This window comes from Nonomuraea sp. ATR24 (genome assembly GCF_041950485.1).
Taxonomy (GTDB): domain Bacteria; phylum Actinomycetota; class Actinomycetes; order Streptosporangiales; family Streptosporangiaceae; genus Nonomuraea; species Nonomuraea ceibae.
The window spans coordinates 56842-280238 of the sequence record NZ_JBGNUU010000006.1; the positions used below are offsets into that span (position 1 = coordinate 56842).

At 73.1% G+C, this 223397-nt stretch carries 205 protein-coding genes and 3 pseudogenes (2 of these 208 only partly in view); 104 read left to right on the plus strand and 104 right to left on the minus strand.

The features are described 5' to 3' along the window. Nucleotides 1-867 carry the 3' portion of a hypothetical protein gene (locus tag ACBI99_RS17450; RefSeq protein ID WP_375072709.1) on the plus strand. Its footprint begins 129 nt before the window's first position, so the window shows 867 of its 996 coding nt (coding positions 130-996); the start codon falls outside the window, past its left edge; it ends in the stop codon at nt 865-867. Here the strand turns inward: ACBI99_RS17450 and ACBI99_RS17455 are convergent. Beyond that, nucleotides 822-1499: a YitT family protein gene (locus tag ACBI99_RS17455; protein ID WP_219509055.1), complete on the minus strand. Its 678-nt coding sequence runs from the start codon at nt 1497-1499 to the stop codon at nt 822-824. The genes ACBI99_RS17450 and ACBI99_RS17455 overlap by 46 nt on opposite strands. A 70-nt stretch (nt 1500-1569) precedes the next feature. After that, nucleotides 1570-3309: an adenine deaminase C-terminal domain-containing protein gene (locus ACBI99_RS17460; RefSeq protein ID WP_375072710.1), complete on the minus strand. Its 1740-nt coding sequence runs from the start codon at nt 3307-3309 to the stop codon at nt 1570-1572. A gap of 128 nt (nt 3310-3437) precedes the next feature. Between ACBI99_RS17460 and ACBI99_RS17465 the strand changes: the two genes are divergently transcribed. The 3 genes from ACBI99_RS17465 (at nt 3438) to ACBI99_RS17475 (ending at nt 6547) form a co-directional block, all read left to right on the plus strand. Continuing rightward, on the plus strand, nt 3438-4349 hold the full coding sequence (locus ACBI99_RS17465; RefSeq protein WP_219509059.1) for a LysR family transcriptional regulator: 912 nt from the start codon (nt 3438-3440) through the stop codon (nt 4347-4349). Nucleotides 4350-4563: 214 nt separating this feature from the next. Then, a complete protein-coding gene (locus ACBI99_RS17470) occupies nt 4564-5862 on the plus strand; it encodes an MFS transporter (protein WP_375072711.1) in 1299 nt (432 codons plus the stop codon). A gap of 55 nt (nt 5863-5917) precedes the next feature. Beyond that, complete coding sequence (locus tag ACBI99_RS17475) at nt 5918-6547, plus strand: LysE family translocator (RefSeq protein WP_219509063.1); 630 nt, start codon at nt 5918-5920, stop codon at nt 6545-6547. Here ACBI99_RS17475 and ACBI99_RS17480 read toward each other — a convergent pair. After that, complete coding sequence (locus ACBI99_RS17480) at nt 6544-10503, minus strand: helix-turn-helix domain-containing protein (RefSeq protein WP_375072712.1); 3960 nt, start codon at nt 10501-10503, stop codon at nt 6544-6546. The genes ACBI99_RS17475 and ACBI99_RS17480 overlap by 4 nt on opposite strands. Before the next feature lie 187 nt (nt 10504-10690). Between ACBI99_RS17480 and ACBI99_RS17485 the strand changes: the two genes are divergently transcribed. Beyond that, a complete protein-coding gene (locus ACBI99_RS17485) occupies nt 10691-13621 on the plus strand; it encodes a hypothetical protein (protein WP_375072713.1) in 2931 nt (976 codons plus the stop codon). Between the two features lie 48 nt (nt 13622-13669). Beyond that, nucleotides 13670-14395: a hypothetical protein gene (locus ACBI99_RS17490; RefSeq protein WP_375072714.1), complete on the plus strand. Its 726-nt coding sequence runs from the start codon at nt 13670-13672 to the stop codon at nt 14393-14395. A gap of 5 nt (nt 14396-14400) precedes the next feature. Here the strand turns inward: ACBI99_RS17490 and ACBI99_RS17495 are convergent, their stop codons facing one another. The 5 genes from ACBI99_RS17495 to ACBI99_RS17515 are packed head-to-tail and all read right to left on the minus strand — an operon-like array spanning nt 14401 to nt 20975. Then, nucleotides 14401-17016, minus strand: a complete 2616-nt coding sequence (locus ACBI99_RS17495; RefSeq protein ID WP_375072715.1) for a family 78 glycoside hydrolase catalytic domain — start codon at nt 17014-17016, stop codon at nt 14401-14403. Beyond that, nucleotides 17013-18002 carry a serine hydrolase gene (locus tag ACBI99_RS17500; protein ID WP_219509069.1) on the minus strand — a complete coding sequence of 330 codons (990 nt, stop codon included), beginning with the start codon at nt 18000-18002 and terminating at the stop codon, nt 17013-17015. The genes ACBI99_RS17495 and ACBI99_RS17500 overlap by 4 nt, the downstream gene beginning before the upstream one ends. Beyond that, nucleotides 17999-18829, minus strand: coding sequence for a carbohydrate ABC transporter permease (locus ACBI99_RS17505; RefSeq protein ID WP_357589352.1), 831 nt, complete (start codon nt 18827-18829; stop codon nt 17999-18001). Before ACBI99_RS17505 ends, ACBI99_RS17500 begins: the two co-directional genes overlap by 4 nt. Then, nucleotides 18826-19677, minus strand: coding sequence for a carbohydrate ABC transporter permease (locus ACBI99_RS17510; RefSeq protein ID WP_246645848.1), 852 nt, complete (start codon nt 19675-19677; stop codon nt 18826-18828). Before ACBI99_RS17510 ends, ACBI99_RS17505 begins: the two co-directional genes overlap by 4 nt. An 8-nt stretch (nt 19678-19685) precedes the next feature. Next, entirely contained in the window at nt 19686-20975 is a 1290-nt protein-coding gene (locus ACBI99_RS17515) for an ABC transporter substrate-binding protein (protein WP_219509072.1), read from the minus strand. A gap of 163 nt (nt 20976-21138) precedes the next feature. On the opposite strand from ACBI99_RS17515, the gene ACBI99_RS17520 reads away from it, so the two are divergent. The 4 genes from ACBI99_RS17520 (at nt 21139) to ACBI99_RS17535 (ending at nt 26411) form a co-directional block, all read left to right on the plus strand. Further along, a complete protein-coding gene (locus ACBI99_RS17520; protein ID WP_357589348.1) occupies nt 21139-22149 on the plus strand; it encodes a LacI family DNA-binding transcriptional regulator in 1011 nt (336 codons plus the stop codon). A 69-nt stretch (nt 22150-22218) separates the two neighbouring features. Next, nucleotides 22219-23790: a hypothetical protein gene (locus tag ACBI99_RS17525; RefSeq protein WP_375072716.1), complete on the plus strand. Its 1572-nt coding sequence runs from the start codon at nt 22219-22221 to the stop codon at nt 23788-23790. 120 nt (nt 23791-23910) lie between these two features. Further along, the gene (locus ACBI99_RS17530) at nt 23911-24774 is read left to right on the plus strand and encodes an alpha/beta hydrolase (RefSeq protein ID WP_375072717.1); all 864 of its coding nucleotides are present in this window, start codon (nt 23911-23913) and stop codon (nt 24772-24774) included. A gap of 56 nt (nt 24775-24830) precedes the next feature. Beyond that, the gene (locus tag ACBI99_RS17535) at nt 24831-26411 is read left to right on the plus strand and encodes an AMP-binding protein (protein WP_375072718.1); all 1581 of its coding nucleotides are present in this window, start codon (nt 24831-24833) and stop codon (nt 26409-26411) included. 1 nt (nt 26412) lies between these two features. Here the strand turns inward: ACBI99_RS17535 and chrA are convergent, their stop codons facing one another. The 7 genes from chrA to ACBI99_RS17570 form a co-directional block, all read right to left on the minus strand. After that, a complete protein-coding gene (gene chrA / locus ACBI99_RS17540) occupies nt 26413-27783 on the minus strand; it encodes a chromate efflux transporter (protein ID WP_375072719.1) in 1371 nt (456 codons plus the stop codon). After that, nucleotides 27780-28211 carry a chromate resistance protein ChrB domain-containing protein gene (locus ACBI99_RS17545; RefSeq protein WP_375072720.1) on the minus strand — a complete coding sequence of 144 codons (432 nt, stop codon included), beginning with the start codon at nt 28209-28211 and terminating at the stop codon, nt 27780-27782. The genes chrA and ACBI99_RS17545 overlap by 4 nt, the downstream gene beginning before the upstream one ends. Next, nucleotides 28208-28705: a Chromate resistance protein ChrB gene (locus ACBI99_RS17550; RefSeq protein ID WP_375072721.1), complete on the minus strand. Its 498-nt coding sequence runs from the start codon at nt 28703-28705 to the stop codon at nt 28208-28210. Before ACBI99_RS17550 ends, ACBI99_RS17545 begins: the two co-directional genes overlap by 4 nt. A gap of 74 nt (nt 28706-28779) precedes the next feature. Beyond that, nucleotides 28780-29343: a TetR/AcrR family transcriptional regulator gene (locus tag ACBI99_RS17555; protein ID WP_375072722.1), complete on the minus strand. Its 564-nt coding sequence runs from the start codon at nt 29341-29343 to the stop codon at nt 28780-28782. After that, a complete protein-coding gene (locus ACBI99_RS17560) occupies nt 29330-30760 on the minus strand; it encodes an FAD-dependent monooxygenase (protein WP_375072723.1) in 1431 nt (476 codons plus the stop codon). The genes ACBI99_RS17555 and ACBI99_RS17560 overlap by 14 nt, the downstream gene beginning before the upstream one ends. Before the next feature lie 62 nt (nt 30761-30822). Beyond that, nucleotides 30823-31590: a MerR family transcriptional regulator gene (locus ACBI99_RS17565; RefSeq protein WP_375072724.1), complete on the minus strand. Its 768-nt coding sequence runs from the start codon at nt 31588-31590 to the stop codon at nt 30823-30825. Nucleotides 31591-31613: 23 nt separating this feature from the next. After that, complete coding sequence (locus ACBI99_RS17570; protein ID WP_375072725.1) at nt 31614-32438, minus strand: alpha/beta fold hydrolase; 825 nt, start codon at nt 32436-32438, stop codon at nt 31614-31616. 110 nt (nt 32439-32548) lie between these two features. Between ACBI99_RS17570 and ACBI99_RS17575 the strand changes: the two genes are divergently transcribed. Both ACBI99_RS17575 and ACBI99_RS17580 read left to right on the plus strand, forming a co-directional pair. Next, nucleotides 32549-33445 (plus strand): NAD(P)H-binding protein, encoded by an 897-nt coding sequence (locus tag ACBI99_RS17575; protein WP_219509082.1) that lies wholly within the window; start codon nt 32549-32551, stop codon nt 33443-33445. 69 nt (nt 33446-33514) lie between these two features. Then, the gene (locus ACBI99_RS17580) at nt 33515-33955 is read left to right on the plus strand and encodes a DUF3592 domain-containing protein (protein ID WP_308125945.1); all 441 of its coding nucleotides are present in this window, start codon (nt 33515-33517) and stop codon (nt 33953-33955) included. A gap of 55 nt (nt 33956-34010) precedes the next feature. On the opposite strand, the gene ACBI99_RS17585 is transcribed toward ACBI99_RS17580, so the two are convergent. Beyond that, nucleotides 34011-36647: an AAA family ATPase gene (locus ACBI99_RS17585; protein WP_375072726.1), complete on the minus strand. Its 2637-nt coding sequence runs from the start codon at nt 36645-36647 to the stop codon at nt 34011-34013. Between the two features lie 113 nt (nt 36648-36760). On the opposite strand from ACBI99_RS17585, the gene ACBI99_RS17590 reads away from it, so the two are divergent. Next, nucleotides 36761-38113, plus strand: a complete 1353-nt coding sequence (locus ACBI99_RS17590) for an MFS transporter (RefSeq protein ID WP_219509088.1) — start codon at nt 36761-36763, stop codon at nt 38111-38113. Nucleotides 38114-38171: 58 nt separating this feature from the next. Here the strand turns inward: ACBI99_RS17590 and ACBI99_RS17595 are convergent, their stop codons facing one another. The 5 genes from ACBI99_RS17595 to ACBI99_RS17615 all read right to left on the minus strand — a co-directional run bounded on the left by ACBI99_RS17595 (nt 38172) and on the right by ACBI99_RS17615 (nt 44387). Continuing rightward, on the minus strand, nt 38172-39383 hold the full coding sequence (locus ACBI99_RS17595; protein ID WP_375072727.1) for an MFS transporter: 1212 nt from the start codon (nt 39381-39383) through the stop codon (nt 38172-38174). 72 nt (nt 39384-39455) lie between these two features. Next, nucleotides 39456-40058 (minus strand): TetR/AcrR family transcriptional regulator, encoded by a 603-nt coding sequence (locus ACBI99_RS17600; protein WP_219509092.1) that lies wholly within the window; start codon nt 40056-40058, stop codon nt 39456-39458. Between the two features lie 44 nt (nt 40059-40102). Next, entirely contained in the window at nt 40103-41338 is a 1236-nt protein-coding gene (locus tag ACBI99_RS17605) for a cytochrome P450 (protein ID WP_375072728.1), read from the minus strand. Nucleotides 41339-41358: 20 nt separating this feature from the next. After that, nucleotides 41359-42954 carry an FAD-dependent oxidoreductase gene (locus ACBI99_RS17610; protein ID WP_375072729.1) on the minus strand — a complete coding sequence of 532 codons (1596 nt, stop codon included), beginning with the start codon at nt 42952-42954 and terminating at the stop codon, nt 41359-41361. A gap of 296 nt (nt 42955-43250) precedes the next feature. Next, nucleotides 43251-44387, minus strand: coding sequence for a mandelate racemase/muconate lactonizing enzyme family protein (locus ACBI99_RS17615; RefSeq protein ID WP_375072730.1), 1137 nt, complete (start codon nt 44385-44387; stop codon nt 43251-43253). A 168-nt stretch (nt 44388-44555) separates the two neighbouring features. Here ACBI99_RS17615 and ACBI99_RS17620 point away from each other — a divergent pair, with 168 nt between their 5' ends. The 7 genes from ACBI99_RS17620 to ACBI99_RS17650 all read left to right on the plus strand — a co-directional run bounded on the left by ACBI99_RS17620 (nt 44556) and on the right by ACBI99_RS17650 (nt 54034). Continuing rightward, entirely contained in the window at nt 44556-45527 is a 972-nt protein-coding gene (locus ACBI99_RS17620; RefSeq protein ID WP_375072731.1) for a LacI family DNA-binding transcriptional regulator, read from the plus strand. Nucleotides 45528-45624: 97 nt separating this feature from the next. Next, nucleotides 45625-46992 carry an ABC transporter substrate-binding protein gene (locus tag ACBI99_RS17625; RefSeq protein WP_375072732.1) on the plus strand — a complete coding sequence of 456 codons (1368 nt, stop codon included), beginning with the start codon at nt 45625-45627 and terminating at the stop codon, nt 46990-46992. A gap of 38 nt (nt 46993-47030) precedes the next feature. After that, complete coding sequence (locus ACBI99_RS17630) at nt 47031-47876, plus strand: carbohydrate ABC transporter permease (RefSeq protein ID WP_219509105.1); 846 nt, start codon at nt 47031-47033, stop codon at nt 47874-47876. Continuing rightward, entirely contained in the window at nt 47873-48724 is an 852-nt protein-coding gene (locus ACBI99_RS17635) for a carbohydrate ABC transporter permease (RefSeq protein ID WP_219509107.1), read from the plus strand. Before ACBI99_RS17630 ends, ACBI99_RS17635 begins: the two co-directional genes overlap by 4 nt. Before the next feature lie 33 nt (nt 48725-48757). After that, nucleotides 48758-51010 (plus strand): hypothetical protein, encoded by a 2253-nt coding sequence (locus ACBI99_RS17640; RefSeq protein WP_375072733.1) that lies wholly within the window; start codon nt 48758-48760, stop codon nt 51008-51010. Next, nucleotides 51007-53199 (plus strand): FAD-dependent oxidoreductase, encoded by a 2193-nt coding sequence (locus ACBI99_RS17645; RefSeq protein ID WP_375072734.1) that lies wholly within the window; start codon nt 51007-51009, stop codon nt 53197-53199. Before ACBI99_RS17640 ends, ACBI99_RS17645 begins: the two co-directional genes overlap by 4 nt. A 4-nt stretch (nt 53200-53203) precedes the next feature. After that, complete coding sequence (locus ACBI99_RS17650) at nt 53204-54034, plus strand: NAD(P)-dependent oxidoreductase (protein ID WP_219509113.1); 831 nt, start codon at nt 53204-53206, stop codon at nt 54032-54034. Nucleotides 54035-54122: 88 nt separating this feature from the next. Here ACBI99_RS17650 and ACBI99_RS17655 read toward each other — a convergent pair whose 3' ends face one another. The 4 genes from ACBI99_RS17655 to ACBI99_RS17670 all read right to left on the minus strand — a co-directional run bounded on the left by ACBI99_RS17655 (nt 54123) and on the right by ACBI99_RS17670 (nt 58081). After that, nucleotides 54123-55268, minus strand: coding sequence for a DUF418 domain-containing protein (locus ACBI99_RS17655; RefSeq protein ID WP_375072735.1), 1146 nt, complete (start codon nt 55266-55268; stop codon nt 54123-54125). Between the two features lie 61 nt (nt 55269-55329). Continuing rightward, nucleotides 55330-56532 (minus strand): cytochrome P450, encoded by a 1203-nt coding sequence (locus ACBI99_RS17660; RefSeq protein WP_375072736.1) that lies wholly within the window; start codon nt 56530-56532, stop codon nt 55330-55332. An 11-nt stretch (nt 56533-56543) separates the two neighbouring features. Beyond that, nucleotides 56544-57305: an ABC transporter permease gene (locus ACBI99_RS17665; RefSeq protein ID WP_219509318.1), complete on the minus strand. Its 762-nt coding sequence runs from the start codon at nt 57303-57305 to the stop codon at nt 56544-56546. An 11-nt stretch (nt 57306-57316) separates the two neighbouring features. Next, nucleotides 57317-58081 (minus strand): ABC transporter ATP-binding protein, encoded by a 765-nt coding sequence (locus tag ACBI99_RS17670; protein ID WP_375072737.1) that lies wholly within the window; start codon nt 58079-58081, stop codon nt 57317-57319. A gap of 328 nt (nt 58082-58409) precedes the next feature. Between ACBI99_RS17670 and ACBI99_RS17675 the strand changes: the two genes are divergently transcribed. The 4 genes from ACBI99_RS17675 (at nt 58410) to ACBI99_RS17690 (ending at nt 63163) form a co-directional block, all read left to right on the plus strand. Next, on the plus strand, nt 58410-59786 hold the full coding sequence (locus ACBI99_RS17675; protein ID WP_375072738.1) for a serine hydrolase domain-containing protein: 1377 nt from the start codon (nt 58410-58412) through the stop codon (nt 59784-59786). A gap of 103 nt (nt 59787-59889) precedes the next feature. Continuing rightward, nucleotides 59890-60534: a TetR/AcrR family transcriptional regulator gene (locus ACBI99_RS17680; protein ID WP_219509321.1), complete on the plus strand. Its 645-nt coding sequence runs from the start codon at nt 59890-59892 to the stop codon at nt 60532-60534. A 92-nt stretch (nt 60535-60626) separates the two neighbouring features. Next, complete coding sequence (locus ACBI99_RS17685) at nt 60627-61574, plus strand: ATP-binding cassette domain-containing protein (RefSeq protein ID WP_375072739.1); 948 nt, start codon at nt 60627-60629, stop codon at nt 61572-61574. Then, nucleotides 61571-63163: an ABC transporter permease gene (locus ACBI99_RS17690; RefSeq protein ID WP_375072740.1), complete on the plus strand. Its 1593-nt coding sequence runs from the start codon at nt 61571-61573 to the stop codon at nt 63161-63163. The genes ACBI99_RS17685 and ACBI99_RS17690 overlap by 4 nt, the downstream gene beginning before the upstream one ends. A 21-nt stretch (nt 63164-63184) precedes the next feature. Here ACBI99_RS17690 and ACBI99_RS17695 read toward each other — a convergent pair whose 3' ends face one another. The 4 genes from ACBI99_RS17695 to ACBI99_RS17710 form a co-directional block, all read right to left on the minus strand. After that, nucleotides 63185-64420 (minus strand): FAD-dependent monooxygenase, encoded by a 1236-nt coding sequence (locus ACBI99_RS17695; RefSeq protein WP_375072741.1) that lies wholly within the window; start codon nt 64418-64420, stop codon nt 63185-63187. 33 nt (nt 64421-64453) lie between these two features. Further along, nucleotides 64454-65173, minus strand: coding sequence for a maleylpyruvate isomerase family mycothiol-dependent enzyme (locus ACBI99_RS17700; protein ID WP_375072742.1), 720 nt, complete (start codon nt 65171-65173; stop codon nt 64454-64456). 34 nt (nt 65174-65207) lie between these two features. Beyond that, the gene (locus ACBI99_RS17705) at nt 65208-66356 is read right to left on the minus strand and encodes a cupin domain-containing protein (protein WP_375072743.1); all 1149 of its coding nucleotides are present in this window, start codon (nt 66354-66356) and stop codon (nt 65208-65210) included. Nucleotides 66357-66470: 114 nt separating this feature from the next. Next, nucleotides 66471-67301 carry an SDR family oxidoreductase gene (locus ACBI99_RS17710; protein WP_375072744.1) on the minus strand — a complete coding sequence of 277 codons (831 nt, stop codon included), beginning with the start codon at nt 67299-67301 and terminating at the stop codon, nt 66471-66473. 98 nt (nt 67302-67399) lie between these two features. On the opposite strand from ACBI99_RS17710, the gene ACBI99_RS17715 reads away from it, so the two are divergent. From ACBI99_RS17715 to ACBI99_RS17730, 4 genes are read left to right on the plus strand one after another with little or no spacing between them, the layout of a single operon-like run. Then, nucleotides 67400-68050, plus strand: a complete 651-nt coding sequence (locus ACBI99_RS17715) for a TetR/AcrR family transcriptional regulator (protein ID WP_357589301.1) — start codon at nt 67400-67402, stop codon at nt 68048-68050. Next, complete coding sequence (locus tag ACBI99_RS17720; RefSeq protein WP_219509328.1) at nt 68047-68916, plus strand: amidohydrolase family protein; 870 nt, start codon at nt 68047-68049, stop codon at nt 68914-68916. Before ACBI99_RS17715 ends, ACBI99_RS17720 begins: the two co-directional genes overlap by 4 nt. After that, nucleotides 68913-70490, plus strand: a complete 1578-nt coding sequence (locus ACBI99_RS17725; protein ID WP_375072745.1) for an AMP-binding protein — start codon at nt 68913-68915, stop codon at nt 70488-70490. Before ACBI99_RS17720 ends, ACBI99_RS17725 begins: the two co-directional genes overlap by 4 nt. Nucleotides 70491-70493: 3 nt before the next feature. Continuing rightward, nucleotides 70494-72389, plus strand: a complete 1896-nt coding sequence (locus tag ACBI99_RS17730; protein WP_219509330.1) for a CocE/NonD family hydrolase — start codon at nt 70494-70496, stop codon at nt 72387-72389. A gap of 7 nt (nt 72390-72396) precedes the next feature. Here the strand turns inward: ACBI99_RS17730 and ACBI99_RS17735 are convergent, their stop codons facing one another. Continuing rightward, on the minus strand, nt 72397-73263 hold the full coding sequence (locus ACBI99_RS17735; protein ID WP_375072746.1) for a sigma-70 family RNA polymerase sigma factor: 867 nt from the start codon (nt 73261-73263) through the stop codon (nt 72397-72399). Between the two features lie 90 nt (nt 73264-73353). Between ACBI99_RS17735 and ACBI99_RS17740 the strand changes: the two genes are divergently transcribed. After that, nucleotides 73354-73782 carry a DoxX family protein gene (locus ACBI99_RS17740; RefSeq protein WP_375072747.1) on the plus strand — a complete coding sequence of 143 codons (429 nt, stop codon included), beginning with the start codon at nt 73354-73356 and terminating at the stop codon, nt 73780-73782. On the opposite strand, the gene ACBI99_RS17745 is transcribed toward ACBI99_RS17740, so the two are convergent. Then, the gene (locus tag ACBI99_RS17745) at nt 73700-74527 is read right to left on the minus strand and encodes a hypothetical protein (protein ID WP_375072748.1); all 828 of its coding nucleotides are present in this window, start codon (nt 74525-74527) and stop codon (nt 73700-73702) included. The two genes, ACBI99_RS17740 and ACBI99_RS17745, sit on opposite strands and share 83 nt — an antisense overlap. Nucleotides 74528-74635: 108 nt before the next feature. Between ACBI99_RS17745 and ACBI99_RS17750 the strand changes: the two genes are divergently transcribed. Then, the gene (locus ACBI99_RS17750; RefSeq protein ID WP_375072749.1) at nt 74636-76576 is read left to right on the plus strand and encodes a protein kinase; all 1941 of its coding nucleotides are present in this window, start codon (nt 74636-74638) and stop codon (nt 76574-76576) included. 68 nt (nt 76577-76644) lie between these two features. Continuing rightward, on the plus strand, nt 76645-77022 hold the full coding sequence (locus ACBI99_RS17755) for a hypothetical protein (protein ID WP_219509335.1): 378 nt from the start codon (nt 76645-76647) through the stop codon (nt 77020-77022). Here the strand turns inward: ACBI99_RS17755 and ACBI99_RS17760 are convergent. Both ACBI99_RS17760 and ACBI99_RS17765 read right to left on the minus strand, forming a co-directional pair. Further along, entirely contained in the window at nt 77012-77818 is an 807-nt protein-coding gene (locus ACBI99_RS17760; RefSeq protein ID WP_357589287.1) for a cytochrome c biogenesis CcdA family protein, read from the minus strand. The genes ACBI99_RS17755 and ACBI99_RS17760 overlap by 11 nt on opposite strands. Before the next feature lie 6 nt (nt 77819-77824). After that, the gene (locus ACBI99_RS17765; protein ID WP_375072750.1) at nt 77825-78607 is read right to left on the minus strand and encodes a DsbA family protein; all 783 of its coding nucleotides are present in this window, start codon (nt 78605-78607) and stop codon (nt 77825-77827) included. 143 nt (nt 78608-78750) lie between these two features. Here ACBI99_RS17765 and ACBI99_RS17770 point away from each other — a divergent pair, with 143 nt between their 5' ends. Beyond that, entirely contained in the window at nt 78751-79134 is a 384-nt protein-coding gene (locus ACBI99_RS17770) for a BlaI/MecI/CopY family transcriptional regulator (protein WP_375072751.1), read from the plus strand. After that, on the plus strand, nt 79131-80105 hold the full coding sequence (locus ACBI99_RS17775) for a M56 family metallopeptidase (protein ID WP_219509339.1): 975 nt from the start codon (nt 79131-79133) through the stop codon (nt 80103-80105). Before ACBI99_RS17770 ends, ACBI99_RS17775 begins: the two co-directional genes overlap by 4 nt. A gap of 21 nt (nt 80106-80126) precedes the next feature. On the opposite strand, the gene ACBI99_RS17780 is transcribed toward ACBI99_RS17775, so the two are convergent. From ACBI99_RS17780 to ACBI99_RS17805, 6 genes are all read right to left on the minus strand, one after another. Continuing rightward, nucleotides 80127-80633 carry a pyridoxamine 5'-phosphate oxidase family protein gene (locus tag ACBI99_RS17780; protein WP_375072752.1) on the minus strand — a complete coding sequence of 169 codons (507 nt, stop codon included), beginning with the start codon at nt 80631-80633 and terminating at the stop codon, nt 80127-80129. Beyond that, nucleotides 80630-81394, minus strand: coding sequence for a metalloregulator ArsR/SmtB family transcription factor (locus ACBI99_RS17785; protein WP_375072753.1), 765 nt, complete (start codon nt 81392-81394; stop codon nt 80630-80632). Before ACBI99_RS17785 ends, ACBI99_RS17780 begins: the two co-directional genes overlap by 4 nt. A gap of 32 nt (nt 81395-81426) precedes the next feature. Beyond that, nucleotides 81427-81810: a VOC family protein gene (locus ACBI99_RS17790; protein WP_357589279.1), complete on the minus strand. Its 384-nt coding sequence runs from the start codon at nt 81808-81810 to the stop codon at nt 81427-81429. Then, complete coding sequence (locus tag ACBI99_RS17795) at nt 81807-82190, minus strand: metalloregulator ArsR/SmtB family transcription factor (RefSeq protein WP_357589277.1); 384 nt, start codon at nt 82188-82190, stop codon at nt 81807-81809. Before ACBI99_RS17795 ends, ACBI99_RS17790 begins: the two co-directional genes overlap by 4 nt. Further along, entirely contained in the window at nt 82177-82611 is a 435-nt protein-coding gene (locus ACBI99_RS17800; RefSeq protein WP_375072754.1) for an SRPBCC domain-containing protein, read from the minus strand. Before ACBI99_RS17800 ends, ACBI99_RS17795 begins: the two co-directional genes overlap by 14 nt. Before the next feature lie 76 nt (nt 82612-82687). Then, on the minus strand, nt 82688-83095 hold the full coding sequence (locus ACBI99_RS17805) for a nuclear transport factor 2 family protein (protein WP_375072755.1): 408 nt from the start codon (nt 83093-83095) through the stop codon (nt 82688-82690). 59 nt (nt 83096-83154) lie between these two features. On the opposite strand from ACBI99_RS17805, the gene ACBI99_RS17810 reads away from it, so the two are divergent. The 4 genes from ACBI99_RS17810 (at nt 83155) to ACBI99_RS17825 (ending at nt 84892) form a co-directional block, all read left to right on the plus strand. After that, nucleotides 83155-83736, plus strand: a complete 582-nt coding sequence (locus ACBI99_RS17810) for a TetR/AcrR family transcriptional regulator (protein WP_357589271.1) — start codon at nt 83155-83157, stop codon at nt 83734-83736. 87 nt (nt 83737-83823) lie between these two features. Beyond that, nucleotides 83824-84189 (plus strand): RNA polymerase sigma factor, encoded by a 366-nt coding sequence (locus tag ACBI99_RS17815; RefSeq protein WP_375072756.1) that lies wholly within the window; start codon nt 83824-83826, stop codon nt 84187-84189. Continuing rightward, nucleotides 84186-84737, plus strand: coding sequence for a hypothetical protein (locus ACBI99_RS17820; RefSeq protein ID WP_375072757.1), 552 nt, complete (start codon nt 84186-84188; stop codon nt 84735-84737). Before ACBI99_RS17815 ends, ACBI99_RS17820 begins: the two co-directional genes overlap by 4 nt. Then, entirely contained in the window at nt 84671-84892 is a 222-nt protein-coding gene (locus ACBI99_RS17825; RefSeq protein WP_375072758.1) for a hypothetical protein, read from the plus strand. Before ACBI99_RS17820 ends, ACBI99_RS17825 begins: the two co-directional genes overlap by 67 nt. Before the next feature lie 21 nt (nt 84893-84913). On the opposite strand, the gene ACBI99_RS17830 is transcribed toward ACBI99_RS17825, so the two are convergent. Next, complete coding sequence (locus ACBI99_RS17830) at nt 84914-85669, minus strand: TetR/AcrR family transcriptional regulator (protein WP_375072759.1); 756 nt, start codon at nt 85667-85669, stop codon at nt 84914-84916. Nucleotides 85670-85774: 105 nt separating this feature from the next. On the opposite strand from ACBI99_RS17830, the gene ACBI99_RS17835 reads away from it, so the two are divergent. Then, on the plus strand, nt 85775-87169 hold the full coding sequence (locus ACBI99_RS17835) for an MFS transporter (RefSeq protein WP_375072760.1): 1395 nt from the start codon (nt 85775-85777) through the stop codon (nt 87167-87169). A gap of 8 nt (nt 87170-87177) precedes the next feature. Here ACBI99_RS17835 and ACBI99_RS17840 read toward each other — a convergent pair whose 3' ends face one another. After that, nucleotides 87178-88011 (minus strand): alpha/beta fold hydrolase, encoded by an 834-nt coding sequence (locus ACBI99_RS17840; protein WP_219509350.1) that lies wholly within the window; start codon nt 88009-88011, stop codon nt 87178-87180. Next, nucleotides 88008-88445, minus strand: a complete 438-nt coding sequence (locus ACBI99_RS17845; protein ID WP_219509351.1) for a MarR family winged helix-turn-helix transcriptional regulator — start codon at nt 88443-88445, stop codon at nt 88008-88010. The genes ACBI99_RS17840 and ACBI99_RS17845 overlap by 4 nt, the downstream gene beginning before the upstream one ends. Before the next feature lie 125 nt (nt 88446-88570). On the opposite strand from ACBI99_RS17845, the gene ACBI99_RS17850 reads away from it, so the two are divergent. After that, complete coding sequence (locus ACBI99_RS17850; RefSeq protein ID WP_219509352.1) at nt 88571-89095, plus strand: hypothetical protein; 525 nt, start codon at nt 88571-88573, stop codon at nt 89093-89095. A gap of 196 nt (nt 89096-89291) precedes the next feature. Here the strand turns inward: ACBI99_RS17850 and ACBI99_RS17855 are convergent, their stop codons facing one another. Further along, nucleotides 89292-89672: a helix-turn-helix domain-containing protein gene (locus ACBI99_RS17855; RefSeq protein ID WP_219509353.1), complete on the minus strand. Its 381-nt coding sequence runs from the start codon at nt 89670-89672 to the stop codon at nt 89292-89294. A gap of 85 nt (nt 89673-89757) precedes the next feature. Between ACBI99_RS17855 and ACBI99_RS17860 the strand changes: the two genes are divergently transcribed. Continuing rightward, nucleotides 89758-90174, plus strand: coding sequence for a RidA family protein (locus ACBI99_RS17860; RefSeq protein WP_219509354.1), 417 nt, complete (start codon nt 89758-89760; stop codon nt 90172-90174). A gap of 31 nt (nt 90175-90205) precedes the next feature. On the opposite strand, the gene ACBI99_RS17865 is transcribed toward ACBI99_RS17860, so the two are convergent. Further along, on the minus strand, nt 90206-91408 hold the full coding sequence (locus ACBI99_RS17865) for a cytochrome P450 (RefSeq protein ID WP_375072761.1): 1203 nt from the start codon (nt 91406-91408) through the stop codon (nt 90206-90208). A gap of 73 nt (nt 91409-91481) precedes the next feature. Beyond that, nucleotides 91482-92426: a LysR family transcriptional regulator gene (locus ACBI99_RS17870; protein WP_375072762.1), complete on the minus strand. Its 945-nt coding sequence runs from the start codon at nt 92424-92426 to the stop codon at nt 91482-91484. Nucleotides 92427-92529: 103 nt separating this feature from the next. Between ACBI99_RS17870 and dnaE the strand changes: the two genes are divergently transcribed. Continuing rightward, the gene (dnaE, locus tag ACBI99_RS17875) at nt 92530-96075 is read left to right on the plus strand and encodes a DNA polymerase III subunit alpha (RefSeq protein WP_375072763.1); all 3546 of its coding nucleotides are present in this window, start codon (nt 92530-92532) and stop codon (nt 96073-96075) included. Nucleotides 96076-96107: 32 nt separating this feature from the next. On the opposite strand, the gene ACBI99_RS17880 is transcribed toward dnaE, so the two are convergent. The 4 genes from ACBI99_RS17880 to ACBI99_RS17895 form a co-directional block, all read right to left on the minus strand. Then, nucleotides 96108-96557, minus strand: coding sequence for a hypothetical protein (locus tag ACBI99_RS17880; RefSeq protein ID WP_357589245.1), 450 nt, complete (start codon nt 96555-96557; stop codon nt 96108-96110). A gap of 123 nt (nt 96558-96680) precedes the next feature. Further along, nucleotides 96681-96998, minus strand: a complete 318-nt coding sequence (locus ACBI99_RS17885; protein ID WP_219509359.1) for a hypothetical protein — start codon at nt 96996-96998, stop codon at nt 96681-96683. A gap of 39 nt (nt 96999-97037) precedes the next feature. Beyond that, entirely contained in the window at nt 97038-97628 is a 591-nt protein-coding gene (locus tag ACBI99_RS17890) for a hypothetical protein (RefSeq protein WP_375072764.1), read from the minus strand. Nucleotides 97629-97698: 70 nt separating this feature from the next. Beyond that, nucleotides 97699-98775, minus strand: a complete 1077-nt coding sequence (locus ACBI99_RS17895; protein WP_375072765.1) for a hypothetical protein — start codon at nt 98773-98775, stop codon at nt 97699-97701. A 229-nt stretch (nt 98776-99004) separates the two neighbouring features. On the opposite strand from ACBI99_RS17895, the gene ACBI99_RS17900 reads away from it, so the two are divergent. Genes ACBI99_RS17900 through ACBI99_RS17910 form a run of 3 tightly spaced genes read left to right on the plus strand, consistent with a single transcriptional unit; the run spans nt 99005 to nt 100906 of the window. Continuing rightward, nucleotides 99005-99568, plus strand: a complete 564-nt coding sequence (locus tag ACBI99_RS17900) for an RNA polymerase sigma factor (RefSeq protein ID WP_246645896.1) — start codon at nt 99005-99007, stop codon at nt 99566-99568. After that, nucleotides 99568-100503: a CU044_5270 family protein gene (locus ACBI99_RS17905; protein ID WP_219509363.1), complete on the plus strand. Its 936-nt coding sequence runs from the start codon at nt 99568-99570 to the stop codon at nt 100501-100503. The genes ACBI99_RS17900 and ACBI99_RS17905 overlap by 1 nt, the downstream gene beginning before the upstream one ends. Nucleotides 100504-100558: 55 nt before the next feature. Further along, nucleotides 100559-100906, plus strand: a complete 348-nt coding sequence (locus ACBI99_RS17910) for a hypothetical protein (RefSeq protein ID WP_246645897.1) — start codon at nt 100559-100561, stop codon at nt 100904-100906. Nucleotides 100907-100922: 16 nt separating this feature from the next. Here ACBI99_RS17910 and ACBI99_RS17915 read toward each other — a convergent pair whose 3' ends face one another. Further along, entirely contained in the window at nt 100923-102308 is a 1386-nt protein-coding gene (locus ACBI99_RS17915) for a hypothetical protein (RefSeq protein WP_375072766.1), read from the minus strand. Between the two features lie 285 nt (nt 102309-102593). Here ACBI99_RS17915 and ACBI99_RS17920 point away from each other — a divergent pair, with 285 nt between their 5' ends. Continuing rightward, the gene (locus tag ACBI99_RS17920) at nt 102594-102953 is read left to right on the plus strand and encodes a helix-turn-helix transcriptional regulator (protein ID WP_219509365.1); all 360 of its coding nucleotides are present in this window, start codon (nt 102594-102596) and stop codon (nt 102951-102953) included. A gap of 176 nt (nt 102954-103129) precedes the next feature. On the opposite strand, the gene ACBI99_RS17925 is transcribed toward ACBI99_RS17920, so the two are convergent. Both ACBI99_RS17925 and ACBI99_RS17930 read right to left on the minus strand, forming a co-directional pair. Next, the gene (locus tag ACBI99_RS17925) at nt 103130-103927 is read right to left on the minus strand and encodes an alpha/beta fold hydrolase (RefSeq protein ID WP_219509366.1); all 798 of its coding nucleotides are present in this window, start codon (nt 103925-103927) and stop codon (nt 103130-103132) included. A 173-nt stretch (nt 103928-104100) separates the two neighbouring features. After that, a complete protein-coding gene (locus tag ACBI99_RS17930) occupies nt 104101-104508 on the minus strand; it encodes a hypothetical protein (RefSeq protein WP_219509367.1) in 408 nt (135 codons plus the stop codon). A 107-nt stretch (nt 104509-104615) separates the two neighbouring features. Between ACBI99_RS17930 and ACBI99_RS17935 the strand changes: the two genes are divergently transcribed. Together ACBI99_RS17935 and ACBI99_RS17940 are read left to right on the plus strand one after the other, a co-directional pair. Beyond that, nucleotides 104616-105290, plus strand: coding sequence for a winged helix-turn-helix transcriptional regulator (locus ACBI99_RS17935; RefSeq protein ID WP_375072767.1), 675 nt, complete (start codon nt 104616-104618; stop codon nt 105288-105290). A 49-nt stretch (nt 105291-105339) separates the two neighbouring features. Continuing rightward, nucleotides 105340-106185, plus strand: coding sequence for an MBL fold metallo-hydrolase (locus tag ACBI99_RS17940; protein WP_375072768.1), 846 nt, complete (start codon nt 105340-105342; stop codon nt 106183-106185). A 40-nt stretch (nt 106186-106225) separates the two neighbouring features. On the opposite strand, the gene ACBI99_RS17945 is transcribed toward ACBI99_RS17940, so the two are convergent. Further along, entirely contained in the window at nt 106226-107002 is a 777-nt protein-coding gene (locus ACBI99_RS17945; RefSeq protein WP_375072769.1) for a MerR family transcriptional regulator, read from the minus strand. A gap of 159 nt (nt 107003-107161) precedes the next feature. Between ACBI99_RS17945 and ACBI99_RS17950 the strand changes: the two genes are divergently transcribed. Beyond that, a complete protein-coding gene (locus ACBI99_RS17950; protein WP_375072770.1) occupies nt 107162-108388 on the plus strand; it encodes a serine hydrolase domain-containing protein in 1227 nt (408 codons plus the stop codon). Between the two features lie 15 nt (nt 108389-108403). On the opposite strand, the gene ACBI99_RS17955 is transcribed toward ACBI99_RS17950, so the two are convergent. Continuing rightward, the gene (locus ACBI99_RS17955) at nt 108404-109915 is read right to left on the minus strand and encodes a phosphodiester glycosidase family protein (RefSeq protein ID WP_375072771.1); all 1512 of its coding nucleotides are present in this window, start codon (nt 109913-109915) and stop codon (nt 108404-108406) included. A 144-nt stretch (nt 109916-110059) separates the two neighbouring features. Here ACBI99_RS17955 and ACBI99_RS17960 point away from each other — a divergent pair, with 144 nt between their 5' ends. From ACBI99_RS17960 to ACBI99_RS17995, 8 genes are all read left to right on the plus strand, one after another. Next, nucleotides 110060-111328 carry an extracellular solute-binding protein gene (locus tag ACBI99_RS17960; RefSeq protein ID WP_375072772.1) on the plus strand — a complete coding sequence of 423 codons (1269 nt, stop codon included), beginning with the start codon at nt 110060-110062 and terminating at the stop codon, nt 111326-111328. Beyond that, complete coding sequence (locus ACBI99_RS17965; protein ID WP_375072773.1) at nt 111325-112167, plus strand: carbohydrate ABC transporter permease; 843 nt, start codon at nt 111325-111327, stop codon at nt 112165-112167. The genes ACBI99_RS17960 and ACBI99_RS17965 overlap by 4 nt, the downstream gene beginning before the upstream one ends. After that, complete coding sequence (locus ACBI99_RS17970; protein ID WP_219509374.1) at nt 112164-112982, plus strand: carbohydrate ABC transporter permease; 819 nt, start codon at nt 112164-112166, stop codon at nt 112980-112982. The genes ACBI99_RS17965 and ACBI99_RS17970 overlap by 4 nt, the downstream gene beginning before the upstream one ends. A 48-nt stretch (nt 112983-113030) precedes the next feature. Next, nucleotides 113031-114218 carry an ROK family transcriptional regulator gene (locus ACBI99_RS17975; protein ID WP_219509375.1) on the plus strand — a complete coding sequence of 396 codons (1188 nt, stop codon included), beginning with the start codon at nt 113031-113033 and terminating at the stop codon, nt 114216-114218. 10 nt (nt 114219-114228) lie between these two features. Next, nucleotides 114229-115470 carry a Gfo/Idh/MocA family protein gene (locus ACBI99_RS17980; RefSeq protein WP_375072774.1) on the plus strand — a complete coding sequence of 414 codons (1242 nt, stop codon included), beginning with the start codon at nt 114229-114231 and terminating at the stop codon, nt 115468-115470. A 32-nt stretch (nt 115471-115502) separates the two neighbouring features. Beyond that, nucleotides 115503-116456: an endonuclease/exonuclease/phosphatase family protein gene (locus ACBI99_RS17985; RefSeq protein ID WP_375072775.1), complete on the plus strand. Its 954-nt coding sequence runs from the start codon at nt 115503-115505 to the stop codon at nt 116454-116456. 78 nt (nt 116457-116534) lie between these two features. Then, nucleotides 116535-117107, plus strand: a complete 573-nt coding sequence (locus ACBI99_RS17990) for a TetR/AcrR family transcriptional regulator (RefSeq protein WP_375072776.1) — start codon at nt 116535-116537, stop codon at nt 117105-117107. A gap of 1 nt (nt 117108) precedes the next feature. Beyond that, entirely contained in the window at nt 117109-118290 is a 1182-nt protein-coding gene (locus tag ACBI99_RS17995; RefSeq protein ID WP_375072777.1) for an FAD-dependent monooxygenase, read from the plus strand. 23 nt (nt 118291-118313) lie between these two features. Here ACBI99_RS17995 and ACBI99_RS18000 read toward each other — a convergent pair whose 3' ends face one another. The 3 genes from ACBI99_RS18000 to ACBI99_RS18010 are packed head-to-tail and all read right to left on the minus strand — an operon-like array spanning nt 118314 to nt 122458. After that, a complete protein-coding gene (locus ACBI99_RS18000) occupies nt 118314-119378 on the minus strand; it encodes a saccharopine dehydrogenase NADP-binding domain-containing protein (RefSeq protein WP_375072778.1) in 1065 nt (354 codons plus the stop codon). Continuing rightward, on the minus strand, nt 119375-121318 hold the full coding sequence (locus ACBI99_RS18005; protein WP_375072779.1) for a phosphopantetheine-binding protein: 1944 nt from the start codon (nt 121316-121318) through the stop codon (nt 119375-119377). Before ACBI99_RS18005 ends, ACBI99_RS18000 begins: the two co-directional genes overlap by 4 nt. A 21-nt stretch (nt 121319-121339) precedes the next feature. After that, nucleotides 121340-122458 (minus strand): class I SAM-dependent methyltransferase, encoded by a 1119-nt coding sequence (locus ACBI99_RS18010; RefSeq protein ID WP_375072780.1) that lies wholly within the window; start codon nt 122456-122458, stop codon nt 121340-121342. Nucleotides 122459-122573: 115 nt separating this feature from the next. Here ACBI99_RS18010 and ACBI99_RS18015 point away from each other — a divergent pair, with 115 nt between their 5' ends. From ACBI99_RS18015 to ACBI99_RS18045, 7 genes are read left to right on the plus strand one after another with little or no spacing between them, the layout of a single operon-like run. Beyond that, nucleotides 122574-126326, plus strand: coding sequence for an amino acid adenylation domain-containing protein (locus ACBI99_RS18015; RefSeq protein ID WP_375072781.1), 3753 nt, complete (start codon nt 122574-122576; stop codon nt 126324-126326). Further along, nucleotides 126323-132751, plus strand: coding sequence for an SDR family NAD(P)-dependent oxidoreductase (locus ACBI99_RS18020; protein ID WP_375072782.1), 6429 nt, complete (start codon nt 126323-126325; stop codon nt 132749-132751). The genes ACBI99_RS18015 and ACBI99_RS18020 overlap by 4 nt, the downstream gene beginning before the upstream one ends. Nucleotides 132752-132753: 2 nt before the next feature. Beyond that, nucleotides 132754-134295, plus strand: a complete 1542-nt coding sequence (locus ACBI99_RS18025; RefSeq protein ID WP_375072783.1) for an ABC transporter substrate-binding protein — start codon at nt 132754-132756, stop codon at nt 134293-134295. A gap of 1 nt (nt 134296) precedes the next feature. Continuing rightward, nucleotides 134297-135232, plus strand: coding sequence for an ABC transporter permease (locus ACBI99_RS18030; RefSeq protein ID WP_375072784.1), 936 nt, complete (start codon nt 134297-134299; stop codon nt 135230-135232). Further along, nucleotides 135229-136020, plus strand: a complete 792-nt coding sequence (locus tag ACBI99_RS18035) for an ABC transporter permease subunit (protein WP_375072785.1) — start codon at nt 135229-135231, stop codon at nt 136018-136020. The genes ACBI99_RS18030 and ACBI99_RS18035 overlap by 4 nt, the downstream gene beginning before the upstream one ends. Then, entirely contained in the window at nt 136017-137486 is a 1470-nt protein-coding gene (locus ACBI99_RS18040; RefSeq protein ID WP_375072786.1) for an ABC transporter ATP-binding protein, read from the plus strand. The genes ACBI99_RS18035 and ACBI99_RS18040 overlap by 4 nt, the downstream gene beginning before the upstream one ends. Next, entirely contained in the window at nt 137473-139965 is a 2493-nt protein-coding gene (locus ACBI99_RS18045; protein WP_375072787.1) for a methyltransferase, read from the plus strand. The genes ACBI99_RS18040 and ACBI99_RS18045 overlap by 14 nt, the downstream gene beginning before the upstream one ends. A 33-nt stretch (nt 139966-139998) precedes the next feature. On the opposite strand, the gene ACBI99_RS18050 is transcribed toward ACBI99_RS18045, so the two are convergent. From ACBI99_RS18050 to ACBI99_RS18080, 7 genes are all read right to left on the minus strand, one after another. Beyond that, entirely contained in the window at nt 139999-140946 is a 948-nt protein-coding gene (locus ACBI99_RS18050) for an NAD(P)/FAD-dependent oxidoreductase (protein WP_375072788.1), read from the minus strand. Continuing rightward, complete coding sequence (locus ACBI99_RS18055) at nt 140946-141674, minus strand: class I SAM-dependent methyltransferase (protein WP_375072789.1); 729 nt, start codon at nt 141672-141674, stop codon at nt 140946-140948. The genes ACBI99_RS18050 and ACBI99_RS18055 overlap by 1 nt, the downstream gene beginning before the upstream one ends. A gap of 77 nt (nt 141675-141751) precedes the next feature. Further along, nucleotides 141752-142540 carry an SDR family oxidoreductase gene (locus ACBI99_RS18060; RefSeq protein WP_357589189.1) on the minus strand — a complete coding sequence of 263 codons (789 nt, stop codon included), beginning with the start codon at nt 142538-142540 and terminating at the stop codon, nt 141752-141754. A 25-nt stretch (nt 142541-142565) separates the two neighbouring features. Continuing rightward, complete coding sequence (locus tag ACBI99_RS18065; RefSeq protein WP_219509201.1) at nt 142566-143141, minus strand: TetR/AcrR family transcriptional regulator; 576 nt, start codon at nt 143139-143141, stop codon at nt 142566-142568. 86 nt (nt 143142-143227) lie between these two features. Beyond that, complete coding sequence (locus ACBI99_RS18070; RefSeq protein WP_375072790.1) at nt 143228-144412, minus strand: MFS transporter; 1185 nt, start codon at nt 144410-144412, stop codon at nt 143228-143230. Then, on the minus strand, nt 144409-144729 hold the full coding sequence (locus ACBI99_RS18075) for an ArsR/SmtB family transcription factor (RefSeq protein ID WP_375072791.1): 321 nt from the start codon (nt 144727-144729) through the stop codon (nt 144409-144411). Before ACBI99_RS18075 ends, ACBI99_RS18070 begins: the two co-directional genes overlap by 4 nt. Before the next feature lie 608 nt (nt 144730-145337). Beyond that, a complete protein-coding gene (locus ACBI99_RS18080) occupies nt 145338-146174 on the minus strand; it encodes an NmrA/HSCARG family protein (protein WP_375072792.1) in 837 nt (278 codons plus the stop codon). An 87-nt stretch (nt 146175-146261) separates the two neighbouring features. On the opposite strand from ACBI99_RS18080, the gene ACBI99_RS18085 reads away from it, so the two are divergent. After that, nucleotides 146262-146915 (plus strand): TetR/AcrR family transcriptional regulator, encoded by a 654-nt coding sequence (locus ACBI99_RS18085; protein ID WP_375072793.1) that lies wholly within the window; start codon nt 146262-146264, stop codon nt 146913-146915. Between the two features lie 240 nt (nt 146916-147155). On the opposite strand, the pseudogene ACBI99_RS18090 reads toward ACBI99_RS18085, so the two are convergent. Both ACBI99_RS18090 and ACBI99_RS18095 read right to left on the minus strand, forming a co-directional pair. Then, nucleotides 147156-147962 (minus strand): annotated as a pseudogene (locus ACBI99_RS18090) (hypothetical protein); the annotation flags it as partial. 147 nt (nt 147963-148109) lie between these two features. After that, entirely contained in the window at nt 148110-148622 is a 513-nt protein-coding gene (locus ACBI99_RS18095; protein ID WP_375072794.1) for a winged helix-turn-helix transcriptional regulator, read from the minus strand. 97 nt (nt 148623-148719) lie between these two features. On the opposite strand from ACBI99_RS18095, the gene ACBI99_RS18100 reads away from it, so the two are divergent. The 4 genes and pseudogenes from ACBI99_RS18100 to ACBI99_RS18115 all read left to right on the plus strand — a co-directional run bounded on the left by ACBI99_RS18100 (nt 148720) and on the right by ACBI99_RS18115 (nt 151409). Further along, nucleotides 148720-149502, plus strand: coding sequence for a DUF899 domain-containing protein (locus ACBI99_RS18100; RefSeq protein ID WP_219509188.1), 783 nt, complete (start codon nt 148720-148722; stop codon nt 149500-149502). A 67-nt stretch (nt 149503-149569) separates the two neighbouring features. Further along, nucleotides 149570-150124 (plus strand): annotated as a pseudogene (locus ACBI99_RS18105) (MFS transporter); the annotation flags it as partial. 40 nt (nt 150125-150164) lie between these two features. Next, nucleotides 150165-150782 (plus strand): annotated as a pseudogene (locus ACBI99_RS18110) (MFS transporter); the annotation flags it as partial. 117 nt (nt 150783-150899) lie between these two features. Then, nucleotides 150900-151409, plus strand: a complete 510-nt coding sequence (locus ACBI99_RS18115) for a GNAT family N-acetyltransferase (protein WP_375072795.1) — start codon at nt 150900-150902, stop codon at nt 151407-151409. A gap of 46 nt (nt 151410-151455) precedes the next feature. On the opposite strand, the gene ACBI99_RS18120 is transcribed toward ACBI99_RS18115, so the two are convergent. Next, nucleotides 151456-152364, minus strand: a complete 909-nt coding sequence (locus ACBI99_RS18120; protein WP_375072796.1) for a LysR substrate-binding domain-containing protein — start codon at nt 152362-152364, stop codon at nt 151456-151458. 121 nt (nt 152365-152485) lie between these two features. Here ACBI99_RS18120 and ACBI99_RS18125 point away from each other — a divergent pair, with 121 nt between their 5' ends. Further along, a complete protein-coding gene (locus tag ACBI99_RS18125; protein ID WP_219509179.1) occupies nt 152486-153238 on the plus strand; it encodes an SDR family oxidoreductase in 753 nt (250 codons plus the stop codon). A 34-nt stretch (nt 153239-153272) separates the two neighbouring features. On the opposite strand, the gene ACBI99_RS18130 is transcribed toward ACBI99_RS18125, so the two are convergent. Genes ACBI99_RS18130 through ACBI99_RS18140 form a run of 3 tightly spaced genes read right to left on the minus strand, consistent with a single transcriptional unit; the run spans nt 153273 to nt 155479 of the window. After that, nucleotides 153273-153671, minus strand: coding sequence for a VOC family protein (locus ACBI99_RS18130; protein ID WP_357589171.1), 399 nt, complete (start codon nt 153669-153671; stop codon nt 153273-153275). 15 nt (nt 153672-153686) lie between these two features. Next, entirely contained in the window at nt 153687-155201 is a 1515-nt protein-coding gene (locus ACBI99_RS18135; protein WP_308125946.1) for an FAD-dependent monooxygenase, read from the minus strand. 56 nt (nt 155202-155257) lie between these two features. Beyond that, complete coding sequence (locus ACBI99_RS18140; RefSeq protein WP_357589169.1) at nt 155258-155479, minus strand: hypothetical protein; 222 nt, start codon at nt 155477-155479, stop codon at nt 155258-155260. Between the two features lie 116 nt (nt 155480-155595). Here ACBI99_RS18140 and ACBI99_RS18145 point away from each other — a divergent pair, with 116 nt between their 5' ends. Both ACBI99_RS18145 and ACBI99_RS18150 read left to right on the plus strand, forming a co-directional pair. Next, a complete protein-coding gene (locus ACBI99_RS18145; RefSeq protein ID WP_375072797.1) occupies nt 155596-156492 on the plus strand; it encodes a LysR family transcriptional regulator in 897 nt (298 codons plus the stop codon). Then, entirely contained in the window at nt 156489-157265 is a 777-nt protein-coding gene (locus ACBI99_RS18150; protein ID WP_357589165.1) for an endonuclease/exonuclease/phosphatase family protein, read from the plus strand. The genes ACBI99_RS18145 and ACBI99_RS18150 overlap by 4 nt, the downstream gene beginning before the upstream one ends. A 9-nt stretch (nt 157266-157274) precedes the next feature. Here the strand turns inward: ACBI99_RS18150 and ACBI99_RS18155 are convergent, their stop codons facing one another. Beyond that, a complete protein-coding gene (locus ACBI99_RS18155; RefSeq protein WP_219509169.1) occupies nt 157275-157472 on the minus strand; it encodes a hypothetical protein in 198 nt (65 codons plus the stop codon). 69 nt (nt 157473-157541) lie between these two features. Next, on the minus strand, nt 157542-157859 hold the full coding sequence (locus ACBI99_RS18160; protein WP_375072798.1) for a TetR/AcrR family transcriptional regulator C-terminal domain-containing protein: 318 nt from the start codon (nt 157857-157859) through the stop codon (nt 157542-157544). 26 nt (nt 157860-157885) lie between these two features. Here ACBI99_RS18160 and ACBI99_RS18165 point away from each other — a divergent pair, with 26 nt between their 5' ends. Both ACBI99_RS18165 and ACBI99_RS18170 read left to right on the plus strand, forming a co-directional pair. Then, nucleotides 157886-158233 (plus strand): hypothetical protein, encoded by a 348-nt coding sequence (locus ACBI99_RS18165; RefSeq protein WP_375072799.1) that lies wholly within the window; start codon nt 157886-157888, stop codon nt 158231-158233. A 159-nt stretch (nt 158234-158392) separates the two neighbouring features. After that, nucleotides 158393-158959, plus strand: coding sequence for a dihydrofolate reductase family protein (locus ACBI99_RS18170; RefSeq protein ID WP_219509161.1), 567 nt, complete (start codon nt 158393-158395; stop codon nt 158957-158959). A gap of 49 nt (nt 158960-159008) precedes the next feature. Here ACBI99_RS18170 and ACBI99_RS18175 read toward each other — a convergent pair whose 3' ends face one another. Together ACBI99_RS18175 and ACBI99_RS18180 are read right to left on the minus strand one after the other, a co-directional pair. After that, nucleotides 159009-160019 (minus strand): RNA polymerase subunit sigma-70, encoded by a 1011-nt coding sequence (locus ACBI99_RS18175; RefSeq protein ID WP_375072800.1) that lies wholly within the window; start codon nt 160017-160019, stop codon nt 159009-159011. A gap of 100 nt (nt 160020-160119) precedes the next feature. Next, nucleotides 160120-160995, minus strand: coding sequence for a helix-turn-helix transcriptional regulator (locus tag ACBI99_RS18180; protein WP_375072801.1), 876 nt, complete (start codon nt 160993-160995; stop codon nt 160120-160122). A gap of 160 nt (nt 160996-161155) precedes the next feature. On the opposite strand from ACBI99_RS18180, the gene ACBI99_RS18185 reads away from it, so the two are divergent. Then, entirely contained in the window at nt 161156-162061 is a 906-nt protein-coding gene (locus ACBI99_RS18185) for an oxidoreductase (protein WP_357593894.1), read from the plus strand. An 81-nt stretch (nt 162062-162142) separates the two neighbouring features. Here the strand turns inward: ACBI99_RS18185 and ACBI99_RS18190 are convergent, their stop codons facing one another. Beyond that, the gene (locus ACBI99_RS18190) at nt 162143-162700 is read right to left on the minus strand and encodes a helix-turn-helix domain-containing protein (protein ID WP_357593892.1); all 558 of its coding nucleotides are present in this window, start codon (nt 162698-162700) and stop codon (nt 162143-162145) included. 96 nt (nt 162701-162796) lie between these two features. Between ACBI99_RS18190 and ACBI99_RS18195 the strand changes: the two genes are divergently transcribed. Genes ACBI99_RS18195 through ACBI99_RS18205 form a run of 3 tightly spaced genes read left to right on the plus strand, consistent with a single transcriptional unit; the run spans nt 162797 to nt 164937 of the window. Next, nucleotides 162797-163711: an NmrA/HSCARG family protein gene (locus ACBI99_RS18195; RefSeq protein WP_357593890.1), complete on the plus strand. Its 915-nt coding sequence runs from the start codon at nt 162797-162799 to the stop codon at nt 163709-163711. 25 nt (nt 163712-163736) lie between these two features. After that, on the plus strand, nt 163737-164285 hold the full coding sequence (locus ACBI99_RS18200) for a VOC family protein (protein ID WP_375072802.1): 549 nt from the start codon (nt 163737-163739) through the stop codon (nt 164283-164285). A 49-nt stretch (nt 164286-164334) separates the two neighbouring features. Next, nucleotides 164335-164937 carry a cadmium resistance transporter gene (locus tag ACBI99_RS18205; RefSeq protein ID WP_375072803.1) on the plus strand — a complete coding sequence of 201 codons (603 nt, stop codon included), beginning with the start codon at nt 164335-164337 and terminating at the stop codon, nt 164935-164937. On the opposite strand, the gene ACBI99_RS18210 is transcribed toward ACBI99_RS18205, so the two are convergent. Together ACBI99_RS18210 and ACBI99_RS18215 are read right to left on the minus strand one after the other, a co-directional pair. Further along, on the minus strand, nt 164887-165726 hold the full coding sequence (locus ACBI99_RS18210; protein WP_375072804.1) for an NAD(P)-binding domain-containing protein: 840 nt from the start codon (nt 165724-165726) through the stop codon (nt 164887-164889). The genes ACBI99_RS18205 and ACBI99_RS18210 overlap by 51 nt on opposite strands. A gap of 423 nt (nt 165727-166149) precedes the next feature. Continuing rightward, on the minus strand, nt 166150-167547 hold the full coding sequence (locus ACBI99_RS18215; protein WP_357593884.1) for an FAD-dependent monooxygenase: 1398 nt from the start codon (nt 167545-167547) through the stop codon (nt 166150-166152). 117 nt (nt 167548-167664) lie between these two features. On the opposite strand from ACBI99_RS18215, the gene ACBI99_RS18220 reads away from it, so the two are divergent. Beyond that, nucleotides 167665-168084 carry a helix-turn-helix domain-containing protein gene (locus tag ACBI99_RS18220; RefSeq protein ID WP_219509140.1) on the plus strand — a complete coding sequence of 140 codons (420 nt, stop codon included), beginning with the start codon at nt 167665-167667 and terminating at the stop codon, nt 168082-168084. A gap of 151 nt (nt 168085-168235) precedes the next feature. Here the strand turns inward: ACBI99_RS18220 and ACBI99_RS18225 are convergent, their stop codons facing one another. Together ACBI99_RS18225 and ACBI99_RS18230 are read right to left on the minus strand one after the other, a co-directional pair. Further along, complete coding sequence (locus ACBI99_RS18225; RefSeq protein WP_375072805.1) at nt 168236-168817, minus strand: dihydrofolate reductase family protein; 582 nt, start codon at nt 168815-168817, stop codon at nt 168236-168238. 66 nt (nt 168818-168883) lie between these two features. Further along, the gene (locus ACBI99_RS18230) at nt 168884-169723 is read right to left on the minus strand and encodes a helix-turn-helix domain-containing protein (protein ID WP_375072806.1); all 840 of its coding nucleotides are present in this window, start codon (nt 169721-169723) and stop codon (nt 168884-168886) included. A 127-nt stretch (nt 169724-169850) separates the two neighbouring features. Between ACBI99_RS18230 and ACBI99_RS18235 the strand changes: the two genes are divergently transcribed. Continuing rightward, a complete protein-coding gene (locus tag ACBI99_RS18235) occupies nt 169851-170438 on the plus strand; it encodes a dihydrofolate reductase family protein (protein ID WP_375072807.1) in 588 nt (195 codons plus the stop codon). 26 nt (nt 170439-170464) lie between these two features. Here the strand turns inward: ACBI99_RS18235 and ACBI99_RS18240 are convergent, their stop codons facing one another. The 3 genes from ACBI99_RS18240 to ACBI99_RS18250 all read right to left on the minus strand — a co-directional run bounded on the left by ACBI99_RS18240 (nt 170465) and on the right by ACBI99_RS18250 (nt 172299). Next, the gene (locus tag ACBI99_RS18240) at nt 170465-170974 is read right to left on the minus strand and encodes a carboxymuconolactone decarboxylase family protein (protein ID WP_375072808.1); all 510 of its coding nucleotides are present in this window, start codon (nt 170972-170974) and stop codon (nt 170465-170467) included. Nucleotides 170975-171011: 37 nt separating this feature from the next. Beyond that, nucleotides 171012-171485 carry a carboxymuconolactone decarboxylase family protein gene (locus ACBI99_RS18245; protein WP_375072809.1) on the minus strand — a complete coding sequence of 158 codons (474 nt, stop codon included), beginning with the start codon at nt 171483-171485 and terminating at the stop codon, nt 171012-171014. A 130-nt stretch (nt 171486-171615) separates the two neighbouring features. After that, nucleotides 171616-172299: a hydrolase gene (locus ACBI99_RS18250; protein ID WP_357593871.1), complete on the minus strand. Its 684-nt coding sequence runs from the start codon at nt 172297-172299 to the stop codon at nt 171616-171618. Nucleotides 172300-172527: 228 nt separating this feature from the next. On the opposite strand from ACBI99_RS18250, the gene ACBI99_RS18255 reads away from it, so the two are divergent. Continuing rightward, on the plus strand, nt 172528-172899 hold the full coding sequence (locus tag ACBI99_RS18255; protein WP_219509134.1) for a hypothetical protein: 372 nt from the start codon (nt 172528-172530) through the stop codon (nt 172897-172899). Between the two features lie 85 nt (nt 172900-172984). Here ACBI99_RS18255 and ACBI99_RS18260 read toward each other — a convergent pair whose 3' ends face one another. Beyond that, nucleotides 172985-173632 (minus strand): helix-turn-helix domain-containing protein, encoded by a 648-nt coding sequence (locus ACBI99_RS18260; protein ID WP_246645860.1) that lies wholly within the window; start codon nt 173630-173632, stop codon nt 172985-172987. 105 nt (nt 173633-173737) lie between these two features. On the opposite strand from ACBI99_RS18260, the gene ACBI99_RS18265 reads away from it, so the two are divergent. Together ACBI99_RS18265 and ACBI99_RS18270 are read left to right on the plus strand one after the other, a co-directional pair. Next, the gene (locus ACBI99_RS18265) at nt 173738-174025 is read left to right on the plus strand and encodes a DUF4287 domain-containing protein (RefSeq protein WP_219509132.1); all 288 of its coding nucleotides are present in this window, start codon (nt 173738-173740) and stop codon (nt 174023-174025) included. Between the two features lie 169 nt (nt 174026-174194). Beyond that, entirely contained in the window at nt 174195-174380 is a 186-nt protein-coding gene (locus ACBI99_RS18270) for a hypothetical protein (protein ID WP_375072810.1), read from the plus strand. Here ACBI99_RS18270 and ACBI99_RS18275 read toward each other — a convergent pair. Genes ACBI99_RS18275 through ACBI99_RS18285 form a run of 3 tightly spaced genes read right to left on the minus strand, consistent with a single transcriptional unit; the run spans nt 174377 to nt 177184 of the window. Then, nucleotides 174377-175702 carry a cytochrome P450 gene (locus tag ACBI99_RS18275; RefSeq protein WP_375072811.1) on the minus strand — a complete coding sequence of 442 codons (1326 nt, stop codon included), beginning with the start codon at nt 175700-175702 and terminating at the stop codon, nt 174377-174379. The genes ACBI99_RS18270 and ACBI99_RS18275 overlap by 4 nt on opposite strands. Before the next feature lie 4 nt (nt 175703-175706). Next, nucleotides 175707-176936: a beta-ketoacyl-[acyl-carrier-protein] synthase family protein gene (locus ACBI99_RS18280; RefSeq protein WP_375072812.1), complete on the minus strand. Its 1230-nt coding sequence runs from the start codon at nt 176934-176936 to the stop codon at nt 175707-175709. After that, the gene (locus ACBI99_RS18285; protein ID WP_375072813.1) at nt 176936-177184 is read right to left on the minus strand and encodes an acyl carrier protein; all 249 of its coding nucleotides are present in this window, start codon (nt 177182-177184) and stop codon (nt 176936-176938) included. The genes ACBI99_RS18280 and ACBI99_RS18285 overlap by 1 nt, the downstream gene beginning before the upstream one ends. 198 nt (nt 177185-177382) lie before the next feature. Here ACBI99_RS18285 and ACBI99_RS18290 point away from each other — a divergent pair, with 198 nt between their 5' ends. After that, a complete protein-coding gene (locus ACBI99_RS18290; RefSeq protein ID WP_375072814.1) occupies nt 177383-178393 on the plus strand; it encodes a 3-oxoacyl-ACP synthase III family protein in 1011 nt (336 codons plus the stop codon). A 23-nt stretch (nt 178394-178416) separates the two neighbouring features. On the opposite strand, the gene ACBI99_RS18295 is transcribed toward ACBI99_RS18290, so the two are convergent. Next, nucleotides 178417-178632: a hypothetical protein gene (locus ACBI99_RS18295; protein WP_219509123.1), complete on the minus strand. Its 216-nt coding sequence runs from the start codon at nt 178630-178632 to the stop codon at nt 178417-178419. Between the two features lie 223 nt (nt 178633-178855). On the opposite strand from ACBI99_RS18295, the gene ACBI99_RS18300 reads away from it, so the two are divergent. From ACBI99_RS18300 to ACBI99_RS18310, 3 genes are all read left to right on the plus strand, one after another. Beyond that, a complete protein-coding gene (locus tag ACBI99_RS18300) occupies nt 178856-179242 on the plus strand; it encodes a hypothetical protein (RefSeq protein WP_375072815.1) in 387 nt (128 codons plus the stop codon). A gap of 30 nt (nt 179243-179272) precedes the next feature. Next, nucleotides 179273-181453, plus strand: a complete 2181-nt coding sequence (locus tag ACBI99_RS18305) for an MMPL family transporter (RefSeq protein WP_375072816.1) — start codon at nt 179273-179275, stop codon at nt 181451-181453. An 81-nt stretch (nt 181454-181534) separates the two neighbouring features. Further along, on the plus strand, nt 181535-182125 hold the full coding sequence (locus ACBI99_RS18310; protein WP_364177909.1) for a hypothetical protein: 591 nt from the start codon (nt 181535-181537) through the stop codon (nt 182123-182125). Here the strand turns inward: ACBI99_RS18310 and ACBI99_RS18315 are convergent. From ACBI99_RS18315 to ACBI99_RS18325, 3 genes are all read right to left on the minus strand, one after another. After that, nucleotides 182115-183455, minus strand: a complete 1341-nt coding sequence (locus ACBI99_RS18315) for a wax ester/triacylglycerol synthase domain-containing protein (protein WP_375072817.1) — start codon at nt 183453-183455, stop codon at nt 182115-182117. The genes ACBI99_RS18310 and ACBI99_RS18315 overlap by 11 nt on opposite strands. Beyond that, the gene (locus ACBI99_RS18320; protein WP_219517033.1) at nt 183430-183678 is read right to left on the minus strand and encodes an acyl carrier protein; all 249 of its coding nucleotides are present in this window, start codon (nt 183676-183678) and stop codon (nt 183430-183432) included. Before ACBI99_RS18320 ends, ACBI99_RS18315 begins: the two co-directional genes overlap by 26 nt. Nucleotides 183679-183762: 84 nt before the next feature. Next, a complete protein-coding gene (locus tag ACBI99_RS18325; RefSeq protein WP_375072818.1) occupies nt 183763-187242 on the minus strand; it encodes an SDR family NAD(P)-dependent oxidoreductase in 3480 nt (1159 codons plus the stop codon). A 169-nt stretch (nt 187243-187411) separates the two neighbouring features. Here ACBI99_RS18325 and ACBI99_RS18330 point away from each other — a divergent pair, with 169 nt between their 5' ends. Genes ACBI99_RS18330 through ACBI99_RS18340 form a run of 3 tightly spaced genes read left to right on the plus strand, consistent with a single transcriptional unit; the run spans nt 187412 to nt 190856 of the window. Continuing rightward, a complete protein-coding gene (locus ACBI99_RS18330) occupies nt 187412-188653 on the plus strand; it encodes a beta-ketoacyl-[acyl-carrier-protein] synthase family protein (RefSeq protein WP_375072819.1) in 1242 nt (413 codons plus the stop codon). A 21-nt stretch (nt 188654-188674) separates the two neighbouring features. Continuing rightward, on the plus strand, nt 188675-190000 hold the full coding sequence (locus tag ACBI99_RS18335; protein WP_375072820.1) for a wax ester/triacylglycerol synthase domain-containing protein: 1326 nt from the start codon (nt 188675-188677) through the stop codon (nt 189998-190000). A gap of 40 nt (nt 190001-190040) precedes the next feature. Continuing rightward, complete coding sequence (locus ACBI99_RS18340; RefSeq protein WP_219517047.1) at nt 190041-190856, plus strand: SDR family oxidoreductase; 816 nt, start codon at nt 190041-190043, stop codon at nt 190854-190856. A gap of 46 nt (nt 190857-190902) precedes the next feature. Here ACBI99_RS18340 and ACBI99_RS18345 read toward each other — a convergent pair whose 3' ends face one another. After that, nucleotides 190903-191088 carry a ricin-type beta-trefoil lectin domain protein gene (locus tag ACBI99_RS18345; RefSeq protein WP_219517049.1) on the minus strand — a complete coding sequence of 62 codons (186 nt, stop codon included), beginning with the start codon at nt 191086-191088 and terminating at the stop codon, nt 190903-190905. A gap of 373 nt (nt 191089-191461) precedes the next feature. Between ACBI99_RS18345 and ACBI99_RS18350 the strand changes: the two genes are divergently transcribed. Beyond that, on the plus strand, nt 191462-192292 hold the full coding sequence (locus ACBI99_RS18350) for a hypothetical protein (protein WP_375072821.1): 831 nt from the start codon (nt 191462-191464) through the stop codon (nt 192290-192292). After that, complete coding sequence (locus tag ACBI99_RS18355) at nt 192274-193941, plus strand: PQQ-binding-like beta-propeller repeat protein (protein WP_375072822.1); 1668 nt, start codon at nt 192274-192276, stop codon at nt 193939-193941. Before ACBI99_RS18350 ends, ACBI99_RS18355 begins: the two co-directional genes overlap by 19 nt. A 24-nt stretch (nt 193942-193965) precedes the next feature. Here ACBI99_RS18355 and ACBI99_RS18360 read toward each other — a convergent pair whose 3' ends face one another. Continuing rightward, on the minus strand, nt 193966-194352 hold the full coding sequence (locus ACBI99_RS18360; protein WP_375072823.1) for a hypothetical protein: 387 nt from the start codon (nt 194350-194352) through the stop codon (nt 193966-193968). Nucleotides 194353-194534: 182 nt separating this feature from the next. On the opposite strand from ACBI99_RS18360, the gene ACBI99_RS18365 reads away from it, so the two are divergent. Then, nucleotides 194535-196040: a pyridoxal phosphate-dependent decarboxylase family protein gene (locus ACBI99_RS18365; RefSeq protein ID WP_375072824.1), complete on the plus strand. Its 1506-nt coding sequence runs from the start codon at nt 194535-194537 to the stop codon at nt 196038-196040. A 204-nt stretch (nt 196041-196244) separates the two neighbouring features. Continuing rightward, a complete protein-coding gene (locus ACBI99_RS18370; protein ID WP_375072825.1) occupies nt 196245-197147 on the plus strand; it encodes a serine protein kinase RIO in 903 nt (300 codons plus the stop codon). Nucleotides 197148-197266: 119 nt separating this feature from the next. On the opposite strand, the gene ACBI99_RS18375 is transcribed toward ACBI99_RS18370, so the two are convergent. Beyond that, the gene (locus tag ACBI99_RS18375; RefSeq protein WP_375072826.1) at nt 197267-197917 is read right to left on the minus strand and encodes a TetR family transcriptional regulator; all 651 of its coding nucleotides are present in this window, start codon (nt 197915-197917) and stop codon (nt 197267-197269) included. Between the two features lie 88 nt (nt 197918-198005). On the opposite strand from ACBI99_RS18375, the gene ACBI99_RS18380 reads away from it, so the two are divergent. Further along, complete coding sequence (locus ACBI99_RS18380) at nt 198006-198935, plus strand: zinc-binding dehydrogenase (RefSeq protein ID WP_375072827.1); 930 nt, start codon at nt 198006-198008, stop codon at nt 198933-198935. 63 nt (nt 198936-198998) lie between these two features. Here the strand turns inward: ACBI99_RS18380 and ACBI99_RS18385 are convergent, their stop codons facing one another. Beyond that, entirely contained in the window at nt 198999-199592 is a 594-nt protein-coding gene (locus tag ACBI99_RS18385; RefSeq protein WP_375072828.1) for a TetR/AcrR family transcriptional regulator, read from the minus strand. A gap of 96 nt (nt 199593-199688) precedes the next feature. On the opposite strand from ACBI99_RS18385, the gene ACBI99_RS18390 reads away from it, so the two are divergent. Next, nucleotides 199689-200282 (plus strand): hypothetical protein, encoded by a 594-nt coding sequence (locus ACBI99_RS18390; protein ID WP_375072829.1) that lies wholly within the window; start codon nt 199689-199691, stop codon nt 200280-200282. A 191-nt stretch (nt 200283-200473) separates the two neighbouring features. Here ACBI99_RS18390 and ACBI99_RS18395 read toward each other — a convergent pair whose 3' ends face one another. Continuing rightward, nucleotides 200474-201208 carry an alpha/beta hydrolase gene (locus tag ACBI99_RS18395; RefSeq protein WP_375072830.1) on the minus strand — a complete coding sequence of 245 codons (735 nt, stop codon included), beginning with the start codon at nt 201206-201208 and terminating at the stop codon, nt 200474-200476. 291 nt (nt 201209-201499) lie between these two features. Then, the gene (locus ACBI99_RS18400; RefSeq protein WP_375072831.1) at nt 201500-202084 is read right to left on the minus strand and encodes a TetR/AcrR family transcriptional regulator; all 585 of its coding nucleotides are present in this window, start codon (nt 202082-202084) and stop codon (nt 201500-201502) included. Nucleotides 202085-202207: 123 nt separating this feature from the next. Between ACBI99_RS18400 and ACBI99_RS18405 the strand changes: the two genes are divergently transcribed. Both ACBI99_RS18405 and ACBI99_RS18410 read left to right on the plus strand, forming a co-directional pair. Beyond that, a complete protein-coding gene (locus tag ACBI99_RS18405; protein ID WP_375072832.1) occupies nt 202208-203737 on the plus strand; it encodes an MFS transporter in 1530 nt (509 codons plus the stop codon). Next, a complete protein-coding gene (locus tag ACBI99_RS18410) occupies nt 203734-204582 on the plus strand; it encodes an alpha/beta fold hydrolase (RefSeq protein WP_375072833.1) in 849 nt (282 codons plus the stop codon). The genes ACBI99_RS18405 and ACBI99_RS18410 overlap by 4 nt, the downstream gene beginning before the upstream one ends. Nucleotides 204583-204585: 3 nt before the next feature. On the opposite strand, the gene ACBI99_RS18415 is transcribed toward ACBI99_RS18410, so the two are convergent. Then, complete coding sequence (locus ACBI99_RS18415; RefSeq protein WP_357592298.1) at nt 204586-204963, minus strand: helix-turn-helix domain-containing protein; 378 nt, start codon at nt 204961-204963, stop codon at nt 204586-204588. Nucleotides 204964-205019: 56 nt separating this feature from the next. Here ACBI99_RS18415 and ACBI99_RS18420 point away from each other — a divergent pair, with 56 nt between their 5' ends. Further along, nucleotides 205020-206246, plus strand: coding sequence for an MFS transporter (locus tag ACBI99_RS18420; RefSeq protein WP_375072834.1), 1227 nt, complete (start codon nt 205020-205022; stop codon nt 206244-206246). Here ACBI99_RS18420 and ACBI99_RS18425 read toward each other — a convergent pair. After that, on the minus strand, nt 206243-207775 hold the full coding sequence (locus ACBI99_RS18425) for an MFS transporter (protein ID WP_375072835.1): 1533 nt from the start codon (nt 207773-207775) through the stop codon (nt 206243-206245). The two genes, ACBI99_RS18420 and ACBI99_RS18425, sit on opposite strands and share 4 nt — an antisense overlap. A 73-nt stretch (nt 207776-207848) precedes the next feature. Here ACBI99_RS18425 and ACBI99_RS18430 point away from each other — a divergent pair, with 73 nt between their 5' ends. Next, a complete protein-coding gene (locus tag ACBI99_RS18430) occupies nt 207849-210941 on the plus strand; it encodes a BTAD domain-containing putative transcriptional regulator (protein ID WP_375072836.1) in 3093 nt (1030 codons plus the stop codon). Between the two features lie 23 nt (nt 210942-210964). On the opposite strand, the gene ACBI99_RS18435 is transcribed toward ACBI99_RS18430, so the two are convergent. Both ACBI99_RS18435 and ACBI99_RS18440 read right to left on the minus strand, forming a co-directional pair. Beyond that, nucleotides 210965-212068, minus strand: a complete 1104-nt coding sequence (locus ACBI99_RS18435; protein ID WP_375072837.1) for a hypothetical protein — start codon at nt 212066-212068, stop codon at nt 210965-210967. A 149-nt stretch (nt 212069-212217) separates the two neighbouring features. Beyond that, nucleotides 212218-213708 (minus strand): alpha/beta fold hydrolase, encoded by a 1491-nt coding sequence (locus tag ACBI99_RS18440; RefSeq protein ID WP_375072838.1) that lies wholly within the window; start codon nt 213706-213708, stop codon nt 212218-212220. 348 nt (nt 213709-214056) lie between these two features. On the opposite strand from ACBI99_RS18440, the gene ACBI99_RS18445 reads away from it, so the two are divergent. Further along, the gene (locus ACBI99_RS18445; RefSeq protein WP_375072839.1) at nt 214057-215856 is read left to right on the plus strand and encodes a thiamine pyrophosphate-dependent enzyme; all 1800 of its coding nucleotides are present in this window, start codon (nt 214057-214059) and stop codon (nt 215854-215856) included. A gap of 24 nt (nt 215857-215880) precedes the next feature. Here the strand turns inward: ACBI99_RS18445 and ACBI99_RS18450 are convergent, their stop codons facing one another. Then, complete coding sequence (locus ACBI99_RS18450) at nt 215881-216108, minus strand: hypothetical protein (RefSeq protein ID WP_375072840.1); 228 nt, start codon at nt 216106-216108, stop codon at nt 215881-215883. Then, a complete protein-coding gene (locus tag ACBI99_RS18455) occupies nt 216105-217310 on the minus strand; it encodes a glycosyltransferase (RefSeq protein WP_375072841.1) in 1206 nt (401 codons plus the stop codon). Before ACBI99_RS18455 ends, ACBI99_RS18450 begins: the two co-directional genes overlap by 4 nt. A gap of 74 nt (nt 217311-217384) precedes the next feature. On the opposite strand from ACBI99_RS18455, the gene ACBI99_RS18460 reads away from it, so the two are divergent. Then, complete coding sequence (locus tag ACBI99_RS18460; protein ID WP_219516945.1) at nt 217385-218011, plus strand: TetR/AcrR family transcriptional regulator; 627 nt, start codon at nt 217385-217387, stop codon at nt 218009-218011. 24 nt (nt 218012-218035) lie between these two features. Here the strand turns inward: ACBI99_RS18460 and ACBI99_RS18465 are convergent, their stop codons facing one another. Continuing rightward, nucleotides 218036-218701, minus strand: coding sequence for a response regulator transcription factor (locus ACBI99_RS18465; RefSeq protein WP_219516947.1), 666 nt, complete (start codon nt 218699-218701; stop codon nt 218036-218038). Next, nucleotides 218698-219837, minus strand: coding sequence for a sensor histidine kinase (locus tag ACBI99_RS18470; protein ID WP_375072842.1), 1140 nt, complete (start codon nt 219835-219837; stop codon nt 218698-218700). Before ACBI99_RS18470 ends, ACBI99_RS18465 begins: the two co-directional genes overlap by 4 nt. Before the next feature lie 157 nt (nt 219838-219994). On the opposite strand from ACBI99_RS18470, the gene uidA reads away from it, so the two are divergent. The 3 genes in view from uidA to ACBI99_RS18485 are tightly spaced (each overlapping or abutting the next) and all read left to right on the plus strand, a layout consistent with a single transcriptional unit that may run on beyond the window. Then, complete coding sequence (gene uidA / locus ACBI99_RS18475; protein WP_357592274.1) at nt 219995-221740, plus strand: beta-glucuronidase; 1746 nt, start codon at nt 219995-219997, stop codon at nt 221738-221740. Then, nucleotides 221737-223089, plus strand: a complete 1353-nt coding sequence (locus ACBI99_RS18480) for a glycoside-pentoside-hexuronide (GPH):cation symporter (RefSeq protein ID WP_375072843.1) — start codon at nt 221737-221739, stop codon at nt 223087-223089. The genes uidA and ACBI99_RS18480 overlap by 4 nt, the downstream gene beginning before the upstream one ends. Next, nucleotides 223065-223397, plus strand: partial view of a hypothetical protein gene (locus tag ACBI99_RS18485; protein WP_375072844.1) — the 5' portion only. The gene runs 60 nt beyond the window's last position; the window shows 333 of its 393 coding nt (coding positions 1-333); it begins with the start codon at nt 223065-223067; its stop codon lies off the right edge, out of view. The genes ACBI99_RS18480 and ACBI99_RS18485 overlap by 25 nt, the downstream gene beginning before the upstream one ends.

Genomic DNA, 223397 nt, shown 5'->3' on the forward strand with positions numbered 1-223397 from the left:
CGCCTGATCCGCGCCGCCGAGCAGGCCCTGGACGCCGGTCTGGAGATCTGGGTCCGGCCGCATCTGCGTGACCGTCCCCGGCCCGAGGTGCTGGCGCACCTGGAACGGGTGGCCACGGCGGCCGAACGCCTGCGCGCCGCGCATCCCGATCGGGTGACCCTGCTGGTGGGCAGCGAGTTCTCCCACACCGCCCCGGGGATCGTGCCGCTGCCCTGGTCCTACCTGCGGCTGCTGGCGATCCTGCGGGCCCGCCGCCTGCTGCGCCGCCGCATCACCCGGAAGCTGGACGCCTTCCTGGACCGGGCGGCGCGGTGCGCGCGGCAGGTCTTCCACGGCCGGCTGAGCTACGCGGCCGCCGGCTGGGAGCAGGTCGACTGGTCCCGCTTCGACGTGGCCGGGGTCAGCCTCTACCGCTCGGGCGACGACCACGCGGGCTACGAACGGCGCCTGCGGTCACTGGTGCGCGACCAGGCCCGGCCGGTGGTCGTCACCGAGTTCGGCTGCGGCGCGTTCACCGGGGCCGACCTGCGCGGGGCGGCCTCGTTCCGCATCGTCCGCTGGTTCGCCGAGCAGCCCGAGATCCGGGGCGACCACCCACGCGACGAGCGCACGCAGGCGGCCTACCTCGGCGAGCTGATCGGCCTCTACGACGACGCCGGCGTGCACGGGTGCTTCGTGTTCACCTTCGCCATGCGGGGTTTCCCGCACCGCGACGACCCGAGGCTCGACCTGGACAAGGCCGGGTTCGGCATCGTGAAGGTGGCGGACGGCGACGACCCGGCCTGGACGCCCAAGGCGGCCTTCCACGAGGTGGCGCACCGCTACCGTTCCCTGTTACGGGAGAACCGGGCGAACAGGAAGAAGTAGAGCCGGATGTACTGCCCGACGAGGATGCCGTTGATGATGGTGCCCTCGCGGATGAAGTGCGGTGCCCCGAGGAAGATCAGCCCGATCGCCGCCGAGGTGACCAGCAGCGTGCAGTCGAAGGCCGTCTTGATGTTGCCCCACTTCCAGCCCGTCCGCTTGAAGATCGTGTTGACGAACATGTCGATCGGCATGAGCACCAGGTTGGCGCGGATCATCAGGAACAGGCCGAACGCGAGCGTCGCGTCCGCGAACACCAGGAGCGCGAACCGGCCGGCGTACGGCTCGACCACGATCCAGTCCGTCAGCATCAGGTTCAGGTCCAGGAACGAGGCCAGGGCCAGGGCCGGGATCAGCGACAGGAAGCTCCTGGCCTTGAAGTCCTTCGGCATGACCAGGTACGTCAGCCCGAGCATGACGAGTTCGAGCAGGAAGTTGAACGTGCCCTGGCTGATCGGCGGCAGCACCAGGGTCATCGTGCGGGTGAGGCTGCTCTGCGGCGAGATGCCGATGCCCGCCCTGATGGCCAGGCTGACGCCGAGCGTCAGCACGTAGATCCCGGCGGCGTAGGTGATCCAGCGCCGCACCAGGCTTCCGGTGTCAGCGACCCCGGCATCGTGTTCGTTCTGTAGCACAGTCTCTCCTCGGCTACGTGTCAGGTGACCGGCACCCGCTGACACTCGGTCGGATACGGAAACGCTGTCGTCAGACCATGAAGCCGAAGCGGTCCAGCGAGATGAACAGGGTCAGGAGCTTGTTGACGACCGGCTCGCCCTCGTTGCGGTGGCCCAGCTTCTCCAGGGCGGCGTCGATCGAGCGGGTGGCGTCCACCAGCTCGGGCAGGTCCATGTCGGCCATGACGCCGTAGATGTCCAGCGGCAGCGAGGCCCGCACCTGCCCGTCCTCGGTGACGACGCAGCCGCCGACGTAGGCGTCGAGCCGTTCGAGGTTGGCGCACATCTCGCCGCTGTCGGCGCCGACGACCACGAAGTACGGGAAGGGGGCCGGCCAGAACGTGGAGACGGCGCCGCGGTCGATCGAGACGCCCTTGAACAGGCCGTTGACGATGTGGCGCGTCCCGTCGGCGTAGCGCTGCACGACGGAGATCCGGTTCAGCCGGACGCCGTCCACCTCGGGGACGACCGCGCCGTCCCGGAACGGGACCCACACCTCCTGGGCGAACTTGAGGTGGCCGCGCCCGTAGACGTCGAAGAGCAGGACCTTGGCCCGCTCCCCGTCGGCGGAGACCTCGATCGGCGTGAGGTCGAGCTGGTCAGGGGTCAGGCCGGTGAGGCCGGGCCTGGGCTGCTTCACCATGCCGGAGTAGTCGAGGCCGGCCCGCCTGAGGAGCTTGCGGTCCTGGGCCACCAGCTCGCCGCCCTTGAACACGTACCTCGGGTTGATCTTCGACAGGCTGTCGGTCAGCACGATGTCGGCGAAGCGGCCGGGGGCGAGCGAGCCGAACTCGTGGTCCATCCCGAAGGAGCGGGCGGCGTACAGGGTGCCCATCTTGATCGCCTGGATCGGCGGGACGCCCATCTCGACGGCCAGGGAGATCACCCAGTCGATGTGGCCCTTGGTCAGGACGCGGTCCACGGAGATGTTGTCCGCGCAGAGCTGGAAGTTCTCGGCGGGCCAGCGGCGCCTGACGATGGCGCGCAGCATCGTCCTGATCACCTCGGGGCTGCCCACGCCGAACTTGATCTGCGTGTGGAACCCGTACCGGACGCTCTTGTCGATGTCCTCCTCGTTCCAGACGTCGTGGTTGTTGTGGGCGCCGATCGCGGGCAGGTAGTTGAGCAGCATGTCCGGCAGCGCCGTCACCCCCCAGTGGGCGTTGACGAAGCCGCCGTTGGCGCGGCCCAGCGCGGCCTTGCGGAAGTCGTCGTCGTTGCCCGTCATGTACGACAGGTGGGCCAGCTCGCCGAGGCCGATCACCGGGTCCATCCGCAGCATGGCGGCGGTGACGTCGACCGACGTCTTCTTGCCCGGCGCGAAGGCGTAGATCCGGTACGGCAGCTTCTCGTGGTCCTTGAACAGGGACTGGGCGGCCTCGATCGCCTCGTCGCCGGCGGCGCTGGCGAAGTCCAGCGTCTCGGCGAAGATCGTCGTGGTGCCGCTGGGCACGATCGCCTCGCCGAACGCCGCCGGGTGGGCGAGCTGGGCGTCGAAGTGGAGGTGCGCGTCGATCAGGCCGGGGATCGCGTACAGGCCCTGGCCGTCGAAGACCTCCCGCACCCGCACGACCGACTCGTCCGGGTCCAGCGCGATGATGCGCTGGCCGTGGACGAGGATCGAGCCCTGGTGGACGGCCTCGCCGTGCACGTCCAGGACGTTGAGGTCGCGCAGCAGCAGATCCGCCTCCCGCTCGCCCCGCAGAATGTCGAAGATCATCCGGACGTGGTCGTAGTGGGCCGGCAGGTCGGCCGTCTTGTCGTGGGGCATGCGTTTCCTCACTTCATCGCCGCTCTTGTCGCGTTGAGGACATGAAAGGGCACGCCACCGTTGCTGACAAGCAGCCGTTTTCGCACGGACTGTACGCTTTTTGCGTACAGTCGGGACGAGGAGGCCCCATGCTCCATTCACGCCTGCTGCAGTACCTCGACGAGGTCGCGCGGCACGGCTCCATCCGGGCGGCCGCGGCGAGGCTCCACATCGCCCCGTCGGCGATCAACCGGCAGATCCTGGTCCTCGAACAGGAGCTCGGCGAGCCGCTGTTCGAGCGGCTGCCGCGCGGCATGCGGCTCACCCCCGCCGGAGAGGTCCTGCTGGCGCACGTGCGGCGGACCATGCAGGAGTACCGCGAGGCCGTGACCGAGATCCGCGACCTGCACGCGCTCCCGAGCGGCGACGTGGTGATCGCCACGATGACCGGCCTGGCCAGCGGCATCGTCTCCGCCGCGACCGTCAGCTTCTACGCCCGCCATCCCGCCGTGCGCATCTCGATCCGGGCGCTGTCCACCCACGACATCCTGCGCGCCATGGTGGACAGCGAGGCCGACCTCGCGCTCGGCTTCAACATCCCCGCCTCCCCGCAGCTGGAGACCTGCTGGCAGCTCGACACCCGGCTCGGCGCGGTCGTCGCGCCGCAGCACCCGCTGGCCCGCCGCGAGTCGATCCCGCTGGCCGACTGCGCGGCCTACCCGCTCGTCTTCGCGGACCGGTCGATGCTCATCCACGGCATCATCGCCGACACCTTCGCCGAGGCCGGGCTCAGGGTCGAGCCCGCCTTCCACACCAACTCGATCGAGACGATGAAACGGCTCGCCGCCTCGGGGGCGGCCGTCGCGTTCCTCAGCCGGTTCGACATCGCCGAGGAGCAGCACAACGGCAGCCTGGCCTACCGGCCGGTCCGGGACCGCGCCTTCAGCAACAACATCCTCTCCCTCGTCCGGCGCGGGAAGCACGGCCACGGCCCGGCGGCGCTGCTGTTCGCGGAGGAGATCGTGGCGACGCTGGAGTCGGTCGTCTCCTCGGCGGGCTGACCCGGCCGGGCACGACGCGCCGACGCGGGCCTGGGGGCTGCCCGCCCGCCCGTTCGTCGGCTACGGTCGGGAAACGCATGCCGAGTGCCGCGCTGCGCAACCTCGCGCCGCCTCGCGCCGCCCGCCGTGGCCGTTCCCCAGCCCGTTGGAACGTGCCACCAGACCCCCCCCAAGCAAGGAACGGAGCCCCGACGTGACGAGCGAGCCACGCCCCATGACACGCGAGGACCGCAAGGTCCTCGCCAGCACCCTGGCCGGCACCACCATCGAGTGGTACGACTTCTTCATCTACGCCCAGGCCGCCGGCCTGGTGTTCGGCCCGCTGTTCCTGGCCCCGGTGAACGAGCAGGCCCCCGGCCTGGCCACGCTCATCTCGCTGGCCACGATCGGCATCAGCTTCCTGTTCCGGCCGCTCGGCGCGATCATCGCGGGCCGGTACGGCGACCGGCTGGGCCGCAAGCGCATGCTCGTGCTGACGCTGCTCATCATGGGCGGGGCCACCACCCTCATCGGCCTGCTGCCCACCTACGCCGACATCGGCGTGGCCGCGCCCATCGCCCTCATCCTGCTGCGCATCCTCCAGGGCTTCTCCGCGGGCGGCGAGTGGGGCGGCGCCGCCCTGCTGTCGGTGGAGCACGCGCCGCGCGAGCGCCGCGGCTGGTGGGGCGCCTTCCCGCAGGTCGGCGTGCCGATCGGGCTCATACTCGCGACCGGCGTGCTGTGGGTCATGAGCACGGTGACGACGCCGGAGCAGTTCCAGGCGTGGGGCTGGCGGGTGCCGTTCCTGCTCTCCCTCACGCTGATCGTCATCGGGTACCTGGTCCGGCGGGCCGTCGAGGAGAGCCCCGTCTTCCAGGAGCTCCAGCAGCGCACCAGGACCTCCTCCGCGCCGCTGCGCGACCTGTTCCGCCACAACAGCAAGAACGTGGTCCTCACCGCGCTGATCTTCGTGGCGAACAACGCCGCCGGATACCTCCTCATCGCCTACTTCATCAGCTACGGCACCACCACGCTGGGCCTGTCCCGGCCGTCCGTCCTGCTCGCCACCGTCGCCGGTTCGGTGGGCTGGCTCGGCTTCACGCTGTACGCGGGGGCGCTGTCCGACAGGATCGGCCGCGTGCGCACCTTCCAGATCGGGTACGCGCTCGTCTTCGCCTGGATGATCCCGCTCTTCCTGCTCATGGAGACCCGCAACATCTGGCTCTTCGCCACCGCGATCCTCGTCCTGACCCTCGGCCTCGGCCTGTCGTACGGGCCCATGTCGGCCATGTACGCCGAGATGTTCCCCGTCTCGGTCCGCTACTCCGGCGTCGCGATCGGCTACGCGCTCGGCGCGATCCTCGGCGGGGCCTTCGCGCCCACCATCGCCCAGGCCCTGGTGCAGAGCACGGGCACCACGATGTCCGTCGGCGCGTACATCATGGCGCTCTGCGTCGTCTCCCTCGCCGCCGTCACGGCGGTCAAGGAACCGAAGGGCGCCGACCTGGGCCTGACCCGGCCGTCGGCGCCCTGACGCGAGGCGGCGACCGCGCTCGATCGGGACGGCGGCGAGTGGCAAGATGATCGGAATGCCGATCGATTCGCACCTGCTCGCCGTGTTCACGGTGACCACCGTCGTCGCTCTGATCACCCCGGGTCCCGACATGCTGTTCGTGCTGGGCTGCGGCGTGCGGGGCGGCGCCCGCGCCGGGCTGCTCGCCACGCTCGGCGTGATCACGGGTGACGCCTTGTACGTCGTCGCCGCGGCGGCCGGGCTCTCCGTGCTGCTGACGGCGTTCCCCGTCGTGTTCACCGTGCTGCGGCTGGCCGGGGCCGCGTACCTGATCTACCTCGGCGTCCAGATGTTCCGCAACCTCAGGAAGGGCTACGCCGACGACGCGCCCGGCGCCGGGATGACCGGCCGGAGCGCATTCCTGAACGGCGTGGTGTCGTCGGCGGCCAACCCGCAGACGTTCACGTTCATGGTGGCCTTCCTGCCGCAGTTCATCGACCCGGGGGCGGGGCCGGTCTGGCTGCAGTTCGCGATCCTCGGCGCGATCCTGATCATCCTGGAGTTCCTGGCCGACGCGACCGTCGGCGTGCTGGCCGGGCGGATCGGCGGCTGGCTGCGCGCCCGGCAGGCGGTGCGCCGCCGCCTCGACGCGGCGACCGGCACCCTGTTCATCGGCCTGGGCGTCACCCTCGCGGCCCAGCGCTAGCCGCACGGCGGCCGGTGGGGCACGCCGGGGATGTGCCGCTCCCACTGCGCCCGGGTGATCGCCGGGTGGGCGCGCTCGCACACCCGGGCGGCCACCCGCCCGGCGTCGGTGTCCCACAGTCGCGCCGCGGCGTCGGCGCCGCCCGAGGCGAGCAGGCCGTCCGGGCCGTACGCCACCGTGTAGATCCGGTCGGTGTGGCCGCTCAGCACGGCCGGGACGCCGGGGCGGCGCGGGTCGTCGAGCCGCCACAGCCGCACCGTGCCGTCGAAGCTCGCCGTGGCGAGCGTCCGGCCGGCCGGGGCGAACGCGACGTCCGCGACGGCGTTGGAGTGCCCGGTCAGCGTGGCGAGCGGCTTCGGCCGGCGCGGGTCGGCGATGTCCCACAGCCGGGCCGTGCCGTCGAAGCCGGCGGACGCCAGCAGGTTCCGGCCGCCGAACGTCACGTCGTTGACGGCGTTGGCGTGACCGCCGAGCGTGGCCAGGGCCACAGGCCGGCGCGGGTCGGCGACGTCCCACAGGCGCACGGTGCGGTCGGCCCCGGCGGTGGCCAGCGTCGTCCCGTCCGGGCCGAACGCCACCGAGTAGACCGTGTCCGCGTGAGCGGTCAGCGTGGCGAGCGCGGCAGGCCGGCGCGGGACCGCGATGTCCCACAGGCGGACGGTGCGGTCGGCCCCGGCGGTGGCCAGCGTCGTGCCGCCCGGGGCGAACGCGACGGAGTAGACGTTGTCCGTATGGCCGCCCACCGTGGCCAGGTGGACGGGCCGGCGCGGGCCGGACACGTCCCACAGCCGCACGGTCCTGTCGAGGCTCGCCGTGGCGAGGGTCCGCCCGCCGGGCCCGAACGCCAGCCCGACGACGCCGTCCGCGTGCCCCGGCAGCGTGGCCACCCGGACGGGCCCGCCGGTGTCCCACAGCCGCACCGTCCGATGGCTCGCCGCGGCCAGCAGGCCGTCAGAGCCGAACGCCACCGCGTACACCGTCCCGCTGTTGCCCCCGAGCGCCGGGCCGGGGACGTCCCAGAGCCGGGCCGTGGCGTCCCTTCCGGCGGAGGCCAGCGTGCGGCCGTCCGGGCTGAAGGCCACCGCGAAGACCGTGTCGGCGTGCCCGCGCAGCGTGATCGGGTCACCGGCGTCGCGCGCGTCCGCGACGTCCCACAGCCGGACGGCGAAGTCGTAGCCGCCGGTGGCCAGCGTGCGGCCGTCCGGGCTGAACACCGCCGCGGCGATCCCGCCGCCCTCCTCGGTCAGCGTGGCGAGCGGCTTCGGGCGGCGCGGCTCGGCGACGTCCCACAGGCGCAGCGTGTCGTCGAAGCTGCCGGTGGCCAGCGTGCGGCCGTCCGGGCTGAACGCCGCCGTCAGGACGGGCCCGGTGTGGCCGCGGAGCGTGCCGAGCGGGACGGGACGGCGCGGGTCGCCGAGGTCCCACAGGCGTATCGGACCGTCCGACCCGGCCGTGGCCAGCGTGCGCCCGCCGGGAGCGAGCGCCACCGCGGGTGAGGCCTCCTGCCTGCCGTCCAGCGCGGTCAGGAGCTCCGGGGCGCCCGGATCGGTCACGTCCCACAGCCGCACCAGCCGGTCGTGGCCGGCGGTGACGAGCGTGCGCCCGCCGGAGCCGAACACCACCCGCCGGACGTCGCCGGTGTGCCCGGCCAGCGTGGCCACCTGCCGCGGACGCCCGGGGACGCTGACGTCCCACAGGCGGGCGAGATCGTCCTCCCCGCCGGTCGCCAGCACCCGCCCGTCCGGGCTGAACGCCGCCGACAGCACCCCCTCGGCACGGGAGCCGGCCGTGGCCAGGAGCGCGGGGCGGTGCGGGGCGGACAGGTCCCACAGCCGCAGCGTACGGTCGGTGCTCCCGGTGGCGAGCAGCCGCCCGTCCGGGCTGAACGCCGTGGCGTAGACAGCGTTCGTGTGGCCCGCCAGCCGGGTCGCGTACGGGCCGGCCAGCGCGCTGAGCAGGCTGCCGCGCGCCTCCGGGCCGGGGACGAGGCGGTAGGCGGCCAGGCTGAGCTGGGCGGCCAGCGCCGGATCGGTGGCGCGCAGCGCGCCGGTCTCGGCGCTCAGCTTCAGCGACAGCGCCTCGTCCCGCTGCTGGGTGGCCGTGCGCTGCGCCTGGAAGGCGAGGCCGGAGGCGCCGAGCGCGAGGACGAGCAGGACGGCCAGCGCCACGATCACCTGGCGCATGCGCCGGGCGCGGCGGCGCGCGTGCCGGGTGCTGGCGTCGAGGAAGGCCCGCACCTGCGGCGGCAGGCCCCGCCCCGCGGCCCACTGCTGGGCCGCCAGCAGGCGCGCCCCGCGGTAGAGGGCGTCGGGGTCGCGCCGGTCGCGCTGCCACGCGGCGGCGGTGGCGGCGAGCTCGCGCCCGGCGACCAGCCCCGCCCGGTCGGTGCCGAGCCATTCCCGCAGCGACGGCCAGGCCGTGAGCAGGGCCTCGTGGCTGATCTCGACGCTGTCGGCGCTCGCGGTGACGAGCCGCTGGGCGATGAAGCGGTCGAGCACGTCCTCCGCCTCGTCCGGCCGGTCACCGCCGTGCCTGGCCAGCAGCTCGGCGGTGGCGACCCGGCGCCGGGTGTCGGCGGTGTCGGGGGCGACGTGCACCAGATCGAGGAGCAGGCGGCGCGCCGTCTCGCGCCCCGACGGCGACAGCGCGCCGTAGACCTGGTCCGCGCTGGCCGCCACGGCGCCGTCGAGGCCGCCGACCTCGTGGTATCCGGCGACCGTGAGCTTCCTGCCCTTCCCCTGCCGCCAGGCGGCGTGCAGCACGTGGGAGAGCAGCGGGAGGACCCCGGCGTCGTGCGCCGCCCGGTCCGCGCCCCTCGGGGCGACCTCCCGGACCAGGAGCTCGACGAGCCCGTCCTCGACGTCGATCCCGGCCAGGCGGGCCGGCTCGGTGATCGCCTCACGCAGCTCCGCCTCCGTCATGGGGCCGACGGCCAGCTGACCGTCCTGCACCGCGGTGACCAGCTCGGGGAAGCGCAGCAGCGGGGCGTAGAAGTCGGCCCGCAGCCCGAGCACCACCAGCGCGCCGCCCGCGGCGGCGGCGCACAGCGCGGCGACGAACCGCCGCCGCTCCTCCTCGTCGGCGCAGAGCGTGAACACCTCCTCGAACTGGTCGACCACCAGGACGAGCGGCCCGCCGTACACGGCGCAACTCCCGGGGTCCGCCCGGATCGCCGCCGCGACCTCGCCGCCGCAGAGCCCGGAGGCCCCGGAGGTCCCGGACGCCTCGGACGCCTCGGAGGTGCCGGAAGGGCCGGACGTCCCGGACGTCCCGGAGGTCCCGGTGACCGCCGCCAGCCGCGCGGCCAGCTCGTCCACCGGGCGGGCGCCGGGCACGCAGAGCACCACCGGCCAGTCCCCGGAACCGGGCAGCTCGCCCGCGCGCAGCGCCGCGATCAGGCCCGCGCGCAGCAGCGACGACTTGCCCGACCCGGACGGCCCCACGACGACCTGCACGCCGCCGCCCCGCTCCCGCAGCCGGCCCACGCGGGCGACCAGCCGGCGGGTCAGCTCGCGGCGGCCGAAGAACCACCGGGCGTCCTCGACCCCGAAGGACGCCAGCCCCCGGTACGGTTCCGGCCCGGCGGGGCGGCGGCCCGGCGAACGCCGCGTCCTGCGCCAGGCGCTCAGCCACTCCTCCAGCGTCCGCGCGTCGGTGACCCCGCACGCCTGCAGCACCCGCGTGAGCAGGTCCCGCGACGCCGCCGACGGCAGCCCGCGGCCGGCGAACCAGTCGCCGAGGGTGCTGTGCGCGCCGTGCCCGCCCGCCTTCGCCGCGACCTGCCGGACCGTCAGGCCCGCCTGCTCGCGGAGCAGGGAGAGCTCGCGCGCGAAGTCCCGCCGGTCGCGCACCCGCCCGGGATCGGGCGTGTCGGCTCCGGATGCGTCGGCTGCGGGCGTGTCGGGTTCGGGCGTGTCGGCTTCGCGGGCGGCGTCGGGGCCTTCTCGGGTCGGCACACCAGTACGTCGCCGCGAGGTGGCGGAGGGTTACAGGCCCGGTGTCCGATACGTCGTGTACGGCCTTGTACGGACAATTCCGCACGGCTTCCCAACCGCCCAGGACTCCGTGATCGTCGACTCGGCGGCGTCCGCCGAGGCGCCCCCGTGCGCGGACGCGCCTCCACCTCACGTTAGGAGCAGCCGTATGCGACCACCTCCAGGAGCCACCCGCACCCGGCGCCCGCGGGCGTCCGCCGTGCTCGCGGCCGTCCTGCTCGCGGCCGCCGCCCTGGCCGGCCTGTCGCCCGTCACCCCCGCGGCTCCGGCGCACGCCGACGCCGGCCAGGTGTGCCGGGTGACGTTCTCCGTCACCACGGGCGGGGACGGGCTGCGCGACGACTCCACCGAGACCGTGACCCTGGGCGGCCAGGCGTTCCTCTTCGAGGACTGGAACGGCGACGGCGCCGAGGACACTCCGCCCGAGCGGTTCCACCTGGGCGGCACCGGCGACCTCGCGCACACCACGTTCACCTGGCACGCCCACCTGTCGCCGTGCGTGCCCGCCGACGCGCTGCTCGACGGCTTCACCTTCCACCACCTGTCCACGGCGCCCGACCTGAACGCGGACAACTGGGACCTGAAGGCCCTCAGGATCGTCGACCGCGACAGCGGCGCCGTCTACGCCGACCGCCCCGCCTCGGCCGAGCTGCTCCACCGCTTCTACAAGAACACCGACCAGACCTGGAACACCAGGGAGGGCCTGCCGGACGCGGACACCGACGGCGACGGCCTGACCGACCGCGTCGAGCTGCGGGGCATCCCGCGTCCCGACGGCACCCGCGACACCTGGCTGCCCGAGCACGGCGCCGACCCCTGCCGCAGGACGATCGCCGTGGAGATCGACTGGCTCGACGACGGCACGGACTCCGACCGGCCCACGCCCGGCGCCCTGGCGGAGGCGCGGCACATGTTCGACAGCGCGCCGGTCAGCCCCGCCGGGGCCTGCCCGTACGGTCCCGTGTCCAGGACGGGCATACAGCTGCTGATCGACGAGTCGACCGCCATCGCGGTGACGCCGCAGGAGCGCAGGCGCTACCTGTTCGCCGAGGAGCCGGACGGGCGCACCGTCTTCGAGCACCACCGCGACGGCAACTTCCCCGCCGCCCGCCAGGGGTTCTTCTTCTACTCCCTGTGGGGCTACCAGTACAGCGGCGGCCACTCGCACGCGGGCGGGAGACGTACCGACTTCATCGTCACGCTGGGATCGTGGGGCGACGTCACCGACCGCGAGCGGAGCGCGCTGTTCGTCCACGAGCTGGGGCACGCGCTCGGGCTCGCCCACGGCGGCGGCGACGGCGTCAACCACAAGCCGAACTACCTGTCTGTCATGAACTACGCCTACGGGCTCATCGGCGTGCCCGACTACAGCGCCTGGCAGGCGGCCGTCGGCGGCATGGGCGACGCCGACGCCGACGTCTGGAGCGACCGCGTCCGCGCGGTGAGCTCGATCGACTACTCGCGGGAGAAGCTCACGGACCTCCAGCAGTCGAAGCTGGTTGAGAGCAGGGGAGTCGGGGCCTCGACCGACCTGCTGGTCACCTGGCTCGACCCCCGCCTGGTCCAGCGGGTCGCCGACGCCTCCCGGGGGATCGACTGGGACTGGAGCTCCGGCGGCGCCGCCGACCCCGACCCGTCGCACGAGGTCGGCGTGAGCCTGCTGAGCTGGAGCCAGGTGTGCGTCTCACCGGAGGACCCCGCCGGCACGCGGCCCGGCCTGGACACCACGCCGCACGACCTCGACCGGCGCTACGGCAGCCTGATCGTCACCGGGAACGACGACGAGTGCTCGACCATGGCGGAGCCCGGCGACACGCAGGTCCGCGACCCGGGCTTCCGCTACCCGGGCAAGGACGAGACGCTGAGCGGCTTCGACGACTGGGACGCCATCACCTTCCCCATCGGGGTGTCGCCCGACGCCGGCGCTCCCTCCCCGCAGCCGCAGGAGCCCGAGCTGACCGAGAAGGAGGGCAGGCGCCTCGTCGCCCGCCTCGTCGACGCGATGGTCGCCGCCGCCGCCCCGGCGCCGTCGGCCACGCCCCGCTGGGGTTACGCGTACATGGACCAGGCGAGCGCGCCGCTGGGCGCGGACACGGCGCTGAACCCCGCCTACCAGTGGACCACCGGCAGGCTCGACCCCGCCACCGCGAGCCGGCGGGCGAGCGTGAGACGCACCGGGACCGGGGACTACGAGGTACGCCTGCCGGACGTCGCCTCGCAGACCGGCGTCGCCCATGCCACCGCCTACCGCACGCACTACCGGGGCCGCGTCTGCTCGGTGGCCGGTCAGCAGCCCGCCGGGCCCGACGAGGTGATCCGGGTGCGCTGCTTCGACCAGACCGGAGCCCCGGTGGACTGGTGGTTCACCGTGTTCTTCGCCGCGCCCGCCGCCGGTGACACCCCCTACGCCACCGTCCGCTACGACGCGCCCGGCGGCGCCGGTGACCTCGCCCCCGCGCGCAACGACGGCACGTTCAACTCGGCCGGCCTGGTCAACCACGTGCGCCACGAGGGGACCGGCCGCTACACGGCGGTGCTCAAGGGCGCGCCGTACGCCGCCGACAAGGGATACCTCCAGGTGGGCGCGTACGGGACGGGAACGCCCGCGCGCTGCCACGCGGAAGGCACCGCGCCCGCCGGGGAGGGCCTGGAGGTGAGCGTCGGCTGCTACGCGATCGGCGCGGACGCCACGCCCCGCCGGATCGACTCCCCGTGGGTCCTGTCCTACACGCAGGACGCCGGGCTGCACCGGGACGCCTCGACGCCCGCCGCCTACGTCACGACCACGGGCGACCCGGAGAACCCCGGGATCGACGCCCGCCGCTCCCACAGCACGAGCGCCGAGACCCCGGCGGTCACCCGCCTCTCGGCAGGCTGGTACCGGATCGCGTACACGGGTATCGGCAAGCCGGGCGACAGCGCCCAGGTGTCGTCCCGGAGCGCGGGCCGCTACTGCCATCTCGGGAACGTCAACGCCCACAGCGCGCCGCCCGCGCTCCTGATGGACGTCTACTGTCACTCCGGGGCGGGCACCCTGGCCGACGCCCACTTCGGCGTCGCCTACCTCAGGGCGCCCTGACCGGGAGCCCCGTCCCACAGCCGCGCGCCGCGACGGAAGGAACGCGTGTTGACCAGTTCGGAAACGGCCGGCCCGCCCGCCCGGACCCGTGAGGCCGTGCTGTTCACCGGGCTCGGCCTCGTCGCGGACACGGCCGCCGTCGCGCAACTGGCGGTCAGCGGCTCGGTGACGGGCATCCTCGTCACCGGCCTTCTGGCCGCCCTGCTCGGGTTCGTCCTGCTGCTGCGGCGGCTCGGCAGCGCCCTGCGCGTCGCCGACCTGCTGGTGGCCGTGCTGATCGCCGTCGGGGCCGGGACGGCGGGCGCCGCCTTCGACCGCCTCCTGACAGCGCCCGAAGCCTCCGCCGCCATCCCCGCCGCCACCCCAGCGTCCTCGGCCGGCGGCGAGGACGTCACCGTCCCGGCGACCCCGTCACCCTCCACGACGGCGACCGGCGAGGGCGAGGTCACGCTCGCCGACAACGACTACCTCGACCTGGAGAGCGGCGTCGTCAGCGAGGCGAACGCCACCGCCGACATCGTCTACAACGCCCCGTACACCGACCTCTGGACCAAGGGGGGCGGCGAGCTGCGGATCACCCCCTTCGACGGGACCCCCACGAAGGCCGCGTGCGCGGCGCGGCTCCAGCGCCGCCACTACGGCAGCGTCGACGCCGAGAAGGGCGCCTGGTACTGCCTGGAGACCACCGAGCGGAACGTCGCCGCGGTGCGGGTCACGGACGTCTCCCGGCCCGACGGCAGCGTCACCGTGTCCTACCTCGTCTGGAAGCCCTGACGCCGTCACGAGCCCAGGTCGTCCCACTCCTGGAGCAGGTGGGCCGTGGCCGCCGAGGGAGCCGTGAACGACCAGCGGCCCGGCGGCAGGCTCAGCGCGCACCCCCCGTCGGCCAGCCTGGTGACCGGCAGCTGCTCGTTCAGGCCCATGAGGAAGGTGCCGTTCACGGTCATCCCGTCCCACGCGCCGCGTACGGGCAGCACCGCGCGGGTGCTCACGCCCTCCGGGACGGCGAAGGTGAACTGGACCCCGCCGGGCCCGGCCCGCCAGCCCGACTCGACGGTTCCCGAGGCGCTCGCGTAGCGGGCGTGCGCCTGGCGCAGCAGCGGGACCGGGCCGGGGCGCAGCAGCAGCTCGCCGAAGCCGCCGCCCGTCCCGCGCGGGTCGTCGCCCAGGCCCGCCACGTGCCGGAACATCCAGTCGCCCACGCAGCCGTAGGCGTAGTGGTTGAAGGAGTTCATCGCCGGCGTCTGCAGGCCGTGGCGGTGGTGCCAGGCGTCCCAGCGCTCCCACATGGTCGTCGCCCCGGCGCGGAGCTGGTAGCGCCAGGACGGGTAGCCCTCCTGGTTGAAGATCCGGCACGCCAGGTCGTGGTGTCCGGTCTCCGACAGCACCGGCAGCAGCAGCGGGGTGCCGACGAAGCCCGTCATCAGCCGGTGTCCGTCGGCGCGGACCAGCTCGGCCAGCGCCCGCGCCGACGCGGCCCGGTCCTCCGGCGCGACCAGGTCCCAGGCGAGGGCGACGGCGTAGCCGGTCTGCGTCTCGGTGCGCAGCCTCGGCCCGTCGAGGAAGGCCCGCCGGAACGCGCCGGACACGCGGGCGGACGCCTCGGCGTACTCCGCCGCGTGCGGCTCGCCGAGCACGCCGGCCGCGTGCGCGATCAGGCGGAGGCTGCGGGCGAGCGCGGCGGTGGCGATGAGGTTCCTGGGCGTCTCGACCGTGCCGGGGGCCAGCCAGTCGCCCAGCGCCCGGCCCGGCCGGACGCCGTCCTCGGCCTGGGCCAGGCAGTAGGCGGCCCAGCGCCGCATCGGGTCGTACGCGCGGCGCAGCGTGCGGTCGTCGCCGTAGCGCCGCCACAGCAGCCACGGCACCTCGACCAGCGCGTCCGACCACACGGGGGAGTCGTAGCCGTACTCCGGCAGGACCGGCGCGACGTGCGGGACCGCGCCGTCGGCCCGCTGCCCGTCGATCAGCGACGTCACCCACCCGGACAGGAACGCCTGCGTGTGCCGCAGGAAGCTGAGCGTCGAGCCGAACACCGAGATGTCGGCCGTCCAGCCGGTCCGCTCGTCGCGCTGCGGGCAGTCGGTCGGCACGCTCACCAGGTTGCCGTCCGCCGACGCGCCGATGTTGGCGACGAGCTGCCGGACGGCCGGATCGCTCACGGTCAGCGAGCCGGTGACGGCCATCGCCGACGACAGCAGCACCGCCTCCAGGTCGTCCGGCGTCAGCGCGCCGGGAAAGCCGGTGATCTCGGCGTAGCGGAACCCGTGCAGCGTGAACGCGGGCTCCACCTCGTGCCGGCCGGGCCCGAGCAGGAACTCGTCGCACTGGTCCGCGGTGCGCAGGTTGTCGGTGTAGAGCCGCCCGGTCGCGGTCAGCTCCTCCCCGTGCCGCACCACGATCCGCACCGGGCCCGGCGCGTCGACGCGCAGCCGGACGCGCCCGACGACGTTGCGCCCGAAGTCGGCCACCTGGACGCCCGGCGCGGGCTCGGTCACGCACACGGCGGGCACCGTGCCGATCACCCGCACCGGGGGAGCGGGGTCGGCCTCCACGAGGACCCCCGGGACGCCCACCGGCTCAGCCGCCCCGCCCTGGGGGAACGGGGTCTGCACGGTCTCGCCCATGATCAGGTCGGCGCGCGGGCGGCCGAGGTCGTGCCGGGTCCAGGCCGCGCCCGTCGCGCACACCCGCCGGACCCCGGCGCCGTCCCGCACGAGCACCTGGGCGCTGACGGCCGGCCGGTCGCCGTAGCGGCCCGGCCCGCCGCCGGCCACGTGACCCGCGTACCAGCCGGGCGCCAGCCACAGCTCCAGCTCGTTCTCACCCGGCACGAGCAGCCGCGTGAGCTCCAGCAGCCGGTAGCGGACCCGGTGACCGTAGTCGGTCCAGCCGGGGGCCAGCTCCTCCTCGCCCAGCCGCACCCCGTTGAGCAGCGCCCGGTAGACGCCCAGCGCGGTGGCGGCCAGCCAGACGCGCCCGGGCCGCGAGGTGAACGACCCGCGCAGGCTCACCGCCGCCCGCGGATCGCCCGCCAGCCACGGGGCGTCCCACCCGCCGCCCGCCCGCAGGCCCGTCGTGAACGCGCCGGCTGCGTGCCCGTCCACACTCCACGTGTACGGCGTCAGCGGCGCCAGCAGGTCGTCCGGCACGTCCACCAGGTGCGACCCGGCCGGGACGGACGACCGCCACACCTCGCGCCCTTCGGCGCGCAGCGTCACGGCGGCCTCCTCGGCGAGCCGGGCGTTCCACGACAGCCGGGGCGACGGCTCGTCCACGCCCACGGGATCGGCCAGACCGCACGTCAGGCCCGCCTGCGGGCCGGGCGGGACCGGACGGATGAGCGGCGCCTGCGCGCCCGAGACCTGCGCGCCGAGCACCCCCGATTCCCCGTTCACGCATCGAGCCCGGTGGTGAAGGCGTTGTGCAGGCCGTCGACGTCGACGCCGGACAGGCTCGGCGCCATCACGTTGATCAGCAGCACGAAGCACGCGTCCTGCTCCGGGTACATCCACCACTGGCAGCCCGAGGCGCCGCCGTGCCCGTACAGCCGCCGTTCGAGCAGGCCGGGAGCCGAGTGGCGCAGGTTCCAGGTGAGGCCCCAGTCCTGCCCGGCGTTGACCGGGTCGGGCTGCAGCTTGACCAGGCCCGTCGTCTGCGGGGTCGTCATCGCGGCCAGGGTGGTCGGGTGGATCAGCGCGCGGTCGCCGCGCAGCAGCGCCCCGCCGAGCGCCAGCAGGTCCTCGGCGCGGGAGAACAGCGCCCCGGCCGGGTGGCGGAGCCGGACGAACGCGTCGAGGTCGAAGCCGGGCCCGAGCAGCTCGACGCCGTGGACCTCGGCCGGGTCGCAGGCCGGGTCGAACGTGATGCGCCCGCCGCCCGGCACCAGCGCGTTCAGGTCGGAGTCGACGACGCCGGCCACGTCGCGGCCGGTGACGTCGCGGATCATCTCCGCGATCCCGGCGAAGGCCAGGTTGGAGTAGTGGCTGAGCGTGCCCGCCTCGAACAGCGCCGGCGCGGTGACCAGGTGCTCCACCAGGTCGTCGGGGGTGAGCGTCTGCTCGGCGATGCCGGCGGTGTGGGTGAGCAGGTGCCACAGGGTCACGTCGGGCCGCGCGAAGCCCGGCAGCACGTCCCGCAGCGGGCGGCGCAGCGACAGCAGCCCGCGCTCGACCTGGCGCAGCGCGGCCAGCCCCACCAGCGGCTTGGTCACGGAGAAGAGCGCGAAGTGGTCGTCGGTCCTGGTCGCGCGGCCGTCGTGCGTGCCGAACGCCTCCAGCACCTGGATGCCGCCGGAGGTGGCGGCGCCGAACACCGCGCACGGCAGCCGCCCCCCGTCGATCTCGCGTCTGACCCAGTCGAGCGCGATGTCGTGCGTGGTCATCCCTTGAGAGCACCTTCCGTGAGACCGGCCAGGACGCGCTTCTGCGCGGCGACGTACACCGCCACGAGGGGCAGCGTGGTGAGCAGGACGTGGGCGAAGACGAGGTTCCAGTTCAGGCTCTGCAGGGTGCCGGAGGCGAACTGGAACAGGCTGAGCGGCAGCGTGGCGTTCGCGCTGCCCTGGAGCAGGAAGAGGGCGAAGAAGAAGTCGTTCCAGACGCTGATGACGAGGATCACGCTGCCGACGAACAGCACCGGCCGCAGCAGGGGCAGCAGGATGCGGACGAAGACCTGCGGGCGGGAGGCGCCGTCGATGGCGGCGGCATGCTCCAGGTCGGGCGGGAACGCCCGGACGAACCCGGTCGCCAGGAAGACCACGATGCCCACGCGGCAGCCGGTCATCGTCAGCACGTAGCCGAGCGAGCCGCCGTCCAGCGACAGGGCGCGCAGCAGGTAGACGGTCGGGATGATCGACGGCGGCAGCAGGATCGACAGGCCCATGACGAAGTAGGCCGCCTGCAGCCAGCGCGACCGGCTGCGCCCGAACGCCCAGGCCGCCGCCGCGCCGAGCAGCACCACGGCCGCCACGATCGGCACGCTCACCTTGAGGCTGTTGAGCAGCCCCGTCAGGTAGGCGCCCCGGTCGAGCACGATGCCGTAGTTCTCGGCGACCGCCCACGTGCGGGGCAGCCCGAGGCCCAGCTCGGCGGCCTCGCCCGCGGGCTTGAACGAGTTGACGACCACGAGCCACACGGGCACGATCACCCACGGGATCGCGAACAGCGTCAGCGCCGCGTACTTGAGCGCCTGCCTGAAGGCGGGCCTCATCCCGTCACCTCCCTGCGCCGCAGCCACCACACGAGGGGCACGGCGGTCGCGATCACCAGCAGCGTCACGGTGAAGCCCAGCGCGCTCGCGGTGCCGAAGAAGCCCTGACCCCACTGCTGGCGCATCACCACGTTCAGCGCCCGCGTGTGGTCGCCGGGCCCGCCGCCGGTGGTGGCGGCGATCACGTCGTACGCGCTCAGCGCGCCCACCAGCGTGACCGCCACGTTGAACGTCAGCGCCGGGGCGAGCATCGGGAACACCACCCGGCGGAACCGCGTCCACGCCCCGGCCCCGTCGACGGTCGCCGACTCCAGCAGCGACTTCGGGATCGAGTTGAGCCCCGCGATGTAGACGAGCGTGATCAGCCCGCTCCACTTCCACGCGTCGATGAACGCGACCACCACCAGCGCGGTGGCCGGTTCGCCCAGCCACGCCCACTCGATGCCGAGGAAGGAGTTGACCGCCCCGTCGGGGGCGAGCAGCCCGCGCCAGATGTAGCCGGCGGCCAGCGGCGAGATGAGCGTCGGCAGGAAGAACGCCGAGCGGAAGACGGTGTTGACCCGGCCGGTCCGCTGGAGGGCCAGCGCCAGCGAGAGGCTGACGGCGTTCTGGATGGCCATGCACAGGATCGCGTACAGCACGGTCACGGTGACCGCGTTGGCCAGCAGGTCCTGGTCGATCAGCGTGCGGACGTTGTCCAGCCCGTTCCAGGTGATCTCGGCGCGGAAGCTCGTCCACGAGGAGAACGCGAACCGGACGTTGAGCAGGAACGGGGCGACGAAGAAGACCGCGACCAGCACGATCGCGGGCAGCGCCCACGGCAGCCAGGCCGCCCTGGCCCGCGTCATGTCCCGCATCACCATCCGGGCAGCCCCGCCGCCTTGGCCGCCTGCTCGACCTGGCCCTGGAGCTGGGTGGCGGCCTTCTGCGGGTCCTTCTGACCGGCGATCAGCTCGGACATGAGCTGCGCCAGCCCGCCCATGCCGGGGATGTCGGAGTTGAAGGCGATGACCGCGCCGGTGTCGTACGCCTTCTTGACGTCCTGGAGCACGGATGGGACGCCCTGCGGGCCGGGTACGTCCTTGAGCACGGGGAAGGTCTTGGACGCGGCGATGTACTCGGCGTAGGCCGGGCCGGTCATGAAGCGCACGAAGTCGAGCGCCGCCTTCTCACGCGCCGGATCGCCGGTCTTGGGCAGGTAGAACGTGCCGATCGGGCCGGGCGCGTAGGTGACGAGCGGCTTGTCGCTCGACAGCCCGGCGAAGCCGACGGACTCGTCCACGATCTTCTGGTCGCCGCCCGCCGCCGCGAGCAGCGCCGGGAGCATGTCGGAGTGCTGGGCGACCATGGCCGCCTTCCCCGTGACGAGGGCCTTCATCGAGTCCTCGAACTTGGCGGTGACGATGTCCTTGTTGAAGCAGCCGTCGGCCTGCAGCTTGGCGTAGGCGCTCAGCCCGGCGACGAACGGCGAGCCCGCGTCGGCCAGCGTGCTGGTGTGGCTCGCGATGGCCTTGCCGTACGCGTTGCCCTGGTTGGCGCCGGCCAGGTAGAGGATGGGCAGGATCTGCACCGGCCAGATCGACCCGCCCGACTCGAAGACCGGCGTGACCCCGGCGGCCTTGAGCCCGGTGCAGGCGGCGGACAGCTCGGCGAAGGTGGTGGGCGGGGTCAGCCCGGCCTCGGCGAAGACCTTCTTGTTGTAGTAGAGGCCGAACACCTGGGGGAAGCCGGTGATGGCGGCGTAGACCTTGCCGTTCACGGCCCCGGCGGCCTGGTAGAGGTCCCCGGACCTGGCGATGTACGCCTCGCCGGTCAGCTCGCGCAGGTTCTCGGCCGGGTTGAGGGCCAGCAGGCCGCTCACCGTCGCGTGATACTCCAGGATGTCCGGGCGCTCGCCGGTGGCCCACTTGGTCTGGGTGGTGTCCTCGAAGCCGTCGGACGGGATCGACACGAGCTCAATCGTGTGGCCGGACTGCTTCTCGAACTTCTCATACATCTCCAGCAGCGCCGCCGGGTCCGCGCTGTTGTGCCAGAGGGTCAGCTTCACCTGACCGGTCCCCTCCGGGGCGGACGACCCGCAGCCGGAGACGGACAGGGCGAGGACGGCGCCGATCGCCGCGCCGAGCAGACGGGATGGTGCTCTCACGCCCGTGCTCCTGTTCACATAGGGGGGTTGGTTGTGTAGAACGTTCTCCATTGTTAGGGCACAAGATAATCGCCCGTCAAGAGGTAGACCTGAGCATCGATCCGAGTTAGCCTCCTCCCTCAGAAAGATCGTGTAGTTCGTTCTACGAGAGAAAGGACGGCGTGTGCCGAGCGGACGGGTGACGATCGCCGACGTGGCCAGGCGGGCCGGAGTGTCCACGGCGGCCGTGTCCAAGGTGGTGCGCGGCGCCTACGGCGTGAGCGCGGAGATGCAGGCCAAGGTGTCGCAGGCCATCGACGAGCTGGGCTACCGCCCGCACGCCGCGGCCCGCGCCCTGCGCGGACGCACCTACACGCTCGGCGTCATGCTCTCCGACACCCGTAACCCGTTCTTCCCCGACATCATCGAGGGCGTCACCGGGCACCTGAGCGACACCCAGTACCAGGTGCTGCTCGGCCCCGGCGGGATCGAGCCCAGGACGCAGGCCCGGATGACCGACGCCATGATCGACCGGAGCATGGACGGGCTCATCCTGATCTCCCCGGTCATGACGGACGCCGAGCTCACCGCCATCGCGACGGCCGTCCCCGTCGTCGTGGTGGGGCGGCACGGCGGCTCCGCCGCCTACGGCGCGGTCGTCGACGACGACGTCATGGGGGCCAGGCTCGTGGTCGACCACCTGGTCGGGCTCGGGCACACCCGGATCGCGCACATCACCCACCTGGAGCGCGCCCGCGCCCAGGGGCTCCCGCACACGGTACGCGCCGAGGGCTACCGCCAGGCGATGCGCGCCCACGGGCTGGCCGACGACGTGCTGGCGACCTCCTTCACCGAGGAGGGCGGCTACGAGGGCGCGCGGCAACTGCTCGCCCGCGCCGACCGGCCCACCGCGATCTTCGCCGGGGCCGACATCGCGGCGCTCGGCGTGCTGCGCGCCGCCGACGAGGCGGGCCTGTCGGTGCCGGAGGACCTGTCGGTCGCCGGCTACGACAACATCGGCATCGCCTCGCTCAAGCGCATCTCGCTCACCAGCGTCGACCAGGACGGGCAGGCCATCGGGGCGATCGCCGCGCAACTGCTCGTCGAACGCATCGAGGGCCGGACCCGGTCGGTGACCTCGTCGGTCTCGCCGACGCTGATCGTCCGGGGCACCACAGGCCCGCCCCGCCACTGAGGAAGCCCGGCCGCGCATCGGGGGACTGTCGCGGACCACGTATTAAAACGTTTCGTTGGAAGGACCCCCGTGAGACGACTCGCCCTGCTCGCCCTTCTCCTCCCCCTGATCACACCAGCCCTGCCGGCCGCCGCCCAGGCGGCCACCCTGACCTGCCCCGTCCGCGTCGACCCCGCCGCGTTCGCCACCGAGGCCCGCCTGGGCGAGCTGGCCGAGCAGCAGGAGACGTTCGGCCCCAGGCCGACCGGCTCCACCGCGCACGCCGGCTACATCGACTGGCTGGAGGACGAGCTGGCGGCCGTCCCCGGCCTCCAGCTCTCCTCCCTGCCCTACGCCATCGACCGCTGGGACAGCCTCGGCGCCGCCCTGACCGTCGGCGGCACGCCGGTGCAGGTGGCGGCCCCGGTGCCGTTCTCCGCCGCCGCCGGCGTCACGGCGCCGCTCGTCCACCTGCCCGCCGGCACGGGCATCACCGCGGCCAACGCCGCCGGGAAGATCGTCGTCCGGGACCTGCCGTGGACCAACGTGCCGAACCTGCTCTTCTATCCGCCCACGCTCGGCTACTCCATGTACGACCCCGGCCTCACGATCAACATGCTCGGCTCGGAGTCGATGGAGGCCCCGGCCGCGGCCGACGCCGACCTGAAGGCCGCCGCCGCCGCGGGCGCGCTGGGCGTGATCGAGATCAGCACGCTCCCGCACGCCCAGATCGAGGGCATGTACGCGCCCTACGAGGGCCTGCCGTACGGCGTGCCCGGCGTGTACGTCGGCGCCGACCAGGGCAAGCAGATCAAGGACGCGCTGGCCGCCGGGCAGCAGGTCCAGGCCGCGCTCACCGTGAACGCCGCCTGGACGCCGACGACCACCCGCACCCTGCTCGCGACGCTCCCCGGCGGCGCCGCGCAGAAGATCGTCGTCGAGAGCCACACCGACGGCATGAGCCCGGTGTGGGACAACGGCCCGCTCACCATGATCGAGATGGCCCGCTACCTGGCGTCGCTGCCGGTGGCGTGCCGCCCGCGCACGGTGCAGTTCGCCTTCGTCACCGGTCACCTCTACCAGCACCTGACCGGCCCGGACGTTCGCGAGGGCGGCGCGGGCCAGCTCGCCGCCCAGCTCGACGCCGAGTACGACCAGGGCGGGGTCTCCTCCGTCGTCGTCCTGGAGCACCTGGGCGCCCGGCGCTACGACGCGGTCGCCAGGCCGGGCGGACTGCCGGGCCGCCAGCTCGTCGCCGACCCCGCGCTCACCGAGCTGCTGCTGGTCCCCGTCAGCGAGAGCACCCCGCTGCGCGAGCTGGTCAGGGGCCACATCGAGCACTGGGACGTACGGCGCACCGCGATCCTCAAGGGCCTGTCGGCGGCCGACCTCACCAAGGTGCCGCGTCACTGCTCCTTCGGCGGCGAGGGCACCCCGTACAACCAGCACCTGCTGCCCGTGATCGCGCCCATCGCGGCGCCGAAGACGCTGTTCTCGCCGAAGTTCGGGGCCGAGGCGATCGACCTGGCGGTCATGCGCAAGGCGTCGCTCGCCTTCACCGACGTCGTGCTCGACCTCGGCCCGATGGCGCAGTCCGCCGTCGCGGGCGACGTGACCGCCATGCGCCAGCAGCGCGCCTCCGGCACCCCCGGCTGCGCCTGACCACCGCCGTCTATCCAACGGCACGCCCACCGGCACGGCCGCGCGGAGCCCGCGCACCGTGCCGGTGCTTCCCCCCACCCCAGGAGACGCCCGCGTCTCCGGACCACCCGTGAGGTGCCCATGAAGAACATCACCCGTCGCCAGGCCCTGCGCGCAGGGACGCTCGGCCTCCTGCCGGCCGCGTTCCTGGCGTCGGCCGCCGAGAGCGCCGCCGCCGCCTCCGCCACCATCGAGTCGGCCTACCAGGCGACCGGCCCGTGGCCGGTCACCACCGGAACCTCCGGCGGCCACCGCCTGTACCACCCCGCCACCCTGGGCGCGGGCGGCGTCACCCACCCGATCGTCACCTGGGGCAACGGCTCGTGGGCCACCCCCGACAACTACCCGGGACTGCTCAACCACCTCGCCTCATGGGGCTTCGCGGTGATCGCCTCCACCGACACGACCACCGGCACCGGCGCCGAGATCCTGGCCGCCGCCCAGCACCTCGCCGCCCTCGGCGACGACCCCGCCAGCGTCTTCCACGGCAAGCTGGACGCCACCCGGATCGCCGCCGTCGGCCACTCCCAGGGCGCGGGCGGCTCGATCAACGCGGCCAACGACTCCGCCGGGCTGATCACGACCGTCGTGCCGATCGCCGTGCCCGCGCAGTGGATGGCGAGCCCCGGGGACGAGTTCTCCGTCGCCGACCTGACCTGCCCGGCGCTCTTCCTCAGCGGCGCGAACGACTGGCTGATCTCCTCGGCCGCGACCGTGCGCGGCTACTACGACCAGGCCACCGCCGGGGCGGGCATGGCGCTGCTCAAGGGCGCGGGACACAACGACATCCAGAACAACGGCGGCGCCTTCCTCGGCTACGTGACCGCCTGGCTGCGCTATCGCCTCATGGGCGACACGCAGGCCCGAGGGGCGTTCGCCGGAGCCGCCCCCGAGCTGACGGCCAATGCCGCCTGGCAGAACCAGGCCCTCAAGAACCTCGTCTAGCTGGTCACCCGGCCACCCCGTGGTCTTCAATGAATGCACCGATCGGAGGTTTTGACATGTGGTCCTATTCGAGCGCGGTCGCGCCGGCCCCGCTGCTGGGCGAGACCATCGGCGACAACTTCGAACGGACCGTCCGGCGCTTCGGCGACCGCGAGGCCCTCGTCGACGTGCCCACCGGCCGCCGCTGGACGTACGCGGAGCTCGACGCCGACGTGAACCGGCTCGCCCGCGCGCTCCTGGCCGCCGGCATCGCCAAGGGCGACCGGGTCGGCATCTGGGCGCCCAACTGCGCCGAGTGGGTGATCGTCCAGTACGCCACCGCGAAGATCGGCGCGATCCTGGTCAACGTCAACCCCGCCTACCGCGCCCACGAGCTCGACTTCGTCGTCAGGCAGTCGGGGATGCGCCTGCTGTTCAGCGCGCGCACGCACAAGGGCAGCGACTACTGGGCGATGATCGAGGAGATCGGCTTCTCCGGCGTCGTCTACCTCGGCGAGCCCGGCCCGCTGGAGGCGCTCGCCCCCGAGGAGGCGCTGCGCGAGCGCATGGCCGCACTCAGTCCCGACGACCCGATCAACATCCAGTACACCTCGGGCACGACGGGCTTCCCCAAGGGCGCCACGCTCTCGCACCACAACATCCTCAACAACGGCTACTTCGTCGGCGAGGGCATCGGCTACACCGAGCACGACCGGGTCTGCCTGCCGGTGCCCTTCTACCACTGCTTCGGCATGGTGATGGGCAACCTGGGCGCCACCTCCCACGGCGCCTGCGTCGTCATCCCGGCGCCCGGCTTCGACCCGGAGGCGACGCTGCGCGCCGTCCAGCAGGAGCGGTGCACCTCCCTGTACGGGGTGCCGACCATGTTCATCGCCGAGCTCGCCCTCGCGGGACGCTTCGACCTGTCCAGCCTGCGCACCGGCATCATGGCGGGCTCGCCCTGCCCCGTCGAGGTGATGAAGCGCGTCGTCACCGAGATGAACATGGCCGAGGTCGCCATCTGCTACGGCATGACCGAGACCTCGCCCGTCTCCACCATGACCAGGTCCGACGACGACCTGCGACGCCGCACCGAGACCGTCGGGCAGGTGATGCCGCACGTCGAGGTCAAGATCACGCACCCGGAGACCGGGCTGACCGTGCCGCGCGGCGAGTCGGGCGAGCTGTGCACGCGCGGCTACTCGGTGATGCTCGGCTACTGGAACGAGCCGGAGCTCACCGCCCAGGCCATCGACGCCGCCCGCTGGATGCACACCGGCGACCTGGCCACCATGGACGCCGACGGCTATGTCAACGTGGTCGGCCGGATCAAGGACATGGTCATCAGGGGAGGGGAGAACGTCTACCCGCGCGAGATCGAGGAGTTCCTCCACCATCATCCCGGCATCGCCGACGTGCAGGTGATCGGCGTGCCCGACGAGAAGTACGGGGAGGAGCTGATGGCCTGGATCGTCATGCGGGAGGGGAGCGAGCCGCTGACCGCGGCGGCCGTGCGCGAGTTCTGCGCGGGCAGGCTCGCCCACTACAAGATCCCGCGCTACGTCCACGTCGTCGACGGCTTCCCGATGACGGTCACCGGCAAGATCCGCAAGGTCGAGATGCGGGAGGAGAGCGTCCGCCTGCTCGGCCTTACGTGATCTACAACGTAAAGGCCGTCGGCAGGAGCACCGTGCCGATCCCGAGCAGAGCGCAGACGCCGAGGATGCGCAGCATCGGCCACTTCAGCACGAACGTCATCGCCAGCGCGGCGGCCGTGACGCCCAGGGCGACGGGGTCGACGGCGCCGAGCCGGGGGAGCTGCGCGCTGAACGGCCCCCACGCCCAGGCGAACGTCTCGCCGAACAGGGTGTGCTCGGCGAAGTACACCGCCAGATTGGCGATGACCCCGACCACGGAGGCGGTGATGCCGGTGAGCGCGGCGCTGATGGCCGCGTTGTGCCGCAGCCTCTCCACGTACGGCGCCCCGAGGAAGATGAACAGGAAGCACGGCACGAACGTCACCCACGTCGTCAGCAGCGCCCCCAGCAGCGCGCCCGCCCACGGCGTGAGCGCGCCGGGGTCGCGATAGGCGCCGAGGAACGCCACGAACTGCACCACCATGATCAGCGGCCCCGGGGTGGTCTCGGCCAGCGCGAGCCCGCGGACCATCTCCGCCGGGGTCAGCCAGCCGTAGACCTCCACGGCCCGCTGGGCGACGAACGCCAGCACCGCGTAGGCGCCGCCGAAGGTGACCAGCGCGGTGCCGGAGAAGAACAGCCCTTGCGTGGTGAACACGCTGTCGGTGCCGAGGAAGACCGCCACCGCGGCCACCGGCACCCACCAGACGACCAGGCCGATCGCCAGGATCCTGACGGCCGAGCGCCGGCTCGGCCGGGCGTGGTGCAGGGCGTCGTCCGGGATCAGCGGCGCCGGCCCGCCGTCGCCGCCGTGCCCGTTGCCCGCGTCGAACACGTGCGTGGCCAGCCGGTGCGCCAGCCACCCGGCGAGCGCCGCGGCGGCCACCACGAGCGGGAACGGCACGCCGAACAGCGCGAGCGCGAGGAAGGCGGCCACGGCCAGGGCGACGAAGAAGGGGTGGGTGAGCGAGCGCCTGGCGACCCGGATGACGGCCTGGGCCACGATGGCCAGCACGGCCGGGGCGATGCCCGCGAACAGCGCGGTCACCACCGTGGTGTCCTGCCACAGGATGTAGACCGCCGACAGCGCGAGCAGCGCCAGCATGCCGGGCAGCACGAACAGCGTCCCGGCCACCAGCCCGCCCCGGGTGCCGTTCAGCAGCCAGCCGACATAGATGGCGAGCTGCTGCGCCTCCGGGCCGGGCAGCAGCATGCAGTAGTTGAGGGCGTGGTTGAAGCGGCGCTGGCCGATCCAGCGCTTCTCCTCGACGAGGGTGCTCTGCATGACGGCGATCTGTCCGGCCGGGCCGCCGAACGTCTGCAGCGAGATGAGGAACCAGGCGCGCACGGCCTGCCGGAAGGGGATCACGTCACGGGTCGCCTCGGTCGTCATGCCGGCTCCCTTCCCAGCAGCAGCGCCCGCCGGTGGAACTCGTACAGGCCGTCGAAGACCGGCCCGGTGACCTCCAGGACGCGCTCGTCGTCGCAGATCATGGACAGCCCGCGCAGGATCACGTCCACGCCGGGCGCCTCGGGGGCGTCGAAGCGGCCGTCGTCGAGGTCGGCCTCGTGCACGATCTCGGCCAGCTTCCACAGCACCGGGTCGTCGAGCTCGTAGCGGCGCAGGACGGTCTCGAAGCTGCAGTCGTCGCCGTGATGGGACAGCTCGGCCCCGCGCATGTCGAACGGCGTCGCGTCCGCCGGCGCCAGCGCCGGGTCGTCGACGAACACGAACTCCGGCTCGGGGTCGAGGTGCCGCCGGATCAGCCAGGCGCACGCCGCCCGGTCGATGTGCACGCCGGCGCGCGTGACCCACCTCATCGCGCACCCCCGCTCGTACGAGTGCCTGCTTCGGCGTCGGCGTCGGCCTCGGCCAGTGCCCGTACCGCTTGCTGGGCGGCCTCGCGCTCGGCGGGCGGGAAGTAGTCGCGCCTGCCGATCCTGCGCAGCTCGGCCTGCAGCCGTTTCAGGGCGCGGCTGCGCTCGCCCGCCCGCGCCCCGGCCGCCGTCGCGGCCTGCTCGATCACCGCCCGGTACTCGGCCGCCCGCGCGGCGCGCATCTCGGCGGCGATCGCCTTCTCCTGCGCGGCGCTGCCGGCGGCGGCCAGCCACACGGTGGAGCTGCCGCCCATCTCGCCGATCTCCTCGGCGATCCAGTCGATCTGCTCCCGGGTCCGGGCGTCGGCGGGCAGCGCGACCAGCCCGTCACCCAGCCGTGCCACCCCGAGCCGGTCCAGCTTGCGCCAGATCGTGATCCGCAGTGTCGACGGCTGGCGCGGGATCCGGTACGCCAGCAACACCCATCGCTCGGCCATGCCTCACCTCCGAGTGCAACCGTAGTTACTGTAACCACGGTTGCACAACGTTTCGGCCGGTCGCGCTTCGGCGATCAGCCGGTCCGGGCCAGGAGAGCCCGCACGGCGGTGCGGATCGGCTCGCTCGGGGACTCGGGCACGCCGGTGGTGAGGGCGGTGAACAGGATGCCGAGCACGCTCATCTCCAGGAGCATGGCCGCGTCCTCGCCGATGTCGATCCCGGCGGCGCGGCACTGGCGGACGAGGAGGTCGCTCCGGCTGTGCAGGGCGCCGGTCAGCACGCGCCGCAGCCGGGGGTTCCTGGTGCTCTCCAGGTGCAGCTCGAACAGGGCGAGCGGGTCGTGCCGGTCGCTCAGCATCGTGGTCAGGACGCCGACCAGCGCCTCCTCCAGGTCGGCCGGCGAGATCGGCCGGACGGTGTAGGAGTCCACGCGTTCGCCGAGCCGGTGGGTGATGCGCTCGATGACCCCGTCGAGCAGCGCGTCGCGGGTGCGGAAGTAGCGCGAGGCGGTGCCGGCCGGCACGGCGGCGGCGGTGTCGACGGCTCGGTGGGTCAGCCCGCGTGACCCCCGCTCGGCCAGCACGGTGATGGCCGCGTCGGCCAGGTGGTCGCGGCGCTGGGGGTTAGGCGGTGGCATGGTTTCCTTCCCTGGTGGGGTGGCCGGCCGGACCGCACCATTTCACCAGAGCCGCTTCGACGCCGGTGTGGTCCCCGGCCCAGGCCACGTACCCGTCGGGGCGGATCAGCGTCGCCTCGGGCCTGGTGCTGATCAGGGGTCTGGCGTGCCGGACGCGGGTACGCCACGGGGCTGGGGCGCCGTGGTCGGAGAGCAGGACGAAGGCGCCGGCGCGCAGCACCTCGTACAGGCGGCCCGTGTGGGTCGGGCCGTCGGCGGCGCGGCGGCCGGCCAGCGGGTGGGCGTCCGGCTCGCGGGGCGGGTAGGCGAACTCCAGGCCGGACAGCCTGCCGAGGATGCGGCGGCGGCCGGGCGCGGTGCGGAGCAGGGTCGCCATGACGCGCCGGTTGATCTCCAGGCGCGCTCGCGAGCCGCTGAGCACCAGCCCGGTGAGGTGGTCGGTCATGGCCAGGACGGCGGAGCCGACGGGGTGCCGCTCGGCGTGGTAGGTGTCGAGCAGCCAGGGTGGTGCCCAGCCGTGCACGGTGGCGGCGAGCTTCCAGCCCAGGTTGGCGGCGTCCTGGATGCCGGTGTTCATGCCCTGGCCGCCGATGGGGGAGTTGACGTGGGCGGCGTCCCCGGCCAGGAACACGCGCCCTGATCGGTAGCTGCGGGCCTGGCGGCGTTCGGCGGTGAAGCGGGAGAACCAGCGCGGCTCGCTCATGCCGTAGTCGGTGCCGGCGATGTGGTGGAAGGCTTCGCGGATCCGGGCGAAGCCGGCGTCCTTCTCCTCTTCGCGCAGCCAGGCGCCGACCCGGTACCAGCCGTCGCCGAAGGGGAGGGTCACCACCACGCCCTGCGTGCCGACCTGCGTGATGGGCGGCGGCTCGGCGGCGGGGATGCGGACGTCGGCCAGCAGCATGGGCAGGCTGTAGGCCGCGCCGGCGAAGCCCACGCCGGCCAGGTCGCGGACCGTGCTGTGGGCGCCGTCGGCGCCGATGACGTACCGGGCCTCCAACTCGTCCCCGTCCTTGAGCGTCAGCCGTACCGAGTCGGCGTCCTGGGTCAGGCCGGTCACCTGCGCGTCGCGGCGGATCCGTACGCCGAGCTCGGCGGCCCGGCCCTGAAGGAGCTTCTCGGTGCCGTTCTGGGGGACGAGCAGCAGCATTGGGTAGCGCGTGCCGAGCCGTCCGAAGTCGACCCGTGAGGCGTAGGCGGGGTGCACCGTCCTGAGCGGGTTCCCCGCCTGGACGAGGGCGTCGCCCAGGCCGCGGGCGTCGAGCAGTTCCAGGGCCCGGGCGTGCAGGCCGAAGGCGCGGGTGACGCTGGACGCGCTGCCGCGCTTGTCCACGATCGTGCAGGACACGCCCGCCAGCGCGAGCTCGCAGGCGGCCATCAGCCCGGTGGGGCCGGCTCCCACGATGACGACGTCGTGCATGACTCGACTCCATTCGCTACATCTGTATCGCTACATTTATAGCGCATGGCGAACCGGCCGCGTCAACGCAGGCGTTCGAGCCTGGTCCAGCCCGTCCAGCCGCGCTGCCTCAGGAGCTCGATCAGCCGCCGCGCCGGCGGCACCGTCGCGAACGCCAGCGTGTCCATCAGCGCGGCGAGCGGCAGCTCGATGCCGGTGTCGTCGACGTAGTCCTCGCCGCGCTCGTCGGCCAGCCGCGTCAGGTAGGCGGCCAGCCTGTCCGCCAGCCCGGCCAGCAGAGGGTCGTCGTCGGCCCGGTCCAGCGCCTGGCTCAGCGTGAGGAGGAAGTCGACGAACCGCGGGTCGCCGAGCTGCTCGCGCTTGCGCGCCATCCACTCCGGCACCCGCCCGGGGGAGTGGGCCGCCAAGGGGATCCAGCCCTCGCGCTCGGCCTGGACGATCCGCTCGTCGACCCCGAACTCCCGCAGCCGGTCCAGATACGCGACCACCTCCGGGGGCAGCACCAGCAGTTCCCCGGCGGCCAGGCGGGCGATCCGCTCGCGATGCCGCTGCCGCTCGCGGATCTCCGCCCGCAGCCTCCGGTCGATGTCCGCGATCGCCGCGGCGAACTCCTCCTCGCCGGCCCGCAGCAGCTCTCGCACCCGCGCCAGCGGGACCCCGGCCTCGGCCAGGGTCCGGATCCTGATCAGCTCGACCACGGCGCCGCCGTCGTACCTGCGGTAGCCGGAGTGGTCCCGTTCCGGCTCGGGCAGCAGCCCCTTGGCGTGGTAGTGCCGCACCGCGCGGACCGTCACTCCCGCGTACGACGCCAGTTCGCCGATGGTCAGCATCAGAGCACTCTCCAGGAATCGCTTCAGAAGCTCGCCGTCGCCCTGCCGATGATCTGGGCGATCTCGTGGGCATGGGTGAAGACGAGCTGGTGGTCGGCGTCGAGCCAGGTGGTGGTGATGTGCGGGTGCGCGCGGACGAGCCGTTCGACGCCCGCCCGCCAGTTCAGGTTGAAGCCCGCCGCGGGTCCCTCGCCGTCGCCGCCGGCCATCGAGGTCGACATGATCATGGTGATGGGCCGGTCGATCTTCTTGTACCGGTCGAGGATCCCGGCCCGGATCGCGTCGATCTCGAGGTTCAGCTCGGCGATCTCCTGGGCGGTGAGCAGCGCCTGGCGCGCGGTGCCCCGCAGGGCCTCCTGCTGGGCCGCCAGGCCCTCCCACATGGCGCGGAACCGCGGCAGGAGGGCTTCGGTGACGAACGGTTCCGGCACCGGGTTCGCCCCGTCGACGAGGACGAGCCCGGCGACGGCGCCGGGATGCTCGCAGGCGTAGTGCACGGCGAGGTCGGCGCCCAGCGAATAGCCCGCCAGCACGGGCGCCTCGGCCAGGCCGCGCCGCCCCAGCTCCGCCATCACCGCGCCGAGATCGCCGAGGAACGCCTCGAAGGAGTAGCGGCCGGCGGCCGAGGCGAGGCCGTGGCCGCGCAGGTCGAAGGTCACTACCTCGTGGTCGCGTCGCAGCAGCTCGGCCAGCTCGCGCAGGTCGGCCTGGGTGGAGTTCAGCCCGGGGCACAGGACCAGCGGCCGTCCCCGGCCCCCTTGGGACACCGGGATCGTGACGCCGTCGTTCCGGATGGTGAAGTGCCGCATGGTCGTGTCGTCTCTCTCCGCCCGCTCTTCATCGGTCATGCCACCATGCTGAAAGCTTGACCCAGCGTCAGGGTCAAGCCGTCCCTCGGGCCGGGCCGGAGGGTGAGTTGCGGCCGGGATCCGGCCGCATCTGTTCGTACGGTGGCGGTATGGAGATCGCTGTCACTGCACCGGCCGGCAACGTCGGTCGCTTTCTGGTCGGGCATCTGGTCCGTGCCGGGGTCCGCCCCCGGCTGCTGAGCCGTCATCCTGAGCGGCTGCGCGCGGCCTGGGGTGACCTCGTCGACGCGCGAGAGGTCGATCTGCGGGACGCCGGGGCCGTGTCGCAGGCTACGCGGGGCGTGGACGCGCTGTTCCTGGTCGTGCCGCCGGGTGACGGCGACGATCCGGTGGCCGCGTACGCCGAAGTGGGGGAGGTCGTGGCCGCCGCGGTGGCCCGCAACGGCGTGCCGCGTACGGTGCTGCAGAGCAGCGTGGGGGCGGAGCTGCGGGAGGGCGCCGGGGAGATCGACGGGCTGGCGCGGGTGGAGCAGACGCTGGACCGCGTCGTCGTCGGGGAGGCGGGTCTGGCCGTCACCCACCTGCGGTGCGGCTTCTTCTACAGCAACCTGCTGTACGAGCTCGACGGCATCCGGGCGGGTGAGGTGTCCGTGCTGCTGCCGACCGGGATGCCGTTCGCGTGGGTGGCTCCGGCGGACATCGCGGCGGTGGGCGCGTCGCTGGTGCTGAGCCGTGACTGGTCGGGGCGGCGGGTGCAGGCGGTGCACGGGCCGGGGGACCTGTCGTGGGAGGAGGCGGTGGCCGTGGTCGGGGAGGTCGTGGGGCGTACGGTCACGGTCCGCCGGGTGGCCGACGAGGACATGCGGGCGGCGCTGACGGGCGCGGGGCTGTCGCCGGCGCGGGTGGAGGCGGTGATGGGCATGTCGACCGGGTTGCGTGACGGCTTCGTGCCCGAGCAGCCGCGGACCGCGGTGACGACGACCGACACGACGCTCGGGGCGTGGGCGTGGGCCGAGCTGCGCCCCGCCCTCGGCGCGACCGGCTGAGCCGCGCCGTGCGAACTTCGCGGGGCCGTTGATCGTTGTCAGGGTGTGTCGAGCTCAGGGGGAACCTTGGTGGAGCAGGTCTTCGCGTATTTTCCGTTGCTGTTCGTGGCGTTCGGCGCGGTGATCGCGTGGGGGTCGGTCAGGGGGATCGTGAACGGCAGGCGGTTCGTGCGCGGGGCGCGGCGGGTGCCGGGCGTGGTCGCCGACGTGCGGACGACGTTCGCCGGGCGGGGTGAGCATCTGCGGGCGAGCCGGCGGCCGGTGCTGACGTTCACGACCGTGGAGGGGCGGGAGGTGACCACCGAGTCGTGGGCGGTGTCGGACCTGGGGGTCGGCCGGGAGGTCGAGGTCCTGTACGACCCGCAGGACCCGACGCACGCCGCGCCCGCCGGCGCCGTCGGCGGCGGCTACGGGGGCATCGTCCTCGGGCTCGTGGCGGCCGTCGCGGGTCTGGCGTTCTTCGCCGTCTTCTCCGAGTTCTTCGGCTCGTTCGGCGGCGGTGGTTTCTAGGCCGGTGGTTTCCAGACCGGTGGTTTCCAGACCGGTGGTTTCCAGGCCGGCGGGTTCAGCCGAAGATGCTGAGCCGGGCCAGCTCGCGGCGGGAGGTGACGCCGAGCTTCGGGTAGGCCCGGTAGAGGTGGTGTTCGACGGTCCGGCGGCTGAGGAACAGCCGGGCGGCGATCTCCCTGCTGGTGTGGCCCTCCGCGGCCAGCCGGGTGACCTGCAGCTCCTGCGGGGTCAGCCGGTCCAGGGGGTTGGGCGCGGCCGGCCGGGCGGGGCCGGCCGGGGCGCCGATGGCGCGCAGCTCGCCACGGCTGCGTTCGGCCCAGGGACGGGCGCGCAGCTCCTCGAAGATCCGCAGCGCCGTGGTGAGGTGCTCGCGCGCTTCGGCGGCGCGGCGGTCGCGGCGGAGCCGCTCGCCGTACAGCAGGGCGGTCCTGGCCCGCTCGAACGGCCTGCCGCCCTTGGCGTGCAGGGCCAGCGCGTCGGCGTACAGGTCGGGGGAGCCGGTGAGCAGGGCGCGGCAGCGCAGCGCGACGGCTTCGGCCCAGGGCCGGCGGCTCGCGTGGGCCCATGCCTCGAAGCGGCGCAGCGGCTCCTCGGCCCGTTCGGCGGCGCCGATCCGCACGGCGGCTTCGACGAGGTCCGGCATGGACGTGGTGAGCACGGTGACGTGGTGGCCCGGCCCGGCGTGGGCGGCTTCTAGCCGCCGCAGGGCCTCCTCGTCGCGGCCGAGCCCGAGGTCGAGGAGGCTGAGGGCGCAGGCCGCGGCCACGCGGCTGGTGTCGGTGGCGTCGGCGACGAGCTCGCGGCAGCGGGCTTCGTCGCCTTCGGCGGCGGCGATCCAGGCGAGCGCCACCTCGATCTCGTCGATGCGTCGGAGCAGGCCGGTGTCGCGGGCGATCGTGACGGCCTCGGCGGCGGCCGCGGCGGCGTCCTGGGGGCGGCCGGCCCGGAAGAGGGCGGTGCACCGGTTCTGCAGGACCTTCGGCAGGCGGCCGATGAGCCCCTGCCTGCGGTACTTCTCGATCTCGGCGGCGGTGAGCTCCAGGACGGCGTCGTCGTCGCCGAGCAGGGCGGCGGCGTAGATGGCGTGGATGCGCTCGGGGTCGCCGCCTGCCGAGAGGGTGCGCCGTACGTGGCGTTCGAGCCGGCGCACGCCGGCCGGGTAGTCCTGCTCGATGAGCAGCGCCATGCCGGTCGCCGTGTCGTCGGGCAGGCCGAGGGCGTCGAGGCGCGCGGCGGCGGTGTGGACGGTGGCGGGGTCGCCGGAGAACCAGCCGTAGCCCGCGGCGAGCCGGAGCATCTCGGCCGCGTCGTCCGGTTCGGCCCCGGTGGCGCCGTCGATGAGCAGGAGGGCCGCGTGGCCGGGGTTCTCGCGTTCGAAGGCGACCGTGGCGCGGACCCGGGCGACGCGGGCCCGGTGGGGGCCGTCGGCCGTCGTGGTGGCGGCGTCGGCCGCGAGGGTCTCGGCGTGGTCGGTGTCCCCCGCGGCGAGGGCCTGCTCGGCGGCTCGCGCCCGGCGTTCGGCGCGGCGGCGCGGGTCGGGGGTGAGCCGGGCGGCCCGCTCGTACAGGTGGGCGGCCGAGGCGTACGCGCCCCGGGCGTGCGCCCGGCTCGCGGCTGCGGCGAGGTCGGCGGCGGTCGGCTCGTGCGGCTCGGTGGTGGCGGCGGACAGGTGGCGTACGCGCAGGTCGGGGTCGTCGATCGCGGCGGCCAGGGCGGCGTGGACGGCGAGCCGGCGGCTGGGCGCGAGGGCGTGGTAGGCGGCGTTGCGGATCATCGGGTGGCGGAAGACGACCCGGTCCGTCGTGATGCAGATCAGCCCGGCGCGGTCGGCCTTGTCGAGGTCGCTCAGGGTCGCGCCGAGCGCTCGCCCGGCCGTGGCGAGGGTGGGCAGGTGGCCGCGGCCCTCGGCGGCGGCCAGGGAGAGCATGGTGCGGGTGCGCTGGGGGAGGCCGGCGATCTGCGCGTGGAACAGGCCGGTGAGCCGGTCGGGGACCGGCAGCGGGGCCGCGGGGTCCGGCTGGGGGGCGGGCGAGGCGGCGAACTCGACGAGCGCGAGGGGGTTGCCGCCCGATTCGGCGATGATCCGTTCCGCCAGGGCCGCCGGGAGCTTGCGCGCGGCGAGGACCCGCGCCGCGTCGGCGTCGCTCAGGCGTGACAGGTGGAGTTCGGCGAGGCCGGCGGCGTCGAAGGAGCCGGTGCGGGCCGAGAACACCATGACGACGCCCTCCGCGGCCAGGCGCCGGGCGGTGAACAGCAGCGCCTCCGTCGTGGCGCGGTCGACCCAGTGGGCGTCGTCGACGAGGCAGAGCACGGGCTGCCGGTCGGCGAGCTCGGTGAGGAGGGTGAGCACGGCCAGGGCGTTGAGGAAGCGGTCCACGCCGGTGGCGCCACCGGTGCCCAGCACCGCCCGCAGGGCGTCGGCCTGGGGCGGGGGGAGGGCGGCGATGTGCTCCTGGACGGGCCAGAGCAGCTGGACCAGGCCCGCGTACGCCAGGTCGGCCTCGCTCTCCACGCCGGTCACGCGCAGGATGCGGAAGCCGCGCGCGGCGGCGGTGGAGGCGGTCCAGTCGGCGAGCGCCGACTTGCCGATGCCGGCCTCGCCGCGGATCACCACGGCGCCGCTGCGCCTGCTCGCGGCGGCGGTCAGGAGCGCCTCGACGGCTTCCTGCTCGGCTGCCCGCCCGTACAGCACCGGTCCTCCGTCCGTAGGTGTGTCAGTACCCATACGTAACCCTGCCCGGCCAACCGCAATTCCGTAATTTTTACCGATTCGGAGGATGGGGTGTGGTTCCTACGGTCGGGATCATGACTGTCACGCAAAGCAGGCCGGGCCGGCTGGCCGGGCTGACCCTCGCCCTCCTGGCGTTCGCCAATCTGATCACGTCGCTGGACTTCACCATCATCTATGTCGCGCTCCCGCACATCGGGCAGGACGCGGGCTTCACCGCGCACGGCCTGCAGTGGGTGGTCAGCGCCTATGCCGTCTTCTACGGCGGGTTCCTGCTGCTGGGCGGCCGGCTGGCCGACCTGCTGGGGCGGCGCAGGACGCTGAACGCCGGATTGATCCTGTTCGGCGCGGCCTCGGTCCTCGGTGGCCTGGCCTCCTCCCCGGCGCCGCTGATCGTCGCCCGGGTGTTGCAGGGGATCGGCGCGGCGCTCGTGTTCCCCGCCACGCTGTCGCTGGTGAACACGGTGTTCGCCGAGGGCAGGCAGCGCAACCGGGCGCTGATGTGGTGGGCGCTGGCCGGGGCGGGCGGGCTCAGCCTGGGCGCGCTGCTGGGCGGGCTGCTCACCCACGCCTTCGGCTGGCAGGCCGTGTTCTGGGTGAACCTCCCGCTGGTGGGCGCGGCGCTGATCGGCGCGTTCACGCTGCTCGACGCCGACCGTCCGCAGGCGCGCGGCGCGTTCGACATCCCCGGGGCGATCACCGGGACGGCCGGGGCCACGCTGCTGGTGTTCACCATCGCCCAGGCCGGTGAGGCCGGGCTCACCACGACGGTGGCCGTGGCGGGGGTGCTCGCGGTGCTGTCGCTGGCCGGGTTCGTGGCGATCGAGGCGCGCAGCCGCTCGCCGCTGATGCCGCTGCGCCTGCTGGCCAACCGCAACCTCAGCGCGGGCATCCTGGTGATCGTCCCGTTCGGGGCGGCCATGAACACCGTCATGTTCTTCCTCACGCTGTACTTCCAGGACGTGCTCGCCTACACCGCGCTCCAGGCCGGGCTGGCGTTCCTGGTGATGTCGCTGGTCATCGCCGCCGGGGACTTCTGCTCCGAGCGGCTCATGCACCGCTTCGGCACCCGTACGACGCTGATCGTCGGACTGCTCGCCGGGGTGGCCGGGAACGTCCTGCTCGCCGCCTCGATGGGCGCCCAGGCCGGCTTCGTCGCGCTGCTTCCTGGCGTGGTCGTCTACGGGCTGGGGATGGGCATCGTCTTCCCCGCCATGTTCGCCGCCACCGGCACGGGGGTGGCCGATCACGAGCAGGGCACGGCGAGCGGGATGGCGTCGACCGCCTTCCAGGTGGGCATCGCCACCGGCCTGGCGGTCCTGGTCGCGGTCTCCGCCGCGTGGGGGATGCCGGCCGCGGTGTACGCCGCCGCCGCCGGCACCGCGCTCGGCCTCTTCGCCGCCGTCGCCCTGCCCTCCCGCACGCCGTAGCCCGTCAGCCCGGACGGCCGCCCATGACGTACCGGCCTCCTCGCCCCCGGCCCGGCCGTCACACGGGGGAGAGGGCCGGTTCGGCGGCCTCGTCGCGGTCGCCGGTGCGCAGGTAGCGGCTGGCGAGCGCGGGCAGGATCGTGAGGATCGCCAGGACGGCCAGCACGACGCCCAGCACGATCGGGGCGCGGAGCCCGTAGCCGGGGATGAGCGCCGAGCCGATCGCGGAGCCGAGGACGACCCCGAGCGTGATGAACGAGGAGTGCACGGTGTTGACCAGCGGCGCGGTGCTGCCGGCTCGCTGCACGCGCACGGCCATCGCGGGGTTCATGGTCACGCCGGTCAGGCCGATGCCGAGCATGAACGCCACCGCCGCGGCGGGGACGTCGGTGAAGAGCGCCAGCCCCGCCAGGGAGACCGCGTTGAGCGCGGTGCCGGTCAGCAGCGTGGCGACGGTGCGCCGGTCGGCCAGCCGGCCGACGATCGCGTTGCCGATCAGCGTGGCGGCGCCGTAGGCGAGCAGGAGCAGCGGGACGGTGCCCTCGCCGAAGCCGGTGACCCGGGTCAGGACGGGGGTGAAGAAGCTGAACGCGGAGAACGTCGCGCCGATGATCAGCGTGCTGGAGACGATCGCCAGCAGGAACTGCGGCCGGCGCAGCACGGCGAGCTCGTCGCGCAGCGACGCCGGCGGAGCCGCCGCGGCGTCGGGCCGCGCGGGGTCGCGGACGTAGGCGACGGTGAGGATCGCGGCGATCACGGTGAGCGCCGAGATGGTCCAGAAGGCCGCCTGCCAGCCGAGCCGCCCGCCGACGAACGTCGCCAGCGGCAGCCCGAGCAGCGTGCCGAGCATGAGCCCGCTCATCGCCACGCCGACCGCCCGGCCGCGCATCCGCTCGTCGACCACGCGGGCGCACATCGACACGGCGATGCCGAAGAACGCCTGCGAGGCCACCCCGCTGACGACCCGCGCGACCACCATGACCGGGTATGAGGCCGCGAGCGCGGCCAGGACGTTGCCGGCGAGGAAGACGGCGATGACGACCAGCAGCGCGGTCTTCGGCGGTACGCGCAGCAGCGCCATCGTCAGGACCGGACCGCCGACCGCCATCGCCACGGCGAAGATCGTCACCAGGTAGCCGATCCGCTCGATGCCGGTGCCGAGTCCCTCGGCGAGCTGGGGCATGAGGCCGGCGACGGCGAATTCGCTGGTCACCATCGCGAAGATGCCGGCGGCCAGGACGTAGACGACCAGGGGAACCGTTCGGGTCATGTCATCGGCTTTCTGTGATTGAGAATCCAAAATGAGGGCATGCGGAAGCCCTTCGAGGGCCGGGGCGGCGGGTCAGCCCAGGAGGGCGTGCAGCCCCGCCAGCGCGATCCGCCGCAGGGTCTCGGGGTCCGTGCCGGCCTGCGCGGTGATCCGCAGGCCGGAGATGACGGTGCTGACCAGCAGCGCGCCGTCGTCGGGGTCGACGCCGGGGGAGATGCTGCCGTCGAGCTGCCCGGCGCGAATCGCCTCGCCCACCAGGGCGCGCCGCTCGCGCAGGTCGCGGTCGAGGAGGCGGGCGACGCGCTCGTCCCGCTCGCGCAGGCCGGGGTCCATGAAGCCGTGCACGACCATGCACCCGGCCGCGTGGCCCCTGGCGGCGGCGTCGTGCTCCTCGGCGACCACCACGTCGACGAGCCTGCGCAGCCGCTCGGCGCCGCGCACGCCCTGGTCGGTGAGGATCGCGGCCTGCCGCGCGCCCGTCACCTCGACGTAGCGCTCCAGCGCGCGGACGTAGAGCTCGTCCTTGGAGACGAAGGTGTTGTAGAGGCTGCTGCGCCGCACGCCCGCCGCCTCGCACACCTGCTCGGTCGACGTGCCGGCGAACCCGCGCACCCGGAACTCGCCCGCCGCGGCGTCGAGCACCTTGACCTCGTCGAACATCCGTGGCCTGCCCATGACGGACACCCTAACACGTAATGGACTCTGAAATCCAAAACGGTTCAGGCAGGGGCGACGCCCTCGTAGTCGACCAGCAGGTGGCGCGGCCCGCGCAGCACGGCGCTCGGGCGGTACGGCGGCGGGTCGGCGACCAGGCGCGGCCCGCGCAGCCTGCGGACGAGCTCGGCCAGCACGATCTGCGCCTCCAGCCTGGCCAGCGGCGCGCCGAAGCAGTAGTGGACGCCGCCGCCGAAGCCCAGGTGCTCGTTGCGGGCACGGCACGGGTCGAAGCGGTCCGGGTCGGCCACGTGGCCGGGGTCGCGGCTGCCCGCCGCCAGGGCGAGCACGATCGGCGATCCGGCGGGAATCGTCGTGCCGGCGATCACGATGTCGTCCAGGGCGATCCGCGAGGACACCAGCTGCACCGGCGGCTCGTACCGCAGGAGCTCCTCCACGGCGGGGACGATGAGGCCGGGATCGGCGCGCAGGCGGTCGAGCAGGCCGGGATCGCGCAGGAAGGTGAGCATGCCGTTGGCGATGAGGTTGATCGTGGTCTCGTGGCCCGCGATGAGCAGCAGCACGGCGGTGGAGACGACCTCCTCGGGCGACATGCCGCCCTCGGGCCCCCGGTACGTGACGAACCCGGACAGCATGTCGTCGCCCGGCTGCCGGCGGCGCTCCTCGGCCAGCCCGCCGAGATAGCGCTCCAGGTCCCGCGCCACGGCCAGGCGTTCGCGCTCGCGCTCGGCGCGGTTCTCCTCGCCCGGTCCGAGCGTTTCCACGATCTGGTCGGCCCAGGCGTGGAACTGCGGCTCGTCCTCCTGCGGGACGCCCAGCAGCCGGCAGATCACCGCCACGGGCAGCGGGTAGGCGACCTCGTCCACCAGGTCGGCCCGCCGCTTGCCGGCGATGCCGTCGATCAGCTCCGTGGTGATGGCCAGCATCGCCGGCCGCAGCCCGTCCACGACGCCGGGGGAGTGCGGCGGCCCGAAGTGGCGCATGGCCAGCCGCCGCAGCCGGTCGTGCGCGGGCGGGTCCAGCCCGATGAACGAGATCGCGCCGTCCTCCTTCCCGCTCGCGCCCGGGTCCGCGTCCGGGCCGCCGAGGTTGCGGCGGTCGGAGCTGACCCTCGGGTCGTGCAGCAGCGCGACGATCTCGCGGTAGGTGCTGACGACGTACGTGCCGTCGGGCTGGCGCGCGACCGGAGTGCGGCGCAGCTCGCCGAACAGCGGGTAGGGGTCGGCGCGGCCCGAGGGGTCGAGGATCCGCTCGAAGGCGCTGGACGAGGTCGTGGTCATGTCTTCTCCTGCCGGGGCGATCAACTCTGCGGCGCGTGCAGCAGCGAGGCGCGGCGCTCGGCCGGGTCGTGGCCGGTCACCACGACGGTGGCCCCCGCCGTGGCGACCAGCCGTTCGGGCACCCGCGCGGGCACCGGCCCGCCGTCGCCGTCCTGATCGACGTGGCGGAACTCCGGCGGGAACGGCGCCGCCGACTCGATCAGCCGCTGGTAGAACTCCAGCCACAGCCCCTGGTCGAACGTCACCGCCGCGGTGATGCGGCCCCGGTAGCCGTAGACGGCGGCGAAGCGGCGCTCGGCGACAGAGCCCTGCGTGATGACGACCTCGTCGGCGAACGTCGGCACGCCGACCGACTTGATGTTGACGCCGAACTGGGTGGACCAGAACACAGGCACCGACAGGTGCGGCCACCGGTGCGCCTGGTCGCTGACCATGTTGTGGGCGGCGATCTCCGCCTGGGCGACCGCGTTGCCCCAGTGCTCCAGCGTCATGAACTGGTAGTCGTAGAGCGGGTGCGGGAAGCGGGCGATGTCCCCGGCGACGAACACGTCGTCGGTGACCAGGCCGTTGGTGTCCACGGCACGGCAGCCCGCGTCGCAGGCCACGCCCCACACCCCGGCGGCCAGCCCGGAGTCGCGCAGCCACTCGACGTTGCGGATCGAGCCGAGCGCGACGACGGCCACGTCCGCCTCGACGGTGCTGCCGTCGGACAGGCGGGCCCCGCGCAACCGGCCCTGCCCGTCGCCTTCCAGCGCCGTCACCGTCGTGCCGCACCGCAGGTCCACGCCGTGCTCGCGCTGCAACGCGGCCGCCACGTCGCCGATCACGCCGCCGAGCGCGTTGACCAGCGGGGCGGGACCGCGTTCGACGACCGTCACCGGCAGGTCCAGCTCGCGGCAGACGGAGGCGATCTCGCTGCCGGTGAACCCGGCGCCGAGCACGAGCACCCGGCCGGGCCGGGCGGCCAGCGCGGCGCGCAGCCGCTCGGCGTCGGCCGTGGTGCGCAGCGTGTGGACGCCCTCCAGCGCGGCCTCCGCCTCGTCCGGCCACGGCCGGGCCCGGGTGCCCGTGGCGAGCAGCACCCGGTCGAAGCCGATCTCGCGGCCGTCGGCCAGCCGCACCTGCTTGCCGGCCATGTCGAGCCCGGCCGCCGGGGTGCCCCACAGCCATTCGGCGTCGACCTCGCGCAGGTGGGGCAGCATCGTGTGGCCGGGCGCGACCTGGCCGGTGAGCACCTGCTTGGACAGGGGCGGCCGGTCGTACGGCTCCTGCCGCTCGTCGCCGATCACCGTGAGCGAACCGGCGAACCCCTCCCGCCTGAGCACCCCCGCGGCCCTGGCCCCCGCCAGCGACGCGCCGACGATGACGATGCGGCCGTCGGTCATCTTCCGGCCGGACGGCCGGGGCTGTCCCTGGGTGGCGTACGTCTCGGTCCAGTCGAGATGGATGGCCTGGACCGGGCAGGCCGCGGCCGCCCGCAGCACGTGCCCGCGCTGCTCGTCGCCGGGGTCGAGGTCGTACAGGAGCGCCTCTTCGCGCATGCTGAAGACGTCCGGCGCGAGGAAAGCGCACTGCCCGTATCCCTGGCAGCGCGTCAGGTCGACGACGACTCTCACAGGCACTCCCCGTTGAGCGGGCACGCGCCCCCGCTCCTCGGTGGCGGCCCGGCGGAGAGGGCCTACCCCGCCCCGCTCGGGCCGTAGCCCACCCGGCCCCGTTCCTTCCCGTCTCTTTGCCGTCCCGCCCCCGCCCCCGCCCGGGGATGATGGGGGCATGACACGCAGAAGCCCGTCACCCCGGCCGCCTGCGTGCTCGGCCGGCAGGGTCTCGCCGTTCTGGCGCTGGTCCTCCTGGCTGCCGGGCTCGGGACCTTCGTGCTCGTCCGCGCCCGCAGGGCCGGGTAGAGGCGCGATCACCAGTTGGTGAAGGCGCCGTCGGGGGTGCGCAGGTGGGGGCGTTCGGCGGCCGTGGCCTGGTAGGCGCGGGCCCGGGCGCGATCGAGGTCGACGCCCAGACCGGGCAGGTCGGGGATGGCGAAACGGCCGCCGCGCACCACGGGCCGGGCGGTGAAGACGTGGGCCAGCTCGGGCAGCGCCTGGTGCTCCTGCACGCCGACGTACGGCGAGGCCAGGTTCAGGTGCAGCGAGGAGGCGGCGGTGACCGGGCCGAGCGGGTTGTGGGTGGCCAGCTTGACGTAGTGCGTCTCGCACATCGCGGCGATCTTCCTGGCCTCGGTGAGCCCGGCCGCCACGGCGACGTCCACCCGGGCGTAGTCGACCAGGTCCTGCTCGACGAGGCGCTGGAACTCCCATTTGGACCCGAGCTGCTCGCCCGCCGCGAGCGGCACCGCCGTGCGCGATCGCAGCGACCGGTACACCTCGAGGCTCTCGCAGCGCAGCGGGTCCTCCACGAAGTACGGCTTGGCCGACTCGATCTCGCGGCACAGCGTCACGGCCTCGGGCAGGTCGAGCCGCGTGTGCACGTCGAGGATCAGCTCCACGTCGTCGCCGACGGCCTGGCGTACGGCGTGGAACAGCTCGATGCCCCAGCGCATCGAGGCGCGCTGGTCGAGCGTGCCGTCGCGGTCGTGGGGCACGGCGAAGCGCAGGTGCCGCCAGCCGTCCGCGATGAGCACCCTGGCCCGGTCCAGGAACGCGTCGAGGTCGTGGTAGTCGTCCCCCAGGTGCGCGTAGGCGGGGACGTGGTCGCGCACCCGCCCGCCGAACAGCTCGTAGACCGGCACGCCCAGCGTCTTGCCCCGGATGTCCCACAGCGCGACGTCGATCGCGGCGATGGCGGAGGACAGGATCCGGTCGGCGGGGAAGAAGCCGCGGCGGAACATCACCTGCCACAGGTGCTCGATCCTGGCGGGGTCCTCGCCGAGCAGCAGGTCGCCCAGGTGGTCGATCGCCCCGGCGACCGCCTTCTGCCGTGATCGGATGCCCACCTCGCCGATGCCGTGCACGCCCTCGTCGGTGTCGATGACGACGAGCATCATGCTGTCGCCGTGCTCGGGGAGGGTGAGCACTTCCCAACCAGTGATCTTCACAGGCGAACTCCAATGAGAACGTTACCGGGATTTTCGCAACAAATCATGCAACATCCCGACTGGATTGACCAGGGGCGGATTCGGGCCGGTCAGAAAGGTGAAGAACACTCTTGACGGTTCCCGGGAACGTTTGCGAGCATCCTCCGTACCGATGACGAGGAGGGCGGCGTGGCAGTGACGATCCGGCAGGTGGCGCAGGCGGCGGGGGTGTCGGTCTCGACCGTCTCCCGCGCGTTCACCGCCCCCGACCAGGTGCAGCCGCAGACCCTGCGGCGCATCAGGGACGCCGCCGCGCAACTGGGCTACACGCCCAACCCGGCGGCCCGCTCGCTGCGCGGCGGGAAGACCGAGTCGCTCGGGCTGATCATCCCCGACATCGCCAACCCGTTCTTCCCGCCGATCATGAAGGCGATGCAGGCCCGCGCCAGGAGGCTCGGCTACACCGTGCTCGCCGCCGACACCGACGAGCGGGAGTCCGACGAGCTGGAGACCATCGCCGCGGTCTCCAAGCGGGTGGACGGCATGATCCTGTGGGCCTCCACCCTGGCCGAGGACCGGCTCGCCGAGCTGGCCGCGACCATGCCGGTGGTGCTGGTGAACCGGCACGTGCCCGGCATCCCGGAGGTCCACATCTCGCTGACCGCCGGCATCTCCCAGGCGGCCGAGCACCTGAAGGCCTACGGCCACTCCCGCTGCGTCTTCGTCAACGGCTCGCGGCCCGAGCTCAGCCGGGGCAAGTCGATAAAGGAGGCGTTCGAGGCGCACGGCCTGTCCCTCGTCGAGTTCGGCCCGTACGAGCCGCGCTTCGAGACCGGCGTGCACGCCGCCACCCTGGTCACCTCCTCGGGGGCCACCGCGGTGCTCGCCCACAACGACCTGGTCGCGCTCGGCGTGCTGCACCAGCTCGCCAAGCTCGGCGTCAGCGTGCCGGGCGACGTCAGCGTGATCGGCATAGACGACACGCTGCTGGCCGAGACCTCCACCCCGTCGCTGACCACCATCCGCATCTCGGCCGAGGAGCTCGCCACCCAGGCCACCGACCTGCTGCTCGACACCATCGGCGAGCGGGGCGGCGGGCGCGTGGTGGAGATCGGCTCCCGGCTCATCCCCAGATCCTCGACCGGGCCCGTGCGCCACTGACCGAAGGGTCTCCCGCGGTGCGGCGTGCCGTACCGCCATCCCGTCATGCCATCTTTAACACCATTCATCCTGCTATGACCTGAATGCGGGAGTTCAGATGAAGAAGACCACCGCTGCCCTCGGCGTCGCCGCCCTGGCCACGGCCCTCGCCGCGTGCGGCTCGTCCTCCGGTTCCGGTCAGGAGTCCGGCACCATCACCCTCAGGGTCCAGGGCATGCCGCCGGCGACCGACAAGCCGGGCCTGGCCGCGTTCGAGAAGATGGCCGCCGACTTCGAGAAGCAGAACCCCGGCATCGCCGTCGAAGGCTCCTCGGCCGACTACGACCCGCTGACGTTCTCCGCCAAGCTGGCCGGCGGCAAGGTCGAGGACGTGATCAAGGTGCCGCTCACCGAGCCGCAGGGGCTCATCGCCCGCAAGCAGGTCAAGCCGCTCACCGCGGAGCTGGCCAGGTGGCCGCACTACAAGGAGTTCAACCCGCAGGTGCTGCGGCCGCTGAGCGACAGCGCCGGCCAGGTGTACGGCGTGCCCCAGTCGCCGTTCGCGATGGGACTCGTCTACAACCGCGACCTGTTCGAGAAGGCCGGCCTCGACCCCGACCGGCCGCCGGCGACCTGGGACGAGGTCCGCGACCACGCCAGGCGGATCGCCGAGAAGACCGGCAAGGCCGGGTTCGTGCACGAGTCCAAGAACAACCAGGGCGGCTGGCAGCTCACGAAGCTCACCTACGCCTTCGGCGGCGACATGGAGAAGCAGGACGGCGGCTCGTGGGTGGCGGCCTTCAACGCCGAGCCGGCACGCCAGGCCCTGACCCTGCTCAAGGAGATGCGCTGGAGCGACGACTCCATGGGCGACAACCAGCTCATCGACCAGAACGACGTGATCAAACGGTTCGCCGCCGGCGAGATCGGCATGTACCTGGGCACGCCCGGCACCTACCGGCTGGCCAAGATGACCTACGGCATGAAGGACACCGACGCGTTCGGCGTCGGCCCGATGCCCCAGGCGGGCGGGAACGCCACGATGATCGGCGGCGACGTCTACATGGTGCCCAGATCGGCCTCCGCGGAGAAGACGGCCGCTGCCGTGAAGTGGCTGTTGTTCGCCTACGCCCAGCCGCAGTACGACACCGGCGCCGCCGCCGAGCGGGCCAAGGCGCTGGCGGCCGACCCGAACGCCGCCGTGGGCGTGCCGACGCTGCCGATGTTCGACGAGGCCCAGCAGGCCAAGATCGACGAGGCCGTCAAGCCGTACGTGAACGTCAAGCTCGAGCACTTCCGGCCGTGGGTCGAGGGCACGCCCGAGCTCGAACTCCGCGCCGAGCCCCCGGTGCAGGCCCAGGCCGTCTACGCCGTGCTCGACAGCGTGGTGCAGGCCGTCCTGACCGACAAGGACGCCGACGTCAGCGCCCTCCTGGCCCAGGCGGAGACCGACGTCAACACCAAGCTCGCCGCGAGCCGGCAGTGACCGTGGCGCCACACGCCAGGAGGCGGGGGAACCCCGTCATGGCGTTCCTCTTCCTCATCCCGGCCTTCGTCGCCTTCGGGGCGTTCTCCTACTGGCCGATGATCAGGGGACTGCTGATCTCCTTCCAGGAGACGAACCTGGTCGACCCCGCCACCTGGGTGGGGCTGGACAACTTCACCGCGCTCCTGCGGGACCCGCTGCTGTCCACGGCGATCGCCAACACCCTGCTGTTCGTCGGGCTCGGCCTGCTGATCGGGTTCCCCGCGCCGCTGATCCTGGCCACCGTCATGTCGACGGTGCGCAAGGGCGCGGGGATCTACCGCTTCCTCGTCTACCTCCCGGTGGTGATCCCGCCGGTGGTGGCGATCCTGCTGTGGAAGTGGTTCTACGACCCCGGCCACGGGCTGTTCAACGAGCTGCTGGGCCTGGCCGGCCTGGGCCCCTTCCCCTGGCTGGAGTCGCCCAGGACCGCCATGCTCAGCCTGGTCATCCAGTCCACCTGGGCCTGGATGGGCAGCACGGTCCTCATCTACCTGGCCGCGCTGGTCACCATCCCCGCCGAGCTCTACGAGGCGGCGCAGATGGACGGCGCGTCGATCGCGCGCAGGCTGTGGCACATCACCCTGCCCCAGCTCCGCCCCACCATCGGCCTGCTGCTGCTCCTGCAGCTGGTCAGCACCACCCAGGTGTTCACCGAACCGTACGTGTTCACCGACGGCGGCCCGGAGAACAGCACGCTCACGGTCCTCCTGCTGATCTTCAGGTACGCCTTCCGCGACGGCGACTACGGCCAGGCCGCCGCGCTCGCCTTCCTCCTGGCGATCTTCCTCGGCCTGCTGTCCACGATCTACCTGCGGGCCACCCGCAGCTGGAGTTCCGCATGAGCCTGATCTCCCACGTCGAGGAGCGCCGCCCGGCCGTCAGGGCCGCGGTGCGCACGGTCCAGTGGCTCACCCTGGCCGTCCTGGCGGTGATCGGCATCGGCCCGCTCTACATGACCGTCAAGGGCGCGGTCTCGCCGGCCACCGACCTGATCGCCGAACCGCTCCAGCTGTGGCCCGGCGACCCCCGGCCGGAGAACTTCGGCACCGCGTGGAACGACCTGGGCATCGGCCACTACCTGCTCAACACCCTCCAGGTCGTCGGCGGCTCCTGGGCCGTGCAGCTCGTCGTCGCGGTCACCGCCGGCTACGCCCTGTCGGTGCTGAGACCCCGGCTCGGCACCGTGATCTACGGCGCGATCCTCGCCACCATGTTCGTCCCCTACACGGTCTCCATGACCAGCCTCTTCCTGACCATCATCGACCTGGGCCTGGTCGACTCCTACTGGGCGATCTGGCTGCCCGCCGGAGCCAGCGCCTTCAACGTCCTGCTGGCCAAGCGCTTCTTCGACGCGCTGCCGCCCGAGCTGTTCGCCGCGGCCAGGGTCGACGGCGCCAACTCCTGGCAGCTCCTGACCAGGATCGTGCTGCCGATGAGCCGGCCGATCCTGGCCGTCATCAGCCTGATCGCGATCATGCACAGCTGGAAGGACTTCATCTGGCCGCTGGTGGCCATCACCGACCCGGCCAAGCAGCCCATCAGCGTCGCCCTGGCCACGCTGGCCGACCAGGCGCCGCAGGACATCCTCATCGCCAGCATGGCGATGGCCCTGGCCCCGCCGGTCCTGCTCTTCCTCGTCTTCCAGAAGTACGTCGTCGCCGGACTCGGCTTCACCGGCGTCAAAGGCTGACCCGCAACGCCGATCACGAAAGGCAGTCCCCCCATGCCTGAAGTCTCCCGCCGCACCCTCATCCAGGCCGCCGCGATCACCGGCGCGGCCTCCGCGCTCACCATCACCCCCGCCCACGCCGATGCCGATGCTGGCAGCCTCTCGATCACCGCCGACGGCATCACGCTCGTCGCCGAGGCCGACGGCTCGATCCTGGTCCGCGACGGCTCCGGGACCGATCGTCTCAGGATCGGCCACTTCATGATCAAGGACAGCGTGCTCGGCCAGCAGCGCACGTTCGGCGGCACGCCCAGCCTGACCACCGTGGACGGCCGCCCCGCGCTCCAGGTCGCCTACAGGATGTCGGCCGGCGCCTCGGCGGTGACCGTGCGCGGCACGTTCACCGTCGCCGCCCGCCGGGCGAGCCTGCGCTGGGAGGTGACCGGCAGCACCACCCTGACCCCCGGCGGCTACATGTTCTCCCGCGCCCTCATCGGCAACACCGCCCCGGAGCGGTACGTGCCCGCCACGGTCTGGACGAAGGACCCGCGCGGCGGCGTCCCGTACGAGATCAACGCGGGCTCGCTCTACCAGGAGACGTGGGACGGCACCAGCGCCTGCTTCCGGCTGGCGGCCTCCCGGCCGTCGTTCACCAACGCCACCTGGATCCACGCGCCGGCCGACGCCGACGGGACGACCCGGGTGGAGCTGGTGCTCGGCGACATGCGGCCCGGCGCCGCCAACGCCGTGGCGACCGCGGCCCCGCTCGGCGTGGACGTGTGGAGCGAGCAGCCCTTCGGCCTCTACGAGCCCTTCGCGACCCTGGCGGTCAACGCCCAGGTGGTCAACGGCGGCCCGGCCGCCAAGCCGGTCACCCTCACCTGGTGGGCCCGCGACTTCGGCGGCGCCGTCCTCGGCACCGGCACGCTCAGCAGGACCGTCGAACCCGGCGGCGCGTGGCAGGAGACGTTCACCGTGCGCGGCCCCGCGCAGGGCATCGTGTTCACCGAGGTCAGAGCCACCTCCGGAAGCGAGGAGGCGTTCGCGCGGACGAACCTGGCCACGCTCAAGCCGTACGCCTACCGCGGCGACGGCAAGTTCGGCATCGCGAACTACACCTGGCTCCTGGTCCCCGGCAAGCAGCAGGTCGGCCGGCTGATGCGCAAGCTCGGCGTCACGTGGGTGCGCATCGCCTACGACGGCGCGCCCGGCATCCCGCCCGCCGAGCTCGACGCGCTCGGCATCAAGCACAACGTCCAGCTCGGCGGCGTCATCTTCAACGGCACGGCGCAGCAGATCGCCGCCTGGGCCGACGACCGGGCGGCGATCGCCAAGCAGTCGGGCGCCGCCTACTTCGAGGTGGCCAACGAGCTGAACCAGCCCTGGATGTCCGGGCAGAAGGCGGCGGAGTACGTACGCGACGGCCTGAAGCCCATCCACGACCGGCTCAAGGACTCCGGCATCAAGCTGATGAACTGCGGGCTGGGCGGCATGGACCACCGCTGGACGACCAACTTCCACGCGGCCGGCGGCTGGGACCTGATCGACGCCTTCGCCTTCCACCCGGGCCGGGGCAACTTCACCGCCGACTACGCGCCGCCGCCGGAGGAGTGGGAGCAGGGCTCCAACGGCTCCTACTGGAACTTCCTCGGCGCGCTGCGCAAGGCCAGGCAGACCCTCGACGAATACGGCGGCGGCAAGGAGCTGTGGCTGACCGAGGTGTACGCCTGCACCCGGCCCAACCACTGGTGGAACGACACCCACCGGCAGGCCGCCGAGAACACGCTGCTGCAGCTCGCGCTCTGCCTGTCGGAGGGCGTGGACGGCGTCAACTGGTACCAGCCCCACGACAGCACCATCCACCACCCGCAGGAAGCCGACCCCGGCAACCCCGAATACCACTTCGGACTGCTGAACCGCGACACCAGCACCAAGCCGGCGCTGCTCGCGTTCGCCACGGCGACCCGCCACCTGGAGGGCGCGACCTTCGAACGCTGGCTCACCTTCGCCGACCCCGACCTGAAGGGCCTGCTGTTCGACACGCCGCGGGGCAGGCTGGCGATCCTGTGGAGCCGCAAGGACGGCTACATCCTGAACCGCGACCACGGCGACGGCCAGTGGTACCCGCACCCGGAAGCCTGGGTCGACCACTGGCCGACCAAGACCCGCGTGTCGCTGAAGACCTCGGGCCGGACGGTCCGGGAGATCGACTGCATCGGGCAGGAGCGCACGATCACCGCCAGGGGCCGCCGCGCCCAGGTCACGCTGGACGGCGCCCCGCGTCTCTACTACGGGCTGGAGCTATGAGATCGGAAACCCTTTCGCACGACGTGACCGTGGTCGGCGGCGGCCTGGCCGGTGTCAGCGCCGCCGTCGCCGCGGCCCGGCTGGGCCGCACGGTCGCCCTGGTCACCAACCGGCCCGTCCTCGGCGGCAACTCCAGCAGCGAGGTGCGGGTCTGGGTGGTCGGCGCGACCGGGCACGGCAAGAACCACCACGCCCGCGAGGGCGGCATCATGGGCGAGCTGTTCCTGGAGAACCAGTACCGGAACCCGCACGGCAACCCGTACTTCTGGGACACGACCGTGCTCGACCTCGTCCGGCAGGAGCCGAACATCGCGCTGTTCCTCAACACCGACGTGCGCGAGGTGGCGTGCGAGGAGGGCCGGATCCGCTCGGTGACCGGCTGGATGATGGGCTCCGAACGGCTGATCACCTTCGCCTCGCCGATGTTCCTCGACTGCACCGGTGACGGGCTGGTCGGCCACCTGGCCGGCGCGAGCCACCGGATCGGCCGCGAGGGCCGCGCGGAGTACGGCGAGCCGTGGGCGCCCGAGGAGCCGGACGCCATCACGCTCGGCAGCACGCTGCTGTTCTACACCAAGGACGCGGGCGAGCCGGTCCGCTACGTCCCGCCGAGCTTCGCCAAGGACATCACCACGACGTCGATCCCCGAGCGGCGCATCATCAGGGCGGGCGACAACGGCTGCGCCTACTGGTGGATCGAGTTCGGCGGCGAGCTGGACACCGTGCACGACAACGACCGCATCCGCGACGAGCTGTGGTCGGTCATCTACGGCATCTGGGACCACATCAAGAACTCGGGCAGGTTCGACGCGGAGACCATGACCCTGGAGTGGGTGGGCGCGCTGCCGGGCAAGCGGGAGTACCGCCGCTTCCTCGGCGACCACGTGCTCACGCAGCACGACGTGCTGGGCCAGACGCCGTTCGACGACCGGGTCGCCTTCGGCGGGTGGTCGATCGACCTGCACCCGCCGCAGGGCATGTACGCGAAGGAGGACGGCGCCCGGCAGCGCTACGCCGACGGGATCTACCACATCCCCTATCGCTGCCTGTACTCGCGCGACGTGCCGAACCTGCTCATGGCCGGGCGCAACATCTCGGCGTCGCACGTGGCGTTCGGCTCGACCAGGGTCATGGCCACCTGCGCCACGATCGGCCAGGCGGCCGGCACCGCGGCCGCCCTGTGCGTGGCAGAGGGGGTCGCGCCGAGGGAGCTGGACGCGCGCGACCTGCGGACGGCGCTCCTGCGGGAGGACGGCTCGATCATCGGCGTGCCGTACGAGGACCCCGCCGACCTCGCCCGTACGGCCGCCGCGACCGCGTCGAGCACGTTGTCCCTGCTGGAGGTGGAGACGCCGGCCGAGGCGCGGCCGCTGGCAGCCGACGCCGGGCTGGTCCTGCCGGTGGACCCGGCGCTGGACGCCGTCGAGCTCCTGCTGGACGCGGCCGCCGCGACCGAGCTGGTCGTGGACCTCTACGACCCGGTGCTGGGCCAGAACTACGTGCCGCGGCGCCTGATCTCCACGCATCGCGTCGCGGTGGAGCCCGGGAAGAACCAGTGGGTCCGGGTGGAGCCGTCCTTCCGGCCGGATCAGGCGCAGAACGCGTTCCTGCTGGTCCGCGCGAACCCCGACGTCTGCCTGCACGTCGCCGACCGGCCGACCCCCGGCGTGCTCTGCTTCACCCGGGTCCCGCTGCGCCCCCAGGACGAGGCGCCGCAGCTCCTGCGCGAGTGGACCGACGCCGGACTGCTGCGCCGCACCTTCTGCTTCCGCGCCGGCCCGACCCGCGCGTTCACGCCGTCCCGGGCGCTCGACGGCTTCCAGCGCCCGCACGCCGGACCGCACATGTGGGTGTCGGGCGAGCTGCCCGCCACCCTCGAACTGACCTGGCCCGCGCCGGTGCCGATCGGCCGCGTCGACCTGCTGGCCGATGACGACGTGAACGAGGACCTGATCAACCTGCACCACCACCGCACGCCGTTCGAGGTCATGCCGACGCTGATCCGCGACTACCGGCTGGAGGCGCGGCAGGACGGCCGCTGGCGGACGGTGGCCGAGGTGCGCGGCAACCGCCGGCGCCGCAACGTCCACGACCTCGGCGCGGTCACCGCCGACGCGCTGCGGATCGTGGTCGACTCCGCCAACGGGACGCCGTACGCCCATGTCGTGGCGGTGCGCGTGTATGAGTAGAGGCATGCGACGTGTCCTGGTCACCGGCGCCGCGGGCCGCATCGGCCGGGCCGTGCTCGACCTGCTCGACCGGCGGGGGATCGCGGCCAGTGCCCTCGTGCTGGACGATCCGGGCGACCTGAAGGCCGACCGGGTCGTCGAGGGCAGCGCGACGGATCCGCACGCCGTGCGCCGCGCGCTCGACGGTGCCGACGCCGTCGTCCACCTCGCGGCGATCCCCACTCCCGAGCGGCATCCGGCCGAGGTGGTGTTCGCCACCAACACGCAGGCCACCTGCACCGTGCTGGAACAGGCGGGCCGGGCCGGGATCCGGCGGGTGTGCACGGCGGGCAGCACGGCGATCTCGGGACTGCCGTTCGCCGCGCGCACCCTCCACCCGCCGTACGTCCCGGTGGACGAGGAGCAGCCGTCACAGTCCGAGGACCCCTACGCGCTGTCGAAACAGGTCGACGAGCTGACCGCCCGGACGATGGCGCGGCGCTTCGGCATGTCGGTGGTCGTCCTGCGCCTGCCGTACGTCGGCGGCTTCGACGAGCGCCTGCTCGACTTCGCGCGAAGGTGCGAGCTGGACCCCGGCCTGCACGCGCCCGGCCTGTGGGCCTATCTGGAGACCCGCGACGCGGCGCGGGCGTGCCTGGCCGGCCTCGGCCCGGACGGCTTCCACGTCATCACCGTGGCCGCGCCGCAAACCCTGGTCTCCCACCCCACGGAGGAGCTGCTCCGCAGGTTCCACCCCACGGCCGAGCTCCGCCGCCGGCTGCCCGGGCGCACGGTCCCGCTGGACCTGACCAGGGCCGCCGCCGTCCTCGGCTTCGCCGCGGAGCTTCACGTGTGACGCGGGGCCGCCCTGCCGGAGGCGTGGCGGGAGAACACCTCCCGCACCTCCCGGGGAGAGCAGGCCAGGTGCGGACGGCCCGCGGGGATCAGCGGGACAGCCGGCGTAGGGCGATCTCGAACGGGCCCCGGTGGCCGATGCGGCGCATCCAGTCGGCCAGCACGATCGAGACCAGCCAGACCGCCACGCCGACGGCGATGACGGCGGCGGTGCCCAGGTCGTCGGCCAGGTCCAGCGTGAAGGGGTAGAACAGGGCGACGAACACGACGGACTGGAAGAGGTAGAAGGTCAGCGAGCGCCGGCCGAGCGCCGCCAGCGCGGTCGTGACCGGGCCGTGGGCGCCGCCGATCCTGACGGCGGCCAGGGCGACGGCGGCGGCCAGGGCGATGCCGCCGGTGTGACCGGTGAACGTGTGCGCGATCGCGGGCAGCCAGGTCGCGTCCGTCTTCCAGACGCCCGCCGAGATCAGCGCCATCGGCAGCCGGCCGGCGACGACCAGGGCGAGGAAGGTGAAGGTGACGCGGCGGAGCAGGGCCACGTGCAGCTCGGGGTCGTCGAGGATCCGGCGCCGGGCGGCCCAGATGCCGATCGTGATGCCGGGCACCACGAGCAGGACCACCCCCGGAGCCTTCCCCGCCCACACCAGCAGGTGCAGGAGCACCTGGCTGGGGAAGTCGTCCTTCATCATCGACGGCAGCGTCTCGGGGTGGCCGGCGACCTCGGCGGCGTGCGCCCGTACGGTCTGCCAGGCCAGCAGGCCAGTCATGGGCACCAGGGAGATCGCCGAGGTCCAGAGCAGGACCGAGTCACGGGCCCGCATGATCGGCGCCATGATCAGCAACGCCAGGCCGTAGGTGGAGACGATGTCGAGCGGCACCAGCAGCGTCGCGTGCAGGAAGCCGATGACCAGCAGCCAGAACCCCCGGCGGCGCAGCAGCTTGCGGACCGCGAGCCAGTCGTCGCCCTTGGCGAACCGGCCGGCGGCGAGCTGGCCGAGCCCGTAGCCGAACAGGAACACGAACATCGAGCGCGCCAGGTTGTCGGCGGCGAAGACCTTGAGGAACCGGCCGAAGGTGTTGAGCGCCGCCGGGCCGAGGTCGGCGTGGCTGATGAAGACCGGCGCGTGCGCCAGCGCGATCAGCAACAGCATGAAGCCGCGCGCCAGGTCCGGGGCGAGCGCGCGGGCTCGCGCCGGGGACGGCGCCCGCACGCTGCCCGAAGGGACGGTGGGCATGGGTCACTCCAGAGAGAGGGGAGGAAAGGGAACCGCGGCGTCGTCCGTCACCGGCCGGCGGTCAGGCGTCCCAGGTGACGGGCAGGCTCTTGACGCCGTAGATGTCGGCGATCTCCGGGCGCAGGGCGACCTGTCCGGCGGGCACGGCCAGGCGCAGCGTGGGGAAGCGCTGGACCAGGGCCGGGAGCGCGACGCGCAGCTCCACCCGGGCGAGCTGCTGGCCGAGGCACTGGTGGATGCCGTGGCCGAAGGCCAGGTGGCCGCCGTCCTGGCGGCGCAGGTCGAGCCTGTGCGGCCCGGGGAAGCGCTCGGGGTCGCGGTTGGCGGTGCCGAGGGACAGGATGACCGTCGTCCCGGCCTTGATCGGGTGGCCGCCCAGCTCGACGTCCTCCAGCGCGACCCGCACGAACTGCTTGGCCACGCTGAGGTAGCGCAGCAGCTCCTCCACGGCGGGGCCGGCGAGCGCGGGGTCGGCGCGCAGGGCGGCGAGCTGCTCCGGGTTCTCCAGCAGCGCGAACGTGCCCAGGGCGAGCATGTTGGCGGTGGTGTCGAGCCCGGCGGCCAGCAGGATCAGGGCCATCCCGCGCAGTTCCTCGTCGGTCAGGTCACTGTCGAGCAGGTCGCTGAGCACGTCGTCGGTGGGGTGGGCGCGCTTGGCGGCCACCAGGGCGGCGAGGTAGCCCTGGACGGCGGTGTAGGCCGCGATCAGGTCCTCGTCGCTGGTCTCCCCGTTCATGAACGTGTCGATGTCGTCCTGGAAGGAGCCGCGGTCCTCGTACGGGACCCCGAGCAGCTCGCAGATCATGATCGCGGGGATGGGCTTGGCGAAGGCGGTCACCAGGTCGGCGGGCGGCCCGGCCTGCTCCATCGCGTCCAGGTGCGCGGCGGTGACCTGCTCGACGCGCTCGGTCAGCAGCCGCATCCGCCGCACGGTGAACCGGCCCACCAGCGGCTTGCGGTAGCGGCTGTGCCTCGGCTCGTCCATCAGCAGGAACTCGCCGGGCGGCGCGGGCGGGACCTCGATGTCGCCGTAGTCGATCGTCGGGTGGTGCCTCATGAGCTCCTTGCGGGAGCTGAAGCGCGGGTCGGCCAGGATCGAGCGGGCCAGGTCGTAGCCGGTGACCAGCAGGCCCTGGTGCCCGTCGGCGAAGGGCAGGCGGCTGATCGGGCTCCGCTCGCGCGCCTCGACGAGCTCCTGGGGCGGGTCGAAGGGGCAGCCGGGCCGGCGCTCGGTCGGCAGCGCCGGCAGGGCGTGTTCGGTCATGACGCCTCCTTTCAGGAGATCTTGCGGCGGTAGGTGTTCATGGCGAAGCCGTAGGCGACGACGAGGATGCCGGCGCACCAGGCCAGGGCGACCCACAGGTCGGTGCCGACCGGCTGGCCGGCGAACAGGGCGCGGACGGCGTTGACGACGGAGGTGACCGGCTGGTTCTCGGCGAACCAGCGCACCGGTCCCGGCATGGTGTCGGTGGGCACGAACGCCGAGCTGAGGAACGGCAGGAAGATCAGCGGGTAGGAGAACGCGCTCGCGCCCTCCATCGTCCTGGCCGACAGGCCCGGGATGACGGCGATCCAGGTCAGCGCCAGCGTGAACAGGACCAGGATCCCGGCCACCGACAGCCACGCCAGGACTCCCGCCCCCGAGCGGAAGCCCATCAGCAGGGCCACCAGCATCACGACCGCGAGCGAGATCAGGTTGGCGACCAGCGAGGTCAGCACGTGCGCCCACAGCACCGACGAGCGCGCGGTGGGCATCGACTGGAAGCGTTCGAAGATGCCGCCCTGCATGTCCATGAACAGCCGGTAGGCGGTGTAGGCGATGCCCGAGGCGACGGTGATGAGCAGGATGCCGGGCAGCATGTAGTTCACGTACGAGCCCGAGCCTGTCCTGATCGCGCCGCCGAACACGTACACGAACATCAGCATCATCGCGATCGGCATGATCGCGGTCGTGATGATGGTGTCGGGGCTGCGCGCGATGTGGCGCAGGGAGCGTCCCAGCAGGACGGCGGTGTCGCCGAAGAAGTGCTTGCTCATGGTCGTCCCCTTCAGGCTTTCGTGCCGACGAGGCTGAGGAAGACGTCCTCCAGGGTCGGCTGCTTCTCGACGTACTCGACCTTGGCGGGCGGGAGCAGCCGCTTGAGCTCCTCCAGGGTGCCGTTGACCAGGATGCGGCCTTCGTGCAGGATCGCGATCCGGTCGGCGAGTTGTTCGGCTTCGTCCAGGTACTGGGTGGTGAGCAGCACCGTGGTGCCGCCCGCGGCGAGCTCCCTGACGGCCTGCCACACCTCGATCCGCGCCTGCGGGTCGAGGCCGGTCGTCGGCTCGTCGAGGAAGATGACCGGCGGGTGGCCGATCAGGCTCATCGCGATGTCCAGGCGGCGGCGCATGCCGCCGGAGTAGGTGGCGACCCTGCGCGCGCCGGCGTCGGTCAGCGAGAACCGGGCGAGCAGGTCGTCGGCGATCCCGCCCGGGTCCTTGAGGTGGCGCAGGCGGGCGACCAGCACGAGGTTCTCCCGCCCGGTGAGGATCTCGTCGACCGCGGCGAACTGCCCGGTGAGGCTGATCGACTCGCGGACGTCCGGCGCCTGCGTGGCGACGTCGAAGCCGTTGACGCGGGCCGTCCCGGCGTCGGCCTTGAGCAGCGTGGACAGGATCTTCACGGCGGTGGTCTTGCCCGCCCCGTTGGAGCCGAGCAGGGCGAAGATGCTGCCCCGCGCCACGGTGAAGTCCACGCCGCGCAGCACGTGCAGATCCTTGTACGACTTCTCCAGGCCCTGCACCTGGATCGCCTGAACTTCCTGGGTCGTCATCGCGGGGTCCTGTCCTCCTGCGCGGCGCGCTCGACGGCGCTGGTGAAGCGGGCACGCTCGCGGGCCCTGTACTGCCGGTAGCGCTTCTTGTCCTCCAGTGACCCGGTGACGATCTCCAGGTACCGGAGGGCGCGGCTCGTCGGCCATGTCCGCCTGCCTCCTTCGTGAAGCCGTTGCCGACGACTACTCGGTGACGCTGACTACCGGTACAAAGTAACACTGACTACCGCTATCTAGCAACACCGAGTAGCTGGCAGCAGGAGTGGCATTTGGGGTGATTGATACGCTTGACGGCCACATAACCGAACAGATGGGGGTGTCTCGCCTGATGCTCGAGTCGCTCGGTGACCACTGCGCCCACGTCCTCACGACCACCCCGTCCGCCTCGGTGTCCGTCGCCGTCGCCCGGGACGGCGCGCCGGTCCACGCCGAGGCGTTCGGCCTGGCGGACCTGGAGGAAGGCCGGCCCGCCACCACCGGCACCGCCTACCTGCTCGCCTCCATCACCAAGCCGATGATGGCCACCGCCGTGTGCCTGGCCGCAGAGGAAGGGCTGCTCGGCCTCGACGACCCGGTGGAGAAGCACCTGGACGGACTCCGGCTCGCCCGGCCCCGGGATCACGGCGAGCCGACCGTGCGCGAGGTGCTCCAGCACCGGGCCGGGCTCGGCAGCCACTACGACTTCGCCTACGCGCCCGCCCCGAGCGTGACGGCGCGGCAGGCCGTCGAGCGCTACGGCACGCTGTACCGCGAGCCGGGCTCCGGCTTCGAGTACTCCAACCTCGGCTACGGCGTCCTGGACCTCGTCCTGCGGTCGGTCACCGGCCAGGATCCCGCCGGCTTCGTCAGGGATCGCGTCTTCACCCCCCTGGGGCTGCGGAGCTGCCACATCGGCCCGGAGTACCGGGGCCCCGCCCAGGAGGCGGCGCGGCACACCGCCGACGGCGGCCGCTACCCGGTCTGCGACACCAGCCACCGGGGAGCCACGCTGGCCTGGGCGACCGCCACCGACCTGGCGATGTTCGGGCTGTCCTGCGCGGACGCGCCCGGCGTGCTGGGCCGGGACTCGCGGGCGGCCATGCTGGACGCCCTGCCGATCGGCCCCGGGCTGGGATACGGGCTGGGCTGGTTCGTCTCGCGCCAGGGCGCGCACACCGTCGTGAGCCACAGCGGAAGCATGGGCGGCGTCGCCACGATGCTCGTGGTGGTGCCCGAACTGCGGCTGGCCGCCTGCGTGCTCACCAACCGCACCGGCGCGGCCGTGCGCGAATCGGTGCTCGTCCATCTCATGGGCGAACTGGTGCCCGGATTCACCCGGGCATCGCTGCCGCCGCCCGCTGACGCCCCGGCCCGCGAGATGACGGTCCCCGCGGGCGTCTGGGAAGGGCGTATCGACACCTACGAGGGCGGCGTCCCGCTCGTCCTGCGCGTGCGGGACGGGCAGGCGGAGGTGTCGCTGGACGGCGGCGAGCCGGTGGCGGGCGAGCTGGCCACCGCCACCCCGGAGTGGGACCTGCGCGCCCTGTTCGCGGTGCAGCTCCCCACGGCGGACGCGCGGGCCGACTCGCCGCTGCTCAACCTGGACCTCAACGAGCGGGACGGCGTGCTGACCGGCGCCGCCCGGGCGCTGAAGGACGGCGAGCAGGGCGGCCTGCTCGGCAACTTCCTCAGCCACTGGTGCGAACTGCGTCTCACCGACAGCTAGAAACCGGGCCGCACCCGAACCTCGGCACCTCTATGACTACACACGTGTGTAGTATACGATCCAGCCGTGTAGCCAGATGCGCGACGGAGTAGGAGGCTTGGTCATGGCGAGGGTGGAAGCGGACCCGGAGGACCTGACCGCGCGTGCCCGCATCCGCGACGCCGCGCTGCGGCAGTTCGGCGAGCTCGGTTTCGAACGGGCGACCATCCGCGGGATCGCCGAGGCGGCGGGCGTGTCCTCAGGGCTGGTACGCCACCACTTCGGCTCCAAGGAGGCGCTGCGTGAGGAGTGCGAGCAGTTCCTCATCAAGTCGCTGCGCCGGCTCAACGACGAGACCCGCGCCGACCCGACGCCCCGGCAGGCGAACCCGGTCGCCGCCGCCCAGCGGATGTTCGGCGCGTACCAGCCCTACCTCGCCCGCGCCCTGGCCGAAGGGCGCGCCGCGGCCGTGTTCGACGAGATGGTGCGGATGGCCGAGGAATGGCTGGAGGAGGCCGACAAGGCCCGCCCCGACCCGCCCTTCGCCAGCCGGAAGGCCCGCGCCACCGTCGGCACCGCCATGAGCCTGGCCGTCCCCGTGCTGCACCAGCACATCTCCCGGGGGCTCGGAGTCGACCTCCACGGGCCCGAGGGCTCGCACCTGCTCGCCCTGGTCCTGCTCGACCTCTACTCCCACCCCCACCTCACCCCGGAGGCGGCGGCGTCGCTGCGCGACGCCCTCGAAAAGCTCCGGGACCCCTCACCCTGACGCGCGCGTACCCCGTAGGACCGCGCCGCAGGGCGTGGCGATCGCGCCCCGATCGGACCACCCCTCCTGAACGACACCACCGGAGCACACCCATGACCCCTGCCATCGAAACCTCCGGGCTCGTCAAGACCTTCGGGCCGGTACGCGCCCTCGACGGACTCGACCTCTCCGTCGGCAGCGGCGAGATCCACGGCTTCCTCGGCCCCAACGGGGCGGGCAAGTCCACCACCATCCGCATCCTGCTGGGCCTCATGCGAGCCACAGCCGGGCGCGCCACGCTCCTGGGCGGCGACCCCTGGAGCGACGCCACCGCGCTGCACCGGCGGCTGGCGTACGTGCCCGGCGACGTGGAGCTGTGGCCCAACCTCACCGGCGGCGAGGCCATCGACCTGCTCGGCCGGCTGCGCGGCGGCATCGACGCCGGGCGGCGCGACGAGCTGATCGCGGCCTTCCAGCTCGACCCCACGAAGAAGGGCCGCACCTACTCCAAGGGCAACCGGCAGAAGGTCGCCCTCGTGGCCGCCTTCGCCTCCGACGTGGAGCTGCTGATCCTGGACGAGCCGACCTCCGGGCTGGACCCGCTCATGGAGGCGGTCTTCCAGGAGATCGTCGCCGGCCTGAAGGACGCCGGGCGGACCGTGCTGCTGTCCAGCCACATCCTCGCCCAGGTCGAGAAGCTGGCCGACCGGGTCAGCATCATCAGGCAGGGCCGGATCGTCCAGGCCGGCACCCTGGCCGAGCTGCGGCACCTGACCCGCACCATCGTGGAGGCCGAGACCGCCGCCCCCGTCACCGGCCTGCCCGCCCTGCCCGGCGTGCACGACGCGACGGCCTCCGGTGCTCGGGTGCGCTTCAGCGTGGACGCCGAACACCTCGACGCCGCCGTCAAGCACCTGGGCGCGTTCGGCATCCGGGCGCTGACCAGCCACCCGCCGACGCTTGAGGAGCTCATGCTCCGCCATTACGGCAACGAGCGTCACCACGGCAACGAGCGTCACTACGGCAACGAGGGTCACTACGGCGACGGGGCGGCGGCATGAGCGCGACCATGACCCGGGGCGGCGCGCTGACCGGCACCGGCATCCTGCTGGGGCTGGCCCTGCGCCGCGACCGGATCAAGCTGCCGGCCTGGACGCTGATCATCGCCCTGTTCGTGCCCTACTTCGCCACCGTGGCGGCCAGGACCAACCCGACCCCCGAGGCGCTGCGCCGCACGATGGACATGATGGACGTGCCCATGCTGCGGCTGTTCACCGGTCCCTCGTACGGCACGGGCGACCTCACGGTCCAGCGCTACCTGATCGCGGTCTACTTCGTGGAGTTCCTGCTGGGCGCCGCGCTGATGAACATCCTGCTCATCGCCCGCCACACCCGCGCCGAGGAGCAGAGCGGCCGGGCCGAGCTGATCCGGGCCGCCGTCGTCGGACGGCACGCCCCGCTCACGGCCGCCCTGCTCCTCAGCGTCATCACCACCGCCGTGCTGGCCGGGCTCATGACCGTCACGGCGATCGGCGCGGGGCTGCCCGCCGGCAGCGCGCTGCTGTTCGCCGTGGCCACGGCGGCGACGGGGCTCGTCTTCGCCGGGGTGACCGCGGTGAGCGTGCAGCTGACCGAGCACGCGCGGGCCGCGGCCGGCATCGCGGGCGGGGTGCTGGGCGTCGTATGGGTGATCCGGGGAGCGGGAGCCGTCCAGGACACCGAGGGCGGCGGGCTGACCTGGCTCTCCCCGCTGGGGTGGTCGCAGCTCACCCGCGTGCTGGCGGACGAGCGCTGGTGGCCGCTGGGCCTGTCCGCCGCGCTGACCGCGGTCCTCGTGACGGCCGCGTACGCGCTGGCGGCCCGGCGGGACCTCGGCGCCGGAGTGGTCGCCACGCGCCCCGGCCCGGCGTCGGCGCCTGGCTGGCTGCGCTCGCCGGCGGCGCTGTCCCTGCGCCTGCAGCGCTCCTCCATCCTGTGGTGGAGCGGCTCGCTGGTCGCCGGCGGCCTGGTCTTCGGCGCCCTCGCCGGGTCGATGCGCGACGGCCTCGCCACGGACTTCCTCGACGCCGGGCCCGACGTCCTCAGCGGCTACCTCAGCCTCATGGTGGTCGGCATGTCGTTCATCGTGGGGATCTTCGCCATCCTCGCGGTGACCAGACTGCGGACGGAGGAGGTGCGCGGGCGGGCCGCCCCGCTGCTGACCACGCCGACCAGCCGGTGGGCCTGGCTCGGCTCGTCCCTGCTGGTGACCGCCGCCGCGGCGGTGACGCTGCTGGCCCTGTCGGGCCTGGCCCTGGGGGCCGGCGCCGCGCTGTCGCTGGGCGACGGCGGCTACGTGGGGGAGCTCACCGGCGCGGTCCTCGCCCGCGCCCCCGAGATCCTGCTGCTCCTGGCGATCACGCTGGCGCTGTACGGGTTCGCGCCCAGGGCCGTCGCCGTGGCCTGGGCGGTGCTCGCCTACGGCGGGTTCGTCCGGTTCTGGGCGACGGATCTGCCGGCGGCGCTGAAGGCCCTGTCCCTGTTCGACCACATCCCGCGGATGCCGATCGAGGGCTTCACCCCCACCCCGCTGGTGACGCTCACCGTCCTGGCGGCCGGGGTGACCCTGCTCGGCCTGTACGGGTTCCGCCGCCGCGACCTGGACGGATAGCCGGGACCCTCCGGTAGGGGGTCAGCGGCCGTCGTAGCCGGCGAACATCGGCGGCAGCTCTTCCGGGGTGAGCGCGGTCGGGCCGAAGAGCCAGTCCACATGCCCGTAGTCGTAGGGATCGCGAGCGCGGAGCACCTCGTTGCGCCACGTCCGCTTCTCCCCGTCGTGATGCCACAGCTCGCCCCAGGCGCGGGCGGTGGTCTGCACGCGGCGGCAGTGCCGGACGCGTACGGCGTTGTAGGCGGCCAGCGCGGCGTCCCAGCCGACCCCGGCCGCGGGGACCCTCTCCGCCCGGCCGCTCGCGTGCTCGGCCAGCACCCACGCGTCCTCGATCGCCATGACGGCGCCCTGGGCCAGGTACTGCAGCGGCGGGTGCGCCGCGTCACCGGTGAGCGCTATCCGGCCGCGGACCCAGTTCGCGAGGGGGTCGCGGTCGAACATCCGCCACCAGCGGTCGCGCCACATCAGCGGCAGACCGGCGCGCACCTGCTCGCAGGCGCCGGTGAACGCCGCGTCGAGCTCGTCCGGCGTGCCCCAGTCGGCCTCTCCCGCCAGCGCCTTCGGCGACTCGAACACCGCGACCTGGTTGAACATCTCCCCGTTGCGCAGCGCGTACTGGACGAAATGGCACCGGGGGCCGACGTGGACGACCACGTCATCGGGCTGCGTCGGCAGGTGGGCGACCTGTTCGAAGGGCACGGCGCCGCGGTAGGCGACGTACGCCGAGTTGACGGGGGCGTCGTCGCTCATGATGCGGCGCGCCACCGAGTGCAGCCCGTCGGCGGCGAGCACGACCCGCCCGAACTCCCGCCCGCCGTCGTGAACGGCGAAGGCCCCTCCTCCGGCCTGCTCGTACCCCGTCACGGTGACGTCGTTGACGAGCTCCACCCCGGCCCGCCGGCAGGCGCGCAGCAGCGCGCCGTGCAGGTCGCTGCGATGGATCACCAGGTACGGGAAGCCGTAGCGCCGCTCGACGTCCCGCAGGTCGAGCACGGTGAGGACGTCACCGTCGAGCGCGTCCCTCATGACGATGCTCCGGGGCAGCACGCCGAGGGACGTGACCTCGTCGAGCAGCCCCCAGTGGTGCAGGATGCGGGTGCAGTTGGGCGCGATCTGCAGCCCGGCGCCGACCTCGCCGAACTCGTGCGCCTGCTCCAGCAGCCGCACCCGCAGGCCCTTGCGGGTGAGCGCCAGGGCGTTGGCCAGCCCGCCGATGCCGCCGCCCACCACCACGACGTCGTGGCCCCGTACAGACATGACCGGTGATTGCCTTTCTCGACGCGTGCCGGACTAGAGCCAGCGGGGGAGCCTGGGCGCCGGGCCGCCGCCGGGAGCCGTGACGCCGTCCGACCGGCGGCCGGAGAGGTAGGCCGCCAGACCGGCCAGGGTGCCGGTGACCCGGGCGGGCTCGCCGGAGCCGGGCACGGTCCACGTGCCGTCGTGGCCGGTGGCCGTCAGGACCAGCGCGGGCCCGGCGGCGGACCGCCCGGCGGCGATGTCGTCGATCAGGGCGGCGAGGAAGCCGGCCGGCAGATCGTCGAACTCCACGCCCGCGCCCAGGTCGACGGCGTGCACCATGACCTCGCGGGCACGCATCCAGGGGATCTCCTCGGCGGTCACCGTGCGGCCCTGGGCGGTGCGCACGTGCCGCTCCCACTGCGACCGGTCCAGCTCGGCGAGTCGCGCGTCCAGGGTCAGCGCGGCTCGCGCGAGCCAGGCGCGCAGCTCGGCCGCCGGCAACGCGGCGCCGGCCTCGATGTCGGCGTCCCGCCGCTCGGGGGAGGGGTACATCGGCCGCTCCTCGCCGGTGCGGGCCCAGTGCGCCAGGTTGACCAGCGCGTCGGCGTTGGCCGCCAGGTGCGCGAGCAGGTGCCTGCCGCTCCAGCCGGGGAGCCGGGACGGCCCGTCGAGCCGATCGTCCGGCAGCGCGGCCAGCGCCCTGCCGAGGATCGCGCCGCCCTGCGCCATCCACCGCAGGGCGTCGGCGCGGCTCCGGTACGCGGCCGTCATGCGACCGGCCCCGCGATTCCGCCGGTGGTGTGCTTCACGTGCTGGGTCCTTCCACGTCGGAGCGGTCCAGGCGCAGCGCCTCGAAGATCGGGCCGTCGCTGAACCGGAAGAGGTCGAGCGCGCCCGAGTCGGAGTCGGACGCCGAGGCCTCGGACCGCGCCGAGAACGGCGTCCAGGACGGCACGACGAACAGGTCGCCCCTGGTGACCGGCCACGACACGTCGCCGACCGTGACCCGGCCGCTGCCGTCGAAGACCTGGTAGACCGAGGAGCCGGTCTCCCGGCGGGGCGCCGTCTCCGCGCCGCGCCGGATCCGGTGCATCTCGACCCGGATGGTCGGCAGCACGTCGCCGCCGGTGGTGGGGTTGACGTAGCGGACCGCCGCGTGACCGGGCTCGACCGTCGCCACATGACCCTCGGCCTCCAGCGCGAGCTGGTCGGCCAGCGCCCGGTCGGTGTCGGCCCACCGGTAGGCCAGCAGCGGCGTGGCGGGCCGGGAGCCGGGGAACGCCACCGGGCGCAGGCCCGGATGCCCCCACAGCCGCTCCGACCGGGACCGCTCCGGGGTGGTGCGCTCGGCCGCGCCGATCCGGTCACGGCCGGGCTCGAAGAACTGGGACTCGGTCACGTACTGGAACGGGATGTCCAGCCCGTCGATCCACGCCATCGGCCGGTCGGCGGCGTTGTGGTGGGCGTGCCAGTTCCAGCCGGCCTGCGGCAGGAAGTCGCCGCGGCGCATGGGCACCGGATCGCCGCCGACGACCGTCCACACGCCCTCGCCCTCGACGACGAAGCGGAACGCGTGCTGGGTGTGCCGGTGCTCCGGCGCGTCCTCGCCCGGCATCAGGTACTGGATCGCCGCCCACAGCGTCGGCGTCGCGAACGGCCGCCCGCCGAGCGCCGGGTTCGCCAGCGCGATCGCCCGCCGCTCCCCGCCCCGGCCGACCGGCACCAGGCGCCCCGAGCGCTCCGCCAGGGCCAGCAGGCTCTCCCACCGCCACAGGTGCGGGACCGCCTTCGACCGGGGGTGCGGCGGCATCAGGTCGCCGATCTCGGTCCACAGCGGGACCAGCAACTCCTTCTCGAAGCCGCGGTACAACTCCGCCAGCGCCGGCGTCGGCGACGGCTGGCCGGGGGAGTCCACCACGGACAGGCGAACCGGGGAGTCCGCTGTCTCGGTCATGTCAGCTCCTTGGTCGGTCGACGCGGACCCCAGCTTGTCCCGCGAGGCGCGAAAGAGAACAGCAGATTCTGCTGTGCAGAATCTTCCGGACCCAGCGGCGATCCGGCAGGCGGGTCAGCCGTGCGGGCGGCGCAGGAACTCGCGAGCCCCGCGCAGGCGCGTGCCCAGGAGCCCCTGCGTACGGGCGCCGTCCAACCGGACGTCCAGCGCTGCGCCCGGGCCGGTCTGTGCCCGGCGGCCATGGGGGAGGTCGCTCGGGTCGTGCCCGGCCCGGCGGGCGATCAGCCGGCCGAGCTCGTACCGGCTGACCGCGTCCGCGCCCGCCAGGTGGACGATGCCCGCGTGACCGCCCGCCGCCACCTCCAGGAGAGCGGCCGCGAGGTCCCCGACGTACACCGGACAGCGGACCACGTCGGTGAACAGCACCCCTGCGCGATGCCTCATGGCCAGCGCGTGGACGAACTCCTCGTGCTTGGAGTCGCCGTCACCGATGATCAGGGAGGTCCGGGCGACGACGGCCGCCGGGTCCAGCGCCTGGACCGCCGTCTCGGCCGCTGCCTTGGCGGCCCCGTACGGGGTGACCGGATCCGGGAGCGCGTCCTCGTCGTAGCGGACCCTCGTACCGGAGAAGACGGCGTCGCTGGAGACGTGCACCAGCCGGCACCCGTGCGCTTTCGCGGCGACCGCCACGTGTGCGGCCCCGTCAGCCGTGGTCGCCCAGTCGGCTCCTCCGGACGCGGCGTTGATCACGATCGACGGCCGTGTGGCGGCGATGACGGCGGCGATCTGATCCGGGATGCGGAGGTCGACCGGCGACCACCGGGCTTCCGGGCCGCTCTGAGGCCGGGTGGTGTAGGTCGCTGTGACACTGTGCCCGGCAGCGTGCGCTAGCCGGACCAGCCGGCTGCCCAGATGGCCGCTGCCGCCCACGATCAGGATGCTCATGCGGCGCCACACTACGAGCTCCGCCGATGCGCCGGCCCTTGACCGGGGATCCTCCTCGTGGTTCAGTACCTGTCAATCGATCGATAGGGAAGCTGTTCATGGGGATTGCGGAGATCCAGCAGGTGGCGGTGAGCCTGTTCGCGCAGAAGGGGTATGCGGCGACGGGCATCCGGGAGCTCGGGCGGGCCGCGGGCATCACGTCGGCGACCCTCTACCACTACGCCGGGTCCAAGGAGGAGATCCTCACCGGCATCATGCGGGCGTGCCTGGAGGAGCTGCTGCGGTCGGCGCGCGAGGCGGTGGGCGGCTCGGCGGATCCGGCCGTGCGGCTGGCTCGTCTGGTACGGGTGCATGTGGGGTTGTGCGCGCTCAACCCGCTGACGGCGAAGGTGACCGACCAGGAGATCCGGGCGCTGACCGCCGATGACCACAGGCTGCTCGTCGGGCTCCGCGACGACTACGAGTCGATCTTCGCCGGGGTGATCGAGGACGGCATGAGCACGGGCGTCTTCCGGCTCGCGGATCAGCGTGTCGCCCGCCTGGCCCTGCTGGAGATGTGCAACGGCGTGGCCAACTGGTACCGGCCCGACGGCCGGCTGGGCGTCGCCGAGCTGCAGGACCAGTTCGTGGAGCTGGCCTGCCGTCTCATGGGGGCGCCGGCGCGGAGGCCGGGGGAGCAGGGGGAGCTTCCGGCTCCCGTCCGGCTGGCGAGCGAGCCGGTCGCCGAGCGCGCGGAGGTGGCGGGGTGAGCGTCATCGACGCCCGGGTACGGCTCCCGCAGGAGCTCCGCCCGGCCACCGCGTACGCCGCCCCGCGCCAGCAGGTCGAGCAGTACGACAGGGTCCTGCAGCTGACGGACAAGATGAACGCCGGCCGCCTCGCCGATCTGCTGCAGGCCATGGACGACGAGGGCATCGGCCGGGCCGTCATGCACGCCGAGTCCGAGGGCGGCGAGCCGGCGGAGGCGCTCAACGAGGCGCTGTGCCGGGTCCTGGCCGACCATCCCGGCCGGTTCGCGGGCATCGGATGCGTCGACGTCGCCGAGTCGCGGCCGACGCGGATCGCCCGGCAGGCGGCCTCGATCGCCGGTCTCGGCCTGCTGGGGGTCACGGTGCAGCCGGCGTTCTTCGGGCTGGACATCGACGACCGCCGCCTGTATCCCCTGTATTCGCGGGCCGAGGAGCTGGGCCTGATCGTGGCGGTGCACACGGGCATCACCTACAGCCGGATGCACCCGCTGCGGCACGAGCGGCCGGAGCTGCTGGACCAGGTGGCCTGCGACTTCCCGGACCTGAAGCTGATCGCCTGCCACGCGGGCTGGCCGTGGGTGACCGAGTACTGCGCCGTGGCGCGCCGCCACCCGACGGTCTACCTGGAGTTCGGCGCGCTGGCGCCGCGATACGTCGCCAGGGCGGGGACCGGCTGGGATCCGCTGTTCGGCATGATGCGCAACGTCCTGCGTGACCAGGTGCTCTACGGCAGCGACTGGCCGATGATGGCTCCGGCCCGCGCCCTCGCCGAGTGGCGGGAGTCCGGGCTGCCGGACGCGGCGCTGCGGGCGCTCTTCCACGACAACGCCTCCCGCCTGTTCGGGTTCGGCGGGGCGGCCCGGTGACGGGCGGCGTCACGCTGTCCGCCATGCTCGGCCGGGCGGCGGCCGACACCCCTGACGGCGTCTTCCTCCGTACGCGTGAAGGAGATCTGACCTACCGCGAGACCGAGGAGCGGTCGGCCGGGCTCGCGGCGGCGTTCGCCCGGGCGGGAGTGGGCGCGGGCGCCCGCGTCGCGCTGCTGATGGGCAACAGTCTCGAACAGGTCGTCGTCTGGTTCGCGCTGGCGCGGCTGGGCGCGGTGCACGTGCCGCTCAACACCGCCCTGCTGGCCGAGCAGCTGACGCACGCGCTGCGGGTGGCCGGGGCGTCGGCGCTGGTCGCGGACGCCGAGTTCCTGCCGGTCGTCACGCCGGTGCTCGATCGGCTGCCCGAGCTGAGGCGGGTCGTCGTCAACGGCCCGCCGGGCGAGCCCGGGTACGAGGACCTGGCCGCGTACCGGGACTGCCCGGACCGGGCTCCGCGGGCCGAGGTGGACGAGCTGGGCGCGGCCACCCTGCTGTTCACCTCCGGCACGACCGGCGTGTCCAAGGCGTGCGTGCTGTCGCACCGATACCTCGCCAGGCAGGCGCAGCTCCATGCCGCGAACCTGGGCCTGCGCGGCGACGACGTCCTCTACTGCCCTTTCCCGCTGTTCCACATCGACGCGGCCACCCTGACCGTCGGGGCGGCCCTGGCCTGCCGTGGCACCGCCGCGCTCGGCCGCCGCTTCAGCGCCTCGCGGTTCTGGGACGACGTGCGCGACTTCGACGCGTCCGTGTTCAACTTCATGGGCGCGACGCTGACGATCCTCTGGAAGCGGCCACCCGGCGAGAGGGACCGCGACCACCGGGTCAGGCTGGCGTGGGGCGTGCCCATGCCCGCGTGGCACCGGGAGTGGGAGGAGCGGTTCGGCATCCCGCTCCGGCAGGTGTACGGGCTCACCGACGGCGGGGTGCCCGTCTACGACCCCGTCGAGGGCCCGCGCAGGCCCGGCACGTGCGGCCGGGTGATCCCGGAGTTCGACGTCCGGATCGTGGACGACGCCGGGCGCCCGCTGCCCAGCGGGCGGATCGGCCAGATCATCGTACGGGGCCGCGAGCCGGGGCTGGTGATGAACGGCTACCACGCGATGCCCGAGGCCACCGCGCGGGTCCTGAGGGACGGCTGGCTGTACACCGGCGACCTCGGCACGCTCGACGACGACGGCTACCTGACCTTCGAGGGCAGGCTCAGCGACTCCATCCGCCGCCGGGGCGAGAACATCTCCGCCTACGAGGTGGAACAGCTCCTCACCCGGCACCCGGCGGTCGTGGAGGCGGCGGCCGTCGGCGTGCCCAGCGAGCTGACGGAGGAGGACGTCAAGGCCGTCGTGGTCGTCCGGCCCGGCGCGAGCCTGACCGCCGAGGAGCTGCACCGGTTCTGCGTGGACACCGCGCCGGGCTTCATGGTGCCCCGCTACATCGAGCTCGTGCCGGCCCTGCCGAGGACCCCGACGCAGAAGGTCGAGAAGTTCCGCCTGCGCCAGGCCGGGATCACCCCGGCGACCTGGGACAGCCAGGCGCGGCCGGACCATGACCAGCGCCAGGCAGGAGACTGAACGATGTCCCGGATCCTGCGTCACGTTCCTCTGACGATGCGCGACGGCGTACGCCTCGACGCGAACGTCCACCTGCCCGGCGGCCACTCCGCCGCCGGGTCGCCGGTGATCGTGGCCGCGAACCCGTACGCCAAGGACGTGTGGTTCGGCCCGCGGACGGCCCCGCACCTGGAGAGGTTCACCCGGGCCGGGTACGCGGTCGCGGTGGTCGACTTCCGCGGGACCGGCGCCTCGGAAGGGGTCAAGCAGGACGCGTTCGAGCGGGTCGAGCAGGACGACATCCACGACGTCGTCGAGGAGCTGGCCGCACAGGAGTGGTGCGACGGGAGGGCCGCGGTCTGGGGCCTGTCCTACGGCGGCATCACGGCGCTGCGCGCGGCGGCCGGCGGGCCTCCGTCGCTGCGCGCGGTGGTGGCGATCGAGGGATCGACGGACCCCTACACCGACGAGGTGGCGCGCAGGGGCGCCGTCGGGCTGGCCATGATCATCGGCGAGTGGTCGGCGATGATGCTGGCGCTGACCGCCCTGCCGCCCGAATCGCCCTGGCTGCCCCGGTCGGCGTTCTCCGCGCGGCTCCGGGCGGCCAGGCCCTGGCACGAGGCGTGGGCGGAGCACCCGCACCGGGACCACTACTGGCGGGGCCGGGAGGTCGACCCCGCCGCCATCGAGGTGCCGACCCTCCTCTTCACCGGCTGGCGCGACACCAACGTCGCCGGCGCGTGGCGCGACTTCGCGGCGATCCGGGCGCCCCGCCGCATCGTCTGCGGGCCGTGGCTGCACGGCATGCCGGAAGGGCAGGAGCGGGCGCCGGTCGACTCCGTGGCGCTGGCCATCGCCTGGTTCGACGAGCACGTACGGGACATCCGGCCCGAAGGCCCGCCGGCGCCGGCCGTGTCGGCGTACGTCATGGGCGCCGAGCGGTGGGAGTTCGCCGAGCGGTATCCGGCCGTGCCGCCCGTCGATCACGTCCTCCACCTCGCGGCCGGCGCACTGCGCACCGGCCCGCCCGCGACGCCGGGCCGGGTCTCCGTCCGCTTCGACGCGACGGTCGGAGTCGCCGCCGGGCTGGGGATGTCGGCGGCTCCCGGCGACCAGGCGCGGGACGCGGCCCGCTCCGCCGTCTTCACCTCCGAGGCGCTCGGCGCGAGCCTGGACCTCGCGGGGGAGCCGCGCGTCAGCCTCTCGCTGCTCGTCCCGCACCTCGACGTGGACGTGGCCGCCAACCTCAACGACCTCGCGCCGGACGGCCGCGCCACGCTGATCACCCGCGCGTTCCAGCGCCTGTCCAACCCGCCGCCCTACACCGGGACGCCCCGGCCGTCGGACGCCGGGCATCGGGTCGAGCTCGCCTTCGACCCCACCCGCTACCGGTTCAGGCCCGGGCACCGCCTCCAGCTGACGCTCAGCGCGGCGGCCTTCCCCGAGCACTGGCCGCACCTGTCCGGCAGCGGCTACGACGTGCTCGTCGGCCCGCCGCACGGCAGCGCGCTCCACCTGCCCGCGATCCCCACGGCCGACGAGACGCCCCCGTTCGAGCTGCCCGCGCCCATCGCCGTGGAAGGCGGCGATCGGATGCTCGACCGGGTCGTGCCCGTGACCGTCGAGGAGAGCCCGGACGGCACGGAGGTCGTCGTGCGCGGCGGTCACCGGTCGGCAGGCCGCACCCTCGGGGGCGATCCCGTGGAGCTCCTGCACGCGTACGAGATCTCGGCACGCGCCCACGACCCCTCGGCGACGCGGCTCAGCACGCGGACCGACATCAGCGTGGGCATGGCCGGGAGCCTGCGGAGCGCCCACGCCACCTGCGAGATCAGCCCGTACGGGTCGGCCGCCACGTTGCGCGTCACCGGCGACGGCATCGACCACTCCGCCACCTGGGACACGCCGTCGCGAACGTGAGCGGAGGTCAGCGCCCCTCCCTGTCACCGGCGAGGTGGACGATGTGGAGGCCGCGCAGCCGGTCGGCGTCGGTGTCGATGGCGATGTGCGAGATCTTCCCGTCGTGGACGGTGAACGTGATGACGGCCTTCGGGCGGCCACGATGCGACCAGACGGCCGCCGGGACGCCGTCGACCAGGGCGAGCCGGGCCGCCTGCGCCCGCCCGGCGAAGAACGCCGCGACCGCTTCGGCGCCGCGGATCTCGACGGCCACGGCCTCCGGATCGAGCAGCTCGACCAGCGCGGCGAAGTCCCCGCCCCGGGCCGCGGCCAGGAACGCCTCGACGACCTCCCGTTTCGCCGACCGGGCCGCGCCGGAGGCGTCCGCCGTTCCCCGCACCTGGCGCCGGGCCCGGCTGGCGAGCTGCCGGGCGGCGGCGGGGGAGCGGTCGATGACGGCGCCGATCTCGGCGAACGAGACGGCGAAGACGTCGTGCAGCACGAACGCGAGCCGCTCGGCGGGAGTCAGCGTGTCCAGCACCACCATCAGCGCGACACCGACCGAGTCGGCCAGCAGCGTCTCGTCCTCGGGGGTGGCCCGGGCCGGGTGGCCGCTCGGCGGCGGCGCGGCCGGCTCGGGCGGCAGCGCCCCGGCCGGCTCCTCACGCCGGGCGCGGCGCGCTTCGAGCATGTTCAGGCAGACGCGGGCGACGATCGTGGTCAGCCACCCGCCCGGGTTCTCCACCTGGCCGGTGTCGGCGCGGCCGACCCGCAGCCACGCCTCCTGCACCGCGTCCTCGGCCTCGGCGGGGGAGCCGAGCATCCGGTAGGCGACCGCGTGCAAGCGGCTCTGGTGCTCGGCGAACCGTTCGCTCAGCCAGTCCTGCTCGACCATTCGTCACATTCCTCCGTCCGGTCCTGTCATACCGATTGACCGGCGGACAGCCGCCGATGTGACAGCCGAGCTCCCCTGGAAGAGGCGACCATGCCGAAACACCTGAAGACCGCCCTGTACTGGTTCATCGCCCTGCAGTTCGCGCTGGGCGCCGTGACCAAGTACTGGCCCGGAGACACGATCTTCGGTCCGGCGTACTCCGTGAAGTTCGCCGACTGGGGCTACCCGTCCTGGATGCGGTTCGTGGTCGGGGCCCTGGAGGGCGTCGCCGCCGTCCTGCTGGTGATCCCCGGCCGGCGCACGCGCTTCCTGGGGGCCACGGTGCTGATGTTCGTGCTCACCGGGGCGGTGACCACCCACATCGTCAACCACGACCCGGCGGTGGAGAGCTGGGCCGCCCCCACCCACCTCGTCATCATGGGCGTCATCGCGCTGGTCAACTGGCCCGCCCACTGGCGGGCGGCGGCTCCTCAGGTGGCGGGTCCGGCTCGTCGAGAAGCCGGAGATCGGACGGGGTGATCGTGGCGGAGGCCAGCAGCGCGATGATCAGGTTGTGGTTGAGCGTGTTGCCCAGCGGCGGCGGGATCTCCTCCTCCAGGAGTCCGGGCACGCGGGCGCTGAGCCGCTTGCGCGTCTGGGTGACGATGTGGGCCGCGCGCTTGGCGGTCCACCGCTCGCCGGGACGGACGCGGGCGAGTTCGTCGGCGACCTGAGCCCAGGTCAGCGGCTGCGGCCACGGCTCCGGCCGAAGATAGCGCTGCCCCAGGCAGACCAGGACCAGGCGTTCGGTGGCGCTCAGGGGGTGTCCCGCGGGTTCGCGGGTGTCGGCCTCCTGGCGGGCCGGCGCGGCCGGAGCCGGCGGCCCCGCGACGACCCGCACCTCCAGCAGGTGCTCGCGTTCGGGGCCGACGACGAACAGCGGTGTGTACGCCACGGGCAACGCCACCCGGTGCCGGGTGAGCACCAGCCGCCCACCCGGCAGGCGGATGGGCAGGTTGCCGAGGTTGTGCAGCACCCACCGCCCGTCCTGGCGGCTGATGGACCCCTGCCGCCGGCTGACGTACGGGTCGTCGGGGCCGACGCAGACGTGGACGTCCGGCTCGCAGCGCCCGAACACCACCTCGAACCCGGCGTCGGGCGCGACCCGGATCCCGCCCTTGGCCCCCCGGACGTACAGCGTGCCGGGAACGGCCGGGGGGAGATCCGCGGAGTCCCGCGGCAGGAGGTCCACCTTGCTCGCGGTCCCGCGCCTCGTCCCCGCCATGCCGCCGATCCTCCCCGCCCGCCCCGGGGGGAGTCAACCAGGTCCTGACACCCGAACTACTCGTCAGTAAGCTTGTGGAAGATCTGCTGTCTGGCATCACAATGACGCATGGCCGACTTCACCCCGCTGCTGCCCGGTGACCCTGAGCAGATAGGCGGCCTGGATCTCCTCGGCCGGCTGGGCCAGGGCGGACAGGGCGTCGTCTACCTCGCCAGGACCCCGATGGACGTGCGCGTGGCCGTCAAATGGCTGCATCCGTCCGAGGACGAGGAGAGCACCGAGCGCTTCCTGCGGGAGGCGGAGGTCGCCCGGCGGGTCGCGCCGTTCTGCACCGCGGCCGTCCTGAGCACGGGCGTCGAGCAGGGCCGGCCGTACATCGTCAGCGAGTACGTCGAGGGCCGCTCGCTGGACCGGGTCGTCAGGGAGGACGGCCCGCTCACGGGCGGCGACCTGGAGCGGCTGGCCATCGGCACCGTCACCGCGCTCGCCGCCATCCACGAGGCCGGCGTGGTGCACCGGGACTTCAAGCCCGGCAACGTCATCATGGGCGTCGGCGGCCCCCGCGTGATCGACTTCGGCATCGCGCGCACGCTCGGCCCGGCCACCATGACCAGCAGCACGCAGATCGGGACGCCCGCGTACATGTCCCCCGAGCAGATCCTGGGCCGCGGCGTGGGGCCCGGGGCCGACATGTTCTCCTGGGGCTGCACGATGGTCTTCGCCTCCTGCGGCCGGCCGCCGTTCGGCACCGACGGGACGCCCGCCGTGATGCACCGGGTGCTCAACACGCAGCCCGAGCCGGGGCTGCTCGACGGACGGCTGGGCGACCTGGTCCGCCAGTGCCTGGACAAGGAGCCGCAGAACCGGCCGACGGCCATCGACGTCATCACCCGCCTGGTGCGGAACCCGGAGCCGGGCGCCGACCCGCTCACGGAGGGGGCCAGGCAGGCGGCGCCGGACGCCGGGCCCACCAGGCCGTCGCGCACGCCGATGCTCGCCGCCGCCGGGGCGGTGCTCACCGTCGCGGCCGTGGCGGCCGCGCTGATCGTGCCCGGCTGGCTCCGACCGGCCACACCGACCTCGCAGACCAAGCAGAGCACGCTGTCCACGCAGGCCGACGCCCAGAGCGCCGGGCCGGCTGCCGCGCCGTCGCGGGCCGCCCCCGCCAAGGTCCCGCTCCCCGGCGGCGCGATCACGCTGTACGAGAGCCCGTCCGACCCGATCACGCTGACCGCGTACGAGGTCGACGACGCCGACTACGCCAGGCAGTCGTTACGGGGCACGTTCGAGGCGTACCCGGACAACGTGGACTCGCTGGTCTCTCCCGACGGCCGCTATCTCGCCGGCCGGCCGGAGGACTACACCTCCGACGGCTACGACTCGATCCTCATCACCGACCGGCAGGCGGGTTCGAGCTTCCGGGTCAGGACCGTACGCGAACCGCTCGACACCAGCGTCCGCGCCTGGTCGAAGGACAGCTCGAAGATCCTCCTCAACCTCAACAGGAAGACCGAGGACAAACAGGGCAAGGACGTCTGGACCACCCTGGGCTTCGCCATCCTGGACGTGCCCCGGGCGCGGGTCCAGGTGGTCGAGGTGGCCGACGACTCGATCCGGGACGGCGACTTCGGCTGGGACGCCGAGGAGGACGGCGTGATCGCCGTCTCCGGGAAGGACGAGGCGCTGCGCTTCTTCGACGCCTCCGGCAACCGCACGCGCGACCTCCCCGGCGTCGGACCGCTGGCGTCCGGCACCGTCGACGTCTTCTCGCCCTCGGGCCGGATGTTCGTGACCGACTGCCCCGGCTCGGACGACGGCGACCACTGCCTGTGGGACTCGCGCACCGGCAAACGGCTGCGCACGTTCTCCTCCGACTGCGACAAGGTGCTCGGCTGGTACGACGAGGCGCACCTGTACTGCTGGGAGTACGACAACGGCGCCGAGGACGAGGTACGCGTGGTGGCCTTCGACGGCAAGCTGGTGCACCGGCTGCTGGAGTCGGCGGACAAGCTGGAGGTCGCCCCGTATTTCACGATCGACCCGCGCTGATCAGGATTTCGGGACCCCTCCCGGCGTGGTGGCGGTACAACCGTGGCATGCCTGCCGAAGGGAAGCCCATGTCCAGGATGATCGTCACCGCCCTGGCCCTCGCGTGCGCCGTGGTCATGGCGCCCGCGGTGGCCGCCGCCCCCGCCGCCGCCACGGCCAAGCCCTCCTACCGCGGCTGCTACGACGGGAAGTGCAAGTTCACCTTCTCCGACCCGGTCAGCTTCCGCATCTCCAAGAAGCGTTACGGCTTCTCCAGGGTGTACGTGTCGAAGGAGTACGTCGGCGGCATCTTCAACACGGACATGGTCGTGGTGCGGGCGCCCGGCCTGACCGCCTCCCTGGGCGAGGGCGCCGAGGGAGATATCCGCAGCAACGGCAAGAACACCCTGTCCTTCCGCGTCCTGGCCATCACCAGCCAGGGAGCCACGATCCGCTTCACCGGGTGACCTTCCGGGCCCGGACGAGGAGCCGGCCGGCCAGCGCGACGGTCACGACGACGCCGGCGACGAGGAGGTCGGGGACCTGGCCGGCTCCTCGCAGGACGGCGCCTTCGATCGCCGCCTGGTCGGTCGCGCCAAGGATGCCGGTCAGCTCGGTCGTGCCTGCGGTGGCCAGCAGCAGGACGCCGACGGCGACGGTGAGCGCGCCCCCGACGATCCCCGTCCAGGTGTTGCGCCACCGCCCGATCGTGACCTCGCGCGGCCGGACGAGGCGCCTGACGAACGGGGCCCGCCCCCACAGCAGCGCGAGGACCAGCAGCGGCAGAGCCATCCCGGCGGCGAAGACCACCAGGACGAGCCCGCCGGCGAGCGCGTTGCCGGAGACCGCGGCGACGGTCAGCACGGCGCCCAGCAGCGGGCCCGCGCAGACCCCGGCCAACCCGTAGACGGTGCCGAGCACGTACACCGCCGTGGTGGAGGTCCCCTCGGCGGCGGCGCCGCGGGACAGGAACGGGACCGGGACGTTCAGCAGCATCACCGCCCCGAGCGCGATCACCACGATCGAGGCGACGGTGACGAAGGTGAAGCGGTGCTCGTTCACGAACGCCCCGAGCGTCCCGGCAAGCACGCCGAGCGGGACGAGGGTGGTGATCAGCCCGAGGTAGAACACCCCGGTACGGGAGAGCAGGGCGCGCGGGCCGGCGAACGCGTAGGAGAAGAACGCCGGCAGCAGCATCGCCGAGCACGGGCTGAGCAGCGTCAGCACGCCGCCGAGGAACGCTCCGAGCAGGCCGATGTCCATGCCGGGCTACTTCGCCTGGTCCAGGGCCTGGTCGAGGAACCCCTGGAAGACCTCCGCCGGCTGCGCCCCGGACAGCGAGGTGTTGCCGGCGACGAAGAACGGCACGGCGGTGACGCCGAGCTGCTGCGCGGACTGCGTGCTCGCCCGCGCGGCCGCCCGGAGCGCGGGATCGTCGAGATCGGCGGTGAACCGCTTGATGTCGGGAACGCCCGCCTTCTTCGCCAGGCCGACGAGCGTGTCGCGGGGAAGGTCGGCGTGCCCCTTGTCGGGGGCGGCGGCGTAGACGGCCGTCACGAACTCCACGAACCTGTCCTGCCTGCCCGCCGCCCGGGCCGCGACGGCGGCGTCCTCGGACTGCCCGCCGAAGAACGTCACGTCATGGAACTCGATCCGCACCTTGCCGGTGTCGACGTACTTCCCGATCAGCGCCGGCAGCGTCTCGCGGCTGAACACCGCGCAGTACGGGCAGCGCAGGTCGATCCACTCGGTCAGGACCACGGGGGCGTTCACGTCGCCGATCGCCATCGGGTCGCCGGCGTCCCGGCGGACGAACTCCAGCTCCTGCCCCTGGTCCGCCCCCTGGTCCGCCCGCTGGTCCGCCCCTTGGTCCGCAGGGGACGACGGGGACGCCGCCGGTGGCGCCGCGGCGGGGGAGCGCTGGGGGAGGAGCTGGGCGGTGACCACGATCGCGAGGAACACGACCACCGCGCTCAGCACGACGGTCCAGGTCGTGGAGCGGCGGCGCCTGGCCGCCATCGCGTCCGCTGAGCTCGATGCCGGGGAGTTCACAGATCGGTCTTCCTTCTCCTCAAGTCGACTATCTCGCATAGTCGACTATGCACCATAGTCGACACAGGGCATGATGGACGCATGGAGTGGTCCCCGCGGATGACGGATCCGGCGCCGGCAGCCTCGGCCGGGGAGGCGGTCCGATGAAGCCCGCCGCCCCCGGAGAGCCGCCCCGGCTGGGCGCGCTGGAGGCGCAGGTGATGGACGTGCTGTGGGATCATGGGCCGGCCACGATCCGGGGCATCATCGGCCGCCTCCCCGGCGAGCCCGCCTACACCACGATCGCCACCGTGCTGGCCAACCTGGACCGCAAGGACCTCGTCACCTCCCGCAAGCAGAACCACTCGACCCTGTACGCGGCCCGCGTCGCCCGCGAGGAGCACGTGGCGTCGGTGATGAACCACGCCCTCGGCACCAGCAAGGACCGCGCGGCCTCGATCCTGCACTTCGTGGAGAGCATCCCCGACAGCGACCTCGACCTGCTGCGCGAATATCTGCGGCGGCGCGACGACGGACACCGGTCATGACGGCCCGGATCCTGGCCGCGCTGCTGATCCTGGGACTGGTCCTCACCGCGGTGGCCGGCCCGTGGGCCCTGCGCCGCGCGTCGCCGGTGCTGATGCGCCTGCCGCGACCGGCGATCGGGCTGCTCACCGGCGGCATCGTGGCCTGGGTGCTGGCGCTGCTCGCGCTCGGCCCGATGCTGGCCTGGGTCGTCTCCGGCCCCGACGTCCTGCCCAGCGGGGCGGCCCAGGTCTGCCGGCGCTGCCTGGCCGCCGCCAACCCGTTCACGGACATCCCGGTCGACACCGTCGTCCCGGTCGTGGCGCTGCTCGCGCTCCCCACGGCGGGCGCGCTGCTGCACGCCGTCTCGATCATCGTCGAGGCGCGGCGACGGCACCGCGGCACCCTGCGCACCGCGCGACGGCTCCGGGCCCGCAGCGAGCCCCGCCGGCTGCACGGCCACGCGGTGCTCGTCGCCGACGACCCGCACCCGTTCGCGCTCACCCTGCCACGGCGGCACGGCGGCATCGTGATCTCCACGGGCGCACTGGACGTCCTGGACCCCGGCGAACTGGCGGCGGTCCTCGCGCACGAGCACGCCCACCTGCGCCAGCGCCACCACCTCATCACCGCGGTCGTCGCCACGCTGACCCGCAGGCTGCGGTGGGTGCCGCTGATCGCCGCCGCCGAGGCCGCGCTCGGCCACTACCTGGAGATCGCCGCCGACGACACCGCACGCCGCCAGGTCGGGACGCCCGCCCTGGCCGGCGCGCTGCTCACCCTCGGCCAGAACGGCCGGCCGCACGGCGCGGCGCTGGCCGGAGCCCTGCACGCGCTCGGCCCCAACCGCATCCACCACCTGGTCCGGCCCCACACCGGCATGACCGGCGCGATCGCCGCCGTGGCCACCGCCTGCTGCCTGACCGCGCTCACCCTGCTGGCCGCCGCCGTCCACGTGCCGTACGTGCTGGCCGTGCTCACCGGGTGCGCCTGAGCCGATGCCCCGGGGATCCGGCTATTGACCTCGCCGGGCGAACTCGTCGGGCGTCGTGCCGCCGGGGAAGCGGGTGACGAAGTCGAGCACCCCCACCCAGGCCGGCCGGACGGCGATGCGGACCATGGTGGTGCCGGGCCGGTCGACCGCGGCGACGTTCGCCGCGCCCTGCTCCTCGCCGGCGTAGCGGCGCTGGGCGGCGGCGTACTCCTCGACGATGCCCTCGACCTCGGTGACCTCGGCGTTCCCCCGGATGAGGAGCGCCGAGGGCGGGGTGGTGGCGGTGTCGATGGTGATGGCGATGCCGGGACGGGCCCGTAAGGCCCGGACTTTGAGACCGCCGAAGGTGGAGAGCACGATCTCGGCGCCGTTCCAGTGGAACAGCATGGGGAACACCCGCGGCGTGCCGTCCTTGGCCACGTAGGCGACGCGGGCGAGCTCGGTGGAGTGGAGCAGCCGCTGGGCGACGCCGGTCTCCAGCAGGCGGAGGTCGCCCTGCGGCAACGCCGCCTCGGCGAGGCGGGTCATCGGGTGACGACGCGGTCGAGGTTGTCCAGGCACAGGTCCCAGCCCTCGCGAAGCTCGGCCGCCGCCTGCCGGTCGGGCAGGCCCGAGTGGGTCAGCACGACCGAGGTGAGGCCGTCCCGCTCGGTGATCTCCAGGTCGCAGCGCGATCCGGTGCCCGCCTCGCCCTCCTCGCCGTGCCAGATCCAGGCCAGGCGGGCGGGGCGTTCGACGACGGTGTAGACGCCGGTGGCGGTGTACTCGACGCCGTCGGTGTCGCGCATGACGACGCGCAGCCGCCCGCCGACGCGCAGGTCCACCTCGGCCTCGGAGGTCTCCCAGTCGGGGCCGGCGTGCCACCACTTCCTGATCACTTCGGGGTTCGTCCAGGCGTCGAACAGGGCGTCCGCCGGCTCCCGGTAGGTGCGTTCGATGCGGACGGCGGTCGACTGCGAGGTCGTTTCGATCATGGGTGTCTGCTCCTTGTCAGCCAGGTGTTCCTCGACGGCCTCGAACATGCGCTCCCAGAGGGCGCGCTGGCGGTCGACCCAGGTGACGGCGTCGACGAGCGCGGCCGGGTTCAAGGCCAGCCGGTGCGTACGGCCGACGACCTTGCGGACGACGACCCCGGCCTCTTCGAGGATCTTCAGGTGCTTGGTGATCGCCGGTTTGGAGACGCCCAGGTCCGAGGTCACCTCGCCGACGGTCGCGGGGCCGTCGCCCAGCCGTTCGATCATCCTGCGCCGGATCGGATGAGCCACAGCCCTGAACGGATCGTTCACCATGTGGCTAACAGTACACCCTTTAGTTAACGATGTCAGTGGGTCTCCGCGATCAGGTGGACGATGCCGGCCGGGTTCTTGATCCAGTGGGTCCGGGAGTCGAGGTTCTCCAGGGGCTCGACCTCGTCGCACGGGTGGACGCCGATGCCGGCCAGCTCGCTCACGGCCGCGTCCAGGTCGTCGGTGTGGAGCTGCAGCCACAGGTCGGGCCGGCTGTAGTTGTCGACGCAGTCGAGCCACAGCGTGTTGGGGCCGAACCGCACGGAATGGGTCCGCGAGACGGTCGGGGCGTAGGAGACGTCGTCCTCCTTGACGTCGAAGCCCAGGGTGTCGCGGTAGAAGGCCACGGTGGCCTCGTACTGCGCCTTGGGGATCTTCATGGCGATGTTCAGGCCGGCGGTGAAGGTCGGAGCGGTCATGGTCGTGTGTCTCCTCGGTTCGTCTCGGTGGCGTGCGGTGCGTCCTCGGTGGCGTCCAGGGCGTCTTCCAGGGCGGCCAGGCGGTCGTCCCATCTGTGGGCGAGCCTGGCCAGCCAGGTCTGGGCGGTGCGGATGGCGGCTGGTTCCAGCCGGTAGGGATGGCGGCGGCCGGTCGGGCCGGCGGAGCTGATCAGTCCCGCTTCGGCGAGCTGGCCGAGGTGCTTGGCGACCGCCTGGCGGCTGATCGGCAGCCGCCGCGCCAGGTCGGTGACGGTCGCGGGCCCGGCGCGGGCGAGCTCGTCCAGCAGTGCCCGCCGCGTCGGGTCGGTGAGCGCCGTGAACACCGCGAGGGCCTGGCTCTCCACGTCACCCGGTGGCATCGAGGTAGATCTCCAGCTCGGCGAGCTCGGCGTCCCACCCCTGGCTGTTGGCCGCGCGGGCGGAGCGGCCCACGTCGGCGGCGGCCTGGGCGAACCCGCTCTCCACCAGGCGCAGCCGCGTGCCCTCCGGCACCGGCTCCAGGGTGAACTCCACCAGCGTCCGGGCCGCGTCGTCCTCGGGCAGGCCCTCGATCGCCCACCGGAACGCGAAACGGCGCGGCGGGTCGACCACCGCGACGGTGGCGACGGATTCCTGGCCGAGGTCGTCCCAGCGGAAGAACGCGCGCCCGCCGGGTCGCAGGTCGATCTCCGCCACCGAGCCGAACCACCGCGAGAGCCCTTCCGCGGTGGTCAGCGCGGCCCAGACCCGCTCGACGGGGTGCCGGAGCACCATCACCCGTTCGATCGCGTCCGCGTCCATGCCCACCTCCTTCGCAACCTGTAGGTTGCCATCAATAGGCAACCTACAGGTTGCGACGGGTGTCCCGCAAACTCCGTCAGCCGGCCAGCGCGGACAGGACGCGGCTCAGGTCCCAGTAGGCGCGCAGCGAGACGATCCGCCCGTCGTCGTCGACCCGGTAGACGAAGACGCCGTCGTAGCCGACGCGGGCGCCGGTGGCGAAGCGGGCGGAGACCGAGGCCACGACCGCCGCCTCGGCCCCGGCGGGGTGCACCGCGGCGACCTCGAACCGCACCTGGCTGGGGGCGACGGTGAGCTCCCAGAAGCGTTCGAGGGCGGCCCGGCCGCGCAGGCCGGCGCCGTGGGGGTCCAGCGGCGAGCCGCCGACCGGGTCGTGGAGCACGGCGTCCGGCGCGTAGCAGGCGAGCCAGGCGTCCCGGTCGCCGGCGCCGATCGCGCTCATCGCGGTGAGCGCGGCGACGGCCGCCGGGTGGGTGGTGAACATCGGGTGCCTCCTCGGGGGCCATTGCTTGACGCGTGTCAAGCTAGGTCTACGCTTGACACATGTCAAGCACGCGCTCGCGCATCCTGGAGACCGCCCAGCGGCTCGTCACCGAACAGGGCCCCCAGGTCTCGATGGCCGAGGTGGCCCGCGCGGCGGGGATCTCCCGGCAGGCGCTCTACCTCCACTTCGGCTCCCGGGCCAGCCTGCTCGTGGCCGTCGTGCGGAACATGGACGCGCGCAGCGGCATCCGCTCACGCTGCGAGGAGGCCCTGACCGGGCCGGAACCCGTCGAGGCGTTCCGCGCCTTCCTGCGCGTCTGGCTGCGCTACGCGGCGACGATCCACCCGGTGGCCTCGGTGCTGCTGGCCTCCCGCCGCGACGACCCCGACGCCGCCGCGGCCTGGAACGACCGGATGGGCGAGCTCCACGAGGGCTTCCTCACCGCCGCCCGCCGGCTGCGAGCCGCCGGGCGGCTGCGGCCCGGCCTGACCCCGGACCTCGCCGCAGACCTGGCCTGGGCGATGACCTCGATCCCCGTCTGGGAGCAACTGACGACCGACCGGGGCAGGAGCGCCGCCGACGTCGAGGAGCACCTGGTCGGCGCCGTGACCGCCGCCCTCACCGGCGGCCCGCCGGCATGATCCGAAGCCCGTGAAACTCACCTGGAAGGGTTCCCGGCGACCGGGCAATCACCAGTGTCCTGACATTCCAGGTGAGAGAGACCATGCATGACCACGTTCCTCGACGGAGAGGTCGCCGATCCCGAGCGATTCGCCGTCCTCTTCGATGCCCACGACGAGGAGATCCGCCGCTACATCGGCCGTCGGCTCGATCCCGACGTCGCCGAGGACCTGGCGGCCGAGACCTTCCTGATCGCCTTCCGCCGGCGTGACAGCTTCGACGCCGCCAAAGGCGGCATCAGGCCCTGGCTGTACGGGGTCGCCACCAAGCTCATCGGCCGGCACCGGCGTGCCTACGGCGAGCTGACCTACGACGAGGTGGCGGCGGCGCTCGGCGTCGCCTACGGCACCGCCGCCTCCCGGCTCAGCCGGGCCAGGACCAAGCTTCGTGACGCGTTGGGAGTTGAGGTGTGATGATCGCCGGGGGCTTCGTGGCCGTGCCCCTCCTGGGCGGGACGGGTGTGCGGACGGCAACCGTGCCCACCGTGCCTGCCGCGGACGCGGTGCTCGACGCGGCGGCCGGCCGGCTGGCCGCCCAGCCCCCGGGGACCGGGGCGTGGTGGCGGCGGGAGATGGTGCGGGTGTCGCGGGTGCGGACCGCGGCCTACACCGTCGAGCAGCGGGCCAGGGACGTGCTGTGGGCGAGCCGGGACCGGAAGGTCGGCTACCGGCACCAGCGTGGCCCCGTCTCCGCCGAACCGCTCACGCCCGCCGACCGGCAGGCGTGGCAGGCCGCGGGCTCGCCCGACCTGTGCGACGACTGCCTGCCGGGAAAGATCTACTTCACCCCGCTGAAGCTGACGACGACGCTCGCGACGCGGCTGCCCGCCGAACCCGAGGCGCTCAAGGCCGAGATCCTGCGGGCCACCGACGGGCGGGCCCCGGAGGCGTGGCTGTGGGGGGGGCGAGCGCATGGCTCCTTCTCGACGCCGAGACCACCCCTGCCACCAGGGCCGCGCTGACGTACGGCGAGGCGTCGGCCCGTCAGCAGATCGTCATCGACCGGGACAGCGGGCAGCTCCTCGCCATCCAGGAGAGTGACGGGTCCTCGGCGTATCTGGCCAAGCGGCTGGGCTGGACCGACGACCCGGCCCCGAAGGAGTCGACCTTCTCGTGACGCCGGCCCGCCCGGCGAGGATCACGTACGGTGCCGCGCGTCGGCCAGCAGGTCGCGCGCGGTCACGATCAGCCCGTGCATGGCGTGCTCGAACGCCTCGTCCACCGTCATGAGCGGCGCGGCTGCGACCGCCTCACGAAGGTGCGGGACGGCCAGGCCGGGGTGGGCGCGCAGCCAGGAGGGCGGGGCGGGAGTGTGGTGCATGACCGGCTCGCCCTGGTCCTGGCGGTGGTCCACGAGCAGGACGAACGCGAACACTCGCATCGTCAGATCGTGGTGCACGATCTGCGCCTGAGTGACGCTCAGCCCGATCGCCCGCAGCATGCCCAGGAAGGCGTCGGTGTGGACGAGGCGGTTCGGGTGGATCGCCACGTCGCCGAGGTCCTCGTCCAACGACACCAGCAAGGCACGCGGGTAGCGCCGGTAGACCGCGCGCAGGGCGGCGCCGTACTCCCGGATGCTGCGTTCCCACTGCTCAGGGTCCGGCCGCGGGGCCGGCCACTGCTCGATGAACAGGGCGACCGCGCGGGCCACGAGCTCGTCGCGGTCCTCGGCGTAGTTGTACAGGGCCCGGACCGTCACGCCGAGATGCTCGGCGAGCAGCCGCATGGTCACCGCGCGGAACCCGTGCACGCCCGCGAGGTCGAGCATCGTCTGGGCGATGAGGTCCTTGGTGAGCGTCGGCCGGCCCTTGCGCGTCAGCGGCCTGCGGCGGCGGCGCGGGCCGTCGGCGGGTCCGGTCCGGTCCGGTCCGGCTGTGTCGGGATCTTCGGGCACCGTCCGAGCATAACAACGTTGAACTTCACACAGTGTTGACTTTAAGCCCGGGCATGCATCACGATCACTTAGGTGAGCCTTACCAATCCTCAGCTCCCTGGTCGGGTGGCGGCCGTTCGCGGCCGCGCGATCCTCGGCCTCGTCATCGCCGGCACCGCACTGGTCGTCATCGACATGACGATCGTGACCATCGGCCTGCCCGCGATCCAGGCGGACCTCGGCACGACACTCGCCGGCGTCCAATGGGTGATCGTCGGCTACATGATCACCATGGGCGCGGTGACCCAGGTCGCCGGCAGCCTGTCCGATCGCATCGGCCGGCGCCGCATGTACCTGCTCGGCATCGCCCTGTTCACCCTCGCCTCGCTCGCCTGCGGCGCCGCGCCCACCCCGGTGGTGCTCGACCTCGCCCGCGCCCTTCAGGGAATCGGCGGCGCCGTCCTGATGGTGAACGCCCTGCCCCTGCTGTCGGACCACCTGGACGGGGAACGCCGAAACCTGGCCATCTCCACCTGGGGGAGTGCCGCGACCGCCGCCGGCCTGATCGCCCCGCTCCTGGGCGGCACCCTCGTCGACGCCTTCGGCTGGCGCGCGATCTTCCTGATCAATGTCCCCATCGGCGTGGCCGCGTTCCTGCTCTGCCTGCGCGTCCTCCCGGCCGACGCCTCCGGCCGGTCCGCCGCGCACGGCCGGATCGACTGGGCGGGCGCCGCACTGCTGATCGCCGCGCTCGCCGTGGGCGACCTCGCGCTGCTCCGCGGCGAGGAGCAGGGCTGGGCGTCGGCGGCGACGCTGACCCAGCTCGTGATCGCGGCCGTCCTGCTCGTCGCGTTCCTCCTGCTCCAGTCCAGGTCCGGCGCGGCCACCCTGGACCTCGCGCTCTTCCGCAAACCCGCCTTCACCGGGGCCGCCGCGGCGGTCTTCATCTCACGCGTGCTGTCCATCGGCGGCACGGTCTACTTCGTGCAGTACTTCCAGGAGGCGCTGCACCTGAGCCCCACGCAGAGCGGCCTGCTGCTGGCGCCCGTCTTCCTGGCGCAGATGGCGGCCGGTCTGCTCGGCGGCAAACTCCTGAGCTGGTTCGCCCCCGGGCACGTCATCGCCGCCGGCTACCTCTGCAAGGCGGTCAGCGCCACGTGGCTGGCCCTGGCCCTCACCCCGGCCGCCTCGCCGTGGCTGCTGACCATCCCCCTGCTCGTCTGGGGGGTCGGCGGCGGCATCGCCGGCGCGCCGGTGATGGCCGTCGCCATGAACGTCACCGACAGGCAGCGCGCCGGCATGGTCTCCGGCACGATCACCAGCCTGGCCTCCATCGGCGCCGGGATCGGCACCGCCGTGCTCGGCGCCGTCTACACCACCCGCATCGCCGGCGTCACCGCCGGACCGCGCGAGGCCGCCGTCGCCTCCGGCGCGTCGGCGGTGCTCTACGGTTGCGCGGGCCTGGCCGTCATTACGATGGTGCTGGTCCTGGCCCTCATCCCTCGGCGCGGGCGAGCATGAGGACCGGATCAGCCGGCGGCGTCAGGACTGCGGAGGAACCGCAGGACGCGCTCGGCGACCGCCCGGGCCGTCTTCCCCTCCGGCCCGAAATGGTCCAGGCCGGGCAGGGTCTCCAGCTCGGCGCGGGGAAGGGTGTCGCGTACGGCATCGAACTCCGCCCTGCTCGCGCGGGGCGTACGCCCTCCGCACAGGACCAGCACCGGGGCGGTGACGGCCGCGAACGCGGCCAGCCGGCCCTGCTGGGCCGCCACCTGCTCGTGCTCGGCCAGGCCGGCGCCCAGCAGCGGCCGCATCCGCTGCCAGCTCGGCCCGCGGAACCCGACCCGCAGCGCCATCCGCAGATACCAGTACGGCAACTTGGCCAGAAAGGCGGGCGCACCACCCGCGCCCCGGATGAAATGAACGAACGCACCATACGGATCACCCGCGGCCAGCCGCTCCCGGTACGGATCCATCCACCCCGTGGGCACCGGACCGGCGGGGACTCCGGGCTCGTACACCACGACGCGCTCGAACACCGGGAACGACCGTGCGCCCTCGAGAACGACAAGGCCGCCGAAACTGTGCCCGAACGCCAGCCGCGCTCCGGTCTCCGCCTGGACGGCCAGCAGATCCTCCACCTCCTTGCCCAAGGAGTAGTCAGGCCCCTGCGGACCGCTGGCGCCACGCCCCCGCCGGTCGACGACGTGCACGGTGAAGGAACGGGCCAGAACGGCGGCCAGCGGTAAGTAGTCCTGCGAGGTTCGCAGCGCGCCTCCGAGCACGATGAGACCCGGCCCGGCGCCCGACGTCAGATAGCTGATCGGCGTCCCGTCCGCCGAGAAGACCGTGCGCTGCTTCACCTGGCCGCCTCCCGCTCCACCCGGTCCAGCGTCGCGAGCAGCCGCGCGGTGTGCTCGGCGAACTCGGCATAGGGCACGCCGCTGTGCTCGACCAGAGCGGCCAGCTTCTCCTCGAACTCCTGCCGGAGCGAGGCCACGAGGCGCTCGCCCTTGCCGGTGAGGCTGAGCTGCCGGCGGTTCCCGCCCGCCGGATCGGGCTGCACGTCGAGCAGCCCGTCGGCGGCGAGGACGGCGGTCATCCGGCTCACCGACGGCTCGGTCACACCCAGGCCGTCGGCAAGGGCGCGCTGCGTCGAGACACCCAGCTCGCTGATCAGGGTCAGCGCGAGAAAGCGGCTGTAGGAGATGTCATGCTCCGTCCGCAGCATCCGGTCCGCCGCCCGGTCAAGGCGGGCAAGGAGCACATGCAGGTTGAGACTGAGATTACGTTCCACACCGGCTAACTTAGCATCCTAACTTAGCCTTGCAAGTCTGCTCGAAGTTTTGGTCGAAAGGCTGCCTCATCACCGGCCAGCCGACATATGGTGTCTCCGCCGTCCGTCTCTCGGTGGAGGTAGTGATGACCGATTCGGTGCCGTTGCGCCCGCCTGTCCTGGTCCGCCACTTCGACACGATCGCCGACGCCGGGCTCGCCGCCGGCACCGTGGTTCTGTTCGTCGCCGTCGCGCTGGGCACCGGCGTGGCCTCGCCCTGGCAGCCGTGGCCCGGTGTGATCCCGGTGGCGCTGGGCCTCGGCGGCCTGCTGTTCCTGCGCCGCCGCCGGCCGATGACCGTGCTGCTGCTGTCGATCGCGGTGCTGGCGTTCTACCATGCCGGGGAATGGTCCCCCGCCGGGTGGATCTGGCCGCTGTCGGTCGCGTACGTGACCGCCGCCGCCACCCCGCACGTCCGCTGGGTCGCCGGCATCGGCGCCGCCCAGCTCGCCTATTCCGCTGTCGACGCCTGGTGGATCGTCGAGCGGAACCTGGAGCGCTACCTGATCCACACCGTCGGGGAGGCCGCCCTCCTGGCCCTGCTCATCACCGGCGGCATCGCCTGCGCCGCCACCCGCCGCTGGCGCGCCCACCAGCCGGAGCGGCCCTGACCTGCCGTCGCTCGTCGCCGACCTGCTGGATGTCTCGTCAGCCGATCAGGTCGTACGCCGCGGCCACGCTCGGGTAGGCCAGCGCCGCCAGGGCGACGACGCTGTGCTTCGGGTTCCTCGCCGTCGACCGCGGGAGTCTTGGGTCGTGTTCGGTCATGCCCTCCGGGCACCGGCGAGCGCCGAGGCGTGGCAGGCGTCAGGCGTCGAAGCGGCGCCGGGCGGACTCGATGTGCCCGAAGTGCTCGTGGGTCCAGCCGCAGAGCAGGTCCACCGTGGCGCGCAGGGCCTGGCCGGGTCCGGTGAGCGTGTACTCGACCCGTGGCGGCACCGTCGGATACACCTTTCGCTCGGCCAGGCCGTTGCGCTCCAGCATGCGCAGGTTCTGCGTGAGCATCTTGTGGCTGATGCCCTCGACCTCTGTCCGCAGCTCGCTGAACCGCAGGGTGCGCTCGCCGAGGGCTTCGATGATCAGCAACGCCCACTTGTTGGCGACGTCCGAGAAGATCTCCCGCGCCAGGGAGTCGGCGCGCCGCAGATCCGCTTCGTCGGACAGGTTGCTGAGCTCTTTGGTCACCATCAGGTTCCCCAGTCACTGAAAAGTGCGTTCTTCCATGTCAGCGCACACTCTCCTACAGTTCCTGAGTAACCGCAAGAAACTATCGATGGAGAAGATTGTGGCTGTCACGCTCATCAACCCTGAAGGACACGTCCGCGTGCCGCTCTACCACCACGTCGCGGTGGCGACCGGAAGCAGGCACGTTCATCTGGCCGGTCAGGTGGCCTGGGACGAGAACGGCGAGCTGGTCGCGCCCGGCGACCTGGCCGGGCAGGTCGCCCAGGTCTACCGCAACGTCGCCAAGGCGCTCGGCGCGGCGGGGGCGACGTTCCACGATGTCGTCCGTTTCACCTGGTACGCCGCGGGCTGGAAGAGGGAGATGTACGACGCCTTCAACGCGGGCGTCGAGCAGGCGGCGCGCGAGTTCGACCTCGCCACGCCGCCGGCCGCGCTGATCGGCGTCGACATCCTCTTCGAGCCCGGCATCCTCGTCGAGGCCGAGGTCACCGCGATCATCGACTGAGCCGCGTCGCGCCGGCCTCCCGGGCGACCGGCTACCAGGTGACCGGCAGCCGGTGCGCCCCGTAGATGCTCATGTCCGTGCGCATCGGAACCTCCTCGGCCGGCACCGCCAGCCGCAGCCCCGGGAAGCGCCGGAACAGGGCGGGGAAGGCCACGCGCATCTCGATCCTGGCGAGCTGCTGGCCGAGGCACTGGTGGATGCCGTGCCCGAAGGTCAGGTGGCCCGCGGTGGGAGGCCGGGTGACGTCGAAGGTCTCCGGGTCGGCGAACCGTTCGGGGTCGCGGTTGGCCGCCGGCACCGAGATCGTGACCACCTGGCCCTTCCTGATCGTCCGACCGGCGATCTCGACGTCCTCGAGAGCGGCCCTGAGCGGTCCGAGGTGCGTGACGGCCAGGTAGCGGAGCAGCTCCTCGACGGCGCCCTCGATCAGGTGCGGCCACGACCGCAGGGCCGCGAGCTGCCCCGGGTCGCTCAGCAGGGCGAAGGCGCCGAGCCCGAGCATGTTGGCCGTGGTCTCGTGCCCGGCGACCAGGAGCAGCAGCCCCGCTCCCGCGATCTCCTCATGAGAAAGGTCACTGCCGGTCACGAGGCCGCTGAGCAGGTCGTCGGCCGGTTCCGCCCGCTTGCGCGCCACCAGCTCGTACAGGTAGCCCATCATCGACCCCGTCGCCGCGCCGACCTCCTCCTTGGTCGACCCGACCCGCAGCGCGGTCGCGGAGTCGCGCTGGAAGCGCTCCCTGTCGGCGTACGGCACGCCGAGCAGCTCGCAGATCACCAGCGAGGGGATCGGCAGGGCGAACTCCTGGACCAGGTCCGCGGGAGCGCCGCCTCGCTCCATGGCGTCCAGGGTCCCCTCGGTGATCTGCTCGATCCGTGGCTCCAGCTGCCGCATCCTGCGAACGGTGAACTCCGCGGCCAGCTGCTTCCTGAAGCGGGAGTGGTCGGGCGGATCCATCTGCATGAAGAAGCCGGGCGGCTGGGCGAAGTTCTCCGGCTCGAGTCCCTCCCAGCGGATCGGCCAGTGCAGGTTCTCCAGCAGGCTGCTGAAACGCGAATCCGTCAGCACCGCCCTGGCCGCCGAGAAGCCGGTCACCAGCCAGCCCTGGTGACCGTCGGGATAGCGCAGAGGGCGGACGGGCGCCTCCTCCCGCCAGCGCCCGAGCACCTCGGGAGGGTCGAACGGCGAAGGGCGCTCGGTGGGAAAGGTGACAGGGGCCGGCGAAGCCTCGGACATGGACAGCTCCCTCATTGAGCCTCTATGGATGTAGAGACTCTACGTGAGTAGAGGTTCGCCCGGGCAACCGGCCTCAGGAAAGGAAGGCGGCGCGGTCGGCGGCGGGCAGCCATTGGCGCCCGGGGTCGAACGGGCGGAACCGGTCCCTGACGAAGCGGGCGAGCGACGTCAGCAGCGGATGGTCGTTGTGCCGCCGGCGGAGCAGCGAACAGGGATACACGGGGACCGGGTCGACCACCGGGATCTGCACGGTGCGCGCATGGCTGGGCAGGCGGCACCACTCGCCGACGAGGCCGACGCGCTCGCCCGAGGCGATCCCCTCGACGTAGTACTCCCAGCCGAAGTCGGGGCCCGAGTCGTCGATGTGGACGCCGAACTCGGCGCCGAACAGGTTCCAGAAGTCGGCCCACTCGCTGCCGGCGGCGTTGCCCGGCATCCACACGGTCATGCCCGCCAGCCGCCCCGTCTCCACCTGCGGCAGAGCGGCCAGGGGATGGTCGCGGCACACCAGCAGGTGCGCCTGCTCCAGATAGGCGGGGCTGGACACCAGGTCGTCGTCCAGCGGCCCGCAGGTCCGCGCGAAGGCCGCGTCCACGGACCCGTTCGCCAGCGAGGCGCGCGCGGAACGCAGCCCGTTGGAGGTGACGATGTCGATCTCGGCGTCCGCGGTGACCTGGTGGAAGGCGCGGATCACGTCGATGGAGGCCAGCCGGGTGTCCAGGACGTCGACACGCAGGGTCCGCCGCCGGTTGCGCAGCATCTCGGCCGCCTGGTCGGCCAGGCCGACGAGGGCGCGGGCGTGGTTGAGGAACACCCGGCCGTCCTGGGTGGGCTCGGCGCCGACGCGCGTGCGGGACAGCAGCCGTACGCCGAGGTCGGTCTCCAGTTTCGCGATGCGCTTGGAGACGGCCTGCTGGCTGATGCCGAGCGTGGCGGCGGCCTCGCTGAAGTAGCGCTCGTCGGTGACGGCGACGAAGGCGCGGACCGCCGCGAGGTCCAGGTCAACTGGTTGTACCACCGTTGGTTGTGGACGGGCGGCGTGTCGGTTGTTGGACAACCCGGCTTCCTCTCGGGTCGAATGCGGAGTCTTCGCCGCAGCCTACAACCAGGGGGAGTGGATATTGATGGGGTCCTTCGTGCACCTCCACGTGCACACCGAGTACAGCATGCTCGACGGCGCGGCCAAGGTCGGCCTGCTGATGGAGGAGGTGGCGCGGCTCGGCATGCCGGCCGTGGCGATGAGCGACCACGGCAACGTGCACGGGGCGTACGAGTTCCACCAGAAGGCGCGCAAGGCGGGCATCAAGCCGATCATCGGCATCGAGGCGTACGTCGCCCCCGCCTCCAGGCACCACCGCAAGCCGGTGTACTACAGCGACGACCTCTCGCTGCGCCGTTCCGACGACGAGACCGGCGAGGGCGGGGACGTCTCCGGGCGCGGTCTGTACACGCACATGACGATGTGGGCGGCCGGTGCTCAGGGCCTGCGTAACCTCTTCCGGTTGCAGTCCCGGGCCTGGCTCGAAGGACACGTCCAGAAATATCCGCGCATGGATGACGAACTGCTCGCCGAGCACGGCCAGGACCTCATCGCCACGACCGGCTGCCCCTCCGGCGAGGTGCAGACCAGGCTCCGGCTCGGCCAGTACGACCAGGCCGTCGCGGCCGCCGCCCGCTACCGCGACATCTTCGGCCCGGACAACTACTTCCTGGAGCTGATGGACCACGGCCTCGCCATCGAGCGCCGGGTCCGCGACGACCTGCTGAGGCTCGGCAAGGAGCTCGACCTGCCGCCCCTGGCCACCAACGACTCCCACTACGTCACGGAGAACCAGGCCCAGGCCCACGACGCGCTGCTGTGCGTCGGCACCGGCAAGCGGCTCGCCGACCCCGACCGCTTCCGCTTCAGCGGCAGCGGCTACTACGTCAAGCCCGCCGAGGAGATGCGCGCGTCGTGGGACGCCGAGGTGCCGGGCGCCTGCGACAACACGCTGCTGGTCGCCGAGCGGGTCGGCGACTACGGGGAGGTGTTCGCGCACCGCGACCTGACGCCGCGCTTCCCCGTACCGGAAGGCGAGAGCGAGTCGAGCTGGCTGCGCAAGGAGACGCTGGAGGGGGCGCGCCGCCGCTACGGCGGCCGGCCGTCGCAGGAGGTGCTGGACCGGATCGACTACGAGCTGTCGGTCATCGACGCGATGGGGTTCCCCGGCTACTTCCTGGTCGTCGCCGACATCTGCCGGTACGCCCGCGAGCACGGCATCGGCCTGGGCCCCGGCCGGGGCTCGGCCACCGGCTCGATGGTCGCCTACTGCACCGGCATCACCCAGCTGGACCCGATCGAGCACAAACTGATCTTCGAACGCTTCCTCAACCCCGAGCGCGTCTCCATGCCGGACGTCGACCTCGACTTCGACGACCGCCGGCGGGACGAGATGATCGACTACGTCACCCGCAGGTACGGCGAGGACCGGGTCTGCCAGATCGTCACGTTCGGCACCATCAAGGCCAAGGCCGCCATCAAGGACTCGTGCCGGGTGCTGGGCCTGCCGTACGCGCTCGGCGACCGCATCACCAAGGCGTTCCCGGCGGCGGACGGCGGCAAGGAGATCCCGCTGGCCGCCATCCACGACCCCGGCCACCCCCGCTACGGCGAGGCCGCCGAGCTGCGCCAGATGTACGAGCAGGACCCCGACGTCACCAGGGTGATCGACGCCGCCACCGGCATCGAGGGCCTGACCCGGGGGACCGGCATCCACGCCGCCGGTGTGATCCTCTCCAGCGAGCCGCTCATCGACGTGATCCCCCTGGTCAAGCCGAAGACGGACGGGCCCGTCATCACCGGCTTCCCCTTCACCCAGGCCGAGGAGATGGGCCTGCTGAAGATGGACTTCCTCGGCCTGCGCAACCTCACCGTCATCGGCGACGCCATCGCGAACGTCCGCGCCAACAAGGGCGTCGAGCTGGACGTCCTGGAGATCCCGCTCGACGACGCCGCGACGTACGAGCTGCTGGCCCGCGGCGACACGCTCGGCGTCTTCCAGCTCGACAGCGGCGGCATGCGGGTGCTGCTGAAGCTGATGCAGCCGACCACGTTCACCGACATCGCCGCGGTGAACGCGCTGTACCGGCCCGGCCCGATGGAGATGAACGCCCACACCAACTACGCGCTGCGCAAGACCGGCAGGCAACCGGTCGAGCCGATCCACCCCGAGCTGGAGGAGGCGCTGGAGCCCATCCTGGGCGACACGTACCACCTGGTGGTCTTCCAGGAGCAGGTGATGGCCATCGCCCAGCAGCTCGCCGGCTACTCACTCGGCGCCGCCGACATGCTGCGCCGGGCCATGGGCAAGAAGAAGAAGGAGGTCCTGGACGCCGAATGGGACCGCTTCTCGGCGGGCATGCGCGGGCGGGGCTTCTCCGAGGAGGCCGTCAAGGCGGTGTGGGACGTCCTGGTGCCGTTCAGCGGCTACGGCTTCAACAAGTCGCACACCGCCGGCTACGGCCTCGTCTCCTACTGGACCGCCTACCTCAAGGCCAACCACCCGTGTGAATACCTGGCGGCGCTGCTCACCTCCGTCGGCGACGACAAGGACAAGATGGCCGTCTACCTGGCCGACTGCCGGCGCGCGGGCATCAAGGTGCTGCCCCCGGACGTCAACGCCAGCCGGCAGGACTTCGCCGCGGTCGGCGCCGACATCCGCTTCGGCCTGGGAGCCGTCCGCAACGTGGGCACGGGCGTCGTGGACGCGATCGTCACCGCGCGGGAGGCCAAGGGCCAGTACACCGACTTCAACGACTTCCTCACCAAGGTCCCCGCCGTCGTCTGCAACAAGCGCGTCATCGAGTCGCTGGCCAAGGCCGGCGCCTTCGACAGCCTGGGCCATCACCGCCAGGCCCTCGTCGCGGTGCACGAGCAGGCCGTCGACGCGGTCGTCGACCTCAAGCGCAACGAGGCCCACGGCCAGGACTCGCTGTTCGGCGAGCCGGGCCGGAGCAGCGCGTTCTCGACCACGATCCCGGAGGGCGAGTGGGACCGCGCCACCCTGCTCGCCTTCGAACGCGAGATGCTCGGCCTGTACGTCAGCAGCCATCCGCTCGACGGCGCCGAACACGTCCTCGACGCCAACCGCGACACCACCATCGCCGAGCTGCAGGCCTCCGGCCGGCAGGACGCGCCCGTCCGCATCAGCGGCATCGTCTCCGGCCTGCAACGCAAGATCACCAAACAGGGCAGCCCCTGGGCGATCGTCACCCTCGAGGACCACGACGCCGCCGTCGAGTGCCTCGTCTTCCCCAAGACCTACACCCTGTACGGCGAAGCGCTGGCCGAGGACCGGGTGATCTCCGTACGGGGACGGGTCAACGTCCGCGACGAGACGCTGAGCGTGTACGGCGAGGAGATCAAGGTCCTCGACGTGTCACACGCGAACGCCGAGCCGCCCGTGGTGCTCTCGATCCAGGAGAGCCGCCTGAACGCGCGCGTCGTCTCGGAGCTCAAGCACATCCTGTCCGCCCATCCCGGCCGCGCCCCCGTCCACGTCCGCCTGCACCGCCAGGGCGCCAAAGGGCTGCTGCTGAACCTGCAGCCCTTCCGGGTCGCCCCGGAGCCGGCCTTCTACAGCGACGTCAAGGCCCTGCTCGGCCCAGGAGCGATCTGGCAGGGCTGACCCGGCGGCCCGGAGTCGTGGCGCTTCGGCGGTCAGGTCCAGTTGGTGCTCGTCAGGACGTGGCCGTCGCACGCCAGCAGGGCCCGCGAGACGCGGCCGTGGAGGTTGTTGCCGATCTTCGTGTAGGCGTAGGTGACGCCCGGGTCGACGGTCTCCGAGACCCAGCCGTCGGCGCGGGCGGCGCCGGAATTGGAGCGTTCCAGGACGGCGGCGCAGTTGGTGCGGGAGTTCTCGATGCGGGCGAACGAGCCGCACCGGTCGGAGTAGAAGTATTTCAGGGCCATGCCGCCGGCGGTTCTGGTCGGCCCGACCTGCCGGAAGGTGCCGGCGCAGCCGCCGACGGTCGGGTACTGGCCCTCGAACCCGTAGGCCCCGTAGTTGCCGCCCGAGAACGACGCGGCGTCGGCGGTGAGCGGGGTGAGCGCCAGCAGCGCGGCGGCGCCCGAGGCGGTCAGCAGGGTCTGGAACGATCGGCGGCGCATGCGAACCTCTTTCGTCAGCGGGCTGGGCGGCCATCGCGTGGTGCGCACGTCAAGACCGATGGCCGCAGACATCAGTGTGACGTCCTCACCGCCGCTGACCAGGCAGATCGAGACCGGGGACTCCTACTTGTCGCGCCGCCGGCCTCGTTCCAGGAGACGATCGTCGGCCGCCGGCGCGCCCAGCGCGACCATCTGGTCTCCCGCCTGTCCGCGCTGCCGTGGTGCCGCTTCCGGACCCCGCAGGGCGGCCTGTCGCTGTGGCTCGAACTCCTCGACGCCGACTCCAGCCGGCTGGCCGCCCTCGCGGCCACCCGCAATCTCTTCCTCACCCCGGGCTTTCATTTCTCGCCCGACGGCGCCCTGGGCCACTACCTGCGGCTTCCCTTCACCCTCCCGCCGGAGGCGCTCGACGCCGCCGTCGACAGGCTCATCGAGACCCACGCCGCCCTGTACGAGCCGGGCACGCGGTGAACGGCCCGGTCACGCCAGGACCGACACGAGGATCACCGTCATGACGACGGCGAGCACGACCCCGGCGACGGCGAACGCGACCCGATAGGGATGGCGCTCGGGCCAGGACACCAGGCCCGGGTACGTCCTGGCCAGTTCGGCGGCGTCGACCGGGCGATCAGGGCCGCCGCACGGCACGCCGAGCGCGCTCACCAGCCGGTCGATGTCCGCGCGCGCGTAGCCGCCGGCGGGCACCCGCATGAGCAGGCTGCGGTCGGCGTCGAGCACGAACAGGGTGTCGCCGGGCGACCCCCGCGGCGCGACGAGGGTCGCCCGCACCACCTCCGCGACGCGCGACCGTGAGCGGCGCCGCTGGTAGAACAGCCCTCGCAGGACGATCTCCCGCGACGTCAGGACGATCCGGGCCCGGACGAAGGCGCAGATCCCCAGGAGGATCGGCACGGCGAAGAAGGCGCCCACGATCGGGGCGAACACCGTCGGGGCGTCGCCGGCCAGGACGGCGGCGACGATGAGCACGGCGGCCACCAGTGCGGCGGCCAGGAAGATCGCCCCCTTCCTGGCATCGGGCCGCAGAACGAGCTCATCCTGTGTCTCTCGCACGCCAAGATCCCCCTTTTGCTCTCCTTCCCTAACTTGCCTCACCAGGAGCGGTGCTCCGGCCATGCGGGGTTCAGGGGGTGACGGGGATGTTCGTCAGCCCGGAGACGGCGTTGGTGACGGTGTTGGAGGAGTGCACCACGTTGGGGCGGGCCCGGCACTTCGAGGTGGACGTGATCCTGATGGCGTAGGCGCCCACGCCGCCCAGGTCGGAGCGGTTCCCCCGCCACACGTTGCCGCAGCCGTTGGCGAACGACGGGCTGGTCGCCGGGTTGTGGGTCTCGTAGCCGTTGGCGAGGACACCGGGCGAGGAGAAGGTGCCGGTGTTGCCCTCGATCAGGTAGCCGATGCCCTTCACGTCGATCCAGGAGTCGGCCGAGTTCTGCCCCGACAGGCCCCGGCCGTCGAAGGTGTTGCCCCGGATGACGCCGTCGTGGGTGCCCTCCTTGACGTCGACGTGCTCGGCGGCGACGCCGGGCCCCAGGACGTTGTCCAGCACCTGCACCCGGTCGCTGCGGTCCACGCCGCCGGAGTTGCCGTGGCAGGACCAGTTGGAGCCGGCCGAGCCGATGTAGACGGCTTCGCCGTACCCGGGCTTGACCGAGCCGGTGTTGTCGATGCGGGAGTTCTTGACGACCCCGTCGGAGGACGACCTGCGGAAGTGCACGGCCTCCTCCTCGATGTGATGAACGTGGACGCCGTCGATGGTCACGTGCCGGGAGTCGTCGAGGACGATTCCCTTCTTGGAGTCCTTGACGGTGAAGCCGGTCAGCTTCCAGTGGGGCGCGCCGTAGAGCCACAGGCCGTAGCCGGAGTCCCAGCCGTTGCCGGGGACGGGGCACGAGGGGGCCTGTCCCGACGGGCCGTCGTTGACCAGCACGGCGGTGGCGGGCCCGGTCAGCGTGATCGGCGCGGACGCGGTGCCGTCGCGCTCGGCCACGAAGGCGCCCCGGTACTCGCCGGGCGCCAGCCGGATCGTCTGCCCCGGCTGCGCGCCCGCCAGCGCGGCGACCAGCCCGGCGGAGGTGGAGACGTCCACGGTCGTGACGGTGGCCGAAGCGCAGACAGGCTGCGCGGCCAGGGTGAGCGCGGTGACGCCGGCCGCCACGAGCAGACGGCGACGTGCGGGTTCGTACACCACAGGTAGCATCGACGCTCCTGACATGGGGGGTGTCGGGGGGTCATTAGGAGAGTTTCCTAACTTAACGCGGAGCGTAAGTGCGACGGCACTCCTCTGCAAGCCCTCGGTGCAAAAAGCTCGATCTGATCCAGTCCGCAGGTTAGGAACCCTTATTAAGGTCGAGCTTCGCGGCATCGGGAACCCGGTGACGCCCTTCGGGAGACAGCACGGTGAAACACCCACTCACGAAGGAGAGGCGTTGAGCGCTGAGACGGTCGAGATCGACGACGGAGAGCTGATCCGTCGTTCGGCGCACGACCCAGAGCAGTTCGCCGCGCTGTTCGATCGCTACGCCAAGCAGATCCATCTGTACGCGGCCCGGCGGCTCGGCACACAGGCTGCCGATGACATCGTGGCCGAGACGTTCCTGGCGGCCTTCCGCAGGCGCGGCACGTACGACACGTCGTGCGCGCTGGCCAGGCCGTGGCTGTACGGGATCGCCACGACGTTGATCGCCAGGCACCGGCGGCAGGAGGAACGGCTGCTGCGGGCGCTGAGCCGCACCGGCGTGGACCCGCTGCCCGAGGCGCTGGCCGACACCGTGTCGCGCCGGGTGACGGCCCAGGGCAGGGAGCGTGAGCTGGCGGGGGCGCTGGCGTCGTTGCCCCGAGGTCATCGGGACGTGCTGCTGCTGGTGGCGTGGGAGGACATGTCGTACGAGGAGGTGGCGCGGGCGCTGGACATCTCTGTGGGGACTGTGCGGTCACGGCTGCACCGGGCGAGGAAGAAGGCCAGGAAAGTGCTAGGGGATGAGGAGCTGTAGTGAACGTGCTGAAGGAGTTTCGCCGGAACACCCCGGCGATGACTGACAACGCCGCGACTGCTGCCAAGGCGCGGCTGATGACAGCGATCCACGAACCGGAGGCCACACGCAGGTCGGCCTCGTCCGGCACGAGAAGGTTCGGCTGGCGGATCGCGGTGGCGGCGGCTCTGGCCCTGGTCGTCGGCGGGACCGTCGTGACGCTCAGGGACGAGCCGGGCATGGCACCGGTGGCCAGCGTGACCGAGCTGGGCGAGCGCGCCGCCCGTGCGGCCGAGGACGATCCGATGCCCGCGCCGGGCCCCGGACAGTGGCTCTACACCAAGGAACTGCAGCTGACCGGGGTCGAAGGGGACGTCGACCGAGACCAGCGTGACACCTGGGAACGGTGGACAAGCGTGGACGGCAAGCGGTCGGCCTGGTACCAGGGCGGCAAGCTGATGTTCCAAGGCGGCGCGATTTTCAACCCGGCTGAGCTGGCCAAACCGCCTGTCACCCCGCCGGGGGTGATCGCCAAAATCAAGGCGGCCATCCTCGACGAGGACCGCCGGGGGCCGCAGGAGCTGAACGGCCACGTCCCGCCGGTGATGCTCTTCATGGAGATCAACCAGCTCATCTCCGAGCAGTGGCTCGCCCCCGAGGTGCGGGCCGCGCTTTTCCGCGCGCTGCCCACGATCAAGGGCATCACGGTGACCCAGGATGTGCCCGTCGCCGACGGACGGCGAGGCGTCGCGTTCAGCATCACCGAGGCCGAGGCACGGAGCTATCTCGTCCTGGACCCGCAGACCTTCCGGTATTTGGGCACCAACTCGACGCGGCTGCAGGATCGGACCTACGAGTGGGCCGATGGCAGTAAGGAGACCTTCAAGGCGGGCACGGTGGGCCTGACGGCGCAGCTGGAAGCCACGATCGTGGACCAGCCCGGCCGCCGCTCCTGACCACGGCGGCATCCCGGGTCGCACACGGGCCCGGCCACAGGGCTACCGTCGAGGCATGACCCACGACCTCGCCCCCGGCCTGGGCTGGGTGCCTTCCTCCTGCACCCTGCCAAGCGCCGAGCAGCCGCTTCGCGTGGCCGAGTTCGACGCCCTGTTCGCCGACGCGGTGCGGGGCGTGGCACGGCCGGAGCGCACCCGGCTGCGCCTGGAGCTCGCCCTCAGCCCGGACAACGCCGCCCGGGCCGCCGAGCTGGCGGCCCGGGAGAACGGCTGCTGCTCCTTCTTCACCTTCGGCCTCTCCATCGCCGCCGGCAGCCTGACGCTGGACGTGGCGGTGCCGGCAGAGCATGTCGAGGTGCTGGACGCGCTGCAGGCCCGCGTGGGCGCCGTGGCCCCGCGCTGAGCCCGGGCCGAGGCGGTCAGGGGAGTGTGGAGCCGGCCGCGTTCCCGCCAGTGGCGGGGAACGGGATGACCGCGCGTACCTTGCCGCCCGGGCTGTGCTGGATCGGTTCGCTGCCGCGTTCGAGCCGTACGTGACCGAGGCCGTGGCGGGACAGCAGGTCGCGCAGGCGGACCTCGGCCTGATGCCAGAGGGTCGCGTGGGCGGGGTGCAGCCGGACGCGCAGCGTGGCCGGCGCGGTCTGGACGATCTGGAACAGTTCCAGGCCGGGCACCGCCTCCAGCAGCGTGGCCAGCGGCAGCGGTGCGAGGGTGACCGTCGCCTGTTCGTCCCCGGCGCCGGGGAAGGTGAGCAGGTCGGCGGCGCGGCCCTGGACGCGGACCGCCGGGCCGGCCCGGCCGCACGGACACGGATCGGGCCGGAGCAGGACGCTGTCGCCGAGGTCGTAGCGCAGGATCGGCTGCACGCGGTTGGCCAGGTTGGTCAGCAGCACGGTGTGCGAGGGCTCGCCCGGGGCCACCGGCCGGTACTGCTCGTCTACGGGTTCGAGGACGGCCCAGTCGGCGTTGAGATGCATCCAGCTCTGCGAGCAGCCGTAGGACAGGAAGGGGCACTCGTTGCAGGCGTAGCTGGTCCGTACCTTCGCCCGCAGGGCGGCCGCGACGCGCGCGTACTCGCCGACGGGCAGTCCTTCGGCGGTGAGCATCACCAGGGCCGGGTTGATGCGCAGCCGTCCGGCTTCCGCCTCGCCGGCCAGCAGGGCGCCGACACTGGCATAGGGGGCCAGCACCGCTGGGCGGAAGTCGTTGAGCTCGGCCACCAGATCCGGCAGCGGCTGGTGCACGCTGAAGGCGGCGACGCGGGAGCTGCCGCGTAGCCGGGCGGCGGCCACGGTGGAGGCGAAATGCCCGCCTTCGGGTATCACCAGCGCCACCCGGCCGCCGCCCCGCGCGATGCGGGCCACGTCCCGTACGCTCAGCGAGCCGGTCAGCAGCCGCGCCATCATCGCGGAGGTCACCGCCGTCGCGCGGGCGTCCTGGAGGAAGATGCCGTGCGTGCCGGTGGTGCCGGAGGTGGTGGACAGGGTGTATCGGCCGGCGAACGGCCGGCCGATGCGCGCCGGGTCGTCGGCGAAGGCTCGTGCCTGTGCCAGGGTGACGGCCGGGTCGGTGACCCAGTCGTCGAAAGCGGCCATCAGCTCGCGCTTGCCGGTGGGCGGCAGCAGCGCCAGGTCGGCCGCGTCGGCCGGCAGGTCCCGGTACAGGCGCCGGTAGTAGGGGGAGTGGGTGCGCGCCCAGGTCACGAGCTCGCTCACGCGGGCCCCCTGCCGGGCGGCCATCGCCTGCTCGCCGCCTGCTTTGGCGGAGCGGGCGTCGGCCAGCAGCCGCAGCGTCGAGGTGTTCATGATGCTCTGGTGTCCCTTCCGGTGGCACCGCGTGCAGGCGGTGTACGGACCCGGCCGGGCACCTGCGGGGAGGACTCGGCCAGGCATGACTGCGTGGCCGAAGGTCTCGTCCACCGGCCGGTGACCGGTCCCCGCCACCGGAGAACGCGAGGTTCTCAGCGTGTCGACGTGCGGGCGTTGCGGACTACTCCCCTTCGGAGTGTCCCCATCCTCCACACATTTCGGAAGTCGCGCAAGTGTCGAAATGTAGGGGGTGGGCCCTCGGCGCGGGACAATGGAGGAACGATGTCGACCTCTCCCACCACGGGTTCAGCTGGAGCCGAGCGCCCGTCGCCGCCCCCGGCGCAGCTGAGGGCGGCGGCCGGGACGTTCGCCCTGCTGGCCAGCCCGGTACGGCTGCACCTGATGTGGCTGATCACCCACGGCTCCTATGACGTCAGCACGCTGGCCGGGCACGCGGGCATCAGCATCGCCACGGTCTCCCAGCACCTGGCCAAGCTCCGGCTGGCCGGGCTGATCACCGCGAGCCGGGACGGCCGCCGGACGCTGTACGCGGTGGAGGACCCGCATGTGGTCACGCTGATCGGCCAGATCTTCGACCACATCGCCCCCGACGGAAGCCTGGCTCCCGATCCTCCCCGATAGCTTGCCCGGCCCGGGTCGCCCAGCGGGCAGCCGGTGCCTAGCCGGGTGCCGAGGCGGCCACATGGGCGGCGTAGACGTCCGGCGGGTTGGCGACGCACACCATCTCGGTGTCCTACTCGGCCCGGTTGGAAGAGCCGGCATCACGTCCCCGGCGGCCTTCGCAGGGGTGGTGTCCGTCACCGGGTGCCGGGAGGGGCGTCGATGAAGTCGCGGGTGAGCGCGATGAGCCGGCTCGGGTCGGCGAACCAGTCCATGTGGCCCTGCCCCTCGATCTCGACGAGGCGGCTGTCCCGGATGGCGGCGTGCAGCCGGCGGGAGCCGTCGACCGGGATCATGTTGTCGTCGGCGAACCCGATCACCAGGGTGGGGGCGGTGATGGCGGGCAGCAGCGGGCGGATGTCCACGTTCAGCCCGAGGTCGACCTGGCGGCCGATGCCGGGCGGGGGCCAGGCGTCGGCCAGCGAGTAGGCCAGGCCCTCGTGGCCGAACCGGTCCAGGGCGGCGGCGCCGAAGCCGGTCAGGGTGGAGAAGCGCTTGAACAGCTCGCGGTCGGTGTCCAGGAGCTTGCGCGCGGTCTCGAAGTAGAAGCGGTCGCGGGGGCCGGTGGTGTCCGGCCAGCCCGCGACGAGGACGAGCCTGCGGACCAGCTCCGGGTGGCGCGCGGCGACGGCGGCCGCGGCGACCGCGCCCAGAGAGAACCCCAGCAGGTCCACCGGACCGTCCACTGCCGCCCGGGCGGCCGCGGTGATCTGCTCCGTGATGCCGTCCACGCTCAGCTCGCGCCCGTCGTCGGTGGTCTGCCCGCTGCCGCTGAAGTTGGGGCGGACGACGGTCCGGGTGGCGGTGAAGTGGCCGAAGACGTTGCCGAAGACCTTCTCGGCGTCGCCGCCCATGCCGTGGACCAGGACCAGGCCGGGGCCCTGGCCGTCGACCTCGTAGTGCACCCGTGCGTCCTGCGCGGAGATGAAAGGCATGATCGAACCCGTCCTTTTAGCGAGAGCTGGTTAAGTGAGCACTAAGATAACGAGTGCTCGCGTAGCAGTCAAACAGATGAGCGCTCGCGTATTCGACGGCGCGGTGCGCAGCGGTCCATGCCGCACCCGGGCAGGCACGGGCTGCTGCGGCACCGGTCGAAGAGCTGTCCGGGTCAGCCGTTCAGCTGGGCGATCGCTCGCACGGCTTCCTGGTCGTCGGACTGGAGCCGGCCGGCCCAGCCGGCGTTCTCGAGCGGGTAGTGGTTCATCAGGATCAGCGTCTCGTCGGTGTTGGCGAGGCCCTGGTACGCCTCGGCGATCGCGGCATGGATCCTCTCGGTCATGCTCCGCTTGGCGTCCAGGCTGGACAGCTCCGGCGCCTCGAGGAAGCACAGCGGCCGGATCGGCTCGGCGGCGATCCGGCCGTCCTGGGCCACCTGGTCGGGCGCGTACTCGCGGAGCCAGATCCGCACGTCGGGGATGCGGTAGGCGGCGTCGATCGCCTCGGTGATCTGCTTCATCATCTTCTGCTTGGCGTCGGCTCGAACCCCGGTGGGGGCTTCGATGATGAACTGCGGCATGTCCGTTCTCCTCTTTCGGTGACCGTGTGGTTGGACCGTACAACTAGTTGATTGGGAAAAACAACTAGAGAGGTAAGTTTCAGAACTACGGCTGCTAGACTCGGGGCATGGCGGGCAAGCGGAAGTACGACGACGGATGCGCGGTGTCGCACGGGCTCGACCTGATCGGGGAGCGGTGGACGCTGCTGGTGGTGCGCGAGCTGCTTCTCGGCCCCAAACGCTTCACCGACCTGCGTACCGGCCTGCCGGGCGTCAGCCCGGACGTGCTGACCCAGCGACTCCGCGAGCTGGCCGAGGCCGGCATCGTGCAGCGGCGCAAGCTGCCCGCCCCGGCGGGTTCCTGGGTGTACGACCTGACCGAATGGGGCATGCAGCTCGAACCGATCGTCCGGCACCTGGGCCGCTGGGCGAGCCGCTCGCCGAGGCTCCGGCACGACGCCGCGATCGGCGTCGACTCGCTGGTCTTGTCCTTCAGGGCGCTGTTCGCCCCGGAAGCCGCGGCCGGGCTCGACGCCGTCATCGCCCTCAACTTGGGCGAGCAGCGCTTCCGCGTCGAGATCGCCGGCGGCCGGCTCGACGCCGCCCGCGGGGAGGCGGAGCACGCGGACGTGGTCATCGGCACCGATCCCGCCACGCTGACCGCGCTGCTGCACGAGGGTCTGCCCGTCGCCGACGCGCTGAAGGCCGGCGACCTGGTGATCGACGGCCCCCTGGACCTGGTCGAACGGTTCCTCGGCCTCTTCCCGCTCCCCGAGCCGGCTCCGCTCCCCGGTCCCCAGTGATCACGTGCGGGTGACCGCCCCGTGCGGAGCGCGTGGCAGGATCGCGGCCATGTCCCTGCGTGTTCCCCGCCTCCGGGTCGGCTCGGCCGAGATCATCGCCCTGGCCGACGCCGAGGGTCCGTTCTTCTCCCCGCGTGCCGAGGCCTTCCCCGAGGCCACGGCCGCCCAGTGGGCCGAAGCCGACCGCTACGACCCGGGCGCGGTCGACGCCGAGGGCCGCTGGCGGCTCCAGTTCCGCGCGTACGCCATCCGCGGGGACCAGGGCCTCACCGTCGTGGACGCCGGGATCGGCCCGGCGGACAGCCCGGCCGGCTCGTGGGCGCCCGTGCCCGGCAGGCTCCCCGAGTCACTCGCGGCCGCGGGCCTCGACCCGGCCGAGGTCGACACCGTGGTGCTCACGCATCTGCACACCGACCACGTCGGGTGGGCGGTCGTGACCGAGGCGGCCGTCCCGCCGGCGGACGGCGCACCCGCGCCCGGCGGCCGTCGCCCGTACTTCCCGAATGCCGACTACCTGCTCCAGCGGGCCGAGTTCGAGGCGCTGGACGCGCTCAACCCGCAGCTTCGCGAGACCCTGACCGACCCGCTGGAGGCGGCCGGCCGGCTCCGGCTTCTCGACGGGGACACGCGGCTGCGCGCCGGGCGCATCGTCGCGACGCCCGGTCACACGCCCGGGCATCAGAGCGTGGTGGTGGGCGACGGGCGCGAGCTGGTGCTCGTCACCGGCGACCTCCTGGTGCACGCGCTCCAGGTGCTCCACCCCGAGCTCGCCTACGCGCACGAGCTCGACCCCGGGGCGGCCAGGCGGTCAAGGAAGCGCATGCTCGACCGCGCGACCGCCACCACGCTGCACCTGGCGACACCGCACCTGACGGAGCCGTTCGTCGCGGTGTGACCCCGGCCGGCTCCGGTGCTCAGGCGACCGCGAACCCCGGTCATTGACGCGGGACGTCGATGCCCGCCGCGCGTAGTTTCGCCTCGACCAGCGCGTTCAACCGGGCGATGCCCGGCGCTTCGTCCTCCCGGTGGTGGTTGACCAGGCCGTACCGAATGGCGGCGTCGGACCGGCTCCGGGACGCGGGCGGCGGAGCCAGCAGCGCGCGGTCGGCCAGCAGCCTGTCGGCCAGCGCGGACGCCAGCTCCTCGATCCGCGGGTCGCCGGGATCCCAGGACATCGCATCGACGCCGCGCCTGGTCAGCTCGACGAGCTCGGGATCGTCAAGCGAGTGTTCGAGCCGGGTCAGGAAGCTCTCGAAGATCTCCGGGACGAGTGCCCGGGCCAGCAGCAGGGCCTCCCGCTGGGCGGCCACGTAGTCAGGGCCGAAGCCGAGTTCGGCGAGCCGCTCCAGGACCGCGCAGGCCCGGTCGGGCAGCAGGGCCCGGTCACCGTGGGCGAGCCGGTGCAGCGTGTCGCGGCGCGCGGTCAGGTCCTCGATCCGCTGGGTGAGCCGCCGCTCGACGTCGTGCAGCGACGCGGCGAACTCCTCGGGGCCGGAGTCGAGCAGGTCACCGATCTCGGCCAGCGGCACACCGGCCTCGGCCAGCGTCCGGACCTGGACCAGCCGCAGCAGGTCGGTCGACCGGTAGCGCCGGTAGCCCGACCCGTCCCGCTCCGGCTCCGCGACCAGGCCGAGCCGGTGATAGTGCCGCACGGTCTTGATCGTGACGCCCACGAACGCCGCCGCCTGACCGATCGTGAGCCCGTCCGCCATCGGCACAGCGTACCGGCGGCGGCGGGCCGGCGGCCCTCGCGTCCACGGGTGACGCGACCGGGTTGACGTTGACCTAAGGGCAGGGTGCACGCTCCCCGCAAGGCCCCTCGGAGGGGCGAACACCACGCCCCCCTCGAAGGGGCGAAGACCAGGAGGTTCATGATGGGACAGAGCACCGGCGGCTTCTCCGACGCGGGGCTGCGCAGACTGCGCGAGGTGCTGGCGCGCCATGTCGAGTCCGGGAAGATCCCCGGGCTGGTCGCCCTCGTCAGCAGGGGAGACCGGACCCACGTCGAAGCGCTCGGGACGATGCGGCACGACGGCGGCGCGCCGATGCGCCGGGACACGATCTTCCGGATGGCGTCGGTGTCCAAGCCGGTCACGATGGCCGCGGCGATGGTCCTGCTCGACGAGTGCCGCCTGCGGCCGGACGACCCGGTCGACGAGTGGCTGCCCGAGCTCGCCGACCGGAAGGTGCTGAAGCGTCCCGACGGGCCGCTGGACGACACCGTGCCGGCCGACCGGCCGATCACCGTACGGGACCTGCTCACCTCGACGCTCGGGCTCGGCATGGACTTCGAGCTGCTGAACGCCCCGATCAGGGCCGCGCTCTTCGAGGCGACCGACTACGGCGTGGCGTCCGGACCGGCGCCGGATCCGGACGAGTGGATGCGCCGCCTCGGCGAGCTGCCCCTGTCGTACCAGCCCGGGCAGCGGTGGCAGTACGACCTCAGCCACGAGGTGCTCTGCGTGCTCGTGGCCAGGGTCACCGGCCGGCCGTTCGGGACGTTCCTGCGCGAACGCGTCCTCGACCCGCTGGGCATGACCGACACCGGCCACCACGTGCCCGCCGCCGAGATCGACCGGCTGCCGCCCCTGTACGGGCCCGACCCGCGGACCGGGGAGTTCCTCGTGTGGGACGAGGCCGAGGGCGGACGGGTCAGCCGGCCCCCGGTGTTCCAGGGCTGCGCGCTGGTCTCCACCGTCGACGACTTCCACGCCTTCTTCCGGATGCTGCTGAACCACGGCGTGCACCAGGGACGGCGGATCCTGTCCCGGCCCGCCGTCGAGCTGATGACCACCAACTGCCTCACTCCCGAGCAGCAGGCCGCCCGCGACAGCATGTACCGGAACATCGCGCACCTGTCGGCCGGGCTTGCGCTGCACGGCGGCTGGGGCTACGGCATGGCGGTGCGCACCCGCCGGAGCGACTACGCTCCCGTCGGCCAGTTCGGCTGGGACGGCGGAACGGGCACCACCGTCTACGCCGACCCGGCCAACCAGCTCACGGGAATCCTGCTCACCCAGACCGGGATGTCCACCCCGGCCCCGGCGCGGCTGTTCCACGACTTCTGGACCACCCTCTACCAGGCCCTCGACGACTGAATGCCGGGGCCCCGGCTACGGTCTGACCAGGATGGCGTTGCCCAGGGAGCGTTGTCCCGTGGCGTCGGAGGGCCGGTTGACGATGCCCGCTCCGGACGTGGCGAGCACGCTGGAGCCGCCGCCGTCGAGGTTCATCGCCTCCACCGCGCCGAGCCGCTTCATCAGCTCGGCCGTCTGCGCGATGCCGAGCCCTTCGCTGTATCCGGCCTGCCTGCCGTCGACGACCACGAGCATCAGGCGCCCGCGGTCGTCCATGCCGATCATGGATCGCGGGTTGGCGCGCAGCGTCCAGTTGTAGGTGAACGTCTGGTCGGCGCCCTCCCGGATCAGCCCGTCGGCGCCGGCGTTGACGGAGATCCTGCCGTCACGGACCAGGGTGGGCCCGACCTGCAGGATCGTGGTGTCGGGGGTGAGGGGTACGCGGTGGCCCCTGCTGTCCTCGACGCGCTCGGTGACGGTCAGCTTGCTTCCCGGGGCGGCGTGGCCGAGCAGCCAGGCGGCGCTGTCGCCGATGGCCTGGACGACCGACCCGCCGGCCGGGACGGCGGCGCCGCGCGTGGTGTTGACCGCGAGCACGGTGCCGTCGGCGTCGAGCACGGCCTCGGCGCCCTCGCCCGCGGGTGGCACGCCCCATTCGGGGGTGAAGAGCACCAGCTCGCTGGAGTCGATGCACCTGAGGTCGTGCTGGGGCTTCTCGGTGGGCTGGTCGCCGCCGACGCCGCCGCAGTTCCACACCTCGCCGGGCAGCCGGTTGACGCCGTCGATCTCGGCCGTCGCCCCGCCCGCGCGCAGCGTCACGCGCGCGGTGAACGCGTCGACGTCGACCCGGCGGCCGCCGTGCGTGATCTTGATGCCGCCGCGGCCCTGGGTGGCGGAGCCGATGAGCTTGCCGTTCTTGACGTACAGGCCGCCGGGCGCCCGGTTGTAGAACCACTGGGCGTTGATCCCGGCGGCGGCGCCGGTCGCGGCCATGAGGTCGGTCAGCGTCTCGGGGCCGTTGAGTGCCTGCCCGAACTCGGTGTCCACGGTGCCGCGGAACTCGCGGAAGTCGACGCGCAGCACGTGCACCTTCTGGGGCGCGGTCGCGTCGGCGCCGTCCTGCGCGGTGTAGCGGGTGCCGCCGGCGAAGCCCGCGGCCCTGACGCGGGTCAGCTCGGCGGACGCCTCGCCGCTGGTGGCGTAGCGGCCCACCCGTACGGTCCACCCGAGGACGTCCGCCGGGCGGTCGGCGAAGTCCGGGAGGTCGACCCGCTCGACGCGGGGGGTGAAGCCCTTCTCGCGCAGGGCGGCGGCGATCCGGTCGGCGATCTGTCTCGGTCCGAGCGCGGTGCCCGCCGTGGCGGCCGGGCCGTCGAGGGTCGCGGGCAGGTAGACGTGGACCGTCCAGTGGTCGTCGGCGTCCTGGGCGCCCAGCGAGAGCGTGGTCAGGCTGACGCCCGGGGGCAGGCCGGGCGGGGGCGCTCCGGCCGTGGCGGGCAGCAGCACGGTCAGGGCCGCGACCAGGGACGTTAAGGCTGTGCTGGGCATGTGCGTCCTTCGTTCTCGTGGCCGGCCCGGCGGAGACCCGTGTCTTGACGGCGCATCGAGCGGCTCCTATTCTTCAGGGTCAATTAATAAATGACCCTGAAAAAAAGAGCAACCCTCCGCACCCCACCGACCCAAGGACCCTTCATGAGGAATCTGCTTCGGCTCGCGGCGGCCGCACTCACCGCCCTGCCGCTGACCGCGTGCGCCGCCGCCGGGAGCGACGGCCCCGTCGCGCTCACCTGGTGGCAGGGCCCGAACGCCGACACGCCCACGCGGGAAGCCGTGGCCGCCTGCACGCGCGACGGCAAGTACACGATCAAGGTCGAGACCCTCCCCGAAGGCTCCGACAAGCAGCGCGAGCAGCTCGTCCGGCGGCTGTCGGCCAAGGACCGGGCGGTCAACCTCATCACCATGGACGTCGTGTGGACGGCCGAGTTCGCCGAGGCCGGCTGGATCCTGCCGCTGCCCGGCGCCACCGCCAAGACCGTCACCGACGGCACGCTCGACGGCGCTCTCAAGTCCGCCACGTGGAAGGGCGAACTCTACGCGGCGCCGCTGCTGTCGGGCTCGCAGCTGCTCTGGTACCGCAAGTCGCGAGCCGCGCAGGCGGGCATCGACCCGGCCAAGGGCGAGCTGACCTGGGAACAGCTCCTGGCCGCGGCCGGCCGCCTGCCCGAGGGCGAGCGCGGAGTGGCCACGCCCGGCAACCGCTACGAGGGGTACACGGTCTTCGTCAACGCGCTCGTCGCCTCGGCGGGCGGGCAGGTCGTCGACGCCGAGGGCCGTCCGGGACTCGACGGCGACGCCGGGCGGGCCGCCGCCACCGTCATCGGCTCCCTGGCCACCGGCCCGGCGGCGCTGAAGGGCCTGAGCACGCTCGACGAGGAGACCATGCGCGCCGCCTTCGAGCAGGGGGAGGCGTCGTTCATGACGAACTGGGGCTACGTCTACGCCGCGGCCGCCGAGCGCGCCGCGAAGGAGCCCGCGTTCAAGAAGGTCTTCGACGACTACGGCTGGGCCCGCTACCCGAGGGTCGCCGCCGACCGGCCCAGCGCCCCGCCGCTCGGCGGCTCCAACCTCGCCATCGGCGCCGGCACGCCGGAGGACCAGCGCGAGAGCGCCTACGCGGCCATCGCCTGCCTGACCTCCGCGCAGTCGCAGAAGGGCTTCATGATGGGCGCCGGCATCCCCGCCGCCCGCGCGTCGGTCTACGACGACGCCGAGGTACGCGCCGCGTTCCCGTTCGCCGACGTCATGCGCGACTCGATCGCCGAGGCGGAGCCCCGGCCGATGGTGCGCAAGTACAACGCCCTGTCGACCGCGATCCAGACCGCCTTCCACCCGCCCGCGTCGGTGACCCCCGACACCGCGGCCAAGGCCCATGCGGCCGTCGCCGAGGCCGTGGGACAGTGAACCGGATCCGCACCGAGCGGCGGCTGGGCTGGCTCATGGCCGGCCCGGCGCTGCTCCTCATGACGGCGGTGACGGTGGTGCCCGTCCTGCGGACCGTCGCGCTGTCGCTGGAGAGCTACTCCCTGAGCGCCCCCGGCGAGCGCGCGTTCGCGGGGCTCGGCAACTACCGTGAGATCCTCACCAGCGGCGACTGGTGGCGCGACCTGTCCTCGACGGTCATCCTGACGGTCACCAGCGTGGGCATCGAGTTCGTGCTCGGCTTCGCCCTGGCGCTGGCCATGCACAAGGTCCTGTGGGGCAGGCAGCTGCTGCGCACCGTCGTGCTCGTGCCGTACGCCGTGCTCACCGTGGTGTCGGCGTTCGCCTTCCGCTTCGCCTTCCAGCCGTCGGTGGGCTTCGTGGGCGGCGACTTCAACTGGCTCGGCGAGACCTGGTCGGCGTACACGGTGATCGTGCTGACCGAGGTGTGGAAGACGACGCCGTTCATGGCGCTCATGCTGCTGGCCGGGCTGGTCACGGTGCCCGGCGAGGTCCACGAGGCGGCCAGGGTCGACGGGGCCGGCGCCTGGCAGCGCCTGTGGCGGGTGACGATCCCGGCCATCCGATCGGCGATCATGGTGGCGCTGCTCTTCCGCACGCTCGACGCGTTCCGGATCTTCGACACCGTCTACATCCAGACGCAGGGCGCCGTCGGCACCGAGACCCTGTCGTTCCTGAGCTACCGCTTCCTCATCAGGGACCTGGAGGTCGGCCTCGGCTCGGCCGTCTCGGTGCTGCTGTTCGTCTGCGTGGCGATGATCGCGGCCGGATTCGTCAGAGCGTTCAGAGGTGAATCATGAAACGGCGCGTCGCGGACATCCTGGTCACCCTGACCGTCGCGGTCTGGACCCTGGCCCCGATCGCCTGGGTCGTGAGCCTGTCCCTGAAGCCCGCCACCCTGCAGAACGACGGCCGCTTCCTGCCCGCCTCGCCGACGCTCGACAACTACACCGGGCTGTTCACCAAGCCGGTGTTCACCAGCGCGCTGGGCAACTCCGTGGGCATCTCGCTCATCGCCACGACCGTCTCGGTGATCGTCGCCATCTTCGCGGCCTACGCGATCGCGCGGCTGGCCTTCCGCGGCAGCGGGCTGGTGCTCGGCACGGCCCTGTGCCTGACGATGTTCCCGGCGATCGCGCTGGTCGGGCCGCTGTTCACGCTGTGGACCGAGCTCGGCCTGTTCGACACCTGGCTCGGCCTCATCATCCCGTACGTCTCCTTCTCGCTGCCGCTGGCGATCTGGCTGCTGACCTCCTTCTTCCGCACCATCCCGCGCGCGCTGGAGGAGTCGGCGCAGGTCGACGGCGCCACCCGGCTCCAGGCGCTGGTCCGGGTCGTCCTGCCCGCGGCCGTGCCCGGCGTGGTCACCACGTTCCTGCTGACCTTCCTGGGCTGCTGGGGCGAGTTCCTGTTCGCGATCTCGCTCACCTCGACCGAGGCCTCGCGCACGGTCCCCGCCGCGCTGGCCTTCTTCACCGGTGACTCGGAGTTCCAGCAGCCGTACGGCGCCATCGCGGCGGCCGCCCTGATGGTGACGGTGCCGGTGGTCGTCCTCGTCCTGCTCGCCCAACGCCGCATCGTCGCCGGGCTCACCTCCGGCGCCGTGAAGGGGTGACACCATGCCTCACGCCGGAACCCACCGTCTGCCCGAGAGAGTGCTGCCATGACGTCTTCCGCGACCGCTCCCTTGCTGCGCCGGCTGAACGCCGAGAAGGCGCTGGCCGTCCTGCGGGAGGTCGACACGATCCGCCTCGCCGAGCTGGCCGACGCCTCGGGCCTGTCCAGGCCCACGGTCGACGCGGTGATCGAGGATCTGCGCAGGATCGGGCTGATCGCCGAGACCGAGGACGCCACCGCCGGCCGCCGCGGCCGTCCCGCCAGGCTCGTCCGGCTGCGGGCGGAACGGGGCTACGTCGTCGGCATCGACATCGGCGTGCACAAGTGCGTCGTCTCGGTGGCCGACCTGCGCGGCGCAGTCCTGGCCACCGAGGTGCGGCAGCTCGGGCAGGAACTCGGCCGCAAGGCCCGGCTCGACGGTGTTCGGAGGACCGTACGAGCCGCGCTGAAGCCCGCCGGGGTCGACCGGTCCGCCGTCCTGGCGGTGTGCACGGCCACGCCCGGCGTCGTCGACCCCCGCACCGGGGTGGTGCTGGCCTGCGACGTGCTGCCCGACTGGAAGGGCCTCAACCTCAGGACCGAGCTGGGCCGCTCGTTCGGCGCGCCGGTCCTGGCCGACAACGACGCCAACCTCGCCGTGGTGGGGGAGCGCTGGCGCGGCGTGGCCGCCGCGAGCGAGGACGTCATCTACGTGCTGGCCGGCGAACGCCTGGGCGCGGGCATCGTCTCGGGCGGCCAGGTCTTCCGCGGCCACGACGGGGGCGCCGGTGAAATGGCCTTCCTCAGCCTGCTGGAGCACACCCCGGGAGCCGAGGGCATCGGCGCGCTGGCCAGCCATGTCGGCAAGGAGGTCGTGGCCAGGCTGCGCGAGCACGGCGAGCCGCAGCCCGGCCAGGCCGAGGGGCTGACCGGCGACGCCGCGCTCCTGATGGCCGCCGCCCGCGACGGCGACGAGGAGGCCCAGCAGGTCCTCGAGCAGATCCTGGCCCGCATCGCCAGGGCGGTCGGCACGCTGGCCCTGCTCCTGAACCCTGAGCTGATCGTCATCGGAGGCGGCGTGGCGGCCGCCGGCGAGCAGATCGCCGAGCCGATCCGCCGCAGGCTGCCGCAGATGACCTCGCTGCCGCCCCGGCTGGAGGTGTCGTCGCTCGGAGACCGGGCCGTCACCGCCGGGGCCCTGCGCACCGCCCTGGACGTCGTCGAAAGTTCCCTGCTGGACAACCTGAATGGCTGAGAAGAGAAGCATGTCACCTGTGTCGCTGGCCATTGTCGGAGCCGGGGACCGCGGCAGCGGATACGCCCGGTGGGCGCTGGAGCACCCTGACCAGGCCCGGATCGTGGCCGTCGCCGACCCGGTCGAGGAACGGGCCCAGGCCCTGGCCCGCCCGAGCGGCGCCCGGGTCTTCCCCGATTGGAGGCAGCTGGCCGAGGCGGGCCGGATCGCCGACGCCGTCGTGATCGCCACCCAGGACTCCGACCACGCCGAACCGGCCCGGACCTTCGCCGGGCTCGGCTGCCACCTGCTCGTCGAGAAGCCGCTGGCGCCGACCGAGGCCGAGTGCCGCGCCATCGTCTCGGCCGTCCAGCGGACGGGGGTGATCTTCGCCGTCTGTCACGTGCTGCGGTACGCGCCGTACACCGACACCGTGCGATCCGTGCTGAGCTCGGGCCGGATCGGCGAGATCGTCTCCGTCCAGCACCTCGAACCCGTGGGCTTCTGGCACCAGGCGCACTCCTACGTGCGCGGCAACTGGCGCAGGTCCGACCAGGCCAGCTTCATGCTGCTGGCCAAGTCGTCGCACGACCTCGACTGGCTCCAGTACGTGGTCGGCCGCCCGGTCCGCCGGGTGTCGAGCTTCGGCGGGCTCAAGCACTTCCGCCCGGAGAACCGCCCCGAGGGAGCGGCCTCACGCTGCCTCGACTGTGCCGTCGAGCCCGGCTGCCCGTACTCCGCGACGCGCCTGTACTTCGGGCGGCTGCGCGAGGGGCGGCACGGCTGGCCGCTGAGCGTCGTCACGCCCGCCTTCACCGAGGAGGCCCTCACCGGCGCCCTCCGGCACGGGCCGTACGGCAGGTGCGTCTACGACTGCGACAACGACGTCGTCGACCACCAGGTCGTCGCCCTGGAGTTCGACGGGGGAGCCACCGGCACGTTCACCATGACCGGCTTCAACACCGGCGGGCATCGCCGTACCCGGATCTTCGGCACCCACGGCGAGCTGTCGTGCGACGGCCGGAGCGTCGTCGTCGAGGACTTCCGCACCGGCGACTCCACGACGATCGCCGTCACGCCGACCGGCGACCCCACGGCGGGCGGCGGCCACGCGGGCGGCGACGAGCGGCTCATGGAGGCGTTCGTCCGCGCCGTCGCCACCGGCGACCGCGGCCTGATCCGCTCGGGCCCCGCCGAATCACTCGCCTCCCACCTGGCCGTCTTCGCCGCCGAGCGGGCCAGGCTCACCGACCGGGTCATCACCGTGGAGTGAGGCCGGAACCGCAACAGGAAGGAGCTCGCCCCATGCGAGCAGCGCTCAGAACGGTCCTTTCCGCCCTCATCTGCTTAGCCCCGCTGCTCGCCCCCGGGCCCGCCCATGCGGACGCGCCCGACGCCGAGAACTGGCCGCGCCCGCGGTTCATCAGCTACAACGTCTGCGGCGGCGCGAGCCACTGCCCGCCGATCTACGAGGACTCCGCGATCGCGTGGCGGGACGTGGTCGTGCGCGCCCTGGACGCCTGGGACGCCGACCTCGTGATGCTCCAGGAGGTCTGTTACGGGCAGTGGACCCTGCTGCGTGACCACCTGCGCGGCCGTACGGGCGAGCCCCGGTACGACTCGGTGTGGGCGGCGGCCCTGCCGTCCGCCCCCGGCTGCTCGCGCTGGGGCGACGACCTGCGCTTCGGCCTGGTGATCTTCGCCAAGGGCGGGACCGGGACGATCGACAACGGCTCCCGCGTCGTCCATCCGCTGCCCGAGGCGCGCGACGTCGAGAACCGGATCCTGCTGTGCGCCCGCGCCACCGTCACCGGCCGCCAGGTCCGCGCCTGCAACACCCACATCGACCCCGACGACGCGACCGCCAGGCTCCAGGTGGAGCGCGTGGCGACCCTGACCGAGGGCTACGCGGGCCAGGGCGAGCCGGTGGTGCTGGGCGGCGACTTCAACGTGCTCCCGGCGGACGACACCCTCGACCCGCTGTACGGCCACACCGGCGGGCACGGCGTGTTCCAGGAGGTCGACGAGAACGACAAGGAGCACTTCGGCTCAGCGTGCGCGCAGACCCGGGACCGCTGCAGGAGCGGTGAGGCGACGGCGAAGCTGCCCTGCTCGCCCCACGTCAGCGAGCCCGGGAAGATCGATTACATCTTCCTCAGCCACTACTGGTTCACGACCGTCCGCGGCGACGCGGCGGCGTGCACGCCGGGCATGTCGGACCACCACCTGCTGCGCGGTGCGGCGGCCTGGGAACACTGACCGGCCCTTGCCCGTGGCCTCGTCCGGGCATACGATCAGGGCAGTCGTACAGGACGACTGCCCTGATCGGAGGAAGCCATGACGTCCCCGGCGGCCGAGCGCGGACGCGACGTGCGGAAACGCCTGCTGAACGCGGCGGTGGAGCTCATCCCCGAGCGCGGCTGGGCGGCGGTGAGCACCCGGGTCCTCGCCGAGCGCGCCGGGGTGACGCCGAGCGTGGTGCACTACCACTTCCCCTCGCTGCCGAGCCTGCTGCGCGAGGCCGCGACCGGCCGGATGAGGGAGCTGCTGGCCGGGCTGAACGAGCTGCTGGAAGGCGCCCGGTCGCCCGGCGACGCGATCGGGACGATGCTCGCGTCGGCCGAGGAGTACACCGGCGCGGACGCGAGCTCGCTGCTGTTCGTCGAGGCGTACCTGGCGAGCACCCGCGACGACGAGCTGCGCGGGCAGATCGCCGAGCTGGTCGCCGAGTTCCGGCAGCGGTTCGGCGGGTGGCTGGAGCGGCACGGGGTGCCCGCCCCGTTCGAGACGGCCGCCGTCCTGGCGGCCTCCGTGGACGGCCTCCTGCTGCACCGTGGCCTGGGCCTGAAGGCGGACGATCTCTCGGCGGTGCTCCACAGGCTCGTCCCCGCGCCGGTCGAGGAGGGATGACGTGCGAACGGTGATCTGCGGCGCCGGGATCAGCGGCCTGGCCCTGGCCCACCGGCTCGCCGCCCTGGGCGGCGAGGTCGTGGTGGTCGAGCGCGCCCCCGGGCCCCGACCGCAGGGATACATGATCGACTTCTTCGGCCCCGGGCTGGAGGCGGCCGAGGCGATGGGCCTGCTGCCCGCGCTGGAACGAGCGGCCTACCACTACGACGAGGGGCGGCTGGTCGACCGGGACGGCCGCCGCCGCGCCACGCTCCGGACCAAGAGCTTCTCACGCGGCCCGCTGCTGAGCCTGCTGCGCCCCGATCTCGAGGCCGTCCTGGCCGGCGCCCTTCCGGCCTCCGTCGACCTGCGCTACGGCACGGCGCTGACCGGCGTGGCGAACCGCCCCGGCGGCGTGACGGTGACGCTGGCCGACGGCGGTGTCCTGGACGCCGATCTGCTCGTGGGCGCCGACGGGATCCACTCGACCGTCCGCCGGCTGGCCTTCGGGCCGGAGGACCGCTACCTGCGCTACCTCGGCCTGCACACGGCGGCGTTCGTCTTCGACGCGCCGGACGTGCACGCCGCCGTCAGGCACGCATTCTGCCTTACCGACTCCGCCGACCGGCAGATGGGCTTCTACGCGCTCCGCGACGGCCGGGTCGCCGCGTTCACGGTGCACCGCAGCGCCGACCCCGCGACTCCGGACGACCCCCGGGCGGCCGTCCAGCGGGCCTACGCCGGCCTGGGCTGGGTGACGCCGCGCGCGCTGGAGCGGTGCCCGCCGGCCGAGGAGATCTACTACGACCAGGTCGCGCAGATCGAGCTTCCGGAGTGGAGCACCGGCCGGGTCGTCCTGGTCGGGGACGCCGCCCACGCCGTGTCGCTGATCGCCGGGCAGGGCGCGTCGCTCGGGCTCGCCGGCGCTTTCCTGCTCGCCGACCGGCTCGCGCACGAGCCGGCGATCGAGCGGGCCACGGCCGGGTTCGAGCGGCTGTGGCGGCCCGTGGTCGAGGACAAGCAGCGCAACGCCCGGTCGATGGCCCGCTGGTTCCTGCCCTCCTCACCGGCCGACCTGCGGGTCCGGCGCCTGATGCTCCGGCTGAGCCGGGTGCCCCTCGTCATGGGCTACGTCAGCTCGATCCTCGCGGGCAAGGACACCAGGCTCGCCGACGTCGCGGGGCCACGTCACCATCCGTGCTGAGCCGTCCCCGGCCCGGCGCGAGGTCAGCTGACGACGAAATCCTCGACCAGTGGGTCGTCGCGCAGCTCGGCGGCGGTGGCGTCCGGGTCCAGGACCTCCGCCGCCAGATGGACGCCCGGCGGCACGGAGCCGGTGAGCACGGCGCGGGCGGCGAGCGCCATCACCACCCCGCTCAGCGCGTACGAGTCGACGGCCGTGAGGACGATCCGGCCGGGGCCGGGCGGCTCGCCGGGACGGGGGCGGGCGGTGAAGAGCATGACGTAGAAGGCGCCGAAGTCGGCGTTGTCCGCCAGGGAGGCGCGCACGACGGAGCCGGCGAGCGCGGCGGGATCGGCGCCGTCCGCCTCGGCCCAGGCCGCCGCGAGAGCCTCGGGGAGCCGGCCGGAGACGAAGACGTTGTAGCACCGCACCTCGTCGGCGCGGGTGTCGGCGGCCAGGGTCTGCGCCTCGGTGGTGAGGTACGGCCAGGCGTGCACGGGGACGGGGAAGCCCGGCAGCCGCACTCCGTGCAGCGGCGCGAGGGCGTTCGGCTCGACCCGGCCCCCGCGCCAGGCCGCCATCGGCGCCCCGAACCTGGGCCCCCTGGTCAGCAGCGCGTCCACGGCGGACAGGGGGGTGAACACGGCCGCGCCGCCCACGTACACGTCGAGCCGGCGCGGCGCCCGTCCCTTCGCCAGCAGCCTGGGCAGGAGCCCGGACAGGCCCGGCATGACTCCGGCGGAGAACACCGCGATACGGTCGCCCGCCAGGGGGTGGCCGGTGAGGGCGTCCTTGGCGGCCAGCTCGCCGCCGATGTCGACGTAGTCGGCCCCGGCGGCGAAGGCGGCGCGGGCCACGGTGTCCAGGACCCGGTACGTGGGCCCGGCGCAGCTGACCACGATCCGGCAGCCGTCGCAGAAGGCGGCCAGCTCGGCGGGGTCGTGGAGGTCCACGCGCACGGCGTGGGCCGGGCCGGGGAGGGAGGCGGCGACGTCGGCGGCTGCCGCCACGTTCCTGCCGCCCACGCGCAACGGGCCGAGGCCGAAGGCCGCGATGCGCTGAGCGGCCGTCCGGCCCACCGCGCCGGTGGCGCCGAGCAGCCCGATCATCGCCCGTCCCCGAGACGGGCGCGGACGGCCAGCGCCACCCCGGCCACGGTCGGGTCGGCCAGGAACTCGCGTACCGGAACGGACGCCCCGGCCTCCTTGGCCAGGCGCACCACGGCCCGCACCGCGAGCAGGGAGTCCCCGCCCAGGCCGAAGAAGTCCGCGCCCCGGTCCAGCACGGGAACCTCCAGGAGCTCCTCGAAGACGTCGGCGACCGCCTGCTCCAGGTCGTCGGCGGGCGGGCCCTCCTGGTGGCGGACGGCCGCTTCCGGCAGCAGGCCGAGACGCAGCCTCTCGTCCGGCGCGGGTTCAGCGGCCTCGGGCAGGTCCGGCACCCGGTCCCAGCCGGAGCCGTCGGCGAGGGCGTCCACCAGGTCGACGAACTCGGCGAAGGCCGCCGTCACCTGATCGAGGTCGAAGAGCTCCTCGACGAGGGAGAAGACCGCGACCATCTCCGGGCCGAGCTCGAAGCAGCGCACCTCGATCGCGACCTGCGGGGTGCGCAACTGGTGGAAGTAGTCGGAGGCGACCACCCGGCCCAGCGGCCCGGCGTCCTCCGGAGGGCGGCCGCCCATCGCGGCGTCGACGCCGAGCACGCTCTGGAACACCACCGGCCCGACCGGCCGCCGGCTGCCGCGTCGGCGGGCCAGCTCCCGGCCCACCTCCACGCCGGTGACCAGGTTGTGCGCCGCGTGCTCGCCGGAGGCCACCTGCGCGGCGGTGGCGAGCTCGGCGAACGTGGCGGCCGGGTCGAGGTCGAGGGGGAGCAGCATGGTGGCGGCGAAGGCGCCGACGACCCGCTGCACGTCGGGGTGGAGCGGCAGCCGGTTGAGCTGCAGGGCGTTCAGCAGCATCCGGCGATGCCCGGCCCAGCGGGCCAGCACCACGCCGAACGCGGTGAGCATGGCCGTGGACGGGGTGACGCCCCGGCTCGTGCACTGCTGCCGCAGCGCGCTCCAGCGATCGGCGCTCCAGCGATGCTCGCGGTTGCCCATCGTGACCGGGCGCACCCGCTGCGGGTCGGCGGCCAGCGGCAGGGCCGGCGGGCCGGGAAGCGCTTCCAGGCGGGACCACCACCAGTCGCGGTCGGCCTGCCACGCCTCGGTGGCGGGCAGGCCGGCGAGCGAGGCCACGTAGTCGCCGAAGTGGATCTCCAGCGGCGGCAGGGCGGCGTTCCAGTCGGCGACGAAGGTGAGCAGGTCGCGGCTGAGCACGCTGGACGACCAGCCGTCGAAGACGAGCAGGCTCAGGCCCAGGTGGAGCCGCCCCTCGTCCTCCGGGAGCAAGGTCAGCCGCACGTCCAGCCCGGGGCCGCGGGCGGGGTCGGGGCCGCTGGTGCTCATCTCGTGCCGTACGTCCCGCAGCGTGGCGGCGATCTCGTCCGGGCTCGCCTCGCGCAGGTCGTACACCCGCACCCGCGGCACGGCGCCGGGCGCGCCGGCGGGCAGGACGTGCTGGCGGCCGTCGGAGGTGACGCGCGCCCGGAGCGTGGGCTGGTGCGCGGCCAGCCGCTCGATCGCGTCCGTGAGCGCGTCGGCGGCCTCGTCGCCGTCGACGCCGGTCAGCGCGTGGTCGAGGTAGTAGTGGGCCGAGTCGTAGGACAGCTCCCAGCCGTCCTGCTGGCCGACGAAGTACCCCTGCTGCAGGGGGAGCAGGGGGAACTCGGCGTGCGGGTCCGGGCGCGGGGTGACCGTGATCGGCAGGGCCCGCGGTCCGGGGCCGCCGGCCGCGCGTCGCCGGACGAGCTCGGCCAGCTCGTTCAGCGTGGTGTCCACGCGCACGTCGGACAGGGCCAGCGCGACGCCGAGGCGTTTGCGCACCAGCGCGGACATGCGCACCGCGAGGACGGAGTCGCCGCCCAGGCGCAGGAAGCCGGTGTCGTACGGGATCTCCTCGGGCGGCAGGTCGAGCAGCTCCGACCAGATCTCGGCCAGTTCCTTCATGGGCACTCCCATCGTCAGTGATCAGCGGGTGGCGGCGAACAGGCGCTGCGACAGCGCGGTCAGAGGGTCGTCCCGTCTGGGCAGGTCCACGTCGACGCGCAGCCCGCTGCCTTCCAGGGCGGCCAGCCATTCCTCGCGGCGCAGGTAGGTGCGGGTGGTGCCGGCTCGGGCGTCGTGCCGCTCGGGCGGCCCGTCCGCGGTGGACAGCGCGAACGGCATGGAGGTCAGCGACTGAGGGTGTTCGCGGACGGTCTCGATGAGCAGCACCCGGCCGCCGGGGGCCAGCAGCGCGGCGATCCGGTCGAGCAGTCGGCCGACGTGCGGGGCGTTGTGCGCCATCGTCGCCGCGACGACCAGATCCAGCTCTCCCGGCTGGTGCGGCAGGTCGCGGGCGATGTCGAGCAGCGCGTAACGCAGGAAGCCCGCGTCGAACCGCCGCCGCGCGGCGTCGAGGAAGAACGGCGACAGGTCGGTGAACAGGTAGAACTCGACCGGACGGCCGTCCAGCGCGGGCAGCAGGTCGGCGGTGGTCGCGCCGATGCCGGCGCCCAGTTCGAGGATGCGCAGTGGACGGCCGGTCCGTCCGGCGAGATCCCTCAGCACCTCGGCCGCGGCGGCGTTGAGGTAACGGCTGATCAGGTTGCCGCGGTACACGGCCTCGGCTGTGCCCGGCTCGCCGTCCGGGTAGAGCAGCGCCTGCACGCCGACCTCGTCGCGCAGCAGCGCGGGCAGCTCCCGCAGCGACCGCAGCATCAGGTCCGCGAGCTCGGCGGGGTAGCCGAGCGCCGCCCGCGCGGACTCCATGCGGGCCCGGGCTTCGGTCAGCTCGGCCCGGCGTGGTGCGCGCAGGCCGTGGTAGCCGCCGGCGGCGTCGCGGCCGGCCAGGCCGTGCTCGTGGAGGGCGGCGAGCCAGTGCCCGGGGATCCACCGGTGGCGGGGTACGGCGCCGAGGTCCTGCGCGACCGCGTCGGGATCGTGCGTTCCGCCGTCGCGCAGCCGGGTGCGCCGGTGCAGGTCGGCGGCGATGCCGAGCAGGATCAGCCGGTCCAGGTCCTGTACGGCTGCCGCGGTGCCACCGGTGGCGGATCCGGCGATCGCGGTGCGCCCGGCGCGGTCCGCGCGGTCGTTCAGTGGCGACATGAGGCGAGATCGTACGAAATAACGGTAATCATTTTCAAGATCTAGACAAAAGCCCTCGAAGCATGTAGCAATGAAAACCGTTTTCGTTTTACTGTCTCCGTGGAAGGGGCCTCCCTTGGGTTCGGCCACCGTCGATGAAGTACTGGCCTGTCTGGCCGACGTGCTGGAACTCCGGCCTTCGGACCTCGACCCCGACGTCCCGCTCACCGCCCTGGGCCTGGAGTCCTTCACCGCCGTGCGGCTGCGGCGGCGGCTGGTCGAGGACGCCGGGCTGAACCTGCCGCTGACCGCCTTCCTCGGCGACGCGACCGCCCGCACCGTCGCCTCCGGCACCGTGCCGGAAGAGCCGGCCGAGGAGGAGCAGTCGTTCCCGCTCACTCCCGTCCAGGCCGCCTACCTGGTCGGCCGGGACCCCGCGTTCCCGCTCGGCGGCGTGGCGACCTTCTACTACTTCGAGTACGACCGCACGCCCCAGGACACGCCCGAGGCCGACCTCGACCGGCTGGAGAGCGCGTGGAACCGGCTGGTGCGACGGCACCCGATGCTGCGCATGGTCGTCGGCCCCGACGCCCGGCAGCGCGTGCTCGCCGAGGTCCCCGGCTACGTCATCCCGCGCACCGACCTGCGCGGGGAGTCCGCCGAAGCCGCGGCCGAGGCGCTGGACAAGCTGCGCGCCGAATGCTCCCACCAGATGCTCCCCGTCGACCGCTGGCCGCTGTTCGACCTGCGTGCCGCGCTGCTGCCGGACGGCCGCACCCGGCTGTTCGTCGGTGTGGACGTGCTCGCCCTGGACCTCATGAGCTGGATGCGGCTGATGAGGGAGTGGGGCCGGCTCGTCGCCGACCCCACCCTGGAGCTGCCCCCGCCGCCGCTCGGCTTCGCGGATCTCGTACGGCGCAAGGCGGCCGACCCCGTCGAACGGCGGCGGCGTGAGACGGACGCGGCCTACTGGGCGCGCCGCGCGCCTGCCCTGCCGGACGGGCCGGCACTGCCCTGGAGCCGGGGCCCGGCGGAGTTCAGCGGGCACAGGCTCACCCGGCACGCCGCCGAGCTGTCCGCCGAGGAGTGGACGCGGCTCCGCAAGCAGGGCGCGGCGCACGGGCTGAGCCCGACCGGGCTGCTCCTCGCGGCCTTCGGCCTGGTGCTCCAGCGGTGGGGCGCCCGCGAGCCCTTCTGCCTGAACACCACCCTGTTCGACCGGGACGACCTCGCGCTCGGCGACGACACCCCCGGCCTGGAGAGCGTCGTCGGCGACTTCACCAGCACGGTCCTGGTGGAGATCCCGGTCGCGGACCCGGGCCGCTGGTACGGCTTCGCCGGCTATGCCGCGTCCGTCAACCGGCAGTTCTGGACCGACCTCGACCACCGGGCCGTCTCCGGCATGGAGGCGCTGCGCGCCGCGATCGAGGCAGGGGAACGGCCCAGGGAGACCGACGCGGCCACCGGGCTGCCCCTGCCCACGCACACCGTGGTCTTCACCAGCGGCGTCGGGCTGGCGGGGGCCGGGCAGGCGCCCGCGGCCTGGCTCGGCACGGAGGTGTTCGGCGTGTCGCAGACGCCGCAGGTGCTGCTCGACCACATCGTGTGGGACGAGAACGGCCGGCTCCGCATCGCGTGGGACGCCGTGGACGGGGCGCTGCCCGACGGGTTCGTCGACGGGATGCTGGCCGCGCACGTCCGCCTGCTGCGGCGGCTGGCCACCGAGCCGGATCTGTGGACCGACCCCGCCCTCGGCTGGGACCCGTCGTTCCTCCCTGACGAGGACGTGCCCGGCGGGGCGTTCGGCGAGGCCGGGCCGCTCCTGGACGATCCGCTGCGCGCCGCCGCCTCGCGCGACCCCGGCGCGCCTGCCCTGCTCGGCCCGGCACGCAGCGTCGAGGCGGGGGAGCTGGCCGAGCGCGCCGCTCGCAGCGGGCGGGCGCTCGCCGCCCTCGGGCTCAGGCCGGGGGAGCTGGTGGCGGTGGCGGCGGACAAGGGCATCGCCCAGGTCACCGCGCTGCTCGGGGTGCTCGCCGGGGGAGCGGCGTACGTGCCCGTCGAACCGTCCTGGCCCGCGAGCCGGGTGGCCTCGCTGTGCGAGCAGGCGTCCATCCGGCACGCGCTGCTCGCCCCGGAGGCCGACGCCACGCTGTGGCCGGACGGGATCACCGCCCATCGGCTGGACGACGACGGCGTGCTCGCCGGACCCGAGGCTGAGCCCCGGCGCCCGGAACCGGACGACCTCGCCTACGCGATCTTCACGTCGGGCTCGACCGGACGCCCCAAGGGCGTGGCCGTCGAGCACCGTGCCGCCCGCACCACCCTCGACGACCTCGCCGGACGCTTCCCCCTCACCGCCGAGGACCGGGTGCTCGCCCTGTCCGCGTTCAGCTTCGACCTGTCGGTCTACGACATCTTCTCCGTGCTCGGCTCGGGCGGCGGCGTCGTGCTGCCCGAAGCCGCCCGCCAGCGCGACCCCGGCCACTGGCTGGAGCTGATGGCGCGCCACCGCGTCACCGTCTGGAACACCGCGCCGGCCCTGCTGGAGATGCTGGTGGAGTACGCCGAGCTGGAGCCGGAGGCGACCCGGCGGGCGCTGGCCACGCTGCGGCTGGTGTTGCTGTCGGCGGACTGGATCCCCGTCACGCTGCCCGATCGGCTGCGGGCGCTGGCCCCGCAGGCCGAAGTGGTCAGCCTGGGCGGGGCGACCGAGGCGTCCATCTGGTCGATCTGCCATCCGATCGGCGAGGTCGACCCCGCCTGGCCGAGCATCCCGTACGGCAGGGCGCTGCGGGGGCAGTCCTTCCACATCCTCGACGAGCACGGCCGGCCCTGCCCGGTCGGCGAGCCCGGCGAGCTGCACATCGGCGGGGACGGGCTGGCCCGCTGCTACGTCGGGGACCCGGCGCAGACGGCCGAGCGCTTCATCACCCATCCGATCCTGCGCCGACGCCTCTACCGGACCGGCGACCTGGGGCGCTGGCGGCACGACGGCACGATCGAGTTCCTCGGCCGGCTCGACCGGCAGGTCAAGATCCGTGGCCATCGCATCGAGCTGGGCGAGATCGAGGCCACGCTGGACCGGCTGCCCTCGGTCCGGCAGGCCGTGGCCCGCGCGGTCCCCGGACCCGACGACCGGCCCCGGCTGGTCTGTCACGTGGTGCCCGCGGACCCCGCCGCGCCGCCGTCGGACGACGACCTGACAGAGGCGCTGCGGGCAAGCCTTCCCGCCTTCATGGTGCCCAACAGGTTCCTGATCGCGGACGCGCTGCCGATCACCGACAACGGCAAGATCGACTACCGGGCGCTCGCCAACCCGTACAGCCGACCGCGGGAAGAGGCCGCACCGCCCGCCCCGGCGGCGGCCCGTCCCGGGACGGACGCACGCACGGTCACCGCGACCGTGACGCGCGGGCTGCGGCTCAGCCTGACCGTGTCGGCCGACGGCGTGATGGAGCTGGTCGTGGAAGGCGACGCGGGCGACCCCGCGCGGACCGTCACCCCGGCCGCCCAGCCCGAACCACCGCCCGCGCCGCCTGCCGCCCCGGGGCACACGCAGCCGGATCCCCAGGTGGAGCGGGCCGTGGCCCGGGTGTTCAGCGAGCTGCTCAAGACGCCGGTCGACGTCACCACGCCGTTCTTCCGGCTGGGAGCGTCCTCCCTGACCGTCGTCCTCGCCCACCGCACGCTGAGGGCGGAGCTGGACGAAGGGCTCACCGTGGTCGACATGTTCGCCCGGCCGACCGTCCGGGAGCTGGCCGCGTTCATCACCTCCCGCAAGGAGGCGGCCCAGGCCGGGCCGGAACCCGTACCCGAACCCGATCCCGTCGCCGGACGAGCCGCCGCCCGCCGGGCGGCGCGGGCACACGCCGCGGAGCTCGCCGGATGAGCGCCGTGCCGGACACCACCGGGCCGATCGCCGTCGTCGGCCTCGCCTGCCGCTTCCCCGGCGCCCCGGACGCCGACGCCTACTGGGAGCTGCTGCGCGACGGCCGCACGGGCCTCACCAGGTTCACCGATAGCGAGCTGGACGGGCGCGGAGTCCCCGGACGGCTGCGCACCCATCCCGGGTACGTGCCGGTCGGTGGGATCATCGACGGCCAGGCGGACTTCGACCCGGAGCCGTTCGGGTTGAGCGACGCCGAGGCGGCCCTCCTCGACCCGCAGCAGCGCCTGTTCCTCGAATGCGCCTGGCACGCCCTGGAGCACGCCGGCCACGGTGGCGGGCGCGACGCCGGCGCGGTGGGCGTCTTCGCGGGCGCCATGCAGAGCGCCTACCTGGCCGGCAACCTCGCGGGCCGCTGGGATCCGACCGGCTCCGGCCGCGATCCGCTCGGCAGCCTGCAGACCGCGATCTCGACACAGGCCGACTACCTGCCCCTGCAGACGGCGTACCGGCTGGACCTCACCGGACCGGCGGTGGCGGTGGCGACGAGCTGCTCCACCTCGCTGGTCGCCGTGCACCTGGCCGCGCAGTCGTTGCTGTCCGGCGAGTGCGACACCGCCCTCGCCGGCGGGGTGTCGCTGATCGTGCCCCAAGGGCAGGGGTACGTGCACGTCGACGGCGGCGTGTACTCGGCGGACGGCACCGTGCGGCCGTTCAGCGAGCACGGCACCGGCGTCGTCTACAGCCAGGGCGTCGGCGTGGTGGCGCTGCGCCGCCTGGCCGACGCGCTGGCCGACGCGGACCCCGTGCTGGCCGTGCTGCACGGCTCGGCGACGAACAACGACGGAGCCGGCAAGGCTGGGTTCACCGCGCCGTCCGTGCGCGGTCAGGCCCGCGTGGTGGCCGAGGCGCTCGCCGTCGCCGGTGTCTCGCCCCGTGAGATCGGCCTCGTCGAGGCGCACGGCACCGCCACCCCGCTGGGCGACCCCATCGAGGTGGCCGCGCTGCGGCGGGTGTTCGGGGACAGCGGCCCGGCCTGGTGCGGGCTCGGCTCGGTGAAGGGCAACATCGGCCACGCGAACTCCGCCGCCGGCATCGCCTCGTTCATCAAGGCCGTCCTGGCCGTGCACCACCGCGTACTGCCCCCGACGTTGCACGCCCATCCGCTCAACCCCCTTCTCGACCTGGAGCGATCGCCGTTCGAGGTGATCACCGCGGCCCGGGAGTGGGACACGCCTTCGCTGGCCGGGGTGAGCTCGTTCGGCATCGGCGGCACCAACTGCCACGCCGTGCTGGGACCGGCCCCGCACCGCCCGCCGGTCCCGGCCGACCGGCGGCCGCAGCTGCTGGCCGTGTCAGCGGCCACCCCCGAGGCGGCGCGCGCCACCGGACGGGCCCTCGCGGCCCGGACCGAGCTCGACGAGGCCGACCTGGCCTACACGCTGGCGGTCGGCCGCTCCCCGCTGGCCTACCGCGTGGCGGGGGTGGGCCGGGCCGGGCTCGCCGCGGCGGCGCCGGTCGAGGCGGCCGGCCCGGCCCCGCGCGTCGTGTTCGCCTTCCCCGGCGCGGGCAGCGCCGGCCCCGGCATGGGCGGCGGGCTCTACCAGGACGAGCCGGTCTTCGCCGAGGCCGTCGACGCGTGCGCCCGCCTGCTGCTCCCGCTGCTCGGCGCCGACGTCCGTGACGTCCTGGACCCGGGGATCGCCGAGGAGCGCGTCCGCGACGTCGCCTTCGGGCTGCCCGCCCTCTTCGCCGTGTCGTACGGCGCGGCCCGGCTGCTGGAGTCCTGGGGCGTGCGGCCCGACGCCCTCGTCGGCCACAGCCTCGGCGAGTGCACGGCCGCGGCGGTGAGTGGCGCGCTGCCCCTCGCCGAGGCCGCCAGGCTGGTGGCGGCCCGGTGCGCGGCCGCCGCCCGCGCGGCCGGGGGCGGCGCGATGCTCGCTGTGCCGCTCGGCGAGCACGACGTGCGCGAGCTGCTGTCGCGCCATCCCGGGCTCGATCTCGCCGCCGTCAACGCCCCGGGCGCCTGCGTCGTGTCCGGCCCCGCCCCGGCCGTCGACCGGCTGGCCTCCGAACTGCGGACCGGTACGAGGCTGCGGGTGACCGCGGCGATGCACTCCCGGCTGATGGAGCCGGAGCTCCCCGGCCTGGGCGAGGCGCTCGCCGGGCTGACCGGCGGCGTCCCGGCCGTCCCCGTGTTCAGCACGGTCACCGGCGCCTCGATCGGCGCCGAGCTGGGCCGGGCCGGGCACTGGACGCGGCAGTTGCGCGAGCCGGTGCTGTTCGAGCGGGCCCTGCGGGCGGCCGTCGGCGGCGAAGGGCAGGCCCTGGTCGTCGAGGTCGGCCCGGGTACCGCCCTGGCGGCGCTGACCCGCAGGAACGCGCTGCCCGGCGTGCGCTCGGTCGTCACCACGATGACGCCCGACGAGCCCGGGAGCGCAGCAGTGCGGCAGGCGGCGGGAACCCTGTGGGCGCACGGCGTGCCGGTGGACCTGGCCGCGCTGCAGGCCCCGGGCAGGCGGCGGGTGCACGCACCCGGGTACGCCTTCCAGCGCCGCCGCCTGTGGATCGACCCGCCGGCTTCGGGCACGCCCGGCGAGCATCCTGACATCACCGGGGACGAGCCGCTGCAACTGCCCGTCTGGAGCCAGGTGCCCCCGGCCGAGCCCGCCGCTGCGCCCGGCGGCCGATGGGCCGTGACCGGAACCGGCGCCCTGGCGGACGCGCTGCGCGCTGAACTGGCGGCCGGTGATCTTCCGGCCGCCGGCGAACCGCCGACCGGGCTGGTCGTCGTGGTCACGGAGGACGGCGACGACTCCCCGGACGGGGTCTCCGCCGCCGTCCTGGACTTCGGCGCGGTCGCGGGCAGGTGGGCCGCACAGGCCGAGCAGCCGGTCCTGTTCCTGGTCACCCGGCACGCCGAGCAGGTGGCAGGCGATCCGCCGCCCGATCCGGCCAGGGCGGCGCTGAAGGTGCTGCCGCGGGTGCTCGGCCAGGAACAGCCCGGCCTGCGCTGGGCCACGCTCGACCTCGGCAGCCCCGCCGATCCCGGAGCCGAGGCGGGCGCGGTGCTCCGCGAGCTCGCCACGCTGGCGGCCGGGACAGAGGCGGGCGCCGAGACGGCCCTGCGGGGCGCGACCCGGTGGCGGCGCGGCACGACCTCCTGGCGGCCCGGCGGCGGCGAACGGGCGCCGTCACCCGGCACCGTCCTGATCACGGGCGGGCTGGGCGCTGTGGGCCAGGTGCTCGCCAGGCATCTGGCCGGTCGCGGCCATCGGGTGGTGGTCACCTCGCGCACGGCGGGGCGGGGCGGCAAGCTCGGCGAGGCCGGCGTGGAGGTGCGCGTCTGCGACGCCACCGACCCCGCCGCCACGGCGGCCCTGGTCGAAGAGCTGTCCGCCGACGGGCCGCTCGAACTCGTCGTGCACGCGGCCGGCGTGATCGCCGGGGCACGGCTGGACCCGCTCCGATCCCTGGAGGCCGGGCAGGTCACCGGGCAAGTGGGGGCCAAGCTCGGCGGCGCGGTGGCGCTGCGGGACGCGATCGCCGCACTGCCCGAAGCGAGGCGTCCCAGGACCGTGCTGCTCATGTCCTCGGTGACCACGCTGGTGGGCGGCGTCGGCATGGGCCCCTACGCGGCCGCCAACGCCGCGATGGACGCCTTCGCCCGCGCCGCCACCGGCCCCACCCGGTGGGTCAGCGCGGTCTGGGACGGCTGGCGGGCGGGCCTCGACGGCGCGGAGGCGGCCGTGGTGCTCGCCGGCGCGCTGGACGAGGCCACCGGCACCGGAGCGCTGGACCGGCTGCTGGCAGCCCGGGACTCCGGCCACCTGCCCGCCGCCGTGGTGATCGCGGCGACCGACCTCCGGCCGCGGATCGCCGAGGCCGGCCGCCCCAGGCGGATCGCCGCCGCCGGGGACGTCACGCGGCTCAGCCCGAGTGAGCGGGCCGTGGCCGGCATCTGGTCCGAGCTGTTCGGCACCCCTGTGACCGATCCTGACGCCGACTTCTTCTCGCTCGGCGGGCACTCCCTGCTGGCCGCGCGCATGCTGGCCGCGCTGGGCGAACGCTTCGGCGTCCGGCCCGGGATGCGGGAACTGCTGGCCTCACCCACCGTGGCCGGGATCGCCGGACTCGTCGCCTCCGCGCACCCGCGCGAGAGGACGGCGGAGGAGGACCTGCCGCCCGAGCCCGCCGTCGAGCCCGGCGGCACGTTCCCGATGACCCGCGTCCAGCACGCCTACTGGGTCGGCCGGGACGGCGGCTACCGCTGGGGAGACCTGCCCTGCCACTTCTACCTCGAACACGACTGCCCCGCCCTCGACCTCGACCGCTACGAACAGGCGTGGAACCAGGTCGTGGCCCGGCATCCCATGCTGCGCGCCGTGGCCACCCCCGAGGGGGAGTTCCGCGTGCTGGAGAGCCTGCCGCGTTACCGGATCCGGGTGCACGACCTGGCCTCGACGCCGGAAGAGCGCAGGGCGGAGCGGCTGGCCGCCCTGCGGGAACGCCTGTCGACCAGGCCGGGACCGCCCGATCGGTGGCCGCTGGCGCAGATCCAGGCCGCCCGGCTGCCCGGCGGCGTCGTGAGGCTGTTCATCGGGGTCGACGTGCTCGTCTGCGACGCGGCCAGCTGGTGGATCATCGAGTCGGAGCTGCGCACCCTCTACCGGGACCCGGACGCCGCCCTGCCACGCCTCGACCTCCACCCGGCGGCCTGCGCGGCCGCCCTGGAACGGCAGGACGAGCGCGCCGCCGCCTACTGGCGGGAACGGCTCGGCACGCTTCCCGGCCCGCCCCGCCTGCCGGTCGGCGATCCGGCCGGCACGCCGCCCCGCTTCGTGCGGCGTGCCGTACGGCTGGACCGCGACGCCTGGGCGGCGCTGCGGGCCGCCGCAGCCCGTCACCGGGTCACGCCGGCGGCGGTGCTGCTGACCGTGTACACCGACGCGCTGGCCCGCTGGGCGGGATCCGCCGGCTTCTGCGTGACGCTGACCCTGTTCGACCGGCCGCCCATCCACCCGCACGTCAACCGCGTCGTCGGCGACTTCACCTCGCTGCTGCTGCACGAGGTGCCGGTCGCTCCCGCCGCCACCTTCGCCGAACGGGCGGCCACCACTCAGGCCCGCATGTTCGACGACCTGGACCACCGGGGCTTCTCCGCGCTGGACGTGCTCACCGAGCAGGCGGCCGGAACGGGTGAGGTGCGGCCGGTGCCGGTGGTGTTCACCAGCGCGCTCGGCGTCGCCGACATGGTGGAGGGGGAGGAGAGCCTGGAATGGGCCGGTGAGCAGGTGTACGCGGTCTCCCAGACGCCGCAGACCTGGCTCGACCACCAGGTGCTTGAGCACGACGGCGAGCTGCGGCTGCAGTGGGACGCGCTCGACGGCGTCCTGCCCGCCGACGAGCTGGACGTGGTGATCGCCGAGCACGCCGCGCAGGTCCGGGACCTGGCGGAGAACCCGGCCGCGTGGACGGGCGACCGGCCCCCGCGGGCCGCCGTCCCCACCGTGCCGGACACGGTACGGGCCGGCGCGCGGGACATCGTGCTGCCGTTGCGGGCCGAGCCCGGCGGAGCCCCCAGGCCCACCCTGTACCTGGCCCATCCCTCGGGCGGCGACGTGCTCTGCTACGCCGAGCTGTCCCGGCTGCTGGATCCCCGCGTGGACGTGGTCGCGCTGGCCGACCCCGAGCTGGCGGGAGCGGCCGGGCCGCAACCCGGGACCGTCGAGGGAATCGCCCGGCAGTACCTCGCGGCGATCGACGCGGCGGGCGGTCCCGGCCCCTGGCTGATCGGCGGCTGGTCCATGGGCGGCACGGTGGCCCAGGAGATGGCCCGGCACCTGCACGCGGGCGGCCGGCACACCGCGCTGCTGGTGATGCTCGACTCCAACGACCCGGCGCTGATCCGCGACGTCCCCGGCCATGACGCGGACGAGGTCGCCTGGCAGGTGGCGGTCCGGCACCTGCACGCGCTGGAGGCGTACCTCGGCATCGACCTGGACGCCGGCGACGCGCTGGCCGCCGTTCCCCCGGAACGGCGCATGGCCGCGGTCGCCGACCGCCTGCGCGGGCACCGGCTGCTGGGCCGGGGCGAGGACCTGACCGTGCGGCTGGGGGTGTTCGCCAGGCACCTGCGCGCGCTGGCGGCCCACACCCCGCGCTACCTGGCCGACCCGGACACCACGACCCTGCTGATCAGGGCGGACCGCCCTTCTCCCCGCAACTCCGGCATCGGGATGGGCGTCGACGACACCCCGCCCGGCCGGCCCGACCTCGGCTGGGGACGCCACCTGGCCGGAGTGGTCCAGTCCGCCGGGGTCGACGCCCACCACTACGGCCTGCTGCACCCCCCGGTGCTGCCCGTCGTCGCCGATCTGATCAACGCCGCGCTCGACAAGACGCTGGCGCGACTTCGCGAAAGGTAACCATGCGCTCCCAGTTCCGCCGCCGGACGGCGGCGGTCGTCACCGCTGTCGCCGTCCTGGCGGGCTGCGCCGGCAACGCGCCCGCAGCCGCCCCCGCCCCCGCCGGACCTCCGGCGGCGGCGAACGACACCGTGCGCTACGCGGCGCCCGGCTCCCCGTCCAACGCCGTCACCGACCCGCACGGCCTGCTGCCGGGGGAGAGCGACATGGTCAGGATGGCCCTGACCTACGACGTCCTCACCGTCCCCGGCGCCGACGGCTCCACGCGGCCGCGCCTTGCGACCGAGTGGCGGTCCGACAAGACCCTGACCAGGTGGCGGATCACCGTCCGCGACGACGCGACGTTCTCCGACGGCCGTCCGGTCAGGGCCGCCGACGCGCTGTTCTCGCTGCGCCGCATGGGGGAGAAGGCGACGGAGAACTTCGGCCGCATGGCCATGTTCGACCTCGGCGCCTCCAAGGTGATCGACGACACCGCCTTCGAGCTGGTGACCAGGAAGCCCTACGCCGAGGTGGGCAGGGCGCTGGAGGGCGCCACCTTCGTGGTGCCGGAAGGCAGCGACGACTTCGGCGAGCCCGTGCCCGGCTCCGGCCCGTTCCGCCCGACCGCCAGGGGCGGGGCACAGGCCGTCGTGTACGAGCGGAACGACGACTGGTGGGGCCCCGCCCCGCCCTCCAGGTTCATCGAGGTGCGCGCCGTCCCCGATCCGCAGGCGCGCGCCCAGGCCCTGCTGTCCGGTCAGGTCGACCTGGCCGGCGGCGTGCCCGCCACGCTGGCGAAGCAGCAGGAGGGCAACAGCGCGGTACGCCTGCTCCGCAGGCCGGGCGCCACGCTCTACCCCCTGGTCATGCGGATGGACACCGAGCCGTTCGACGACCACCGGGTCCGCGAGGCCGTCCGGCTCGCGCTGGACCGCCGGCAGCTCCTCGACACCGTCTTCCTCGGGTACGGCGAGATCGGCAACGACCTCATCACCCCCAAGGACGCCTCCAGCCCGCGGGACCTGCCCCAGCGCACCCGCGACCTCGGCCGGGCCAGGAAGCTCATGGCCGACGCGGGACTGGCCGGCGGCGTCGACCTCACCCTGCACACCACCACCGCCTACCCGGGCATGGACAGCGCCGCGACCCTGATCTCCCAGCAGCTCGCCGGCATCGGGATCCGGGCCGAGGTCAGCCTGGAGCCGGCCGACACGTACTTCTCCGAGATCTACGGGCGCAAGCCGTTCTACCTCAGCTACCTGGGCGGCATCCCGTTCCTCGACGTGGTCAGGGTGGCGCTCACGCCCGGCTCGCCCACCAACGAGACGGCCTGGAAGGACCCCGCCTGGTTCGCCGGCCTGGACGAGGCCCTGGCCGAGGCGGACGACGCCAGGCGGAGCTCCCTCCTGGCGGACCTGCAGACCGAGCTGCGTGACCAGGGCGGCTACGCGGTCTGGGCGCTGAGCGACCGGCTCGACCTCGCCAGGGCCGGGCTGAGCGGCGTGCCCGAGGGGATCGGCTTCGCCTCGGCGTTCATCGACCAGGTGAGCCTGGACGGCTGAGGTGTTCCAGCTCCCACGGCCGGCCGGCGTGCCGGTCAGAGCGGCGCTGCTGCTGGCCGCCGCCTCCGTGGTGATCTTCCTGTGCACGGCGGCGCTGCCCGGCGACGCGGCCGACGTCCTCGGCGGCGGCCGCGCCACCGCCGAGGAGCTCGCCCGGTTGCGCGCCGAACAGGGGCTCGATCGTCCCTTGCCCGTCCGCTACCTGGACTGGCTGTCGGGAGTGCTGACCGGCGAGCCCGGGGTCTCGCTCATCACCGGCCGGCCGGTCGCCGAGCTCGTCGCCGAGCGGGCCGCGGTGACCCTGGCCCTGGCCGTGGCGGCGCTGGCGCTCGGCATCCCGCTCACGACGGCACTGGCCTGGGCCGCCGTCCGAGGGCCCCGATGGGCGCGGCCTGCCGTGAACACGCTGATCGTCACCGGTGCGGCGCTGCCCCAGGCCGTGGTGGCGGCCGCGCTCGTCGCCTGGCTGTCGACGGCCTGGGGGGCGTTCCCCCCGGTGTCGATGCTGCCGGCCGGCGAGCCGCCGTGGCACCGGCCTGACCTGCTCGTGCTCCCCGTCCTCACGCTGGCGCTGCCGACCGCCGCGTACGGCGCCGCCCTCCTGCGCGGGGCGATCGCCGACGTGGTCGCCCAGCCGTACGTGCGCGACGCGGAGCTCCGCGGCCTGTCACCCGTCACGGTCCTGTTCCGGTACGTGCTGCCGATGGTCGCCGCGCCTGCCACCCGACTGTTCGCGGTGCTCCTCGGCGGGCTCGTGGCGGGGACGGCGGTGGTGGAGATCCTGTTCGGCCTGGCCGGGCTGGGCGAGCTGCTGGTGACCGCCATCTCGACGCGGGACGTGCCCGTCGTCCAGAACGTCGCCCTGCTCGCCGCGGCCGTCGTGGTCGCCGGGCTGCTCGTCGCCGACGCGGCCGCGCCTGAGGCGGTCCGTTCGTGAGGCGCCGCACCGCCGGCGCCCTCGCCGCGTGGGCGGGCGCCGCCGTCCTGGTGGCGCTCGGCGGCGGGGCCCTGACCGGACACGACCCGGCGGCCGTCGGGGCGACACCGTGGGCGGGCCCCGAACCCGGGCTGCCGCTGGGCGCCGACGGGCTGGGCCGCGACGTGCTGTCCCGGGTCCTGGCCGGTGGGCAGGACCTGACCCTGACCGCGCTGGCCGCCGCCCTGACCGCCTCCGCCCTGGGGGTCGCGGGCGGCCTGTGGGCGGGATGGAACCGCGGCCGGCTCTCACGAGCCGCCGCCGCGACAGCGGACCTGCTGCTGGCGCTGCCTCTCCTGCTGCTGGCGCTGCTCGCGGTGGTCGCCCTGCCGGGACCGGCGGCGGTGATCGCCGGCACCGTCCTCGGCGGCACGCCGCTGACCCTGCGGGTGGTCGCCGACGCCACCGCGGGGGCCAGGCATGCGGGATACGTCGAGGCGGCGCTGGCACGCGGCGAACGGGGGGCGTCCGTGCTGATGCGCGAAGTCCTCCCGGCGCACGCCGGGATCGTCGGCGCCGACCTGGCCCAGCGGTTCGTGCTGTCCGTGCAGCTCGCCGTCGCGCTCAACGTGCTCGGCTTCGGGCCGGCGCCGCCCGCGCCGGACTGGGCCGCCATGCTCCGCGAGAACCTGCCGGGCCTCGGACTCAACCCCGCGGCGACGATCGTGCCCGCGCTGGCCCTGGCGGTCCTGACGGGCAGCTTCGCGGCCCTCTCCCACGCCCTGACCAGCCGGGACGGCGCCCCGTGAGCGGCCGGGGGCTGACCGTCCGCGGCCTGACCGTCGTCGGCGGGCCGGGAACGCCCGTCGTGTCCGGGCTGGACCTGCGCGTCCTCCCCGGGGAGGTGCTGGCCTTGACCGGCCCCTCCGGATCCGGCAAGACGACCGTGCTGCGCGCCGTGCTGGGTACGCTCCCCGACGGGCTGACGCGTACGGCCGGGGTGATCGAGTGGCACGGGACTCCCGTACGGGCGCCGCGACGCTGGCGGCGGCGGACCGCCGGCTTCCTCGGCCAGGACCCGGCCTCGGCGCTGCACCCCCTGAGGGACGCGCGAGCCTCGGTGGGCGAGGCCCTGCCCGGAGCCGCGCGGGTGAGCGGAGCGGAACGGGCGCTCGCCGGGGTCGGCCTGGACCCGGCCGCCATCGGCCACCGCCGCCCCCACCAGCTCTCGGGCGGCCAGGCACAACGGGTGGCGCTCGCCCGCGCTCTGGCCGCCGACCCCGAGCTGCTCGTCCTCGACGAGCCCACCAGCGCGCTGGACCCCACGGCGCTCGGCCTCGCGCTGGACCTGGTACGCCGACGCCGCGGCGACGGCCGGTCCGTGACGCTCGTCGTCTCGCACGACGCGGGCGTGGTGACCGGGCTGGCCGACCACGTCGTCCGGCTCGGCGCGGAAGGGGCCCGGGCTCGTCCCGCTGGGCGCGGCCGCGTGCGCGTGACCGGGCAGTCACCGGTGACGCTGCGGGTGCGCGGGCTGACCCTCGCGCAGCCGCCCGGCGGCCCGCCGCTGCTCTCGGACGCCGGCCTCACCGTGGCGGCGGGGGAGTCCGTGGCGGTGCTCGGCGCGTCCGGCAGCGGCAAGAGCACGCTGCTGCGCGCCCTGGCCGGGCTGCACCCCGTCGAGCACGGCCACGCCACCGTGCTCGGCGCACCGCTTCCCTGGGCGGTGGCGGACCGGGACCCGACCGCCCTGCGCGCGCTCGCCCTCGTCGGCCAGAACCCCGTGGCCGCGCTCAACCCGGCGCGCACGGCCGGAGCGGCACTGCTGCGTCCCCTGCGGACCCTGCGCGGACTCTCCCGGCGGGAGTCCCGTACGGAAGCACTCCGGCTGCTGGCCGCCGTCGGCCTGCCTCGGGAACTGGCGCGCCGCCGTCCCGCCGCGCTGTCCGGCGGGCAACGCCAGCGAGCCGCGCTCGCCAGGGCGCTGGCCGGGGGCCCGGCCGTCCTGCTGGCCGACGAGATCACCGCCGCCCTCGACGACCGGACCGCCGACCTCGTCCTCGACCTGATCGACACGCTGCGCCGCGACACCGGCCTGGCGGTCCTGACCGCCACCCACGACCCTCTCGTGGCCGCCCGCGCCGACCGCGTGCTGCGGATCGAAGCGGGCCGGCTGCACGACTGCCCTTCCCCGCCACCGCCCTTCCCGCCACTGTCCTGCCCCCACTGCCTGTCCCACCACGACGACCGGAGGCCACCCGTTGACGCCCGATGAACTCCTGCTCGCCCACCCGTGGATCGCCCGCGTCGACCACACCCGCGACGGCGGCCTCGTGGTCACCGCCGACCCCGCGGCGCTGACCGTACGGCACGAGCCCGGACACCCGCCCGTCCTGGGCGACCTGGTGGCCGAGCACCTCGAACACTGGGGCGAGGTCTACGACTGGACCTACCGCTCCGGCCGGGACACCGGCCGGCCGGACCTCGACCTGTCCGGCTGGCGCGCCACGGACACCGGCGAGCCGCTGCCCGCCGGCCACATGGCGGAATGGGCCGACCGCACCGCCGAGCTCGTGCTCCGGCACCGGCCGTCCCGGGTGCTGGAGCTCGGCTGCGGCACCGGGATGCTGCTGCACCGCCTCCACCCCCACCTCAAGGGGTACGTGGGGACCGACCTCGCCGAGCCGGTCGTGGCCCGCCTCGGCGGGCTCGGGCTGCCCGGCGTCAAGGTCGTACGGGCCGCCGCGCACGAGATCAACGGCGAGGCGGTCCGCGTCTCCCTGGCCGGCCTCGGCGACCGGCCCGACTGCGTGCTGCTCAACTCCGTCACCCAGTGCTTCCCGAGCGTGCAGTACCTGGCCGCCGTGCTGCGCGACGCGATCGACGCCGTGACCCCTGGAGGGACCGTGATCGTCGGCGACGTACGCCACTCCGGGCTGCTGGGAGAGCACTGCCGCCGCCTGGAGCCGACGGCGGACGCGGCGGAGCAGCGCGCCGCGGCCGACACCGAGCTGCTGTTCGACCCGGTGACGCTGGCCGCTGCCGCCGCCCGTTCGAACCGGAGCGTCACCGTCAGCCTCCACGCCAAGACCCTGACGGCCGACACCGAGCTGACCCGGTACCGGTTTGACGCCGTGCTGCACGTGGACGCGCCGGCCGGCCCGGCCGCCCCCGTGCGCGCCTGGGACGAGCTGGGGCCTGATCCGGCGGCCGCGCTGGCCGCGCTGGCGGCCGGGGACGGTCCCGTCCGGGTGACGGGCATCCCCAACCGCCTGCTCCGGCCCGTTCCGGGAGCGGAGTCGGGCGCGAGCCTGCGCGCGGTGCTGGAGGGCACGGACAGCGCCGTGCTCCTCGATCCCGCCGACCCGGCGTTCTTGCAGGTCGCGGTGCCTTCGGAGGCTGCCGCCCTGCCTGTCGACGCGCTGGCCGGGGCAGGCATGCCGCACGAGCCGCTGGGCGCGTTCGCCCGCGCGAGGCTCGTCGAGGTGGCCAAGCGAGAGCTCCGCCGCGCCGGGCTGCCGGTCCCCGCCGAACTCGCCGCGCGGGTCCCCGACGGCGCCGGCCGGGACGCCGTCAGCCTGGCCGAGGACGCCGCGGAGGCAGACCGCGCCGGACGCCTCGCGCTCGCGCGGACCGGCAGAACGGGAGCGCGCCTGCCCGCCGATCGGGCCGCGCAGCCGGTGCCCGACGCCGCGCTCGCCCACCTCCCGGCCGCGGTCCGGACCTTCGACGAGATCGCCCTGCGGGCACTGCTCACGCTGATGAGCGACGTCCTGCCCCCGGGGACGGCACGGACGGCCGGGGAAGTCGTCGCAGCGCTCGGCACGGCGCCACGGCATGCGTGGATCGTCGGACGCTGGCTGGAGGTCCTCACCGCGGAAGGGCTCCTGCGCCGCGACCCCGGCGGCCGATACGCGGCCACGGCCGGGCCGGACCGGACCCGGGACGACGGCGGCGACCTCGAACGCGCCTGCGCCGCGCTCGGGTACCCGGACGAGATGGCGGTCTTCTTCCGCACCGCCCTGGCTCACCTGCCCGAACTGCTGCGGGACGAGATCCCGGCCCAGGCGCTGCTCTTCCCCGACGGCGACCTGCTCACCTCGCTCAGCAAGGACCAGCACAACGTCAGCAACACCTATCTGAACGCCGCCCTGGGACACGTCCTCGCCCGCGCCGCCGCCACCCGCGCGAGGCCGCTGCGAGTCGTGGAGCTCGGAGGCGGAGCGGGCGGAAGCACCGCCGCCGCGCTGGACGGGCTCGCGGACGCGGAGGCGGACTACCTGTTCTCCGACGTGTCGAGGTTCTTCACCACGGCGGCCGAGGACCGGTTCGGCGACCGGCTCCGCTACGCGCTGCTGGACGTCAACGCCGACCTCGTCGCCCAGGGGGCGCGGCGCGCCGGCGCCGACGTGGTGATCGCCGCCAACGTCCTGCACTGCGCGCGGAACGCGGGACGGTCGCTGCGCTGGATGGGGGAGCTGCTGGCGCCCGGCGGCCTGCTGGTGGTGACCGAGGCGATCCGCGAGCACTACCTGGTGCTCGCCACGATGCAGTTCCTCATGTCACCGCGCGAAGGGGAGCCGGACCTCGGCGTGGGAGACCGGCGAGGCGGTACGGGGCGCGTCTTCCTCACCGGCGGCGAGCTGCCCGCCGAACTGGCCGAGGCGGGGCTGCGCCCGATCCTGGAACTGCCCGGGGCCGCCTCGCCGCTGGCCGCCCCGGCACAGCACCTGTTCGTCGCCGCGAAGCTCTGAACCGGGGCGGGGGCGGGAATCCGCCCCCGCCGCTCAGCCCAGCGCCACCGGCAGCCCGGCACGGAACAGCTCCTGCTCCAGCCACACGGCCGCCCGCACGCCGTCGGCGGCGCTCGGCCCCACCAGCGTCACCGGATCCGGCACGGCCTTCAGATGAGCCGCGTCCCCCGCCGCGTAGACACCGGCGACGCTGGTCCGGCCGTACTCGTCCACCTCGACACAGCCGTCCGGCAGCAGCTCGCAGCCGAGCTGCACGGCCAGCCCGGTGTTCGGGCGGGTGGGGGCGCGGTGGTAGACGGCCTCGCGCGCCAGCGTCGTCCCGTCGGCGAAACGCAGGATCAGCGCGTCCAGATCGCCGTCGACGCCCGTGAGCGGCGTCTCCTTCACCGGGACGCCCCGGGCCTTGAGGACCGCGGCGACGGGCTCCGGCATGGCGGCGGGACCGTTCGTGCACAGGACCACGTCGTCGCTGTAGCGGTCGGCGACGTAGGCCGCGAGCATCGCGTCGGGGCCGTTGCCGATGACGGCGAGCACCTTGCCGTTCGTCTCGTAGCCGTGGCAGAAGGGGCAGTGGAAGACGCTCCTGCCCCACCGCTCGGCCAGCCCCGGAACGTCGGCGGGCTGGTCGATCAGCCCGCTCGTCAGCATCAGGCGGGACGTCTCGACGCGTTCCCCGTCCGCTTCGCCGCCCGTTTCACCGTCCGTCAGGGTCACCGTGAAGCGGCCCGGCTCGCCCTCCGCCGAGGTGACGCGTCCCTGCCGGAACTCGACCGTCGGGTACGCCGCGAGCTCGGCCCGCCCGTCGGCCAGCAGGCGCGCCGGGGAGCCGCCGTCCCTGCCGAGGTACATGTGCATCTCCGCGGCGGGGGCGTTGCGGGGCCGTCCGGCGTCCACCACGAGGACACGGCGGCGCTGGCGGCCCAGCACCAGCGCCGCGCTGAGCCCCGCCGGGCCGCCGCCGACCACGATCACTTCGTACATCACGCGTCTCCTCTGCTGATGAGGTACATGCCGAGTTCGGCCGGGCCGGTGCGGGCGGGCCTGAGGCCGTGCCGGGCGAGCTCCGTCGTGAGCCGCCGCTCGTCGAGGACCCACCAGGCGTAAGTCGCGGTCACCTCGTCGGCCAGGCGGCCGTCGTGGTGGGTGCGGTAGGTCATGCGCCAGGTGACGCGGTCCGGGCCGGCGGGCTCGGCGCGGGCCCAGCCCTCGTAGCGGCGTCGTCCCAGGCGTACGTCGGCGGACCGGGTCTCCGGCACCACCTCCGGTGTGGCAGGCGGCTGGAGGTTGAGCACCGCCAGGCCGCCGGGGACGAGACGCTCGGCGAGCAGCGCCCAGATCCGCTGCCGGCCGGCCGGGTCGAAGTGGCCGAGGACGTTCATGGCGACGACGGCGCCGAGCCGGTGCGGCAGGTCGGCGTCGAGCAGCCCCTCCGGCAGCACGGTCACCCGGTCACGCAGCTCGGCGGCCTCGTTCACCCGGGCCAGCAGGACGGACCGCAGCCCCGGCGACGGCTCGACGGCCACGATCTCACCGTCGCACGCCTTGGCGATCACCCGGGTCCCGTGCCCGCCGCCGGCGCCCACGTCCACGACCGGATCGGTGACCCCGCGCAGCGCCTCCTCCAGCGGCGGCCCCAGGACCGCCCAGTGCGGAGCCATCATCACGTCGATGAACTCCGCTGATCGCTCGTACTCGTCGGGCACGCGCACCTCTTCATTTTGTAGTGATAATCATAATCATTTCATGAGACTATGAAGAGGTGGAAGTGATCGTCAAGAGCCGGGCGTCAGCGCCAGTGGAGATCTCCGATCAGCGCCGACTCCGCGCCGCCGTCGGCGAAGATGACCTGGCCGGTGACGAAGCGGTTGTCCGCGCCGGCGAGCCAGCAGATGAGCTCGCCGACCCACTCCGGCCGCCCGGGGAAGCCGCCGAACGGTTGCGGCGCCGCGGCTTCCACGGCGGTGCGCACGTCCTCGCTCGCGAGGATCCAGGAGGCCGCGGGCGTGTCGACGACGCCGGGCGCGACGGCGTTCAGGGCGATGCCGGCTCCCGCCCATGCGGGCGTCGGGGCGACCCTGCGCACCCAGCGGTTCAGCGCGCGCTTGGCGATGCCGTAGGCGCCGGCGCCGCCGCCGCCGGACGGGGCCGCGGCGGCGTAGGCGACGGCCGCGGCTTCGTCGCCGTCGAGACACGCCCGCACCACGCGCTCGTCCGCGGGCGCCAGCGAGGAGGTCGACGACACGGCCACGGCTCGGGGCGCCTCGCTCCGCGCCAGCAGCGGCCGGAGCCCTTCGAGCGTCGCCACCGCGCCGAAGTAGTTCGTCTCCAGGAGCCCCGTCCTGCCGCCCCCGGCGACGGCGAGCACCGCGTCGACGGGCCCGCGCTCGGTCACCTGGCCGACCAGCGACCGGCGGCCGTCGGGCGTGGACAGGTCGGCCTCGATATCGGCGTCGGCGAGGTCGCAGCCGATGACCTCGGCGCCACGCTCGCGGAGCATCGCCGCGGTCACCGCGCCGATGCCCGATGCCGAGCCGGTCACCACGTACCGCCGTCCCGCGATCCCTGCACAGGTCATTGCCACTCCTCGTGTTTCGTAGGCGTCATGCGGTCGTGCCGCGGTCGAAGAGTTCGACGAGTTCATCGGCGCACGGATCGGGGGCGAGCCCGGCGGCGAGGAGCGGAGCCGTGCTGTCGATCGAGGCTCGCAGCGCCGCCGCCATGACCTGCGGATCGAAGGGGCGGAAGGCGCCGCTGCGCTGCCCTTCGGCGAACAGGCCGGCCAGCCGGTTCTGCGATGCGACGTGGTGATGCTCCCAGGCGCCTGCGCCGCCGTTGAGGAGGATCTGCTGGAGCGCCCGCATCTGCGGCGAGTGGCTCGCGATGTACGCCACGTTCGCCCGGATGACGGTGGCGAGCTGTTCGCGGGCGCCGGTCACGCCGTCAAGGGCGGCCCGCATGCAGGCCTCGGAGTCGGCGACGACGTGATCGGCGACGGCCGCGAACAGCTCGTCCTTGCTGGAGAAGTGGTACGTGATCAGCCGCTTGCTGCTGAGCCCGGCCTCCTTGCAGATAGCCTCGAACGTGGCGGCCTGGTAGCCGCCCTCGGCCAGGAGCGTGATCGCGGCACGGGTGATCTGCTTCCTGCGAGCCGCGGTCGCCTCGTGATGGGTGGTCATGGTTGACCGTCTTTGTTATCCACACGGATAACATTATCCGAGCGGATAACACCTGGCAACTGTCTTCCGAAGCCGGCCGAGCCGCGTCACCGGACGGTCTCGCACGCCGGCGCCGTCACCGGTCGCGGGCTCCTGCGCCCGGCCGTCCTGACCGCGATCCAACCGGTGAGCGCCAGCGCGAGCACGGCGGGGACGAGCGCCCAGGCCGCGACGTCGGCCGGGCCGGTGCCGGCGGTGAGAAGCGTGCCGCCGAGCGCCGCGCCGGCCGCGGAACCCAGGTACATCGCCGCCATCTGGAACGCGATGATCGGCATCGCCTGCGCGGGCCGGTCCGCCGTGAGCGCCTGCTGGAGCGTCGGCACACTGGCCCAGCCGGCCGCGCCCCAGACCGCCGCGGCGGCCAGCCACACCCCGGGCGAGGCCGAGAGCCAAGCCGCGGCGAAGCTCAGCGCCAGCAGGGCCGGCATCGCGACCAGCAGCGGCTTGGGGCCGTAACGGTCGAGCGGCCTGCCGATCAGCGCGGACCCGGCGACGCCGCCGATGCCCCACGCCCACACCAGGGCGAAGCCCCACGCGCCCAGGCCGCGGTCCTCCGCCATCGGCAGCAGGTACGTGTAGAGCTCCAGGCTCGCGACGCCGAGCAGGAAGGCGGCCACGACGCCGGCGCTGGTCCGTCCCGCGCGCAGGACCTTGAACACGGGCTCGCCGGACGCCGCGTCGAGCCGCGGGAGCGTCCTGGCGCGCAGGGCGAGGGCCGCCATGCTGACCACGCCGATGAGCACCACCAGGGTCATGGTCCAGCGCCAGCCGGCGCCCTGGCCGATGAGCATCCCGACCGGCACGCCCGCCACGGTGCCCGTGGACAGCCCGAAGGTCACCATGGCCATGGCGCGGCCCCGCTCATGGCCGGCGACCATCGCGGCGGCCGTCGCCGTCGCCACCGCGGTGAGGATGCCGGCGCCCGCACCCGCGACGGCGCGCGAGGCCAGGAACACCTCGATCCCGGGGGCGACCGTCGTGGCGAGGTTCCCCAGGTTGAACACCCCGAGCGCGATCAGCATGGCCCGCGCCGTGCTGCCACGGGTCAGGCGCCCCGACAGCAGCGGCCCGGCGACGGCGTAGGCGGCGGTGAACGCGGTGACGCCCAGGCCGATCATCGCCACCGTGGCCCCCAGCGAGCCGGCGATGGACGGAAGCACCCCGGCCAGCACGTAGGCGTCGATCCCGAGCGCGACCGCAGCGGCGACGAGCGGCCAGACACGGCGGATCATGCGTCATCGTCCTCGTAGCCGGCGAGCACGGTGCCGAGCAGGCCGGGGAACCGGGCTTCGAGGGCCTCGTCCCGGAGCCGGATCATGCACTTACGGCCCTCGGCGCGTACGAACACGACCCCGGACTCGCGCAGCAGGCTCGTGTGATGGGTCAGCGTCGAGCGCGGCAGGTCCGGGCCGAGGTCGATGCTGTCGACCTCGCCCCGCTCCGCGAGCATCCGCACCATGTTCAGCCGCAGCGGCTCGCTCAGGGCGAAGAGCACGCGCGGGATCGCGATCTCGTCGATCGTGGGGTGCTCGTAGGTCCGTGGAGGCATGGTCGTCTCCTATCGTTCGAAAATAGTCGCACAATGATTGTGCGAGAATTCTCGCACGATCGACCAGCGTCCGGCAAACCGCCCCTACCTTGCGGAGGATTCGCTTCTCGTCGAGGCGGCGGCCGAAGCTCATGACCTCTCCTGGCCGGTGTGCCTGTGATCCGTAGTTGGCGGCTGTGAACGACAGGTGGCGGACGTTGGTTGTTGCAACGTCACCTTGATCGACTCTGGTAGCGCTGGCCGATCCTGCGGGCTCACACTGCGCCACCGGAACCGCTCCCAGATCCCGGATCGCGCACACCACCTCGACACCCGAAATCCGCCAAGCACCTGTCCACCGCCGGGCCCGGTCGGGCCGCAACGCCAGACGGCCACGCTCCGCCTCGCCGACCCCGAAGGCCAGAAACAACTCATCCAGCCCACAGCGATCCGACCGCACCAACCCCGAGTCGCGCAGAGTCACTGACAAAGCACAGCATGTCGTGCAGAAATCGACGGCCCCTACGCTGTCGATGATTCCGAGCCGAGATCAACTGGCGGCGTATAGGTGATTGTGCAGAGGCAAGCACGCCCTGAGGGCGTGGACCGGGGCGGCGGCATGCGAACGGTCAGGATCGGGCCGGACCCAGCCGCCGGGTGAGGAACTGCTCAAACGTCAGCAGTTCCGGATGCCGTCGGCGCAGGTCCGAGATGTCGGCCTGGTAGCCCTCTTCGGCGAACCATTCGAACATGCGCTCATCTATCGGCAGCGCCTCGAATCTGGTCGGAGTTCCGGTGACACGCTCATAGGTCTCCGCGACTTCGGGGAAGGTGAGCTCGTCGCCGGCTAGTTCGACCTGCCGGCCGATGAACTGTCCGGGGTTGTCGAAGGCATCGGCGGCGAAGATCCCGATGTCGTCGGTGGCGATGAGCTGCATCGGCTTGTCCGGCTTGACCGGCAGTGCCAGGAGTCGCTCGCCGTCGGCGTTGGCGTAGTGCAGGAGATTGTTCATGAAGAACACCGGCCGCAGGATGGTGGCGGGCACGCCGAGGGCCAGGATGTGCCGCTCGATCTCGGCCTTGCTTTCGAAGTGATCGATGCCGGTCTCGCGTTCGGCGCCGCCCACGGAACTGTAGACCAGGTGGGCGACGCCGCTGTTGTGGGCGATGTCGGCCACGGTCTTGCCTTGGCGTACCTCGGCGGCCAAGGTCTCGGGCTCGTAGGCCAGCGCCTGGACGCTGAACACGCCGTGTACGCCGCTCATCGCCTCGCGCAAGGAGTCGGGGTTGTCGAACTCGCCCTGAACCAGCTCCGCGCCCTGCTCGCGCAGCGCTTGCGCTGCGGGCTTGCGCGGATCACGGACGAGCGCGCGGACGGTCCAGCCGCGGGCCAGCAGTTGGCGGGCGGTGGCTCCGCCCTGGTTGCCGGTGGCACCGGTGACGAGAACAACTCGGGAAGCAGACATGGTCAGGTAACCGCCTCTTACTCGGAGCGTTTTGCTCCGAGTAATGTAGCCCGGAGCGGAACGCTCCGCAATCGGTATCCTGGATCCATGTCCGACCCCGTGACTCGCCGCAAACGAGGCCCGCAGGCCTTGGCGGCCCGCAACGATCAGGCGCTGATCGAGGCCGCCCGCCACGTGTTCACCACTCAGGGCTTCGACGCGCCTGTATCAGCCGTCGCCGAGCATGCGGGCGTGGGCATGGGCAGCCTCTACCGCCGCTACCGCACCAAGGAAGAACTCCTCCAACGGTTGTGCGTCGACTCGATGGAACGCGTCGCGGCCGCTGCCCAGGGCGGCCTGGCTCACGAGGACCCCTGGCAGGGACTGGCCCACTACATCCAGCAATGCGTGGCCTTCGGCTTCGGCATCCTGGCCCCGCTGGCCGGCGCCATCGACGTCACGCCCGAGATGCAGCAGGCCAACCAGCGAGCCCAGCACTTGGCCGACGAACTCACCGCCCGTGCCCACCGCGCCGGAGTACTCCGAACCGACGTAAACACCATGGACATCTTCCTGCTCATCGGCCAGTTCAGCCGCACCACCCCAGCTCCGCCCGGACGAGCCGAGGAAGAGATCCGCTCCCGGCTGCTGGCCATCGCCCTGGACGGCTTGAAGCCCCACAACACCGGCCCGCTGCCCGGCAAACCATCCAGCGTGCAGCACTACCAGACCCTCTGGGACGCCAGACGAACACAGCCCTGATGACGGCATGCCCGCCACGGCGAGCGTTCCCCGATCACACCACCCCCACGGCCGCCGACCGGTCCGGCAGGCCCGACCAATTGATCTTCCGGGTATCGCCGACCACGCGCATCACCCTGCGCGTTTGCCCGTACTGCCTATGTACGTCTGCCTGTGCGCCGACATCAACGTCCGCCACCTGTCGTTCACAACCGCCAACTACGGATCACAGGCACAGCCGGAGGATTCGGCGGCCCGGGGTCAGGTCCAGTCCATGACCAGCTGCGTGTGTCGCTTGCGGAAGATACGGCCGACAGCGGGAGCGGGCAGGACGGCGCTCGCAGGGTGGAGGGTGAAGACAGGACCCGGGTGGTCCCGCCGGGAGCGGTCCCACGTCCGTACGTGATCGTGCAGTTGCCGGGCGAGCCCGGCGCCGTCGCGGCCGTATCCGCAGGCGCCGAACTCCCAGCGTGACGTGCCGGTCCTGTCGCTGGACGGCTCGCGGAGCGTGAGGTAGGCGAAGCTGTCGTGGGTGATCAGCGCGGGGCAGTACCAGCGCATGGCCGGTTGGATGAGGCCGCAGTCGCGGTCGGGGTCCTGCCAGAACATGCCGAACCGCTCGTCGCTGGTGGCGATCCACAGGTGCATCGAATCGAAGGGCTGCCCAGCGGCGACACTGACGCCGGTCCACAGCTCGGTGCGGTCGCCGTCCAGCGCCTGGTCCAGCTCGGCGGCGTCGAGTGCGGGGCCGCTTTCCAGGGTCAGTCTGACGGCGCCGCCGGCCAGGACGGGTTCCTGGTCGGGCAGCTTGCCGGCGCCCTGGCAGGGGACGAAACCGCAGACCTTCGGGTTGAGCCCGAGGAAGTGATCTCCCTCGCGGACGAAGGTGAACGAGCGGCTGATGGTGGAGAAGCGCAGCGGGACGATCATCCGGCCGGCCGGGGCGAGCAGATGCGTCCACGGGACATCCCAGACGCCGACAGTGACGATGATCGCGTCGAAGCCGCCACTGGGAGCGTGCCGCTCGGCGGCATGTTCGGCGTCGCCCAGGACGACCCGCACCCGGTCATGGCCGGTGCGGGCTCGGCGACCATGTCGGCTCGCAGGCGATCGGCGGACTGCGACGGCGGAGGGTCGGTGGCCACCGCAGCGAGAATAGCCAGGGGCAACGGTCCGTGCCGGGGATTCGCGGGATGGGCGCCGGGGGCGGTTCGGTCAGGTGCCGGGTGTGTGGTCGAGTGCGGCGGCGTAGGCGTCCTGCATGCGCGCTGTGATGGTGGGGCCGTCCGGTGCGGGCTTGCGGCGCGCCTCGGGCCCGAGGTGGGTTTCGCGGAGTTCGTCCATGAACGCCTCCAGGGCCGACTCGCCGCCGGCGGCGAGGACCTGCCCGCGGGCCGCGTACTCCTCGGCGACCGGGAGGTGCCGGGTTCCCCAGGCGCCGAGCTGGGCGAAGACGGGCACCAGCTGGATCGCCGGCTCGGTCAGGCTGTAGACGACCTTCTGCTTGTGCGACGGGTCCTCGGCCTTGGTGAGCAGCCCGTGCTCGACGAGCACGGCGAGCCGGTCGGCGAGGATGTTGGAGGAGATCCGCTCCGGGCCGTTGAGCAGTTCACGGAAGTGCCGGGCGCCGGTGTAGATCACGTCGCGCAGGACCAGCAAGGTCCACCGGTCGCCGAAGATCTCCAGCGACAGGTTGATCGGACACCTCGACCGCGTGTCTTTCCGCACCACACCCACCTTCGAACTGGTTGCATGTTCGTATCAGTGTGGCCTAGGTTGGGCCGCGTAGCAAGTTGCAAAACGAGAGCAGTCTGAGGAGGCTCAGATGTCGCTGGACAATCTGCCCGAGGTGGTTTCGCGCGAGGAGTGGCTCGCCGCCCGCAAGGAGCTCCTGGCCAAGGAGAAGGAGCTCACCCGGGCCCGTGACCGGGTCAACGCCGAGCGGCGCCGGTTGCCGATGGTCCGGGTGGACAAGCCGTACACGTTCGACGGACCGGACGGGAAGGTGAGCCTGCTCGACCTGTTCGAAGGCCGGAGCCAGCTGCTGATCTACCACCTCATGTTCGCTCCCGACGCCGACGAGGCCTGCCCGGCCTGCTCGTTCTGGATCGACAACGTGGGCCGCCTCACCCACCTGCACGCCCGCGGCACGACGCTGGCGGCCGTCTCGCGAGCGCCGCTGGACAAGCTCCAGCGCTACAAGCGCCGAATGGGCTGGACGCTCCCGTGGTACTCGTCGTTCGGCAGCGACTTCAACTACGACTTCCACGTCAGCTTCGACGCCTCGATCACGCCCGTCGAATGGAACTACCAGGACTACGACCAGCTCGTGCGGGCGAACCCGGGCTGGGAGGGGTACACGGGCGAGGAGATGGGCGTGAGCGCCTTCCTGCGCCGCGACGGGGACATCTTCCACACCTATTCGTGCTTCGGGCGCGGCATCGACCTGCTCAACGGCACGTACAACTGGCTCGACCTCACCGCGCTCGGCCGTCAGGAGGACTGGGAGCAGCCGCCCGGCCGGGCCGACGGCCCGGCCATGAGCTGGCTGCACCGCCACGACGAGTACGATCCGGCCGCCATCGGCGGGGCGCACGGCCCACGGTGACCACGGCGATCCCATGACCGCCGCGCGGGTCCCGTCCTGCGCGGATCCTCCACCGAGAAAGGCGCACATGAGTACCCCGCAAGCGACGCCGAGCCGGGGCGGAACGAACCTTGTGCTGGCCACGCTGTTCTTCGGCGTGTTCGCCCTGGGCTGTGCCGAACTGCTCGTGGTCGGCCTGCTCGAACCGATCGCCGCCGACCTCGGCGTCTCCATTCCCGCGGCCGGCGCCCTGGTGACCTCCTACGCGCTGGGCCTGGCGATCGGCGGCCCGATCCTGACCGCGCTGACGATCCGGCTGGACAGGCGTGCCGTGCTCGCCGGCGCGCTCGTCCTGTTCGCCGTGGCCAACCTGGCCCCGGTGCTGATCGCCGACTATGCCCTCTTCGTCGTGGCGCGCGGTGTCGACGGCGCGGCGCAGGGGCTGTTCGTCGCCGTCGCGTTCGGGGTCGGCACCTCGATCGCCCCGCCGGAGCGCGCGGGCCGGGCGATCTCCGTGATCATCTCGGGCGTCGCCGTCTCGGCCGCCCTGGGCCTGCCGCTGGGCACGGCGATCGGCCAGACGCTCGGCTGGCGCGGCTCGTTCACCGCGATCATCGTGCTCAGCGTGATCGTGCTGATCGCCACCCTGGCGCTGGTTCCCGCCGTGCCCGGCAGCGGCAGCGGCTCCTCCGGCCAGGCCAGGTACGCCCTCGCCCCCCGGGTGCTCGCCGTGCTGGGCCTTGAACCTGGTGGTGTTCACCTCGCTGTACGCGGCGCTGACCTACATCGTGCCGTTCCTGCGGGACGTCACGGGCGTCCCCGTCGCGATGGTCAGCGTGTACCTGTTCGTCTACGGCCTGGCCACCGCCGTGGGGTCCTTCTCCGGCGGCTGGTTCGCCGACAGGAACGCCGCCCGCACCCTGGTCGTCGGCACCACCGGCATGGCGGCCGCCCTGCTGATGCTCCACCTCGTCGGGGGCAACCCGGTCCTGGTGGCGCTGACGATGCTGCTCTGGGGCCTGTTCGCCTTCGTCATGGTGCCCTCGCTCCAGCTCCGCGTGGTGAGCCTGGCCGGCCCGGGCGGCGAGCTGGCGCAGTCGCTGCCCGCCTCCGCGATCAACATCGGCGTCGCCCTGGGCCCGATCGCCGGCGGCATCGCGCTCAGCAGCAGCGCCTCCGCTCCGGTGATCACCGGCCTGGCCATCGCGCTGGTCGGCATCGCGGCCTCCGTGGCCACCGGCTACCTCAAACCACCCCCGGCCACGACGACCGCTCCGACCGTTCAGTCCACACGCCGCTAGCGCACGGGACCAGCCAGTCAGGCCAGAGCGCGAACCGTACGCGCCGCGTAATGGTTTGCGGGCGTCCACCCGCAAACGCGTTGCCATGCCGCTGCGTCGCTTGACATCCTCATCCCGGTGATCGAAGCCCATCGCCCCGTCAAAGCCACCGTGGCCATCCCCGTCACCGTGCGCGACCTGCTTCCCCGCGATCTGCCGGCGTGCGCATGGTCGGGGTCGGCCGGCCACCTGCGCCTCGTGGAGCGGGAGCTGACGCGCGCCGCGAAGGGAGAGGTGGACTACCTGGCGGTATGCACCCCCGTGGACCTGCCGGTGGCCATCGGCGGTGTCGACTACCGGCTCCGCGAGGGGGCCGGCACCCTGTGGCAGCTCGCCGTGCTCCCGGCGCTGCAGTCCCGTGGCCTGGGAACGTTACTGATCCAGGCCGCCGAACAGCGCATCGGTGAACGGGGGCTGCGCAGGGCGGAACTCGCCGTCGAGGAGGGCAATCCTCGAGCTCGCGCTCTGTACGAACGCCTGGGCTATGTCGCCTATGGCCGCAAGCCGGAGGCCTGGGACGAGGAAGCGCCGGACGGCTCGGTCCATCGCCATGAGACCACGTGCGTTCTCATGCGCAAGGATCTCTGATTTCCGGGAAGCGCCGATCCCTGGCCGATACGGCGCCTGTCCCTGGTCAGCGGGGGCTGGTTACGGGGTCGGCGAGGTCGAGGGCGGTCGTCACGAAGGCCTTGACCCGGGAGGTGGCCGCGTTCGTGCGCCAGGCGGGCCCCCACTCCAGGGCCGGGCCGTCGTGGACCGGGACGTACGCCACGTCGGGCCGCGCGTAGTAGCGGACCCCCGCCGCGCCGCAGGGAAAGACGCCCTTGCCCGCGCTGACCAGGGTCAGGACCTCCTGGAAGGTGCCGGCCGTCGGGCCTTCCGGTATGGCCTTGCCCGAGGGCGTGGTGTGCAGGTGGCGGGCGGCGCGCAGGTAGGCGGGGATCGACAACGGAACCTGGATGACCTTGTCCCGTGCCAGGTCCTCGACCGAGACGGCCGTACGGCGGGCGAACGGATGGCGTGCCGGCACGGCGAGCACCATCGGCTCGGTGAACAGCACCGGCCCCTGCGTCAGCCCCTCCTCTTCGATGGGGAAGCAGATCAGCATCACGTCGACCTGCCCGTCGAGCAGCGGGTCGAGGGCGGTGCCGATCTGGACCTCCCTGACGTGGACCGCGCAGTCGGGGTGGCGCTCGCGGAACCGTTCGGCCGCCGCGAGCGCGATCTGCCCCGTGGCCGCGGTGAGGAACCCGACTGTCAGCGAGCCGGTGATGCCGCGTGCCGCCTCGATGACCGTCGCGACCGTGGACTGGATCTGGGCGTACGCGGGCCCGAGCCCGTCAAGGAGTTGCACGCCGATGGGCGTCAGCCGTACCTGCCGGGTGGACCGCTCGAAGAGCGGGACGCCGATGCGGCGCTCCAGTTTCTGGATGGTCTGGGTGACGTGGGCGCGCGAGACGAGCAGGCGGTCGGCGGTGCGGCCGAAGTGGAGTTCCTGGGCGAGGGTCAGGAACGTCTCGATCTCGCTGCGCTCCAGGGCCATCCACGCCTCCACCGCGACTGTTCACACTGACTGGCCGATTATTGCGGCATTGGGCGTTTTTCCGGAATTAGCCGTGCGTCAGAGTCGGAACCACCGAACAACCGACCATGGAGCACAACCTATGTCTCTCGACCACCGCATCGCCGTCGTCACCGGAGCCTCCAGCGGCATCGGCGCCGCCACCGCCCGCCTCCTGGCCGCCCGAGGGGCCAAGGTGGCGCTCCTGGCCCGCCGCCTCGACCGGCTCGACGCGCTCGCCCAGGAGATCAAGTCCGCCGGGGGAGAGGCGCTGGCCGTCGCCGCCGACATCACCGATCCCGCCACGCTCGCCGCCGCCGCCGGACGGATCGGCGCCACGTACGGCACCGCCGACCTCGTCGTGAGCAACGCCGGCGTGATGCTGCCCTCGGCCATCCAGGCCCGCAACACCGCCGACTGGCGGCGCGAGGTCGACGTCAACGTCAGCGGCGTCCTCAACGTCGTCGACGCCTTCCTCCCCGGCCTCCTCGACGCCGCGGGAGCCGGACGCCCGGCCGACCTGATCACCATGTCCTCGATGACCTCGCACGTCGTCTTCCCCTACATGGCCGTGTACAACGCCACCAAGGCCGCCGTCAGCCACCTGTCGAGGACCATGCGCACCGAACTCGGCCCCCAGGGCGTACGGGTCAGCGTGGTGGAGCCCGCCATGACCGCCACCGAACTCCAGGGACACGTCACCGACGAGGGCGTCAACGCCTGGGTCGCCCAGGCGCGCGAGGCGTTCGCCTGGCTCGACCCGCACGACGTCGCCGAGGTCGTCGCCTTCACCGCCTCGCGTCCCGCGCACGTCAACCTCTCGCAGGTCGTCGTCTACCCCACCCGGCAGGCCTGACGCGATATCGACGTGACCGGGGGAGCGGTCGCCTCTACGCCGAAGACCCGGGGCCGGGCGCCGCCAGAGTCCGCAGGACGCAGAACTCGTTGCCCTCGGGGTCGGCCATGACCACCCAGCCTCGGCCCACGTCCCTCTTGACGGCGCCGAGGCCGAGCAGCCTGGCCACCTCGTCGCCGGTGCTGCGGTCGATCGGGCTCACGTCGAGGTGAAGCCGGTTCTTCACGGTCCTGCCCTCGGGCACCTGGATGAACTGCAGCGTGGGCGGCATCTGGCGGGCCAGCACCTCCTCGACGGTCGGCTCCCAGGAGCCGATCTCGACCTTGCCCTCCCTCCGGTCGATCACCGTGAAGTCCAGCACCTCGCACCAGAAGGCCGCGAGTGTCTCCGGATCGTGGCAGTCGATGGTCAGCTCGGTGAATCTGCTGGTCATGTCTCTCCTCAGGTCTCAAGACGTGCCGAACCAGGCGGACAGTGCCTCACGCAGCGAGGGCGTCGCGCTGTCCGCGGGTTCGTCGACGGTGGCGGCCCAGGCGATGTGGCCGTCCGGGCGGATGAGCAGGGCGTCGGCCGGCCGGTCACCGGTCTTGGCGGTGTGGACGCCGACGCGCGGCTGCCGGTCCCCGGCGGTTTCGCGCAGGTCCCGGCGGTCGGCGAGGTCGAGGAGGACGGGCCGGGCGGGGCGCATGAGCTCCGCCACGCTCGTCATGCCCCGCTCGGTGTGCAGGGTGAGGTCGGGGGCGAAGGCGCCGGTCAGCGGGTGGCGGCCGGCGCCGGGCATCGGGTAGCGGATGTCGGAGCCGGCGACGAGGGCGCCCATCCGGCGCAGCGGCTGCTCGTCGGTGAGCAGTTCCCGCACGACCTCCCGCAGCGCTTCGGCGGCCGGGTCGTGCCCGCGCCGCAACGCCACCTGGGCCCGGGTGTGCAGCATGGTGCGGGCGCCGGCGAGGTGACGTTCGCCGTGGTACGTGTCCAGCAGGCCGGCCGGGGCCCAGCCGTGCAGGCCGGCGGCCAGCTTCCAGGCGAGGTTGACCGCGTCCAGCATGCCGGCGTTGAGCGCCACGCCGGTGGCCGGGAACAGGTGCGCCGCGTCCCCGGCCAGCAGGATCCGCCCCTCGCGGTAGCGGTCGGCCTGCCGCGCCTTGAACGTGAACCGCGACAGCCGGACCGCCTCGGCCACGGGCAGGTCCACGCCGAGCACGCGGCGGAGACTGTCCTGGAGCTCGGTGACGGTCATCGGGGTGTCGTCGTCGTACTCGACGCTCTCGTCCTCGACGGTGTAGAGCGAGACGGCCTGGGAGCCAGGCGAGGCCCCGATGCCGAAGAGCCCGTGATCCGTCCGGGTGAACCCCGGGTGGATGACGCCGAAGCCGGGGACGTCGAGGCCGCCGTCGCCGCGCACGGTGACCGTGCCGGGCAGGGTGACCTGGGCCAGCCGGTTGACCTCCGGGTACGTGGTGCCGGGGAAGCCGATCCCGGCCCAGGCGCGGACCCGGCTGCGCGCGCCGTCGCAGCCCACCACGTACCGGGCCCTCACCTGGTACGGCCCGTCCGGGCCGCGGACGTCCACGGTGACGGCGGCCTCGTCCTGGCTCATCCCGGCCACCTCGTGCCCGCGGCGCAGGTCGACGCGGAGTTCGCCGGCCACCTCGCCGAGCAGGCGCTCGAGGTGCTGTTGCGGGAGCGGCAGCGCGCGCATCGGGGGATCGGCGAGCTCGGTGAAGTCCAGGTGCACGCCGCCGAACGGGAACCGGGGAGCCGGGACGGGGCCGGTGCAGGCGGCTTCGAAGCGTCCCAGCAGGCCTCGGTAGCGCAGCAGCTCGAGGATCTGCCCGCCGAGGCCACCGGCCTTGGGGGTGTCGCGGCGCCGCGGCTGCCGCTCCAGCACCAGCGGCCGCACCCCGGCCAGGCGCAGCTCGGCGGCCAGCATGAGGCCGGTCGGCCCGGCTCCCACGATGACCACCTCAGCGCCCCCTGACGGATCTTCTTCCGCGAGCCGGGCGGCATGGTGTTGCTCTGTCATCCCTGACCTTTCGATTCGTCGCGTGACACGTAGTCCCTGAGCCGCCCGAGGCCCGGGCGGGCCACCGTCGTGCGGTCGAGCCCTTCCGGCGAAGGCGCGTACGGCAGGCCGGCCAGGTCGTCCCGGAGGCTCTCCAGCCCGGTCGCGCGGATCGCCACGGCCTCGTGCGGCACCGCCGTGCCGCCCAGGCGCAGGTCCAGCGCAGGAGGTCCACCCACGTGCCCCCTCGACCAGGCGATTTCGTACGAATCGAGGATCAAGTACGGTGAACACCCGGAACAACGACGAACATCGGAAGATCACCTTCAGTGGGAGTGAACGGAGCAGGTCAGGCGTGGAGCTGCGTGACATCGAGATCTTCCTGACCCTGGCCGAAGAGCTGCATTTCGGCCGCACCGCCGCCCGGCTGTGCCTGTCGCCCGCTCGCGTGACCCAGGCGATCCAGAAGCAGGAACGGCAGGTCGGCGCCCAGCTGTTCGAGCGCACCAGCCGCACGGTCCGGCTGACGCAGGTCGGGCGGCAGCTCCGCGACGACCTCAGGCCCCTCTACGCCGGGCTGAAGGAGAGCGTGGAGCGCGCCCAGCTCGCCGGCCAGGGCATCACCGGCACGCTGCGCGTCGGCATGCTTCCCCTCAACGCCTACGACCTGCGCCCGTACTGGGACGTCTTCCGCCTCCGCCACCCGCGATGGCAGCTCCGCATCCACAAGACCCAGCTGGGCGAAGCCTTTCCCGCGCTGCGAAGGGGAGACATCGACGTCCTGGTGACCTGGCTCCCCGTCGACGAACCCGACCTCACCGTGGGGCCGGTCCTGTTCGCCGAGCAACGCGTGCTGGCCGTCGCCGTCGACCACCAGCTCGCCCCGCGCGCGTCGGTCTCCCTGGAGATGGTCTCCGACTTCCAGCACCCGAACGCCGACAACGGCCCCGGCTACTGGTACGACGCCTACGCCCCGCGCCTGACCCGGCGGGGCCGCCAGATCGAGCGCGGCCCCGTGGTGCGGGACGCGGAGGAGGCCATGACCCTCGCCAGCATGGACGGGCTCGTCGTGCTCTTCCCCGCCCACGTCACCCGCTACTGGGCGCGACCGGACATCACGTACCTGCCGGTCACCGATCTGGAGCCGCTGCCGTACGCGCTGGTGTGGCGCAGCGAGGCCGAGAGCGAGCACGTCCAAGCCCTGGCCGGGATCATTCGCGACCTGGGCCCCCTCCCGCAGGTCCCGGCATGATCCGGTACCTGCTGATCGCCGGGCTGTTACCCCTCAACGTGCCCGCCCAAGCCCCGTCGCTCCACGTGATGACCTGGAACCTCTGCGCGGGCACGAACAGCAACTGCCCCCTCTTCCGCCGCACCACCGCCGAGCTGGCCTGGCACGTCGCCGTGCTGGCGACCAAGGCGGACGTGATCTTCCTCCAGGAGTTCTGCACGGGCGCGGACGGCGACCTGAAGCGCGAGCTGGAGGCGCGTACCGGCAGGGCGTGGAGCGTCAAGTCGGCCGGGCTGGCCCGCCCCGACGGCTCCCCGTACCAGTGCCACCCGGACCGGAACGGCAGGCCGCGCGGGACGCAGAGCGTCACCCTGGCCGTGGCCGAGCGGAACGCCCGCTTCGGCGTGCACGCGCTGAGCTCGCCGCCGTGGAGTGCCCGGAGGTACGCGGTCTGTACGGCGGACCGGGCGTGGTGCACCGCGCACTTCTCGTCCGGCGCGCACTACGACGACAAGCAGAAGGGCGCGCCCTACCGGCACAAGCAGCTCCGTGAGCTGTTCGAGCTCGGCCGGGGCGTCGTCGGCGGCGACCTCAACCTGGTGCCGCGCGATGCCGCCACCGCCTACAGGGGCCGCGACGAGTGCGACCCGCGCAAGCGGTGGACCTACGTCACCCGCAAGCGGAAGATCGACTACGTGTTCGCCGGCGACGGCCGCATGCGCGGGTGCTTCGTCGACTACGCCAGGAAAGGCTGGTCGGACCACGTGCCGCTGCACGCGTGGGTGGCGCGGTAGTCACCGGTCCTAGGGGTGATCGGGGAGGCGCTCAGCATGACGGCGAACCCGTGGGGAGCCGAGCGCGTACGACAGCGCCACGCCGAAGCAGAGGGACAGCGAGATGCCCAGGAGGAGGTCGGTCAGGGCCGCGGCGAACCCCATGCCGATGGCCAGGCCGCAGGAGAGACCGAGGATCCAGTTGGGGGAGTTCTTCGTGTTCGTCATGGCTCACATCCTTCCGCGGGGGCCGCGGCCGGAGTAGAGACGTAGATCATCGGCACCGTATGACATCTGTCAGCCGAAGGCGCGGAGGAAGGTGTCGGTGGCGGCGCGGGCGAGCTCCCGCAGGTCGGTGTCGGCGATCTGCCGGGTGCCCATGTGGGAGCGCGCCTCCAGCGGCCCGATGAGCAGGGCCAGGAAGTGCTCGGCGGCCTGGTCGGGGTCGGTGGCGCGGAGGCGGCCGGCGAGGATGAGCCGCGCCAGCCGGTCGGCGAGGGCCTGGCTGAGGCGGTGCGGGCCGCTCTCGACGGCGAGGTCGAGGATGTCGGGGAAGTGGGTGAGCTCCGCGTACAGCAGCCGCCGCAGTGCGCAGGAGCGGTCGTCGGCGTGCACGCGGCTACGACGGGATGGCCGCCCAGATGCAGGCGGGACGGGCCAACGACCTGCTCGCGGTCGCCTACGCCGCCCGCCACGCGACCGGCGGCACCCGGTACGTGCTGATCGACCCCGGCCCGGTGGCCTCCAGCTTCGCCGGTGAGTACGACCCGCCCATCGCCGCCCAGGTCGCCGCGCTCAAAAGGCACGGCCGGCCGGTCGGCGACGGCATCCAGCCGATCATCGCCCGCGTCGACGCCCCGCCGGCGGCGCCGGTGACCGCGTTCGCGCGCTTCGACCCCATCAGCCTGGACGGCCCCGCCTTCGACCCTCACGCCGCGGCCCGGCTGCACGACCTGACCCGTCGCCTGCTGTCCTCCCTGGAGACCTGACCCCGAGGAGGTCGCCCCGCTCTCCTGGGACCCGCACACCCGGCGCGACGAAGCCGAGCGCGCTCTGACGGGCCCGCCGGAGGCCGAGACCCATGCCGATTAGGCTTCCGCGCCGTGCCCGTCTGTACGTGTGAGACCGACTCACAGGAGGCTGACACGATGCGGAAACTGATCTTCGGCATGAACCTGAGCCTGGACGGCTACATCGCCGCGACCGGCGACGACATCGGCTGGAGCGGGCCGCCGAACGACGAGCTGTTCCAGTTCTGGCTCGACCACGAGCGGGCCAACGACCTGGTGCTGTACGGGCGCAAGCTGTGGGAGACGATGAGCGCCGCCTGGCCGACCGGCGACCAGCACCCCGACGCCACCCCGGCGCGGATCGAGTACGCGCGGAACTGGCGGGACACGCCGAAGGTGGTGTTCTCCTCGACGATCGACAAGGTCGACTGGAACACCCGCCTGGTCAGCGGCGACGCGGTCGCCGAGATCGCCCGGCTCAGGGCCGAGGACGGCGGCCAGATGGGCATCGGCGGCGCGACGCTCGCCGGGGCGGCCATGCGGGCCGGGCTGATCGACGAGTACGTCCTGGCCACCTACCCGGTCCTGGTGGGCGGCGGCACGCCGTTCTTCACGGCGCTGGACAGCTGGGTGAACCTCAATCTGGTGGAGACCCGGACGTTCCCCGGCGGCGTGACGCTGACCCGGTACGAGACGAGGCGATGAGCACGGGCCGGATCCTCGGCCCGTGAACGGTGTGTGCTGGGCCCGCGTCCTATGACAGTGCCGGGGGCAGGCCCAGCCACGGCTTGCCGGTGGCGTCGAATCCGGTGAGCTCGGCGATCTTCCCGTCGACGACGTGCAGGACCGCGATGGCGAACAAGCGGTGCTCGGGGTCGCCGGGGGCGCGCAGGTACAGCGCGGCGGCAGGCATGCGGTTGACCGTCGTGGCGATGCCGCGCCAGTCGTCGTGGCCGCGCCGGAAGAGCCCGCTGGAGACCCAGCCGTCCACCGCCTCCTTGGCCGACCTGACCACGGTGCCCGGGTCGGGCAGCATCGCGAAGCGCAGGTCGTCGCGGAGCAGCGACGTCAGCCCGTCCAGGTCGTTGCGCTTATGGGCGGCCAGGTACGACTTCACCACGCCGCGCTCGTCGTCCGACAGCTCGTGGGTGGCGGGGCTCCGCCAATCGAGGCGGCGGCCGGGCAGCCGCTCGCGCATCGTCACGCGGGCCCGCTGCAGTGCGCTGGTCACCGACGCGACGGTCACCCCGAGGGCGCCGGCGGCCTCCGACGCCGGCCGGCCGAGGACGTCGCGCAGGATGAACACCGCCCGCTGCCGCGGCGGCAGGTGCTGGACGGCGACGATGAACGCCAGCTCGATCGTCTCCCGCGCCACCACCGCTTCCTGCGGGTCCTCCGGGAGCATCCGGTCCGGGTACGGCTGCAGGCACAGCACCTCGGAGTCGGGGTCCGGCAGCTCGGACGGCACGGGCACGCGGGCGTTGCGGCTGTCGAGGAAGTCGAGGCAGGCGTTCGTCGCGATCCGGTACAGCCAGGTCCGCAGCGCGGCGTCGCCCTTGAACGACTCCCGCTTGCGCCACGCCCGCAGGAACGTCTCCTGCGTCAGGTCCTGGGCGTCCTCGTAGTTCGCGAGCATCCGGTAGCAGTGCACCTGCAGCTCGCGCCGGTGGCGCTCCGTGACATGGGCGAACCGTGTCGTGTCGCCCGAGCGGGCCGCCGCGATGAACGCGGCCTCGTCGGCGCCCAGCGGTCTGGCGTCGGTCATGGTCGTCAATCCTTCCACCGGTGCGATAGGGGCTATCAGGACTGACGACGTGGCGGAGGATTTCTGATCGGTCGCACCGGGCCGTGCGCCGGGCCCTCGCCTAGGCGGACCGCTCGCCGGTGCGCGCCGAGCGGGTCGCGTGCAACGAGGCCAGGAGCCGCAGCCGGTCGGCGTCGGCGCTGCCCGGCTCGGCGGTGTAGACCAGCATGACCGGGCCGGGGCTGCCGGGCAGCGGGTAGGTGTCCCAGTCCAGGACGATGTCGCCGACCTCCGGGACCCGGAAGGTCTTGGCGCCGCTGACCGACTCGCGCACGTCGTGCCGGGCCCACAGCCGCCGGAACTCGGCGCTGCGGATGCTCAGCTCACCGACGATCGCGGTGGCGCGCGGATGGGTGGGGTCGGTGGCGACGGCGGCGCGCATCATGCCGATGTAGTCCAGGGCCTGCCGCTCCCAGTCGGGGCAGCTCCGCTCGCCGGTCAGCGTGTCGTCGAACATCAGCAGGAGCATGTTGAGCCGGTCGCGCGGGCAGTCGCCCGGGTCGCCGAGCAGCGCCTCGGCCATCGGGTTCCAGTCGAGCAGGTCGAGGTGCCGGCCGAGCACGACCGCCGGGGTGTCCATCACCCGCAGCAGCCGCCGGGTGCTGTCCGGCACCCTTTCCGGCCCCCGGTCCACCCGCGCGGGCGCGGGCCGGCGGGCGGCGCGGGCCAGGGTGAACAGGTGCCGGCGCTCCTCGTCGGCGAGGCCGAGCGCCCCGGCCAGCGCGTCCAGGACGTCGTCGGACGGGCGCACCTCGCGGCCCTGCTCCATCCGCTGGTAGTAGTCGGTGCTCAACCCGGCCAGCAGGGCCAGCTCCTCGCGCCGCAGCCCGGTGACCTTGCGGCGTCCGCCCGGCTCCAGGCCCACGTCGTACGGACTCAGCCGGTTGCGGCGGGCCCGCAGGAAGTCCCCGAGCTCACGGGCGTACAGGTTGGTCATGCCGCAAGTCTGCCGCCTGACCGGCCCCCCAAGGTAGGTCCCGCGGACCTAGGCAACCGGGAACGACGGAGGCGGCCCGCGTCGCCCCTAACGTCGGCGGTCGACCGCACCGAGCCTGACGTCGGCGGTCGACCGCACCCGAGACCTCCAGGAGCAGCAGATGACCGGATGGACCGCTGATCGCATCCCCGACCAGCACGGCCGGATCGCCGTCGTGACCGGCGCCAACTCGGGCCTCGGCCTGGTCACCGCCACCGAGCTGGGCCGCCGCGGCGCCCGTGTCGTGCTCGCCGTCCGTAACACCGCCGCCGGTCAGGAGGCCGCCCGCCGCATCGGCGGCGACGTCGAGGTGCGCGAGCTGGACCTGGCCCGCCTCGACTCGGTACGCGCGTTCGCCGCGAAGCTGGCCGCCGACCACCCGGCGATCGACCTGCTGGTCAACAACGCCGGCGTGGTGCTGCTCGGCCCGCGCCGTACCACCGCCGACGGCTTCGAGCTGCACCTCGGCACCAACATGCTGGGCCACTTCGCGCTGACCGGCCTGCTGCTCGGCAACCTGGCCGCGGCCGCCCGCCCGCGGGTGGTCAGCCTCAGCTCGATCACCCACAGGAACGCCCACCTCGACCTCGACGACCTGATGTTCGAACGTGACTATCGAGCCGCTCCCGCCTACGGCCGGTCCAAGCTCGCCACCACGATCTTCGCCGTCGAGCTGGACCGCCGCCTGCGCGCCGCCGGATCGCCGATCATCAGCACGCTGGCCCACCCCGGCCTGACCCGCACCAACCTCACTCCGCGCGCCTGGGAGCACCGCGGCCGGCTCGGGCAGGTGATCGCGCGGCTCGGCCTGGTGGTCACCCAGCCGGTGGAACGCGGCGCGCTGCCGCAACTGCGCGCCGCGACCGACCCCCGGGTGCGGGGCGGCCAGTTCTTCGGGCCGTCCGGGCCCTGGGAGACCCGCGGCCCGGTCGCCGAGGCCCGGCTCAGCCGCGAGGCGGCCGATCCGGCCGTCGGCAGGTGGCTCTGGGAGGCGGCCGGGCGGTTGACGGGCGTCACGTACCTCTGAACCAGCCGAGACGCGGGCGAATGCCGGGCGGCGGCCATCCGATCAGCGCGCCCCGCGAGGCCGGGGCGTCGTGGGGGACGCTCAGGGCCGGATGCCGTCGAGGGCGAGGCGGAGCAGGCGGAGTGCCGTCGGCGGATCGCCCTCGGTGGCCTGGGCGACCGCCTCCGCCAGGGCGAGCAGGTCGTCCGGGGAGACTCCGGGGCGGACGGCGGCTGCCGCGAGGGCGCGATCCGTCAGCGTCACGGTCGCCTCCCGCATGACGGCGTGGCAGGTGTCGCCGGCCGACGGGCCGGCGCCCGCCCCGGCGGCCAGCGAAGCGGGCAGGCCGCGGGTGTTCACGGCGGAGATCGTCAGCTCTTCCAGCCAGGTCACGAGTCCCGTCCGGGGGTCGCCGGCGGCCAGCTCGCGGGCGCGCAGGCGAAGCCGTTCGACCTCGTCGCGGAAGACCTCCTCGAGCAGCGCCTGGCGGGAGGCGAAGTGCCGGTGCAGGGTCGCGGAGCCCACGCCCGCCTCACGGGCGATCTCCTCCAGGGAGACCTGGGCCCCCTCGCGGGCGACGAGAGCCGCGGCCGTCGCGACGAGCCGCTCGTGGTTGCGCTGCCAGTCCGATCGCTGCGGCGTGGCCTTGGGGTTCGCCATGAGGACACCCTTTCATCTGGACAACCGGAGGGCCACCCCATATGTTGGGTGGCACGAAGTGGGGTGCCACCCCATATCGATCCCTGGAGGAGTGCCGTGCCTGAATCGTCATCGTTCGTGCTGGTCACCGGAGCGACCGGCAAGCAAGGAGGCGCCGTGGCCCGCGCGCTGCTTCACGCCGGCGTCCCCGTTCACGCCCTGGTGCGGGACCCCGGCTCCGAGCGTGCCACCGCCCTCGGCGCTCTGGGCGCCGTCCTCGTGCGAGGCGACCTCGACGACGTCGCGTCGCTGGAAGCGGCGCTCGACGGCGCCCGCGCCGTGTTCTCGGTGCAGACCTATGATCCCGCCGACCCGATGGGCGACTCCGAGGTCCGGCACGGGCGCAACCTCGTCGAGGCCGCCCGGGCGGCGGGCGTCGGGCACGTGGTGCACACCTCGGTGTCGGGCGCGGGCACCGTCGACGTCGAACGCTTCGACGAGCGGCGCTGGGGCGCGCACATGCGGCACTACTGGCGCGGCAAGGCCGCGGTCGAGGACCTCGTACGCGGCGCGGGCTTCCCCCGGTGGACGATCCTGCGCCCGGCCACGTTCATGGAGAACTTCGTCCGGCCGTCGTCCTACTTCGCGGACCTGACCTCGGACCGGCTCCTCGTCGGGGTCGATCCCGACGTCCCGCTTCCCTTCGTCGCGGTCGGCGACATCGGGGCGGCCGCCGCCACGGCGTTCGCGGAACCCGGGCGTTTTCACGGCGTCGAGCTCGAACTCGCCGGTGACGTCCTGAGCTTCCGCACCGCCGCCCGGGTGCTGTCGGAGGCCCTCGACACCACGATCGAGCTTCCGGCCGGCCCGGAGCAAGCCCTCGCGGACGGCCTGATGACCGGGCTCTTCCAGGCGCAGCAGTACATGAGCGCACATCCCGCACCGGCGCGCCCCGAGTTCGCCGCGGACCTGGGGATTCCGCTGACCGCCTTCCACCAGTGGGCGCGGGCCGTCATCGCGGCAGGAGCCTGACCGCAATCGTCCCTAGCCTCCCGGCATGGAGATGACCGAGCAAGGTCCCGAACCCCGGGGCGAGAACACTGTCAACGGATTCGTCGTCGTCGACGGAGCCGAATCCTTCATCGACTTCCTCGTCGCGGTCTTCGACGCGACGGAGCGGGAGGAGGCCCGCACCCCTGACTTCCACGCCGCGGACGGAACGCTGATCCACGCCGAAGTCAAGATCGGCAACTCGTTGATCATGGTCGCCGACCGCAAGGCCGACTGGCCGTTCACCCCGGCCCTGACCCAGGTGTACGTCGCCGACCCCGAGGAGACGCTGCGCAGAGCGGTCGCACGCGGCGCGACCGTCGTCACGCCGGCTTCCCCCTTCTACGGCGGGTACGGCATCGCCCGGTTCCTCGACCCGTGGCACAACCTGTGGTGGCTGTTCTTCCCGGCGGCGGAGACCGGCCCGGCGGCCGGGGAGGAGCCGAGCTGGGAGGAGCCCGCCGAACCCGGCCCCGTGTACGCGACGCTGCTCGAGGCGATGGCCACCCTGGCCGCACCAGCGCGATCGAGCCGGCGTTCGTCGGCGGGGGAGTGACCTTGTAGGGTCGCCGGGGGCGCATCACGGGTGAAGGGGAAGAACCGGCGTGAACGTGGGTGTCGTCGGTCAGGCGGCCGGGCTGTTCGCCATCACCAACGTCGACGACCTCGTGATCCTGGCGTTGTTCTTCGCCCGGGGCGCCGGGAGCCCGGGTGCGGCGGCGCGGGTGGTGGCCGGCCAGTACCTCGGGTTCCTGGGCATCCTGGTCGTGGCCGTGGTCGCGGCCTCCGGCGCCGCCCTTCTGCCCGAGCCGGTGCTGCCGTATCTGGGTCTGCTGCCGCTGCTCCTGGGCCTGAAGGCGGCCTGGCAGGCGTGGCGGAGCCACCGTGACGGCGAGGACGAGGGGCCCGGGGAGGCGCCGGCCGGGGGGCCGAGGGCATGGGAGGTGGCCGCGGTCACCTTCGCCAACGGCGGCGACAACATCGGCGTGTACGTGCCGGTGTTCACCACCGCCGGGGCCGGCTCGACGACCGTCCACATCGTCGTGTTCCTGGCCCTGGTCGCCGTATGGTGTGCCGCCGGCCGGTTCTTCGCCACCCGGCCGGTCGTCGCCCGGACGCTGAGCCGGTGGGGTCACGTACTGCTGCCGCTCGTGCTGTCAGGCATCGGCGTGGCGATCCTCGTCGAGGGCGGCGCCTTCGGCCTGTAGGTCCCGCGCGCCGCCGTCCCGCGGTCCGTCGAGCCGGGTGAGGAGGTCGTCGAGGGTCTGGCCGAGGGCTTGGGCGTTGGCCGGGGTGAACCAGGTGGTGCGGACGCGTTCGTTGCTGCCGTTCGGGGTCTCGTGGTCGGCCGCGAGCTGGTGCAGGGAGCGGGTCCGGTCGCTCAGGGAGCGGCCGACGCCCTGGAAGAGGCCGCGTACGTAGCTGTCGGCGGCCTCGGGGGCGATGCCGTGGCCGGTGGCCCACGACGCGATCGTGGCGAGGTAGGAGTAGTGGGCGGTCAGCGTTCCCGTCAGTGCGGAGAAGACGTTGAAGGCCGCCTCGTCCTCGACCGGGAGCACCCCGCCCAGCCGCGCGAAGAGGTCGTCGACGACCGGGTGCGCGGGGTGCGTCACGGTGACGGAACGGCGCTCGCGGACGGCGGGCAGGGGGATGGCCCGTACCAGCGGGGCGCCGGTGGCCAGCGTCCGGCGCAGGTCGTCGTTGCCGACCCCGGCCATCACGTTGACCACGACCCTGTCGTCGCCCACGGTCAGGCCAGCCAGCGCTTCGTGCCGATCGTCGCGGCGCACGGCGATGATCACGATGTCGGAGCGGTCCAGCACCTCCTGGTTGCCCGCGCACACCCGTACGCTCTCGTAGCGCCCGGACAGCTCGGTGGCCGTGCGAGCTCCCCGCGGGGAGAGGAACACCTCGGGAGCGTAGCCGGCCCCCTCGCACAGGCCCGTCACGATCGCCCGGCCGATCTCACCCACTCCGATGACGCCGACGCGCTTCATCGTGCCTCCTTCTTCCGTACGGGTCAGCGGCGGACACTGATACCGGCATGGCCCTGCTCCTGTTCGTCGGAGGCATCCGGACCCGGCCGACGCTAGTCGAACCCCCGATCGAACCGATGGAGAATTCTCGCCCCGACGCGCAAGAATCTTGCGCGCTGAACCTAGGCCGGGCGAGGCGCGCAGACCGGCACCGGCCGGGCCGGCACGCCGCGGGACGTCGCCGAGACCGTGCACCGGCTCGCCTCACCCGGTGCGGGCCACGTCACGGCCCAGGTCGTCCAGGTGAACGGCGGAGCCGAGCGTGGCCGCCGAGCCGCCGCGCGACGGGCCGACGACATCCAGGACGCCTGGCTGCGGGAGCTGCCCGGCATCCCTGGTTCGGGGTGTGTGACGTGGCGCCGCGTACGTTCATGCCGCTCCCCGTCAGGTCAGAGGGAGTTCTGCCATGGCGTCCGCCAGCTGTCCGGCAGTGTCTCCGGCGGCCCACACGTGCCCGTCGGGGCGCATGAGCATGGCGTCCGTGGGCCAGGGCAGCTCGGTCTCGTACAGCTGGAGGTCCGCGCTCACGGCGAGGTCCTTCAGCGCCGGGGTGGCCTCCTGGGCCAGCAGCACCGGGCGGCCCTCGCGCAGCAGGCGCAGCTGCTCGCGGGTGGCCGGGAGGCGCCGGCCTGCCAGGGGATGGGCTCCCGGATAGCGTACGGCCAGCGCCGTCAGCGTGTCGGCCAGCTCGGCCGCCACGTCGGGATGGGCGCGCAGCAGGTCCGCCATGAACCGGCGCAGGGACAGGCCCTCCTCGGTGGTGGCGGTGATCAGGGCGGTCTGGGCCTTGGTGTGTTCGACCAGGGACTCGCCGACGGGGTGGCGTTCCTGGTGGTAAGTGTCCAGCAGGGACGCCTCCGCCCGGCCCCGCTGGACCGCGGCCAGCTTCCACCCCAGGTTCATTGCGTCCTGCAGGCCCACGTTCAGCCCGACACCGCCCGCCGGGAAGTGCATGTGCGCGGCGTCGCCCGCCAGGAACACCCGGCCCTTCCGATACTGTGCCGCGAGCCGGGTGGCGTTGCCGAAGCGGGACAGCCACACGGGGGAGTGCATGCCGAAGTCCGTGCCCGCGATCCGCTTCGTCGTCTCCCGCAGGGACTCCAGGGTCGGGGTGAGGGTTGAGGGGGCGTACCCGGTGACGCGGTAGCGCCCGCCGGGGATCGGGGCCACGATCAGCGCGCCGTGCGCGTTGTGCCAGGTGCCCGGCCGTTCCGGCGGGTCGGCCAGCTCGACGTCGCCGAGGAAGCCGAAGATGGTCGAGTCGGTGCCGGGGAAGCCGATGCCCGCCGCCTGGCGTACGGTGCTGCCCGCGCCGTCCGCGCCGACCACGTGGTCCGCGGTGATCTCGTACGCGCCGTCGGGCCCGCTGACCCGCAGCGTCACGCCCTGTTCGTCCTGGCTCAGCCCGGTCACCCGGTGCCCGCGCCGGATCACCACCCCGAGGGCCAGGGCGTGCTGTTCGAGCAGTTCCTCGGTGCGCAGCTGCGGGTGCGCGAGCATGAACGGGAACGGCGTGGCCAGCTCCCGGAAGTCCAGGCGGGCGGGCAGCATGCCGAAGTGCCCGTCCGGCACGGGCAGCCCGCCGTCGAGGAAGGCCTGTTCCTGCCCGCGCATCGCCAGCACCTCGATCGTGCGCGGGTGGATGGCCAGCGCCTTGGAGTGCGGGCTGCGCTGCTCGGCCCGTTCCAGGACCAGCGGTCGCCCGCCGCCCAGGGCCAGCTCCGCAGCCGTCCACAGCCCGACCGGGCCCGCGCCGACCACGACGGTGTCGTGTGCGTTCACAGTGATCACTCTCCGTTGCGTTGAGGTGTGGCGCGGGCGTGGTCGTGGATCGGGGTGACCGCCCCGCACGTGTTACATACTGGTAGTGCGGTTACAGCCGGATGAGAGGAAATCGAGATGGCGTCAGCGCGACAGATCGCTGGTCCGTGCCAGGCGTGGCCGGAGGACAGCGCCTTCATCCGTGAGGTGCTCGACCGCATCGGCGACAAGTGGACGGTGCTGACCATCAGCACCCTGAACGCCGGCCCGCTGCGCTATTCCGACCTGCAGGCGAGCATCCCGGGAATCTCCCAGCGGATGCTGACCCAGACGCTCAAGCATCTCGAGCGCGACGGCCTGATCACCCGGACCGCATACGCCGAGGTCCCGCCGCGAGTGGAGTACGAGCTGACGAAGCTGGGCCGGTCGCTGATCGACGCGGTGACGGCGATGGCCGGCTGGGCCGCCACCCATCACGGCGAGATCGCCCGCAACCGGGCCGCCAGCGAGCTCATCGGAGTCGGCCGGGGCAGATCCGGCCGGGTCCGCGACGCCTGATGTGGCATCAAGGGGGCCATTTCCCTCACCTCACTCGTAGTGCGTAACACCATCATGAGTGAGTAAGAGAGGGTCTACAAAAGGCACATTCAGGTGCGTGGCACCGCCCCCCAGGCGCCACGCACTCCCGTCTACAGGTGAATCAGATGGATCAGCGGCGCACCTGGTAGCGCAGGTGAAGCACCCGGTTGCCCTGGATCACCACGTCGGGATCCTCCAGCAGGTGCTGCGCGTGGACCGACCCGAAATAGCGCTTGCCGGACCCGAACACCACCGGCACGACGTCCATGCGCACCTCGTCGACCAGCCCCGCGGCGAGCACCTGGCCACCGACGTCGCCGGCGGCCACCTCGATCATGCGGTCGCCCGCGAGCTCCTGCGCCTTGGCCATGGCCGCCTCGACGCCGTCGGCGAAGTGAAACGGCGCCCCGAGGTCCCAGCCCTCGGGCTGCGGCCGGTGCGTCACGACGACCACGTGGTCGACGCCGCTCGGCGGCTTTCCGTCCCAGCCATCCGTCAGGTCGAAGACGTGGCGGCCGACGATCGTGACCCCGATCCGGTCCCAGTACGCCCTGGTGTAGTCATAGGACGTCTGTGACACCTTCAGCTCGCCGCTCTCGTCCAACGGGACGTCACCGCTGGTCAACCAGTCGAACAGCGGTCCGGGCAGGTCGTTCTCGTCCGCGATGAAACCGTCCGCCGACACCGAGCTGTACATGACCACCTTGCCCACAGGGCCCCTCCTCCATTTTGGGTGCCCTCAAATTAGCGTGCCGTGCGCTGCCGCTCTTGTAAGAAATCAATCGGCCGGCAGCGGCCAGCCGTCGAGCGCGTGGCCGGGATGCTCGCGCAGGAACCGCCGCCGGACCTCGACGTACCGGGTCGGCGTGAGCCCGGTGAACGCCCGGAACTCGTGGCCGAAGTGGGCCTGGTCGAAGTAGCCTGCGCCACCGGCGAGCTCGCCCCAGTCGATCGGCCCGGCGGGGTCGATCGCGAACACGGTGGCGGTGAAACGGTGGGTGCGGGCCAGCCGCTTCGGCGTGACGCCGACGACCTCCTTGAACCGCTGCGCCAGATGCGTGCTGCTGACCCCGGCCGCCGCGCTCAGGTCGCCGATCGCCACCGCCCCGCCGGCCGCCGCGATGACGCTGCTCGCGTGGCGCACCAGCCCCAGGCCGGTGGTCTCGCGCAGCCGTCGCGTCAGCTCCTGTTCGAGCAGCGTCAGCATCTCGTCCGGGCCGTCCGCCGTGGCCAGCCGGTCCCGCAGCTCGGCGACGGCGGGCCGGCCCCAGACCTGCTCCACCGTCACCGGCCGGTCGCACAGCTCGGCCGCGGGCATCGGCAGGAACGGCGCCAGCCCCCACGGCTTGAAGTGCACGCCGACGGACCGGGTCCGCGGCGGGTAGCCGAACTCCAGCGCGCGGGTGGGCATGGTGACCACGCAGCCGTCGGCGTACTCCGCCGTCTCAAGGTCGGCGCCGGCGCGGATGCGGAACGGCGCCCCGAGGTTGACGATGAGCAGCGCCGCCGGCATCGGCGGCAGCGTCAGCCGGGCGTACGGCGACGCGCCCTCCAGGTAGTAGAGGTCGTCGATCAGCCTGTCCAGCGGCGGACGCGGCACTCTGGACACGTACTCCACGCCCACAGTATCGCCGACGCCGTCCGACCGGGCGCGATGAGTTCCGCCGCCGGGAACGGTCCACCCCATGACCCTTGAAGGACGGGCCGGAACCACCGGGCCGAGCGGTAACCAGAGGAGGACCCTCATGGGCAAGGTCTTCAGCCACATGACGATGTCGCTGGACGGATACATCGCGCAGCCGGATGACCAGGTCGGCGAGCTGTTCGACTGGTACGAGGCCGGGGACGTGGTCGTGCCGAACCCGAACGAGGACATCTCGGTCAAGGTCGACGAAGCGGGTGCGGAGGCATGGCGGGACCTCACCGAGAACACCGGCGCGCTCGTCGCCGGCCGCCGCCTGTTCGACATCGCCGGCGGCTGGAACGACAGGCATCCGGCCGGCGCGCCCGTGGTCGTCGTCACGCACCGGCCGCCGGCGGACGCCGCCGGGAAGTGGCCGGCGACGACGTTCGTCGACGGGGTCGAGGCGGCGATCCAGCGGGCGAAGCAGATCGCCGGCGACCGGAACGTCACGATCGCCAGCGCGAACGTGACGCAGCAGGCCCTCGCCCTCGGCCTGGTGGACGAGGTGTGCGTGAGCCTCGTGCCGGTGCTGTTCGGCGAGGGGATCCCGTACTTCTCCAAGCTCGAAGGCGGGCATCTCCTGCTCGACGACCCGATCGTCATCCAGGGCCGGCGCGCCCTGCACCTGCGCTACCCGGTCCGTCGCTGAGCTCGGCGCGCCGGGCCTCGCTCCGGTCACTTCCTCCAGTTCTCGCCCGGCGCCCGGCCCGGGGAGGGCTTGCCGACGAGGGTGATGGGGGCGAAGAAGCAGCTCCTGCCGATCGCCATGCACAGCGTCACGAGCGCCTTCTCGTCGTAGTGCGCGGACGCCCTGGCGAACAGTTCGTCCGGGACGCGCTCGCCGGACGGGTTCGGGGTGAGAATGGCGTCCACCAACTCCAGCGCGACCAGCTCCGCGCCGGTGAAGTAGTGGGGCGCGTCCCGCCAGCTCGCCACGGCGGTGATGCGCTCCTCCGGCTCCCCTTCCTCGCGAAGATTGCCCGACTGCACGACCGTGTGGTACGTGCTGCCGATGAGCTGGCCGATCCGGAGCTGGGCCAGCAGGATCGTGGCCCGCGGGACCGAGCCGTTCTCGGCGGCCTTGGTCATTCCTCCGGCGATCGCCCCCAGCTCGGGCACGAACTTGCTCGGGTCGGAGAGACGCGATTCGGGACCGCTCGGCGCGGTCGTGGCGTGTTCGGTCATGACGAGGTCGTCCTCTCGGCTATGGGGGTTTCCGGATCTACCACTGGCCGGGCTGGTAGGTGCCGGGGGCGGGCTGCGCGGTGATGATGTTCATGCGGTTGAAGGCGTTCATCACGGCGATGTGCGCCACCAGGGCGGCGAGCTGGTCCTCGTCGTAGTGCCTGGACGCCGCCGCCCACGTCTCGTCGCTGACGCCCCCGGCGGCGTCGGCGACGCGGGTGCCCTCTTCCGCGAGTGCCAGGGCGGCCCGCTCGGCGTCCGTGTAGATCGGCGCCTCCCGCCAGACCGGGACCAGGTTGATCCGCAGGGAGGTCTCTCCCGCGTGCTCGGCGTCCTTGGTGTGGATCTCGACGCAGGGCGCGCAGCCGTTGATCTGGCTGATGCGGAGCGCCACCAGTTCCTTCGTGAGCGGCGGCAGGGACGAGTCCGTGACGACCTTGCCCGCCGAGATGACGTACTTCGCGGCCTTGGCCCCGACCGGGTTCTCGGCGTAGTTGAAACGGCTCTCCATGACGATCTCCTTGCTGCTTCGGTTGTTACACCTCAGAGACGAAGGAGCCGGGACGCCCGGGACGACCGGCCGACATGACGCACGTCACATCGGGGAGCCCCCGGAACGTGTCCCCCACCCGGCCGGAGCCCTAGAACAGGTTGCCGGAGCGCTGCCCGATGGCGCGCTTGCGGCGGAAGTAGTCGTTGATGACGACGCGGTAGAGATCGGCGTCGTCACGCGCCCAGTCGCGCATGAACTCGCAGCCCAGAGCGAGCGAGGTGACGGGCTGCGCACCGGCCTGGATCATGCGCTGGACGGCTGTCTCGTGGGTGACGGGCGAGACCCCGCCGACGGCGTCGATGACGGGGTAGACCTCGAAGCCTTCGCGGAGCATGTCCAGAGTGGGAAAGGCGAGGCAGACCTCCGTCCACAGGCCCGCCATGATGATCTTCTTTCTGCCGGTGGCCTCGACCGCCGCCCGGAAGTCCGGGTCCTCCCAGGAGTTCACGCCTGTACGGTCGATCTCCGTGACCCCGGGAAGCTCCCGGGTGATCTCCTCGACGGTCGGCTGGTTGACGCCCATGCCGACCGCGACGGTGCTCAGTACGGTCGGGACCTGGTAGGCGTGGGCGAGCTTGGCCAGCGTGACGGCCCCGAGGTTGATCTCGTCCCGCGTCGAGGACCCCACGGTCGCGTACTGCCCTTCCTGGAAATCGATCAGGACGATGGCACTGTTCCGCGGGGTCAGCAGGTGGTCCTGGCGCGGATCGCGGATGGGCTCTGGGGCGGTCTTGGGCGGGCTGCTCTGCGGTGACATCATTCCTGTCCTCACCTACGGACCTCAAGGGCACCGGCCACGGACCCGGCACGCCAGTGCCGCACCTGCCAACTTCACCCGTTCCCGGCTCCCGAACGCGTTATGGCCGCGCACCGGTCGTGAGACCGTCATGTTTCGGGATGCTGAGGATGCCGGGCGTGCGTCCCCGGCATACCGCAGACATACCGCTCGTCCGTATCGTCCCCTCCACATCGACCCAGGAACGAAAGGGACATGAGAATCATGCGGCTATCGGTCGGAATCATCGCTCTGACAGTCTCCGCCGGACTGCTCGCGGGAGCCCAGCCGGCGAGCGCCGCCACGACGCAGGCAGCAGCGGCGTGCAGCGTCAGCCCGGGCATCCCGTACAAGGACGGCGCGCACGTCGAGGGCACGGTCACGTGGGTCGGCGACTGCGGGCAGATGACGCTGAAGGTGCAGCGCAAGCGATGGTACGGCTGGCAGACCATGAACTCGGACACCTGGACCAAGGACTCCGACAAGAAGGTCGGACTCCCGGCGAGGTGCGGTGACGGCACCTACGACTGGCGCGTCTGGGTCTACGCGGAGAAGGCCGGCGGCTTCACCAACAGGAGCAGGAGGATCACCTGCTGATCCCGGGCTCGTGAGGACCTTGCGGGGCGCGCATCAGGCGTGGCCCCGCATTCACGTCTCCGGCGGTGTTTCGCTGCCTCGTTGATTAAAAGCGGAACATCTCGGCGAATCGGCCGAGCAGCACGGGATCGCCCTCGGCGCGCAGGCTGCCGTCGCGGAGCAGCTCATCCGCGGTCTTGCCGCCACCCATCAGTTCGCGGACGGGGTGGCCGCTCAACCGCTCGATGACGAGGTCGGGGGCCGGGTGCGGGCCGATGCCGACCTCGAGTTCGCCATCGCTGACCTGCAAGCGGAACGTGAAGTCACCCAGGCGGATCTCGTAACCGGCCGTGACCCCCCGGGCCGCCTGTGCCCGGAATGCTGTACGGAACGACATGGCGACCGATTCGGCGGTGACGAGCTCGCCGGGGCGGGGCTCGGTGAGCGTCCGCGCGCCCCAGCGGCCCAGTGCGATCAACGCGGGTTCGAGGTCGCGTCCGTAGTCGGTAAGCTCGTAGACGACGGCGCGATCGGGGTACGGGAGCGCGCGACGGGTGACCAGCGCCGCCTCTTCCAGCTGCTTGAGGCGGGCCGACAGGATGTTGGTCGGGATGGCCGGCAGGCCATTGCGCAGGTCTGTGTAGCGCTGGGACCCGGTGAGCAGGTTGCGGATGACCAGCATGGTCCACCGTTCGCCGACCATCTCCATCGCGCGGGCCAGGCCGCAGAACTGTCCGTACTCCCTCGGCGCCATGGTGGCAATCCTAGCCCATACTTCAGTTGACAAAGCGTACTTGCAAAAGACAAGCTTGCAGCCCACGGGGTCGCGAAGCATCCCCGCTGAAGAATGGAGAAGCGCATGTCGTTCCAGGCCTACCTCGACAACATCGAGGACAAGACCGGACTGACCCCTCGTGAGTTCATCGCTCTGGCGAAGGAACGCGGCTTCGACGCCCCGTCCGTGAAGGCCGGAGTGATCGTCGACTGGCTGAAGCAGGACTACGACCTCGGGCGCGGGCACGCGATGGCGCTGGTGCATGTCATCAAGAAGGGGCCGAAGATCGACGCCAAACACGTCGGCAGCTCGGGCTCCCACCGCGACGCGTCCGACACGCTTTGGCTGGACGGCAAGGACAACCGGCCTTGACGAGCCGGATGAACATCGGCACCCGGCGGTGTCCGGAACCGCCACACATGACGGAACTCGTGGCTGTCAGGGGTACACGTGAGCAGCCTGGGAACCTGCGGGGCGATCTTCCTGTCATACGGATCATGGCCGTCACGGTGAGAACTCCTTCGGCGCCTCGGGACGGTACGTGGTCTACCAGGTGGCGCCTCACCTGGTGGACGCCGACTTCGTCGTGGAGTGCGACGGGAAGCGCCTCGGCTCAGGACACGCCACCTCCTGGCAGCACGGCGACGCCGGCGGAACGGCAGAGTGCGGCACCAAGGCCGGGGACCAGAGCCGCATCGCCCGCATGGCGATCGAACTGGCCTGCTAGCGGCTCAACGGCCCTGCGAGGTCGGCCCGGGGGCGGTAGGTGACCAGGCAGTTGCGGCCCGGATGGTTGATCACCATGTGTGCCCGCTCGATGGGTTCGTCCCGAGCGTCCGGCGGGAGTGAGAGCTCACCACCACGCAGGATCGTGTGGAGCAGCGCGCCGCTCTGCGCCATCGTGTACGGCTTGCCGGGGCACAGGTGGGCGCCGAGCCCGAACGGCAGCCAGCTTCCCGGCGCCGGGCGCGTGTCGAGGAAGCGTTCGGGCCTGAAGGCCGAGGGCGCGGGGAAGTGGCGGGCGTCGTGATGCAGCGAGCGCAGGTGGACCAGCAGTGTCGTGCGTGGCTCGATGACGTAGGGACCGAGCCGGCAGGCGTGCCGGGTGACGCCGAGGGGCTTGAAGGCGACGGGCGGGCGCTGCCGCAGCGCCTCGCAGGCCACGGCGGTGGCGAACGCCTCGCCGTCGCCGGCCAGCGCCTCCGCCGTCAGCCGCGCCATCGCCTCCGGGTGCCGCAGCAGCCGTTCCACGGCCCAGGCCAGGCCCACGGCGGTGGTCTCGTGCCCGGCCAGCAGCAGCGCCATCATCTGGTCGCACAGCGCCGCGTCGGTCAGCCCTGACCCGGACGGAGTCCGCGCCGCCATCAGCGAGCCGAGCACGTCGTCCCCCTGCCCGGCGGGGTCGCGGCGGCGGCGTTCGATCTCCGCGCCGATCAGGCGGACGCACTGCTCACGTAGCCGGTGGAACGATCGCCATGCCGCGACCGCGCCCGTACGCCGCATCATGTAGCGGACCTGCGTCGACGGCGCGTGCAGCCGCGCCCGCAGCGCGGCGAACGGCGCGCGCCAGGCCGCCAGCCGGTCGCCTTCGACGCCGAGCAGGACGCCCAGGAAGATGTCGAAGACGGTGTCGCTCAGGTGAGGCAGCAGCTCGAAGGGGACGCCCACCGGCCATGAGGTCATCGACCGGCTCACGGCGGCCGACATGAGGGCGCGGTGCCGTTCGAGAGCGCTGCCGCGCAGCGGAGGAAGGAGAAGCTTGCGGACCTGGAGGTGCTGCGAGCCTTCCAGCGCCAGGATCGAGCGCGGACCCGCCGCCAGGTCGAGCGGGCCGCCCTCGAACGGGGCCAGCAGCCGCTCCCTGGCCGAGGACGCCTGCCTGACGTGGTCGGCATCGCGCAGCATCGCCACGCGCCCGACGCCGGGGTTCCACATGGTGAAGATCGGGCCGTACCGGTCGAAGGTCCGCTCGATCCAGGTCTCGCCCTGGCGCTGATACTCCAGCAGCGCCCGGATCCCGAGCCGCGCGGGGCGCATCTGCGAGGTCATGCGCTCAGGAGGCCGGGGTGAAGATCAGCGTGGCGTTGTGGCCGCCGAAGCCGAACGAGTTCGACACCACCGCCCCGGACGGGAGCGGGCGCGGCCGGCGCACCACGTCGATGTCACAGCGCTCGTCCGGGTCGTCGAGGTTGGCCGTGGGCGGGATGGTCAGCTCGGTGAGCGTCAGCACGCTCGCCACCGCCTCGATGGCTCCGGCGGCGCCGATGGCGTGACCGGTCACGCCCTTGGTGGAGGTCACCGGCGGGCCGTCCGGCCCGAACAGGCGGGCGATCGCCTGGGCCTCGGCCAGGTCGTTGAGCTGGGTGCCGCTGCCGTGGGCGTTCACGTGCGCGACCGCGTCCGGGGTCAGGCCCGCGTCGGCGAGCGCCGCGCGCATGCTGCGGTACGCCCCCTGCCCCTGCGGGTGGGGAGCGGTCAGGTGGTGACCGTCGGAGGTGCGGCTGTATCCGGCCAGTTCGGCATGGACGCGGGCGCCGCGGCGCAGCGCGTCCTCCAGCGGCTCCAGGACCAGGAACGCCGCCCCCTCGGCCAGGACGAACCCGTCCCGGGCGGTGTCGAACGGCCTGCTGGCCCGTTCGGGCTCGGCGGTGCGCCGCGACAGGGCCCGGCAGCGGTCGAAGGCCAGCAGCATGGTCGCCGTGACGCACGCCTCGGCCCCGCCCGTCACCACCAGGTCGGCCGAGCCGTCACGCAGCAGGCGGGCGCCCTCGCCGATGGCGTGGGCGCCGGAGGCGCACGCCGTCGCCACGGTGAAGCTCGGCCCCAGGAGACCGTGGTGCATGCTGATGGCGGCGGCCGGCGCGTTGGCCATGATCATGGGGACGAACCGGGGCGGCGGATTGCCGCGCCCCGGCTGACGGCCGTCCAGCATGCTCCGCTCGTACGTCTCGGTGCCGACGAAGCCCGTGCCCGTCACCACGGCGCGACGCTCAGGATGCGCGGTGATCGCACCGGCGTCGGCCAGCGCGTCACCGGCCGCGCACATCGCCAGCAGCGCCACCCGGTCGAGCTGGCCCGCCTGCTTCGGGGTCAGGTAGCCGGCCGGGTCCAGGCCGCCGATCTGGCAGGCGAAGTCCACCGCCAGCCCTTCGGTGTCGAAGGAGGTGATCGTCCGCGCGGTGGAGCGCCCGCCGAGCAGCGTGTTCCACAGCTCCTTCGGGTTCGCGCCGGCCGGGGTGCGCACGCCCAGGCCCGTCACCGCGATGCGCGTCCGTGGCGGCATCAGGCCCGCTCTCCGGCGAGGTGGCGGGCCTGGTCCAGCACGTCGGCCACGGTTCGCACGTCCGCGAGCGTCTCGCGGGGGATCGGCCCCCACACCTCCTCCAGGGCGACGTGGATCTCGGCGAGGTCCAGGCTGTCGGCGTCCAGGTCCTCGCGCAGCCGGGCCTGCGCCGTGACCAGCCGCGGGTCCGTCTTCAGGACCTGCGCGCAGGTGTTCCGCACCACGGTCTCGATCTCGTCGTCGCTCACGGTCCCACTCCCGTCGCTCGGCCAGGGCGGCCACATCCGGGCCAGTCTCGGCGACGGGGGCAGCCTGCCAGGCAGGACACGGCGGGTGCGGGGCGGAGTTGATCGAATTTTGGCGGTGCGGGACGAGGCGGCGCGTCACACGCCGTGATCAACGGGGTCGTTCCTATCCTGACCGTAGTTGATCTAGAGGAGGCCGCCATGGGGGCGCCGTTGTACGCGCAGGTCACGGACGTGGCGCTGCATCTGCCCGGCACCAGCCTCACCACGGCCGAGCTCGAGGACCGGCTCGCCGACCTCAATCCCGGCGTGCCGATCCCGCGCAAGCTGATCGAGTGCGTCACCGGCGTGAGCAGCCGTCATGTGGCGGACGCGGACCAGCGGGCCCGCGACCTCGCGGTGACGGCGGCCCGCGACCTGCTGGCGCGCACCGGGCACCCGCCGGCGGCGCTGGATCTGATCATCTTCGCCGGCGTGTCCCTGGACGCGGTGGAGCCGGCCACCGCGCACATGGTGGCGGCCGAGCTGGGGGCGGGCTGCGCCGCCTTCGACGTGCGCAACGCCTGCAACAGCGTGCTGAACGCGATCGAGCTGGCTGACACGCTGATCACCGCGCGCCGCTACCGTACGGTCCTGGTCGTCTGCGGTGAGGTGGCGACCAGCGCCATCCGCTGGCGCGTGGGCTGCGAGCAGGAGTTCCGGGCCGCCATCCCGTCCTACACGGTGTCGGACTCCGGGGCCGCGCTGCTGCTCGAGGCTGCGGCCGTCCCCGGGATCATGGGGCACCGCTTCTGCGCCGTGCCGGAGTTCTGGCCCGCGGCGGTCATGCCGTTCCGGCGGCTGGAATCAGGCGGGCACGTGACCGGCCCCTTCACCGTCGACGCCGTGGGACTGGCCGTGGCCGTGCACAAGCTCGACCTGGACGTGCTGACGCAACCGCTGCGGGAGCACGGCGTCGGCTGGGACGACCTGGCCGCGATCTGCGTCCACCAGGCGTCGTTGCCGTCGCTGCGCTCGTTCTGCGAAGGCGCGGGCATTCCCCTGGACAAGGTCGTCGTGACCATCGCCGAGCACGGCAACCTCGTCGCCGCCACCCTGCCCGCGCAACTGCACGAGGCGGCGCGGAGCGGGCGGGTGCGGCGCGGCGATCTGGTCGCCCTCGTCGGGGTGGCCAGCGGCCTCAGCGCGGGAACGGTGCTCCTGCGCTGGTGAGCGGCCGGCCGCGCCGCCGTACGTCAGGCGAGGCCGCCCACGGGCTGCCCGTGGAAGCGGCCGCCGTAGCAGCTGAGACGGGTCGGGCTGGTGGCGCTCGGCACCACGACGCCCGAGCCGAGCAGGCAGTCGGCCATCGAGACCGCCTGGATCGGGGTCGCGGACGCGGCGGTGGCGCCGGCGAAGGGCAGCGCCACGGCCACCGCGAGGATGCCGAGTGCCATCGTGATCCGCGCCATGACGTGCTCCGTTACGTAGAGTGACGACCGATGTGTGTGCTAGCTACCGCATCGAGCGGCGTTTGAAACGAGGTCCGGAACGCCACTCCTTCGTGCTGCTTCGGCCGCGCCGACCGATGTGCAGTGAGTGATCGTGATAGTACGGAAAGTGTTGAAGGGTGCCGCGACCGCATGCGCGGCGCCCGCGAGCACGCGTACGTGGCCGGACCATCAGAGGATCGACGTGGACAAGCGCACCCTGCTCCTGCTGACCGTGACCGCCGCGGCCGTCGGCATCCTCCCGGCCACGGCCGAGGCCGGCACGCCGATGCCCTCCACGCCGCCCGCCGCGCAGCTCACCACGCCGGCGAGCCCGCCGGAGGCCACGCCTGAGAGCACGCCGCCGGACACGGTGGCCTCTCCGGTGCTGCCGGCCGCGCCCGAGGGGCCGCCGCCGGGCGCGGACGCCGCCGGGGACCCGCCGCTCATGAGCTTCTGCGTGACGCTGCAGGGGCAGGCTCTGGTCACGGCCGGGATGACGTTCATGACGGGCGGCGGCGTACAGAACGTCCCGCTCCTGGCGGTGGCCCCGTGCCCGGCCGGCAACAACGCCGCCACCCGCCTCCCGTAGCTCGATCCGCCGGTACGGAGAGGTGTGCTCATGCCGCTCGGCACCGTCCGCCGTCGCAGCCGCGACGTCCCCGCGCCGGGCACGGCCCGCCGCCGCGGCGCCGTCCTGGCCCGCCTGGGAGCCGCCTCGGCCGCGCACGCCCGGCTGGTCGTGGCGGTCTGGCTGGTGCTGGCCGCCGCCGCGGCCGCCCTGGTGCCCGGCCTGCTGCAGCGGCTGAGCCCGCCCCCGCTGGAGCTGCGGGGTTCGGTCTCGGCCGAGGCCGCCGCCTTGATCGCCCGCAGCTTCCCGCACCAGGGCGACGAGCAGCTGGTGCTCGCGTTCGACTCCGCGACGCTGCGCTCCCGCGACCCGCGCTACCAGCGGGCGGTGGCGGCGGTGGTGGAGGCGCTGCACGCCCGCCCGGACATCGGCGGCCTGCAGCCGCTTCCCTCGCCCGCCCAGGTCAACCCCCATCACGCGTACGTGATGGCCGGCGTGCACGGCGACGAACGCGCCCGCCAGCGGAACCTGCCCGCCCAGATCGCGACGGCCGCGCGGGCGGCCCGCGACGCCTCCGGCGGGACGGTGACGGTCGCGCTGGTGGGCGTGAGCCCGGTGTTCGCCGAGCTGATCCGCGCCGACCTGGACGACCTGCGCCGGATGGAGCTGGTGACGGTCCCGCTGATCCTGCTCCTGCTCGTCGTGGGACTCGGGGCGGCCGGGGCCGTGGCCGTGCCGCTGCTCGTGGCGGGCGGGGCCGGGCTGCTCAGCCTGGGGGTGCTGGCGCTGGGCGGCGCCGCCATCGGGATCGACTCGACGCTGCTGACCGCGACCGTGACGATCTGCCTGGCCCTGGGGCTGGACTACTGCCTGCTCATCCTGCTGCGCTACCGCCAGGGCCGCCGGGAGGGCGGCGGGCCGCGCGAGGCCGCCGCTCACGCCGTCGCCACGGCCGGCAGCACCGTCAGCTGGTGCGCGATGATCATCATGATCACCGCCGCCTGCATGCTGATCATCCCCGCGCCGGCGGTGCTCAGCATGGCGCTGGCGGCCGTGCTGGCCGCGTTCCTCACGCTCACGGCGGCCCTGACCCTGGCTCCCGCGCTGCTGGTGCTCCTCGACCGGCGGCTGGAGCCGACGAGGCGGCTCTGGCGTGCCCGGCGGGACGATCGCCCGCCCGCCTGGCTGCGCATCGCCGGGCACCTCATGCGCCGCCCGGGCCGGTACGCGCTCGCCGCCACCCTCCTCCTGCTGCTGGCCGCCGTCCCCGCGCTGGACCTGCGCCTGGGCCTGCACTTCGACCGCCACACCCTGGCCAGGACCGACGTGGGCCACGGGCTCGCCCAGATGGAGGACGACCACCTCGCCAACCTGACCCTGCTGGCCCTGCCCCACGCCCCCGGCACCGGCCCGGTCGATCCCAGCGCGCTCACCGCCGCCCTCGAACGCGATCCGCGCGTGACGATGACCGGCGCCATCGACAACGGCCGGGACCTGACGCTGGTCACCATCGCCGGCCGCGGCGCCCCCGACAGCACCGACGCCGCCGACCTGGTGCGCGACATCGGCCGGACGGCCCAGGAGTCGCTGCCCGCCGGCCAGCGGGTGCTCATGACGGGGGCGGCGGCCATGCTGGCCGAGGTCTACGACGAGATGCGCGGCCGCGCGTGGCAGGTGATCGCGCTGGTGCTGCTGGCGTCGTTCGTCCTGCTGCTGATCACCTTCCGCAGCCTGCTGATCCCGCTGAAGGCGATCGCCATGAACCTGCTGTCCGTGGGAGCCACCCTCGGCCTGGTCACCCTGTGCTTCCAGGGCACGGGCTCCACCGGTGACATCAACGCCGCGGTGCCGCTGCTGGCCCTGACCGTCGTGTTCGGCCTGTCCATGGACTACGAGGTGTTCCTGGTGCACCGCATCGCCGAGCACTACCGGCGCACCGGTGACAACACCGCCGCCGTGCTGCACGGCCTGCGGCACACCGCCCGGCCCATCACGCTCGCCGCCGCCATCATCGCCGTCACCTTCGCGGGTCTGCTGTTCACCCACCGGCACGACTTCCAGCAGGCGGGATTCGCCGTGGCCGTCGCGATCATCATCGACGCCACGCTCATCCGCATGGTCCTCGTCCCCGCGCTGATGCGCCTGCTCGGCCACCGCAACTGGTGGCTGCCCCGGCCGCTGGCCCGGCTGCTGCCGCCCCTGAGGCCGGTTGACGGCCCGCCGACCGGCTGACGCGCCCGCGCGGCTGGCGAGGTATCGGCACCTGTCGTGCTATGTCTGTAACTGATCAGTTACTCACTGCCAGGAGATGAGATGTTCACCCTGCCCGCCAGCGGACGGATCCGCAGCACGGCCCTCCCGGCCGCCGCCGCCGTCGTGTCCCTGCTCGCCGCCACGCCCCAGGTGGCCGCGCACACCGGCCAGAAGCTGGTGACCTGCACGGTCAGCACCACCCCCGGCCGGCCGATCACCCTCGACCCGCCCGTCAGCATGACCGTGCGCCGCATCACCGCCCGCGCCACCCTGGCGCTGACCCACTGCACGTCGCCCAACGGCGCCCACGCCCGGCTGCGCTCGGGCTGGCTGACCGCCCACGGCACCGGCCTGGGCTCGTGCACCAACGTCGACGACATCAGCGCCACCGGCCGGATCACCTGGTACGACGCCGACAAGCGGCCCGCCGGCACCTCCGTGATCAAGCCCGATCACTCCGCCATCGAGGCGGCCAGGAGCGTCAAGAGCTACAACCCCGGCGACATGCTGCTCGGCGGCAAGGTGACCAAGGGACGGCTGGCCGGGGCGTCCGTGGCGGGCAGCGCCATCCCCACCTCCGACATCACCACGTGCACCACCACCGGCATCGCCGCCGTGACCGGCACCGGCAAGATCTCCTTCATCGCCTGACGGCGGCCCCGCCCACCGGTGAGCCAGGACTGCCGCCCACGCCGACGGCGGCAGCCAGCTCCGCCACCGCCGCGTCAAGGAGCCCGGCCAGGCGCTCCGTACCGCCGAGCGAGCGCGACCAGAGGCCGGAGAACACCACAGACCCGCCGCCGTGCACGATCGCCATCACGCCGCCGCCGAAGTCCAGCGTCGGCGGCACCGCGAAACACCGGTCGACCGGCAGACTGTCACCGGCGGCTATGGCGCTCACCACCAGCCCTCCGGCGGCGCCCCGCAACAGCAGGCGCTCCATCGCCCGGGAGCCGATCACCGCGCCCGCCCCCCAGGCCAGCAGGGGAGAACGCAGCAGGTAGCGGTCGTGGCGATACCTCGACAGCCGCTCGAAGCCGGTCTCCGCCATGACGCGGCGCAGGCGTCCCCGGGGGCAGGGTTCCCCGCAGGGCAGGACGACCGGCACGCTGACGCAGCCGTTCCCCAGGCCGCCGTCGTGCAGCCGGCCGCTCAGGTTGAGCGGGAAGGAGATCGTGAGCCCCCGGCGGGCCGGCCGGCCGCGCTCCCAGTGACGCGGGTTCCACGAGCGCAGCGCGCCTGTCAGGACGGCCAGGGCCACCTGGGTGAGGCTCGCGCCGGTCTCGGCCGCGATGGCGGTCAGCGGCGCGGCGTCGCAGTGGTGGACCCGCAGCCGGGTGCCGCCGTCGGCCGTGGTGGCCGGCGGGCGCAGCCGGGCCGACCGCCCCGCCAGCCGCGCACCGGTAGCCATCAGGCGCAGCCATCGGCCCCCCGCCGGTTTCGCGGGCGCCCGCGAAACCGGCGTGGACAACGGCTTGCCCAGCAGAACGGCGTTGACCGTCCGCGCGGCGCCCACCCCGTCCTGGAAGCCGTGATGCACCCGGTAACACAGCACGTGCTCGTCGTCGCGATGCCCGTGGATCACCATCAGCGTCCACAGTGGCCGCCGAGGATGCAGGGGCAGCTCGCGGACGGCGTCAATCACCGCCTGCCGTACGTCCGTGCCCGGTGGCACCCGGCGGTGCGCCACGTGGTGCGCCGGGTCGAAGGCCGGGTCGGGCTCCCAGCGGGCGTGCCGCCCGGAGCCGGTCAGCCGGTAGGTGAGCACCGGGGCCCGGGCGGCCGTCTCGGCGGCCAGCCGGCACAGCTGCGGGGCGGACGGAACGGGACCCGGCAGGCGCGCCGCCAGCGCGATGTGCAGCAGCGGATCGCGGTCCGTGCCGAGCCACGACAGGAACGCCAGGTCACCCCCGTCCAGCGGGATCGGCGCGCCGGGCCGCCGCCCCACCGGGGAGTCAGGGAGCCGGGGCCGGCTGCGCACGGTGGGCCAGCTCCGCGGCCTCGGCGAGGGTCATCGACATCCGGAAGTCGAACAGGTCGACGTGCAGCTCGTGCCGGCCGAGCGCGGTGTGCAGCTCGATCAGGGCCATGCTGTCGGCCTGGAGATCGTCGAAGGCGGTGTCCGGGGTCACGTCGGCGAGGTCGAGCGCGAAGATCTCAGCGCAGTACCGGCGGATGAGGAGCAGGATCTCTTCTTTCGGCACGGGTCGTCACCTTTCCGTTGATCTTCAGGTTTCAGCATCTCGTGGACGCCCGCGGGCCGTGCCGTCCCGGCTCCGCGTGTCCGGTCAAGAACGGTTGTTGCCTTGGGAAGCCAGCAGCGGCCCCAACCGGGCGGCCTCGTCATCGCCGACGCGCAGCCGCCGGGCGTCGGGACTGGACACGGCGGCGACGGCCACGTCCGCCGCCATCATCTGCTCGGCCAGTGTCAGCGCCGCCTCCGACGGCATGGGCGCGAAGCCGTACGCGCTGAGCAGCGGCACCGCGCCGTGGCGGGCCACGAAGCCGGTGTCCGCGATCGTGCCCCACGCGGTGGCGTGGCCGGGAAGCCCGAGGTGGCGGCGCCGGCGGATCAGTGCCTCCACGAACACGTTGCCCGCCGCGTACGCCGCCTGCCGCGCCCCGCCGTAGGTGCCGCTGATGGAGGAGAACAGCCAGACCAGGTCCAGGTCCCGGCCCTCCAGCAGCCGATGGAGCACCAGCGCGCCGGCCATCTTGCAGCCCAGCACGTCGGCCACGTGCCGGGCGGTCAGCTGCCGCACCTCGCTCAGGGTGGGCGCCATGGCGGCGTGCACGACGCCGCGCAGCGGATGCTCGCCCGCGTCGACGCTCTTCAGCACCGCCGCCATCGCGGCCAGGTCGGTGACGCCGGCGGCGTGCACGCTCACCCGCGCCCCCAGGGCGCGCAGCCCGGCCGCGACGGCGGCGGCCTCGGGCGCCGCCTCGCCCCTGCGGGAGACCAGCGCGAGCCGGCGGGCGCCGCGCTCGGCCAACCGGCGCGCGGCGGCGGCGCCGAACCCGCCCACGCCCCCGATCACGAGATAGGCGCCCTGCGGGTCCGGGCGCAGCTCCACGGCCCGCGGCCGGGCCCGGACGGGCCCGTCCAGCGGGTCGAACGACAGTGTTACCGCCGCCGCGCGCCGCTCCGCCCACACCTCACCCACCCGGGCGGCGGGATGGACGTGGTACGGCGGCGCCGGGTCCAGGCCGTCCCGTGCGGCGTCCATGACCTCGTGGAACAGCCGGGGATCGGGCGGGCCGGCGGCGTCGAGGCAGGCGTGCCGCCCGGCCGGGGCGAGCATCGCGTGCCAGCTCTCCGGCACGGCTCCGGCCAGCACGTCGGCTCCGCGCCCGCCGGTGCGGGCCAGCACCCGCGCGACCACGTCCGGATCGGCGGCGTCCACGACCTCATGGGAGCCGAGCCGGTCCAGCAGGTCCCGCTGCCCCGGATGCCGCGCGAGCGCGACGACTCGGGCGCCCTGCCGGAGAGCCAGGTGCAACGCCGCGAGGCCGGTGGCGGTGGCGTCGTGCAGCACCAGCGTGCTGCCTGCCGACAGCCCCGCCGCCGCCAGCGCCCGGCGCGCCCGCATGGCCGGCCCCGGCCTGACGGCGGCCTCGGCGAAGCCCATGCCGGCGGGAATCTCCCGCACCAGCCGGGCGGTGGTGCTCAGGTGGGAGCCGGGCGCGCCGCCGCCCACCCCCACGACCCGGTCGCCGACGGCGACCTCGCGCACCCCCTGTCCCACCGCCGTGATCCGGCCCGCGCACGTCCACCAGGTGTCCGGTCCGCTCCACGAGACGGCCCGAGCCTCGATGACGACCGCGCCGGGGCCGGGCGGACGCGCCGGTTCGGCCCGTGTCCAGTACGGCGCCCGGCCCAGGTCGTCGAAGCCCAGGACGCAGGGGCCCGTTCCCGTGTCGAGGGGCTCGTACGGCATCTCCCGCACGACGAAGCGGCCCCGGCGGGTGAGCGCGACCTCGCCCTCGCCCGGCGCGGACAGCAGCTCGCGGGCCAGCCGCCGGGCGTCGGCCGCGAGGTCGGCGGTGCGGTGCAGGCTGATGCGCGGCACCCGTAGCCGGGCGTCCTCGCCGGCCAGGGCGCGGGCGGCGCCCCACAGCACCGCGTCGGCGGGGACCAGCGGCTCCTCCGGCGCGGGCAGCGCGCCGCTCGGGCGGGTCACCACGGACAACGACCGGGTCAGTCCGGCGGGAAGGTCGTCGCAGGCGAGGGCGATCGCCTTGAGCACCAGCATCCGTTCGACGGCCTCGTCCAGCCGCAGGCGCGGCTCGTCGTCGCTCCCGGCGCCGCAGGTGCGCTCGGCCGCGACGAGGACGACGCCCACCGCGCCGGTGGACGGCCCGGAGGCCAGCAGCGTCCGCCAGCGGCCGGGATCGGGCGTGCTCAGCACGGCCACGGCGCCGCCCTGTCCCGCCGCCTGCCCACCGGCGGCCAGCAGGTGGGCCACCGCCTGGGCGAACGGCAGCTCACCGGCGTCCTCGGCGGCGACGATCCACCGCGTCCCGGACGGCGGCGGCGCCGCGCAGGTGCGTGACCGGCTCCGGGGGAGTGGGCGGGCGGCCAGCGTGATCGACAGATCGTCGCGGGCGGGGCCGCTGTCGTCGCCGGTCTGCACGACGCCGGTGAAGCCGCACGCGCCGAGCAGCGGCGGCCACTGCTCGCGCGCGAGCAGCAGGCTGTCGGGCCGCAGCCGGTGGTCCGCCATGGGCCAGAAGCTGTCCAGCGCGCCGAAGATGCCGATCATCAGGCGCGGGTCGTGCGTCTCGACGGCCAGGAGGTGCCCGCCGGGCGCGAGCAGGCGGCGCACCCGTTCCAGGGCCGCGCGCACATCGCGGGCGGTGTGCAGGGCGTTGGCGGCGACCACCACGTCGTACGCGTCTTCGGGGAAGCCCTGTGCGGCGGGGTCCTCGTCGAGGTCGAGCCGCCGGTAGTCGACGAAGTCGTAGCCGGCGAACCGGCGGCGGGCGGTGGCGTGGAACAGCGGCCACACGTCGGTGAAGGTGTAGCGGGTCAGGTGTGGCGGCAGCAGCGGCAGCAGCGCGGCGGTGGTGCCGCCGGTGCCCGCGCCCACCTCCAGCACGCGCAACGGCCGGTCGTCCGGCAGGGCCGCGACCATGCGGCCGAGGAGCGCCCGCGCCACCTGGTTGGCGAACCGGCTGAGCGGGGCGGTGTCGTAGAGCTGCCGCAGCAGTTCGCCGCCGCCGTCGCGGCTCAGCAGCTCGCGCGGGTCGCGTTCGCCGCGCAGCACGTCCGGCAGCTCCCGGCACATCCGGCTGACCAGCAGCACCTCGGTGGAGAAGGCCGGATGGTCGCGCAGCAGGCCCCGGGCGAGCTCGCCGGGGTCGGCCGGGACGCCGAGCCGCCACCGCCCGCCGGGACACGTCCGCGCCAGGCCGTCCGCCTCCAGCATGGCCAGCGCGGTGTTGACCAGCCGGACGTGCCGGGGCAGCATCCCGGCGGCGACCAGGTCGTCCACGGCGAACGACTGGCCCTGCCGCCCGGCCAGCACGGCGAGCGCGGCGGCGAGGTGGTCCGCGACAGCGCGGAAGGCGCGCGGCCGGAACCGGTCATAACGCGCGTCCCGCCACGACCGGCGCGCCCGGTCGAGGTCGTCGCCCGCCTCCTCGAGGATCACCCGCGGGGAGGGCAGCGGGCACGCCCCGTCCCCGCCCGCCGGGTCCGGAGCCGCACGCAACTGGGTGTGATGCCGCAGGATCGGCACCTGGTCATGATCCGATGGGCTTCGCACGCGGCTACTGTGAGTGACGGAGTGGTGGCATTCAAGGCGCAACACCGGCCCGTGGAGTCATTGCCTGTTCTGATCCACTTCTTGCCCGGACGTGGCGCGTCGCGCGCCGATCTCCCGGCCTCCGATGAGCGAGGCTGATCGGAGGACCAGCGATCAAGGGGGAGGCTCGATGACGTCGCGGGCGCGGGTAGCGGTGACGGGACTGGGCGTGCGCACGGCCGCCGGAGCCCACCCCAAGCACCTGTGGGACGCGCTGATCAGCGGGCGCTCCACAGCGCGGCGCATCACCTCCTTCGACACCACCGGCCTCGGCGTCGACGTCGCCTGCCAGGTCGGCGACCTCGACACCGCGCCGTACCTGACTCCCCGGCAGGCCCGCCACCTCGACCGGGTGAGCAAGCTGGCCGTCTGCGCGGCCGCCGACGCGTTCGACGACGCCTTCGGGGCCGGCGACGCCATCCGGACGCCACCGGAGCGGCGGGCCGTGGTGACCGGCATCGGGTTCTGCGGGGTCGAGACCTACGAGGACGGCATGCTCGACGTCCGCCACCCGGGGCGCGGGAACCCAGGCCCTCTCCACGTCCTGAAGATCATGAGCAACGCGCCCGCCTCGGCCATCGGCCTGCGTCACCGGATCCACGGGCCCAGCATGTCCGTGACCACCGCCTGCGCCTCCGGCGCGCACGCGATCGGGGAGGCCGTGCGGCTGCTGCGCGACGGCTCCGCCGACCTCGTCGTCGCCGGCGGGGCGGAAGCCTGCGTCACCCCGACCATCCTGCAGGCGTTCGACCAGTGCCGGACCCTGTCGCGCCACACCGCCGAGCCCCAGCGCGCCTGCCGGCCGTTCGACGCCGGACGCGACGGCTTCGTGCTGGCCGAAGGGGCCGCGTTCCTGATCCTGGAGACGCTCGACGGCGCCCGCGCCCGTGGCGCGCACGTGCACGCCGAGCTCGCCGGCTACGGGCGCACCAACGACGCCCACCACCTGCTCGCCCCGGCCCCTGAGGGCGAGGGCGCCTACCGGTGCATGCGCGCGGCCCTCAGCGACGCCGGGCTGTCGCCCGCCCAGGTCTCCCACGTCAACGCGCACGGGACCGGCACCCAGGTCAACGACCTGACCGAGGCGCAGGCCATCACCCGCCTGTTCGGGCCGCACGGGGTGCCCGTCACCGCCGTCAAGGCGGTGACCGGCCACGCGCTCGGAGCGGCGGGCGCCATCGAAGCGGTCGCCACCGTGCTGACGCTCGCCCACGGGACCGTCCCGCCGACGGCCAACCTCGGCACGCCCGACCCGCGCTGCGAGGTCGACGTGGTGCGCGAGGCCCGGCCGCTGCCGGCGGGAGCGGTGCTGTCGAACTCGTTCGGGTTCGGCGGCCACAACGCCACCTTGATCATCGCTCCCGTGACCTGAGGACGCCGCGCCATGCCCACCATGCCCACGACCGCAGATCAGTTCACGACCGCCGCACGGACCACGGCGGTGCCGCTGACGGTCAACGACCGCTTCCTGCTGCGGCTGGCTGACGAGGCGGACCCGGACAGGGACGCCGACCTGCACCTGGGCGTCGCCGTGCGCCTCCCAGGACCGCCGCCCTCCGGCCACCGCTTGCACCGCCTGATCGGCGACGCCGCCGTCCGGGCCCGCGCGCTGACCTACCGGCTGACGGGAACGGGCCGGCGGGTGCGCTGGGAGCCCGACCCCGCGTTCGACCCCGCCCACCACGTACAGCACCATCACGCCGCGCCCGGCCAGGACCCGTGCCAGGCGGTCGGTCAGGCGTTGCGCGAGCACCCCCTGCCCCGGTCCAGGCCGCTGTGGAGCCTCGTGGTCGTCGAGGGTCACGCCGCCGACGAGCACCTGCTGTGCTACCGCGCCCACCACGTCTTCCAGGACGGGCTCTCCGCCGCCCGCACGATCAGCTCGCTCGCCCTGGGCCGCACGCTGCCCCCGCCCGCCGCCGCGCCCGGCGGCGGACGCGGGCGCCCCGGCGGCGCCGCCATCCGCCAGGCCATCGGCGACATCGCCCGCTTCGCCTCCGCAACCGAGCCCTGGCACCCGCCGGCGACGGACGCCCCCGCCACCCGGCACCTCGGCTCCGTCAGCCTCGACGCCGGCGCGTTCCGCGACATCGCCCGCTCGACAGGGACCAGCTTCGCCCAGATCGCCGCGGCGGTCCTGGCCGGCGTCGTCAAGGAGTGGACAGAGGCCGGCCCCGCCCCGGCCGGCCCGCTCCCGCCCGAGCCGCGTCGCCCCCTCGGGCAGCCGGTGCTCTCCTTCCCGGTCGGGCGGCGCGATCGCCGCCGTGACGACGGCCTGGGCAACCACGCCGTCCTCATGCCCATCCGGCTGCCGAGCGCCGAACCCACCCCCCGTACCCGCCTGCGAGCCGTCGCCGAGCAGACCGGTCTCGCCGAACTGGCCCGCCACCGGCGCGGCCCGCACGCCCCCGCGATGTCCGCCGCCTTCAGCCACGTCCTGGCCCGCCTGGCCGCTTCCGCCGCGCGCCGCCCGCTGCATGACAGCCTCGGCCTGACGCTCCTCCACGGCGCCGCCGCGCTCCCGCCTGCCCACGAGATCTTCGCCGTGCCCTCGCTGCTGCCCGGCGCGGGAGGCCAGGTCGCCGTCCTGCCCGGCCGGCGGACGGTCTCGTTCTCGTACGCCTTCGACGCCCGCCTGCCCGGCCTCGGCCACCTGCCCGCCCTGGTGCGCCAGGCCCTGGCCGACCTGCACGCCGACGTCGTCCCCTCCCGCCCCTGACACGACCGGCCACGCCGATCACCGACCAAGGAGAACGCGTATGGAGCTGTCCGGGACGACCGCCCTGATCACCGGAGCCAGCGGCGGCCTCGGCCAGGCCATCGCCCACGCGCTGGCCCGCCACGGCGTCCGCGTGATCCTCACCGGCCGCGACACCGCCGTCCTGACAGCCCTGGCCGGCCGGCTGGGCGGGCGCGCCATCGCCGCCGACCTCACCGACCACGACGGCCTCACCGCCCTGATGCGGCAGGCCGGTCCCGTCGACATTCTCGTGGCCAACGCCGGCGTCATCGCCCCCGCCGCGATCACCGACCACACCACCGGCGACATCGACACCTACCTGGCGCTCAACCTGCGCGCCCCCATCGTCATGGCGCGCACGGCCGCCGAACACATGATCGCCAACGGGCGCGGCCACATCGTCCTCATGAGCTCGCTCGGCGGCAAGATCTCACACGCCCGGTGCGCGCTCTACAACGCCACCAAGTACGGGCTGCGCGGGTTCGGGCACGCGGCCCGGGCCGATCTGGCGCCGCACGGCGTCGGCGTCTCGGTCATCTGCCCCGGACTGATCAGGAACGCCGGCATGCTCACCCGCGCACCGGCGCCCCTGCCCTCCTGGATCGCCGCGATCGGCACGCGGACGCCGCAGCAGGTGGCGCGGGCCGTCTGCCGCGCCATCCGCACCAACGCCGCCGAGGCCGACGTGGCGCCCCTGCTGATCCGCCTGGTGGCGCACCTGGGCGGCCTGTCCCCGGCACTCGGCGCCCACCTGCAGCGCCTCGGCCGGGCCGACTCCTACGCCGACACCGTCGCGAGAAGCCTGGCCGCCACCGGCGCCCCGCGATTCCTCTGAGCGGCCGACGAGGTTCGCGTCCGTGTCACGGCCGGTGAGCTACGGGTCAGGTCAGAGTGTCTTCGACCTTGATCTGGCCGTTCTGGACGACCCATTTCTGGTTGGGGTGGTTGAGGCAGGTCCACAGGCGGACGTTGGTGTTGTCGGCCCGGCTGTTGGTGGCGTCCAGGCACACCTGGCGGGGTGCGGCCGAGGCGGCCGGGGCGGTGGTGACGGTGAGGGTCAGGGCCACCGTGGCGACCGCGGACGTGGCCAGCAGGCGGGCGAGGGGACTGATATGCCGGAGCGGTGACGCCTACCTGTCCGAACACGTCCCGTCATCCGGCCGAGCCGCACGTACGAACCAGAGCTGTGACTTATCACGGAGAAAGCCGCTTATGGGATCTGATGATGCAAGAAGCGCAGATGCAGAGCCTGATCGACACATTGGCGGCGCATGAGACAACACGGCAGGCCGAAGATCACGCCCGGAACGGGGACGACTCTCGGAATTGACAGCTCCGACGCCCCGCGACGCCGAATGGTGTGCGGGATCGGCCGCCAGAACCGTTGCCGGCGCGTTACCTTGTCCGCACAGACAGCCGACCCGCGAGGAGGCCGTTCTCGTGCCGGAGAGCGACGACAAGGGGCCGGGGAAACTCGCCAAGGTGATGCTGTGGATCGGCGCGCTGCTCACCGCGGTCGTCACCGCCTGGCTGACCGACGCGTTCAGCCTCTTCCTGCGGCCGGCCGACCTGGTGAGCGCGGCCAGACCACCGCTGCTGGTCACCGTCCTGCCTGGCACCGGTGCCGAACAGGACCTGGCCGTCGCCTCCCGGCCCACCGCGCCCCGTGACCGCGCGGTCTTCCTGAGCGGGCGCTTCGGCGACCGGGCGTTCGACGACGTGGTGGCCACCCTGAAGGGCGCGTGGGTGGGGGAGAAGGAGATGCGGGTGGTCTTCGAGTCCCAGCGTGACCTCGTCCGCGTCACCGATGTACGGGTCAAGGAGGTCGCCCCCAGGCAGCCGATCGTCACCGGCGCCTTCGTCGAGCACCCACGGCAGGGCGGACCGGCGAACCCGCAGCTCACCGTCTCCCTCGACGCGCGGGACGCGTTCTTCACCCAGGCGGGCAAACCCGGCCGCCCCTACTTCGGACCCCACAGCCTGTCCCTGAAACGAGGTGACCAGGCCGAGCTCGGCCTGGAGATCAGGGCGCGGAAACACAGCCACACCTTCGTGCTGGAGGTCGAGTACGTCGTGGCGGGGACCGGGAAGGCGGAGACGGTCACCGTGAAGGACCCCGCCGGCCGGCCTTTCCGGGTCACCGGCGCTCCCACGGCCTACACCGCCTACAGGACGGTCTACCGCAACACCGGCGCCGGGCTGAAGGTCGTCACCGGGCGGGCGGCCTGCCGCCTCTTCCTGCCGGGGCGGGCATGCACGTCCGCGCGCTGATCGCCGCCCTGCTCGTCCTCGCCTGCGCCGCCGGGAGCGGGAACGCCCGGCAGGCGCGTCCCGCGTTCACCGCCGCCTGGAGCGCCGACCTGGGCGAGATCGGTGTGCACGGCATCAGTCTCGACGTGCCTGTGGCCACGGTCGGCGGCCGGCCCCTGGTGGCGCTGCCGTCGACGAGGCCGGCCGCGATCCGGGTCCACGACGCTGAGACCGGCGCGATCCTGAGGACCTTTCCGCTCGCCCGGCCGTACCACCCGCTGGACGACCACATGGGCTTCGTCGGAGAGTTGCTCGCGGTGAGCATCTCCGAGGGGGCCGCGGAGAGGGTCACGGTCGTCGACCCGGTCACCGGCCGGACGCGGTGGACGCGGCTGCTCCCGTCCGCGGACGCGCCGATCCTCGACTACCTGACCAGGACGGCCATCACTCCCACCGGCATCGTGTGGGCGTCGGGCGGCGGCCTGCACGGGCTCGACCCGGCCTCCGGCCGCGACACGTGGACGGTGCCGTGGCCGGGCGGGTGCCCCCACTTTCGCCTGCTCGAATCCGAGGTCGCCGTCATCGTCCAGGACTGCCGAGGCCGGTCGCCGGCCCTGCACGGTGTCGACCCGCGTGCCGGACGGCTCACCTGGACCCGTCGCCTCCGGGACTCGGGTGAGGAGCTCGTACAGATCAAGGTCTCCTCCACCCGCCTGATCATCGCGCGGGAGCCCGGGCACGTCACCGTCCTGGACGCGGACGGCCGGCTGGTGACCCGGTCGCCGATCACGTTCCCGGAGGTCGGGGGGCCGACCGTGATCCACGACGCCGAGCTGACGCTGCTGGTCCGCAGCGTGAACGGCCGCCGGGAGACGACCGCGACGCGCACCCGCGACGGGCGGGTGCTCTGGCGCCGGTCGCTCAGGCCGCGCACGTCGCCGGGCACCGCCGAGGGATACCTGGGGAACGCCGACCACCTGACGGCCACTCACGCGATGGGCGCCACGAACACCGAGCTCACCCCCCGCATGATCGAGGTCGTCTCGCGGGCGGACGGCGCCCGTGACGTGCTGCCCCTGCCCGTGAGCGAGCGCGCGAGCAGGATCGTCGGCAGCACCTCGCGCGACCTGCTGGTGTTCGAGAAGCACCCCGGCGGCGACCGGGTCACGGCCTACACCTTCCGCGACGGGCCGGGCGCCTCCTCGCCGCTGGCGGTGCCGCCGGAGCGTTGGCCTGACGCGTGCGCGCTGCTCGACCCTGCGGTGCTGCCCGGGTACGTGCCGGTCCCGGGCGCCGTGGAGCATCTGGGGATCCGCTGGCCCAAGCCGAACGTGTGCGAGTTCCTCCCGCCCGATGACGCGGGGGCGGTGGTGCGGGTGGCGGTCTCCTGGGTCGCCGCGACGGACGCGGACGCGACCCGGCTGGCCCGTACGACCCTCGCCGCGGATCCGGACGCCCAGCGGCTGGGGGAGGGGGCGTACCTGAGGTCCAGCACCGGCAACGACGACCTGCGCACGTTCGCGTGGGTCACCGGCGGGCGAGCGCTGGTGGACGTCCGGGCCGCTGGTGACCCGGCGCTGACCCGCCGCGCCGCCCTCGCCGTGGCTTCCTGCCTGAACGCGGTCCGTCCAGGCAGAGCTGGTTGCCCTCCGGGGCGTTCATCACGATGATTCTGCCCCGCACCGGTCGGCCGGTCACCTTGTTCCTCTATACGCTGCGCCTCCAATCCCAGTTCGGCTCTCTATTGAAGCGGTTGCGTACCTCATCGAAAGCGTGACGCTTCCATGGTTAGAGTCCAGAAAGCCGACCTGTCCGGGAAGAATGGCCAGCAACAGCCTCCTGACGCAGGACACTGACTGATACTCGACAAGAATGGCGCTCAGCCCTCCATCGGGTATGTCGAGCTCTCCATCGTCGTAGTCGTCGAGGACGTCGCCAGACATATCCACTTTGAAGAGGCATTCCTCGACGGACAGATAATCGAATATGTCTCCTTCTTCATATGTGCCGTATGACTTGAGTCGAGTCGCGATGACATTCATGACGGTGGCGGTACCAAGCAGCACGATGGTGGGACGCATTCAGGGCTCCTGTGGACTTCTTCTTCCCAGACGTTCGCATCCTGGCGTGGTCTCGGTTGCGGTGCAGGTGGCTTGATGTTCACGGTTTATGGCCCGTTCACCGCTGGCGGAGGCGCGACGGGGCTCCGATCCTGGTGGGACCCACGATGCCGTGGTGAAGGGCCATGTGAAAGAGGAGCAGGATGTCGAACGACCCGCTGGTTGAGACCGGCCTGGACGAGCTGACCCCGATGGGGGCCGACCTCGACGGCGCCGGCCCGTACGATCTCGGCGTCGACGCGGGCGGGCGGCTGCTGGCGGAGACCGCTGCCCTGGTGGCGGGGCACACCGGGGAGGTCGTGCACGGCCCGGTGGCCCCGGCGAGCGTCGACACCGAGCGCATCCGTGACTGGCTGGCCGGCTTCGACTTCGCCGAGGCCAAGCCCGCCGACGCGGTGCTCGGCTCGGTCATGTCCGCGCTGCGGAAGTGGACCGTGCACACCACTCACCCGCGCTACTTCGGCCTGTTCAACCCGTCGCCCACCTGGTGGGGCATGGCCGGGGACCTGATCGTCGCCGGGGTGAACCCGCAACTCGCCGCCTACAGCCACGCGCCCGCCGCCACCGAGATGGAGCGGCACGTGCTGCGCCTCCTGGCGAACGGCCTGGGCCTGCCCTCGGACACCGACGGGAGCTTCACCGTCGGCGGGGCCGAGGCGAACCTCACGGCCGTCATCGTCGCGCTCACCCGCCGTTTCCCCGAGTACGGCAGCGCCGGGCTGCTCGGTCTGCCCGGCCGGCCGGTGTTCTACGCCTCGGCGGAGAGCCACCTGGCCTGGCTCAAGATCGCGCACATGACCGGGCTGGGCCGCGACGCCGTCCGCCTGGTGCCGGTGGACGCCGCCCTCAAGATGGACCTCGACCGGCTGCGCGAGGCGTACGCGGCGGACGTGGCCGGCGGCAGGATCCCCTTCATGATCGTCGGAACGGCGGGCACGACCGGCGCGGGAGTGCTGGACCCGTTGGGCCCGCTCGCCGACCTGGCCGCGGAATGGGGCCTGCACCTCCACGTGGACGCGGCGTGGGGCGGCGCCGCCGCGCTGTCCGACCGGCTGCGGCCCCTGCTGGCCGGCATCGAACGGGCCGACAGCGTCACGGTCGACGCGCACAAATGGCTGTCCGCCCCGATGGGCGCCGGAGTCTTCCTCACCCGCCATCCGGCGGCGCTGGCCGCGAGCTTCCAGTGCAGCACCGGCTACATGCCGGCCGAGGTCGACGGCACCCACGACCCGTACACCACCAGCGTGCAGTGGTCGCGGCGGTTCATCGGGCTGAAGGTGTTCCTGCACCTGGCCGTGGCCGGGCTGCCGGCCGTCGCCGAGCAACTGGAGCGAGACGTACGGCTCGGTGACCTGCTCGCGCGGCGCCTGGCCGAGCGCGGCTGGCAGCGGATCAACCAGACCCCGCTCCCGCTGGTCTGCGTGGTGGACCCCGAGGCGGACGCGGCGGGGGAGGAGCGGAGCGGCAGATGGCACGCGGAGGTGGCCGGTCACGTGGTGCGCGGCGGACAGGCGTGGGTGAGCCCGGTCCGGCTCGACGGCCGCAGCGCGATCAGGCTCTGCGTGACCAGCTACCGCACCACGGCGTCGGACCTCGACCGCGCCGTGGCCGCCCTCGACGCGGCCCGCGCCGCGACGAGCCTCACGTAGTCGCCTGCCGTACGAGGTCCGGCCCGTTGCCGGTGTGAGATCCCAGCTCCGGTAAATACGTTGCGGGGCCGGAAAGCGGCGGGGCATGCTGGGTCGATCGAGCGGCGGAGAGCGCCGCCTGGACGAAGGAGGGCTGACGGATGGCCATCACTGCGCTGCGGCATGTCCGCATCAGTCCCACCTCTTCGTTCAGGAGCACACCCGTTGTCTTCCGAGTACGAGGCCGCTGACCTCTACTTCTCCGAGTCCGCCCGTGACGAGTCCCAGCCGGATCCGGCCGCGGCCTTCCCCTTCACGTTCCATGCCGTCGACGAGGAACTGGGGCCGGACCAGCGGTGGTCCACCTGGCTGGAGGTCGAGCGCGGCTCTCGCGGCCCCGAACCACGCCCCTCGTGGGTGGTGACGGACCAGGCCGCGATCGACACCGAGCTCGGCATCCTCAAGACCGGCAAGGAAGCCGACGTCTTCCTGCTCGAACGGGCCGTCGAAGCCATCGGCGGCAACCCGGCGAAGTCCTCGCTGCTGGCCGCGAAAAGGTACCGCACCGACGAGCACCGGGCCTTCCACCGCAGCACGTCGTACGTCGAAGGCCGCCGCACCCGCAACAGCCGCGACGGCCGGGCGATGGCGAAGAAGACCACGCACGGCCGCGGCGTCGCGGCCGGCCAGTGGGCGTACGCCGAATGGGACGCCCTCAACCGCTTGTGGAAGGCCGGCGTCCCGGTGCCGTATCCCGTGCAGGTGGACGGCACCGAGCTGCTGATGGAGTTCATCGACGACGGCGAGGGCGGTGCCGCGCCCCGGCTGGCCCATGTCCGGCCGTCGAAGGAGCTGCTCGGCGTGTATTTCGAGCAGCTCCGCAACGGCATGCGTGAACTGGCCCGCGCGGGCCTCGCGCACGGCGACCTTTCGCCGTACAACGTCCTCGCGCAGGCCGAGCGGATCGTGCTGATCGACCTGCCCCAGGTCGTCGACATCGTCGGCAACCCGAAGGGCATGGACTTCCTGATGCGCGACTGCCACAACATGGCCACCTGGTTCACCGGCCGCGGGCTCGAGGTCGACGAACAGGAGCTGTTCGCCGACCTCCTCACGATGGTGTTCTGACAGTCGATGAGAACCGGTGGCTGACCGAGATCATGGGTATGAGGCTGGTGGCCGTGTGAATCTACAATGTAAAGGGGCCGGGCCGTCGGCGCGCGCGTGACCTTCTGCGCGCAGCTCGTTCAGGCCGTGGTGAAGGTGAGTGCGCCGGGGAGGACCGCGAAGACCGATCGCAGTTCGGCCGCGAGCGCCGCGTGGGTGGGGGTGCCGGGTTTGGCTGTCCAGGTCCGCAGGGCGGCGTGGAAGGACGCGACCACCAGGTCCAGGGCCAGCCTCGGCCGTGGGTCGGCAGGGTTCAGGCCCAGTTTGCGCTGCAAGGTCGCCTCGACGGCGGCGCTGGTGCGGTCGCAGTACTGGAGCCCGTACGCGGTGATCGACGGCGTGCGCTCGGCCAGTTCCCGGCTCTGGCGTACGCGGGTCACCCAGGCGCCGCCGTCGTCGAGGCGTTCGAGCGCCGCGAGCAACGCCTCCTGCAGCATCTCCAGGACGGGCGCATGACCGAAGGACAGGCGCTCGACGTCGTCCCGCAGGCCGTCCCACAGTGCCTCCAGCGGGGCGGAGGCGACCTGTTCCTTGCTGGCGAAGTTCCGGAAGAAGGTGCGTTTGGAGACCTCGACGGCGTCGCACAGCTCGTCGAGGGTCACGCCGTCGAAGCCCCGCTCGGTGAAGAGGGCGAGGGCCGTGTCGACGAGTGCGGTCCTGGTCCGGAGCTTCTTGCGTTCCCGCAGGGAGAGCGTTTCCGGCGCGGAGGGGGAGGCGGTGTCGGCGGTCATCGTTCAAGTGTAATGGGAGCGCGAACGCCCTCGATAGGCTTATGCTCCTGAGTAGCACTTTGAGCTGATGTCTCATGAAGGGATCGCCATGCGCGCTCTGATCGTCGATCGTTCCGCCCCCGGTGGCCTGCGGGTGGGGGAAGTGCCCGAGCCTGTGCCCGCCGCGAACCAGGCGCTGGTCCGGGTCACGGCCACCTCGTTCAACTACGGCGAGGTCAGCCACGGCATCGAGACCGCCGCCGAGGGGACGGTGCTCGGCTGGGACGCCGCCGGAGTCGTCGTCCAGGCGGCGGCGGACGGGTCGGGCCCGGCCGTGGGGACCCCCGTCGTGACCCTCGACGAGGGTGGCGGCTGGGCCGAGGTCCGCGCCGTGCGTACCGACTGGATCGGCGTGGCGCCCGAGCGCGCGGAGCCGGGCGCGCTCAGCACCATCCCGGTCGCGGCCGGCACCGCGCTGCGCGCGCTCCACCGGACCGGGCCTCTCCTGGGACGCAGGATCCTCGTCACCGGCGCCACCGGAGGCGTCGGCCGCTACGCCGTCCAGCTCGCCCGGCTCGGCGGCGCGCACGTGATCGCCTCCACCGGCGACCCCGCCAGGCACGGCGAGGCGCTGCGCGCTCTGGGCGCGCACGAGGTGGTGGCCGGTCCCGCCCAGGCCGGCGGCGGGCTCGACGGCGTGCTCGACATGGTGGGCGGCGCGCAACTCGTGGAGGCGTTCGATCAGCTCGGTGAGGGGGGCACGCTGGTGGCGGTCGGGCACTCCGCGGGTGAGGGCGAGAACTTCCCGTTCGGCGCCCTGTTCAGCGGGCCGGGCCGGGACGATCGCTCGATCGTCACGTTCATGCTGCTGTTCTGCGACGGGCTGGACAGGGATCTGACCTGGCTGGCCCGGCAGGTCGCGGACGGAGTGCTGAGCCCCGAGATCACCTGGCGCGGCGGCTGGGACGACGCGTCCGAGGCGGTGAGCGCTCTCCTGGAGCGCCGGCTGCACGGCAAGGCGGTGCTCGACCTCACCTGACGGCCCTGCCGTCCCTTGGGCGGCGGTGTGACATCCGGTGCGTCACGGCTGCGGCTCTCCTGGTCAGGCTCCCGGCCGGCCGAGGATCAGGTCGGCGGTGGCGGCCAGCCGGTCCGCGCGTTCGCCCGGCAGTGCGCCGGCCCCTGAGACGTATGCGGTGTACGCCTCGAACTGCGCGGTTCCGCACAGGGTGAGGGCGAGCGTGTACGGCTCGACGCCATGCGGCAGCTCGCCGGCCTTCTGGCATTCGGCCAGGTAGTGGGCCACCTGGTCGAGCGCCAAGTGGGGGCCGGTGCCGTTCTCGCGGTTGGTGGCCTGGTAGGCGGCGAACAGCTCCTGGTCGGCGGCGGCGCCGGCCAGCAGCGGCAGCGACGCCGCGTAGAAGGCGATGCCGCGCTCCAGCAGATCGATGAGCACGGTGCGCATCGGCCGCTGCCCGGGCGGGGTGGCGGCCGCCTGCCAGGCCCGCAGTTCCGGCAGTTCCTGTGACAGCAGTGCGATCAGCAGGCCGATCTTGCTGCCGAAGTTCTTGGTGATGCTGCCCTCGGCGGCGTCCGCGGCGTGGGCGATCTCGCGGGTGGTGAGCCTGGCCAGGCCGCGTTCGCGCAGGAGCCGGGCGGCGGCGTCGAGGATGCGCTGTCGTGCGGGTGGAGCCATGGGGGATTTCTCCAGGTTGACAAGTGTGGTGAGTGCGCACCACAGTACTGGAGATGAAATGAGGTGCGTGCGCACCTCACTATTGTTGGAGAGCCTGTGAGTGTTTCCCCCCTCGTCAGCGCCGCCGTGCGCCCGCCGCGCGTGCTCGGATACTCGCTGATCCTGGGCCTGGTCTTCGCCGCGGCCTGGTTCGGCTTCACCGCGGTCAGGGCCCGGGACGGGCGCATGCCGATCACCGACTGGCTGGATCCGATGCTCGCCGGCTCGACGCTGCTGGTCATGCTGGGGGCGATGGCGGCCCTGATCGCCCTGTGGCCGCAGCTGCCCGCCACCCGGCTGCGCACCGCGGTCGTCACTCTGCTGATCGTCTCCGAGTGGGTCTACCTGGCCGGGGAGATCCTGTCCAACACCCTCACCGTTGGCGAACCGCCGTCCGACGTCGGCGGCCTGCTGGAGATCGCCGCCGGAGCCGCTGCCGCGGTGGCCCTGGTCATGGCTGCCGTCGCGCTGTCGGGACCGGCCTGGCGCCAGAACCGTCCGGCGGCCGCGGCCGTCACCCTCGCCGCCGTGCTCCTCGCCCTCGGCATGACCTGGTGGTTCACCCACCCGATCGACCAGAGCGCCCCGGGGACGCCTTCGTGCGTCCCCGGGAACGCCCTCTACAACGCCTTCCACCGGGCGAGCTGCTGATCGCCGGGTAGGTCGCCCAGCTCGACGGGGCTCTTGACGCCGAGGGCCGTGCTCGTGATGTGGGCGGCCCGGCTGATGGAGGCGGTGGTGGCCGGGCGGCGCCCCGACCGGCCGGTGGTGGGCCGACCGGCCGGGGCGGTGGTGCGTCTTGCCTGCCCACGCTGTCGAGGAGGGCCGGAGCTTGTCCTCGATCAGCGCAGATGCCGGGCGAAGAACCCGGCCGCGTCCTCCCCGGCGAACTGCGGGACGCCGGTGTGCCCGCCCATGTTGGCGTGCAGCGTCTTCTCCTTGGAGCCGAAGGCGTCGAACAGGTCCAGGGCCGCCTGCCTGTCGTTCCCTTCGTCATCCCACTGCAGCAGGACATGCAGCGGAATGGTGACCTGCCGGGCCTCCTCGAACATGGTGCGCGGCACGAAACTCCCGGCGAAGAGGCCGGCGGCCACGATGCGCGGCTCGACCACCGCGAGCCGGATGCCGATGGAGATCACGCCCCCCGAGTATCCGACGGGGCCGCCGATCCCGGGCAGCGACAGGAGGGCGTCCAAGGCGGCCTGCCATTCCGGGACCGCTCTGTCGACGAGCGGGAGGACGAGGGCGTCGATGATCTCGTCGCTGACCGGTTCGCCGGCCTTCATGGCCCGGCGCAGGTCGGCGCGGGCCTGCTCGGCGCCGGCCAGGCGGGGCCGGTCACCGCTCCCGGGGAGCTCGATGGTGGCCGCGGCGAAGCCGCCCGCCACGGCGCTCCGGGCCCGCGCCACCAGCCGGGGGTACATCCTGTCCAGTCCGAGCGGGGGGTGGCCGAGCAGGATCAGTGGGACCGGTGCGGGCGCGGACCAGGGCGTCCACAGGAAGCCGGGGATCTCATCGAGGGTGAACGCGCGTTCGACGACGCCGTCGTCGAGGCGCTGCTCAGAGGTGAATCGCATGGTCGTGCCCTTCGGGAGTGCTCTTGAACGGCGCTCCCGGACGACCTATCGCCCGGCCGTGACCCCGGAGGGGAGCACCCATGTCGATACTGTGTCCACGGGTACCACCTCCTCGTTGTCTCGCACGGCCTCCAGAAAGCTAGCAGCGGCCGCCGCGGTCCGCCAACGGGTTTTCGCGAAGGCGGAGAGCCGCTGAGGCGGGGGCCGGCGGAGGCATGGCGGCGCATCGCCGGTGATCCAGTGGACCCCCCACGGCCGGCCGTCCCCTGACGCTCGAACGGCGCGGGCGGCCTACTGCGGGCGGGTCCAGGAGTCGGCGGTGTCGGCCAGCTCGTCCAGCGCCGCCTCGACCCGATCCTTGTCACCGGTCGTCAGGTAGTCGATCTGCAGGCCGGCGTAGGCGGCGTTGAGCAGGGTGGCCTTGCGCAGCGCCGCCTCCTCGGGCACGCCGTGCGCGCGTAGCACGCCGGCCACGAACTCGGCGCGGTCGCCGAGCATCTTGGGCACGTACGGGCCGGACAGGCGGCCCGCGGCCGAGAGGCCCTCGATCTCGTGCAGCAGCCGGACCATCGGCAGGTCCTCGCGCAGGTGCCAGGCCCACGAGGCGCGCACCACGTCGCCCAGGCCCAGGCCGCCGCTCGTCCCGGGGTCGGGCAGCGCGCCCACGCGTCCCCTCTGGCGCTCGTCGAGGTGGGCGAGGATGGCGCTGATCAGCTCGTCCTTGCCGGCGAAGTGGTGGGTGAGCACGTAGGTGCTGTGGCCGAGCGCCTTGGCCAGGGGGCGCAGGGAGAGCTGGGCGATGCCGTGCTCGGCCAGGTAGCCGACGATCGCGTCGAGCAGCTCCTCGCGGCGCTGTGGATCGCGGGGCCTGGCCACGTCCGCCTTCCTTTCGCTGGGCAGGCGCCCAGTCTATTCGCATGACGACTGTTTTGTTCAATTAGCATGACGGTCGTTATGCTAACGGCTCCTCGCCGTCGAACGCCCTCTCGGAGGTGCCCCATGCCCCCACCCGCGCCGGGACCCTGCCGTCCGCCAGAGGATTGCGGGCATCCTCGGCGGCGGGGGATCCTGGTGGCGCTGTGCGCGGCGCTCCTCGTCATGAGCGTCAGCGTGATGGCGGTGACCATCGCGCTGCCGTCCATCGCGGTGGACCTGCGCGCCACCACCTCACAACTGCAGTGGATCACCGAAGCCGCCGTCCTGGCCCTGGCGTCGCTGCTGGTCGCGATGGGCGCCGTGGCCGACCGAGTCGGCAGGCGGCGGGTGCTGCTGGCGGGAGTGGCCGTGTTCGCGCTGGCCTCGGTCCTGGCCGCCCTATCCCGGACGCCGGAGCAGCTCATCGCCACCCGGGCGCTCCAGGGCGTGGGCAACGCGATGATCACCCCGGCCACGCTGGCGATCGTCCGCGCCGTCTTCCCCCGCGCGGAGCTGCCCAGGGCGCTGGCCGCCTGGGGCGTCGTCGCCAGCCTCGGCGTGGTGCTGGGGCCGCTGACGGGCGGGCTGCTCGTGGAGGGCTTCGGCTGGCGTTCGCTGTTCGTGGCCAACGTGGCCGTCCTGGCGGTCGCCGCCCTCGCCATCGCGTACATGGTCCCGGCCGACGCCCGGCCGCGCCGGGGCGCCACCGGCCGGCTGGACGTGATCGGCGCGCTGCTGGTGTCGGGGGCGTTCGTGGCCACGGTGCACGCGGTGATCGAGGCCCCGTACCGGGGGTGGCTCGGCCCGGCCACCCTGGCGGAGGCGGCCGGGGCGGTGGCGCTGCTGTCCGCGTTCGCCGTGCGTCAGCGGCGGGCGCGGCATCCGCTGCTCGACCTGGGCATGGTGCGCGCCCGCTCGTTCTGGCCGGCCGCGCTCGCCGCCGCAACCGGGTTCTTCGCGCTGATGGGCGTGCTGTTCCTGATCACCCAGTACCTGCAGGACGTACGCGGGCACTCCCCGTCCCAGGCGGCGCTGCTCCTGCTGCCGGTCGCGGTGGCGCAGCTCGGGGTGGCGCCGCTGGTGGCCAGGGTGGTCGCACGGCGTGGCGTACGGTCCACGGCGGCGGCCGGACTGCTGGTGCTGGCGGGCGGCGCGGCGCTGATGGCGGCCGGGATCCGATCCGGCCAGTACGCCGCCGTGATCGCGGGCCTGGCCGTGCTTGCCGCCGGCAACGCCGTCACGGTGAACGCCTGCGCCACCGCCATGCTGGGCTCGGCCCCCGAGCGCCGTGCCGGGTCGGCCGCGGCCGTGAACGAGACGGCGTTCAAGGTGGGCGGAAGCCTGGGCGTGGCCGTGCTCGGTGGCCTGGCCGCCGCCCACTTGACCGCGCGGCTGCCCGCGCATCAGGCCGCGTCGATCTCCGGCGCCCTCGACGCGGCCCGCCACCTGGGCGGGACGGACGGCGCCCGGCTGGCCACCGCGGCGACCGGCGCGTTCACCGACGCCTTCGCCCAGGCCGCCACCGTCACCGCGATCCTCGCCACGGCCGTCGGCGCCCTGACCGCCCTCCTCCTGCGCGATCCTCCAGCCACGAAAGGACACCACGGCTCATGAACAGGATGACCGAGCACTTCACCACCGTCCGCGGCCTCCGCCTGGCCTGGTTCGACTCCCACCCCGCGACCGGCGGCGCCCGTGGTGATGGGTCCGAGGGCGGGGCGCCGGTGGTGCTCGCCCTGCACGGGCACTTCGGCCGGGGCCGCAACTTCGCGCCGCTGGCCGCCGCCCTGGCCCCCCGCTACCGCGTGATCGCCCTGGAGCAGCGCGGTCACGGCCACAGCGATCGCGGCGACGGCGACTTCAGCCAGGACGCCTACGTGGCCGACGCCGCCGCCTTCCTGCACGGGCTCGGCCTGGGGCCGGTCGTCGTGCTCGGCCACTCGATGGGCGGCGTCACCGCCTTCCGGCTCGCCGCCCGCCACCCCGGCCTCGTACGGGCCCTGATCGTGGAGGAGGCGGGCGCGCTCAACCGGCGGCCCGAGATCCCGCACCCCGTCCTCGACGTGACCGGCTGGCCCCGCCGCGCCCCCACCCTGGACGCCCTGCGCCGCGCCATCGAGGCCCAGGGCATCCCGGACGCGAGCTACTTCCTGGAGAGCGCCGTCGAACACCCCGACGGGTGGGGGCTGCTGTTCGACTGCGACGACATGATGGCCTCGCAGGAGGCCCTGGTCGGCGACTGGTGGCCCGGCTGGCTCGGCTCCGCCTGCCCGGCCCTGCTGATCCACGGCCTGGACAGCTTCGTCCTGCCCACCGCGATGGCCCGGCAGATGGCCGAGCGCCGTCCGGGCACCGTGCTGCGCGAGCTCGCCGGCTGCGGCCACTGGGTCCACGACGACGCCCCGGCCGCCTTCGCCGCCACCGTACGGGAATTCCTGGACACCGCCGCAGGCGCCTGACCGCTACCGGTGCGTCGGGGCGGGCGGGGCCGCGGCTTGGGCGCGGGCGCGTTCGATGTCGGGGACGTGGGTCTCGGCCCATTCCCGGATGGCGCGCAGGGGAATCAGCAGGGACCGGCCGAGGTCGGTGAGGGCGTACTCGACATGCGGGGGATTCGCGGGGATCTCCGTGCGGGAGATCAGGCCGTCGTACTCCATCGCGCGAAGCGTCTCGGTGAGCGCCTTCGGGGTGATGCCCCGGATGTGCGCCTTGAGCTCGGTGAAGCGCATCGGCCTGTCGTCCAGCGCGTTGACGATGAACACCGTCCAGCGCGCCCCGATCCGGTGCAGAACGGTGCGACTGGGGCAGGTCGCGGCCATGATGTTGTAGGCCTTGCCCATGCGCAGCTCCCGGTAGCGTTGTAGATACCGGTATAGAATCTATACCGTCCCGGGTTGTGTCCCATCCCGATCACACGGCCCGTCCACCGGCAGCCCGGCACCGCCGCTTCCTCGCAGCGATCACCATCGACTCGATCGGCACCGGTGTCTTCGTCCCCGTCTCGATGCTGTACTTCCTGGCCACGACGCCGCTGACGCTGGTGCAGGCGGGCGCGGCGCTGACGACGGCGGGGCTGCTGGCGCTCCCGGCGGGCCCGCTGGCCGGAGGACTGGTCGACCGCTACGGCGCCAAGCCGGTCCTGCAGGCGGCGAACCTGGCCCAGGCGCTCGGCTTCGCCGGATATCTGGCCGTGGACCAGCCCTGGCAGATCGCCGTCTGCGCCTGGCTGAACAGTGCCGGGCGGGCGGTGTCCTTCAGCTGCTACGGCGTCACCATCACGGCGCTGGCCGAGCCCGGCCGGCGGGAGCGCTGGTTCGGTCTCCTCGGGTCGGTGCGCAACCTCGGCTACGCGCTCGGCGGCCTGCTGTCCGCCGTCGCGGTCGGCGTCGGCACTCCAGGCGTCTACGCCGGGATCGTGATCGTCAACGCCTCCTCCTACGTCCTCGCCTACGTCCTGATGCGCGCCGTGCCGGACGTCCGTCCCGAGGCGCGTCAGGACGCCGCCGGAGGCTGGGGGCACGTGATCCGGGACCGGCGGTACCTGTTGCTGGTCGCGCATCAGCTGTGCTTCGCGATCTCCCTGTTCGCCCTCAACATCGCGATACCGGTCTACGCCGTGGACGTGCTGGACCTGCCCGGCTGGACCGCAGGCACGGTCTTCACGCTCAACACGCTGATGGTCGGCTTCGGGCAAGGACTCGTCCTCGGGTGGCTGCGCGGGCGGATCCGCAGCCGCGTCCTCGTCGCCGGACACGCCTGCTTCGCGGCCGGCTACCTCCTGTTCCTCGCCGCCGGCCACGTGGACGCGCTCGCCCTCGCCGTCGGCCTCGTGCTGCTCGGCGCGGCCGGTTACACCTTCGGTGAGCTCCTCGGCGGCCCCGTCACGTCGACCGTCGCCGCGGAGAGCGCCCCGGACGCTCTCCGCGGCCGCTACCTGGCCCTCCACCAGCTCGCCGTGACTGTCGCGGGAGCGCTCGCCCCGGCCGCGCTCGCCGGACTGCTGTCCGCCGGGGCGGCGGCGATCTGGCTGACCCTGGCCGGCGTGAGCGTCCTCGGAGCCACGCTCGCCACGACGATCGGCAGCGCGGTCCCGGCGGCGCGCACCCGCATCGGAGGCTTCTAGTCGCCTTCGGCGCTGTGGGGGCGTACCCGGCGGAGGGTGACCAGCACGAGCCCGGCGATGCCCAGCAGGACGGCGGCGCTGATGACGGTCACCACGGTCATGCCCGCCACGAACGCCTCCCGGGCGGAGACGATCAGGTTCGTGCCGAGCGGGCCCGGCAGGTCCTGGGCGAGGGCGGCGGCGGTGGCGAAGCTGTCGCGAGCCGCCGTCGCCGCCGCGTGCGGCAGGCCCTCCGGCAGCGCGATCCGCGCGCTGTAGACGGCGGCGCCGAGGGTGCCGAAGACGGCGATGCCCAGCGAGGCGCCGAGCTCGCCGCAGGTCTCCTGCATCGCGGAGGCCGACCCGGCCCGCTGCGGGGGCACCGAGCCGACGATCAGATCCGTGCTGAGCACGAGCAGCGGGTTGATGCCGATCGCGACGACGACTCCGCCGGTGATGAGCAGCGCCAGGCCGGACTGCACGCCGAGGAAGGCGAGCGAGCCGTAGCCGGCCGCGGCGATCACGAGCCCGGCCGCGATCACGCGGGCGGGCGGATGCCGGCGCGCGATCAGTGGCGCGGCCATCGACCCCAGGATGGTGGCGGCGGCCAGCGGGATGAACCACAGCCCCGCCGTGAACGGTGACAGGCCCTCGACGAGCTGCAGGTACTGCGTGAAGTAGAACGTGAACGCGTACAGCGTCACCATGCCCAGCAGCATGCTCGTCAGCGCGCCGGTGAAGCGGCGGTCGGCGAAGAGCCGCAGATCCAGCAGCGGGCTGGCGAGCGACCTCTGGCGGCGGACGAACACCACGGCGACGGCCGCGCCCGCCGCCACGAACAGCAGGGGTACGACCTGCGGCCCGTCCTTGGCGATCTGCTTGACGCCGTGGACGACCGGCAGGATCGCGGCCAGGGACAGCGCGGCGCTGATCAGGTCCAGCCGCCCGGCCGAGGGATCGCGGTACTCCGGCAGCAGCCAGGGCCCGCAGACCAGCAGCAACAGCATCACCGGGACGCCCAGCAGGAAGACCGACCCCCACCAGAACCGCTCCAGCAGCGCGCCGCCGACCGCGGGCCCGATCGCACCGCCGAGGGAGAACGACATCAGCCAGATCGCGATGGCCATGGACCGTTGCCGGGGATCGGGGAACATGTTCGTGATGAGCGACAGCGTGGAGGGGGTGAGGGTCGCGCCGGCGAGACCGAGCAGCGCGCGGGCCACGATCAGCATTTCCGGGCTGGTCGACAGGGCGGCGAGCACGGAGGCGCCGAGGAACGCGGTCGCGCCGATGAGCAGCAGCCGCCGCCGGCCGACCCGGTCGCCCAGCGTGCCCATCGTGATCAGCACACCGGCGATCATGAAGCCGTAGATGTCGGTGATCCACAGCAGCTCGGTGCCGGTGGCGCCCAGGTCCGCGCCGAGCTGGGGGAGGGCCATGTAGAGGACGGTCATGTCGAGCGCGAGCAGGATCGTCGGCAGCGCGAGCACGGCCAGCCCGATCCAGGCGCGCGTGCCGGCCCGCGCGGAGGGTTGTGCGTGTGTCAGCATGCCGCCACGGTGTACGAGGCCGGTTGTGATCCGGTTCTGAACGGGTTCCGGCCGTGGCGGCTAGCGTGTCGGTATGCGGTTTCGGGTGCTCGGCCCGCTGGAGGTGCGGACCGACGACGACGTGCCGGTCAAGGTGCCGGAGTCGAAGGTGCGGCTGCTGCTGGCGATCCTGCTGAGCCACGACGGCCGGCCGGTGCCGGTGGACGCGCTCGCCGAGCACCTGTGGGGCTCCGCACAGCCCAAGGATCCCGCCGCCGTGCTGCGTACGAAGGTGGCGCAGTTGCGGCGGGCGCTCGAGAGCGCCGAGCCGGGCGGCCGGAACCTTGTGGAGTGGCGCGCCGGCGGCTACGCGCTGCGGGCCGCCGCCGGCGCGGTCGACGCCCGCGCGTTCGCGGCCCTGGCCGCGCGGGCGCGAGCGGGCGCGGACCCGCAGGCCAGGGCGGCGCTGCTGGCGGACGCGCTGGAGCTGTGGCGGGGCGAGCCGTACGCCGGCTTCTCCGCCGAGCCGTGCCTGCAGGGCGCGATCGCCCAGCTCGCCGAGCAGCGGCTGGCCGCGATCGAGGAGCGCGCCGAGGCCGAACTGGAGCTGGGCCGGCCCGCGGAAGTCCTGGACGAGCTGGCCGAGCAGGTTCGGCGGCACCCGCTGCGCGAGCGGCTGCGCGCCTGCCACATGCGCGCGCTCTACCAGGCCGGGCGGCAGGGGGAGGCCCTGGCCGACTACCACGACCTGCGCGTACGGCTCGCCGACGAGCTCGGCGTCGACCCGTCACCCGCCGTGGCCGCCGTCCACCAGGCGATCCTCCGGCAGGACGCCGCGCTGGAGCCGGCCCGCCCCCGCACGGACCTGCCGGTTCCGCTCACCGAGCTGATCGGCAGGGACGAGGAGATCGCGCGGGTAGCGGAGCTCGTGCACGCCGGCCGGCTGGTGACCCTCACCGGGCCGGGCGGCGTGGGCAAGACGCGGCTGGCGGTCGCCGTCGCCGACCGGCTGGCCGCGGCCTTCCCCGGCGGGGTCCACCTGGTCGAGCTCGCGGCGCTGGACCATCCCGCGCACACCGGCGCGCCGCCTGCGCCCGCCGACGTGGCCACCCTGATCGCCGCCACGCTCGGGCTCACCAGGGCCACGGGTCCCGGTTCGCGTGGGCAGCCCGTACCGCCCACGGACCGGATCGTCACGGCCGTGCGCGAGCGCCGGACGCTGCTGGTGCTCGACAACTGCGAGCATGTGGTCGAACCGGTCGCCGAGATCGCCGGGCGGCTGCTGGCCGGCGCGCCCGGGCTGCGCGTCCTGGCCACCGGCCGGGAGCCGCTGGGCCTCTCCGGCGAGCGGCTGCACGTGGTGGCCCCGCTGGCCGTGCCGGAACAGGACGCACCCCTCGCCGGCATCGCCGGCGCCGACGCGGTGCGGCTGTTCACCGCCCGTGCCGCGGCCGCCGGCGGGTTCGTCCTGGACGAGACCACCGCCCCGGCCGCCGCCGCGATCTGCCGCCGGCTGGACGGCCTTCCGCTGGCGCTGGAGCTGGCCGCCGCCCGCGTCCGGTCGCTCGGCGTGGCGGAGGTCGCCCGGCGGCTCGACAGCCGCTTCCGGCTGCTGACCCAGGGACGGCGCGACGCGCCCGCGCGGCAGCGGACCCTCCGCGCGGTGATCGACTGGAGCTGGGAGCTGCTGACCGAACCCGAACGGGTCGCGCTGTGCCGGCTCGCCCTGCATCCCGGCGGCTGCACCCTCGACGCGGCCGAGGCGGTGTGCGCGACCGGCGGCATCGCCGGTGAGGAGGTGATGGACGTGCTGGCCAGGCTGGTGGACCGGTCACTGCTGGTCGTGGCCGGCCACCGCTACCGGCTGGCGGACTCGGTCGCCGCCTACTGCGTCGAACGGCTCACCGAGTCCGGCGACCTGGCCGCCGCCCGCAGCCGTCACGCCGCCTACTACACCGAGCTCGCCGAACGCGCCGACGCGCACGTACGCGGCCCGGACCAGGAGCGATGGCTGGCGCTGCTGGACGCCGAAACCGTCAACCTGCGGGGCGTGCTCGACGACGCGGTCCAGAGCGGCGACGGCGCGGCGGCACTGCGGCTGGCCACCGCGCTCGCCTGGTACTGGATGCTCCGGGGCCGGCTGGAAGAGGCGCACCGCGCCTTCACCCACGCACTGCCGCTCGCCTCCACCGGGACCGGCAGGGCCTGGCACGCCGCCCTGTCGGTGATGACCGGCCACGACGCCGCGACGATGAGCGGTGACCCGCCGCCCACCGACGAGCCGATGGCGCTGTGGGTGCTCGGCTCCAGCCTGTTCGGGAGCGGTGACCTGCCCGGGAGCGAGCGGCTGACCCGGCGGGCGCTGGCCGCGTTCGAGGCCCGCGGCGACGAGTGGGGCGTCGCCGCGGCCCGCAACACGCTGGCCTGGCACCACCTGGCCCGTGGACGGAGCGCGGCCGCCGAGGGTGACGCGCGGCTCAGCCTGGCGGCCTTCGACCGGCTCGGCGACCCCTGGGGGCAGATGCTGGCCGTCGAGAGCCTGGCCGCGGCGGCCGAGGCCACCGGGCACTACCGGCGGGCCGCCGGCCTGTACGAGCGCAGCCTCGGCATCGCCGAGCGGCTCGGCCTGGCCGCGGAGATCCCGTTCAAGCTGTGCGGGCTGGCCGACGTCCACCTGTCCACGGGCGAGCACGAACAGGCCGGCCGGCTCTACGAACGGGCCAGGCGGCTGGCGGCCCGCGAGTCGGTCAGGCTGGCCGAGACGTACGCCCTGATCGGGCTGGGCCGGGTCGCCCGCCTGGCCGGCCGCCTCGAAGCCGCCGATGAGCACCTGCGCGCGGTGCTCGAACGACACCGGCGGCACGGCCACGAGCCGGGCATCGCGGCGGCGGCCATGACGGAGCTCGCCCTCACCACTCACGCTCGCGGGCACGCCGAGGACGCCCTCACGCTGCACGACCAGGCGTGCCGCGCCGCGCGGGCCGGCGGCGACCCGCGCACGCTCGCCCGGGCCCTGGAGGGCCGGGCCGGGACGCTCGCGCACCTGGGGGATCACCGCGCCGCCGCCCGGCTGCTCGACCGCGCCGCCGAGGTCAGGGCCGCCGTGCCCCTGTCACCCGCCGACCGCGAAGCCGTCGAGCGGACCACGGCGGCCGTACGCGCCGCGCTGGGGCCTGCCACGTCCTGATGACGAACGCCCGGCTCCAGGCGTCAGGAGACCTTCCAGGTCACGGGCTCGGCTCCCTCGGCGGTGGGGGAGAACGTGACGGTCACCGGCTTGTCACCCCGGTTCACGAGGTAGACGCCGCACTGCCGGACGCTCTTGCCGGGCTTCACCATGCCGTAGGGCACGGAGGATTCGCACCCCTTGGGGCCGTTGCTGCCGATCGCGATGAGCGTGAGCCTGGGCACGGTGCCGCCGCTCTCGGTGCGCAGGACGACCGCCTTGTCCATGCCCGGGTACAGCTTGGACGTGCCGTTGTTGCGGTACTCCAGCGTGACGAAGTACGCCGTGGCGGCCTTCTGCCTGGCGTTCAGGCGGTAACCGGCGAGCGCGTCGGCGCCGGCTCTGCGCACGCTCTTCGGCGTGACGGTCAGCGGCACGTCCCTGCCCCGCGTGTCCTTCCACGTCACCTCGGCCGGCTTGCCGGCGGGCAGCACGCCGCCGCCCAGGTCGCCGCCCTCGACCTTCCAGATCCGGGTGCCGGACTCGTCGGCGTAGGAGACGGCGGCGGGCTTGGCGTCCTGGGGGAGCATGACGACCCGGCACTCGGTCGCCGCCTGGCCGGCGGTCAAGGTGCTGGGGGCCTTCGTGCGGTTGCACGTCTCCAGCGGGCCGGCGCCGGGGGAGGCCAGGGGGTTGCCGGCGAAGAACGAGACAGGCCGGCCGGCGGTGCCGTCGGCGAGCGCCAGGCGGAAGTTCCTGACCGCCTGGGCGCTCTTGACGGTGCCGGACCCGGAGTTGGTGATCGACACGGTGAGATAGTGCGGCACCATCCCCTGCACGTCGTCGTCGAGCCGCACGCCCTTGAGGTCGTCGACCGAGCCGCGCTTGAGCGTGGCCGGGTGGAGCGTCAGCTTGTGCGCCTTGTCGTCCCGGTCGGTGAGGCCGGCCCGCCGCGGTGTGGTGTCGAGCGCCAGCGGCGTCCCGGCGGAGGCGGCCTTGTCCGTCTCCGGCTTGCCGCCGCTGGTGGTCCCGCTGGTGCCCTCGCTGGTGGCGGGGCCCCCGCAACCGGCCAGGAGCAGGGCGAGAACGCCCGCTCCGGCGATGGCGCTGGTCCGTCGGCTGACGCGCTGCACTGTAACTCCCGTCACGCTGGTGGTCCTTCGCGACTCCGGTCGCATCGGAACCACCCTAAACGCCGCGCAGGAGCGGGCGGCGGTCCGCACGCGATGCGCGATGTCGGACACCGGGTGCCGTGCCGGGCCGACGGCGGCCCGGCACCTTCACACCGTTGTGCCGCCTAGCCTTGCGGCTTCTCCGCCGGGCAGCGGGTGCCCTGGGCGGGGACGGTCCGCGAGATCAGATAGGTGTCCATGGCCACCGTCGTGCACTCGGACCTGCCGTAGACCCCGTGGCCCCAGCCCTCGTACGTGAGGAGGGTGGCCTTGGGGCCGAGTTGCCGGGCCACGTTGGCCGACCACTCGTACGGCGTGGAAGGGTCGTGCACGGTGGTGGTCACCAGCAGCGGGGCGCTGCCCCGGTACCGCAGCGGGTGCTGCGGGTTGTTGACCGGGTGACCCTGGCAGATCGGCATGTCGCCCATCGGCATCGGGTTGTACCGCATGTCCGGCGCCACAGCGTTGGAGGCGCGCATCACGTCGGCGTACTCGCGGTAGCCCCGCAGCGTCAGGTTCCAGTCCGAGCACAGGATCGCGGTGGGCAGCTCGGCGTGCTTGCCGTTCACGGGCCAGTTGCCGGGAGGGCCGGGCATGTCGTCCGGCACCGGACCGCCGTCCAGCGCGCGCAGCACCTCGGCCTCCAGCCGCCAGGCGGGCCCCTCGTTGAGGATCACGCCGAGCCACAGCAGGTTGTGGCCCTTCACCGGACGGCCGTCGCCCGGCCACAGCAGCTCGCCCCGGTCGGCCTTTTCGAGCAGGTTCTTCCACAGCGCCCGGACGTCGCGACCGTGCAGGACGCACTCGCTGTCGCGCTCGCACCAGGCGGCGAACTCGTCGAAGCTGTCCTGAACGGCGGCCGCCTCGCTGACCTGGAACGCCTTGGCGTCCAGGCTGTGGTCCATGTTGCTGTCCAGCACCATGGCGCGGACGCGGTGAGGGAACAGCTCGGCGTACATCTGCTGGGCCAGCGTCCCGTAGGAGACGCCGTACGAGGTCAGCTTGTCGTCGCCGAGCGCGGCGCGGATGGCGTCCATGTCCCGGGCCACGTTGACCGAGTCGAGGTGGTCGTACACGGGGCCGGTGAGCTTGCGGCAGTCGGAGCGCAGCCGCGCGTCGAACAGGAACCACTTGAGGTAGTCGGCCTGGCTGGTCATGACCGGGTACGGCATCTTGTTGTACACCGAGGCCGAGCACGTCACCGAGCCGCTGCGGGCGACGCCGCGAGGGTCGAAGCTGACGATGTCGAAGCGCCGCTGGATGTCCTCGCTGAAGCCGGACGGCCGCAGGATGCCGTTCACGCCGGAGTTGCCGGGGCCGCCCGGGTTGCTCAGCAGGGAACCGATCCGCGCGGACGGGTCGGTGGCCTTGCGGCGGGCCAGGGCCAGCTTGACCGTGGGCCCAGAGGGCTTCGACCAGTCGACGGGCACGGTCAGGGTGCCGCACTCGACCGTGGGTTCCTCCTCGCACGGCCCCCAGGTGATGCCGCGCTTGCCGACGGCATCCGTGACGTCCTGCCCGGTCACCGCCGCGCCGGCCGTCCCCGCCATCGGGACGGTTAACAGCGTCGTCATCATCATGAGGGCGGTGGCGAGCAGGGGAGTTCTTCTCAGCACATTGCTCCTATCCTCGATCGGCGCGTCGACCGGCACGCGGAGCTGCTCGCACGGCGCATGATCGGCCCTGACCTCGCCGTACCGCCGCGCCTCAGTGACCCGTGGCGGGGCCGTTGACACGCCTCTCTTCGATCATGACTCTCGAATCTAACAGGCAACCGCCGCATCGTGGGCAGATCCCTCGCATTAGGACCAATATGGCGCGAAAGGTGGGCTGGGCGGCGCGGCCGGTGCGAGCAGGCTTATTGTTCGGCATGCGCCCAGGCAGCGTTCGCACAAGGCGCACCACCGTCGCGCCGGCACGGGTATGGACGGCTTGATGCCGTTCCCGCCGCAAGGAGCAGTGTGATGCCCAGGACGACCTCGGACCTCATCGTGGAACGGCTCCTGGAATGGGGCGTCGACACTTGTTTCGGGATCTGCGGCGATGCCGTCAACGGGTTCTTCGAGGCTCTGCGCACCCACCCGCAGATGCGGTTCGTCCACGTACGGCATGAGGAGTACGCCGCGATGGCGGCGGTCGGGTACGCCAAGTTCACCGGCCGCCCGGCCGCCTGCGTGGCCACCTCGGGGCCGGGCGCGCTGCATCTGATGAACGGCCTGTACGACGCGAAGATCGACGGCGCGCCGGTGCTGGCGATCACCGGCATGACCTACCACGACCTGGTCGGCACGCATTTCCTCCAGGACGTCGACAACGACAAGGTGCTGGAGCCGGCCTGCGTGTTCAGCGAGCGGGTGATGGGGCCGGCGCACGCGGTCGCGGTGACCGACCGCGCGGTGCGGGCCGCGCTCCAGCGCCGCGCGCCCGCGCACCTGACGATCCCCATCGACATCCAGTCCTGGACCGAGGAGCAGGACACGGTGTCGGAGAAGAACGTTCCCGGCCACACCTCCACCGCCGGTCAGCGTCATGTCCAGGTGCCGGCCGAGGACGACATCATGCGCGCGGCGGAGCTGCTCAACTCCTGCGCCCGCGTCGCCGTCCTGGCCGGGGCGGGCGCCCGGTTCGGCGCCGGGGAGCTGGTGGAGCAGGTCGCCGAGACGCTGGGCGCGCCGATCGCCAAGGCGGGGCTCGGCAAGGACGCCGTTCCCGACGACAGCCCGTTGTGCACCGGCGGCATCGGTTTCATCGGCACCCGCGCCTCCCAATGGGCGATGGAGAACTGCGACGGCTTCCTCATCGTGGGCAGCAGCACGCCGTTCTACGACTTCTGGCCCGAGCCCGGCCAGGCGCGGGCGGTGCAGATCGACGTGGCCGGGGACCGGATCGGCATGCGTTACCCGGTCGAGGTCGGGCTGTGCGGCGACGCCGGGGCCACGCTGGCCCGGCTCCTGCCCATGCTGCGGGTGCGCCAGGACCGCTCGTTCGCCGAACGGGCCCGCGAGCTCTACGACGAGTGGTGGCGGCTCCAGCAGCGGCGCGCCGCCGACCCCGCGGTGCCGATGAAGCCGCAGGCGGTGACCTGCGCGCTCAGCGAGCTCATCCCGGACGGGACGATCCTCACCGGGGATGCGGGGACGGTCAGCTCCTGGGGGTCGCGGGTGATGCTGCGCCGTGGCATGCAGTTCTCGTTCTCCGGCACGTTGTGCTCGATGGGCTCGGCTCTGCCGTACGCGGTCGGCGCCCAGATCGCCTACCCGGACCGGCCCGTGATCGCGGTCGTCGGCGACGGCGGCCTGACGATGTGCCTGGGGGAACTGGCCACGCTCACGCAGCACCGGCTTCCGGTCAAGGTGATCGTCCTGCGCAACGACACGCTCGGCCTGGAAGTCTGGGAGCAGAACGCGTACCTGGGCAATCCGCAGTACGCCTGCGACCTGTCACCCGTCGACTTCGTCAAGATCGCCGAGGGCTGCGGGCTGAAGGGGTTCCACGTCGCGGAAGGCGGCCGGGTACGTGACGTGCTCGCGCAGGCTCTCGCCCACGACGGGCCGGCGCTCGTGGAGTGCCTGGTGGACCCGTACGAGCCGCCGTTCGGGGAGACGGTCAAGCCGTCCCAGGTCGCCAAACTGGTCCAGGCGTACGCGCGGGGCGAGAAGGCCGCCGCTCCCATGGCCGCCAACCTGCTGGCGCCGGGCCGTCCCGCCCTCTCCCCGGGCGTCGCCCGGCACGGCGACGACCTCGGCGCGTACACCCGCCCCTGACCAGCTCACCGGCCGGTTCGAGGGTTACCAGGCCGCGTGGATCTCCGGGAGGAATCCCAGGGCGCCGGGGGACGCGGGGCGGATCAAGGGGGTGATCCGCCCGTCGTCGACTCTGCTCAGCGGCTCTGCGTTCCCCGCGAGCAGCAGATGCTTCCCCGTGCCGTCGTAACGGATCAGGTTCCAGCGCGCGCCCACGTCGCCGTCGTGGCTCCTGTCCAGCAGGGTGCGGTTGCCTGGTGAGACGAAGGTCATACCGCCGAGAAGCGGTTCACCGCCTCGACCACGGGCGCCGCGCCGTCCTCCGCCGAGACCCGGGCCGCGAGGGCCTGGGCCCGGTGCCGGTAGGCCGGGCCGGTGACCGCTGTCGTGAGCGCGGCGGCCAGCCGCGCGGGCGTCAGGCGGCGAAACGGGATCGCGGCCGGGGCCACGCCGAGTGCCACCAGCCTGGACGCCCAGAACGGCTGGTCGTTCATGACCGGCACGGCCACGGCGGGCACCCCCGCCCGCACCCCGCTGCCGGTGGTGCCGCTGCCGCAGTGGTGTGCGACGGCGACCACCCGGGGGAACAGCCAGTCGTGCGGCACGTCACCGACCGCCAGCACCTCGTCGGAGAGGAGCCCCCGCAGGCCGGTCTGCAGCACGCCGCGCAGCCCGGCCCGCCGCAGCGCGCGCACGGCCAGCTCCGTGTACTGCTCGGCCCGCGTGCCGGCCAGGCTGCCGAAGCCGACGAAGACCGGCGCGGGCCCCGACGCCAGGAAGTCGAGCAGCACCCGATCCGGCCGCCAGCCGCGCGGCCGGGGCGGCCACCAGTAGCCGGTGACCTCCAGCCCCGGCCGCCAGTCGGCCGGACGCGGCAGCACCAGCGGGCTGACCCCGTGGAAGACCGGCCAGCGCCTGCTCTCCCGCTGCCGGTAGACGGCCCGCGGGGTCATCGGGGGCAGCCCCAGCCGGGCTCGCGTCCTCGTGCTCAACCCGGCGAGCACCGGCCCGGCGGCGGGCGACTCGAACGCGAGCCGGGCCGCCCTGCGGTTCGCCCACCGGCCCAGTGACCGCCGGAACGGGCTCGTGACCGGCGGGAAGTCCCCGGTCGGGTCGACCGGCTGCAGGTACACCCCCATGCTGGGCACTCCCATCGCCTCGGCGAGGTGATACCCCGGCGTGCCCGCCAGGCCGAGCAGGAGCAGGTCGGCCTCCTGCCCGGCAAGCCCGGCCAGGCCCTCCACGAGCTGCTCGCCGTACTCCTTGACGGCGCTGATGGAGAAGCGGCCGGTCAGCGCGCGGAGCGGGTCCCCGGGAAGCGGGAGGTACCCCAGGCCCGCGTCCGTCACCAGCTCCGTGTACGGCTCGTGCGCGGCGATCGTCACGTGGTGCCCGGCCTCGCGTAACCGCACCCCCAGCCCCGCGTACGGCCCCACGTCCCCGCGCGTTCCGACTCCGATGATCAGAACCCGCATCGGATCCCCCGTCTCCCTCGTTTGTCATACAGTCGCATGATAAAGGGACGCGACGGTTTTTACCATGCAGTCGCATGAGAAAGTGGTGGAACATGCCGAAGATCGTCGACCACGATGCCCGGCGGCGGCACATCGCCGAGGCCGTGCACCGCGTCATCCACGACAAGGGCATGGAGAGCGTCAGCTTGAGGGAGGTCGCCGCCGAGGCCGGCGTGTCCATGGGGACCGTCCAGTACTACGTCACGACGAAGGACCAGATGCTGCTGCTGGCGCTGGAGCGCCTCGCGAGCTGGATCGGCGAGCGGGTCGCCGCCGTCGCCGCGCGGCAGTCCACGCCGCTCGACGTGCTGCGGGCGACCGTTCTGGAGCTGCTGCCCCTGGACGAGGAGCGCAGCTACCTGAACCGCATCGGGCTGGCGTTCCAGGCGAGCTCGGTGGTGTCCGAGAACCAGGCGGCCGCGATGCGGGCTGGGTATGCGTCCCTGCTGTCCTTTCTCGCCGGGCAGATCAGGGCCGCCCAGGCCGCCGGGCAGCTCGCCGCCCACCTGGACGCCGGGAAGGAGGCGAGCATGCTGTACGCCTTCGCGCAGGGCATCGTGAACGCCACCCTGGTCGGCCACTACACGCCCGAGGACGTCGCGGCGCTGCTCGACCACCAGCTGGCACGGCTCGTGGCCGGTTGGACTCCGGACTCCACGTAGGCCCCGTCGTATCGGTGGCCTCGCTCAGGCGCCGCCCGGCCGGGTCAGGCCCGACTCGTAGGCGGCCATCACCAGCTGAGCCCGGTCACGCGCGCCCAGCTTGGCGAGGATGCGCCCGACGTGGGACTTGACGGTCAGCGGGCTCAGCACCAGTCGCTCGGCGAGCTCGTCGTTCGACAGCCCCGCCGCGATCAGCACCAGCACCTCCCGCTCGCGGGCGGTGAGCTCGCCGACGCGGCCGGCCACCGCGAGCCCCACGTCGGGCATGCTGACGACGCGGGCGATCAGCGATCGCGTGGCGCCGGGCGACAGCAGCGACTCCCCGGCGGCCACGGTGCGGATGGCGTCGAGCAACTGGACGGGCCGGGCGCTCTTGGCCAGGAAGCCGCTCGCGCCGGCCCGCAGCGCCCGCACGACGTTCTCCTCGGTCTCGAACGTGGTCAGCATCAGCACCCGCGTGGCGGTCAGGTCGCCGTCGGCGCAGATGCGCCCGGTCGCCTCGATGCCGTCGCCGTCGGGCATGCGGATGTCCATGACGACCACGTCCGGGCGGCTCGCCCGCGTCGCGTCGACGGCCTCGGCGCCGGTCGCGGCCTCGCCGACCACCTCCATGCCGTCCGCGGCGGCCACGAGCTGGGCGAAGGCGCCACGCACCAGGTCCTGGTCGTCGGCGAGAACCACGCGGATCACGGGGTACGGTCGTCCTTCCAGGGGAGCACGGCCACCACCCGGAACCTGTCGTCCTCGGTGGCGCCCGCGGTGAGCGAGCCGGAGACCGCTCGCGCGCGTTCGGTCATGCCCAGGATGCCGTAGCCGGCCTCTCCCCGCGCGGGCCGGTTGTCGTTGGCGATCAGCAGGCGCAGGTCGCGGGGGGAGTAGGAGATCTCCACCTGTACGTCGCTGCCGGGCGCGTGCCGGGCGGCGTTGGTGAGCGATTCCTGGAGGATCCGGTACGCGGACAGTCCCACGGCCTGCGGCACGGCGGGCGGCGGCTCACCGGTGGTGCGGATCCGCAGGGCGAGCCCGGCGGCGCGGGCCCGGTCCATCAGCTCCGGCACCTCGTTCAGGCCGGGGACAGGCGCGGCGCCGTCCGCGCCAGTGCCGTGACCAGCGCCGTGACCTGTGCCGTGACCAGTGCCGCGCAGCACGCCGAGTGTGGCCGACAGGCCGCCCATGGCCTCCTGGGCCGCCTCGTCGATCACCTCCACGGCCTGGGCCAGGCTTTCCGCGGTGCCCAGATGGCGCGCCACGGACGCCTGCACGCCGATGACCGAGATGCTGTGGGCCAGGATGTCGTGCAGCTCGCGGGCGATGTGCAGGCGTTCCTCCATGACCCGGCGCCTGCCTTCCTCCTCCTGCTCGCGCTGGAGACGCCGGGCCCGCTCCACGGCCGCCGCCGCCGTCTCCCTGCGCGCCCGGACGACCTCCGCCGCCACCAGCGCGAAGCCGATCCAGCCGAACGCCCCGACGGCCCCGGCCGGACCGAGCGGCCCCGCCCAGAACGCGACCGCGCCCAGCAGCCCAGCACAGGCGGCGCCGATCACCACGCCGCGGATCCGCGAACCCGCGGACACGGCGGTGAACAGGGCCACCATCAGCGCGGGTATCAGCGGCTCGTGCGGATAGCCCTGCGTCACGTACGCGATCAAGGCGGCGAACGAGGCGACGAGGGCCGTCAGCGGCCACCGGCGCCGCACCGTCAGCGGCGCCACCACGGCCACCGCCAGCGCCACGGCCAGCGCCGACGGCGGGCCGCTCTCCACGCTGATCGCCATCAGCGCCGCGCCGAGCAGCGCGGGGGCGGCCAGCGGGCTCAACCACTTCACGAGCGCTTCACCCGCCCATCATGGCGCGACCCGCGCCGGGGCGTCGTCCTCCCCAGGTAGGCATCCCGCTGCTCCCACGGGAGGAACGGCAGGTGCCGACCGTGGTCGGCTGCGCCGGACCGCCCGGCAGGGAGAGCGTTGCCCCATGCTTCGACCAGTGGAAACAGTGTCCAGGGAGACCAAGCCGCTCGACGGCGTGTGGCGCTTCCTGGTGGACAAGGACCGAGCCGGGCGGCACGAGCGGTGGTGGGCGGCCGACCTGCCCGGCGCGCTCGACATCCCGGTGCCGTCCAGCTACAACGACCTCTTCCCCGACCCGGCGATCCGCGATCACGTGGGGGACGTCTGGTACCAGACCGTGGTGCGGCCGCCGGCCTCGTGGGAGGGGAGGCGGGTGGTGCTGCGGTTCGACGCGGCGGCGCACCTGGCCACCGTCTGGGTGGGGGAGAAGGAGGTGGTCACGCACCGGGGCGGGTTCGTCCCGTTCGAGGTGGAGGTGACGGACCTGCTCCAGTACGGGAGGCCGAACCGTCTCACCGTCGCGCTCAACAACGAGCTCAGCCTGTCGGCCATGCCGCCCGGCCGGCAGTACCGCACCCCGGCGGGGGCGACCGCGCAGGCCCTGACCGGCGACTACTTCAACTACACGGGCCTGAACCGCCGGGTGTGGCTGTACGCGACGCCGCACGAGCACATCCAGGACGTCACGGTGCGGACGGATCTGGACGGCCCGGACGGCCTGGTGAGCTACGACGTGTTCACGTCGGCGCCCGGCGCGGTGACGGTGCGGCTGCTGGACGCCCAGGGCACGCAGGTCGCCGCCGGCTCCGGCCACGCGGGCGAGCTCGTCGTCCCCCGGGTGCGCCGCTGGGAGCCCGGCGAGGGCTACCTCTACCGGCTGGAGATCGGTTACGGCGAGGACGTCTACGAGCTGCCGGTCGGCGTCAGGACCGTGGCCGTACGGGGACGCGAGTTCCTGATCAACGGCAGGCCGTTCACCTTCCGGGGCTTCGGCCGCCACCAGGAGAGCCCCCTGCGCGGGCACGGCCACGACGACGTGGTCATGGTGCACGACTTCGCGCTGCTGGACTGGATCGGCGCCAACTCGATCAGGACCGCGCACTACCCGTACGCCGAGGAGGTGCTGGAGCACGCCGACCGGAACGGCATCGTGGTCATCGCCGAGCAGGAAGCCGGGATGATCAACCTCGCGATGGACTTCGGCCCGCGTACGGGCCCGGAGCCGCGGACGTTCGGCCCCGACGGGTTCGGCGCCGACGCGCGGGAGGCGTGCGCGACGTCGGTCCGCCGGCTGATCGAACGCGACAAGAACCATCCGAGCGTGGTCATGTGGTGCCTGTCCAACGAGCCGGACTCGGCGGCCGACGGGGCGCGGGAGTTCCTGGAGCCGATCGTCGAGCAGGCCCGCGAGCTGGACCCGACCCGGCCGGTGTGCTTCACCAACGTGTTCCTCGCCCCCGCCGACCAGGACCGGGTCACCGACCTGTTCGACGTGATCTGCCTCAACCGCTACTACGGCTGGTATCTCGACGGCGGCGATCTCGCCTCCGCGGAGCAGCGGCTGGTGCGGGAGCTCGACCAGTGGGCGGCGCGGCACGACAGCCCGATCCTCATCACCGAGTGCGGTGCGGAGGCGCTGCCCGGCGCGCACGAGGTGGCGGCCACGATGTGGACGGAGGAGTACCAGAGCGCGGTCCTGGAGATGGTCGCGCGGGTGGCCGACGCGCACGAGGCCGTGGTGGGCCAGCATGTGTGGAGCTTCGCCGACTTCCGCACCCGCCAGGAGATCATCCGCCCGGAGGGCAACCGGAAGGGGGTCTTCGACCGCGACCGGAAGCCGAAGGCCGCCGCGTACGCCCTCCGCAGGCGGTGGCGGTCGTGAGACGCCGCCACGTCGTCGGCTACGGGCTGGGGGAGGCCGCCAATCAGGCGGCCTTCGCCACCGTCACGCTGCTCCTGCTGTCCTACTACACCGACGTGGTCGCGATGAACGCCGCCGTCGCCGGGCTGGTCCTCATGCTCGTCAGGATCGCGGACGCGTTCTTCGACCTGTTCGCCGGGCGGCTCATGGACCGCACCGACACGCGGTGGGGCAAGTTCCGGCCCTTCCTGCTGGGCGGCGGGATCGCGCTGGCGGTCACCAGCGTGCTGCTGTTCACCGTGCCCGAGACGGGCGCGGGAGTGCGGATCGGGTACGCGGCCGGCACGTTCGCGCTGTTCGGCCTGGCCTTCGCCTTCAGCCAGGTGTCGCTGGGGTCGATGGCGGCGGCGATGACCCAGGACTCCCGGGAACGCGACCGGCTGGCGATGGTCCGCTCGATGTCGTCGTTCTTCGTCTATCTCCTGCTTTATGCGGTCATCGCCCCCCGGTTGGAGGGCGTGGCGGACCAAGGCCGCGCGTACCTGCTCGTCGTGGCCGCCGCCTCGGTGATCGCGGTGCTGCTGTTCGCCGGCGCGTTCGCCCTGACCGAGGAGACGGTCAGCCGCGCCGAACCCCGCATCACACTGCGGCAGAGCCTCGACGCCGTCCGGGCCAACCAGCCCCTGCTGGTCCTGTGCGGCAGCATGCTGGTGATGCTCGTCGGCTTCGAGACCTTCAACTTCGGCATGCTGTACTACGCCCGGTATCTCGCGGGCGGGGTCGACACGTTCACCGTGATGGCCATCGCGATGGCCGTCGGGCAGGGCCTGTTCAGCTGGCTCACGCCCAGGTTCAGCCGCCGTTACGGCAAGCGCGCCACCTACGTCGGCGCCGGGCTGGCCGCCGCCGCAGGTTATCTGGCGATGCCGGCCGTCGACCCGTCGCGGATGTGGCTGGTGCTGATCGTGCTCGGCGTGGCCTCGTCCGGCACCGCCGTGCTGCAGACCGTGATGCTGTCCTTGCAGGCCGACACGGTCGAGTACGGCCAGTGGCGCTCGGGCCACCGGGCGGAAGGCGCGATCTACGCGTTCTTCTCCTTCGCCCGCAAGGGCGGCAACGCCGCCGCCGCAGGGCTGGCCGGGCTCGTCCTCGCCGGGACCGGGTACGCCGCCAACGCCGCCGTGCAGCCCACCGGAGCGGAAGGGGGCATCCTCGCGCTCGTCGGCCTGATCCCCGCGGCGGGCTTCGCGCTCGCCGCGGCCTGCATGGTCTTCTACCGGTTCAGCGAGCGCGACTACCGGCGGGCCGTCGCCGCCATCGCCCGATCGGGACAGGAGGAGCGGCCGTGGCTCTCGCTCAAGGGCTCCTGATCGCCGGAATCCTGGTCAGCCTCATCAGTCTCGGGCAGACCGTCTCCCACCTGTGGGACGACGCCTACCTCGTGCCCGAGGCCAAGGACGGCGTCAAGCACGCGCAGTTCCACATGCAGCGCGAGGCCGTGGGCGACCTGGGGCACATCGCTGTGATGCTGCTCGTCATCCTCGCCCCCGCAAGTCAGCGCGGCCCGCTGCTGTGGTGGATCCTGGCCGCGACCATGCTGTCCTACTACGGCGCCTACTGGACGGGCCACCTGCTGATCGGCGTCGGGGCGCCGCACTGGTACGCCAGGAGCGTCCAC

What these genes read in the sequence shown, in the direction of transcription:
- ACBI99_RS17785 (WP_375072753.1), bottom strand. Translation starts at nt 81,394, where the DNA reads ATGGTGAACGATCCGTTCAGGGCTGTGGCTCATCCGATCCGGCGCAGG.
- ACBI99_RS18080 (WP_375072792.1), bottom strand. Translation starts at nt 146,174, where the DNA reads ATGTCTGCTTCCCGAGTTGTTCTCGTCACCGGTGCCACCGGCAACCAG.
- ACBI99_RS18340 (WP_219517047.1), top strand. Translation starts at nt 190,041, where the DNA reads ATGGAGCTGTCCGGGACGACCGCCCTGATCACCGGAGCCAGCGGCGGC.
- ACBI99_RS17740 (WP_375072747.1), top strand. Translation starts at nt 73,354, where the DNA reads ATGCCGAAACACCTGAAGACCGCCCTGTACTGGTTCATCGCCCTGCAG.
- ACBI99_RS17975 (WP_219509375.1), top strand. Translation starts at nt 113,031, where the DNA reads ATGACGTCTTCCGCGACCGCTCCCTTGCTGCGCCGGCTGAACGCCGAG.
- ACBI99_RS17780 (WP_375072752.1), bottom strand. Translation starts at nt 80,633, where the DNA reads ATGACCCGCCTCGCCGAGGCGGCGTTGCCGCAGGGCGACCTCCGCCTG.
- ACBI99_RS18170 (WP_219509161.1), top strand. Translation starts at nt 158,393, where the DNA reads ATGCGGAAACTGATCTTCGGCATGAACCTGAGCCTGGACGGCTACATC.
- ACBI99_RS18365 (WP_375072824.1), top strand. Translation starts at nt 194,535, where the DNA reads ATGTCGAACGACCCGCTGGTTGAGACCGGCCTGGACGAGCTGACCCCG.
- ACBI99_RS17815 (WP_375072756.1), top strand. Translation starts at nt 83,824, where the DNA reads ATGACCACGTTCCTCGACGGAGAGGTCGCCGATCCCGAGCGATTCGCC.
- ACBI99_RS18190 (WP_357593892.1), bottom strand. Translation starts at nt 162,700, where the DNA reads ATGGCGAACCCCAAGGCCACGCCGCAGCGATCGGACTGGCAGCGCAAC.
- ACBI99_RS17695 (WP_375072741.1), bottom strand. Translation starts at nt 64,420, where the DNA reads ATGTCTGTACGGGGCCACGACGTCGTGGTGGTGGGCGGCGGCATCGGC.
- ACBI99_RS17595 (WP_375072727.1), bottom strand. Translation starts at nt 39,383, where the DNA reads ATGACCCGAACGGTTCCCCTGGTCGTCTACGTCCTGGCCGCCGGCATC.
- ACBI99_RS17655 (WP_375072735.1), bottom strand. Translation starts at nt 55,268, where the DNA reads ATGCCCACCGTCCCTTCGGGCAGCGTGCGGGCGCCGTCCCCGGCGCGA.
- ACBI99_RS17625 (WP_375072732.1), top strand. Translation starts at nt 45,625, where the DNA reads ATGAAGAAGACCACCGCTGCCCTCGGCGTCGCCGCCCTGGCCACGGCC.
- ACBI99_RS18425 (WP_375072835.1), bottom strand. Translation starts at nt 207,775, where the DNA reads ATGCTGACACACGCACAACCCTCCGCGCGGGCCGGCACGCGCGCCTGG.
- ACBI99_RS17935 (WP_375072767.1), top strand. Translation starts at nt 104,616, where the DNA reads ATGGCGGGCAAGCGGAAGTACGACGACGGATGCGCGGTGTCGCACGGG.
- ACBI99_RS17925 (WP_219509366.1), bottom strand. Translation starts at nt 103,927, where the DNA reads ATGCCTTTCATCTCCGCGCAGGACGCACGGGTGCACTACGAGGTCGAC.
- ACBI99_RS17650 (WP_219509113.1), top strand. Translation starts at nt 53,204, where the DNA reads ATGCGACGTGTCCTGGTCACCGGCGCCGCGGGCCGCATCGGCCGGGCC.
- ACBI99_RS17545 (WP_375072720.1), bottom strand. Translation starts at nt 28,211, where the DNA reads ATGAGGTGGGTCACGCGCGCCGGCGTGCACATCGACCGGGCGGCGTGC.
- ACBI99_RS18120 (WP_375072796.1), bottom strand. Translation starts at nt 152,364, where the DNA reads ATGGCCCTGGAGCGCAGCGAGATCGAGACGTTCCTGACCCTCGCCCAG.
- ACBI99_RS17590 (WP_219509088.1), top strand. Translation starts at nt 36,761, where the DNA reads ATGACTGTCACGCAAAGCAGGCCGGGCCGGCTGGCCGGGCTGACCCTC.
- ACBI99_RS18220 (WP_219509140.1), top strand. Translation starts at nt 167,665, where the DNA reads ATGGCGTCAGCGCGACAGATCGCTGGTCCGTGCCAGGCGTGGCCGGAG.
- ACBI99_RS17705 (WP_375072743.1), bottom strand. Translation starts at nt 66,356, where the DNA reads ATGACCGAGACAGCGGACTCCCCGGTTCGCCTGTCCGTGGTGGACTCC.
- ACBI99_RS17645 (WP_375072734.1), top strand. Translation starts at nt 51,007, where the DNA reads ATGAGATCGGAAACCCTTTCGCACGACGTGACCGTGGTCGGCGGCGGC.
- ACBI99_RS18185 (WP_357593894.1), top strand. Translation starts at nt 161,156, where the DNA reads ATGACCGGATGGACCGCTGATCGCATCCCCGACCAGCACGGCCGGATC.
- ACBI99_RS17880 (WP_357589245.1), bottom strand. Translation starts at nt 96,557, where the DNA reads ATGCGCCGCCGATCGTTCCAGACCCTGCTGACCGCCTCGGGCGCCGCC.
- ACBI99_RS18050 (WP_375072788.1), bottom strand. Translation starts at nt 140,946, where the DNA reads ATGTACGAAGTGATCGTGGTCGGCGGCGGCCCGGCGGGGCTCAGCGCG.
- ACBI99_RS17735 (WP_375072746.1), bottom strand. Translation starts at nt 73,263, where the DNA reads ATGGTCGAGCAGGACTGGCTGAGCGAACGGTTCGCCGAGCACCAGAGC.
- ACBI99_RS17510 (WP_246645848.1), bottom strand. Translation starts at nt 19,677, where the DNA reads ATGACGCGGGCCAGGGCGGCCTGGCTGCCGTGGGCGCTGCCCGCGATC.
- ACBI99_RS17685 (WP_375072739.1), top strand. Translation starts at nt 60,627, where the DNA reads ATGACCCCTGCCATCGAAACCTCCGGGCTCGTCAAGACCTTCGGGCCG.
- ACBI99_RS18295 (WP_219509123.1), bottom strand. Translation starts at nt 178,632, where the DNA reads ATGGCGCGGATCACGATGGCACTCGGCATCCTCGCGGTGGCCGTGGCG.
- ACBI99_RS17555 (WP_375072722.1), bottom strand. Translation starts at nt 29,343, where the DNA reads ATGCCACCGCCTAACCCCCAGCGCCGCGACCACCTGGCCGACGCGGCC.
- ACBI99_RS17560 (WP_375072723.1), bottom strand. Translation starts at nt 30,760, where the DNA reads ATGCACGACGTCGTCATCGTGGGAGCCGGCCCCACCGGGCTGATGGCC.
- ACBI99_RS17985 (WP_375072775.1), top strand. Translation starts at nt 115,503, where the DNA reads ATGCGAGCAGCGCTCAGAACGGTCCTTTCCGCCCTCATCTGCTTAGCC.
- ACBI99_RS17565 (WP_375072724.1), bottom strand. Translation starts at nt 31,590, where the DNA reads ATGCTGACCATCGGCGAACTGGCGTCGTACGCGGGAGTGACGGTCCGC.
- ACBI99_RS18360 (WP_375072823.1), bottom strand. Translation starts at nt 194,352, where the DNA reads ATGCGTCCCACCATCGTGCTGCTTGGTACCGCCACCGTCATGAATGTC.
- ACBI99_RS17715 (WP_357589301.1), top strand. Translation starts at nt 67,400, where the DNA reads ATGGGGATTGCGGAGATCCAGCAGGTGGCGGTGAGCCTGTTCGCGCAG.
- ACBI99_RS18240 (WP_375072808.1), bottom strand. Translation starts at nt 170,974, where the DNA reads ATGACCGAACACGCCACGACCGCGCCGAGCGGTCCCGAATCGCGTCTC.
- ACBI99_RS17730 (WP_219509330.1), top strand. Translation starts at nt 70,494, where the DNA reads ATGTCCCGGATCCTGCGTCACGTTCCTCTGACGATGCGCGACGGCGTA.
- ACBI99_RS17670 (WP_375072737.1), bottom strand. Translation starts at nt 58,081, where the DNA reads ATGACGACCCAGGAAGTTCAGGCGATCCAGGTGCAGGGCCTGGAGAAG.
- ACBI99_RS17470 (WP_375072711.1), top strand. Translation starts at nt 4,564, where the DNA reads ATGACACGCGAGGACCGCAAGGTCCTCGCCAGCACCCTGGCCGGCACC.
- ACBI99_RS18235 (WP_375072807.1), top strand. Translation starts at nt 169,851, where the DNA reads ATGGGCAAGGTCTTCAGCCACATGACGATGTCGCTGGACGGATACATC.
- ACBI99_RS17660 (WP_375072736.1), bottom strand. Translation starts at nt 56,532, where the DNA reads ATGACCGAACACGCCCTGCCGGCGCTGCCGACCGAGCGCCGGCCCGGC.
- ACBI99_RS17675 (WP_375072738.1), top strand. Translation starts at nt 58,410, where the DNA reads ATGCTCGAGTCGCTCGGTGACCACTGCGCCCACGTCCTCACGACCACC.
- ACBI99_RS17850 (WP_219509352.1), top strand. Translation starts at nt 88,571, where the DNA reads ATGACCGATTCGGTGCCGTTGCGCCCGCCTGTCCTGGTCCGCCACTTC.
- ACBI99_RS17945 (WP_375072769.1), bottom strand. Translation starts at nt 107,002, where the DNA reads ATGGCGGACGGGCTCACGATCGGTCAGGCGGCGGCGTTCGTGGGCGTC.
- ACBI99_RS17605 (WP_375072728.1), bottom strand. Translation starts at nt 41,338, where the DNA reads ATGACCACGACCTCGTCCAGCGCCTTCGAGCGGATCCTCGACCCCTCG.
- ACBI99_RS18200 (WP_375072802.1), top strand. Translation starts at nt 163,737, where the DNA reads ATGGAGATGACCGAGCAAGGTCCCGAACCCCGGGGCGAGAACACTGTC.
- ACBI99_RS17465 (WP_219509059.1), top strand. Translation starts at nt 3,438, where the DNA reads ATGCTCCATTCACGCCTGCTGCAGTACCTCGACGAGGTCGCGCGGCAC.
- ACBI99_RS18305 (WP_375072816.1), top strand. Translation starts at nt 179,273, where the DNA reads ATGCCGCTCGGCACCGTCCGCCGTCGCAGCCGCGACGTCCCCGCGCCG.
- ACBI99_RS18445 (WP_375072839.1), top strand. Translation starts at nt 214,057, where the DNA reads ATGCCCAGGACGACCTCGGACCTCATCGTGGAACGGCTCCTGGAATGG.
- ACBI99_RS18415 (WP_357592298.1), bottom strand. Translation starts at nt 204,963, where the DNA reads ATGGGCAAGGCCTACAACATCATGGCCGCGACCTGCCCCAGTCGCACC.
- ACBI99_RS17500 (WP_219509069.1), bottom strand. Translation starts at nt 18,002, where the DNA reads ATGACCACGCACGACATCGCGCTCGACTGGGTCAGACGCGAGATCGAC.
- ACBI99_RS17760 (WP_357589287.1), bottom strand. Translation starts at nt 77,818, where the DNA reads ATGGACATCGGCCTGCTCGGAGCGTTCCTCGGCGGCGTGCTGACGCTG.
- ACBI99_RS17960 (WP_375072772.1), top strand. Translation starts at nt 110,060, where the DNA reads ATGAGGAATCTGCTTCGGCTCGCGGCGGCCGCACTCACCGCCCTGCCG.
- ACBI99_RS17805 (WP_375072755.1), bottom strand. Translation starts at nt 83,095, where the DNA reads ATGTTCACCACCCACCCGGCGGCCGTCGCCGCGCTCACCGCGATGAGC.
- ACBI99_RS17575 (WP_219509082.1), top strand. Translation starts at nt 32,549, where the DNA reads ATGGAGATCGCTGTCACTGCACCGGCCGGCAACGTCGGTCGCTTTCTG.
- ACBI99_RS18150 (WP_357589165.1), top strand. Translation starts at nt 156,489, where the DNA reads ATGATCCGGTACCTGCTGATCGCCGGGCTGTTACCCCTCAACGTGCCC.
- ACBI99_RS17970 (WP_219509374.1), top strand. Translation starts at nt 112,164, where the DNA reads ATGAAACGGCGCGTCGCGGACATCCTGGTCACCCTGACCGTCGCGGTC.
- ACBI99_RS17750 (WP_375072749.1), top strand. Translation starts at nt 74,636, where the DNA reads ATGGCCGACTTCACCCCGCTGCTGCCCGGTGACCCTGAGCAGATAGGC.
- ACBI99_RS18070 (WP_375072790.1), bottom strand. Translation starts at nt 144,412, where the DNA reads ATGATCCGCCGTGTCTGGCCGCTCGTCGCCGCTGCGGTCGCGCTCGGG.
- ACBI99_RS18335 (WP_375072820.1), top strand. Translation starts at nt 188,675, where the DNA reads ATGCCCACGACCGCAGATCAGTTCACGACCGCCGCACGGACCACGGCG.
- ACBI99_RS17990 (WP_375072776.1), top strand. Translation starts at nt 116,535, where the DNA reads ATGACGTCCCCGGCGGCCGAGCGCGGACGCGACGTGCGGAAACGCCTG.
- ACBI99_RS17460 (WP_375072710.1), bottom strand. Translation starts at nt 3,309, where the DNA reads ATGCCCCACGACAAGACGGCCGACCTGCCGGCCCACTACGACCACGTC.
- ACBI99_RS17530 (WP_375072717.1), top strand. Translation starts at nt 23,911, where the DNA reads ATGAAGAACATCACCCGTCGCCAGGCCCTGCGCGCAGGGACGCTCGGC.
- ACBI99_RS18450 (WP_375072840.1), bottom strand. Translation starts at nt 216,108, where the DNA reads ATGACCTTCGTCTCACCAGGCAACCGCACCCTGCTGGACAGGAGCCAC.
- ACBI99_RS17665 (WP_219509318.1), bottom strand. Translation starts at nt 57,305, where the DNA reads ATGAGCAAGCACTTCTTCGGCGACACCGCCGTCCTGCTGGGACGCTCC.
- ACBI99_RS17790 (WP_357589279.1), bottom strand. Translation starts at nt 81,810, where the DNA reads ATGACCGCTCCGACCTTCACCGCCGGCCTGAACATCGCCATGAAGATC.
- ACBI99_RS18130 (WP_357589171.1), bottom strand. Translation starts at nt 153,671, where the DNA reads ATGACCAGCAGATTCACCGAGCTGACCATCGACTGCCACGATCCGGAG.
- ACBI99_RS18380 (WP_375072827.1), top strand. Translation starts at nt 198,006, where the DNA reads ATGCGCGCTCTGATCGTCGATCGTTCCGCCCCCGGTGGCCTGCGGGTG.
- ACBI99_RS17710 (WP_375072744.1), bottom strand. Translation starts at nt 67,301, where the DNA reads ATGAGCATCCTGATCGTGGGCGGCAGCGGCCATCTGGGCAGCCGGCTG.
- ACBI99_RS18100 (WP_219509188.1), top strand. Translation starts at nt 148,720, where the DNA reads ATGTCGCTGGACAATCTGCCCGAGGTGGTTTCGCGCGAGGAGTGGCTC.
- ACBI99_RS18000 (WP_375072778.1), bottom strand. Translation starts at nt 119,378, where the DNA reads ATGATCGGGCTGCTCGGCGCCACCGGCGCGGTGGGCCGGACGGCCGCT.
- ACBI99_RS17920 (WP_219509365.1), top strand. Translation starts at nt 102,594, where the DNA reads ATGTCGACCTCTCCCACCACGGGTTCAGCTGGAGCCGAGCGCCCGTCG.
- ACBI99_RS17680 (WP_219509321.1), top strand. Translation starts at nt 59,890, where the DNA reads ATGGCGAGGGTGGAAGCGGACCCGGAGGACCTGACCGCGCGTGCCCGC.
- chrA (WP_375072719.1), bottom strand. Translation starts at nt 27,783, where the DNA reads ATGACGACCGAGGCGACCCGTGACGTGATCCCCTTCCGGCAGGCCGTG.
- ACBI99_RS18410 (WP_375072833.1), top strand. Translation starts at nt 203,734, where the DNA reads ATGAACAGGATGACCGAGCACTTCACCACCGTCCGCGGCCTCCGCCTG.
- ACBI99_RS17855 (WP_219509353.1), bottom strand. Translation starts at nt 89,672, where the DNA reads ATGGTGACCAAAGAGCTCAGCAACCTGTCCGACGAAGCGGATCTGCGG.
- ACBI99_RS18375 (WP_375072826.1), bottom strand. Translation starts at nt 197,917, where the DNA reads ATGACCGCCGACACCGCCTCCCCCTCCGCGCCGGAAACGCTCTCCCTG.
- ACBI99_RS18430 (WP_375072836.1), top strand. Translation starts at nt 207,849, where the DNA reads ATGCGGTTTCGGGTGCTCGGCCCGCTGGAGGTGCGGACCGACGACGAC.
- ACBI99_RS18165 (WP_375072799.1), top strand. Translation starts at nt 157,886, where the DNA reads ATGCAGGCGGGACGGGCCAACGACCTGCTCGCGGTCGCCTACGCCGCC.
- ACBI99_RS18405 (WP_375072832.1), top strand. Translation starts at nt 202,208, where the DNA reads ATGCCCCCACCCGCGCCGGGACCCTGCCGTCCGCCAGAGGATTGCGGG.
- ACBI99_RS18065 (WP_219509201.1), bottom strand. Translation starts at nt 143,141, where the DNA reads ATGACCACCCATCACGAGGCGACCGCGGCTCGCAGGAAGCAGATCACC.
- ACBI99_RS18155 (WP_219509169.1), bottom strand. Translation starts at nt 157,472, where the DNA reads ATGACGAACACGAAGAACTCCCCCAACTGGATCCTCGGTCTCTCCTGC.
- ACBI99_RS18275 (WP_375072811.1), bottom strand. Translation starts at nt 175,702, where the DNA reads ATGACCTCGCAGATGCGCCCCGCGCGGCTCGGGATCCGGGCGCTGCTG.
- ACBI99_RS17570 (WP_375072725.1), bottom strand. Translation starts at nt 32,438, where the DNA reads ATGACCGATGAAGAGCGGGCGGAGAGAGACGACACGACCATGCGGCAC.
- ACBI99_RS17915 (WP_375072766.1), bottom strand. Translation starts at nt 102,308, where the DNA reads ATGAACACCTCGACGCTGCGGCTGCTGGCCGACGCCCGCTCCGCCAAA.
- ACBI99_RS17745 (WP_375072748.1), bottom strand. Translation starts at nt 74,527, where the DNA reads ATGGCGGGGACGAGGCGCGGGACCGCGAGCAAGGTGGACCTCCTGCCG.
- ACBI99_RS18010 (WP_375072780.1), bottom strand. Translation starts at nt 122,458, where the DNA reads ATGTCGCCACTGAACGACCGCGCGGACCGCGCCGGGCGCACCGCGATC.
- ACBI99_RS17700 (WP_375072742.1), bottom strand. Translation starts at nt 65,173, where the DNA reads ATGACGGCCGCGTACCGGAGCCGCGCCGACGCCCTGCGGTGGATGGCG.
- ACBI99_RS17535 (WP_375072718.1), top strand. Translation starts at nt 24,831, where the DNA reads ATGTGGTCCTATTCGAGCGCGGTCGCGCCGGCCCCGCTGCTGGGCGAG.
- ACBI99_RS18260 (WP_246645860.1), bottom strand. Translation starts at nt 173,632, where the DNA reads ATGGCGCCGAGGGAGTACGGACAGTTCTGCGGCCTGGCCCGCGCGATG.
- ACBI99_RS17485 (WP_375072713.1), top strand. Translation starts at nt 10,691, where the DNA reads ATGCGACCACCTCCAGGAGCCACCCGCACCCGGCGCCCGCGGGCGTCC.
- ACBI99_RS17865 (WP_375072761.1), bottom strand. Translation starts at nt 91,408, where the DNA reads ATGTCCGAGGCTTCGCCGGCCCCTGTCACCTTTCCCACCGAGCGCCCT.
- ACBI99_RS18245 (WP_375072809.1), bottom strand. Translation starts at nt 171,485, where the DNA reads ATGGAGAGCCGTTTCAACTACGCCGAGAACCCGGTCGGGGCCAAGGCC.
- ACBI99_RS17800 (WP_375072754.1), bottom strand. Translation starts at nt 82,611, where the DNA reads ATGGACGCGGACGCGATCGAACGGGTGATGGTGCTCCGGCACCCCGTC.
- ACBI99_RS17895 (WP_375072765.1), bottom strand. Translation starts at nt 98,775, where the DNA reads ATGCTACCTGTGGTGTACGAACCCGCACGTCGCCGTCTGCTCGTGGCG.
- ACBI99_RS17795 (WP_357589277.1), bottom strand. Translation starts at nt 82,190, where the DNA reads ATGCCACCGGGTGACGTGGAGAGCCAGGCCCTCGCGGTGTTCACGGCG.
- ACBI99_RS18125 (WP_219509179.1), top strand. Translation starts at nt 152,486, where the DNA reads ATGTCTCTCGACCACCGCATCGCCGTCGTCACCGGAGCCTCCAGCGGC.
- ACBI99_RS18085 (WP_375072793.1), top strand. Translation starts at nt 146,262, where the DNA reads ATGTCCGACCCCGTGACTCGCCGCAAACGAGGCCCGCAGGCCTTGGCG.
- ACBI99_RS18060 (WP_357589189.1), bottom strand. Translation starts at nt 142,540, where the DNA reads ATGACCTGTGCAGGGATCGCGGGACGGCGGTACGTGGTGACCGGCTCG.
- ACBI99_RS18025 (WP_375072783.1), top strand. Translation starts at nt 132,754, where the DNA reads ATGCGCTCCCAGTTCCGCCGCCGGACGGCGGCGGTCGTCACCGCTGTC.
- ACBI99_RS17955 (WP_375072771.1), bottom strand. Translation starts at nt 109,915, where the DNA reads ATGCCCAGCACAGCCTTAACGTCCCTGGTCGCGGCCCTGACCGTGCTG.
- ACBI99_RS17940 (WP_375072768.1), top strand. Translation starts at nt 105,340, where the DNA reads ATGTCCCTGCGTGTTCCCCGCCTCCGGGTCGGCTCGGCCGAGATCATC.
- ACBI99_RS17635 (WP_219509107.1), top strand. Translation starts at nt 47,873, where the DNA reads ATGAGCCTGATCTCCCACGTCGAGGAGCGCCGCCCGGCCGTCAGGGCC.
- ACBI99_RS18175 (WP_375072800.1), bottom strand. Translation starts at nt 160,019, where the DNA reads ATGACCGACGCCAGACCGCTGGGCGCCGACGAGGCCGCGTTCATCGCG.
- ACBI99_RS18280 (WP_375072812.1), bottom strand. Translation starts at nt 176,936, where the DNA reads ATGCCGCCACGGACGCGCATCGCGGTGACGGGCCTGGGCGTGCGCACC.
- ACBI99_RS17980 (WP_375072774.1), top strand. Translation starts at nt 114,229, where the DNA reads ATGTCACCTGTGTCGCTGGCCATTGTCGGAGCCGGGGACCGCGGCAGC.
- ACBI99_RS18180 (WP_375072801.1), bottom strand. Translation starts at nt 160,995, where the DNA reads ATGACCAACCTGTACGCCCGTGAGCTCGGGGACTTCCTGCGGGCCCGC.
- ACBI99_RS17550 (WP_375072721.1), bottom strand. Translation starts at nt 28,705, where the DNA reads ATGGCCGAGCGATGGGTGTTGCTGGCGTACCGGATCCCGCGCCAGCCG.
- ACBI99_RS18255 (WP_219509134.1), top strand. Translation starts at nt 172,528, where the DNA reads ATGCGGCTATCGGTCGGAATCATCGCTCTGACAGTCTCCGCCGGACTG.
- ACBI99_RS17505 (WP_357589352.1), bottom strand. Translation starts at nt 18,829, where the DNA reads ATGAGGCCCGCCTTCAGGCAGGCGCTCAAGTACGCGGCGCTGACGCTG.
- ACBI99_RS18005 (WP_375072779.1), bottom strand. Translation starts at nt 121,318, where the DNA reads ATGAAGGAACTGGCCGAGATCTGGTCGGAGCTGCTCGACCTGCCGCCC.
- ACBI99_RS17950 (WP_375072770.1), top strand. Translation starts at nt 107,162, where the DNA reads ATGATGGGACAGAGCACCGGCGGCTTCTCCGACGCGGGGCTGCGCAGA.
- ACBI99_RS18210 (WP_375072804.1), bottom strand. Translation starts at nt 165,726, where the DNA reads ATGAAGCGCGTCGGCGTCATCGGAGTGGGTGAGATCGGCCGGGCGATC.
- ACBI99_RS18395 (WP_375072830.1), bottom strand. Translation starts at nt 201,208, where the DNA reads ATGCGATTCACCTCTGAGCAGCGCCTCGACGACGGCGTCGTCGAACGC.
- ACBI99_RS17860 (WP_219509354.1), top strand. Translation starts at nt 89,758, where the DNA reads ATGGAGAAGATTGTGGCTGTCACGCTCATCAACCCTGAAGGACACGTC.
- ACBI99_RS18310 (WP_364177909.1), top strand. Translation starts at nt 181,535, where the DNA reads ATGTTCACCCTGCCCGCCAGCGGACGGATCCGCAGCACGGCCCTCCCG.
- ACBI99_RS18355 (WP_375072822.1), top strand. Translation starts at nt 192,274, where the DNA reads ATGCACGTCCGCGCGCTGATCGCCGCCCTGCTCGTCCTCGCCTGCGCC.
- ACBI99_RS18460 (WP_219516945.1), top strand. Translation starts at nt 217,385, where the DNA reads ATGAGAAAGTGGTGGAACATGCCGAAGATCGTCGACCACGATGCCCGG.
- ACBI99_RS17755 (WP_219509335.1), top strand. Translation starts at nt 76,645, where the DNA reads ATGTCCAGGATGATCGTCACCGCCCTGGCCCTCGCGTGCGCCGTGGTC.
- ACBI99_RS17690 (WP_375072740.1), top strand. Translation starts at nt 61,571, where the DNA reads ATGAGCGCGACCATGACCCGGGGCGGCGCGCTGACCGGCACCGGCATC.
- ACBI99_RS18385 (WP_375072828.1), bottom strand. Translation starts at nt 199,592, where the DNA reads ATGGCTCCACCCGCACGACAGCGCATCCTCGACGCCGCCGCCCGGCTC.
- ACBI99_RS17930 (WP_219509367.1), bottom strand. Translation starts at nt 104,508, where the DNA reads ATGCCGCAGTTCATCATCGAAGCCCCCACCGGGGTTCGAGCCGACGCC.
- ACBI99_RS18330 (WP_375072819.1), top strand. Translation starts at nt 187,412, where the DNA reads ATGACGTCGCGGGCGCGGGTAGCGGTGACGGGACTGGGCGTGCGCACG.
- ACBI99_RS18020 (WP_375072782.1), top strand. Translation starts at nt 126,323, where the DNA reads ATGAGCGCCGTGCCGGACACCACCGGGCCGATCGCCGTCGTCGGCCTC.
- ACBI99_RS17630 (WP_219509105.1), top strand. Translation starts at nt 47,031, where the DNA reads ATGGCGTTCCTCTTCCTCATCCCGGCCTTCGTCGCCTTCGGGGCGTTC.
- ACBI99_RS17775 (WP_219509339.1), top strand. Translation starts at nt 79,131, where the DNA reads ATGACGGCCCGGATCCTGGCCGCGCTGCTGATCCTGGGACTGGTCCTC.
- ACBI99_RS17640 (WP_375072733.1), top strand. Translation starts at nt 48,758, where the DNA reads ATGCCTGAAGTCTCCCGCCGCACCCTCATCCAGGCCGCCGCGATCACC.
- ACBI99_RS18075 (WP_375072791.1), bottom strand. Translation starts at nt 144,729, where the DNA reads ATGCCTCCACGGACCTACGAGCACCCCACGATCGACGAGATCGCGATC.
- ACBI99_RS17810 (WP_357589271.1), top strand. Translation starts at nt 83,155, where the DNA reads ATGTCAAGCACGCGCTCGCGCATCCTGGAGACCGCCCAGCGGCTCGTC.
- ACBI99_RS17910 (WP_246645897.1), top strand. Translation starts at nt 100,559, where the DNA reads ATGACCCACGACCTCGCCCCCGGCCTGGGCTGGGTGCCTTCCTCCTGC.
- ACBI99_RS17600 (WP_219509092.1), bottom strand. Translation starts at nt 40,058, where the DNA reads ATGGGCAGGCCACGGATGTTCGACGAGGTCAAGGTGCTCGACGCCGCG.
- ACBI99_RS18265 (WP_219509132.1), top strand. Translation starts at nt 173,738, where the DNA reads ATGTCGTTCCAGGCCTACCTCGACAACATCGAGGACAAGACCGGACTG.
- ACBI99_RS17770 (WP_375072751.1), top strand. Translation starts at nt 78,751, where the DNA reads ATGAAGCCCGCCGCCCCCGGAGAGCCGCCCCGGCTGGGCGCGCTGGAG.
- ACBI99_RS17475 (WP_219509063.1), top strand. Translation starts at nt 5,918, where the DNA reads ATGCCGATCGATTCGCACCTGCTCGCCGTGTTCACGGTGACCACCGTC.
- ACBI99_RS18455 (WP_375072841.1), bottom strand. Translation starts at nt 217,310, where the DNA reads ATGCGGGTTCTGATCATCGGAGTCGGAACGCGCGGGGACGTGGGGCCG.
- ACBI99_RS18290 (WP_375072814.1), top strand. Translation starts at nt 177,383, where the DNA reads ATGGGGGCGCCGTTGTACGCGCAGGTCACGGACGTGGCGCTGCATCTG.